Here is a 230,686-nt window from a genome sequence, read left to right on the forward strand (position 1 = left end):
CCGCCACTACCAGAGGCGTTTACATCCAGCCCGGCACCACGAACACCAGCCAGGCCAGCAGCGGGCCGAATGCCACCACCAGGCCGCTGTAGACCAGGAAGCGGCGGAACAGCGTTTCGCGTTCTTCCTTCGCGGCCGAGGCCACTACCAGTGCGCCGTTGGTCGAGAACGGACTGACATCGACGATGGTGGAGGACACGGCCAGCGCGCAGATCACGCCAGCGGCACTGAGATGGCCCTGCATCAGGAACGGCACCGCCAGCGGAATGGTGGCACCCAGCACCGCTGCCGACGAGGCGAATGCGGAGACGATGCCGCCCACGTAGCAGACCAGCAGTGCACCCAGCAGGGGGATGCCGATGCTGGAAACACCGTGGCCGATGAAGTCCACCGCACCGGCATGTTCCAGCACACCGATGTAGGTGACCACGCCGCAGATCAGCAGCACAGTGGACCAACTGATGCCATCCACTGCACCCTTCTGGCTCTGCGGCGACAGCAGTGCCAGCACCACCGCTACCGTGATCGAAACCAGGCCGACGTTGAGGTTGTAGATCAGTGCCGCCACACCGAGCCCGAGCAGGCCGATCAGGGTGAACAACCGCTCGCGGGTCAGGCCCACCGCATCCAGTGCCACCGGATCGTTGGACAGGGTGCCACCACCGGCCGCGACCAGCGCACCGTGGCCTTCGATGGCGAACTGCCGCGACGAGGCCTGCGGACCACCGGCCATCGCCAGTTCCGCGGTGCCGACCTTGCCCGCCGCAGTGATCGAACCGCGGCGCAGCAGCGCGATGCCGCCGAAGGCGAAGAAGCAGATCGTCGCCATCATGAAGTTGAAGCCGAGACTGGTCAGGAACACCGCCATCTCGGTGACGTCCAGCCCGGCCTTCTGCACCACGCCATTGGTGATGCTGCCGTACACGCTGATCGGCGAGAAGCCACCCGCCTGCGCACCATGAATCACCAGCAGGCCCATCATCAGCGGGTTGATGTTGTACTGCTTGGCAAAGCGCAGTGCGACCGGGCCGATGATCGCCACCGCCGCCGGGCCGAGCGCACCGAAGGCGGTCAGCACGGCGGTGATCACGAACATCACCCATGGGATGGCGACGATATGGCCGCGTACCGCTTTCACCGCCCAGTGCACCAGCAGGTCGATGGTGCCGTTCTTCTGCGCGATGGCGAACAGATAGGTGATGCCGACCAGGGTCAGGAACAGGTCGCCCGGGAAGCCGGCGAGTACCTCCTTGCCCCCCATGTCGACCCAGAGCCCGCCGATGATGAAGGCCAGCGCGAAGGCGACGGCACCCATGTTGATCGGCATCGCGGTGGCGACGATGAACATGATCACCAGACCGATGATCGTTGCAATTTGTGGAGTCATGCGCCCTCCCAGACACCTGATTCGCGTACTGCACGGATGGAAGCCCGCCATCCCCGGGTATGGCCTGTTACGTACTGCGCGTTACGTACTGCTCAAACCCGTTACTGCAGCCGCTGCAGCGCGCTGCGGACCCACGCCGCCACGCCGTCCAGGCTCTGGAATTCCTCGATCGCGCGCACCTCGCAGCACGGATAGGCCGGCGCGATCATGCGGGCCAGTGCGTTGCCCGGGCCCAGCTGCAGGAACACCCGCGCGCCGCGCTCGAAGGCCTGGCGCATCACCTGTGCCCATTCGATGGTCTGTGCAAGCTGCGCAGACAGCGTGTGCACCACCGCTGCGGTGTCGCGCACCGGCCGTGCGTCGATGCCGGCCAGCAGCGGCACGCGCGGCGCGCGCAACGTGGTGGCCTGCAGTGCGGCGGCAAACGGTTCGACTGCTGCCGACAGCAGTGGCGTGTGGGCCGGCACATGCACCGGCAGCAAGCGTACCTCCGCGCCCTGCGCGTGCGCGGCAGCGGCCAGCGCCTGCAGTGCCTGCTGCGTGCCGCCAACGATGAAATGATCTGCGCCGTTGGCGATGGCCACATACGTGCCGTGCGTGTCGCACAGCGGCTGCAGCGTCTGTCGATCCAGGCCGAGGATGGCCTGCATGCCCGCACCGGCGGGACTGGCAGCATCCATCAGGCGCGCGCGCTGGGCCGACAGTGAAAGGCAGGTGCTGGCATCGAAACTGCCAGCAATGGCGTGCGCCGCCAGTTCGCCGATGCTGTACCCGGCCAGCACGATCGGGCTCGGCAGGGCGTCGCGCAGGACATGCCATTGCGCGATGCTGGCGGCGCACAGCAGCGGTTGCGCCTGTGTGTTGTCGAAGCGGTCGTCGGCGGCTGCGGCAGCGAACACGTCGCGTCCCAGCACGTCGCCCGCCGCGTCCAGTACCGCGCGTGCAGCGGCGAGGCCACGCACGCGGTCGAACATCGCCGGATGCTGCGCACCCTGTCCGGGGCAGAGCAGGGCCAGGCTCATGCACCCTCCTGCTGCAGCAGGAACCAGGCGCAGGCCAGCAGATCGGCACTGCCACCCGGGCTGAGCCGACGCATCACGAACGCATCGCCCATGGACTGCAGGCGCATGCGCCAGTCCGGCGCGAAGGCGCCGCCCGAGGAAAGGAATGCGCTCGCTTGTTGCTGCGCCCAACGCAGGCCCTCGGCGCCACCACGGTGCAGCAGGTTCAGATCGTCCACCTGCGCCATCAGCTGCATCAGCGTGTGGCACAGCGCGGCGTCGCGCGGCAGGCCGCTGTGCAGCGCGTGGCGCAGGGTCGGCAGGGCCAGCTCGCGCAGCACCGGGTAACCAGCGGCGGCCTGCTCGCGTACGCCGCTGACCCCATGGCGCGCACGCGCGCGTTGTCCCGGGCTGTGCGGGTCCAGTGGCGCCACGATGAGCGCGTCGTTCCACTGCTGGACTGCCAGACACACCTGTGCGCCGGATACAGCATGGCCATGCACGCGCCTGCGCTCAGCAGCGGCGGCCACCAGCAGGCCAAGGCTGAAGATCGCGCCGCGATGGGTGTTGATGCCAGCGGTGGCGGCCAGCATGGCAGTTTCGGCGGCAATGCCGTGATCGCGCAGCACCGTGAAGGGGGCACCCGCGGCACCGGCCCTGGCCACCGCAGTGAAGTAGTGGCGCAGTGCGAACAGGCTGCGCAGGAACGTGCTGGCATCCATGTCGTCATGGCTGCCACTGTTGAACGGCGTGACCAGGCCCGGTTTCGGGGCGCAGGCCAGCTCGGTGTGCAGGCTTGCAATGGCGAGTCGTCCCAGGCGTGCGCTGTCGACCACCGCGCCGCATGCAGGCAACGGCTTGCGGGCGGCAATCATGCGGTCACCTCGCACTTGTCGAACAGCGTATCGCGCGCTTCCAATGCGGCTCCGTCCAAGCGCTTCACCAGCACCTGGCGACTGCGGCCGGCAAGTTCGCGCCAGTTCACCGCGCCACCATCGGGCAGGCACAGCTCGCCATCAAGGCGATGCGGATGGCGGCTCTCCCATGCCAGCAACTGCGCGATCAGCGCTTCGGCCTGCGCGGCGTCGGTCACCTGCCACAGCAGGTCGATGTCCGAACGCTCATGCACGTAGGGCAGGGCGGTCAGCCATTGCCAGGCGAAGGCGCCGAACACACGGGCCGGGGCCAGTGCCTGCAGGTCGTGAAGCGATTGCTGCCACGCCTGCGGAACCACGGCATCGCCTGCCGCCAGCAGCTCACTCAATGCCGGCGGCGCGCGCATGCGAGCGACGTCGTGCAGTGGTACGCGCAACGACAGGCGCTGCTTGCCTTCGGCCGGTGGCAACGGGACGCCCAGTCGCAGGCGCGAATCGGGATCATCCGCTGCACGACGTGCCACTACGGCAGGGAAGCCCTGCGCCAGCCATGCGGAAAGGCGCGGCTCGTGCGTGGGCAGGTCTGCGCGCCAATCGGCGTCGGCCGACAGCCAGACCAGCGTGTGCCGGGCAGGCCGCTCAGGCATTGCCCTGGCTCACGGTGGCGGCCACTTGTGCAGCCAATGTGCGGCCACCGCGTTCGGCACCCAGCGCAGCGCGATGGTCACCGTCGGCGGGTGCGCGCAGTGCGTCCAGCAGGTGATGGGCCAGGTCGCCCTCCCACAGCGATTGCACTGCCCCCATCGCCACGTAGTTTTCCACGCCCGGCGCGAACACCGGCGAGGTCAGGCTCAGCGCCTGCAGTTTTTCCAGCGGCTGCTTGGTCACCCGTGCCATCGCGCGCAGATCCATCACCCGCACCTGCGCATCGGGCAGGGCATGGATGTGGTCGGCCATCAGCCCGAACGACAGGAAGCCGCCGCTGACCGACTCGCCATACACCAGCGTGACCAGGCGCGCACCACGGCGGCGGGCCAGGTCCAGGGTCTGTGCGAGATGGGCGAAGTAGCCGTTGATGCCCAGCAGTTCATCGCGGCGCGCCAGGCGCTGGCCGGCGGTATCGACCAGCATCACGATCGGACGCTGCGGATGTGCAGCGGTGCTGGCCAGCACGGTGTCGGCCAGCACCAGCGCATGGTCAACGCCCACTTCGATCTTGTCGGTGGTGCCGATCACGGTCACATCGCCGTCGTCGGTGGTCGCTGTTCCGGTCAGTACCGAATCGTTTACCGTGATTGCGTGGCCACGCGGGAACAGCGCGTCCAGCAGCGTATTCAATGGCAGGCTCATGGCAGGCTCCGGTGCGCGGTGGCGGCAAGGAAGGCATCGGTTTCCAGCAGTGCCAGGCGTTCTGGTTCCGCAATGCCCTGGCGTGCCCAGATCTGCAGTCCATCGTTGCAGTCGCCCCATGCCGCCACGCGCGCTTTCAATGCGGCGTGGCGTGCCTGCAACGCGGCCAGCGCCGCGTCGGGGTCGGCACTGGCGGTGTCTGGCTGCAGTGCATCAAAGGCTGCCTGCGCAAACGCGCTGATCGCATCGGGCACCAGTACCTGCGCCTGGTCGATCAGGTAGCGGTGCTTGCCACCGGTCACCCGCCACACCAGTGCGCGGTCGCGCGAATCGAATTCCTCCACGCCGCGCACGGTCTCGATCACCTCTGGGCCGGACAGCGACAGCCGTCCCTCCTCGGACATGATCACTGTGCTGCAGCAGCGGGCGACGATGCCCATGCCGCCGAAGGCGCCGTTGCCACTGCCGATCAGCGCCACGACCGGTACACCGGCTGCACGCGCACCCAGGGCGGCACGCATGATTTCGGAAATGGCGATCAGGCCGGCGTTGGCTTCGTGCAGGCGTACACCACCGGTATCGAGCAGCAGCAGCACGCCATCGGGATGGGTGGCTGCCGCACGGCGCAGCAGGCCGGTCAGCTTGGCGCCATGCACCTCGCCCACGCCGCCGCCCATGAATTCCCCCTGCTGCGCGGCCACCAGAACGCGCTTGCCGCGCAGGCGTCCTTCGCCGACGACGATGCCATCGTCGAAGGCGGCCGGTTGGTCCAGCTGCGCGAGGTGCGGACTTATGGCGCGTCGGGCAGGGCCGAGAAATTCGTGGAACGAACCTGCATCGAGCAGCCCGGCGATGCGCGCGCGGGCATCGGCTTCGTAATAGCTGTTGCGCTGTGCGAGCGTCATGGCTGGCCTCCGGCATGCAGGGTCTCAACCGCCTGGTCAAGGCGCAGGCTGACCACCGCCGGTGTGGCGCCGGCATCGTTGATCGACACGCGCACATCGCGCAGGGGATGGCGCTGGGCGAAGTCGGCGATCACCGCCTGCCATACCGTGCCGAAGCCACGCGCGGCGGTGATGATGCGCACCGTCATCGCACCGTCCAGGTCGGCCGGTTCCAGCAGGATTTCCAGGTTGCCCGAGGCCAGTACGCCCACCAGCACGGCATCGGTGGGGAAGCGCACAGGCGTCGTGCCGTCGAATCGATAGTCGAGGGTTTCCATGGCGTGCCCCTTACCAGTTGCGGAAGCGCTTGGGCGGGTCGTACAGACCGCCGGACCAGCGCACCAGGTCTTTCACCGAACGCGCGGCAAGAAGATCGCGGCTGGCGTCGCGCACGTTGATGCCGAGATCGTCCGGGCGGCGGATCACTCCGCGGTCGCGCAGGTTCTCCACCATCGCGCGGTCTCGGCCCCTGCCCACGGCGGTGTAGCCGGCCACGCCGCGGATCGCCTGCTCGCGCTCTTCCGGGCTGCGGCACAGCAGCAGGTTGGCGATGCCTTCCTCGGTCAGCACATGGCTGACGTCGTCGCCGTAGATCATCACCGGTGGCAGCGGCATGGCCGCGCGTTCGGCCAGTTCCCAGGCATCCAGGCGGTCGACGAAGGCCGGCGCCATGTGCTCGCGGAAGGTTTCCACCATCTGCACCACCAGCTTGCGCCCACGCGGCATTTCGCCCGGCCGCGCGGCCTGCTGGCCCGCCTTGAGCCAGGCGTCGCTGGCATGGCGGCGGCCGCGTGCATCCGAGCCCATGTTGGGCGCGCCACCGAAGCCGGCGATACGGTCGCGGGTGGCGGTGGAACTGTTGCCCTGCAGGTCGATCTGCAACGTGGAGCCGATGAACATGTCGCAGGCATACAGTCCTGCAGTCTGCGAGAACGCACGGTTGGAGCGCATCGAACCGTCGGCGCCGGTGAAGAACACATCCCCGCGCGTGGCGATGTACTTCTCCATGCCCAGTTCCGAGCCGAACGAGTGCACCGATTTGACGAAGCCCGATTCGATGGCCGGAATCAGCGCCGGGTGCGGATTGAGCGCCCAGTGCTGGCAGATCTTGCCTTTCAGCCCCAACGATTCGGCATAGGTCGGCAGCAGGAGTTCGATCGCCGCAGTATCGAAACCGATGCCGTGGTTGAGGCGGTTCACCCCGTACTCGGCGTAGATGCCCTTGATCGCCATCATCGCCATCAGCACCTGGATCTCGGAAATCTGCGCCGGGTCGCGGGTGAACAGCGGTTCGATGTGGTTCGGGCGCGGCGCCTGCACCACGAAGTTGACCCAGTCGGCAGGAATGTCGACGCGGGGGAGGGTGTCGACGATCTCGTTGACCTGGGCGATGACGATGCCGCCACCGAATGCGGTGGCCTCGACAATCACCGGCGTGTCTTCGGTGTTGGGGCCGGTGTAGAGATTGCCGTGGCGGTCGGCGGCCTGCGCCGCGACCAGCGCCACGCGCGGGGTGAGGTCGATGAAGTAGCGGCCGAACAGTTCCAGGTAGGTGTGGATGGCACCGATCTGGATGCGCCCTTCGGCCACCAGGTTGGCCAGCCGTACCGACTGCGGCCCGGAGAAGGAGAAATCCAGCCTGGAGGCGATGCCGCGCTCGAACACATCCAGGTGCGAGGGCAGCGACAGCACCGACTGCACCATGTGCAGGTCATGCACGCGTGCCGGGTCGAGGTTGGCCAACGCCTGGGCGAGGAAGTCGGCCTGCTTCTGGTTGTTGCCTTCCAGGCAGATCTTGTCGCCCGGCTCCAGTAGCGCGTGCAGCAGCTCGGCGACATCGCCGGCCGCCACCTCGTGGCCTTTGGCCCATGGCGCGGCGCGTTCCAGCCGCGCCTGGCGGCCCCGCTCCAGCGTGTCCCAGCTCGGGTTCATCGACGGACTTCCGAATGGCGTTGGAATAATTACGCCATAATTACGGAGGGGTGTGCAACCCGCAGCGCAGCAAATCTGACCGCCTGGCGTGCCGACCAACGGTCGGCACCCACCAAATGGCACCCACCAAAAAGAAGGGCCCGCGCGTAGGCGGGCCCATCCAGGTAGGCCACGACCGTTGGTCGTGGCGGGGCGAGAGCGTGCCGACCAACGGTCGGCACCCACCCAACGGTCGGCACCCACCGGGTTTCCGCCTGCCTCAGAACTTCCAGCGCAGGCTGGCTGCCACGAAGCGCGGTTCGCCGTAGTTGTTGTAGTCCAGGTTGGCCCAGTAGGTCTTGTCCAGCGCGTTGCGCACGCTCAGCGTCGCCGTCCAGTTGTCGCTGATGCGGTAGTTGGCGTTGAACTGCACCAGCGCATACGCGGGCTGGTTCACCGTCACCGTGGTGCCCACCCCCACCGGGTAGGGGATGTTGTAGCCCTGCACCTTGCTCTGCCACTGCACGCCACCGCCGATGCTCAGGCGCTCCAGCGCGCCGCGCAGCTGCAACTGGGTATTGAGCTGCAGCAGGTTTTCAGCCGGGTTGGCGTACAGCAGGTCGGTGGCCGCGCGGGTCACTTTGACGTGGGTATAGCCGGCATTGACCGTCCAGCCCGGCAGGATCTCGCCGTTGACGTCCACTTCCCAGCCACGCGCCTTGGTGCCGTTGACGCCGATGTAGGCCGAGCTGCCATCGCTCAGCGAGCCTTCCGGCACGCCCATGTCACGCACCGCGTAGTTGTCCTGCTTGGCTTCGAAGATCGCCGCGTTGGCGGTCAAACGGCCATCAAACCACTGCGTTTTCAGGCCCGCTTCCAGGTTGGAGCCCTGCACTGGCGCCAGCAGGTTCTCGTTGCGGTCCTTGTAGTTCTGCGGGTTGAAGATCTCGGTGTAGCTGGCATAGGCCGCCACGTTCGGGGTGATGTCGTACACCAGGCCCACGTACGGGGTGACTTCATCGCTCACCTTGTACGCGCCGCTGGTGGCGGTGTAGGCACCGGCGGCGTTGTAGGCGCGGGTCTGGGTCTGCCAGCGGCTCAGGCGTGCGCCGGCGATCAGCGCCAGCGGGTCGGCCAGGCGCAGGCGGGTGGCCAGGTAGAAACCGCTCTGCGTGGTCTTGGCCACGCGGCGTGCGCCGGTGAGGGTGTAGGTCACTTCGGAGATGTCGCCATCCCAGGTGTGCACGTTGGGGATGTAGTAGCAGCGCTCACGGCCACAGGTCGCCCAATCGCGCGGGTAGTTCAGCGCCAGGGTATTGGTGGTGCCTTCCAGGTCGGCCCACTGTGCGCCCACGGTCACGTCGTGCTCCCGGCCCCACAGGTTGAAGGTGCCGGTCAGGTAGGCGTCGACGTTGCGGCGGGTGTCTTCCGAATCGCCGGCGGCAGTGCGCAGGTAGATGCCCGCGCCGGTCACCGGGTCGGGATTGCCGGTGCCGTACAGGCGCATGTTCTGCACGTTGCCACGGGTGTAGGCGGTGTTGATCTTCAGCAGCCAGTTCTCACCGAAGCGCTGTTCCAGGTTGGCGAATACCGTGCTGGTCTCGCGCTGCCAGTAGCTCCACTTCGGCGCCAGGTTGGTCGAGCGCGGCAGATGCGCGAAGTTGCCCTTGCTGTCGAAGAACGGCACGGTGCCCCAGGTCGAACCCACCGGGTTGTTGTCCTGGGTCTGGTAGCCGACGGTGACCGTGGTGCTGTCGGTCACGTCGCCTTCCAGCACGGCCATGCCGGCCACCTTGTTCTCTTTGTAGCGGTCGTAATAGAAATCGCGGTCGGTGTAGGCGGCGACCACGCGGCTGCGGAAGCGGCCGTCGGCGGTCAGCGGCGCGGTCACGTCCGCTTCCATGCGGCGGTAGTCCCAGCTGCCGGCACTGACCGAGAACGAGGCGTCGAACTCCTTGCCCGGGCGCTTGCGCAGCAGGTTCACCGTGGCCGAGGGCACGCCGGCGCCGCTGAGCAGGCCGTTGGCGCCGCGGATCACTTCCACCCGGTCGTAGAAGGCGGTGTCGTATTCCTGGTTGGTCGAGCCGCTGTAGGTGGGAATGCCGTCCACCTGGAAATCGGTGATGGCAAAGCCGCGCGCGTAGTACAGCGGGCGCTGGGTGTCATAGAAGGACACGCTGACGCCGGTGACATTGCGCATCACGTCGTTGAGGCTGAACAGCGATTCGTCCTGCAGGCGCTGCAGGCCGATCACCGTGGACGACTGCGGCGTTTCCTGCAGGGTGATCGGCAGGCGCGTGGTGCTGGACGGCGGCGCGGACTGCTCGGCGCGCACGCTCACCCGGTCCAGGGTCTTGGCGTCGGACGCATCGGCAGCGACATCGGCAAACGCCGACGGTGCAGCCACGGCGAGGGAGGACAACAGGGCAGCCGGCAGCAGCGCACGGCGTGGCAGGCGGGTACGGAGGGTCAGAGACATGGCGGGCTCGAAGCGTGAAGGCGGGGAAGGGGCGGCAACAGTTGTCCAGCACCCGGGCGGCGGCTTCGGGCACATCAGGTCCATCTGGGATGGGCGCGGTCACTGCGCAGGACGCAAATGTAAATAATTCTTAACAACATTACAATTCGCGTCATTGCGCATGGGCTTGTCGGCGCCCGGCAGGGATTTCTGCAGAGCCGAGCCCATGCTCGGCCGTTGGCAACCGCGAGGAGCAGCCGAGCGCAGGCTCGGCTCTACAGGTGGGTGCGACACAAACGCAGACGGCCACCCGAAGGTGGCCGTCCGTTTCCGTCCAATGGCAAGCGCAGGCTTACAGCGCCTGCAGTTCCTCGTTGGCGTTGCGCTTTTCCTTGGCCGGCGCCGGGGTCGGGGCGGCTGTCGGTGCCAGGGCCGGCGTCGCGCCCGCTTCCACCGGAACATCCAGGTAGGGCAGGTGCAGGGTCTGGCTGGTCAGCGTGCGGATCTCGTTGGTCAGCGCGGCGCTCTCGTTGAGCTTGCGGCCGTACGACGGCACGATCTCGCGCAGGCGGGCTTCCCAACCGGCCTTCATCTGTTCCGGGAAGGCCTTGGCCATCAGGTCGAGCATGATCGGCGGCGAGGTCGAGGCGCCCGGCGAGGCACCCAGCAGCGCGGCAAGGGTGTGGTCCTTGTCGGTCACGATCTCGGTACCGAACTGCAGCACCGCGCCCTTCAGCGGATCACGCTTGATGATCTGCACGCGCTGGCCAGCGGTGACCAGCTTCCAGTCGCCCGGCTTGGCGTTGGGGAAGTACTTGACCAGTTCGGCCTGGCGATCGGCGTCGTTGAGGCGTGCCTGGCCCATCAGGTACTGCACCAGGTCCAGGTTGTCCTTGCCCACTTCCAGCATCGGGCCGACGTTGTTGTGGTTGACCGACGAATACAGGTCCCACCACGAGCCGTGCTTGAGGAACTTGGTGCTGTACAGCGCGAACGGCCCGAACAGGACCACCGGCTTGCCATCCAGCTTGCGCGCATCCAGGTGCGGCACCGACATCGGCGGCGAGCCGGTTTCGGCCATGCCGTAGGCCTTCACGCCATGGCGCGAGGTCACGTCCTGGCCCTGGAAGGCGAGGAACTGGCCGCCCACCGGGAAGCCGGCGTAGTCCTTCGATTCCGGGATGCCCGACATCTGCAGCAGCTTCAGCGCGGCGCCACCGGCACCGATGAACACGAAGCGGGCGTGGGTGGTGGACTCGGTGCCGGCCTTGAGGTCCTTCACCGTCACGTTCCAGCTCTTGTCCGCGTTCTGCCGCAGCGCGCTGACCTCATGGTTGAGGTGCAGGCCGAAGTTCGGGCTGTGCTGCAGGCCGGCGGTCAGCTGGCGGGTGATGACGCCGAAGTTGACGTCGGTGCCCAGCGGCATCCAGGTGGCGGCGACCTTCTGCTTCGGGTCGCGGCCTTCCATCAGCAGCGGTGCCCACTGCTTGATCTGCGCCGGGTCTTCGGAGTACTGCATGCCGTAGAACAGCGGGTTCTTCACCAGCGCCTGCTGGCGCTTGTGCAGGTAGGCGATGTTGTCATCACCCCAGACGAAGCTCATGTGCGGGGTCGGGTTGATGAAGTCGCTGGGCTGGCTCAGCCGGCCTTCCTTCACCTGGTGCGACCAGAACTGGCGCGAGACCTCGAACGATTCGGCGATGCCGACCGCGCGCTTGGTCTCGATGCTGCCATCGGGCAGTTCCGGTGTGTAGTTCAGTTCGGCGAATGCCGAGTGGCCGGTGCCGGCGTTGTTCCAGCCGTCCGAGCTTTCACCGGCGACGCTGTCGAGGCGCTCGTAGACCTGGATGTTCCAGTCCGGCTGCAGTTCCTGCAGGTAGGTGGCCAGAGTGATGCTCATGATGCCGGCGCCGACCAGCACGACATCGACGGGCTTGTCGTTGCTCGCGGCGGGCACCGAGCGCTGGGTCAGCGGCCAGTACAGGAACAGTGCGGCGACCAGCAACAGCAGCACGAGCAGGGCGAGCAGGGCCTTGCCAAATTTCTTCATGGGGGCGGAATCGTTGGCGGGGGGAAGGGGTCAGGATGCGCAAGAAGCAGGGAAAGAGCGTGAAGAAACAACGCCTTGCAGCATTCCAGGGGCAATTTTAACCGCTTCTGGTCCGATTTTGATGCAACGCAGCATCCGACGGTTCGCGGCACCCTCACCCGCTAGCGCCGGGCCATGCCCGGCGATGCACTCAATCACGCCAACTCAAGGATCTCGTCACCTGCCTCATCGATCTCGCCGGTCGCCTTCCAGCCCAGATGCCGATAGAAGCCATACGAGCGCGAACGCGGGTCTGCCGAGCAGGCCAGGAATAGGCGGGTGTGGCCGGCATCGCGGGTCAGGCTGACCACGTCCTGCAGCAGCTGCCGGCCGATGCCGCGGTTCTCGAATTCCGGCAGCAGGGCCAGCACCAGCACCTCGCCGCTTTCGCGGTCGGCAAAGCAGTAGCCGGCCATCCGCTCGCCCTCGCAGGCGATGCGGCCGATGGAATCGCCCTCGGCGATGCCCGCTGCCCAGCTGTCCTCGGTGATGCCCAGTTCGGCCAGCCGCGCGGCACTGAAGGCGTTTTCGCGGGTGCGCCCGCGCAGGTCGATGCAGGCAGCGGCATCATCGGGGAGGGCATCGCGGTAGTGGATCGTCATATGGGAAACCTGGGGTCGAATGGAACCACATGAGTGTGGACGACCCGGATGGAGATTGGATGGAGACGGCGGCGGTCTTCAATCACTGCCGATGGTGAAGTATTCCGCCGCGAAGTAGGCCAGTTGATAGGCCAGTGTCGCTGCGGCCAGCACCAGTTGCATACGCGCGCTGCGCAGATGCCATCCCAGCGCCGCAACGATGAGCATCAGCGCCGTGTGCAACGGGTAGGCATCCCCCAGCAGCCGCCATCGGCTTCCTCCCTTGATCGCGGTGTCCACAAGGTCCAGTAGCGTCAATATCGCGATCACCCCGAAGATCCAGCGCCGCCGCTGCATCAGGTAGTGGCCGTAACTGCCGTAGTCGCGCAGGTCGTCGGGAAACAGCAGCGCGCACAGCAGGAACCAGGTCGCGCTGTAGGTGATCACGAACAGATAGGTTTCAAATGTCCAGCGATGCACTTCAACGAGGCGGAATTCCCACCACCAGAAGGTGACCAGCGACACCAGCGTCCACATCACCCAGCACAGGTGCAGCGCCGAACAGCCACGCCGCTGCGGGTGCTCGATGATCTGCGCCAACCCCTTCAGCAGGGTGGTGATGGACAGGCCGAGGATGATCCCCATCACCACGCGGATATGCAGGAATACCGGTTCGGTTTCCATCAGCCAGCCCCCTCGTCGGTTGCGCCGATGCTTGCACAAAAAGGGGACGTAGGGATCAAGTCGTTTCCAGCCCGACCTCTCCATGGCTGAGACTCAACGAGTCCTGACTACCAAGGGCTGCATTCCCAAAGCTTGGCTGCCTTGGTGGTATCAAGGCGAAGTGAGGCCGTGCTGACGCAGCAAGGCAAGGTACTTCCCGCCTTCATCGTCAGCGTCGAATATGTCCTCGCCATCCAATGCATAAGCCCTGAGCAGGTACTCCAGCGCCTGATCCCGTTGTCCTTGAAGTTCATGACATTGGCCAACCCGATACAGGATGAAGGCGTTCGCATGACCGTCCGGACCATTCAGCGCATCCACGAAGTACTGTAGGGCTTCGGGAAAATGTCCTGACATAAAACTCGCGTCGCCAAGCGAGGCGCAGAGCCACGTGTAGGCTTCCCAATCGTTGGCAGGGGCAGGCAACTTGTCCAAAGCCTGCAGCCAGCAGCGCATTGCGCCAGCGTGATCATCGGCATCCATGCAGGTGTTTCCCTGCTCGGAGAGTCCAGTGACCTGCTCGTAGATGTCGTCAGGAAGCTCCATTCGGTTTGGCTCGCAATCAATGAACCCTCAAGCCTACGCGGGACCTCTGCAACTGTCGGCTGGCAATGACGCAATTGAATGTCGGGATCGCCCTGTTCCCGTATTCGTGAGCAGAAGGTTCGAAGTCGACCAAAGTCGGCATCCACCCATGCGCGTCCGCTCAGCGCCTGCGCTGCACCAGCGCCGAGGCGGCGTCCAGCACCGCCCGGGTCAGCAGGGCCATCGTCTGCACGTCGCCCTTCCAGTGCTGCCAGTACAGCGGCACGTCTTCCCACGCGCGCTGCCGCACATACACCAGGCGCCCGGCATCCAGATGGCGCTTGACCAGCGGCAGGGGATTCATCGTCCAGCCGAGCCCGCCCAGATTGGCCTGCACGAAGGCACGGGTGGAGGGAATCCACCAGGTCGGCGCGGTGCTGGGCAGGTCGGCGCCGGCCATGCGCCGGGCAAAGCGTGACTGCATGTCGTCCTTGCGGTTGAACACCAGCACCGGTGCCTGCGCCAGCGCCTGTGCGGTCACGCCCTTGGCGAAGTGCTGCTCGCGGAACGCCGGCGTACAGGTGGCGGCGTAGCGGATGCTGCCCAGCGCGTGGATCTGGCAGCCCTGCACCGGCTCGTCCAGGGTGGTCACTGCCCCCAGCACGGTGCCCTGGCGCAGCAGCTCGACCGTGTGGTCCTGGTCTTCCACCCGCAGGTCCAGGGTGGTGCCGGTGCCCTGCGCGAACTGCTGCGCGGCCTGCGGGAACCAGGTCTCCAGGCTGTCGTGGTTCACCGCCACGGGGATGCTGGCCTGCGGCAGGTCCTCGTCGGCCAGGCCCATGCGGTGCAGGGCATCGTGCTCCAGCAGGGCGGTCTGCTCGGCCAGCTGCACCAGCAGCTGGCCTTCGGCGGTGGCGGTCGCAGGCGTGCCACGTTTGACCAGCAGGCGGCCGATGCGGTCTTCCAGTGCCTTGACCCGCTGCGAGATGGCCGAGGGGGTGACGTTGAGCGACTGCGCAGCACGGTCGAAGCTGCCTTCGCGGATCACCGCAGCCAGGGCCCGCAGCTGTGCATGGTCGATGCGCATGGCAATTAAGCTCCGCTAATGTTGGTTTAGTAAGTTTAGCTCGTCTTTTCTATGTTGCGGCGCGACAATGGCGCCCGTTCCGGTGCTGTCCGCCTTCGCGAGGCACCGCTCCCCCAAGCAAGACAAGGTAGTGAATCCCATGTTCTCGGTCATCTCCGCCAGCACCGGCCTCGGTGCCTGGTTCAGTGGTGCGGCTACCGGCATCGGCCTGTTTGCCGTGGTCGGCGCCCAGAGCGCCTTCATCCTGCGCCAGGGCATCCTGCGCAAGCACATCGTGCCGGTGGTGGCCACCTGTGCGGCCATCGATGCGATCTTCATCTTCGCCAGCGTGGCCGGCCTGCGCACGCTCACCACGGCGCTGCCGTGGCTGACCACCGCCGTCCTCTGGACCGGCGTGGCCTTCCTGGCCTGGTATGCGATGAAGTCCGCACGCCGTGCGATCGCCGGCGGCGGCGGCATGGGCGAAGCCGACAGCGATGACGGCAGCCGCCGTGCGGTGCTGATGGCGGCGGTCGGCTTCTCGCTGATCAACCCGCACTTCTGGCTGGACATGATGGTCATCGGCTCCATTGCCGAGAACTTCGGCAATGCGCGCATGGCCTTCGCTGCCGGCGTGGTTACGGCGAGCTGCCTGTGGCTGACCGCGCAGGGCCTCGGCGCGCGCCTGCTGGCGCCGCTGTTCACCAAGCCCAGCACCTGGCGCGTGCTGGACGGCACCATCGCGGTGATCCTCAGCATCCTGGCCCTCACTCTGGCGGTGCGCGGGGTCCATTGACCCGGCACACGCCCCCCGAATCCACGTCCTGACTCTCTCTCCAAGGTAGTGGTAACAACGGCACCGGCAACGGTGCCGTTGTTTTTTGCGCGTACTGGCGGCGTGGCCGCTGGCCTGCCTAGAATCGGCCAGCCGGGACAAGGCGTCCAGGCGTAAGGGGGGGAAGGATGCGCAGGTATGGATTGGCCGCCATCATCGTGGCAGGGATGGTCGTGGCAGGGATGGCGTGGGGGACCGCCGCTGCGGTTGATCTGGACACCTACGTGCGGGCGGACAAGTTCGAGGATGTGATCCTGTCGCCCAGCGGCGACTACCTGGCCGCGACCGTGCCCGGTGATGGCTTCACCGCGTTGATCATCCTGCGTACGGACGACAACACGCCGGTGGGTAGCCTGCGGCCGCCACGCAATTCCCATGTCTTCGATATGCACTGGGTCAACGACGATCAGGTGATGTTCGGCCTGGCCCAGAAGTTCGGCACCCGTGATGCACCCTGGGCCACCGGCGAGCTGCTGGCGCTCGACGCGCGTACCGGGCGTACGGACGTGCTGGTCGGCTACCGCAACCTGGGACTGCGCCTGCGGCCCAGGTACCACAGCGAGGCGGCAGCATTCCTCAGCGACACCCTGCCGGGCGACGATGGCCAGGTGGTCATTGCAATGGGCGCGTCGCGCCTGGACGCCAATGGCTATGCGGCCCGGCTCGACCTCGCTACGGGCAAGCAGCGCATCCTGGCCCGCGCGCCGGTACCGGCGTCTTCCTACACGATCGATCCCAAGGGTGACGTGCGCTTCGTGCGTGGCACCGGCAGCGACAACGGCAGCCGTCTCTACCACCGCAACGGCGGCGAATGGGCGCTGGTGAATGATGAAACGGCCAGTGGCCGCATCGAGGCGGCACTCGGCTTTTCCGCCGATGGCCAGCTGGCCTACCTGCAGAGCGAGCAGGCCACGGGACCCGATGCCATCGTCAGCTGGAACCCGGCCACGCAGGAACGCAGGGTTGTCCTGCGTGACGATGTGGTCGATCCGGCACGGGTGATCCGCCGCCCCGGCAGCAGGGTGCCGGTCGGCGCGCTGTTCCTGGGCGATACCCCGCGCACCCGCTTCTTCGATGAAGCATCGGCCGAAGCGCGGCTGTACCGCAGCCTGGAGGCGGCATTTCCCCGGCGGGCGGTGTTCATCACCTCCAGCACCCGTGATGGACGAAAGCTGCTTCTGGAAACCTGGTCCGGCGCCAATCCGGGCGAGTTCTACCTTTATGACGTCGACCGCAGACAGGCGCGCTTCCTGCTGGCGCGCAGCGAATGGATCGACCCGGCTGCGACCGCATCGGTGCGGTCCATAAGAGTGAAGGCACGCGACGGACTGGACCTGCATGGGTTCCTGACCGTGCCGCACGGCAGTACCGGCCGCGACCTGCCGATGGTAGTGCTGCCGCATGGCGGTCCCATCGGCGAGTACGATGACGGACGTTTCGCGCACGAGACGCAGTTGCTGGCAGCGGCCGGCTATGCCGTGCTGCAGGTGAATTTCCGCGGATCCGGCAACTTCGGCCGTGCCCACATGCGTGCGGCCATGCGGCAATGGGGCCGCGCCATGCAGGATGACGTGACCGATGCAACGCGCTGGGCCATCGCCGAGGGCATCGCCGACAGCAAACGCATCTGCATCTACGGTGCCAGCTACGGCGCCTACGCGGCGATGATGGGACCGGTGCGCGAGCCGGGGCTGTACCAGTGCGCGGCAGGCTACGTGGGCGTTTACGACCTGCCGTTGATGTACACCCGGGGCGATGTGGGCGACAGCCGTTCCGGTGTCGCCTATCTGCAGCAGTGGCTGGGCGATCCGGCCTCGCTGGATGAGGTGTCGCCGGTTGCGTTGGCAGATCGCATCAGGGTGCCGGTATTCCTGGCCGCTGGTGGTGAGGATGCGCGTGCGCCCATCCAGCACAGCAAGCGCCTGCAGGCCGCGCTGGAACGGGCCGGCACGCCGGTGGAAACCCTGTATTTCCGCACCGAGGGCCACGGCTTCTACACCCAGGCGCATCGCAGCGAGTACTACGGTCACCTGCTGGCGTTCCTGTCGCGCAGCCTGGGAGGAGCCACCGCACAGACGCAGGCCAGCGGTGATGCGCAGAAGGCGCCCTGAGTCTGGCGATGGCGCGCTCTTCACTGGCGCCGCCATCGTCGGCCTGCCTAGAATCGGCAAATCTGGACAGGGTGTCCGGCAGGGAGGGGGAAGGATGCGCAGGACTGTATTTGCCGCGCTGCTGTGCGCGGTGGTGGGCGGGACGTCGGCGGGTACCGGCGGGGTGGACCTGGAGAAGTACCTGAAGCCGGAGTCGTTCTCGGACGTCAAACTCTCGCCGGGCGGCGAATACGTCGCCGGCACCGTACCGCTGGACGATTCCACCGCGCTGATCATCCTGCGCACGTCCGACCGCAAACCCGCGGGTGTATTCCGGCCACAGGACAAGAACCACGCAAACACCTTCGAATGGGTGAGCAATGACCGCCTGCTGGTCGGCCTGGCCGAGAAGCTTGGCGCGCTGGATACCCCGCAACCGACCGGTGAACTCTACGGCGTCAATGTCGATGGCAAGGGCGGCGAACTGCTGGTCGGCTACCGCGTGCAGGGCCGTGGGCTGGGCACGCGCATCCAGCCGAAGAAGGTGGAGGACGTCGCGGCTTTCCTCACCGACGAGCTGCCCGGCGATGACCGCAATGTACTGATCGCGGTGTGGCCCTTTGCCGATGATCCCTATACCCGCGTGGAGCGGCTGGATGTGGTCAGCGGGCGCCGCGTGCGCGTTTCCGGCTCGCCGGTGCAGCGCGCCAGCTTCACCACCGATCATCAGGGCGAAGTGCGCTTTGCTCACGGCGCTACCTCGGACAACGTCAACAAGCTCTACTACCGCGCTGGGACCAATGCGCAGTGGTCACTGGTCAATGACGAATCGCTGAGCCACCGGGTGGAAGGGGCCATCGGCTTCTCCGAAGATGGTGCACTGGCCTATCTGCAGGTCGAGCAGCCCACCGGGCCCGATGCCATCGTCAGCTGGAACCCGCAGACCGGCGAACGGCGCGAGGTGCTGCGCGATGGCGTGGTCGATCCTTACGCGATCATCTTCCGCCCGGGCACCCGCGTGCCGGTGGGCGCGCTGTATGTCGGCGATGCACCGCGCACCCGGTTCTTCGATGAGAAGGGAGCCGATGCCCGTCAGTACCGCAGCCTTGAGGCGGCGTTCGGCGGCCCGGTGCTCATCACCTCCAGTACCCGCGATGGCGGCAAGGTGGTGGTGCAGACGTGGTCGGGCAGCAACCCCGGGGATTTCTACCTGTTCGATACCCGCGCGAAGGCGGCCGAGCATCTGCTCAGCCGCAGTGAATGGATCGACCCGAAACTGGCCGCCACGGTTCGCCCGTTTGCATTGAAGGCCCGCGACGGCGTGTCGCTGCATGGATTCCTGACATTGCCGCAGGGCAGTGATGGCCGCAATCTGCCAATGGTCGTGTTGCCGCACGGCGGCCCCTTCGGCGTGTTCGATGAAGGCAGCTACAGCAGCGAGCCACAGATGCTGGCCGCCGCAGGGTATGCGGTGCTGCAGGTCAACTTCCGTGGTTCGTCCAATTATGGCCGCGCCTTCGCCCAGGCGGGTGCGAAGCAGTGGGGCGCGGCGATGCAGGACGATGTGACCGACGCCACGCGCTGGGCCATCGCCGAGGGCATCGCCGACAGCAAGCGCATCTGCATCTATGGCGCCAGTTACGGTGCGTACGCGGCGATGATGGGGCCGGTACGGGAGCCGGGGCTGTACCAGTGCGCGGCCGGCTATGTCGGCGTGTATGACCTGCCGCTGATGTTCACTGGGGAGGCGCAGTTGAGCGATTCGGCCTTGCTTTGGCAGCGCGATTGGGTGGGTGATCCGAAGACGCTGGGCACCCGTTCGCCGGTGAATCTGGCCGCGCAACTGAAGGTGCCTGTATTCCTGGCCGCCGGAGGCGAAGACCGTCGTGCGCCGATCAAGCACACCGAGCGCATGGAAGCCGCGCTGAAGGCGGCCGGCTCGCCGGTGGAGAGCCTGTATTACCGCACCGAAGGCCATGGCTTCTACCGGCCAGAGCATCAGCGCGAGTACTACACCAGGCTGCTGGCCTTCCTGTCGCGCAGCCTGGGCGGCAGCACCGCCAGCACCAGCACAACCGCGGGTGCTGACAAGGCGCCGTGAGGCAGAGCAGCCGCGTCCTGCGGACCCGATGCCGGGCAGGGGATGCCCGGCTTCAAGGAGGAAGTCATGAAGCTTGCAAAGGCACTGGCTGCAGTGATGGCCATCTGCGGCGCGGGTGGGGTGGATGCTGCGGAGGTTTCGCTGGACGGCTATGTGCGTCGTGCGGAGTTCAATGACATCCAGCTCTCGCCCACCGGCGAATACCTGGCCATGACCTTGCCGCTGGAGGGCGCGACCGCCGTAGCGGTCCTGCGTACCGACACGATGGAGCTGGTCGGCAATTTCCGACCGCCCCGCAACAACCATGCCGCCGAGGTCGACTGGGTGAGTGATACCCGCCTGCTGATCGGTCTGGCCGAAAAATGGGGTCCGCTGGACCAACCGCGGCCGACGGGCGAACTGTATGCCATCGATGCCAATGGCAAGCGTGGTGATCTGCTGGTCGGCTATCGCGCCCGCCCGGATGAGCCCGGCTTCGTGACCGGACGCGTGGTCGAGCCGGTTGCCGCCTTCCTGACCGATCCGTTGCCTGCCGACGAACGCAACGTGTTGATCTCGCTGTGGCCATTTGCCAATGACACCAATGCGCGGCTGGAGCGGATGGACGTCATCACCGGGCGCCGCATTCCCGTTTCGCGTTCACCGGTGCAGCGCGCGACGTTCACCACCGATAGTCAAGGTGAGCTGCGCTTCGCCCACGGCGCCGCTGCCGACAACGTCAACAAGCTCTACTACCGCGAAGGGCCCGATCGCTGGACGCTGATCAACGACGAAGGCAACAGTCACCGCATCGAGCGCCCGATCGGCTTCTCCGCCGACAACCGCCTGGCCTACCTGGTGGTGGAGCAGGCCCGCGGCCCCGATGCGGTGGTCAGCTGGGACCCGATCAGCGGAGAGCGGCGTACGCTGCTGCAGGACGATACCGTTGACCCTACCCGCGTGGTCTACCAGCCCGGCACGCGCGTGCCGGTGGGCATCCAGTTCGTCGGCGCTGTTACGCGCGCGGCCTTCTTCGATGAGCAGTCGCCGACCGCCAGCATCCAGCGCAAGCTGGAAAAGGCGTTCCCAGGGCAGGCGGTGAGCCTGCTCTCCGGCACCCGCGACAACGCTCGCCTGTTGGTGAAGGTGAGCTCGGCGACCAATCCCGGTGATTACTTCATGTACACCACCGCCACCCGCAACGCCGCTTTTCTCACCAGTCGCCATCGCTGGTTCGATCGCGAGGGCGGTGCCAGCGTGCGCCCGGTCACCCTGGCTGCGCGCGATGGCCTGCCGCTGCACGGCTTCCTGACCCTGCCCAAGGGCAGTCATGGGCACAACCTGCCGATGGTGGTGGTCCCGCACGGTGGTCCGATCGGCGTGTTCGATGACGGTGGTTTCGAGCGCGAGAACCAGTTGCTGGCCGAGGCCGGCTACGCGGTGCTGCAGGTCAACTTCCGTGGCTCGGGCAACTACGGTCGCGCCCACACCCAGGCCGCTGCCCGGCAATGGGGCCGCGCGATGCAGGACGATGTGACCGACGCCACCCGTTGGGCGATCAGCCAGGGCATCGCTGACGGCGGACGCATCTGCATCTACGGCGCCAGCTACGGTGCCTACTCGGCGATGATGGGCGTCGTGCGCGAGCCCGGGCTGTACCGGTGCGCGGCAGGCCATGTCGGCGTGTACGACCTGCCGTTGATGTTCAAGCGTGGCGACATCCAGGATCGGGCTTCGGGCGTGACCTACCTGCAGCAGTGGCTGGGCGAGCCGGCCACGCTGGATGCGGTGTCGCCGGTCAACCTGGCGGCAAGCATCAAGGTGCCGGTGCTGCTGGCCGCCGGTCGCGAAGACCTGCGCGCGCCCGTGCAGCACACCGAGCGGATGGAGGCCGCGTTGAAGCAGGCCGGCGTGCCGGTGGAAGCGGTGTACTACCCGCGCGAGGGGCATGGTCTGTACGCCGAGGCCAACCAGCGCGACTACTACACCCGACTGCTTGCCTTCCTGTCGCGCAGCCTGGGCGGTGGCACGGCAGCCGCCGCGACGGCTTCCGGCAAGGCCAAGGCACCCTGAAACAGACGCGGCGGCAACCATCATGGTTACCGCCGCTGCGACCTGCCGATGGGTGTTACTTCACCCCATGCATCATCCGCTTCAACAGCGGCGCAGCGATGAAGGCCAGCAACGCGCAGCCCAGGCCGATCCACATCAGCAGCCAGAACAGGTGCGCATAGGCGCCGGCGGCCGCGGCCATGTCCAGTGTTTCGCCTTCGGGCACGTCGATCGCCGCCAGCTTGCCGAACAGCGCGGCCAGCGTTTCCGAGAAGGCTGTCGCCAGGAACCAGGTGCCCATCATCAGGCTCATTACCCGCGGTACCGCCAGCTGGGTCACCGCCGACAGGCCCACCGGCGACAGGCACATCTCGCCGCTGGCCAGCAGGAAGTAGGCCAGTACCAGCCACCACACGCTGGCCATCTCGCCGGTGGCACCGACGTGCTGCGCGGCCAGTGCCAGCGGCACGAACGACAGCGCGCCGATCACCAGGCCCCAGGCTGATTTCACCGGCTTGCCCGGTTCCCAGCCGCGGCGGTCCATCCACGTCCACAGCGCAGCGAAGGCTGGCGCCAGCAACACCAGGAACAGGCCGCCCAGATAGGTCAGCGAACCGGCGGTCTGCGGAATCACCAGGCAGTCACGCACCAGCAGCACCAGCATCAGCGCAACGATGCCGATGAAGAACGTACGCGGCGCGGTCGAACCAGGACGGCGTTCGGACAAGCGCGCGCTGACCACGAAGCCCAGCGGCGCCAGCAGCAGCGACACGATCGACCACGGCAGCGGCGAGCCTTCGCGGATCACCAGCGCCGGCACGATGTCCTTGGTCAGCAGGCGATCAGTAAAGGTCACCCACGAGCCGTACGACTGCTCGTACATCGTGAAGAACACCAGCGCCATGAAGATCAGCACCATCAGCGCGATCATCTGCTGGCGCTGCACCGGCGTGCACTTCGTGCCGGTGAACCACGCGAACCAGACCAGCACGCCGCCCAGCACCACCAGCATCAGCATCAGCGCCAGGCTGATTTCACCGCCAAGCGCGAAGGCACCGTTGCCGGCTGCCCACATCAGCCAGGCCACCGGCAGCACGCCGATCACCGCGCACAGGTAGATCAGCCATTCGCGCGGCAGGCCCAGCACCTTCTGCTTCAACGTGGCCGGCTGCGGCGGTTCGGCGTGGCCCTGCAGGTACTTCTGGCCCCACAGGAACATCGCCAGGCCGGCGATCATGCCGACGCCGGCCGCACCGAAACCGTACTTCCAGCCGTAGACCTCGCCGAGGAACCCGCACACCAGCGAGGAGAATAGGGCGCCCAGGTTGATGCCGGCATAGAACAGCGAGAAGCCCGAATCGCGGCGTGGATCGTCCTGCGGGTAGAGCTTGCCGACGATGGTGGAGATGTTCGGCTTGAGGAAGCCGACGCCCATGATGATCAGCGCCAGCGACAGGTAGGTCACGGCCAGCGCCGAGGTGTCGCGCACCACTTCACCATTGACCCGGTACGCCGCGTGGCCTTCGAAGGCCATGCCCAGGTGGCCGAGCACCAGCAGGATGCCGCCGAACAGCACCGCCCGGCGCATGCCCAGCCAGCGGTCGGCCAGCATGCCGCCGAACACCGGGATGCAGTACACCAGGCCGCCGTAGGCACCGAGCAGGTCCAACCCGGCCTTGTCGCCGAACAGGTGGTATTTGGTGAGATACAGCAGCAGCAGCGCCTTCATGCCGTAGAAGGAGAAGCGCTCCCACATTTCGGTGAAGAAGCAGACGTAGACGCCCTTGGGGTGACCCAGGAAGTCGTCGGAAGCGATAGCAGTGGAATTCATCGCGGAATTATAGGCCCGCGCCCGCTTTCAGTAGATCCACGCCATGCGTGGATGGCCGCCCCGGTACATGGCCTACAGATACCGCAACCAGGCCAGGTCGCGTCGCCGTGCCTTGAACCGCGCGAACGCCCGCGTTGGTGGATACAGCACCACCGCCAGCGCGCAGGCCACCAGCAGCAGGCCGGCCACCGAGTCCAGTGCATACAGGCTGCCGTGGGTCGGGCCCCAGGTCTTCAACGCGGCCAGGTACAGCAGCTTCAGCACGTACAGGTGCAGCAGGTAGAAGAACATCGGCGCTGCACCGATATCGGCCAGCGGCCGCAGCGCACGCGCCAGCGGCGGCCACTCGTACAGCCGCAACAGCAGCAGGCCCGCGCCAAGGGTCAGCAGCAGGAACTGCAGCGAGGGCGGGTACTTGGTGATGTTGAACACGCTCATCCACGTGCGCAGCGTGGTCTGCTGGTACTGCCAGGGCGCGTCGCCATAGTCGTTGGCGAAGCGCAGCAGGGCGAAGGCGGCCAGCGCGCCCAGCCCGGCCCACAGCAATCGCTGTCGGCGCTGTTCCGGATCGCTGCTGGCAGCGAACCACGGCGCCATCAGGTAGCCCAGCGCGATCACCCCGATCCACGGCAGCACCGGGTAGGAGGTACGTAGGCTCAACGGCCCCGCCTCGATCCAGTCACGCTGGTGCAGCACCTTCCACAGCACCGCCAGGGCGCCGTCGCCCTGCACGCGTACGCCATCCAGCAGGTTGTGGCCAACCACCAGCGCCACCGCCAGCATCGCCAGCAGCGGCCGTGGCAGCCACAGCAGGCCAGCCAGTGCGATCATGCTCAGGCCGATCGCCCAGATCACCTGCAGGTACACCGTGTCCGGCGGGAACTGGAAGGTCCAGGCGAAGTTGACCAGGGTCAGTTCCAGCACCACCAGGAACAGGCCGCGCTTGAGCAGGAAGGCGGCGATGGCGCGGCGCGGGTCGCCCTGGCGTTGACCATACAGCCACGCCGACAGGCCGGTCAGCAGCACGAACACCGGTGCGCACAGGTGCGCCAGCAGGCGGCAGGCGAACAGGGCAGGGGACACGGTCGCCGCGTCCATCGGGTCGCTCACCTGGTACTGCAGGAAGAACGTCTCGCGGACGTGGTCGAGCAGCATCAGCAGCATCACGGTGCCGCGCAGCTGGTCGATGGAGGCCAGCCGGGGGGAGGCAGAGGAGGGCATGCGGTGGGGGCGTATGGGGCGACGGAAAGTTATAACATAGCGTTTGTGGCATGCCCACTCGGGCTTTGCCGTATCGGCTCGCTGGCCGTGCCGCTGCGGGTCTGTGCCTGTTCCATGCTCGGCCCCCATCCTTTGGCACGCTGGACTTGCCGCCCCCTGAACGCTAGCGTGCAAGGGATTTTTTGCCAGCAGGGGCTTTCATGAACCATGACGCTGCGCCCAAGCAGCTCACTTTCCGCGCGGTGGTCCTTGCCATCGTGCTGGCGGTGGTGCTGTCGGCCGCAAACGCCTACCTCGGTCTGTTCGCAGGCCTGACCATCGCCACCGCGATTCCCGCCGCGGTCATCTCCATGGGCGTGCTGCGCCTGCTGGGTGGCGGTTCCATCCTTGAGAACAACATCGTGCAGACCGGCGCCTCGGCCGGTTCGTCGATCGCCGCCGGTGTGATCTTCACCATCCCCGCGCTGGTGATCATGGGCTACTGGCCGGACTTCAAGTACTGGTGGGTGCTGGGCATCGCCGGTCTCGGTGGCCTGCTGGGCGTGCTGTTCTCGGTGCCGCTGCGGCGTTCGATGATCGTCGAAGACCCGCTTCCGTTCCCGGAAGGCAAGGCGGCGGCCGAAGTGCTCAAGGCCGGTGAAAACCCCGGCCCGGGCCTGAAGATCCTCGGCCTGTCGGCGGTGATCGGTGCCTTCGTGAAGCTGGCCGCGGAAAGCGGCATGCGCCTGATCCCCGATGCCTGGGCCACCTCGGCCTATGTCGGCAGTTCCAAGATCACCGCGTTCATCGGTACCAACCTGTCGCCGGCGCTGCTGGGCGTGGGCTACATCGTCGGCCTCAACGTCGGCATCGTGGTGGTGTCCGGCTCGATCCTGACCTGGCACATCGCCATTCCGATCTACCAGGCGTTCTTCATGAACACCGATCCGGCGCTGGCCGCCTCGATCGCCACCGCCTCGTCCACCGAAGCGGCGTTCGCCATCTGGGGCGCGAAGATGCGCTACCTGGGTGTCGGCGCGATGCTGATCGGTGGCATCTGGACCCTGATCTCGCTGCGCAAGTCGCTGCTCAACGGCGTCAAGAGCGGCTTTGCGGCCGCGCGCAAGAGCGGTGGCCCGGTACTGGCGCACACCGAGCGCGACCTGCCGATGAAGTGGATGCTGGTGGCCCTGGTGGTGTTCACCCTGCCGCTGCTGGCGCTGTACCAGGCCATCGTCGGCCAGTGGCACGTGTCGATCCCGATGACCCTCATCATGATCGTCGCCGGCTTCCTGTTCGTTTCGGTATCGGCCTACCTGGCCGGTCTGATCGGCTCGTCCAACAACCCGGTCTCGGGCATCACCATCTCCACCATCCTGTTCGCTTCGGCAGTGCTGGTGCTGCTGCTGGGCAAGGATGGCCTGCAACCGGTCGGTGCCTTCGGTGCGCCGCTGGGCGCGGTGGCCGCGATCATGATCGGCGCGGTGGTGTGCTGTGCCGCCGCCGTAGGTGGCGACAACCTGCAGGACCTCAAGGCCGGCTACATCGTCGGTGCCACCCCGTGGAAGCAGCAGCTGATGCTGGGCATCGGCGCGTTCTCGTGCGCGCTGATCATGGCCCCAGTGCTGAACCTGCTGGCCACCGCCTACGGCATCGGCGTCAAGTCGGAGCTGCATCCGAATGCGCTGGCCGCACCGCAGGCGAACCTGATGGCGTCGGTGGCCAAGGGCCTGTTCGGCGGCGAGCTGCCGTGGACCTTCATCGGCATCGGTGCCGTGGTCGGTGCCGCCATCATCGCGTTCGACAGCTGGCTGAAGTCGCGCAACTCGCGCTTCCGCGTGCCGGTACTGGCCGCGGCGATCGGCATCTACCTGCCGCTGGAACTGATGGTGCCGATCTTCCTCGGTGGCCTGATCTCCTACCTCGTCGAGCGCTTCCACAAGGTGCGTGCCGATGACGAAGAGGGCCGCGACCGCGTGCACAAGCCGGGCGTGCTGTTCGCTGCCGGCCTGATCACCGGTGAGGCGCTGATGGGTATCGCCATCGCCGTGCCGATCGTGGTCAGCAGCCGCGCCGACGTGCTGGCCGTGCCGTTCCACCTGCCGGCCGCGCAGTGGATCGGCCTGGCCGTGCTGTTCCTGGTCGGCTGGCTGATCTACCGCACCGGCAAGCGCGCCGTGGCGTGACGCCCGCGGGGGCGGATCCCTTCCCGCTGGGAAGGGCTCTGACCCCATGCTGGCAGCGTCTGGGGTCAGAGCCGATTCCATGGAATCGGATCCGACCCCGACCTCCGACAAACCGCGCTTCGGCGCGGTTTGCTTTTTCTGGCGGCAGCTCGGCCCCGGCCATGACCGATGGCCTTGGCAGGCCCGGCCGCACAGGCCTACCATCGGTTTTTTGCCGTCCTGCGGAGACCCCGATGAAACTGCGTCATGCCCTGCTGCCACTGAGCCTGCTGGCCGCCCTGCCCAGCGTCGCCGCTGCCCGTGGCCTGGAGATCCGCGACATGGTGGCCATGGACCGCGTCTCCGCGCCGGTACTGACCGCTGACGGCGGCACCGTGGTGTTCGCCAAGCGCAGCACCGATGCCAACCTCAAGGCCAGCACCGCACTGTTCGCGCGCAACCTGCGCACCCGCGATGCGGCGCCGCCGAAGCAGATCACCCCGGCCGGCTGGAACGTCAACTCGGCCTCGCTGTCGGCCGATGGCCAGACCGTGTATTTCCTCAGCGCCAAGAACGGCAGCCAGCAGCTGTACGCACAGCCGATCAGTGGCGGCGCCCCGCGCCAGCTGACCGATTTCCCGGTGGACGTGGACAGCTACCACGTGTCGCCGCAGGACGACCGCGTGCTGTTCAGCGCCGGCGTGTTCCAGGCCTGCGCCTCGGACCTGGCCTGCACCGAAAAGAAGCTGAAGGACATGGAAGGCGCCAAGGCCAGCGGCAAGGTCTTCGATTCGCTGTTCGTGCGCCACTGGGATACCTGGAACGACGGCCGCCGAAACACCTTGTTCGTCGCCCCGTTGCCGGCAGCCAAGTCCGGTGCGGTCAAGGGCGCTTCGGCGCTGAGCGCGACCATCGATGGCGATGCTCCGTCCAAGCCGTTCGGTGGCAATGATGATTTCGCGTGGTCGCCGGATGGCAGCAGCGTGGTCGCCAGCATCCGTGTGGCCGGCAAGCAGGAGTCGTGGTCGACCAACTTCGACCTGTACCGCTTCGATGCCGCCGGCAAGCAGGCGCCGGTCAACCTGACCGCGTCCAACCCGGCCTGGGATGCCGGCCCGGTGTTCAGCGCCGACGGCAAGACCCTGTTCTACCGCGCGATGAAGCGCCCGGGCTTCGAAGCCGATCGTTTCGGCCTGATGGCGATGGACCTGGCCAGCGGCAAGACGCGCGAGATCGCTCCGCAGTGGGACCGTTCGGCCGGTGGCATCACCCTGTCCGCCGACGGCGGCAGCATCTACACCACGGCCGACGACCTCGGCGAACATCCGCTGTTCCAGATCGACGTGGCCAGCGGCAAGGCCACCAAGCTGATCGGCGACGGCAGCGTCACTGCTGTGGACGTGGCCGGCAACAGCGTGGCCATCACCCGCAACAGCCTGAAGAGCAACGACCAGGTGCTGGTCGGCCTGCTGCCTGCTGCTGGTGAGCCGATTGGCGCGCTGCGCGCGCTGACCCCCGCCGCTGGCGAGGTGCTGAAGGACGTGTCCTTCGGTGACTACGAGCAGTTCGAGTTCAAGGGCTGGAACAACGACACCGTGCATGGCTATGTGGTCAAGCCGCACAACTACCAGGAAGGCAAGTCGTACCCGGTCGCGTTCCTGATCCACGGCGGCCCGCAGGGCAGCTTCGGCAATGGCTGGAGCTACCGCTGGAACCCGCAGACCTATGCGGGCCAGGGCTACGCCGTGGTGATGATCGACTTCCATGGCTCCACCGGTTACGGCCAGGCCTTCACCGATGCGATCAGCCAGCACTGGGGCGACCGTCCGCTGGAAGACCTGCAGAAGGGCTGGAGTGCGGCGCTGAAGAAGTACGACTTCCTCAACGGTGACAAGGCCTGCGCGCTGGGCGCCAGCTACGGCGGCTTCATGGTCAACTGGATCGCCGGCAACTGGAACAGCCCGTTCAAGTGCCTGGTCAACCATGATGGCGTGTTCGACCAGCGCATGATGGGTTACGCCACCGAAGAACTGTGGTTCACCGAGTGGGAGCAGGGCGGTACCCCGTACCAGAAGGCGGCGAACTATGAGAAGTTCAATCCGGTCAACCACGTGGCTGACTGGAAGAAGCCGATCCTGGTGATCCACGGCCAGCAGGACTTCCGCATTCCGGTCGAGCAGGGCCTGGCCGCGTTCACCGCTGCCCAGCGCCAGGGTATCGAATCGAAGTTCCTGTACTTCCCGGACGAAAACCACTGGGTGCTGAAGCCGAACAACAGCATCCTGTGGCATGACACCGTCAACGCCTGGCTGAAGCAGCACATCGGCAACTGATGTAGCGCCGAGGGGTCGGATCCCTTCCGCACGGCGGAAGGGCTCTGACCCCGCCATCGACCGTCCCTGGGGTCAGAGCCCTTTCGCATGGCGAAAGGGATCCGACCCCGAACAAGAGCGCCTGCATGCCCTCGACCGCCCTGATCCAGAACGACATCGTCGTCTTCGGTTTGATCGCCGCCACCCTCGGCGCCGTGTTCTGGACCGCTTCGCGCGAGCAGGGCCTGTGGAAGCGCTTCTATACCTTCGTGCCGGCGCTGCTGCTGTGTTACCTGCTGCCGGGCATCTACAACACGTTCGGCCTGATCGACGGGCAGAACACCAAGCTGTACAACCCGGTCGCGCGTGACATCCTGCTGCCGGCGGCGCTGATCCTGTTGACCCTGGCGGTCGACATCAAGGGCATCCTGCGGCTGGGGCCGAAGCTGGTGCTGATGTACCTGGGCGCCTCGGCCAGCATCATGCTGGGTGCGGTCGTGGCGTTCCTGGTGATGCGTGCTATCCATCCCGATACCGTCGCCGGCGATACCTGGGCCGGCATGGCCGCACTGGCCGGCAGCTGGATCGGCGGTGGTGCCAACATGCTGGCCATGCGCGAAGTGTTCGACGTCAATGCGACCACCTTCGGCCAGTTCGCGGTGGTCGATGTGGGGGTTGGCTACGTGTGGATGGCGGCGCTGATCTTCCTGGCCGGGCGCGCGGCGAAGATCGATGCACGCAGTGGCGCCGACACCTCGGCCATCGACGAACTGAAGGAGCGCATCGCGCGCTTCCAGGCCGAGCACGAGCGCATTCCCAGCCTCACCGACCTGATGCTGATCGTGGCCGTGGCCTTCGGTGGCGTTGGTCTTGCCCACGCCATCGGCGCGCCGCTGGCGGCCTGGTTCAAGGTCAATGTCAGCTGGGCATCGCAGTTCAGCCTGGATGCGCCATTCGTGTGGGTGGTGGTGCTGTCGACCACGCTCGGCCTGGGCATGAGCTTCACCCGTGCACGCACCCTGGAAGGCGCGGGCGCCTCGCGACTGGGCTCGCTGCTGCTGTATTTCCTGATCGCCTGTATCGGCATGCAGATGGATCTGCTGGCGCTGCTGGATCGCCCGTGGCTGTTCCTGCTCGGCATCATCTGGATCAGCGTGCACATCGTGCTGCTGTGGTGCCTGGGCAAGCTGCTGAAGGTGCCGTTCTTCTACTTCGCCATCGGTTCGCAGTCGAACATCGGTGGTCCGGCCTCGGCGCCGGTGGTGGCCGCCGCGTTCCATCCGGCGCTGGCGCCGGTGGGCGTGCTGCTGGGCACGATGGGGTATGCCACCGGCACCTATCTGGCGTATGTGGTCGGCATTACCCTGCGCGCGCTGGCAGGGCAGGGTTGATCCTGTAGAGCCGAGCCCATGCTCGGCTGCTTGTGCATTTGTGCAGGCAACGGCGAAGAGCAGCCGAGCGTGGGCTCGGCCCTACAGTAGATCCACGCCATGCGTGGATGCCTTACGCCTGCAGCAAACCGCGTTCGATCAACCACGCTTTTGCGTCTTCCGCATCCTGCTCGAACCACGCTTTCGTAGACCCCAACCGATACGTATACCCCCACGCATCCATGTCGGCCATCAGCCGCTCGCTGCCGACGCCGGGCAGGTGCCCTGCCAGCACGATCTGCAGGTAGCAGGTGGCGTCTTCTTCCGGCACCGAATCGGTGGCATCGGTATGCACCTGCGCGCGCCGCTCCGGCGGCAGCACGATCAGGTGGCAGGCCTCATGCAGCATCGAATGCACCGGCGTGTCATCGCGCACGTACACGTCGCTGGCGATGATGCCGGCCTCGGGCTCGCCCCAGTAACTGCCCGGGATCGGCTCGCCGGCCGCAACGTGGTGCAGGCGCAGCTCATGTGCAGCGAGCAGGCGCTGTGCATCGGCGAAGGCGATGTCGCCGACGCGGGTAACGTTCGGTTCGGGCGTGGTATCAGTCATGCGGATCAGGCAGCCCCGCCCATGCAGGCACGGGCGGGGCAGGGGGTCAGGGTTTGTCCGGGCCTTCAGGCAGCGCCACGGAGATGTCCAGCACGTCGTGCTGGCCATCCTTGACCAGGTCCACCTTCACTGCATCGACGTCGATGTTGACGTACTTCTTGATCACTTCCAGCAGCTCGCGCTGCAGCAGTGGCAGGTAGTCGGGACCGCCACGGTGGCTGCGCTCCTGCGCGATGATGATCTGCAGGCGGTTCTTGGCGGTTTCGGCGGTGGTCTTCTTCGCTTTGAGGAAATCAAACAGGCCCATGCTTACCCTCCGAACAGCTTGCTGAAGAAGCCCTTCTTCTCGACGTTGGTGAAGCGCATCGGGCGTTCTTCGCCGAGGATGCGTGCGACGGCGTCGTCATAGGCCTGGCCGGCAGCGGATTCGCCGTCCAGGATGACCGGCTCGCCCTTGTTGGAGGCATTGAGCACGTCGCCCGATTCGGGGATCACGCCGATCGCCTTCAGGCCAAGGACCTCCTCGACGTCGGCGATGCTGAGCATCTCGCCGCTTTCCACGCGCACCGGGGTGTAGCGGGTCAGCAGCAGGAAGGCCGGCACGTCCTGGCCGGATTCGGCCTTGTGGGTCTTCGAGTCGAGCAGGCCGATGATGCGGTCCGAGTCGCGTACCGAGGACACTTCCGGGTTCACCACCACCACCGCGCGGTCGGCGAAGTACATCGCCAGGAAGGCGCCCTTCTCGATGCCGGCCGGGGAGTCGCAGATGATGTAGTCGAAGCCGTCGGCGGCCAGGTCCTTCAGGACCTTGCCCACGCCTTCCTGGGTCAGCGCATCCTTGTCGCGGGTCTGCGAGGCAGCCAGCACGAACAGGTTGTCGAAGCGCTTGTCCTTGATCAGGGCCTGCTTGAGGGTGGCTTCGCCGTGCACGACATTGACGAAGTCGTACACCACGCGGCGTTCGCAGCCCATGATCAGGTCGAGGTTGCGCAGGCCGACGTCGAAGTCGATCACCGCCACCTTCTTGCCACGCTTTGCCAGGCCGCAGGCAAGGCTGGCGCTGGAAGTGGTCTTGCCGACGCCGCCTTTGCCGGAGGTGACTACGATGATTTCAGCCAAAGGACTTCTCCTGATGATTCTGTTTGAGGTGCTGCGTCAGTCCAGCGCAGCGATCTTGATCTGGTCCTGTTCCAGCCACACCTGCACGGCCTTGCCGCGCAGGGTTTCCGGGACATCGTCCAGCACCTTGTAATGGCCTGCAATGGCGACCAGTTCCGCATGGAAATCACGGCAGAAAATGCGTGCCGCGGTGTTGCCCTGGGCCCCTGCCAGCGCACGGCCGCGCAGGGTTCCGTAGATATGGATGCTGCCATCGGCGATGACCTCGGCGCCGGCGCCGACGGTGGCCATCACGGTCAGGTCGCAGTTTTCCGCATACAGCTGCTGGCCCGAACGCACGTTGCCCAGCTGCATGCGCCCCGGCTGTGGCGCGGCGGCATCGGCCGCCTTGCCCATCGGCGTGGCCGGAGCCGCTGCCGGTGCGGCCTTCGCCTCGGCCCGCGCGGCACGCCGCGGTTCCGGTGCGGGTGCCGGCGGCGGGGCAGGCTCTGCCTCGGCGCGCTCGTACTGGGCGCGGAACTTGGCCAGCAGCGGCAGGCCGAGCTGCTGCGACAGCAGGTCGACCGCGCTGGTGCCATAGGCCAGTGCCACCGGCAGTACGCCGGCACTGCGCAGGCCATCCACCAGCGCCTGTGCCGTCGCCACGTCGGGCACCTGGCTGAGGCCGCCGAAGTCGAGGATCACCGCCGCCCGGCCGAACAGCTTCGGCGCACGGCTGACCCGCTCCTGCATTTCCTGCACGAGGCGTTCAACATCGAGGGTGCGGATGCGCAGGTTGGCGATGCCCACCTGGCCGATCTTCAGTTCACCGGCCTGTTCGTAATCGAAATTCACCGCCACGCTCAAGTCCCCGTCGACCGCTGTGCCTGCGCCGGCAGCTGCCGGTCGCGTGCCCACGCCACATCAGGCAGCTTGCCGCCGTAGGTTTCGTTCACCCACGGGAAGCTGCACAGTTCCTTGGCCAGCATGCTGGCGCGCACGTCCACCTGCGGCATGGTGTTCTGGCCCAGCTCGCGGAAGCCGAAGCTGCCGTGGAAGAGCAGGGCGGCATCAGCGCCGTGGTCCAGGAACACCTCGCAGGTCATCTGCGGGTAGCGCAGCTCGGCGAAGCTCTGCGCATCGGCGTAGAACGCACGGCCGACACCACCACCGCGGCGGCGGCTGGCGACCACGATGCGGTCGATATAGAAGAAGGGGGTGTCCAGATGCTGCTTGAACCAGGCGAAATTGCTGCTGTCGTGCTGGCTGCCGCTGCCGAAGCCGATCAGGAAGCCGGCCAGGTTGCCGTCGCGCTCGGCGACGCGGAAATATTCAGCGGTTGCATAGAACAGGCGCAGGCGCTCGGCATCCAGGGGAAGGATAGCCAGGCCAGCATTGTTGTTCAAAGCCAGGACGGAATCGAGCTCGTGCTCGCGCACGTCGCGGATGACAATCGACATTGTGACTCCGTGGGGTAACGCGGTTGGTCCCATGTACGGACCCTGCGCATGATTATTGCATGCCCGGGGTGGGCTGCGGCATGAACAGGGGACCGCGCCGAACATGACTTTATGCCCTTGGGCCCTGACGCGCACAGGCTACGATGGGCCATGCTGGCCCGACTCAACCACAATGCGATGCTGCGCTACTCCGGGTTGTTCACCTGGGGCACCGTCGGCCTTTGGCTTGCGATCTACCTGATCGATCCGGTGTCGCTGACACTGGAAAGCCTGGACGGCGAGGCCGGCTTCCGGATCATCCCCTGGGCCTCGGCCTACCTGGCCTTCGGCTTCGTGTACTGGGTGCTGACGCGCTCGCTGGGCGAAAGCCGGCCCGGCTTCTTCGACCATGCCGCGCTGATCCTGCTGACGGCCTGCGCGATCGGCGTGAGCTATTTCTCCGGCACCGCGCTGGGCAGCATCCTGCTGATGGTGGTGGCCGGCCTGCTGCCCTGGTTGCTGGGCCCGCGCATCGGCGTGGTGTGGCTGGTGGCCAGCAACCTGGCCGTGCTGCCGGTCTACATCCAGCCTCTGGGCTTCCCGCCGGTCATCGCCGTGCTGCAGGCCGTCGGTTACATGGGCTTCTCCAGCTTCGTGTTCGTGATCGCGCTGGTGGCCCGCCGCCAGGCCGAGGCGCGCGAGGAGCAGCGCCGGCTCAATGCCGAACTGCGCGCCACCCGTGCGCTGCTGGCCGAAAGCGCACGGGTGAACGAGCGCACCCGCATTTCGCGCGAACTGCATGACCTGCTGGGCCATCAGCTGACCGCGCTGACCCTGAACCTGGAAGTGGCCGGCCACCTGGCCGAGGGCCAGGCGCTGGAGCACGTGAAGCGCTCGCATGCCCTGGCCAAGCTGCTGCTGGGCAACGTGCGCGAGGTGGTCAGCCAGCTGCGCGAGACCGGCGCCATCGACCTGGCCGCTGCCCTGCGTCCGCTGACCGAGCACGTGCCTTCGCTGGACATCCAGCTGGAGATCGAGGAGCCGCTGAACGTGGAAGACCCGCAGCGGGCCCACGTGCTGCTGCGCTGCACCCAGGAGATCATCACCAACACGGTGCGCCATGCCGGCGCCCGCCACCTGTGGCTGCGGGTGTACCGTGAGGTCCCGGACCTGGTGGTGGTGGAGGCCCGCGACGACGGTGTCGGGGCGGAAACGGTCAATGTGGGCAATGGTTTGCGCGGCATGCGCGAACGCCTGCAACAATGTGGAGGCCAGCTGCAGGTGGAGACCCGCCCCGGCGAAGGCTTCCGGCTGCGGGCGACGGTACCGGCAACGGTGCTGGCGGCCCTTACCCAGGTTCCTGAAGGAGTGCGTTGATGATTCGCGTCTGCCTGGTCGACGACCAAACCCTGGTGCGGCAGGGGATCCGCTCGCTGCTGGCGCTCGACGACGGCATCGAAGTGGTGGCCGAGGCCGCCGATGGCCGCCAGGCGGTCGAGCTGATCCCGCAGATCCGTCCGGACGTGGTCCTGATGGACATGCGCATGCCGGTGATGTCCGGGCTGGAGGCGCTGCAGGTGCTGTCACGGCAGGAACAGCTGCCGCCGACCATCATCCTGACCACCTTCGACGATGACCAGCTGGTGCTGGCCGGGCTCAAGGCCGGTGCCAAGGGCTACCTGCTCAAGGATGTGACCCTGGCGCAGCTGGTCGGGGCGATCCGCACGGTGGCCGATGGCGGTTCGCTGGTGCAGCCGGCGGTGACCCAGCGCCTGCTGTCCGGGCTGGAGCACATGCGCAACGACTTCGTCAGCCTGGACCGTCCCGACCCGCTGACCGACCGTGAGACCGAGATCCTGCGGCTGATGGCCAGCGGTTTCTCCAACAAGGAGATCGCCAATTCGCTGGGGGTCGCCGAGGGCACGATCAAGAACCATGTGTCCAACATCCTCTCCAAACTGGGCGTGCGCGACCGGACGCGTGCGGTCCTGAAAGCGTTTGAACTCCAGTTGGTGTGAGGAAAATCCTTTAGCGACAACGACTTGGCATGCAGTCCGGGGCCGGATTCAGGGTTGACCCCTGTTTGCCCCCTACTTGCCGGGTACGCGGATGCGTTACCCTTCGAATTCTTTGTGCATACAAATGCGCCGCCGGCACGGAAACCGGTGCGCCAATCCCGATAACCAATGCCCGCGAAGCCTGCTAGGATTGGCGCTTCGCTTCAATCAACCCGGCCGTGGGATCGGCCCCGGAGACTCTCTGAATGACCCGTATTATCGAGTTCCTGATCGCCTTGGGGATCGTGGCTGGCCTGTTCGTCATCATTGGCGTCTGTCTGCCGGGCGAGCGTCACATCACCGAAAGCATCGAGACCAACCGCAAGATGACGATCGTGTACGACACGGTCAGCAGTCTGCGCCGCTTCAAGGACTGGAACCCGCTGGTACTGCGCGATCCCGCCGTTGAACTGAAGCTGTCCGGCCCGGCCTCCGGCGTCGGTGCCACTCTCGACTTCACCTCCAAGGACCTGGGCACCGGTTCCTGGAAGGTGACCGAAGCCGAAGAGAACAAGCGTGTTGTGATCGCCGTCGACGATGCCTCCAAGGGTCACGACAAGGTCACCACCTTCACCCTGGAGCCGACCGGCAAGGGCGGTCGCAACGTCAAGATCACCCAGGACTACTCGGTGAAGTACGGCTTCGACCTGTTCGGCCGCTACGCAGGCCTGTATGTCAGCCGCCAGATCGGCGATGACATCAAGATGGGTCTGTCGCGCATGGCGAACATGCTGGCCACCGTGCCGAATGTCGACTACCGCACTTCCGAAGCGCCGCTGACCGATCTGGGTATCGTCGATGTCCCGGCCGAGGACCTGCTGGTCGTCACCGCCGGCAACGTCGATCGTGGCCAGGACTCCATCACCAAGTCCATCAAGGACAACCAGGAGTGGATCAAGCGCGTGATCGAGGCCAATGGCCTGGAAGCCGCTGGCCCGCTGCGTATCATCACCACCGATTTCGGTGCTGAGAAGTACGCCTTCGACATCGCCCAGCCGGTGAAGAAGAAGGGTGCCGAAGGCGTGCCGGCCGAACAGCTGACCGTCAAGATCGACGGTGGCGCTCCGGTCAAGTACGTCCGCGTTGCTCCGCACCGTTCGGCGCATGCGGCCTACACTGGCCACATGGCAGGTCTGGACGTTGCCCGCAGCGCCCTGCGCGCCTGGGCCGTGACCTCGGGCAACGAAGTCATCGACCGTCCGTACGAAACCTGGAAGGACGGCGTGGACAAGTCGTTCACCCCGGAAGCGACGTACGACATCTACTGGGCCGTCAAGTAAGCCTCGGCTGACCCATGTAGTGTTGGACACAAAAACGCGCCGCTTCCTGCGGCGCGTTTTTTTTCATCCCGAGCCCGGTGTCGGGCATTGCGCAAGGAGCTGTCATGTTCAATTCCGAACGACGCGCGCGTAAACCGTCGGTGCTGGCCTGCCTGGGGGCGCTGCTGGCGGCCGCCTCGATCGGTCTGTCCGCCTATGCCGCGCATGGCGTGTCCGATCCGCTGGCGCAGCAGCACCTGAACATGGCGGCGCTGTATGCGTTTGCCCACGGTGCGGTACTGGTGGCCCTCGGCCCACGCACGCAGGGTGCGATCGCGCATCTGGCGTTGTACGTGTTGCTGTTGGGCGTGCTGCTGTTCTCCGGCAGCCTGCTGGGCGGTGCGCTGTGGCAGTGGCCGACGCGGCTGGCGCCGGTAGGCGGCACCACGCTGATGGCCGGATGGGTGCTGCTGGCGATCAATGCATTGAGGCGGTGACCGCAGCGCCCACACATCGGTAGCGCCGAGCCATGCCCGGCTTCAAGCGCAGCGACCCGCTTCTGCCTTTTGCTCTCTTGTTCCATTCCGTGGCGAACGCACGCGGAAACTGTCCGTGGCCGGGAGGGTGGGCGGCGCAGGGGCGTAAGCGTCATGGATGGCGCGCCCGAGCTTACATGGACGTACTTGCAGCGGCCCCTGCGCCGCCCACCCTCCCGGCCAACCCGGGATCGCAGTCAAGCGTTCGCCACGAGGGGCTCAGCCGTTGGCCGGTTTCCAGCACCAGTGCCACGGTTCGTAGACGATCCCATGCGGGTTGTCGCGCGGATAGCTCAGATGGAACCCGTGTGCCCCTGCATTGGCCTGCAGCCACGCAAACGCGGCCGTCGCCTCAAAGGTCTCTTCTGCCGGCGCATCCCCCGGTGTGCCGATATCCAGCGCGTGACCGCTGTGGTGTTCGCTGAAGCCGGGCGCGGCATTGACCTGCAGGATCTGCGGCACGCTCTGCCCGCGCGCCAGCTTGCGCTCGAAAATGCCGAGCTGATACGCATGGCTGCGGAAGCCGGAGATCGCGTCCAGTGCAATGCCGTCCCGCGCAGCGTGCAGGCGCATCCGCCGCCAGCCCTGCGCTGCGCCGCGGCGCAGCCACAGCGGGCGCGCGAAGCGGTCACGTCCGGCGAAGTGCAGCAGGCAGGGCTCGGCCTCCAGCGCCAGCCCACTGTCCTGCGCATAGCGCTGCGCATCCAGGCCCAACTGTTGCAGGCGCTGCTGCAGGCCGGCCAGTGGCAGCCACTGCTCGTCCAGTGCAGCGCCAAACGGCCGTGACCGCGCGCCGTCCAGCAACGCCAGCGCTTCCTCCACGCCCGGTTCGCGCGGCAGACGCGGCACCAGCGAGTGCACGCCGTGCGCCAGTACCGCCGCCAGGTAGCGGCCATCCTGCTTGCGCCGCAGTACCCATTGCGCGCCCGCCAGCAGGCGGGCGTCGAGATTGCTGCGTGCGCGCAGCAGTGCGGCCGGCCACAATTCAACGGCCTCGGTATTGATCAACAGCGGAGTGGTGCGGTGCATCGATCCAGCTTACTGCCGTGGCGCCGTGGCGGCCACCTTGCGCAGCGCCTCCAGCAGCGTCTGCGGGCGCTCCAGGCTGAGCAGCAGGGTGCTGCCGCCGCGCACCGGAATCACCAGTGTGCGTGCGCGGTCGGTGACCAGGGCAAAGCCCTTGCCGCCGCCCTGCAGGCGGAAGTGTCCGGAGTAGAAGCCGGGCATGCTGTAGCCGTTGGTCTTGAAGCGGATGCCATAGCGGCGATCACGGCCCAGGTCGACCACCTCCGCCTGATCCAGCAGCAGGTCGGCCACCGGCGTGCGGCGACGGTACAGCGTCGAACGCACGTCCAGTACGCTATCTGCCAGCTCCACCCGGCGGCGGAAAAACGCCCAGCCCAGGCCGACGCCCATCAGCACGATCACCGCCAGGCTCCATGCCGCGCTGCCACCCATCAGGAAAAACGGGGGCGACAGCGTGACCTCCATCCAGGGAGCGTCGGTGCGGCTGTCGTGCAGCTGCGACCAGATGCCGACGCCGAGTACCGCCAGCAGGGGCAGCAGAACCCACAGCACTCGCAGCGATGAACTCTCGGCGACGTCGAACGGACGTGCATCACTGCCGCTCATCGTTGCGACTCCACCCAATGCGCGACGTCATCGATCAGCTGCCCATCGACGTGGCCCGGCCGCGCGTACTCCTTCAATGAACTGGAGCCGCTGCCAGCGATGCCGATATGGTTGAGGGCAGGGTAGGCCTTCCATTGCACATCCTTGCGATCAGCCAAGGCTTTTTTCCACAGTGCCCAATCCGTTTCCGGTACCTGGAAGTCGCGGCCGCCGTGCAGCATCAGCAGTGGTTTTTTCAGCGCCACCGCATCGCCCCGTGCGTTCACTGCTTCGATGCTTTTCCAGAACGTCTGCGGCACGCCCAGTGGCAGTTCGCTGGCGGCTGCAGGCGTGTCGCTGCGGGCGGCGGCGATCTGCGCCGCCAGCTTGTCCAGGAACGCCTGCTCAGGCGCGCTGATCGAGCCGTCCAGTGACAGCAGGTAGCGGTTCTGCTCCGGCAGCAGCTCAAGCAACGTGCGCGCCGGCGCGGCCCACAGGATCGCGCCGCGCGCCTGTGGCCAGCGGCTGGCGATGCGCGGGGCGAGCATGCCGCCCTGGCTGTGGCCGAGCACGAAGATCCGCTTGCCGTCGATGCGTGGGTCCGCCGCCAACGCGCTCAGTGCCGCAACGGCGTCGTCGGTGGTCTCGTCATCCACGTTGAAGCTGCCGCTCTGGAAATCCTGCGGGCGGGCATGGGTGCGCTTGTCGTAGCGCAGCACTGCGATGCCCTGTGCGGCCAGGCCGCGGGCAATGTCCAGGAACGGGCGGTTGCCACCAATGGTTTCGTCGCGATCCTGCGGGCCGGAGCCGTGTACCAGCACCACCGCCGGGAACGGCCCTTTGCCCTTGGGCAGGGACAGCGTGCCGGGCAGCGCACCGCGCGCCTGCGGCACGCTGAAATCGGCTTCGCTGTAGTTCGCGTCGGCAGGCAGCGGCGGTGCCTTGGCGGCCGGGGCCGGGCGCAGCAGCAGACCCGCTACTTTGTCCTGCGCGCTCACCGCCACCTGCGCGATCACCGCACCACTGGCGAACTGCAGCGGTACTTCCACCAGGTGCAGGCCCTGCTGCTCGCTGCTGTGCGCCGGCCCGCGCTGCTTCAGTTCACCCAGCGACTGCCACAGGCCCTGCAGCTTGTCGGCAGGCACGGCCGCGGCCATCTGCGGCGTCAGCATGGCTTCGGCATCGGCGATCCGCCCGGCCTGCAGGTGATCGAGCAGGCGTGCTGCGACCTGCTGCGGTTCACCCGCGGCTGCACTGGCGGACAACAGGGCGAGGGCAACAGCAAGCAACGAACGGCGTGCGCTCATGGTCACAGCTCCTTCTTGAAGACCAGCAGGGCCGGGCGCATCGGCGCCGGGATGATGATGTTGACCAGTTCCCAGCCCAGCTGGCCTTGGCGGCTGAGTTCGGCCTGGATGTCGTCGGCTTTCTGCAGGCCCATCATGGTGGTCTTGACCTCGACGGTCAGGTAGCTCCAGCGCTTGCTCATTCCTTGTCCTCCGGCGATGGCTTGGGTTTCGGCAGGCGTCCTGCCTTGCGCAGTGCGTCGCGCAGCACGTATTCGATCTGCGCGTTGAGGCTACGCAGCTCATCGTCCGCCCAGCGCTGTGCGGCCGCCAGGACCTCGGCGTTGATGCGCAGCGGATAGGCTTTTTTCTCGCTCATGCAGACTCCTGGCGGGGCGGTGGGGCGCCCCGTTGCGAGGGTGGCTCAGTACAGCGAGCCGGTGTTGACGACCGGCTGCGTGCCGCGGTCCGAGCACAGCACGGTCAACAGGTTGCTGACCATGTGCGCCTTGCGCTCCTCGTCCAGCTGCACCACGCCGTTCTTCTGCAGTTCGGCCAGCGCCATCTCGACCATGCCGACCGCACCGGCAACGATGCGCGTGCGTGCGGCGATCACTGCGTTTGCCTGTTGACGCTGCAGCATCGCCTGGGCGATTTCAGCGGCGTAGGCGAGGTGGCTGATGCGCGCATCGATCACCTGCACACCGGCATCGGCCAGGCGCTCGGCCAGTTCGTTCTTCAGGTGCTGGGAGATCTCGCTGGCGTGGCTGCGCAGTGCCAGCTGGCCGTCCTCGTGCTGGTCGTAGGGATAGCTGGTGGCCATCGCGCGCAGCGCCGATTCGGACTGGATGTGCACGAAGCTCTCGTAGTCGTCCACGTTGTAGACCGCTTCGGAGGCGTCGACCACCTGCCAGACGATCACCGCGGCGATCTCGATCGGGCTGCCGTCCAGCTCGTTGACCTTCAGCTTGCCGCTCTCGAAATTGCGCACGCGCTGGCTCACGCGGCGCTTGCTGAAGAAGGGATTGTTCCAGCGCAGGCCGTTGTCCTTGACGGTGCCTACGTACTTGCCGAACAGGCTGACCACCGCCGCCTGGTTGGGCTGCACGGTGTACAGGCCGGCCAGTGCGACCAGGGCCAGCGCGCCGATCAGCAGTCCGGTCAGGAGCAGCAGCACGTTGGGCGAGCCGGTGCTGGCCTTCGCCGCGACCCCGGCCACGAACAGGGCGCCACCGGCGAGGGCCACGACCAGGGACCCGGCAAGCGCGCCGAGGCCGTTGAGGGAGGACAGCGACTTCTCTTTCATGGCGGTACGTCCTTGAGGGTTCGAAATTAAGATATCAAAGTGATATCACGTGCGGGCTACCGTTCGTCGGCTGGGCTTCCTCAAGCGCTGCGGCTGGACCGGATAGAATGCCCACCCGCCTTCACATTGCTGCTGGAACCCCGCCATGGCCAAGCTTGGAACCCCGCTGTCCCCCTCCGCCACCCGCGTGCTGCTGCTGGGCTCGGGCGAACTTGGCAAGGAGGTGGCCATCGAGCTGCAGCGGTTGGGCGTGGAAGTGATTGCCGCCGACCGTTACGCCGATGCCCCGGCCATGCAGGTGGCACACCGCTCGCACGTGATCGACATGCTGGATGCGATGGCCCTGCGCCAGTTGATCGCGCAGGAACAGCCGCACCTGGTGGTGCCGGAGATCGAGGCGATCCATACCGAGACCCTGGTGCAGCTGGAACAGGAGCAGGGCCTGCGGGTGATTCCGACTGCGCGTGCGGCGCGCCTGACCATGGACCGTGAGGGCATCCGCCGCTTGGCCGCCGAGACGCTGGGCCTGCCGACCTCGCCGTACCGCTTTGTCGATACCGAGGCCGAGTACCGCGACGCCGTGGCTGCGATCGGCCTGCCGTGCGTGGTCAAGCCGGTGATGTCGTCCTCGGGCAAGGGCCAGAGCACGCTGCGCAGCGAGGCGGACATCGCCCCGGCCTGGGAGTACGCGCAGACCGGCGGCCGTGCCGGTGCCGGCCGCTGCATCGTCGAGGGTTTCATCGACTTCGATTACGAGATCACCCTGCTGACCGTGCGCCATGCCAGTGGCACCTCGTTCTGCGCGCCGATCGGGCACCTGCAGAAGGATGGCGACTATCGCGAAAGCTGGCAGCCGCAGCCGATGTCGGACAAGGCACTGGCGCGTGCCGAGGAGATCTCGCGCGCGATCACCGACGACCTCGGTGGCTGGGGCCTGTTCGGTGTCGAGCTGTTCGTGAAGGGCGACGAGGTCTGGTTCAGCGAAGTATCGCCACGTCCGCATGACACCGGTCTGGTGACGCTGGTATCGCAGGAACTCAGCGAGTTCGCGCTGCATGCGCGGGCCATCCTCGGCCTGCCGATCCCGCTTATCCGCCAGAGTGGCGCATCGGCCTCGTGCGCGCTGCTGGCGCATGGCGAGGGCGTGCCGTACTTCAACAACGTGGCCGCCGCGCTGCAGGTGCCGGACACCGCCGTGCGCCTGTTCGGCAAGCCCAGCGTGCATGGCCACCGCCGTGTCGGCGTGACCCTGGCACGCGCGGAAACCATTGACGAAGCGCGTGCCATCGCCCGCGATGCGGCCGAGGCCATCGGCGTCGAACTGCGCCCGTAAATCGGTAGCGCCGGGCCATGGCCGGCGGCCACATTCCAGTGGGTACCGACCGTTGGTCGATACAGATTTCCGGTGGGTACCGACCGTTGGTCGATACAGATTTCCGGTGGGTACCGACCGTTGGTCGGTACCCCATCAACACCGACTTACGGCTTCACGTCCACCCACACCAGGTGGTGGTCGCTGCCGTCGGCGATCTTCGCTTCGGCACTTTCATTGGCCGGCCAGAACACCCCGCTGCCGAGGTACTCGAAACCGGTCGAGGGCAGCACGTAGTCCAGGCGCATGGTGCCGGACTTCGGGCCGAAATCGCCGGTGGCATGGAACGGTGCGCCCTTGCGTTCGATGCCCTTCGCCGCATAGGCCAGGCTGGTCTGCTCGGCGCCGACGCTGCGCGGGGTGGGGTAGCGCAGGACGCGGGCGTTCTCGATCAGTTCGACGATCGCCTCGTGGCGGCCATCGCCATCGACCGGATCGTTGTTGAGGTCGCCAAGGATGACGAAGCGTGCATCCTGGGCCAGGCCACCGCACAGGCCCTTGTCGTCGCACAGCCACGGCTTGTCACCCTTGGACAGGTATTCCTGCCACAGGCGCAGTTCGTCGTGGTTGCGTGCGGCGTTGCGCTTTTCCGGGCCGTCGAACACCGGCGGCGTCGGGTGCGAGACCAGCGCGTGCACCACGCCGGCCGGGGTCTTCACCGGCACGTCCCAATGCGACTTCGACGACAGCCGCAGCTGCGACCAGACGCTGTCGTTGTAGAAGCTCTTGCCGGTACGCGGATCGATCGGGCGGATCGCGCCGGGCATCGCACTCCACTTCAGCAGCTGGAAGCTGCGCACCTTGGCTTCGTCGATCGGGTAGCGCGACAGCACCAGCATGCCGTACTGGCCCGGGTGCAGGCCGTAGCCCCAGGCGTCGTTGCCACGGCCTCGGCCTTCACCACCGACAATGCCGTTGTTGTCCAGGTCCAGGCCGCTGGGCACGCCGGTGTTCACCGGTGCCAGGTAGCGGTAGGCGAAGTGCAGCGGCTTGCCGCCACCGGGCTGGGCCACTTCCAGGTAGCGCTTCTGGAACAGGTCGGCGGCGCGATGGGCGTCGTCGAAGTCGAACTCGTTCAGCAGCACCAGGTCAGGGCGCGCCTGCTGCAGTACCGCGGCGATCTTGCGCGCGTGTTCGCTGTCGCCTTCCAGCTCCGCGATCAGGCCGCCGGCTTCGTCCGAATACAGCGAGGTGTTGTAGGTAGCCAGGCGCAGCGCTGCAGACGGTTTTTCGGTCATCGCGGGGGACGTGGCGAAAGCGGGAGCGGTGGCGCCACAGAGCAGGGCCAGGCCGAGGATCAGGGGTTTGGCGTTCATGGCCGTATTGTGCACCCGGCCCGGTGTCAGTGGTTTGTCAGCGTCCGTCCAGATCGTCATCGAAATCATGCCAGCGGCGGCCGTCGTAGGCCTCCAGCGGGCGGTAGCGTCGCTTGTAATCCATCTTCTGGTGCTCACGAATCCAGTAGCCCAGGTACAGGTGTGGCAGGCCCTCGCGGCGGGCCCACTCCAGTTGCTGCAGGATCGCGAAGGTACCCAGCCCGCGCGCGGCATGGGCGGGGTCGAAGAAGGTATAGACCGCCGACAGCCCGTGCTCGGTCACATCGGTCACCGCCACACCCAGCAGCTGGCTGGGCTGGCCGTCGTGGCCGGGCAGGCGCATTTCCATGAAGCGCGTGTGCGACCAGCTGCCGATCAGGAACTGCTCGAACTCGTGCGGGCCGTGGTCGTCCATGCCGCCCTTGGCATGACGATGCACCAGGTAGCGGTGGTACAGCTCGAACAGATCCTCACGCGGCATGGCTGCGGTGATGCGCACTTCCAGGTCGGCATTGCGGGCGGCGCAGCGGCGCTGGCTGCGGTCCGGGGCGAAGCGGGCCACCGGGATGCGCACGGCGACGCAGGCGTGGCAGTTCGCACAGTGCGGGCGATAGACCAGATCACCGCTGCGGCGGAAGCCCCAGCTCAGGGCCAGCGGATACAGCCCGCCAAGGCGACGGTCCTGCGGGTCCAGCACCAGATCGCGCGCGACCCGGTCTGGCCAGTACCCGCAGGGGTGCTCACCGGTCTGGAACAGTCGCAGTTCGTCGTCTCTGTCGCCGTGTCTCGCCATGGACACAGCATAGCTCCAGCCTGTCGCAATGGCGGCGACTGTCCGCCGGATGAATGGAACCGGCGGCTGCGTCAACCGAGGTCGTGGTCAGGCGTTGTTGTCCTCCGAGGGTGAGGTGTTCACCCCGATGCCAATCCCATTCCCAGGAGTGACCCCATGATCCGTACCCCCCTGCTGCTGGCCCTGCTGCTCGGCACCTCCGCGACCGGTATCGCCTTGGCCGCCGACGCCCCGACCGCTCCGGCACCGCGCCCGGCCAAGCTGGATGTCAATGGCGATGGCGTCATCGACCGCAGCGAAGCGGCGGCCAACCCGCGCCTGGCCGCGAAGTTCGATGAGCTGGACAAGAACAAGGATGGCAAGCTCTCCCGTGATGAGCTGCCGCGCTGGAAGCACGGCCGTCATGGTGGTCGCGGCGGCGAGCGCTGGGCCAAGCTGGACGCGAACAAGGATGGCCGCATCAGCCGTGAGGAAGCCAAGGCCGATCCGCGCCTGGCCGAGCGTTTCGACCAGCTCGATCTCAACAAGGACGGTTACCTGGACAAGGCCGACCGCGAGCTGCGCATGAAGCAGCATCGTGACGCCTGGTTCGCCGCCGCCGATACCAACAAGGATGGGCAGCTGAGCAAGGCCGAGTTCGACGCCGCCAAGGGCCCGATGCACGGTGGCCCGCGCCATGGCGGCCTGCGTGACGGCGCCGCGCCGAAGCCGCAGCGCTGATTTTCACTGCAGTGATCGACGACAACGCCGGCGTAATGCCGGCGTTGTCCGTTACAGGCGGCCGCTGTGCGTCATCGTGTAGGCCAGGGCACCGATGACCATCAGGTTCACCGCCATCATGCCGGTCAGGCCGTACATGGATTCGTACTTCCAGTTGATCCCGTGACGCCCACGCCGAGCTGCATCACGCGCGAGCAGCGGCGCCATGATGCGCCGCAGTGTCACCAGGCACTGGTAGTTGACCACGACCAGGCCCAGTGCCAGCACCAGCAGCTGCGCCCACATCGGCGCCTGCAGCAGCACGGTAAACAGGATGGCCAGGCACCAGCCCAGGCTCGTGCCCGTGCTGACATTGACGAAGCGGCGAACCTGCACCTGCTCGGCGCCGGTCTCGGCGTACGACAGCAGGAAACGGCCGCCGAGATAGCTGCCGAGCGCACCACCGACGACGCCGCCGATGATCGCGGCCCAGCTTGACGCAGGCAGCATCTGCAGCTGGCCCAGCGTAGCGGTCAACGTGCCCATCGCGGTACCGCCGGCGGCGCTGGCGCCACCGAGTCCGAGCTTGCTGCCGCCGATGCCGACGCCGGTTCCCAGCAGGATCGCCGCGCTGGCGGTGCCGGGCGCGGCGATCATCAGCATCGACACCACCGCCGTTGCGAACGCTGCACTGGGTGCACTGCTGCGTGCGAATTCGCCGAAGCGCTGCAGCAGGCCCTCGCGCACCTGCGCACGGGCGCGTGACAGGCGCTTGCGTACCGCCGCGTCGCTCAGCCCGAGCAGGTCAGCGACCTGCTGCGAATGCTGGCCCTCGCGGTAATACAGCAGCAGTACTTCGCGGCTATCGGCGGGCAGGGCGGAGATGATGTCTTCGGCAGCGATTTCCTCTTCCAGCCGTTGCAGGCGATCGGCCGCGCCGGGGGCCGGATCCGCTGCCATGGTCAATGCCACTTCGGCAGCCTCGCCGCTCAGCGGTCGGCCACGTTGCGCGCGCAGCCAGTCACGGGCGAGGTTGCGGGTGATCTGCCGCAGCCAGGGCAGGAAGCTGCTCGCGCTGCGCAGCTGGTGCAGCTGCTGCCAGCCCTTCACGAACGCTTCCTGGGCGATGTCCTCGCTGGCCTGGCGGTCGCCGGTGATGGCCAGGGCAATGGCGGTGACCGTGTTCTGGCAGGCCAGCACGATGCGCCCATAGGCATGCTGGCAGCCGCCGCTGGCGGCCGGCAGTTCGCGGTGCAGTGTGTCGTCGATGCTTGCGGCGAAGGTCGTCATGGCGGCGGGCTCCTGCAGGGATTGTGTCCCATGACGGAGGCGCGTGCGGAATGTGACCTGCCCTTTTCCGGTAGCGCCGGGCCGCGCCCGGCGCCTGTCCTGTCAGGCATTGTGGCCGCTGATGCAGGCCGCTGCGCTCGCCGGGCATGGCCCGGCGCTACCTGCGGTTGCCGGCCAGCGGCCGGCACTACTTCGCCGGCTGGATGCGGACCCGCACTTCCTCTTCTTCCGGCGGTGCCGGCGCGGCCGGTTGGGCTTGCTGCGGTTGCGGCTGGGCCTGCGGGGCGGGCACCGGGGCCGCGGGGGCAGGGGCGCCGCGATGGCGCAGGCCGATCACCAGCGCCACGCCGGCGATCACCACCAGCAGGGCGATGCGGATGCGCCAGGCCCAGCTGCGACCACCGGTGCTTTCCTGCACGTCATCGCGGAAGGCGAATTCGGCGGTCGGATGGTCACGGCGGGTGGTGTCGAGCAGGCGGGCGTCGCGCAGGATTTCGCGCGCACGCGGCTGGTCGTCGGCACGCACGACCCAGACCGCCGGGTAGGCACCGGCATTGCCCAGGTCGGTATAGCTGAACTGGCCGCGGCGGCGCGTCTTGTACGAACGCCCGTTGGTGACCTTCACCTGGATGTCGTGACTGCGCAGGAGCTCGGCCACGCCTTCCACGGTTTCCACGCGCTGGCTGCTGAAAATCTGACGCATCGGATCAATCCTTGGCCGGCACGGCGGCCGCTGCTGCCTGGTCCGGAACCACGCGGATCAAGCCTTCCTGGGCGGTGCTGGCAACCAGCACGCCATCACGGGTGAAGAACTGGCCACGGGCCAGGCCGCGCGAGTCCTGCGCGCTGGGGCTGTCCAGCGAGTACAGCAGCCAGTCGTCGGCGCGGAACGGGCGGTGGAACCAGATCGCGTGGTCCAGCGAGGCCATCTGCACGTGCGGATGGTAGTAGCTGATGCCGTGCGGGAAGGTCGCCGTGCCCAGCAGGTGGAAGTCCGACGCGTAGGCCAGCAGCGCCTGGTGCAGCTCGGGAGCATCGCCAACACGCTCGCTCAGGCGCAGCCAGACCTGGTGGTAGGGCGGGCGCTTTGGCGGGTTCAGTTCATCGCGCGGATAGACATGGCGGAACTCGAACGGACCACCGCGCGACAACCAGCGCTGCACCTTGATCGGCAGGCGTTCAAGCACTTCCGCCGGCAGCGGGCGGTTCGGTTCGATGTCTTCCGGCTGCGGCACTTCAGGCATCTTGTGCTGGTGCTCGGCACCGGATTCGGCCTGCTGGAACGAGGCCGCGCAGAAGAAGATCACCTTGCCGTGCTGGATCGCGGTCACCCGGCGTACCGAGAAGCTGCCGCCGTCGCGGGTACGGTCGACGTCGTAGACGATCGGATGGTCGATGTTGCCGGCGCGCAGGAAATAGGCGTGCAGCGAGTGCACATGGCGACCGTTGTCGACCGTGGCCTGGGCGGCCGCCAGGGCCTGGCCCAGAACCTGCCCGCCGAACACGTACTTGGTGCCGATGTCGCGGCTCTGGCCGCGGAACAGGTTGTCCTCCAGCCGCTCCAAGGTGAGCAGGTCGATCAGCTCGGAGACGACGGGTTCGGGCGTGTCGTTCAAGGGGGCGGCCACAGCGATGAAAGAGGGCTCGATTATACCGGTGCGCACGGCCCCCTCCTTCCCGTTTTCCACATGGCCCCACCCTCCAGCCAAGCGCCTCTCGGCTCGACAAGACGCTTGCGGTCAACTGTCGAAGGCCGGGCGGGGCCGGTTGCGGGGGCGTGAGCGCCATGGATGGCGCGACCGAGCTTACATGGACGTACTTGCAGCGCCCCCCGCAATCGGCCCCGCCTGGCCTCTCTACGGAAAGCGGCATTTGACGTGGACGTTGCCTCTGCGGGTGCCGGGCGGCAGCCCGGCCGCCTTACTTCCCCAGCCGGGCGACCAGCGCCTGCAGCGCGTTCTGCGCATCCGGGGCGAACCAGGCCTCGACGAAGCGGTCGAGCTGGATCAGGTCCGGGTGCAGGGCGTCGTGCAGTTCGGCGCGGGCGATGGCCCGGGTCAGCAGCATCGGCTGCCGCGGCTGCTTCAGCAGGTCCTGCAGCCAGGCTACCGCACGGGCCACCACCAGCTCGCCATCAACCAGTTCATCGACCAGGCCGATCTGTAGTGCCTGTTCGGCGGGGACCAGTGCGCCGGTGGCCAGCAGGACGCTGGAGCGGTGTGCGCCCACCGCACGGCGCAGCAGGCGCTGGATGCCCTCCGGTGCAATCAGGCCGACCTGCACCTCGTTCAGGCCGATGGCGTACGGGCGCGCCGGATCGGCACTGCGCGCCATCACCCGGTAGTCGCAGCACAGGGCCAGCACGCAGCCGCCAGCCGGTGCATGGCCGGTGATCGCCGCAACCACCGGGATGCGGCTCTCGGCAAGCGTGCGTACCGCGCCGAAGAACGCGTTCCAGGTGTCCAGCAGCTTGTGCTTGTCATCGCCATGCGAGAGCAGGTGCGGCACGTCCATGCCGCCGGTGAAGATGCGCTCGCTGCCGGACAGCACGATGCCGTGCGCGTCCTCGGCCATCGCCAGTTCGATGGCATGGATCAACTGCCGGCACAGCTCGGTGTCCAGGGCATTGACCGGCGGCCGCGCCAGCCGCAGTTCGCGGATGGGGCCATGGTTGATCACCTCGATGAGCGTCGTCATGCTGCGGGTCTCGTTGCGAAGAGGGAACTGAGACGATGATAACCAAACCATTCGTTGGCGTACTGTTGGCTCTGTGTGCGGCCGCAGCATCGGCCTCCGCCGCCGAGACGAAGTGCGTCACCGTCGAGCAGGGCTGGGTACGGTTGTTGCCCAACCCGAAGATGGCAATGACTGCCGGTTATGCGGTGATCCGCAACGGCTGCGCCAACGCGGTGGCGATCACCGGTGCACGCAGTGCGACCTTCGGCGATGTGTCGCTGCACGAGACCACGATCGTCGATGGGGTCAGCCGCATGCGTGAGGTCCGGCGCCTGCCATTGGCGCCCGGCGCACGCGCCGTACTGAAGCCCGGTGGCCTGCACCTGATGCTGATGGACGGCTACCGCACCCTGGAGGAGGGGCAGCCTGTGTGGCTGCAGCTGCAGCTGGAAGATGGCACCGAAGTCAGCACGGCGTTGATAGCGCGCAAGGCCGCGCCTTAACGCGGCGCTCGTTCCGCCGGGCCATGCCCGGCGAGCGCGCAGCGCGGTGGGCTTACGACCAGTCGTACGAGAACAGCACCGTGCGGCTTTCCGGCTCGTACAGCATCACGATCGCATCGGCACCAGTGGCGCACCAGTTGTAGCCGGCCACTTCGGCCACGGCGAAGAATTTCCTGCCATCGCGGGTGATGATCGCGCACTCGGCATCGTCCGGCGCATGGCGGTCGTCGGCCGCCTCGGTGAACGCCAGCGCGAAGGCGGCGGGAATCTCCGCGGTTTCAATCCAGTTGCCGGTCGAGATCTGCCCGCCCAGCACATCAAGGTAGGCCTGCTCGCCGGGCTCGCCATCGCCATAGCGCGAATAGCTGGCCAGGCGTCCATGCTGCTGGAAGTACGCGTGTGCCTTGCTGTAGCTCTCACGCATCTCCGTGATGTGCTCCAGCGCGTCGTTGTCCTGCACCTGGTCGCCGATGAAATAGCCCTCCTCACCGAGGAAACGCATGCGGTTGTCGGCGGTCAATTCAAAGGCGATCCAGTTGGTGCCGGTGAACGCGTTGTGGTGTTCTTCGGTGGCTTCGCCGATGCAGCCTTCATAGGGCTCGATCGGACACAGCAGGGTGGCGGCCTGGCCGGCCAGTTCCGGGCGCAGCACGCCGAGGTCGATCTTCAGCAGCGGCAGCAGGTGCTGACCAAGCCAGGCCTGGTCATCGGGGAATACGTCGGCGGGGAAGGGGACCATGCCGGGCAGCAGGTCGCGCAGTTCAGTCTGGTGGATCATGTCAGTCCTTTGATGTGGAACGGTAGCGCCGAGCCATGCCCGGCGGGCCGGTGCCGACCAAGGTCGGCATCTACCAGATGTGTCAGCTCGACGCGTTGCGGATCGCCTCAGGCAGTGGCGCGCTCTTGCCGGTCTGCGTGTCCATCCACACCACCACCACGTTGCCGTCCGAATACAGCTTCGACTCATCCTGCTGGTCGACGATGCGATGACCGATGGTCACGCTGCTGTTGCCCAGGCGCTCGACGAACAGCTCGACCAGGATGTCGTTGGGCCACACGATCGGCAACCGGTAGTTGACGTTGGTGGCAGCCACCACCGGTGCGATGCGGTCGGTCATCGACACGCCTTCCACGCCCAGCATCCAGCGCACGCGCGCCTCTTCCAGGTAGGAGATGTACTTGGCGTTGTTGACGTGGCCCATGCTGTCCATGTCACGCCAGCGCACGCTGATCGGAATGCGGGCCAGGATCTTGTGTTCGCTGCTCATCAGGCGTCCTTCTTCTTCTTGGTGCCGGCCGTGGCGGTCTTGCTGGCCTTGCCGGTGCTCTTGGCGGCGGCGGCCTTCTTGGCCGGCTTCTCGGGCTTCACCTTGCGCGGCGGGCGCGCATCGGGCTTGTTGGCCACGGCGGCGGGCTGGTCCGGTCGCGCAGCAGTGGACGGCAGCATCCGGGCGAGGAACTGGCCGGTGTACGAATCCGGGCATGCGGCCACGTCTTCCGGCGTGCCGGTCACCAGGATGGTGCCACCGCGATGACCGCCTTCCGGACCCAGATCGACGATCCAGTCGGCAGTCTTGATCACGTCCAGGTTGTGCTCGATCACCACCACCGTGTTGCCCTCGTCGCGCAGCTTGTGCAGCACGCCGAGCAGTGCCTCGATGTCGTGGAAGTGCAGGCCGGTGGTCGGCTCGTCGAGGATGTACAGGGTGCGGCCGGTATCGCGGCGCGACAGCTCCTTGGACAGCTTCACGCGCTGCGCTTCACCACCGGACAGCGTGGTCGCGCTCTGGCCCAGCTTGATGTAGCTCAGGCCGACATCGACCAGGGTTTCCAGCTTGCGGGCGATGGACGGTACCGGCTCGAACAGCTTCAACGCATCTTCGACGGTCATTTCCAGCACGTCGTTGATGTTGAAGCCCTTGTACAGGATCTCCAGCGTTTCGCGGTTGTAGCGCTTGCCATGGCAGACGTCGCAGGGCACGTACACGTCCGGCAGGAAGTGCATCTCGACCTTGATCAGGCCATCGCCCTGGCAGGCCTCGCAGCGGCCACCACGCACGTTGAAACTGAAGCGGCCCGGCGAATACCCGCGCGCACGCGATTCGGGCACCTGTGCGAACAGTTCGCGCAGGGGAGTGAACAGGCCGGTATAGGTGGCCGGGTTCGAACGCGGGGTGCGGCCGATCGGCGACTGGTCGATGTCCACCACCTTGTCGAACAGGTCCAGGCCATCGATCTCCTTGTACGGCGCGATCGGGTGCGAGGCGCCGTTGATCTCGTTGGCAGCCAGCGAGAACAGGGTGTCGTTGATCAGGGTCGACTTGCCCGAACCGGACACGCCGGTCACGCAGGTCAGCAGCCCCGCCGGAATGGCCAGGTCCACGCCCTTCAGGTTGTTGCCGGTGGCACCACGCAGATGCAGGGTCATCTTCGGGTTCGGCTTGTGCCGGCGCGCCGGGATCTTGATCGCGCGCTTGCCCGACAGGTACTGGCCGGTCAGCGAACGCGGTGCATCAAGGAGGTCCTGCAGGCTGCCCTGGCCGACGATCTCGCCGCCATGCACGCCCGCGCCCGGCCCGATGTCCAGCACGTAGTCGGCCAGGCGGATCGCATCTTCGTCATGCTCAACCACGATCACCGTGTTGCCGAGGTCGCGCAGGCGGGTGAGGGTGCCCAGCAGGCGCTCGTTGTCGCGCTGGTGCAGGCCGATGGACGGCTCATCGAGCACGTACATCACGCCCACCAGGCCGGCACCGATCTGGCTGGCCAGGCGGATGCGCTGCGCCTCGCCACCGGACAGGGTGTCGGCCTTGCGCTCCAGGGTCAGGTAATCCAGGCCCACATCGACCAGGAAGCCGAGACGCTCACCGATCTCCTTGACGATCTTCGCAGCGATCTCGCCGCGCCAGCCCGGCAGGCTCAGTTCGCTGAAGAACTTCAGCGCTTCATCGATCGGCAGCACCACCAGTTCCGGCAGCGGGCGATCGGCCACGAACACTTTGCGCGCGGCCTTGTTCAGGCGTGCGCCGTTGCACTCGGGACAGGCATGCTCGCTGATGTACTTGCCAAGCTCTTCCTGCACCGCCGCCGACTCGGTTTCCTTGTAGCGGCGTTCGAGGTTGGGAATGATGCCTTCGAAGCGATGCTTGCGCTGGGTGCGGCCACCGGCCTCGGTGAAGTAGGTGAAGGTGATCGCTTCCTCGCCGCTGCCATACAGCACGGCCTGCTGCACCTTGGCCGGCAGCGAGTTCCACGCCGCGTCGGTGTCGAACTTGTAGTGCTTGGCCAGCGAGGCGATCAGCTGGAAGTAATAGGCATTGCGGCGATCCCAGCCGCGCACGGCACCGGCAGCCAGCGACAGCTCGGGATGCACCACCACGCGCGAGGGATCGAAGAACTCGGCCATGCCCAGCCCATCGCAACCGGGGCAGGCGCCCATCGGTGCGTTGAACGAGAACAGGCGCGGCTCCAGTTCGGGCAGCGAGTAGTCGCAGACCGGGCAGGAATACTTGGACGAGAACAGGGTAGGGGTCGCACCGGCGTCGTCCAGCGACTGCACCGACGCCATGCCATCACCCAGCTTCAAGGCCGTTTCGAAGCTCTCGGCCAGGCGCTGCTTGATGTCTTCGCGCGGGCGGAAGCGATCGATCACCGCCTCGATGGTGTGCTTCTGGCGCAGCGCCAGCGGCGGCACCGCATCGATTTCGTACAGCTCGCCATCGACGCGCACACGCACGAAACCCTGCGCGCGCAGCTGGTCGAATACCTGTGCGTGCTCGCCCTTGCGGTCGCGGATCACCGGCGCCAGCAGCATGTAGCGCTGTTCCGGGTCCAGCGTCAGCATGTGGTCGACCATCTGGCTGACCGTCTGCGCTTCCAGCGGATAGCCGTGGTCGGGGCAGCGCGGCGTGCCGACACGTGCGTACAGCAGGCGCAGGTAGTCGTAGATCTCGGTGATCGTGCCGACCGTCGAGCGCGGGTTGTGCGAGGTCGACTTCTGCTCGATCGAGATCGCCGGGGACAGGCCTTCGATATGGTCCAGGTCCGGCTTTTCCATCACGCTCAGGAACTGCCGCGCATACGCCGACAGGGACTCGACGTAACGCCGCTGGCCCTCGGCATAGATGGTGTCGAACGCCAGCGACGACTTGCCCGAGCCGGACAGGCCGGTGATCACGATCAGTTTGTCGCGGGGCAGGTCGAGGTCGATGTTCTTGAGGTTGTGCGTCCGCGCGCCGCGGATGCGGATGAAATCCATCGCCATGGGGAATCCGGTTGTGGGGGCGTGGCTGGGCCGCCGGGCCAGCGATAGGGCGGCAATCGGTCAGCCTACCGAGGTGACCAGATGGGGGCAATGGGCGACAATGCCAGCCCGGTGTCTCACCTCGTGAGACGGCCAGTAGAGCCGAGCCACGCTCGGCTGGCCGGACCCCGAACCGTTCAGCCGAGCATGGCTCGGCTCTACTGAGGGCGGGGGACAGGTCCCCGCAGGCCCCGCCCAGGGGTTGACTTGACCCGTCCGCGGTGGTCCACGTACAATTCCGCTCCTGTCCGCCCTCGACGGCGGCAGTCCATAGACCACAATAACTACAGAGGAAGTCTGGTCATGTACGCAGTACTGGTCACCGGCGGTAAGCAATACCGCGTGGCGCAGGGCGAAAAGCTCCGCATTGAAAAGCTCGAAGTCGAAGTCGGCAGCGAGATCAAGTTCGACAACATCCTGCTGCTCGGCGACAGCGATGGCATCAAGATCGGCGACGCCCTGAGCGGCGCTGCGGTCACTGCCACCGTCCTGTCCCAGGGGCGTGCCGACAAGGTCCGGATCATCAAGTTCCGTCGCCGTAAGCACCACATGAAGCGCCAGGGTCACCGTCAGTACTACACCGAAATCGAGATCACCGGCATTGCCGGTGGCAGCAAGTAAGGAGATAGGTCATGGCACATAAAAAAGGCGTAGGCTCTTCGCGCAACGGTCGCGACTCCAACCCGAAGTACCTCGGCGTCAAGATCTTCGGTGGCCAGGCCATCGAAGCCGGCAACATCATCGTGCGTCAGCGCGGCACCCAGTTCCACCCGGGTTCCGGCGTCGGCCTCGGTCGTGACCACACCCTGTTCGCCCTGACGGACGGCAAGGTGGAGTTCACCGTGAAGGGCCCGAAGAAGCGTCGCACCGTCAGCGTCGTCTCGGTCGAAGCCTGATAAGGCTGCGTCCGGCGCCCATGCCTCGGCATGGCCGTGCTGGATGAAGAGCTCGCTGCATGAAGAGCCCCGCTTCGGCGGGGCTTTTCGTTGGAATCAATGGTAAAACGGGCATCGCCCGGTTGTCGGCCAGCGGCCGGCACTACATCAAGGTGGCGGCGTGCATGCCGCGCCCATCGCAGGCATCGAAACAATGAAACTGGTAGACGAAGCAGAAATCGAAGTGTTCGCCGGCAACGGCGGCAACGGCTGCATTGGCTTCCGTCGCGAGAAGTTCATTCCGCTCGGCGGCCCGGACGGCGGCGACGGCGGTGCGGGCGGCAGCGTGTGGATCCGCGCCGACGAAAACCTCAACACCCTGGTCGACTTCCGCCATGACCGCATCTTCAAGGCGCAGCGCGGCGAGAACGGCATGGGCCGCCAGGCCTATGGCAAGGGTGGCGAAGACATGGTCATCACCGTGCCGGTCGGCACCGTGATCATCAACGTGGCCACCGATGAAATCATCGGCGACCTGACCCAGCATGGCGACCGCCTGCTGGTGGCCAAGGGTGGCCGCGGCGGCCTCGGCAACATGCATTTCAAGAGCTCCACCAACCGCTCGCCGCGCCAGGCGCTGCCGGGCGAGCCGGGTGAAGAGCGCACGCTGAAGCTGGAGTTGAAGCTGCTGGCCGACGTCGGTCTGCTGGGCTTCCCCAATGCCGGCAAGAGCACCCTGATCCGCGCCGTCTCGGCGGCGACGCCGAAGGTGGCCGATTACCCGTTCACCACGCTGTACCCGAACCTGGGTGTGGTGAAGGTGGAAAACTACCGCAGCTTCGTGATCGCCGACATTCCGGGCCTGATCGAAGGTGCGGCCGACGGTGCCGGCCTGGGCGCGCAGTTCCTGCGCCATCTGCAGCGCACCCGCCTGCTGCTGCACCTCGTCGACATCTCGCCGATGGAGGGTGGTGTGGAAGGGGTTTCCCCGGTCGAGCAGGTGCGTGCCATCGAGCGCGAACTGGAAAAGCACGATCCGGAGCTGCTGGCCAAGCCGCGCTGGCTGGTGCTGAACAAGGCTGACCTGATGTTCGAGGACGAGGCCAAGGCCGCCGCCGAGAAGATCGTGGCCGAGCTGGGCTGGAAGGAGCCGTGGTTCCTGGTGTCCGCACTGGGTCGTGAGGGCACGTTCCCGATCATGAGCCGGATCATGGCGTTCTTCGATCGCCAGAAGGAAGACGAGCTCGAGGCGGCCCGCAACGCGCAGTAATGCCTGTTGTGGTTCCCGCGAAAAAACCCGGCTTCGGCCGGGTTTTTTGTGGGTGCCGCTCTTCTGTAAAGCCGAGCCCATGCTCGGCTGCTGTTCGCGCGGCCAGCCGAGCATGGGCTTGGCTCTACAGAAGCGGAAACTGCAGGCAACAAAAAACCCGGCCGAAGCCGGGCTTTTGCGTGCTGCCGGAGCCGGGGCTCCAGCAACCAACCGGATCAGGCGGCCTGGAGGGCCTTGATGCGGTCGTTCAGGCGGCTCTTGTGGCGAGCAGCCTTGTTCTTGTGGATCAGGCCACGCGCGCTGAAACGATCCAGGATCGGCTGGGCAACGGCGAAGGCGGCTTGAGCGCCGGCGGCATCGTTGGCGTCCAGCGCCTTGATCACTTTCTTGACAGCGGTGCGCAGCATCGAGCGCTGAGCCACGTTGCGCGCGTTGCGCACGACGGTCTGCTTGGCGCGCTTCTTGGCGGACTTGATATTGGCCACGGTGGTGGTTTCCTGAAAAATCGGTGTTATGGGAACAGCAAGCTAGCTAGTATGATGGCGTAAGAAATGTACGTCAAGTCGATTGTCAAGAGGGACGTTGAGTGAGTTCACCCAAGATGTTGCGGGGCCTGCTGTCGTTCAGCAGCATGACCATGGTCTCGCGGGTTCTCGGCCTGGTCCGGGACCAGGTGGTGACCTCGACCTTCGGCACCAACGCCATCACCGATGCTTTCTGGGTCGCCTTCAGGATACCCAATTTCCTGCGCCGGCTGTTCGCCGAGGGCTCCTTTGCCACCGCATTCGTGCCGGTGTTCACCGAGGTGAAGGAGACCCGCAGCCACGCCGAGCTGCGTGAATTGATGGCCCGCACCGCCGGCACCCTGGGCGGCGTGCTGATGCTGGTCACCGCACTGGCGCTGATCTTCGCGCCGCAACTGGCGTCGGTCTTCGCCAGTGGCGTCGACACCGACCCTGCCAAGCAGGGCCTGCTGATCGACCTGTTCCGCCTGACCTTCCCGTTCCTGCTGTTCGTCTCGCTGACCGCCCTGGCCGGCGGCGCGCTGAACAGTTTCCAGCGCTTCGCGATGCCGGCGCTGACCCCGGTCATCCTCAACCTGTGCATGATCGCCGGCGCGCTGTGGCTGGCGCCGCGGCTGGGGGGCACACCGGAAAAGCAGATCCTCGCCCTCGGCTGGGCCGTGCTGGCCGCCGGCCTGTTGCAGCTGCTGTTCCAGTTGCCTTCGTTGAAGGGTATCGACCTGCTGACCCTGCCGCGCTGGGGCTGGAACCATCCGGGCGTGCGCAAGGTGATGACGCTGATGGTGCCGACCCTGTTTGGCTCGTCAGTGGCGCAGATCAACCTGCTGCTGGATACCGTCATCGCCGCCAAGCTGACCGATGGTTCGCAGTCCTGGCTGTCGCTGGCCGATCGCTTCCTGGAGCTGCCGCTGGGTGTGTTCGGCGTGGCGCTGGGCACGGTGATCCTGCCGGCACTGGCCCGCCACCACGTGAGCACCGATCGCGAGGGTTTCTCGCGCTCGCTGGACTGGGGGCTGCGCATGACCCTGCTGATTTCGGTGCCGGCCATGCTGGGCCTGCTGCTGCTGGCCGAACCGCTGATCGCGACCATCTTCCAGCACGGCCAGTTCAGCGCCTTCGATACCCGCATGACCGCACTGTCGGTGTACGGCCTGAGTTTCGGCCTGCCGGCGTTCGCCCTGCTGAAGGTGGTGCTGCCGGCCTTCTACGCCCGTCAGGACACCAAGACCCCGGTGCGTGCCGGTGTGGCCGCGCTGGTGGCCAACATGGTGTTCAACTTCGCCCTGCTGGCGGTGCTGTACCAGGTGATGGTGCCGGACGAGCTGAAGGCGCAGGGCGTGATGGCCGCCATCGGCAAGCAACCCGGCCTGCACCTGGCGCTGGGCATTGCCAGCGCGCTGTCCAGTTACCTGAACCTGGGCCTGCTCTGGTACTGGCTGGGCAAGACCGATGTCTACCAGCGCCGGCCGGGCTGGGGCGGTTACCTGCTGCGGCTGCTGGTGGCGTGCACGGCGATGGTCGGCGTGCTGCTGGCCCTGCTGTACTGGCTGCCGGGCTTCTCGTCGATGGGCGTGTGGGAACGGATCGGTGCCCTCGGCCTGCTGGTCGGCGGTGGCGGGCTGACCTATCTGCTGGCAATGGTGGCGATGGGCTTCCGTCCGCGCGACCTGCGCGGGCATTGATCGTGGCTCCCGGCGGCTATACTTCAGGGTTACACCATTGAAACGGCGGGCTTGGGCCGGCCGGAACGAGAGTTGATGAGCAGGCTGTTCAGAAGCGTCGAGGGCGGGGAGCTGTTCCCCAACGGAAGCGTGGTCTGCATCGGTGCATTCGACGGCCTCCACCTGGGCCATCGTGCGCTGGTGCGGCACGCGGTCGCGCGTGCGCGCGCCTTGGGTGTGGCTGCGGTGGCGGTGGCCTTCGAGCCCCTGCCGCGTGAGTTCTTTGCCCAGGGCACGCCGCCGCCGCGGCTGACCCTGGCCCGCAGCAAGGTCGAGATCCTGCACGAACTGGGCGTCGATGCGATCGGCCTGCTGCGCTTCGACGCGGCGATGGCGGCGATGCCGGCCGAAACCTTCGTGCGCCAGCTGCTGGCCCAGCGCCTGAACGCCCGCGAGGTCTGGATCGGGCCGGAGTTCTGTTTCGGCAACCGCCGCCGTGGCGATCTGGCCCTGCTGCAGGCGCTGGGTGCCGAGCTCGGTTTCAGCGCCGGCGAAATCGAAGCGGTCGACCTGCACGGTGATCGCATCTCCAGCACCCGGATCCGCCAGCTGCTGCAGGAAGGCGACTTCGCCCGCGTCGGCGACCTGCTGGGGCGTCCCTACTCGATCAGCGGGCGGGTGGTGCGCGGGCGTCAGCTCGGCCGTACGCTGGGCTTCCCCACCGCCAACCTGCGGTTCCCGAAGACCCCGGCGTTGTCGGGCATCTACGCGACCTGGGTGCACGGGGTGTTCGACCAGCCGTGGCCGTCGGTGTCCAGTTTCGGTACCCGGCCGACCGTGGACGGCGTGGAGCCGCTGCTGGAAGCGCACCTGTTCGATTTCCAGGGCGACCTGTACGGGCGTCACATCGAAGTGGAATTCGTCGCCAAGCTGCGCGATGAAGAGAAATTCAATGATCTGGCGGCGCTGACCGACCAGATGCACCGCGACGCCGAACAGGCGCGTGCCATCCTTTCCGAACATAGATTGCGAGCCACTGCGTGAGCCAGGACTACAAGACCACCCTCAACCTGCCGGCCACCGAATTCCCGATGCGCGGCGACCTGCCCAAGCGCGAGCCGGGCATTCTGGCGCGCTGGGAAGAGCAGGGGCTCTACCAGCAGCTGCGCGACAACGCCGCCGGCCGCCCGCTGTTCGTGCTGCATGACGGTCCGCCGTACGCCAATGCGCGCATCCACCTGGGCCACGCGGTCAACAAGATCCTCAAGGACGTCATCGTCAAGTCGCGCTACCTGGCTGGCTTCGATGCGCCCTACGTGCCGGGCTGGGACTGCCATGGCCTGCCGATCGAAATCGCGGTGGAAAAGAAGTGGGGCAAGGTCGGGGTGAAGCTCGATGCGGTCGAGTTCCGGCAGAAGTGCCGCGAGTTCGCCGAAGAACAGATCGACATCCAGCGTGCCGACTTCAAGCGCCTGGGCGTCACCGGCGACTGGGACAACCCGTACAAGACCCTGAGCTTCGATTTCGAGGCCAATGAGATCCGTGCGCTGTCCAAGATCGTGGCCAACGGCCATCTGTTGCGTGGCGCCAAGCCGGTCTACTGGTGCTTCGACTGCGGCTCGGCACTGGCCGAGGCCGAGATCGAGTACCACGAGAAGACCTCGCCGGCGATCGACGTGGCCTACACCGCGCGTGATGCGCAGGCGGTGGCGCAGGCGTTCGGCGTCAGCCTGCCGGCCGATGTCGAAGTGGCGGTGCCGATCTGGACCACCACCCCGTGGACGCTGCCGGCTTCGCTGGCGGTGTCGCTGGGCGCGGACATCCGCTACGTGCTGGCCGAAGGCCCGGCGCACAACGGCAAGCGCCGTTGGCTGGTGCTGGCTGCTGCGCTGGCCGAGCGCTCGCTGCAGCGCTACGGCGTGGACGCGGTGGTGCTGCACGGTGAAGCCGAAGGTTCGGCGCTGGAAAACCAGCTGCTGGCGCACCCGTTCTACCCGGAGCGCGAGATTCTCGTGCTCAACGGCGAACACGTGTCCGACGAGGACGGTACCGGTGCGGTGCACACCGCGCCCGGCCACGGCCAGGAAGACTACGTTGTCAGCCAGAAATACGGCCTGCTGGACAAGTACAACGCCGGTCAGATCACGCCGATCGACGGCCGTGGCGTGTACCTGGAATCGACCCCGCCGGCCGGCGACGTGGTGCTGGCGGGCCAGCACCTGTGGAAGGCGCAGGAGGCGATCGTGCAGGTGCTGCGCGACAGCGGCGCACTGCTGGCCTTCGTCGAGATCCGCCACAGCTACCCGCACTGCTGGCGGCACAAGACGCCGGTGGTGTTCCGCGCCACCCCGCAGTGGTTCATCTCGATGGACAAGGCCAACCTGCGCAACGATGCGCTGGCCGCCATCGACACCGTCGGCTGGTTCCCGAGCTGGGGCAAGGCGCGCATCCAGAGCATGGTCGACGGCCGCCCGGACTGGACGATCTCGCGCCAGCGCACCTGGGGCGTGCCGATCGCACTGTTCACCCACCGCCAGACCGGCGAGATCCACCCGCGTTCGGTGGAGCTGATGCAGCAGGTGGCCGACCGCGTTGAAGCCGAAGGCATCGACGTGTGGTACTCGCTGGATGCGGCTGAACTGCTGGGCGCTGAAGCGGCCGACTACGAGAAGGTCACCGACATCCTCGATGTCTGGTTCGATTCCGGTGTGACCCATGAAGCGGTGTTGGCCGCGCGTGGCTTCGGCAAGCCGGCCGACCTGTACCTGGAAGGCTCCGACCAGCATCGCGGCTGGTTCCAGTCCTCGCTGCTGACCGGCGTGGCCATCGACAAGCGCGCGCCGTACAAGCAGTGCCTCACCCACGGTTTCACCGTGGACGAGCACGGCCGCAAGATGTCCAAGTCGCTGGGCAACGGCATCGAGCCGCAGGAAATCATGAACAAGCTGGGCGCAGACATCCTGCGCCTGTGGATTGCGTCGGCCGACTACAGCAACGAGATGTCGCTGTCGCAGGAAATCCTCAAGCGCACCGCCGACGCCTACCGCCGCCTGCGCAACACCGCCCGCTTCCTGCTGGGCAACCTGGATGGTTTCGATCCGGCCCAGCACCTGCGCCCGCTCAACGAGATGGTCGCGCTGGACCGCTGGATCGTGCACCGCGCCTGGGAGCTGCAGGAGAAGATCAAGGCGGCGTATGACAACTACGACATGGCCGAGATCGTGCAGCTGCTGCTGAACTTCTGCAGCGTGGACCTGGGCTCGCTGTACCTGGACGTGACCAAGGACCGCCTGTACACGATGCCGACCGATTCGGATGGTCGTCGTTCGGCGCAGAGCGCGATGTACCACATCGCCGAAGCGTTCACCCGCTGGGTGGCGCCGATCCTGACCTTCACCGCCGACGAGCTGTGGGGTTACCTACCGGGCGACCGTGCCGGCCACGTGCTGTTCACCACCTGGTACGAGGGCCTGGCACCGCTGCCGGATGATGCCCAGCTCAACGCCGCTGACTTCGACCAGCTGCTGGCCGTGCGCGAACAGGTGGCCAAGGTGCTGGAGCCGATGCGCGCCAATGGTGCGATCGGTGCCGCGCTGGAAGCGGAAATCACCATCGCCGCCAGCGAAGAGCAGGCCGCGCGCTGGCAGCCGCTGGCCGATGAACTGCGTTTCCTGTTCATCAGCGGTGACGTGCAGGTGCGCCCGGCGACCACCGACGAGGTGTTCGTCAGCGCCCAGCCGACGCAGAAGTCCAAGTGCGTGCGCTGCTGGCACCACCGTGCCGACGTTGGCAGCAATGCCGACCACCCGGAACTGTGTGGCCGCTGCGTGACCAACATCGCCGGTGCCGGCGAAGTGCGGAGCTGGTTCTGATGGCCGCCCCGCGCCCGCATCCGAACGCACTGGTCTGGCTGCTGCTGTCGGCAGTCATCATCGGCCTGGACCAGTGGTCGAAGGCCTGGGTGCTGTCGAGCCTGCCGGAGTTCCAGCCGGTGGTGGTCATCGACGGCTTCTGGAACTGGTACCGCACCTACAACACCGGTGCAGCGTTCAGCTTCCTGAGCGATGCCGGTGGCTGGCAGAAGCACTTCTTCACCGTGCTGGCGATCGCCATCAGCGGCCTGATGGCCTGGTGGCTGCGTGCGACTGCCCGTGGCAACTGGAAGGCTGCCGTGCCGTACGCGCTGATCATCGGCGGTGCGATCGGCAACGTGATCGACCGCCAGGTGCATGGTCACGTGGTGGATTTCATCCAGTGGTACGTCGGCGAGCATGTCTGGCCGTCGTTCAACATTGCCGATTCGGCCATCGTGGTGGGTGCCATCGGCATCGCCCTGTTTGGCCTGTTCGACGGCAAGTCCGCCAAAAAGGCGGATAATGCCAACCCGAAACCGTAAGCCGGCCGCTGCCGGGAGACTGAACTGATGGATGTGCTGCTCGCCAACCCGCGTGGTTTCTGTGCCGGTGTCGATCGTGCGATCGAGATCGTCAAGCGCGCGATCGAAACGCTCGGCGCGCCCATCTATGTCCGCCATGAAGTGGTGCACAACCGCTTCGTGGTCGACGACCTGAAGCAGCGCGGCGCGATCTTCGTCGAAGAACTCGACGAAGTGCCGGACAACAACACCGTCATCTTCAGCGCCCATGGCGTTTCCCAGGCCGTGCGCCAGGAAGCCGAGCGTCGTGGCCTCAAGGTGTTCGACGCCACCTGTCCGCTGGTGACCAAGGTCCATTTCGAAGTCGCCCGCCACTGCCGCGCCGGCCGTGACGTGGTGCTGATCGGCCATGCCGGTCACCCGGAAGTGGAGGGCACGATGGGCCAGTGGAACCGCGAAGCGGGCACCGGCCAGATCTACCTGGTCGAGGACGTGGAGCAGGTGGCCACGCTGCAGATCAACCAGCCGGAAAACTTCGCGTACACCACCCAGACCACGCTGTCGGTGGACGACACGCGTGGCATCATCGATGCGCTGCGCGAGCGCTTCCCGGCGATGCAGGGGCCGAAGAACGACGACATCTGCTACGCCACGCAGAACCGCCAGGACGCTGTGCGCGACCTGGCCAAGCGCTGCGACCTGGTGCTGGTGGTCGGTTCGCCGAACAGCTCCAATTCCAACCGACTGAGTGAGCTGGCCCGCCGTGAAGGCGTGGAGAGCTACCTGATCGACGGTGCGCACGAGATCGACCCGGCCTGGGTGGTGGGCAAGCAGCACATTGGCGTGACCGCTGGTGCCTCGGCACCGCAGGTGCTGGTCGATGGCGTGCTGGCGCGTCTGGCCGAGCTGGGGGCTTCCGGTATCGGTGAGCTGGACGGCGAGCCGGAATCGATGGTGTTCGCGCTGCCGAAGGAACTGCGCCTGCGCCTGGTCGACTGACCGGGAAGAGCTTCATCCACGCATGGCGTGGATCTACCGATGGGCCTGCCGGTTTATTGCGATGGCGCATCTGGTGGGTGTGAACCTTGGTTCGCACGGCTTCGGGATGCAGGTCATCCACGCATGGCGTGGATCTACCGATGGGCCTGCCGGTTTATTGCGATGGCGCATCTGGTGGGTGTGAACCTTGGTTCGCACGGCTTCGGGATGCAGGTCATCCACGCATGGCGTGGATCTACCAATGGGTCTCCCGGTTTATTGCGATGGCGCATCTGGTGGGTGCGAACCTTGGTTCGCACGGCTTCGGGATGCAGGTCATCCACGCATGGCGTGGATCTACCCGGTACTCCTCCGCTTTCCAGTAGATCCACGCCATGCGTGGATGCTGTCAGTCTTCGCCAATGCTCCGATCAGGCTTTGCCGCATCAGGTCGGTGCACTGGCAACCATGACCTTCGGCCATGGGGCTCGGCACCTCACAGGCCTAGCATCGAGGAATCCTCTGCTGCTGGAACCTGCCGATGAAAACCCGTGCCCTGGTGATGTCCGTGCTGTTCGCGCTGGCGGCCACGCCCGCGCTGGCGCAGACCCCGCCACCGGGTGATGCCGCCGCCCCGGGCCTGCTGCGCATCGATGTCGACGCGCGCGACCTGGCCCGGCGCATCTTCAAGGTCACCGCCACCGTGCCAGCCAAGCCCGGTCCGCTGACCCTGCTGTACCCGCAGTGGATTCCCGGCAACCATTCGCCCACTGGCCCCATCGACAAGCTCGCCGGCCTGCGGGTGACCGCCAACGGCAAGCCGTTGGCCTGGCAGCGCGACCAGTTCAACGTATACGCGTTCAAGGTGGAGGTGCCGGCGGGTGTGAGCGAGATCGTCGCCCACTTCGATTTCCTGTCTTCGCAGGGTGGAAGCCAGGGCCGGGTGGTGATGACCCCGGAAATGCTCAACCTGCAGTGGAATGCCAATTCGCTGTATCCGGCCGGCGTGGACGCGCGCAACCTGCAGGCGCAGGCCAGCGTGACGCTGCCCAAGGGCTGGGCCTATGCCACCGCGCTGGAGACCGCGCGCCGCGATGGCGACACCGTGGTGTTCAAGCCGATTTCCTATGACCACCTGGTCGACTCGCCGCTGTTTGCCGGCGAGCATCACCAGCGCATCGACCTCGATCCCGGCGCGAAGGCACCGGTGCACCTGAACGTGTTCGCCGACGATGCCAAATCACTGAAGCCAACCGATGCGCAGCTGAAGGTGCATCGTGCGCTGGTGCAGCAGGCCGACAAACTGTACGGCGCGCGTCACTACGATCACTACGAATTCCTGCTTGCCCTGACTGATCGCCTCGGCGGCATCGGGCTGGAGCACCATCGCTCCAGCGAAAACAGCGCCGACCCGGGCTATTTCACGGAGTGGGACAGCAACGCGTGGATGCGCGACCTGCTGCCGCATGAGTACACCCACTCGTGGAACGGCAAGTACCGTCGCGGTGCCGATCTGGCCACGGCCAACTTCAACACGCCGATGGGCGACAGCCTGCTGTGGGTGTACGAAGGCCAGACCCAGTTCTGGGGCCAGGTGCTGGCCGCGCGTTCCGGGCTGTGGACCATCGAGCAGGCGCGCGACATGCTCGCGAACGTGGCGGCAACCTATGACCGCGGGCGCCCGGGCCTGGCTTGGCGTCCGCTGCAGGACACCACCAACGACCCGACCATCGCCCAGCGCCGCACGTTGCCGTACCGCAACTACCAGATGAGCGAGGACTACTACTCCGGCGGGCAGATGCTGTGGCTGGAGGTAGAGGGCAAGCTGCGGGGGCTGACCGGCAACCGTCGCAGCCTGGATGATTTCGCGCGTGCGTTTTTTGGCGTCGGCAACGGCGATTGGGACGTCAATCCGTACACCTTCGACGACGTGGTGGCGACCTTGAACGGCATCGCGCCGTACGACTGGGCCAGCTTTCTGCGCCAGCGCCTGGACGGGCACGGATCGCTGACCGGCGGCCTGGAACTGGCGGGCTGGAAGCTGGTCTACCGCGATGCGCCAAACGAGGCCTACAAGGCACAGGAAAAGCGCGCGAAGGCGGCGCTGCTGGCCTATTCGCTGGGAGCGACGGTACTCGACAGCGGCGTGGTCGGTGATGTGGTCTGGGACAGCCCGGCGTTCAATGCCGGCCTGGCGCCGGGCATGAAGGTGATCGCCGTTGGTGGTCGCGAATACAGCAGCCAGCGCTTGAAGGACGCGGTGGCTGCGGCGGCCACTGACAAGGCGCCGATCACACTGCTGGTCAAACAGTTCGACCGCATCGATACGATGAAGATCGACTACCACGGCGGCCTGCAGTATCCGGTGCTGGAACGCATCAGCGGCCGCCCGGATCGCCTTGCAGAGCTGTGGAAGGCGCGATGAGCCTGCGTACGCGCGATGGGCTGATCCTGGTGGTGGCCGTGCTGGCCATCGTCGGCGCCTACCTGGACGGCGACGGGCGTTGGCTGCACTGGTTGGCCAAGCCGGCGACCACGCTGCTGATCGCCGCCATCGCCTGGCAGGCGCGGCCGGTAGCGGATGCGTTCTACCGGCGCGCGGTGCTGGCCGGCATGCTGTTGTCCTGCGTGGGCGATATCGCGCTGATGCTGCCGATCGACGCGTTCGTGCCGGGGCTGGTTGCCTTCCTGCTGGCGCATCTGTGCTACATCGCTGCGTTCCGTGCCGGCCTGCGCGCAGGTCGCGGATTGCTCGCAGCGTTCGTGCTGCTTGCCGCATTCGCTTCGATCAACGTCGCCGGCCTGTGGCCGCATCTGCCGCTGCCGATGCGCCTTCCGGTGCTGGCCTACGTCGTGGTACTGGCTGCCATGGCAGTGCTGGCGCTGGCGCGTTACTGGAAGCGGCCGCACGCCGATGCGTTGGAAGCAGGCAGCGCGCGTTGGGCCGCCTCCGGCGCATTGCTGTTCGTGGCCAGCGATTCGTTGCTGGCGTGGGATCGTTTTGGCGGTGGCCTGCCGTTGGCCAGCCTGCTGGTGCTGTCCACGTACTACGCCGCGCAGTACGCCATCGCCCGCTCGGTGCGATAGCAGAAAAGGGGACGGAGGGGATCAAGTCGCTTTGGCCATCGTCGCGCCACTTGCGACCTGATCCCCTCCGTCCCCTTTTTCTACTGCAGGTTGCCCTTGGCGTCGTAGCGCAGGCGCACGGTCTGGCGGTCGCCCGCCACTTCATCCGGCAACCACACCAGCTTGCCGCCCTTGCGGATGACCACATACACATGGCCGACCTGGGCCGGCGTACGCATCAGGGCATTGCGCTGCTCCTGCAGGGCCTGCGTCACCCGTGGCACGGCATCGAAATCGATGTTGGCCAGTGCGGTGCTGCTGCGGCGCAGGGTGATGGTGGGTGCGAACTGCTGCGGATTCACCGCGTCGCCCTTGCGCCACTGCCCGCGTTGGTAGTGGTAAGCATCCACATGGCCCGGCTGCTGTGGGTCGACCAGGTCGATGTCGATGCGACCGTCGTCATGGAAGTGGATGCTGTGGAAAACGACCAGGCGTTCGCCGGCCAGTCCGGGCATCGCTTCCAGCGCCTGCCTTGCAGCCTGCAGGCGCTCGCTGTCGAGCAGCAGGTTGGGCCGTGCCCGCCCGGGCACGCGCATCGGTTCGAAAGCTGCCCGTGGCGTGGCGATGGCCGCCGTACGCAACGGTTGTTCCCAAGGATGTTGCTGAGTTGCATCCGCAGGCGCGGTCGATGCGGCGCCGCGCAGGGTCGCATCAACGGTCTGTAGTGCACCGCCCGCCGTGGCGACGCCGGCCAGGGCCAGCACCACGCCGGCGAACACCAGCGGTGTGGACACGGGCCGCTTCACGCGTCCTCCATGCGCACGCTGCGGCGATCATCCGGGTCGTACAGAATGTCGACCTGCCCGCGAGGAATGTTGGCCAGGTCAAGCAGCGCAACGAAGCGGCGCACGCTGGCCTGCTGCACGTTGCCCTCGCGGTCGAGATATTCCAGCTGGAACTCCACCTGCGGTTGTTCGTTGACGTAGGTACCGGTCTGGCGCACATCGAGTACCCGCGCTTCGGCAGCGATACCGCGGTACTTGAGCGCTTCGCCGCGCGCGTCGATCTGCAGCGTGCCGGCCAGCAGGCGCGCCAGCAGGCGCAGGCCGATCAGGTAGCTGCACAGGACCAGTGGGCAGATCAGCAGTGGGTGACCGAATCCGAGGAACGTCCAACCCATGCCATCGCTCTGCAGGCGGTAGGCCATGACGTACGCAGCAGCGACCACGACGATGCCGACCAGGCCGCCGATCGCGCGGCGCCACAGGCTGGCGCGGTCCAGTTCCGGCTGCGCTCCTTCCAGCATCAGGTTGGGTGGGGTGCCCGGCGTGCGGCTGAGCAGCACATCCAGCTGTCTGTCCACGGCAAAACGCTGCAGCTGTGGCTTGCTGTCGACCACGACCAGCGTTTCGGTGATCGGCGTGCCGGACAGGTTGTCGAAGGCCAGTTGCAGCCGCCACTGCGCGAAGCCGCGCACCTGCACGCCAGTCTGTTCGGCCTGCTCGATGCGCGCGCTGCGTGGCTCGCCGTTGGCGAGGATGCTGCGTACGCGTTGCAGTGCGCGCGGTGGCGCCAGCAGCAGGTAATGCAGGAAGGCGTACAGCAGCACCAGCCACAGCGCCAGCGACGTCGCCAGCAGGCCAAGCGCCAACCATGGCGCGCTGCGGTCGCCCAGGTCCATCGGCCAGCTGGTGCCGTAATAGAGCAGGCAGGGGAAGGGCAGCGCGAAGAACAACATGAGCGCGCCCAGGAACCAGAGGTAGGCTTTCATGACTCGCCTTCGACGCCGTGGAACAGGCGGCGTAGGGTACTACGCTCAGCGGAATTGCAGGGTCAGCAGGAAGTAGCGCCCCAGCGGATCGTCCAGTCCGGCCATCTGCCCGCCGCTGCCGACAAGGTAGTTCACCGGCCGCGTATCGAGCAGGTTGTGCACGTCCAGAGCGGCAATCACGCGTGGGCTCAGCCGGCGCGCCAGGTGCAGGTTCCAGCGCAGCTGCGCGGGGTTCATGCAGCGGCGCTGGTCATGCTGCTCCTGCGTGCATGCTTCACCGGCCAGCCATGCGCGGGTGCGGCCGACGCGGTTGCCACGCAGGGCGATGTCCCAGGAAGGGTTCTGCCACTGCACGTTGAGAATGCCCGCGTTCGCCGGCGTGGCATGCCCGCGCAGGTCCACCGATTCGCCATGGCTGCGATCACGACGCAGTTCCTGCTGCTTCAACGCATCCAGCGAGAACAGCCATTGCCCGTTGCGGCCGGCATCCACCCGGTACTCGCCACGCAGTACCCAGTTGCGTGAGGTGGTGCGGCCGATGTTGTCGAATGACAGGCGAAGATCACGCAGGCGGCCCTGCTCATCCAGCTCCCAGGTACCGGGATTCCACAGCGCATCGCTGGGTTGCAGGGCAAGGATCTCGTTGCGCAGTTCGACGATGTTGTGGGTCAGTGACAGCGAGAACGCATCGCTCGGTGTCCAGCTGGCAGCCAGCGAGTGGCTGCGCGAGGTCTCCGCTTTCAGTGCATCGTTCTCCACCACCTCTACTTCCACCGCGCAGCCGCCACCGCGCAGCGGGCGCGCGCACGGCGGCAGGGAAGCCGATGCGGGCAGGGGATACAGGCCGAAGTAGCCCGGCGGTCGCCGCCGCTCGAAGATGCTGGGCGCGCGGTAGCCGCGGCCACTGGCCAGCAGGAACGACCAGTGCGGGCTCGGACTCCAGCGCAGGCCGGCACGCGGCGAGAATGCGGTGTCACTGCCATCGCGGTCCAGCCGCGCAGCCACGTCCAGGCGCAGCGTCGGCGCCAACGGCAGGCCCAGTTCGGCGTAGGCGGCGTTGCTTTGCCGGGTCAGCCGGCGCTGCTCCAGCGGCAGGCCCAGGGCCAGCTCACCCTTGCCCAGCAGCGGATCGGGCAGCGACGTCCAGCGCTCGCGGCGCAGGTCGATACCGGTGGCCAGCTGTGCCGCACCGCCTGGCAGTGTCATCAGGGTGCGCTGCATGCCCCACCAGCCCTGCCACTGTTCGGTACGACCGCGGTTGTGGATGGCCGGAAACAGCTCGTCTGCCAGCCCCGGCGGCAGGGTGGAAAAACCGGGCAGGAAATCCAGCGTGCGTGCGGCCTCCAGCAGGCGCTCGCTGCGCACGGTGCCTTCGGTGCGCAGGTCCACCTGGCTGCGCTGCGCGCTGAGGCCGGCATCCCAGCTGCGGCCGGTGCGCTCGCGGCCCATGCCGAAACTGACGTCGCCTTCAGTGGCATGCACGCGCGGGCGCACTTCGCCGCCTTCCTGCAGGACCACATTGAGGATCGCGCCACGGCTGAAATTGAGGGCGACGGCGGTCGGGCCCAGTTCAAAACGCTGGCGGTTGTGGCTGGCGCGTGCTTCCACATAGGCGTAGCGTCCGTCACCGCGCTCGTGGCGATAGCGCAGGTAGCCGGACAGCGTTTCCGATGCCGGCTGCAGCGAGCGCGGGCGGGCGTTGTCGAACCAGCAGCCGTCGTCTTCGCGCTGCAGCGGCGGATGGCACTGCGTGGCCGGGTAGTAATCGCCGTTGCCCAGGATCAGCCCGATCGGGTACAGCGAGGTTTCCGCATGCCAGTCGCGCTGGTCACCGGCCACATGCTGCAGGCGATGCAGGTCGACGCCGGCGAACCAGCGGTCGCCACCTTCGCGCACGCCACCCGTTGCCGCCTGCAGCCGGTACTGATCGCCGTCGCCACGGCTGCTGACACCCGACTGCAGCGTAGCTTCCGGCCCCTCGGCCTGGTCACGCAGGATGATGTTGACCACGCCGGACATCGCATCGGCGCCGTAGATGGCCGACGCGCCGCCACGCACCAGTTCGATGCGCTCGACGAAGCTGAGCGGAATGCCACCCAGATCGGTCAGCCCGCCTTCTTCCAGCGAGACCATTGGATAGCGCGGCAGGCGCCGGCCATTGACCAGGAACAGGGTCGCGCGCGGGCCCATGCCATCCAGGCTGGTGGTGGCCGCTGCGCCGACCGGCAGGTACAGCGAATCGCCACTGCGCGAGGTGCTCAGGGGCGGGTGGCCGTTCATGCCGGGCAGGTGGCGCAACAGGTCGAACAACGTGCCGTAGCCGCTGCGCAGGATGTCTTCGCGGTCGATCACCGTTACTGGGAGCGTGGTCTGCACGGAGGTGCGCGGCAACCGGCTGCCGGTGACATGGATCGGCGCCAGCTCCACCTGCACCGGCTTCGGTGGCGCCGGCGGCGGTGGCCGCTGTACCGGCTGCGCGACCACGTCGGCTGGCGCAGCATGCCGGCGCACCACGAATCCGCCGCTGGGTGTCTGCAGGATGTTCACCGGCATGCCGGCGACGAGCTGCTTCAGCGCAGCGGCCGGCGCCAGCGAGCCGGCGACGCCGCCGCTGCGCAGGTCGGTCAGCTCACGCGCGTCGAATACCAGGGCGATGCCGCTCTGGCGCGCCCATTGCTGCAGGGCCGGCGGCAGGGCGCCGGGAGCGATCCGGTAGTCGACCTGCCTGACGGCTTCTGCTGACGCCGCCGTTGCCGTCACGCCCGGCACCAGCACAACGCACAGCAGGGCCTGCAGCAGGCCCCACCGAAGCGCGTCCCAACGAAGCACACCCGGCGCCGGCATCGGCCGCCGCCTCAGTAGGTGCGGCGCAGTTCCAGCGCGCCATCCGAGCGCGGCTGGCCAGCAATGGACCACCCCAGTTCCAGGGCGGAAAGCAGTTCGTGCGCGTCGCCTGCACGGAAGGTGCCGCTGACCGCGAGGTCGGCGATGTCCGGGTCGGCGACCACCAGTGGCGTGCTGCCATAGCGGTTCATGCGTTCGACCACGGTGGCCAGGGGCGTGCCGTCGAACACCAGCTTGCCCTGTGGCCAGGCCTCGGCGGCAGCGGTCGAGGATAGCTGCGGGCCCGGTTGGATCTTGCCGGAGGCCAGGACCTGCAGCTGCTGGCCCGGCGAGAGCGTGTGCTGCGCGCTGCCACTGGTGACTTCCACCACGCCTTCCAGTAGCGCGACCTCGACCCGGCCGTCAGTCAGCCGTTCCACCTGGAAGGTGGTGCCGATATCGCGGATCGAACTGCCGCCGGCCTGCACCCGCAGCGAGCGCGATGATGGTTCGACCTGCAGCTGGATGCGACCGTGTTCCAGCGCCAGTTCGCGCTTGCGCCAGCCGAAGCGCGCGGTGAGCGTGGTGCCGGCATCGAGCGTGGCGATGCTGCCATCGGCCAGCGTTCGCTGCTGCGGCAGCAGGCTGGCGTTGGCATAGGTCAGCGGTGTGGGGTTGCCATCGGTGTACAGCATCCAGCCCAGGCCAACGGCGAGGCAGACGCCGGCAGCGGCGGCGACACTCGGCAGCCAACGCCGCTGCGGCCTGCGTGCTGTGCGTGCAGCCGCGGTGCGCAACCACGGGTCGCCGGCCAGGCCGGCACTGCGCTGGTGCAGCTTCTCGGCCTGCACCCAGGCGCTGACATGCGCGGGATCCTCGGCCAGCCAGTCCTCAAAGGATTGACGCTCTTCGGGGCTGCAGTCGGGGGCGTCCAGCCGGGCTACCCAGGCGCTTGCGTGTTCAAAAAGCAACGTGTCATCCCTGTTGTCGTTGCGGATCATTCGGTGTCTCCATCATTGTGGAGAGGATCGGGGCCCAGCTCCTTGCGCAGGCCCTGCAATGCACGGGCAATGTGTTTTTCCACGGTCTTGGCGGTGATGCCGCAATGCCGGGCGATCTGTGTATAGCTCATCCCGGTGATGCGGTTGAGCAGGTACACCTCGCGGGCACGTTCGGGAAGCTTGAACAGTGCCTGGCGCAACAGGGCGAGCATCTGCCCGGATTCTGCCTGACGCAGCGGATCAGGAGAAGCACTGGCGGCTTCTTCGTTGCCGTCGCGCTCGGTCAGCGACAGGTGGTTACGCGATTGCGGCGAGCGCCCGCGGTCTGCCAGGCGGTTGCGGGCAATGCGATACAGCAGCAGCCGCAGCTCCTCGGTGTCGTGCGCGCGGTAGCGGATCAGGCGCTCCATGCAGTCCTGGGCGATGTCCTCGGCATCCTCGGGGCCGACACCGCGGGCGCGCAGGAAAGCACACAGCGGCGCGCGTTCCTCGCGTACGAATGCGATGAAGACATCCGGAACCCCGGGCAGTTCCGGCGCAGGACGGAGCAAAGGGGAGGGCACGGACAGGGGAGGGCCTCGAACGACGATGACGGACGCGTCATCGAGTTTTACGCGACGGTGACCGGATGGGGAAGCCCACGTTTCTTCTGCATTTCCATTGTGAATGCATTCATCTTTTTCCTCGTCGCCGACTGGGGGCGTCCGCCCTGCTGCTGCGTTCTGCTTTCGACCCGCGTGGTGCGGGCGGAGAGAGAGAACGCAATGAAGCATTCGAAGTTGAGCATCGCCCTGGCAGGCCTGGTGGGTATCGCGACCCTGGGCCAGATGGATGACGTCATGGCAATGAATTATCACGTGCAGGGCGATCGCGTCGTACTCAGCGGCGGTGTCACCGTCGCCGACGTGGTCGCATTGCCGGCGTTGCTGGCCAAGGCGCAGGCCGAAGGCCGTCCGATCCGCGAAGTCGTGCTGCGCACCTCCAATGGTGGCGCGCTGATCGCGGGTGAGTGGCTGCAGGGGGTGATCCGCAGCAACGGCCTGAACACCATCGTGTCCGGCCACTGCATCTCGTCCTGCTCGATCATGCAGTCCGGTGGCGTCGAACGTTACCTGGCCGGCGACCTGCCGCTGGTCGACTCGGTGCAGATCCACGCCGCCAGCAACAGTGGCAAGGTGATCTATACGCCGTCGCCGCGGATGACCGAGATCTACACCGGCAACTACGGCGGCGGCATGGATGCCGGCCTGCTGCACAAGGCCATGTACGAGGTGGTGCAGCCCAACGGCCTGCTGGTGTTCCGCGATCCGGCCCGGACCACCGGCCCGTCGGTCAGCTTCGATCCCGATGGCAGTGGCCGCAAGCTGGAAACCTTCCCCGGGCAGGACATCTACAGCAACAACATCATCACCGCCGCCGGCTACCGCGACCCGGGCGACACCCTGACCGTCACCGGCAATGTCAGCGGCGACATCAACCCGGGCTACCTGCGCACCGCTCGCCAGCTGCAGGCGTTCGTCGATGACGACTTCGCGCGCTGGAACGATACCGACTTCGCCACCACGTACATCAACTATGCGGTGAACATCTACAACCGCTCCAGCGCCGGCCCGAACGGCATCGGCCCGGCGTCAGTGCAGGATTACCTCAACGACCCGGGCACACGGCAGCTCCTGCTGGGCCAGTTGCGCCTGGATGAGCTGGATGCCTCCACGCTGGGCAACTCGGCCGGCGTGATCCGCGTCGCCAAGGGCGGCACCTGGCGCACTGCCGAAACCACCGGCGCCGATTTCATGCTGGTGGAGAACGGCACCATCGCCCTGGAAGGCGGTGCCCTGCGCACCCCGGAGCTGCGCGTGCTGGCGGCCGGCATGGTGGTCGGCCACGGCGACATCGCCTCGGTTGCCACCGACTCGAACGCACTGCTCGATGGCACCGGCCCCTCGTTCCGCGAGGATGGCTTCAACCGCCTGCGCGTGTACGGCGCCCTGATGCCGCGTGGTGGTGACCTGGTCACTCACGGCTACGTCAACATCATGCCGGGCGGCAAGGTACTGTTCGACGTCACCGAGGCGGGCGGCACCAACAGTGGCCGCCTGCGTGTGGGCGACTTCTACGACAGCGGCACCAACGAGGGTGCACTGGTCATTTCGCCGGGCGCGCACCTGGAACTGAACGTGGCGCAGGGCTTCTACGCCGGCAACTACCAGCGCGAACTGGTGAGCGGCCCGATCTACCAGGGCGGTTTCACCGATGCGGTGCGCCTGGGCGACACCGGCTATACCGCCAGCATCACCAATGGCGAGGTGTTCCGGCCACGCCACAACTCGTTGCTGAGCTTCAACATCAAGCAGACCGCCGAGGGCCTGTCGCTGACGGCGAACCCCGGTTTCGACCAGCTCGCGCAGCTCACCGGCAGCAACGGCAACGACGGTCTCGGCCGTGCGCTGGCCACGGCCGGCCAGCGCCAGGATGCCGGCCTGAAGCCGCTGCTGGGTGCACTGCAGTTCGCGGACCGTGATGTGATCGCACAGCAGGCCGGTGCACTGCGCGGTGATGGCCATGCCAGCCTGCGCCTGGCCGACAACGCGCTGGTCGGCAGCATCGGCAGCGTGGTGCAGCAGCACCAGGCCGCACGACGCAGCGGCAGTGGTGACGCCGGTGGCCTCGCGGCACAGGCCGCGCAGGCGGCGTCGGCACAGCCCGGCATGGCCAATGGCAGCCTGTTCAACCAGCTGGCGATACACCTGGTGGAGCCAGCGGGGGCGGGCGGTGGCAACACCGACTTCGGCGGCGAAGCACCTCGCAACTACGGCCTCTGGGGCCGCGGCTTCGGCAGCCACGGCCGCATCGACGGTGAAGGCGGCGTGGCCGGCCTGAGCCATACCGTCGGCGGCATCGTGCTGGGTGCCGATACGCAGCTGGCCGATGACCGCGTGACGCTGGGCGTCAGCGTTGCCGCGGCGGACATGTCGACCAAGGGCCGCGATGGTTCCGGCTTCACCGGCGACGTGCGCGCGCTGGATGTGGGCGGTTACCTGGATGCCACCTACTCGCGTGGCTACCTCTCGGCCTCGGTGCGCTACACCGACCTGCGCCACGACACCCGCCGCAGCATCGAGGGCATCGACGGCCTGCAGGGCCCGCTGCGTGCCAAGTACAACAACGATGCGATCTCGGCCCGCCTGGAGCACGGCTTCTCGTTCACCACCGCCAAGGGTGTGGTGATCCAGCCGCTGCTGCCGGTGGTCGATTACGCGCGCACCTCGGCCACCCGTTTCAATGAAGGGCAGGGTGCTGGCGCGCTGGTGGGGCGTGGTGACAGCCTGGAGAGCATCCGGGTCGGCGCGGGCCTGCAGTTGTTCAAGACCTTCGAAGGCAACAACGGCGAGCGCATCACCCCGCGCGCGCGCGTGGTCTGGCAGAAGGAACTGGGCGACACCCAGGCCCGTTACAGCACCGGCTTCGCCGCTGCGCCGGACCTGGTGTTCGGTGCCAGCAGCCAGACCGTGGGCGAGCAGGTGCTGGCCTGGAACCTGGGCGTGACCAGCCGCGCCAGTGATCGCCTGTCGGTGATGGTCGACTACGTGGGCGAGCGTCGCGACGGCCAGCTGCAGAACGGCGTGATGCTGGGCCTGGGCTATACGTTCTAAGGCAGTAGCGGCACCGGCGGCCTTCGCGCCGCCGGTGCCATCCCCATCGGTCTGCGGGTGCGCTATGGTCGTGGCGGATTTCCGCGCAGACCTTGCCATGCACATCGCCGTATTCAGTGCCCGTCCCTACGATCGCCGCTTTCTCGAGGAAGCCAACGCGCGCGAAGCGGCAGAGCAGCCGTTCCAGTTCGTGTACTTCGACGCCGCGCTGGACGTGCACACCGCCGCACTGGCACAGGACTGCGCTGCCGTCTGCGTGTTCGTCAATGACCGGCTCGATGCGCCGGTGCTGCAGGCCCTGCATGCACTGGGCGTGCGCGCGGTACTGCTGCGCTGCGCCGGCTTCAACAATGTGGATCTGGCCGCTGCGAACGCGCTCGGCCTGTTCGTCGCCCGCGTGCCGGCCTACTCGCCGGAAGCCGTGGCCGAACACGCACTGGCGCTGGTGATGACCCTCAACCGGCAGACCCATCGCGCCTACAACCGCGTGCGCGAGGGCAACTTCATGCTTGATGGCCTGCTCGGCCGCACCCTGCATGGCAAAACCGTGGGCATCGTCGGTACCGGCAAGATCGGGCTGGCCACCGCGCGCATCTTCCGCGGCATGGGCTGCACCGTGCTGGGGCACGATCCGTATCCTTCGCCGGCGTTCGCCGAGATCGGCGCGATGGTGGAGCTGGAGGAGCTGCTCTCGCGCTCGGATATCGTCTCGCTGCATTGCCCGTTGACCCCCGATACCCAGCACCTGATCGACGACGCCTCGCTGGCGCGGATGAAGCCCGGCGCGATGCTGGTCAACACCTCGCGTGGCGGCCTGGTCGATACCCATGCGGTGATCCGCGCGCTGAAGTCGCGCCGGCTCGGCCACCTGGCCATCGACGTCTACGAGCAGGAAAGCGCGCTGTTCTTCCAGGACCTGTCCGGCGAGATCATCGACGATGAGGCCTTCCAGCGGTTGATGACCTTCCCCAACGTGCTGGTGACCGGCCACCAGGGCTTCTTCACCGTGGAGGCGCTGCAGGAGATCTCGGCGATCACGCTGGGCAACCTGGCCGATTTCGCGGCAGGGCGGGAGTGTGGCAACCGGGTGGCGGCGGGTTGAGAGCCCGGGCGGGTGGGCGTTTGACGGCAATCGTCACGACCGGATTGACCGCAGGGGTGGGGCGACCGTAAAATCGCCTGCTCAGCCGGAATAGCTCAGTTGGTAGAGCGGCGCATTCGTAATGCGTAGGTCGTAGGTTCGATTCCTATTTCCGGCACCAGTTGTAATGAAAAGCCCCGGCCTCGGTCGGGGCTTTTTGTTTGGCCGGCACGGCCATTGGTAGTGCCGGCCGCTGGCCGGCTGCTTCAGTAGTGCCAGCCCATGGCTGGCAGCCCAGAATTTCGAGCCTGCGGCTCGCTCGTCCCTCCGGCTTCCCAGGCACTTAGTTCTTCGTGCTATAGCTGACCTGTAGGCCGCATTCGGCCCCAATGGGCCGTCAAATTCCTCGATCCCCATTTCCTGTGCTCTGAATACCCGGCCTTGCTTCAAGGCTCTTTCAGGGATTGGAAGGATGGGGAGTTTCGGGGGAACTGCAGGCGGCGTGTCCACCCGCTTCAGGGGAATCGAAGGTCGAATTCGGAAGCTGGGTGCTTTAGGCACTTGGCCGCGCTGCGTGCTGCTGATTGGATTCGGCCTGGCACCCTCCGCAATTGCCCAGACGACGGTCACGTACATCTACACCGACGCTTTGGGGGCGGTGGTGGCTCAGACGAATGCCCATGGCAATGCGATTAGGCGATATGACTATGAGCCCTACGGTGCAGTGGTAGGTGGTCAGGTTAAGGATGGCCCGGGATATACCGGGCATGTGAGTGACTCGGCCACTGGCCTACGCTACATGTAGCAACGTTCTTGCCGGACTGAAATTTCATTCGGTGAGCACGTGATCGCCGTCACTTGTGAATGAATTGTGAATCGTGTTACACATGTCGCGCGGGTCAACTGGGGAGTTGATCAGCACTAGCGGGTATGCGTTGAAGACTGCTCCAACCTGCAGTGACAGGTGGTGCAGGCCGCGTCATGGACGAAGGGAAATCCACCATATGAAGCGTTTCCAAGGAACGGCGCGCCGTTCGTTGTTGTGCCTGCTCGTACTTCTTGCTGGGCCAGCGATGGCCGCGCAGCCATGGCAGGAATACTCCAAGCTCATCAAATCTCGCGAACAGATCACATCTGAAGGCCCGCAACTGTTCGGTGATTCAGTGAATCTGTATACCGGCGAGCTCAGCTTTGCGGTGAGCGAGGTTTCAATCCCCGGAAACAATGCCTTGCCCGTGGCGCTGGGCAGGAAGTACGTGGTTCCCGGAGAGGGCATCCCCAATCACCCCATGGGCGATTGGGACATCGATATCCCCTTCGTCGGCGGCACGTTTGAGCATGACTCGGGCTGGAACGTGACAACCGCGCAACCCTGGGCTCGCTGCTCCTCGCCAGTGGAAGCGTGGGAGGGCGCACCTCTGGTGGTGGGTGTCCAGGGCATGTCAACCGTGGACTCGTGGGAGATGTGGCACGGCAATCAGCTCTTTACATCTACTACGGGTCCGCAGGAACTGCTGTTCCGCGTAGCCGGTTCGCCCGCGGGCCCAAGTGACGGGCGAGTGTACCCGTGGCTGACGGCCCAGAACTGGACGCTGTCGTGCTTGCCCACACTAAAAAGCGGCCATGCGGGCGAGGGGTTTCTTGCACACGCCCCAGACGGAACCAAGTACCACTTCGATTGGATGGTCGTTACGCCTGTGGAGCCCTTCGCCAAGCCGAAGATCCAGGGCGGAGTCGTGGTCGATCACGTGTTCCTGCGTGACCGCATACGCCTGTATCCATCCCTCGTCGAGGATCGTCAGGGAAACTGGGTCAGATATCACTGGTCCGGCTCTCAATTGACGCTTATCGAAGCAAGCGATGGTCGGCGGATCGATATCACTTGGACGTCAGGCCGGATATCGCAGGTCAGAACGGGTACCCGTACCTGGCACTACGAATACAACCCGTGGGGAATTCTCCTGCAGGTTACGCGTCCAGATGGTCGCCAATGGAAGTACGACCACTCACAGGTGGCGGGGATCATCTATGACCCTAGAGAAGAGTCCGTTGCTGACGCGTTGGGGCAGCGGCGGCGCTTTGTCCAGGATCAAGGAGTGATATGTGCTTGGATGCGAGTGTTGAAGGACACGCCGAGCGTCCTTCGAATGACGCACCCAACCGGCGTCACAGGTGAGTTCACCTTGGGCACCGTCCGCAATGGCCGTACGGGCGTTGCATCAGATTGCCTCTTCCCGATGATCGGACTGAATGACTTCATACCTGATCCACCCGGCGACACCATTTCAAGTACGTTGCCGATTCGCTTCGATACCTTGGCGTTGAGGGCGAAACGCATTGTTGGTAGCGGTGTGGATCTCACCTGGCGCTATGACTACGCTCCGCCCAGCGCCCAAGCCATCACTGACTGCAGGCCCGGAAACTGCCAGACAACCAAGACCAGCACGGTGACTGCACCTGACCAGTCAACCACGGTCTTGACCTATGGCATCTATTTTCAGGAAAACGAGGGAAAGCTGCTGCGTACCGAAGTGCGCCAGAACGGCGGCACGTTGCGAACCACTGATGACATCTATGTGAGCAATGCTGAGGTTGTGTCGCAGCCATTTCCGGCCCGGGTCGGGATCAGCTCGCAAGGGCGGCAGGATACGTTCGCCAGTGAAACCTGGCGCCCCCTTCGTGAGCGGCGGATCACCGAGGGCGGAACGGTGTTTTCCTCCACCGTCGAGCAGTTCGACACGCTGACGCGTCCCCTGCGCGAGAAACGCCACAATTCGCTGGGAGAGTCGCGTACCACCGCGACTGAATTCCGCGATGAGCGGATCCGTTGGATTCTTGGGCAGGTTGCCAAGGTGACCAGCGTCGACTCCGGTCTGGAGATCTCCCGCACTGACTTTGATGCGTTTGCGCGCCCGTCCCAGAGCTGGTCCTTTGGTCGCCTTGATTCAACCACTGAATACGATGTTGATGGCACCGTGTCGCGTTACGTCGACGCCAATGGCAATGCTACGCGTCTCTCCTCGTGGAAGCGCGGCTCTCCCCAGCTTATCCAATTCGCGGACGGTGCGAGTGTGCAGGCCACAGTTGACGACCACGGCTGGTTGCGCTCGGTTACTGATGAGAACGGATTCACCACGTCCTATGACTACGACATCATGGGGCGCATCAGTGGCATCAACCAGCCATCCGGCGACAGTGTTGCCTGGAGTCCAACGAACATTTCGCTGGAGTACATGCAGGCGGCTGAGAACGGTATTCCTGCAGGTCACTGGCGGCGGAGCGTAACCACCGGTGACGCCCGGTCGGAGACCTATCTGGATGCGTTGTTCCGGCCGGTGCTGACCCATGCTTTTGATGCTCGTAATGTAGCCGGCACACAATCATTTGTCCGCTCTGTCCTTGATCATGAGGGACGAACGCTGTTCACTTCCTATCCGCACGCGTCGCTGCCAGCAGCAACAGGTACGTGGCAGGAGTTCGATGCGTTAGGCCGTCTGGTGGCCACGTCGCAGGATAGTGAGCTCGGTTTGCTTACAAGCTACGTCAGCTACAGCGGTGGCAACTCCGTCCGTATCCAGAACCCCCGTGGCCAAGTGACAGTCACGCGATACGAAAGCTTCGATGCACCTGCCCAAGACAACCCTGTGCTGATCGAGCACCCCGAAGGGGCGCGCACAGCAATCAGTCGGGATGTTCTTGGAAAGCCGCTGAGCATAATGCGGTACAGCATCGATGGGGCGACCTCTCTGCTGCGGAAGTTCATCTATTCCGGCGACCAGCGTCTGTGCAAGAGCATCGAGCCGGAAACCGGCGCGACGGCTATGGGTTATGACGCTGCAGGCAATCTGGCATGGTCTGCATCCGGTCTGGCTAGCCTTTCCGATGCGTGTGACGAGCCGGCAGCAAGGGCATCAGGGCGCCTCGCTACACGCACCTACGATGCACGTAATCGACTGAAGACGCTGGCATTCCCTGACAACAATGGCAGCCAGTCCTGGACGTATACGCCTGACGGAAAGACGGCGTCCGTAACCACCCAGAATCAACTGGGAGCAACGAATGCGACAAGCATGTTCGAGTACAACCGCCGGCGACTGCTCGTTGGCGAAGAATCGCGAATTCTGAATGGGTCGACGCAGACCCTTGGCTACGCCTACGACAGTATGGGAAACATTGCAGGCGTGCGGTATCCGAGCGGCAGCTATGTACACTACGCGCCCGATGCGCTGGGAAGGCCCACCCAAGTGGGTGACCAGGTAACGCAGATCAGGTATCACGCCAATGGAAGTGTGGCGTCCTTCACCTATGCCAATGGCATCGCGCATTCGTCGCCACAGAATGCACGGCAGCTGCCTCTGCAGATCAATGACGCAGGTGTGCAGGGTCTGCAGTATCAGTACGATCAGAACGGCAACGTCAACGCAATCAATGATGCAGTCGACGCTGTGCGCAATCGCACGATGAGTTATGACGGCCTGGATCGCTTGACACGAGTTCAATCGCCGTCATTCGAGGGTACGGGGGTCTTTGAGTATGGCTATGACGCGCTCGACAACTTGACCCGGGTCAGTCGTGGTGGGGTGACGGACCACTCTTATCTTTACGACGCGTCAAATCGCCTGACCAATGTCCGCAACGCGGCCGGCGCCACGGTGATAGGGCTGAACTACGACGTCCAGGGCAATCTGAGCACGCGAAACGGGCAGGCCTTTGTCTTCGATGCGGGTAATCGCTTGCGTGCTGCTGCAGGCAAGGAGCGCTATGACTATGATGGCTTTGGACGTCGTGTCCAAGCCATCGACACCGAGGAGCGTGGAATCCGCTCGCTCTATGGCAATGATGGCGTCCTGCGTTGGCAATACAACCAGCGTGATGGAAAGATCCTGGAGTATCTGTACGTGGGCGGCCGCCTGGTCGCACAGGTTGAGCAGCCTGCAATGATGGGGGTTCCTGTACTGGTTGCTCCTGTGATGGACTCTACAGGCACTTTCAGTGTGGGTTGGTCGGACGTGGGCGCTGTGTCCTATGAGCTGCAGGCGTCCATCAATGCAGGAGCGACTTGGGCGCAGGTCTACCGTGGCGGCTCCCGCACCGCAAACGTTCAGGTAGGCGCCGCCGGGTCCTATCTGTATCGCGTGCGCGCATGCGATGGTAGTACCTGCGCTGCCTGGAGTTCCGTCGTGAAGACGGATGTCATCTTCAAGCCGGCCACGGCGCCGGTGCTGGTTGCACCAGGTATTGGCCTGTCTGGTACGTTCAACATCGAATGGAGTGCTGTGGCTGCGGCAACGCGCTATGCGCTGGAAGAGGCCGGCTCCGCAGCCGGCCCCTATACGGTGATATACGATGCGGGGCTGCTGAGTTTCGCTGTCACTTCGCGCCCGGCGGGTGACCACTTCTACAGGATTCAAGCCTGCAATGTTGCGGGGTGCAGTCCTTGGTCTGCTCCGGCCAAAGTTGCTGTGGTGCATCCGTCGGGATCATCCCCGGTGCTCAGCGTGCCGACCACAAGCATCAATGGTGTAGTGGCAGTTCAGTGGTCGGGTATCGCCGGCACTGCCAGGTACGAGCTTGAACGCGCTGCTGCCGAAGGCTGGGCGCAGATCTACAGTGGCGCTGCCCTGTCATTCAATGAACAGGGACTGGCATCCGGTATCCATCGCTATCGAGTGCGAACCTGCAATGCGGCCGGCTGTAGTGCCTGGTCTGCTGAGGCGGTCACGACCATGGTGCGCGTGCCTGCTGTCGCACCGGTCATTGCGTTGTCCTCTACACAAGCCAGCGGCACCTACAGCGTGAGTTGGTCGGCGATTGCCGATGCGGCAACCTACACGTTGCAGGAGCAATCGGCCGGCGGTAGCTGGGCCGTCGCATACACTGGTGAAGCTCGGAGCTTTGCAGTCAGTGGCAAGGGAAACGGCACTTGGTCGTATCGCACGCAGGCCTGTAACGCAGCGGGTTGTGGTCCGTTCTCGGTCGTGTCTGCCACCGAGGTTCTGTTGCCACCGGGGGCGCCCGCAGTTAGTGCCCCTGGCTCTTCCGCGACCGGTAGTTTTGCTGTCACCTGGACATCTGTGCCGACCGCAACGACCTATAGGCTCGAGCAGTACAGCGGTGCTGCTTGGACCGAGGTGTATGCAGGCTCGGGATCCAGTTTTACCGTTGGAGGACGAAGCACTGGTACCTGGTCCTATCGCGCCGTTGCATGCAATGCCAGTGGATGTGGCACATATTCAACGGCTGTAAGCACCCAGGTTCTGTTGCCTCCGCCTTCACCTTCGTTGCAGGCGCCTCCATCGTCCGACTCCGGTGCCTATCGTGTGTCCTGGTCGACCGTGGCAACTGCCATAAGCTATGACGTGGAGCAGTCTGCGGGAGGTGGTTGGTCCAGCGTTTCCAGTGGCACCAGTACTTCGGTCGATCTGACTGGACGTCCCAACGGCACGTATCGCTATCGTGCGCGTGCGTGCAATACGTCGGGTTGTGGCGGATGGTCGGCTGAGATCTCCGTCGTGGTTGTGTTGACCCCGCAATCCGCACCGGTGCTGAGCGTGGAGGCGGAGAGCGGTTGGCGGGTCGCCTATCCCAGTTGGACCCAGGTTCACCTTGCCAATGAGTATCGTCTGCAACGCCGCTTCAACGGTGGTGGCTGGCAGGAAGTCGCCCGAGGGGCAATGAATAGGGTCGAATTGTCGGTGTATCCGGGAGCACATACGTTCCGTGTTCAGGCCTGCAACGGAGGGGCGTGTGGCCCCTGGTCTACGGAGGCCAACACATTTGCTCTTCCCGACCCTCCTTCCTGGGCCTATGCCGAGTATATAAAGGGTGGTTGCAGAGTCACCTGGAATGGTTCTGAGGGGGCTAGCTATTCCACGATCGAGGATGACTTCGGCGTGCGCGTGGCTGGGAACGAAATGGTTTTTGCAACGTGCTCGTGGGCGTACACGGTGCGTAATTGCTTGGATGGCCACTGCAGCCAAGGGAAAACTGTACAACCGGAGGGGGGCGACCCATGGCTGTAATGGTACGGGCAAGCCAATGCGCTGGTGGGTTGGCAGGGCGCATTTCCATGAATTCTGCGTCAAGGGTTGTCGGGTTGATCCGAGGGACATGGCAGCAACTCATGATTGCCGCCCTGCTGCTCACTGGGCAGGTTCAGGCCCAGACGACTGTCACATACATCCATACCGATGCCCTCGGTTCGGTTGTTGCCGAGAGCGATGCCAATGGCAACGTGATCAAGCGCTATGACTACGAGCCCTACGGAGCCGTAGTTGGAGGTCAGGTCACGGACGGGCCGGGGTATACCGGGCATGTGAGCGACTCGGCTACCGGGCTGAGTTACATGCAGCAGCGGTACATGGATCCGCAGCTGGGTGTGTTTCTGTCTGTGGATCCGGTGACTGCGTATCAGAAACCGGTTGAACAGTTCAATCGGTACCGGTATGCAAATGGAAATCCGTACAAGTTCAAAGATCCTGATGGACGCATTGTCGAGACCGTATGGGACGTTGCGAACATTGCGATGGGCGCGACGAGTGCCTACTCGAACTTTAGCCAAGGTAATGTGGGGGCGGGTATTGTCGACTCAATCGGTGTGGCGATTGATGCGACGGCAGCTGCAGTGCCCTTTGTTCCCGGAGGCGCGGGTACGGCAATCAAGGCCGCCAGGGGACTTGATAAGGCTGTTGACGGTGCGCGCACAGCTGAAAAGCTTGGCGACGCGGGCAAGATGGTTGGAGATCTTCCAAAACCACCCACGGGGCCGGGGGCAGTTCCAGTAGCACAACGAGACCCACAGCGGTTGTTCACTGATTCCGCACGAGAATCCAAGCGAGCTGAACAAGGTGGAAAGTGCGCGACGGGTTGCGGGACGTCAATTGATCGGAGCAATTCCGCCGGGCATCATGTCGAGCGACACGCCGACGGTGGTCCTACAACATCCTCCAATCATGCCGAGGTCTGTTTGGACTGCCACAAGCAATTGCACGGGAGAGATTAACAATGAATGAGACGACCATAGCTAAAGATGGTGAGAACGAGATTGCGGTGCCGCAAGCTTGGCGGCCCACGCTCGCAGCCATCGTCGATGCTCTGATTCAAGGGGGCGAACCATCGCTACCGCAGGTGACCCTTCAGGCCCCAGATGTGTGGGCAAGCGCGCTAGAGAGCATTCGCGCGTATGGCGCACACTTGAAAAGGCTGCCAGATGAGTCCTGGAACTCTTCCGTCTGCATCTGGTATGGAGATTTTTGGAATGTTCTGGTTGATCTTTACACAGAAGAGGAGGGGCGAAGTGATCTAGTGCTTCAGGCTCACGTGTACGAAGTTGGTGATGGATATCGATACGAGGTGGTTTTGGTATACGTACCGTAAAACCTGTAGGTCTGTTCGAATTTAATCGATTTTCAAATCAATTGGTGACTGAATTGGCGGCTACATGTGGCGGGGCTATTCACTGCGGACGATCCTTATCCAAACACCGCCTCGCATCCTGTCCTAAGTTGGCCTTATCGCCACTTACGGACAGGATGCCTGATGTCATCCACCCTTACCAAACGCATTGTTCTTACAGCTGAACGCAAGGATCGCCCCTACGAGCTCCGGGATGCTCAGGTTCGCGGCCTGATCTTGCGAGTGCAGCCCTCCGGTCATAAAGCTTGGATCGTGACCTGGGCGCACGGTAAGCGTCGTACCTTGGGTTCGGTGGAACATCTGTCACTTGATCAAGCCCGCGTCCAAGCCCGGCAAGCGGTCGCTGAATACGTTCAGTCGGGATTGCCTGCGCTCGCAAAGTCCAAGCCCACTACTTGCACGCTCGAAACACTGCTCAACGAGCATTTCGAGCCGTGGGCGATAGCTGAGCTCAAGGGCGGTCGTCAGTACCCGGACCGCATCCGATCAGTGTTCCCGTGGTTGTTGCGCCGTCAGATCATAGAGATTGACGTGCCCACAATGGAGCGATGGTGGCGCGGTCGTGTCACTGGCCCTGACGCCGTCACAAAGGCTACCGCAGCGCGCGACTTTGCTTGCCTGCGGTCTGCCTTGTCCCGGGCCGTTGAGTGGAAGCTGATCGAGACGAACCCCCTGATGGGCATGCGTCAGCGATCAGCAGCTAGCCGCAAGGTGGTTCGGTTCCTGTCGCCAGATGAAGAAGCGATGCTCCGGACTGCACTGGCAGCGCGCGACCTGGCCGGGGTTGAGGGGAGGGCAAATGTCAATGCGGCTCGCCGCAGGTATCGGCAAGCGGTCCTGCCTGATTTGCCGATGGACGGGTACGTCGATCACCTGACCCCGGTGGTTCTTACAGCCATTAATACCGGTATGAGACGTGGTGAGCTGTTGTCGATGAGCTGGGCTGACATCAACTGGGAAGCAAAGATGCTGACGATCCAGGCGGAGAACGCCAAGTCCGGTAGGCAGCGTCACATATTGACAAGAGCAATAAAGTTGACTGGGTTCCTCCTAAAGATCGAACGCCATGACCAAAGACGAGTACGTAAAAATTGCGTTTTGATTGCTGCAGCAGGATGGATATCCCCCTGCTGAGTGGGAGGGTCTGTGGGCTCTTCCTCAGCCTGAAGGGTACCTCATCGATAGCGTGCCATTTTATGCTCGGCTTATTAGTTGCGGCGATGTTGTTTGTGCGACTGAGATCAATGGCGATCTAGTATTTGATAGTGTAAAAACTCCCGGTGGGCATTCAACGATTCGCGTAATATCATACTTGAGTGAGTTGGTATCCGAAGTGCGGAGTAGAGTTGAAGGGCTTGGGTGCTCTACGGAGTTGAGTCATGTTGCAACTTTTTTTTCGATCGACGTGCCGCCGAGAGTGAATTATTGGAATATCGTTGATCTTCTGGATATGTATGCGGAGAGAGGGGGGCTGGACTATGAGGAATCCTCGATTCAACATGATGAAAGAAGTGGTGATGGCTAGGTTTTCGAATTTTTCGGTGTATTTTTCTGTTGTTGCTTGCCATCTTCATTAAATTCACAATCTGGTCCAAATTGCACTGCTGCCCCCACTTCGAATGAATCGATTGCGACATCCATGTGTTGCACCGCCTGATTCCATTCTGGCGATCGGTGGTGTCTGGCGACTTGCGAAGAGCAGCTCGCAGGTTCGACTTCTGTTTCCGGCACCAGTTGCATGACAAGCCCCGGCCCAGGTCGGAGCTTTTTGTCTGGCCGGCACGGCTCCCCGTGAGACCTCGTCCCCTGGGCCTCCAGCTCCCCCTATAATCGTCCCCGCAGGTCACCTGCACCGGTTCACCCGCACGGAGGCTTCCCATCATGTCCATTGCCGCAATTCCCGATGTTTCCCTGGTCGACAACAGTGAACAGCGCACGCCGCTGATCCTGGTGCTGGACTGCTCCGGCAGCATGAGCGGTGGCCCCATCGAGCAGTTGAACGCGGGCCTGAAACTGTTGGAGCAGGAGCTGAAGGCCGATGTGATCGCGGCCAAGCGCGTGCGTGTGCTGCTGGTTGAATACGGTGGCATGGACAACGCGGCCATCAGTGGTGATTGGTGCGACGCGATGGATTTCACCGCGCCCACGCTGTCGGCCAACGGCACCACGCCGACCGGTGCGGCGGTGGAACTGGCGCTGCAGGAAATCGAAGACGAGAAGGCGCGCTTCCGCCAGGCTGGCGTCGCCTACACGCGGCCGTGGTTGTTCCTGATGTCCGACGGCCAGCCCACGGACGCCTGGGAAGCGGTGGCTGAGCAGTGCCGCGAGGCCGAGCAGCAGAACAAGGTGGCGGTGTTCCCGATCGCCGTCGGCAATGCCGACATGAGCGTGCTGGGCCAGTTCAGCCGCAATGGCGAGCGCGGCGTGAAGCGCTTGCAGGGCCTGCAGTTCAAGGAACTGTTCCTGTGGCTGAGCGCGAGCATGCGGGTGGTCTCCAATTCGACGCCCGGTGGCCAGGTGCAGCTGCCGGCCACCGACAGCTGGTCGCAAGTGCCGGTCTGACCATGGCCTGGCGCGTGATGGCCGCATCGGCCACGGGACGGTCCCATCTGGACCGCGGGCAGCCCTGCCAGGACGCCTATGCGTCGGTGCAGGTGGGGCAGACATTGGTCGCGGTGGTCTGCGATGGTGCAGGCTCCGCATCGCACAGCGATGTGGGCGCCCGGCATGTATCCAGCAGCGTGGCGGCGTCGGTTACCGGATCTGCCCAGCTCGGGGCAGATCCATTGGCACTACCGGTGGATGCGTTGCGCACCATCATCGAAACCGCTGTCGACGATGCGCGCGGTCAGCTGGCGATGCTTGCGCTGAGCCAGGGCCTGAAGCTCTCCGACCATGCCTGCACGCTGGTTGGGGCGGTCGCTACACGTGATGGCGGCTGGTTCTTCCATGTCGGCGACGGCGTCGCCGCCTGCGCCTTCAGCAATGAATCGCCCGATGCCGTGTCACTGCCCGCCAACGGCGAGTACGCCAACGAAACGTGGTTCGTGACCGGTGGCAACTGGCGCGAGCAGCTGCGGCTGACCCGCTTCGAAGGGGCGATCGACGCGCTGGTGCTGATGTCCGATGGCGTGCAGCCGTTTGCGATGTCGCGCGCGGGCGACAGCCTGTTCCAACCGTTCATCGCACCGGTGATCCGTTATCTGGCCGGCGTCGATGAGACCCACGGCAGCCAGGCGTTGCACGCGACGCTGGCCGACCCGCGCACCGATCAGATCACCGGCGACGACAAAACGTTGCTGGTTGCGCTGCCGGCCTGAGCACATGCCCGGGCGCAGCGGCGAAAAGGTCTACGACGCACAGCGCAGGCCGCTGACCCTGGAGCGGCTGCTCAAGAGTGGCGGTGCGGGCAGTGTGTTCACCCTCAATGAGCGGCCGCGCGAAGTGGCCAAGCTCTACCACTCGGACAAGGATGCGCGCGTCTACGAGCGCAAGCTGCAGGCGATGCTGGAGCTGCAGCCGGACCTGCCGCCGATGGAGGGGCAGGGCGCCGACCAGGTACAGATTGCCTGGCCGCTGACCCTGCTGCGGGACGGCGGTGGGCGTTTCATCGGCTTCACCATGCCGATCCTGGATCTGTCGGCCACCAGCGACCTGGAGCATGTGCTGCAGGAGCGGCAGGCGCGCGCCGAGGGCCTGCCCACCGGCCTGGGCGCGAAGATGACCCTGGCTGCCAACCTGGCGGTGATGCTGGCTGCGCTGCACCGGCGGCAGCACTATGTGGTCGACCTGAAGCCGCTGAACGTGCGGTTCTATCGCAGCACCTTGTTCATCGCGATGCTCGATTGCGATGGTTTCAGCATCCAGGGCAAGGGCGAGCGCTTCCCGGCCGGGCAGGTCACCACCGATTATCTGGCGCCTGAGTTCCAGCAGCCAGGGGTGAAACCGGGCCAGGAGGAGGCGCAGGATCGCTTCGCGTTGGCGGTGATGGTGTTCCAGCTGCTCAATTCCGGCCTGCATCCGTATGCGGGCCGGCCGCAGGGGGCGACGGTGCCCAGTGACCTGCCGGCGCGTATCGCCGCCAACCTGTACCCGTATGCGCGCGGCAAGCCGCATCCGCGGATGCTGCCCTCGCCGGTCAGTGGGCATGAGATGTTCCCCCCGGCAGTGCGCGACATGTTTGATCGTGCGTTCTCGACGCAGGCGCGACGGCGGCCTTCGGCGCAGGAATGGGCCACGCTGCTGCTGGACTACGCGCGGCGCAACGCCGGGCAACTGGTGACGTGTGGCAAGGATGCCGCCCATCAGCATTTTGTCGGCATGCCCTGTGCCGCCTGCGCCCGCGTTGAACTGCTGGCCGGCAGCGCACGCGCGGCGCAGACTCGCTCGCGGCAGAAACCGGCCAAGGCCCGCAAGCAGCGCGCACGCACCGCCGCGCGCGTCGCCCAGGCGCAGCCGGTCGGTGCGCAGGCGTCGGCGGCAAGCGGTGTTCCCGGGGTGATGTCGCGGGTGACGATGGCGGTGATCGGCACGCTGCTGCTGGGCTGGGTGATGGGCTGGGGCATGCCGGCCTACCGCCGCTACAGCGCGCTGGTGGACCCGGGCATCTGGGATGGCGTGGGGCTGGCCGTGCAGATGGCCATGCTGGCGATCGCGATCCTGCTGTTCATCCTGTTCGTGCCGATGCTGATCATGAGCAAGCGCCCATGAAGCTGCTGGGTGTACTGGCCGTGCTGCTGCTGGCGCTGATCGGGTTGGCGCCGTTCTGGGGCGACCTCGGCGTGCTGGTCTACAGCTCGATCGGCTGGCTGGGACGAGTGCTGTCGAGCGGCGCGTTGAGTGATGGCAGGGCGGCACTGCGTGCTGCGCTGCTGATCGGCGGAGCGGTGTCGGTACTGTCATTCCTGCGCGTAGCGGTGCAGGACCGGGCCGTGGATTATCTGATCGCGTCGGTGATGTTCGGCTTCCTCTCATTCGTCGTCTTTATTGTCACCGGCATTTCCGGGGATGGCGCTACGGGCGCAGGAAGCGGTCAACAAGGGCCGAGTTCGGTACTGGTCGGCGAGGATCGCACTACAGTTCCGCGCTGGTATTCGCGCGGTCATTTCGAGCGGGAAATGCTCAACAAGGTGCACGAAACCGCGCGTGCCGCTGCCCGCGGCGATCTGCCGCGCACGCAGGCGCTGATGCAGGAGCTGGATCTGTGGGCGCGCAATGGCCCGGCGCTGCGCGAAGACCGCACGGAGTACGAGCGCCTGCGCGCGGCGTACAACGAGACGATCGAGACGCTTGCCGCCCGCTCCGGACGCCGCACGCAGAGGACGGCGGGCCTGGCCAGCGACGCGGGCGCGATGGTGGAGCGGCTCACTGCGGAGGAAGCGCGTGAGGTGGAACTGAAGCAGATCGAGCTGCTGCAGCAGATGTGGAAACTCTCGCCGTCGAGTACGTCGGTTGCAATGCGCCTGCTGGCGACGGATCTGCAGGAACTGGCGATCCGCTCACGGTGGTCGCCACGCAAGCCATTCGACCGAGAAGGCGACGCGGCACTGGAAGAGCGCCTGTGGCGCGTCCACGGCACGCAGGAGGTGTTGTTCGCCTATGCGCCGCTGGAGGAACGCCTGTGGAATGCCTACGCGTCGACGATGGTCGACACGGACGAAGAGCTCGCGCTGGGCGCGCTGGTGATTGCGGGACTGATTGACCGCAGCGACAAGACCGCCTCGGCGGATCCGGCCCGGTTCGACGTGAATACTCTGTTGCTTGGCAGCGACGTGTTCATGCTCTCGACGCTGCTGGCCAGCGCCTCCGAAGACCGCATGGAGATCCTGAAGGCGCGCGCGACGCTGCTGCTGGGCGATGATGATCGGCAGGCGAAGGCGGGCAAAGGCGAGGCGCAGGACACCACCGGCACCGCTGCAGACCCGGCGGGCCCGGTAGTCTCGGAGCCTTCACCGCCGGCAACCTCGAAAGCGGACACCGTCAGGCAGGCGCAACGCGCGATGCCGCCAGCGGGGATGCTGGTCGATCGCAAGGGCCTGGCGCTGCGTACGTCGCCACCGCTGCCGCCGTCGTCGCCACCGGCCGAGTATGGGCAGGTGCTGGTCGACCTGCCTGCTGCCGGGTTCAAGGACCTGCGCCACGGCATCCCGCTGCGCGCGCCTGTGCAGGCCGACAGCATGGTGACCCTGCAGGTGGATGTCTGGCAGAGCGGCGTGGTTACCTCGGTGCTGATTGAAAGCAGTAGTGGCAACGCCGTGCTGGATGAGGCCGCGCGCCGGGGCGCACGCACCTGGCTCAGCGCGTCGAAGGTGCCCACAGGCGGCGAGCGCAGGCAGGTGACGGTCGTGTTCAAAGCGCCTGTCGCCGGCACACCGCCGGCGGTGACCGTGGACGCACCTTCGCCGACGGCCATGGACCCGCCGCCGCAGCAGCTGGATCCCGAGCAGGCGCTGGGCGCGCAGTTGGCGGCGATGACGCGCCGGCATCCCCCGCGTTATCCGCGTGGTGACGGGGAGACGGTGCTGGAAGGCAGCGTCGAGCTGCTGATCACCCTGTCAGCCGAGGGGCGCGTACTCGATGTGACCGTGGACCGCAGCAGCGGACATCCTGCGCTGGATCGCGCCGCCCGTGAGGCTGCACTCCAATGGCACGTCACCCCCCGGCGGCCGGTGACCACGGTCAAGCAGATCACCCTGCGTCTCCCGGTGCAGTTCCAGGGCGGCTGACGGAGCAGCCCGAGGCCCGGCCGTCACAGCGCCCGCACCGGTTGCCGCAGCACCGTTTTCAGGCGAGCAGGCTCTACCTTGCGTGGGTCGCCCAGGTAGATCTCATGATGCGGCCCGGCGAAGGTCAGCCCCTGTGCCGGCATGATCCGTTCATGCAGTTCGGCCAGTGTCGGGCCCTCGTCATCGTAGGCGCCTACATGCAGCGTCTGCAGGCACAGGCCTTCCTCGTAAAGTGCCAGGCGCAGGCTTTGCGGCGCGGTACCGCGCTTGTTCGATGCCTTGGCCACCGCTTCGTTGAAACGCGGAACGCCGACGTCCAGCGGCGTGCGGATCATCATCGTCCAGCGCCACGCGTGCTTGCGCCGTGCCACGAAGCTGGACGGGTCGTCGGCCCACCACAGTCCCTCCAGCGGCGGCACCACGTAATCCCGTCCTTCGGCCTTCATCGCAAACTTCAGTGCGTAGCTGACCGAGTACAGCCACTCGACCGCATTGCGATAGGCCGGCGCCTGGTTCGGATCACCCTGGCCATCGACCATCACGAAGGACATCGGCGGCACCTCGATCCGCACGAACGAGCCGACCGATGGCCGGTACAGCGCCTTGTCCTGCGTCTTGAAGTCGATCTTTGCCGGCGCCGCGGCAGACCGGGTCATTGCGCGGCTCCGTTGGCAGGCCCCTTCAGTTCCACCGTGTTGCCGTCCGGATCCTTGAAGTACAACGACAAGCCATCTCCCTCGGCGCCGAAGTTGACCTCGGCCGGCGCCAGCACCGGCACGCCGTGGGCGGCCAGGTGGGCGACCAGCGCGGTTTCGTCGAAGGGTTCGACGCGCAGGCACAGGTGGTCGACGTTGCGACCTTCGCTGCCCGGCCCGCTACCGCCGTGGCGACCGAGCGTGCCGTCCAGACTGATCAGATCGATCATCGACGCACCCGCACGCAGGTGCACCAGGCCCAGGTGCTCGCGCCGCCGTACCGCCACGCACCCCAACACCTGGGCATAGAAGGCTTCGCTGCGGGCCAGCTCGCGCACCCGCAGCACCACATGGTCGATGCGTTCAACGCTGAAGGGTCTGTCCATGCCGGGTTCCTCGAAGAAAGGGAGCTCAAGACTTGCTGAACCTGTTCAGTCGACTGTGCCGAACGAGGCGCCTCGTTGTCGCCGTGGCCGATGCTACGCTGCCGTCCCCGCGCGTTCTGCCCGCCACAATCGCGCGGTGCGACAACGTGTCGCAGCCAGATCCGGGCCTTTCCTGCGCCTGATCATTGTCAATGCCTTTCTTAAATGGTGGGTGACGGCCTAAAATTGAAGGGCTGACTCGACCCCACCTTACCTGCCTGTCTTCTGGACGGGTGGGCCCGGCTTTGGCCGGTGCGGGCAGGACGGGGAACGGCATTCCCTCGCAATTGGATCGACCGATGATTCCGTTGAAAACCCTTGGGCGCTGGTTGCGCCCGGGCTTGCTGCTCGCATTGCTGGTGATGCTCACCGGCTGCGATGCCGTGGCCATCCTCAGTCCGAAGGGCCAGATCGGCCAGGATGAAAAGACACTGCTGATCACGGCCACCGTGCTCATGCTGCTGGTCGTCATCCCGGTCATCATCATGACCCTGACCTTCGCGTGGAAGTATCGCGCCTCCAACACCAAGGCCCGTTACGAGCCGAAGTGGTCCCACTCGACGGCGATCGAGGTGGTGGTGTGGTCGATCCCCTGCATGATCGTGCTGGTCCTGGCGGTGCTGACCTGGCGGTCCTCGCACGCGCTGGATCCGTACAAGCCCCTGGAATCGGACGTCAAGCCGGTCACCATCCAGGCGATCTCGCTGGACTGGAAGTGGCTGTTCATCTATCCGGAAGAGAAGGTCGCGGTCGTCAACGAGATCAAGTTCCCGGTCAACACCCCGCTGAACTTCGAGATCACCTCCGATACGGTGATGAATGCGTTCTTCATCCCGCACCTGGGCAGCATGATCTACTCGATGGCGGCGATGGAGACCAAGCTCCACCTGATCGCCAACGAACTGGGTGAATTCCCGGGCATGTCCTCGCACTACAGCGGTGCAGGCTTCGCCAAGATGCATTTCACTGCCTACTCGGTCACCGATGCGCAGTACCGCCAGTGGCTGGACCAGGTCCGTGCCGGCGAGCAGACCCTGGACAAGACCTCGTTCAAGGCGCTGGGCGAAGCGAAGAATTCCGAGTGGTACCCGGTCACCTACTTCGGCAAGGTTGAAGACAGCCTGTTCGACTGGGTCATCGCCAAGCACATGGGCGACAACAAGCACTACGGCATGAAGCATGCCCATGCGGGTGCGGCTGCTGCCGATGCGTCCAGCCATGAAGCGCACGAGGGGCACGCCCCGAGCGACGCGCATGATGCCAAGGAATCCGGGAAGAACCTGGATGCCACCGAAGAACACGAACACGCTGGCCATGAAGGCCACATGGGTTCGGGAGAATGAACATGTTGGGAAAACTCTCTCTTGAGTCGATCCCCCACGATCCAATCGTGCTGACCACCCTGGTCGGTGCGGTGCTGGGTGGCCTGGGCGTCATGGCCCTGATCACCAAGTTCAAGCTGTGGGGCTATCTGTGGAAGGAGTGGTTCACCTCGGTGGACCACAAGAAGATCGGCGTGATGTACATCATCGTCGCCTTCGTCATGCTGCTGCGCGGTTTCTCCGACGCGATCATGATGCGTACCCAGCAGGCCATCGCCGTCGGCGGGTCCGAGGGTTACCTGCCGCCGCACCACTACGACCAGATCTTCACCGCCCACGGCGTGATCATGATCTTCTTCGTGGCGATGCCGCTGATCACCGGCCTGATGAACCTGGCCGTGCCGCTGCAGATCGGTGCGCGCGACGTCGCGTTCCCGTTCGTCAACTCGCTCAGCTTCTGGCTGTTCGTGTCCGGTGCGGTGCTGATCATGCTGTCGCTGTGGATCGGTGAATTCGCCGCCACCGGCTGGCTGGCCTTCCCGCCATTGTCGGGCATCGAGTACAGCAACAATGTAGGTATGGACTACTACATATGGGGACTACAGGTGGCGGGTCTGGGTACCACGTTGAGTGGTATCAACTTCTTCATCACCATCCTCAAGATGCGCACCCCGAGCATGAAGCTCATGCAGATGCCGGTCTTCACCTGGACCGCGCTGGTGACCAACGTGCTGATCGTCGCCGCCTTCCCGGTGCTGACCATCACCCTGGTGCTGCTGACCCTGGACCGTTACCTGGGTACGCACTTCTTCACCAATGACGGTGGCGGCAACGCCATGCTGTACATCAACCTGATCTGGATCTGGGGTCACCCGGAAGTCTATATCCTGGTGCTGCCGGCCTTCGGCGTGTTCTCCGAGGTCATCGCGACCTTCTCGCGCAAGGCCCTGTTCGGTTACAAGGGCATGGTCTACGCCACCGCCTGCATCGGCGTGCTGTCGTTCATCGTGTGGCTGCACCACTTCTTCACCATGGGCTCGGGTGCCAACGTCAATGCCTTCTTCGGCATCACGACGATGATCATCTCCATCCCCACCGGCGTGAAGATCTTCAACTGGCTGTTCACCATGTTCCGCGGTCGCGTGCAGTTCACCACGCCCGTGCTGTGGACCATCGGCTTCATGGTCACCTTCACCATCGGCGGCATGACCGGCGTGATGCTGGCGATCCCGGCCATCGACTTCGTGCTGCACAACAGCCTGTTCCTGATCGCCCACTTCCACAACGTCATCATCGGCGGCGTGGTGTTCGGCATGTTCGCCGGCATCACCTACTGGTGGCCGAAGATGTTCGGCTTCCGCCTCAACGAGTTCTGGGGCAAGTGCGCGTTCTGGTGCTGGTTCATCGGCTTCTATGTGACCTTCATGCCGATGTACGTGCTGGGCTTCATGGGCATGACCCGTCGTCTGCAGAGCACCGTCAACCCGGCCTACGAGCCGTTCCTGCTGGTGGCCGCTGTGGGCGCCTTCATCGTGGGTGCCGGCATCCTGTGCCAGATCATCCAGGTGGCCGTGTCGATCCGCGACCGCAAGAAGACTGCCGACCTCACCGGCGACCCGTGGGATGCCCGTACGCTGGAGTGGGAAACCTCTTCGCCGCCGGCTTTCTACAACTTCGGCACCTTGCCGGAAGTCACCGAGCTGGACGATTTCTGGGAGCGCAAGCAGCGTGGTGAAGCCTGGCCGAAGCCGGCCAAGTACACCGACATCCACATGCCGCGCAACACCGGCACCGGCGTTGTCATCGGCGCCTTCAGCATGGTGTTCGGCTTTGCGATGATCTGGCACATCTGGTGGCTGGCCATCATCGGCTTCGTCGGCATGATCGCCACGTTCATCTACCGCACCTTCGACCAGGACGTGGACTACTGGGTCCCGGCTGCCGAGGTGGAACGCATCGAGAACGAACACCGCAAGCACCTGGAAGCCCAGGGCCTGGTGAAGTCGGAGCTGAAGGCATGAGCACCAATACCTCCACCGTGAACCACGGGCACGCCGCACACGCGGCGGCCCATGGCCATGACGACCACGAGCACCACGACACCGGCGGCAACACCGTCTTCGGTTTCTGGGTGTACCTGATGAGCGACTGCCTCATCTTCGCCTCGCTGTTTGCCACCTACGTGGTGCTGGCCGGCGGCACCGATGGTGGCCCCGGCGCGAAGGACCTGTTCGAGCTGCCGTTCGTGGCGTGGGAAACCGCGCTGCTGCTGACCTCGTCGCTGACCTTCGGCCTGGGCATGATCGCCATGCACCGCAAGCAGGTCGGTCAGATGTTCCTGTGGCTGGGCATCACCTGGCTGCTGGGCTTTGGCTTCATGTGCATGGAAGTCTATGAGTTCCAGCACCTGATCCATCAGGGTTACGGTCCGGACCGCAGTGCCTTCCTGTCGGCGTTCTTCGCCCTGGTCGGCACCCACGGCCTGCACGTCAGCGCCGGCCTGCTGTGGCTGCTGGTGATGTTCGTGCAGCTGAAGAAGTACGGCCTGACCCCGACCAACAAGACCCGCATGGCGTGCCTGAGCCTGTTCTGGCACTTCCTGGACCTGATCTGGATCGGCGTGTTCTCCGTCGTCTACCTCAATGGAGCGCTGTAATGGCACATGACAACCATGCACACGACCACGCCGCCGGCGGCGAAAGCCACGGCACCGTGAAGTCGTACCTGATCGGCTTCGTGCTGGCGGTGGTGCTGACCGTCATCCCGTTCTACATGGTGATGTCGGGCGATTTCTCGCGCACCGTCAACGGTGTGGTGATCGCCATCACCGCGGTGCTGCAGATGCTGGTCCACCTGGTGTTCTTCCTGCACCTGGACCGCTCGTCGGAGAGCCGCTGGAACGTCAACGCTGCGGCCTTCACCGTGGTGGTGATCGGCATCATCGTGGTCGGTACCCTGTGGGTCATGCACAACATGAACGTGCACATGATGCACTGACGTCTTCGCGACGTTGCCACGCAGAAAGGCCGCCTTCGGGCGGCCTTTCTGTTTGCCGCGCGATCGCGGGGAACGCATCCACGCATGGCGTGGATCTACCCGTCACCGCGAAGTCCCCGCACAGTAGATCCACGCCATGCGTGGATGCGGTTGCCGTTCAATGCATCCGGAGGATGCAGTAGATCCACGCCATGCGTGGATGCGGTTGCCTCTCACCCCACCTTGCGCAGGAACTCCTCGGCCTCCATCGGCCGCCCCAGGTGATAACCCTGCAGCTGGTCGCAGCCCAGCTCACTCAGGTACTCGCGCTGCGCCTGGGTCTCCACGCCCTCGGCCACCACCTGTAGCTGCAGGGTGCGGCCCAGCGCGATGATCGACGACACGATGGCCGCATCCTCGTCATTGCGTTCGAGGTCATGCACGAACGCCCGGTCGATCTTCAGCTCGGTGGCCGGCATGCGCTTGAGGTACAGCAGGCTGGAATAGCCGGTGCCGAAGTCGTCGATGGCGATGTGCACGCCCATCGCAGTCAGATCGTTGAGGATCGCCAGGCTGGCCTCGACATCCTTCATCGCCGTGGTTTCGGTGATCTCCAAGGTCAGCCGCGCCGGGTCGATGCGATGCCGTTCCAGCACCGACCGCACGCTGTCCAGCAGGGCCGGGGAGGCGAACTGCAGCGGCGACAGGTTCACCGCCATCGTCCAGTGGCTGTGCCCGCCGTCATGCCAGGCGCGCAGCTGCGCGCAGGCCTGGTCCAGCACCCAGTCGCCGATCGGCAGGATCAGGCCGCTGCGCTCGGCGATGGGAATGAACACGTCCGGTGCCAGCAGGCCCAGCTCCGGATGCTGCCAGCGCAGCAGCGCCTCGGCGCCGGTGGCGGGCGCGTCGGCCGCCGGAAATTTCGGCTGGTAGTGCAGCAGCAGTTCGTTGCGCGCGATCGCCTTGCGCAGGTCCTGCAGCAGCCGCAGCTGGCGGTTGGCACTGAGCTGCATCGAAGGGATGAAGAAGGTGTAGCCGTTCCGGCCGGTTTCCTTGGTGTGGTACATCGCCGCATCGGCATGCGCCATCAACTCGCGTTCGTCGCCGGCATCGTCCGGATACAGGGCAATGCCCAGGCTGGCGGTGACCTGCAGTTCCGCCGCATCCAGCACGAACGGTTCGCTGGCCGCCGCGATCACCCGTTCGGCGACCACCGCCGCATCGTCAGGCGCATCAATGGCCAGCACGATCACGAACTCGTCGCCACCGAGGCGGGCGAGGGTGTCCTGCGGCCGCAGCTGCGCCCCCACGCGCTGGGCCACCGCGACCAGCAGGCGATCGCCCAGCTGGTGGCCATAGGCATCGTTGACGGCCTTGAAACCGTCCAGGTCGCAGAACATCACCGCCACCGACTGCTGGCGGCGTTGCGCCTTCTCGATGGCCTGCTCGATGCGATCCTGCAGCAGCATGCGGTTCGGCAGCTGGGTCAGTGGATCGTGCAGTGCCGCCTGGATCAGCTTGTCATTGGCGTGGGCCAGCGAGTCGGCCAGCAGACCGGTGCGCACGCGCATCTGGCGGTCGAACAACGAGGCAACCAGGGCGATGCCCAGCGTGGCCAGCGTGGTCACGATCACCAGCACGGCCAGCCAGCGGGGATCGATGCCGCCGCTGCCGACCGCGCCGCAGACGCTGCCTGCCGGGAAGCGTGCGGCGGCCATGCCGGTGTAGTGCATGCCGACGATGGCCAGGCCCATCACCAGTGATGCCAGTATCCGCAGGCGCACCGTGTTGCGTTGCTCGACGCGCAGCCGGAAGGCGATCCACAGCGCTGCACCGGCGGCGCCGATGGCCACCGCGATCGACGCGGCAAACCAGCCGGGGTGGTAATCGATGCCCGGCTGCATCCGCATCGCGGCCATGCCCAGGTAGTGCATGGCCGCGATACCCAGTCCCATCAGCACCGCACCGGCGGCCAGCCGCTGCAGTGGCAGGCTGGGCCGCGACACCAGCCACAGCGCATAGGCCGATGCGCCGATCGACACGGCCAGCGAATACAGGGTGATCGCCAGGTCGTAACCGACTGGAATCGGCAGCTTGAACGCCAGCATCGCGATGAAGTGCATCGACCAGATGCCCAGGCCCATCGCGGCGGCACCACCGGCCAGCCACCAGCGGGCGACCCGGCCCTCGGCCGTGGCCAGGCGGCCGGCCATGTCGAGCGCGGTATACGATGCCAGCATGGCCACCAGCAGCGAGATGGCGACCAGGCCCTGACTGTAACTACCAGTCATGTTGAATCCAGAGGAGAAGGGAGGGGCGCCCGCAAGGCGCACGCCCGCCACCGCTATCGGCACCGGCGGGTGGGACTTGAGTGGTCGCAGCACGTGCGACCCGGCTCGGCTATCCTGCCACGCTCGTTGCCCCTGCAGGAAATCTCCGATGGCCAAAGCCCGCACCGCGTATGTCTGCAATGAATGCGGCGCCGAATACAGCAAGTGGCAAGGCCAGTGCACCGAGTGCAACGCCTGGAACGCGCTGTCGGAAATCGTCCTTGAGAGCGCGACGGCGGCCAAGGCGCCCGCCTCACGGCGTGCCGGCTGGGCGGGCAAGATCGACCCGCCAAAGATCACCGCACTGAAGGACGTGGCGCAGACCGAGCACAACCGGGTCAGCACCGGCATCGGTGAATTCGACCGCGTGCTCGGCGGCGGCCTGGTCGAGGGCGCGGTGGTGCTGGTCGGTGGTGATCCGGGCATCGGCAAATCCACCCTGCTGCTGCAGGCGGTGGCGAAGATGGCCGCGGTGCTGCCGGTGCTCTACGTCACCGGTGAAGAATCACTGGCCCAGGTGGCCGGTCGGGCGCACCGGCTGGAGCTGCCGCTGGAGGGCGTCAACGCGCTCGCCGAGACCGGTGTCGAATCCATCCTGCAGCACGCCACCAAGAGCGGGCCGCGGTTGATCGTGGCCGACTCGGTGCAGACGCTGTGGACCGAGACGCTGACCGCCGCGCCCGGTTCGGTCAGCCAGGTGCGCGAGAGCGCTGCGCGGCTGGTGCGCTTCGCCAAGGAAACCGGAACCGCGGTGTTCCTGGTCGGCCACGTGACCAAGGAAGGCGGCATCGCCGGCCCGCGCGTGCTGGAACACATGGTCGATGCCGTGCTGTATTTCGAAGGCGAGAGCGGCAGCCGCTTCCGCCTGCTGCGGGCCTTCAAGAACCGCTTCGGCGCGGTCAACGAGCTGGGCGTGTTCGCGATGGGCGACAAGGGCCTGAAGGAAGTCTCCAATCCGTCGGCGATCTTCCTGTCCGGTGCCAGCACGCACCAGCCGGGCAGCTGCGTGATGGTCACCCGCGAGGGCACCCGGCCGTTGCTGGTGGAAGTGCAGGCGCTGGTCGACGCCTCGCCGCTGTCCAATCCGCGCCGCGTGGCGGTGGGCCTGGAGCAGAACCGCCTGGCCATGCTGCTGGCAGTGCTGCATCGGCATGGCGGCGTGCTGGTCGGCGACCAGGACGTATTCGTGAACGTCGTCGGTGGCATCCGCGTGCAGGAGACCGCCGCCGACCTGCCGGTGCTGCTGGCGGTGCTGTCCTCGCTGCAGGACCGTCCGCTGGCCGAGAAGACCATCGCGTTCGGTGAAGTCGGCCTGTCCGGTGAGATCCGGCCGGTACCCAACGGCGAGGACCGCCTGCGCGAGGCGGCGACCCACGGCTTCAAGCGCGCCATCGTGCCCAAGGCCAATGCGCCCAAGGGCGGCTCGGTGAAGGGGATGGAAGTGATCGCGGTCGAACGCCTGTCCGAGGCCATCGACGCGGCGTGATGCCGGTACTGTAGAGCCGAGCCCACGCTCCGCTGCCCTTTGCCGGAAAAGCAGCCGAGCGTGGGCTCGGCTCTACAAACGTCACATGCGGCAACGGTCAGCCTGCCTGTGCTAGTTTTCCCGGCTCGACGAAGGCGCCCCCTGGCGCCTTTCCGTGGCAAGGAGTAATCGATTACATGCAGGACCCGATGTTCAGCACCCCCGCCGCCGAAATCCGCCGCGCCGGGGTCGATCTCAATGGACTGATGACGGTGCTGGGCAAGCACCTGTATTCCACCCCAATGGTGGCGCTGCGTGAGCTGGTGCAGAACGCGCACGATTCGATCATCCGTCGCCGTATCGAGCAGCCCGGCATCCAGAGTGTGTCGCGCATCGACGTGCAGGTCGATGTCGCCGCCGGCGTGCTGCGCATCACCGATACCGGTGCCGGCCTGACCCGGCAGGAAATCCACGATTACCTGGCCACGGTCGGGGTCGGTTACACCCGCGGCCTGCGCCAGGACGGCGAGGACGATGAAGGCCTGATCGGCATGTTCGGCCTCGGCTTCCTGTCGGCCTTCGTGCTGGCGCGCCGTGTCAGCGTGCGTACCACCTCCTACCAGTCACCAGAGCTGGGCCACCTGTACGTGTCCAGCAACGCCGAGCAGTACACCGTCAGCGAAGTGCCGGCACGGGCGATCGGCACCGAGGTGGAGCTGGAGCTGCATCCGGACTTCCTGCCGCTGGCCAACGAAGCGCGCTTGCACGAGGTGCTGGGCCGCTACTGCGCGCTGCTGTCCGAGCCGATCTTCATCGGTGCGGCGACCGCCGCGATCAATCCCGAACCGCCGCCGTGGCGCGGGCAGGGTGACGTCGCGCTGCATCCGGTGCAGGCACGCCGCCAGGCGCAGCAGTTCGCGGCCCGCTTCGAACATGATTTCGAGCCCATCGTGACGATGCCGCTACGGTCCGATGGCAGCAGTGATGCCGTCGGCATGCTCTGGGTGCAGGATGGTGCCACCTACGGCACCAGCGACAACCGCAACCTGTCGGTGTTCGTGCGCGGCATGCTGCTGGACGACGACGCGCGCGATCTGCTGCCGCCGTGGGCCGGTTTCATCGGCGGGGTGATCGAATCGTCGAAGCTGACCCCGACCGCCAGCCGCGAGGACCTGCAGCGCGATGACCACTATCGCGCCGTGCAGCACGCCCTGCTGGAAGCGCTGATCGATGGCCTGGCCGACGTCGCGCGGCAGCAGCCCGAAGCCTGGCGGCGGGTGCTCAGCCGCCACAACGAGGCCCTGCTGGGTGCGGCGCTGTGCGATGAGCGCCTGTTCGACCTGCTGCTGGAACACGTGCGCGTGCCGACCTCGCAGGGTGACCTGCCGGCCAGCGCGTTGCCAGCGCGCGGCGCGGTGCATGTGATCCTCGACAACGGTGGCGGCTTCGAGGAAATGCTGTTCCGTGCGATGGGCGTGCCGGTCGCGCATGGCCATCGCTATGCCGTGGTGCCTTTCCTGCGCCGCTGGGCCCAGGCCAAGGGCCTGCGCCTGGTCGAACTCGGTACCGAGCAGGGCAATCGCGCACTGTTCCGCACCGACGACAGCCTTGACGATACGCAGCTGGCCTGGCTGCGCGAACACCTGGGCGACGGCGAACAATTGCTGCCGGCGCGGTTCAGTCCCGAGGCGCTGCCGGTGGTGGTGGTGCCCGACCGCGAAGCCGAACTGAAGCAACGCCTGGAAGACGACGAGAACGACAAGCGCGTCTCGATGGCCGCATTGCGGCTGGCGCGCCAGTTCACCGCGCGCATCGAGGCGCGTGCACCGTCGCGGCTCTACCTCAACCTGGACAATCCGGCGGTGCAGGCCTTGCTGCAGGCCCAGCGCGATGGCCACCCGCAGGCCGCGTCGGCCGCGCGCCTGCTGCGCTCGCTGAAGATCATCGTGTCCGCGCAGGGCCGGCCGTTGCAGCGCACTGCGGCGACGCCGGGCCCCGATCTCAATGGTGCATTTACCGATATTGCCGGTGCCCTGCAGCAGATGCTGCGCTGAGCACCGCCCCCTCTCATCCAGCCTTCGCTAGACAGGAGCATTACCCCCATGGATATCTGGAACTGGGTCGAAAAACTGCAGGAAGACCTGCGCCAGGCCGGGCAGGCACAGAACGCCCACCTGCTGACCCGCCTTGCCGATGAAGTCAGTGAACTGCAGGTCGACCGCGTCGATGCACTGCTGCCCGAAGCACGCGCGTTGGGCAAGGCGCTGGACAACCCCTGGGTCGACGTCTATGTCGGCCATTGGGCGCTGCGCAATCGCGTCGGCAACCGCGTGGAAGGTGAAAGCGCGCTGGGCGAGTCGGTAGCGCTGTTCGAGCGCGCACACCGTGCCGATGCCCTGGACTGCCCGCAGTCGATCTGCGTCACCCAGGATCTTGCCGCCTGCTACGGCAACATCGATGGTCCGGGCTGGGTGCCCGAGCGCATCGAGGTCTGCGACGAGACGCTCGGCCGCATCGACCCGAGCTGGGCCTGCTTCCAGTGCCTGAGCTGCGAGAAGGCCGACGCGCTGCTGGACGACGGCCGTGGCCAGGACGCGCTGGATTACCTGCAGGTGCAGGCGGCGGCGATCCAGGCGCGCGGCAAGGAAGTGTTCGACAGCTTCCCGGAAATGCAGATCAAGATCCTGCTGGCCAGCGGCCGCGCGGCGGAGGCCCTGGCACTGATCGAGCAGCGTGAGGCCGAAGTAGCCGCCGCAGGCGAATACGAGCCGGCCAACTGCACGGTGCCGCGCCGGCTGTCCAAGGCCTGGGCGCTGGCCCAGCTTGGGCGTGATGAAGAGGCGCTGCAGCAGCTTGTGCCCTGGAGCGAGTTGACACCAAACCACTGGCGGCTGTGGGCCAATACCGCCTCGACCCTGTGCAGTCGTGATGGCGAACGCAATACCTGGGATCTGGGTACGCGCTTCAACACCATCATCGAGCACTTCGCCACCGTTGGCGCGCATCGCCTGGTGATCGAGATCGCTGCATTGAGCCTGGAGCTGGCCCTGCAGCGCGGTGCGCGCTGGGTGGCACAGCGCCAGCTCGGCCTGGCCCGCACCCATCTGGGGCAACTGCGGCAGGACCGCGGCGCTGCCGCGCTGGTGGCTGGTTTGGCGGCACGAATCGAGGCGCTGCCGGAGACGGCACCGCTGCCGGTGCCTGCCGATGAACTGCTGGCGTGGCTGCAGGCGCAGGGCGAACAGAACCAGTCACGTGATCCCGAGCGCGAAGCGCAGTGGCTGCTGCAGGCGCACGCCGAGCGGCCGGACGACGGCGCGCTGGCTGAGGTGGCCGCCTCGGCGCTGCACGCCTGTGGCGCCAGGACCGAAGCGCAGGCACTGCTGTGGGACTTCGTGCGCTGCCACGCGCAGGAAGATGGCGCAGCGGCGTACACGCTGATGCGTTGGCTGGTCGAGCAGGGCGATGATGACGGCCTGCGCAGGCTGGCTGCGACCTACCGCGACAGCGTGCCGGTGTTCGCGCACTGGTGCGAGGTGCAGCGTGCACGGCGCGCGTCGGATTGGCCGGCGCTGGAGCAGGCGGCGCAGGCATTGCTGGCGTTGTCGCCGGGATCGAACGGTGCACGGGGCACGCTTGCCCGCATGTACATGGAGACCGGCCGCTTCAGCGAGGCACAGGCCTGCTATGCGCAGCTGGTGGAACTGCTGGAAGAGCCCAACGCCGCGCACTGGGACCACATGAGTGCGGCCAGCGCGGCGCGCGACTGGGATGCGGTGCGCCGCTCGGCAGCAGCGATCGGCATGGAACTGTCCAGCCAGCAGGGCGTGGTCGAAGAGCCCTGGGGCTGGGTGATCATCCGCAGCGAAGAAGGCGGCGAGCCGATGGAGTACTACGCCCGCCGCAGCGGCCCGGTGACCGCGCGCATCGTCGAGAACGCACCGGCCAACCGTGCGCAGCAGGTGGGTGACTGGGTGGTGTTCGACGCCGGCCTGGTGCACCCGGCACCAGAAGACGAGGCGGAGCGCGAGCACTTCATTCCGACCTATGCGCAGGTGCATGTGCTGGAGCGGGGTGGTTTCGCTCGCAGCTGGCTGGTCGACGGCGCGCACCCCGGTGAAGATGCATGGAACGCCTTCGTGGAAGCCGCCGAGGCACAGGGCTGGAAGGTGTGGTCGCACAGCCGTGCGGACTACACCGTGACCGATCCGGACGCGGAAGACGGCACGCTGCCGGGTCTGCTGTTCACTGTCGCCCAGCCGCAGGATCACGCGCCGCTGGCGCTGCATCGCTTCCTGCAGCAGGCGACGGCGGATTGGGCGCACCCGCACTGCTGGCTGCGCCTGGCCGAGGCCTGTGACCAGGATCGCCAGCCGCACCTGGATGCGATCGAGCGGTACGGGTTGTAATCTCCGTCGCGCTGCGCGCTCGCCGGGCATGGCCCGGCGTTACCCATACGTGTTGCCGGTAATGCCGGGCCATGCCCGGCGTCTCTCCACCATCAAGGAACTGGATATGCGAAAGACAGGGATGTTGGCGATCGTCAGCCTGCTGTTGGCCCCCACCGTGCAGGCTGCGCCTGCCTGCCGGGAACCGGCCGAGGTGGCACGTGCCTTCTTCGAAGCGACCACCGGCAAGGGCGACCTGCTGCAGCCGCCGCAGGCGCTGGTCAGCGCGGTATTCGCCAAGGCGCTGCACGCCGAGCGTGCCTGCCAGGTACGCGAAGAGGGCATCTGCACGATCGATTCCGATCCGTGGCTGGACGCGCAGGACGGGGACATCGACGGCGCCGTGCGCTACAGCTGGAAGCAGGCTTCCGCCACGGTGGGCCAGGTCGAGATGGGCTATGCGGTATGGAACAAGGCCTACGTGACGCGGTTGCCGATGGTGCGCAAGGGCGGGGGCTGCTGGCAGGTCGATGACATTCTCACCAACAGCGGCCGCTCGCTGCGCAGGATCCTGGCCCAGCCGGTGCCCTGAGCATCTGGGGCATCCACGCATGGCGTGGATCTACTGTGCTCCGATTGCCGGCCGGCGGCCGGCACGGGTGCTGTGGGGGTGGGTGCCGACCGTTGGTCGGCACGCCTCTATCGCGAATGCCCGAACACCAGCTCGATCACGAACTGGCTGCCGAAGAACGCCAGCAGCAGCAACAGCATCGCCGTCAGCGTCCAGTGCACCGCCTTCGTGCCGCGCCAGCCATAGCGGCGGCGGCCGATCAGCAGTACGCCGAACACGATCCACGACAGCACGCTGAGCACCGTCTTGTGCACCAGCTTCTGCGCCAGCAGGTCGTCGACGAACAGCACGCCGGTGACCAAGGTCAGTGTCAGCAGGGCGAAGCCGACGGTGATCACCCGGAACAGCAGCGATTCCAGGTCGGCCATCGGCGGCAGCGCACGCAGCCACGGACGGAATTCGCGGCGCCGCAGCGCACGCTCCTGCAGCCACAGCATGATCGCCAGCAGCGCAGCGATGCTCAATGTGGCGTAGGCCAGCAGCGCCAACCAGGCGTGGCTGGCCAGGCGCCAGCCCAGCAGCTTGCTCGGTTCGTGGCCGTAGCCGTGGTAGACCACCAGCAGCAGCGCGGCCAGCGGGAACACCACCACGCCCAGGGTGGACATGCGCCCGCGCGCGCCCACCAGCGAGGTCAGCCAGGCCATGCCCAGGCCGACCAGCGACAGCGCGGCGAAGAAGTGCATGTCCGGTCCGCCGGTGGTGCGCATCGCCACCAGCACGTGGTAGCCGCCATGCAGCAGCATCGCCGGCAGCGCAGGCCACAGCCACACAGGCGCGGTCACCCCGTCGTTGCGACCAAGGGCGCGCACCAGCAGGGCGCTGGCGGCCAGGTAGAGCAGGACGGCGATGAGAACGATTGTCATCGTTGAAGTTTCGCACACCCCCGGGGTGCTGGCGACGGCCCTGGCGTCGCAGTCCGGGGAGCGCGGTGGACCCGTTATACTGTGAGCCTTATTGTCCCCCGCTTTCAGACAGGTTGCGCCGCATGTTCGAGTCCCTGACCCAGCGCCTTTCCGGCACCATCGAGCGCCTGCGCGGCCGTGGCCGCCTGACCGAAGAGAACATCCGCGAGGCGACCCGCGAGGTCCGCATCGCGCTGCTCGAAGCCGACGTCGCGCTGCCGGTGGTGCAGGCCCTGATCGAGCGCATCAAGGTGCGTGCGGTCGGCCAGGAAGTGCTGAAGTCGCTGACCCCGGGCCAGGCCCTGATCAAGGTCGTGCGCGACGAGCTGACCGCGGTGATGGGCGCCGAAGCCAGCGACCTGAACCTCAACGTTCCCGCTCCGGCCATCATCCTGATGGCGGGCCTGCAGGGCGCCGGCAAGACCACCACGGTCGGCAAGCTGGCCAAGCACCTGAAGGATAAGCGCAAGAAGAAGGTGATGGTGGTCTCGGCCGACGTCTACCGTCCGGCGGCGATCGAGCAGCTGAAGACCCTGGCCGAGCAGGTCGGCGTGCTGTTCTTCCCGTCCAGCGCCGAGCAGAAGCCGGAGGCCATCGTCCGCGCCGCCATCGATGACGCGCGCAAGTCGTTCGTCGACGTGCTGCTGGTCGATACCGCCGGTCGCCTCGCCATCGACGAAGCGATGATGGCCGAGATCAAGGCCCTGCACGCCGCGGTCAACCCGGCGGAAACCCTGTTCGTGGTCGATGCCATGACCGGCCAGGACGCGGCCAATACCGCCAAGGCCTTCGGCGATGCACTGCCGCTGACCGGCGTGGTGCTGACCAAGACCGATGGTGACGCCCGTGGCGGCGCCGCGCTGAGCGTGCGCTACATCACCGGCAAGCCGATCAAGTTCGTCGGTGTCAGCGAAAAGCCGGAAGGCCTGGACGTGTTCCACCCGGATCGTATCGCCAGCCGCATCCTCGACATGGGCGACGTGCTGTCGCTGGTCGAGCAGGTCGAGCAGCAGGTCGACAAGGACAAGGCGCAGAAGCTGGCCGAGAAGGTCGCCAAGGGCAAGAAGTTCGATCTGAACGACATGCGCGACCAGCTCGAGCAGATGCAGAACATGGGCGGCATCGGCGGTCTGATGGACAAGCTGCCGGGCCTGGGCCAGATTCCCGAGCACCTCAAGCAGCAGGTCAGCCAGGGCAAGGAAGTGCCGCGCATGATCGCCATCATCGGCTCGATGACCAAGAAGGAACGGCGCAACCCGAACCTGCTCAACGGCTCGCGTCGCGCCCGCATCGCCAAGGGTTCGGGCGTGACCCCGGCCGACGTCAACAAGCTCATGAAGCAGTACATGCAGATGGAAAAGATGATGAGCAAGATGGCCGGCGGCGGCATGAAGGGCATGATGCGCAGCATGAAGGGCATGATGGGCGCCATGGGCGGCCGTGGCATGCCGTTCCGCTGAGCGCTTGCTGTATCGAACGCTTGAACAACCCGCGGAATCAATCAAAGGAATGTGCATGAACAAGTCGATCGTGGTGATGGCGCTGGCCCTGGGCCTGGTTGCCTGCAAGGACGACACCTCCGTTTCGCAGAAGGCCGGCAGTGCCATCAGCGGCACCGCTGCCGATTTCGTCGCAGGGCTGGGCGAGGGCGTGGACAAGAAGATGAACGTGACGCTGCAGGCCGATCCGGGCCTGGCTGCGCGCGGGCTCACCGTCACCCTGGGCAAGAGCCGCGGCATGGGCTCCAAGGACGCAGCGGTCTACGTGGTGGCCGACAAGGCCTTCAAGGGCAAGCTGGTGGCGCGCGCACTGGATGCCGAGGGCACCGAGATCGGCCGCGCCAGCGCCGAGGAAGAGTTCGCCGCGGATGACGCGCGCTATGTGACGTTCAAGTTCAACGAAGAAATGGACAGCCAGCTGGTCCGCACCTACGCGGTGTCTGCACGCTGAGCAACGCGGGAGCGGATCGCCCGATGCGACGCTCCCGGCAACAATGTCTGGCGTATGCTGGCAGCGACTCCTCCCACAGGTGCGTCGCGTGAGCCTTTCGCCGATTCTCGAACGCGCCGACGATTTCTGTCGGCGTTTTTCATTGCAGCTGCCAATCCTGCTGGCACCGATGGCCGGCGCCTGTCCGGTTCCGCTCTCGGCCACGCTGGCTAACGCCGGCAGCATGGGCGCGATGGGCGCCGTGTTGTCGCCTGCGGCGGATATCGGTCGATGGATGCAGGACTTCCGTGCCGCGTCCAGCGGGCCGGCGCAGGTGAACCTGTGGTTGCCCGATCCCGCGCCGGTGCGCGATGTGGCCGCCGAGGCCGCCACGCGTGCTTTCCTGGGCCAGTGGGGGCCGGAGGTTGCGGCCAGCGCCGCGGATGCCACGCCTGCCGATTTCGAGGAGCAGTTCAGTGCGCTGCTGGCGGCACGGCCGGCGGTGGCCTCGACCATCATGGGTGTGCTGTCGCCGCATCATGTGCAGCAGTTGAAGGATGCGGGCATCGCCTGGATCGCCTGCGCTACGACCCTCGCCGAAGCGCGCGCTGCACAGGATGCGGGGGCTGACGCGGTGGTCGCCCAAGGCGCCGAAGCAGGTGGCCATCGCGGCGCCTTCGATCCGATACGTGCAGAACAGCAGCTGGTCGGCCTGTTCGCACTGCTGCCGCGGCTGGCGGACAACCTGAAGATTCCGGTGATCGCTGCGGGTGGCATCGGCGATGGTCGCGGCATTGCTGCCGCCTTGATGCTGGGGGCCAGCGCGGTGCAGATGGGCACGGCTTTCCTGCGCACACCCGAAGCGGCGGTGGCACCGGCATGGGCCGACGCATTGGCCCGCAGTGAACCCGAAGATACCTGGCCGACCCGTGCGTTCAGCGGGCGCCTGGGACGTGGCCTGGCGACCGCCTACGTGCGTGCCGCTGCCGCCGAGGGCGCGCCCGCACCGCGCCCGTATCCAGTGCAGCGCGGCCTGACCGCTCCGATGCGCAAGCAGGCCACGCAGGAAAACCGGCTTGCTGCGATGCAGGCCTGGGCCGGTCAGTCGGCGTGGATGGCATCGGCCGCGCCGGCCGCCGACGTGCTGCGTGGCATGTGGCTACAGGCGCAGGCATTGCTGCGATGACGGTGACCTGCAACGGCGCCACGGCGCGGGCTGAAGACCTGCTGCCGGCGCTGACCAACTATGGCCACTTCACCTCGATGCAGGTGCGCGGCCGCGCGGTGCAGGGGCTCGACCTGCATCTGCAGCGGCTGGCCCAGGCAACGCAGGAGCTGTTCGGCAGCGCGCTCGATATCGCGCAGGTGCAGGCGTGGATGGCACAGGCGCTGCAGCAGGCCGGCCAGATCGATGCATCGATGCGGGTCACCGTGTTCTCGCGCCGTTTCGATTTCCGCGATCCGTTGGCCAGCGTGCCGGTGGATGTACTGGTTGCCGTGTCCGCGCCGGTCACGCTGACCGCACCCAAGCGCGTACGCAGCGTGACCTGGCAGCGCGAGCTGCCGCAGATCAAGCACGTTGGTACGTTCGGCCTGTTCGTCCAGCGCCGTGCCGCGCTGGCAGCGGGTTTCGACGATGCGCTGCTGGTGGCTGCCGATGGGCAGATCAGCGAGGGCACGACCTGGAACCTGGCCATGCATGACGGCGAACACCTGGTCTGGCCGCAGGCGCCTGCGCTGCGGGGAACCGCTGAAGCGCTGCTGCAGGCGGGCTGGGCGGGTGCACAGCAGATCCGCCCGTTGCAACTGAATGAGCTGGCCGGCATGCAGGCCGCCTTCGCCTGCAACGCCAGCGGGCTGTGGGCGCTGGATGCCATCGATGGTCAAGCGCTGCCGGGTTCGCAGGCGCTGGCCGAACAGGGCAGGGCGGTGCTGGCCCGGGTGCCCTGGCAGCCGCTTTCCTGAACGGAAGTCGCTGGGGTCGGATCCCTTTTGCTCGGTAAAAGGGATCCGACCCCGGGGTGGACGCCCGGGGTTGGCTCGGCCGGACTCTGCCGCTATAATCGCCCGCTTACCGCGCCATCCTGGCGACTGGGCAATAGGAAAAAACCACCATGGTCAAGATTCGACTGACCCGCGGCGGCGCCAAGAAGCGTCCGTTCTACCACATCATCGTCACCGACGTCCGCAGCGCCCGCGACGGCCGCAACATCGAGCGCGTTGGCTTCTACAACCCGGTTGCACAGGGTGGCGAGAAGCGCATCGAGCTGGACCTGGCCCGCGTTGACCATTGGGTCAAGAACGGCGCCCAGCCGACCGAGAAAGTTCGCAACCTGATCAAGGAAGCGAGCAAGTCCCAGGCCGCTGCGGCCTGATCCTGACGGGCCGCGCCCTGGTGCGGCCCATCTGATTGAACGCAGATGAAAGATAACGAGCGCCGCATCCTGCTTGGCAGGATTGTCGGCGCTTTTGGTGTGCGCGGCGAAATAAAGCTCGAGTCCTGGACCGAGCCGCGTTCCGCTATTTTCCGTTACCAACCGTGGATCCTGCGCAGCCCCAACGGGCAGGAATCGACGCTTGAAGGCGCCCGTGGCCGGGATACCGGCAAGCACCTGGTGGCCCGTTTCCCGGGCATCGAGGATCGCGACACGGTCGAGGCGATGCATGGCACCGAGGTCTTCGTGGCCCGCAGTGCGCTGCCGCCGCCGAATGCCGACGAGTATTACTGGGTCGATCTGGAAGGCCTGGATGTGAAGACCGTCGAAGGCGTTGCCCTCGGCCAGGTCTCGCACCTGTTCAGTACCGGCGCCAACGATGTGGTGGTCGTACGCGGCGATCGCGAGCGGATGATTCCGTTCGTCGTGCCGGAGTTCGTCAAATCCGTCGACTTCGAGGCCAATCTGGTCGTGGTCGACTGGGACCCCGAGTTCTGAGTGTAAGCATGCGTTTCGACGTCATCACCCTGTTCCCCGATTTCCTCGCCCAGTCCGCTGGGCTGGGCGTGGTCGGCCGTGCGCAGGAAAAGGGGTTGTTCAGCCTGCATGGCTGGAATCCCCGTGACTACGCCGAGGGCAATTACCGCCGGGTGGACGATCGTCCGTTCGGCGGTGGCCCGGGCATGGTGATGCTGATCGAACCGCTGCAGGCCTGCCTGCAGGCGATCCGCGACGCTGATCCGACGCCTGCGCGGGTGATCCATCTCAGCCCGCAGGGTGCGCCACTGACCCAGGCCAAGGTGCGGGAACTGGCGGCATTGCCGCGCATGGTCCTGCTCTGCGGCCGCTATGAAGGCATCGACGAGCGTTTCCTGGCCGCCAATGTCGATGAGGAGATCTCCCTCGGCGACTATGTGCTGTCCGGTGGCGAGCTGGGGGCTGCGGTCATCATCGACGCGGTGGCCCGGCTGCAGGAAGGCGCCTTGAATGACGCCGAATCGGCCGCGCAGGACAGTTTCGAGGGCGACCTCGGCCTGCTCGACTGCCCACATTACAGCCAGCCGGCCCAGCATCCGCTGGGTGACGTGCCGGACGTGCTGCGCTCGGGCAACCATGCCGCCATCGCCGCCTGGCGCCGGCAGCAGTCGTTGATCCGTACCGCGCAGCGGCGCCCGGACCTGCTGGATGAACAGGCGCTGGGCAAGGCCGACCGCAAGTTGCTGGCCCTGGCCCGCCAGGCCCCGGCAGAAAAGGGCAGGCCCTAGCGCCAGCCCCGCTTTATCGGCTATCATGGCCAATTACCGCCGGCCCAGGCTGGCGTGCAATACCCAAAACAAACGTGCAGCACAGTCCGGTGACTGCATGAGCCCACGCTGTCGAATGACACGCCCACCCGAACAATGAATCGGTGTAACCCATGAGCAAGCTGAACAAGTCCATCGTCGCGGAATTCGAATCCGCCCAGATCACCCGTGAACTGCCGCAGTTCAGCCAGGGCGACACCGTTGTCGTCAACGTGAAGGTGAAGGAAGGTGCCCGCGAGCGCGTGCAGGCCTATGAAGGCGTTGTCATCGCGACCAAGAACGGCGGCCTGAACTCCTCGTTCACCGTGCGCAAGATCTCGCACGGCTACGGCGTCGAGCGCGTGTTCCAGACCCACAGCGCCATCATCGACTCGGTCGAAGTGAAGCGTCGTGGTAAGGTCCGCGCCGGCAAGCTGTACTACCTGCGTGGCCTGGAAGGCAAGGCTGCCCGCATCAAGGAAGATCTGGCTGCTGCTGCTGCCGCCAAGGTTGCCCGTCTGGCAACCAAGGGCTGATAAACAACTTCGGTTGTTGCCGCGACGGCCGCCTTCGGGCGGCCGTTTGCGTTTGTGGTGTCGCCTCGTTAGTTTCAAGGGATGGATGAGACCGACCATCGATACCCGGCCGACATCCAGGTGGCATTGCGCTTCCTGGACGGTTCCGGCGTTCCGCGGCGGGAAGCGGCCCCTCTGCTGCACCGCATGCTGTGGCGGCTGGGTATCGCGCTGCCACCACCGATACTGGCTGGGTTCCTGACCAATACGCTGCTGCAGGGCCTGCTGTTCGGCGTGTTCTGGACGGTGCTGATGTGGCTGCTGCTGTGGCAGGGCAGGCCCCCGGCGCTGGAGCTGCTGCTGCTTGCCGGGGTGGCAGCCGGCACGATGTTCGGCCTGGTGATGGCCACCCTGATGTGGTTCCTGCGGGGCGCCCGCAAGCTGCCCACCTGGCAGCAGTTCCGCCGCAGTCTCTGAGGTCATGGCGCAGTGCGCCGTGACCGCTGCCGGGCGGCGGCGTACGCTCGGGCCTTCGACCCCCGTGGCCCCTGCGATGCCCGCCAAGCGACCTGCCAACAGTGCTTCGCCCACGCTGCTGTCCGGCGGTAATCCGCAGATCGCCAAGGGTGAGGGCGATGCGCCCGTGCAGGCCTATATCGCCGCCATGCCGGACTGGAAACAGGCCGTCGGTGCACGTCTGGATGCACTGATCGAACAGGCCGTGCCCGGCGTGCACAAGGCAGTGAAATGGAACTCGCCGATGTACGGCGTCGCTGCCGGCGAGGGCTGGTTCCTCAGCTTTCATTGCTTCGCCCGCTACATCAAGGTCGCCTTCTTCCGCGGTGCGCGGTTGCAGCCTGTTCCGCCGGAACCGTCCAGGAGCGCCGACACGCGCTACCTGCACATCCTTGAGGATGGCGTGCTGGACGAGGCGCGGTTCCTCGACTGGGTGCGGCAGGCCAGCGAGCTGCCCGGCGAACGCATGTAGCTCCCCAGGATCCTTTCCCCGTACGAGACCACGCGATGGCCACGCATAAGTCCCATACCGCAGATGCCGCTCTCCCCGCCGCCGCACTGATCGATGCTCGTATTGCCGAGCTCGGTGATTGGCGCGGCGACATCCTCGCCCGCGTGCGCGCGCTGATCCACGAGGCGCTGCCGGACGTGGAGGAAACCTGGAAGTGGCGCGGCACACCGGTGTGGGAACACAACGGCGTCCTGTGCACCGGCGAAACCTACACGCAGGCGGTGAAGCTGACCTTCGCCCACGGCGCCGCGTTGCCGGATCCGAAGGGCCTGTTCAATGCCAGCCTGGAAGGCGGCACGCGCCGCGCGATCGACATCCACGAAGGCGAAATGCCCAATGCCGCGGCGTTCAAAGCCCTGATGCGTGCGGCCGCAAAGCACAACGCCACGAAGAAAAAGCGGTAGTGCCGGGCCATGCCCGGCCGATTTCTGGCAACCGCTGCGCTCGCCGGGCGTGGCCCGGCGCTACCGGGTCACAGCATCCGGGTCGGCCACCGGCGACGGTGGGCAGGCCGGAATCTCCGATGGCGTGGCCAGTTCCTCCGCGTGCACCGGCTTGCTGATCATCCTCGCCTTGCGCCAGCCTCCCCAGCGGTAATACGCCAGCGACAGCAGCATCGATACCAGCGAACCGGCCGGGAAGCTCCACCAGATCGCGTCCGCGCCCCAGTACGGCTGCAGGAATTCGGCGAACGGCACGCGCACGCCCCACAGCGACGCTGCCAGGATCAGCAGCGGCGGCAGCACCGCGCCGGTGGAGCGCACCACGCCGGAGATCACGAAGCTGACGCCGAAGAACAGGAACGAACCGATCACGATGTGGTTCAGGTGCCGCGCGATCTGCAGCGACTCGCTGCCCTGCGGCAGGAACAAGGCCAGCGAATACTGGTCCAGCAGTACCAGCGGCAGGATCAACGCGCCGGTCAGCAGGAAGTTGAACAGGATGCCCTGGCGTGCGGTACCGCGTACGCGGTCCCAGCGCTGCGCACCGACATTCTGCGCGGCCATCGACGAACACGCCGCGCCGATCGCCATCGCCGGCATCTGCACGTAGTTCCACAGCTGCAACGACGCACCGTAGGCTGCGCCGGTGTCGGTGCCGTACTGGTTGACCATCGTCATCAGCATGATCACCGACAGCGAGATCAGCACCATCTGCAGGCCCATCGGCACGCCCTTGACCACCAGCGCGCGCAGGATGGTCATGTCCAGGTTGAACAGGTGCATGTCGGCGCGGCCCAGCCACAGCGTGTGCCGCTTGTGCCGCATGTACAGCAGCAGGCCGGCCAGCGACAGCGTCTGCGACACCAGCGTGGCCCAGGCCGAGCCGGCGATGCCCAGTTCCGGGAACGGCCCCATGCCGAAGATCAGCACCGGGTTCAGGGCGATGTCCAGCACCACCGAGACCAGCAGGAAGCGGAAGGGCGTGCGCGAATCGCCGGCACCACGCAGCGCCGCACTGAGGAAGGCGAAGGCGTACAGCGTCGGCATCGCCAGGAAGATGATGCGCAGGTAGGCCTCGGCCAGGGGCAGCGAGGCGGCGGGCGTGCCCATCGCCGCCAGCAGGGGGTGGGCCAGGAACCAGCCGGCGATGGCGATGATCACCGACAGGCCGATGAAGAACGTGGCGCTGGTGCCGACCACGCGCCGTGCCTGGGCGATGTCGCGTGCCCCGATGGCCTGGCCGATCAGGATGGTCGAGGCCATGCCGAAGCCGAACACCGAACCGATCAGGAAGAACATGATGTTGTTGGCGTTCGCGGTGGCGGTCAGTGCCGCTTCGCCGAGGAAGCGCCCCACCCACACCGCATTCACCGAGCCGTTCAGCGACTGCGCGATGTTGCCGGCCAGGATCGGCAGCGCGAACAGCAGCAGGTTGCGGCCGATCGGGCCGGAGGTCAGGTCAAGCGGCGCTTTGGCCATGGAGTGGTGATCGATTCCCGGGAGGCGCACACTAGCATCAAGCCGGTTTGCAGGATGTGGCAATGCATCAACGACAGCAGGTGACGCGGATCATCGTGGTGGCCTTGATCGCAGCGGCACTGGCCGCATGTTCGTCAGGTGACCGGCTGGGCGATACCCAGGTGCGGCCGACCGACCGCCCTGAGTGCCTGGTCGGCAGCCAGCGCCAGGATCTGGCAGCCGGAACGCCGGCATTGATCGGGGGCACGGGTTGCCGTACCGACCCCGACAATCCGCGCCCCCTGAACAAGCGAACGGAGTAGTCCCCACCGATGTCCGAGCTTTCCCCGTTGGCGCCCAGCGTCCGTCTGGACATCTGGCTGTGGGCGGCCCGCTTCTTCAAGACCCGCAGCCTGGCAAAACAGGCGATCGAGACCGGCAAGGTATCCGTGGCTGGGCAGCGCCCGAAATCCTCGCGCGCGGTGCGTGTGGGGGAGCAGCTGCTGGTCGATCGCGGTGAAGAACACTTCGAGATCCAGGTACTGGGCCTGAGCGACCAGCGCGGTCCGGCGCCGGTGGCGCAGCAGCTGTATGCCGAGAGCGAAGCCTCCAGGGCACGCCGCGCCGAACTGCGTGCGCTGCGCATTGCCGCGCGTGATGGCTATCAGGCGCCGGAGCACAAGCCGGACAAGCGCGCGCGACGGTTGATCCGCGCCCTGGGTGATCTCGATGCGCTTTGACGGCAATTCGCCTGACTGAGCCGGCCCGCGCTCTGGTAGCCGCCCACCTTGGTGGGCGTCGTGCGCTGTGCCGACCAAGGTCGGCATCCACCGTGTCGTGGGTCCGGCCCGCTCTGGTAGTCGCCCACCTTGGTGGGCGCCGTGCGCTGTGCCGACCAAGGTCGGCACCTACCGTGTCGTGGGCCCGGCCCGCGCTCTGGTAGTCGCCCACCTTGGTGGGCGCTTGCCGCCCGCGCTCAGCCACCGTTCGGCTTGCGCCCCGCACGTTGGACGGTCCTCTTCATGGAAGCCCACCATGTTCCTGCGCCGCAGCCTGCTGTGCCTGGCCCTGTCCGCCGCCGTCCCGGTGTTCGCCGCCGACATCACCTTCTGGGATACCCCGCAGCGCGGTGGCAACAGCTTCAACGAAGCGCCGCCCGACCGCGCCTACTTCCAGGCCCTGCGTGACACCGGCGCCACCTGGGTACGACTGACCCCGGACAAGTGGCGCAGTGCCGGCGGCCGCGATTTCCTGATGGGCGATGCCGACCACTACCAGGGCCTGGTCCAGGCTGACGTGACCACGTTGCGTCGCGCGCTGGATGACGCCAATGCCGTGGGCCTGAAGGTGGTGCTGGTGCCGCTGTCACTGCCGCTGCTGCGCTGGAAACAGAAGAACGGCGACGTGGTCGACCAGCGCCTGTGGCAGTCCTTCGACAACCACGCACCTGCGCAGCGCTTCTGGCGTGATCTGGCCGCCGCGCTGAAGGGGCATCCGGCGCTGGCCGCCTACAACCTGATCAATGAGCCGGCGCCGGAATACGGCACCACGCTGGCCGAACATGCCTCCCGCGAGGACATGCTGAAGTGGTACACGGGCGTGCAGGGCGGGCCGCGCGATCTGCGCCAGCTGTACACGGAACTGGTGGCCAGCGTGCGCGCGGTCGATGCAGACATGCCATTGATGCTTGATGCCGGCTGGTATGCCGCGGCCGATGCGTTCGACTACTGGCCGGCGCCGCTGGACGACGCGAAGCTGCTGTACAGCGTGCACATGTACGAGCCGTACGCGGCCACCAGTGCGCCGAACCAGAAGCGCAGCACACCGTACCGCTATCCCGCCGAAGTGCCGTTCGGCGACCGCAGCGAGCGCTGGGATGCCGCGCGCGTGCGCAGCTACCTGCAGCAGCCGATGGACTGGGCGAAGACACACGGCATTGGTGCCAACCGGATGGTGATCGGTGAGTTCGGCTGCATGCGTCGCTGGCCGGATTGCGGCCGCTACCTGCGCGACGTGCTGGATGTGGCCGAGCAGCAGAAGGTGCACTGGGCGTTCTACGCATTCCGCGAAGACGGCTGGGACGGCATGGATTACGAGCTGGGAGACAAGGCATTGCCGTGGTCGTACTGGCAGGCGGTCGAGAAGGGTGAAGCCGTGCAGCCGCCGCGTTCGATGCACGCGCCGTTGTTCGCCCTGATCCTGCAGCGGTTGAAGGCCGGAGCGCCTCGGTAGCCGCCCACCTTGGTGGGCGTTGTGCCGTGTGCCAACCAAGGTTGGCATCTACCAGTTCATGGTGCGAACGCTTTGGTAGCCGCCCACCTTGGTGGGCGTTTTGCCGCGTGCCAACCAAGGTTGGCATCTACCCGGTCACATCAACCGTGCAGGTCGTAGCGGTCCAGTTCCATTACCCGCGTCCAGGCGGCGATGAAATCCTGCACGAACTTCTTCTCGCCATCGGCACTGGCATACACCTCGGCCAATGCGCGCAGCACGGCGTTGGAGCCGAACACGAGATCCGCACGGGTGCCGGTCCAGCGTGCAGCGCCATCGCTGCGGCCGCGGCCTTCATAGCTTTCGCGGCCGGTCGCCTTCCAGGTCGTGCCCATGTCCAGCAGGTTGACGAAGAAGTCGTTGCTCAACGTGCCGGGTCGGTTGGTGAACACGCCGTGCTTGCCGCCATCGACGTTGGCGCCAAGCACGCGCAGGCCACCGACCAGCGCGGTCATTTCCGGTGCGGTCAGGGTCAGCAGCTGTGCCTTGTCGATCAACAGCGCCTCACCCGGCACGCTGTAAGCGCCCTTGAGGTAGTTGCGGAAACCATCGGCAGCCGGTTCCAGCACCGCGAACGATTCGACGTCGGTCTGCTCCTGGCTGGCATCGGTGCGGCCCGGGGTGAACGGCACGCTCAGGTCGTGGCCGCCGGCCTTTGCCGCCTGCTCGATGCCGACGCCACCGGCCAGCACGATCAGGTCGGCCAGCGACACCTGCTTGCTGCCTGCGCCGTTGAACTCGGTCTGGACCTTTTCCAGCGCGGCCAACACCTTGGCCAGCTGATGCGGCTGGTTCACCGCCCAATCCTTCTGCGGCGCCAGGCGCACGCGCGCACCATTGGCGCCACCGCGCTTGTCCGAGCCGCGGAAGGTCGACGCCGAAGCCCACGCCGTCGACACCAGCTCCGCCACGCTCAGCCCAGTTGCCGCGATCTTCTGCTTCAGCGCGGCGATGTCCTTGGCGTCGATCAACGGGTGCTTGGCTTCCGGCACCGGGTCCTGCCAGATGAATTCCTCGGCCGGAACTTCCGGGCCCAGGTAGCGCGCACGCGGGCCCATGTCGCGATGGGTCAGCTTGAACCAGGCGCGGGCGAACGCATCGGCGAAGGCCTGCGGATCCGCAAGGAATTTCCGCGAGATCTTTTCGTAGGCCGGGTCCATGCGCAGCGACAGGTCGGTGGTCAGCATGGTCGGGCGGTGCTTCTTCGACGGATCGTGCGCATCGGGGATCACCGCATCCGCGTTCTTGGCGACCCACTGGTGAGCGCCAGCCGGGCTCTTGCTCAGCTCCCACTCGTGGCCGAACAGGATCTCGAAGAAGTCATGGCTCCACTGTGCGGGCGTACGGGTCCAGGTCACTTCCAGGCCGCTGGTGATGGTGTCGCCACCCTTGCCGCTGCCGAAACTGTTGGCCCAGCCCAGGCCCTGGCTTTCCAGGCCTGCTGCTTCCGGTTCCTTGCCGACGTTGTCGGCGGGGCCGGCACCGTGGGTCTTGCCGAAGCTGTGGCCACCGGCGATCAGGGCGACGGTTTCCTCATCGTCCATCGCCATGCGGCCGAAGGTGTCACGGATGTCATGCGCGGCCAGCACCGGATCGGGATTGCCGTCCGGGCCTTCCGGGTTCACGTAGATCAGGCCCATCTGCACGGCGGCCAGCGGGTTTTCCAGTTTGCGCGAATGCACGTCGCCATCAGCGTCATCATCGGACACCAGTACGCCGTGGTCTTCCTGCACGCCTTCGGAGCCGTGCGCGTAACGCACGTCGCCGCCCAGCCAGGTGGTCTCGCGGCCCCAATACACGTCCTGGTCGGGCTCCCAGGTATCGGGACGGCCGCCGGCAAAGCCGAGCGTTTTGAAGCCCATCGATTCCAGTGCGACGTTGCCGGTCAGGATCAGCAGATCGGCCCACGAAATGGCCTGGCCATACTTCTGCTTGATCGGCCACAGCAGGCGTCGCGCCTTGTCAAGGCTGACGTTGTCCGGCCAGCTGTTGAGCGGCGCGAAGCGCTGCTGGCCGCGACCACCGCCGCCACGGCCATCGTCGATGCGGTAGGTACCGGCGCTGTGCCAGGCCATGCGGATGAACAGGCCGCCGTAGTGGCCGAAGTCGGCCGGCCACCAGTCCTGCGAATCGGTCATCAACGCCTTCAGGTCGGCCTTCAGGGCGCCGTAGTCCAGCCCGTTGAAGGCCGTGGCGTAATCGAAGCCCGCATCGAGGGGGTTGGAGCGCGTGGAGTGCTGGTTGAGCAGGTCCACGCGCAGCTGGTTCGGCCACCAGTCGCGGTTGGTCGTCGCATCACCGACGACGGCATGGTTGAACGGGCACTTCGCTTCGCTTTTCATGGGTCTCTACCTGTGGACTGGCGAATGAGGGAATCAGATCGCTTACCCACCATAGGCATCGCCTAATGATGGGTAAATTCGATTGATTCAACCGATGCGATAGTGACTGCCTATGATCGGCAGCGCTTGGATCGTTGTGCGCGATCAGCGCTTGAGCAGGCCCGCGCCGAGCTTGAGCAGATCGCTGGCGCCGAACTGGCCATCACCGTCCTGGTCGAGCGCACCGCCGAGCAGGTTGCCGATGCCGCCGCCGGATTGCTGTGCTTCCTGGCCCAGGGCCTGGCTGAGCTGGCCGGCGTTGCCGCTCTGGGCAAACCGCTGGGCCAGGAACGACATGACGATGGGGGCGAGGATCGCCAGCAGCTGGCTGGACTTGCTGCTGTCCAGGCCGGTCTTCTGGCCCAGCGCTTCGGCCGCCTGCGAGGTCTGCCCACCGAAGACGTGGCCGAGGATGCCGGCACCGTTGGTGGCATTGCCACCGCCACCGCCCATCACCGCGCCGAGGATGCTGCCGAGATCGAAACCGCCACCACCGCCGCCGGCCGAACCGAGGTGGTCGCGCTGCAGGGCATTGAGCAGGGACTGCGCACCCTGCGGCTCACTGGCGTTCTGGCCCATCGCGCCCAGCAGCAGGGGCAGGGCGCTGCCGACGGCCTGGGTGGCCTGGCTGCTGTCCAGGCCGAGCTGCTGCGAGACCTGCTGCAGGCCTTGGCCCTGCTGCAGCTGCTGGAAGAGGGATGCAGCGAGGGATTCGGTGTTCATGGCGGTCTCCGGTCTGTGAAGGACGAACCGCCCGAGCATAACGCCGTGTACACGACGGAAGTGCGAAAGGCAGCCGAGCGTGGGCTCGGCTCTGCAACGGTAGCGCCGGGCCATGCCCGGCGGCCGGGATTACAACAGCGCCTTCAATCGGTACAGCGCTTCCAGCGCCTGCTTTGGGGTCAGCTCGTCCGGGTCGATCGCGGCCAGCGCCTCCTGCGCCTTGTTCGGCGGGGCGGCAAACAGCCCGAACTGCTGCGGTGCATCCAGCGCCTGCGGGGCGAGTCCGGCGGCATGGCTTTCGCCGCCGCGCTGCTCCAGCTCTGCGAGGCGTCGACGCGCCTGTGCCACGGTGGCACGCGGCAGGCCGGCAAGGGCAGCCACCTGCAGGCCGAAGCTGCGGTTGGCCGGGCCGTCCTTCACTGCATGCATGAACACCAGCGCTTCGCCGTGCTCGACGGCATCCAGATGCACGTTGGCGATGCCGCTGCGGCCGCCCTCGTGCTGCTCGTCGGCCAGCGCGGTCAGTTCGAAGTAATGGGTGGCGAACAGCGTGTAGCAGCGGTTCTCGTAGGCGAGGTGGCGCGCCACCGCGTCGGCCAGGGCGAGGCCATCGTAGGTGGAGGTGCCGCGGCCGATCTCGTCCATCAGCACCAGCGAATGCGCGGTGGCGTGATGAAGGATGTAACTGGTTTCAGCCATCTCGACCATGAAGGTCGACTGCCCGCGGGCAAGATCATCGCCGGCGCCGATGCGGGTCAGGATGCGGTCGATCGGGCCGATCAGCGCGCGGCTGGCCGGCACGAAGCTGCCGATGTGGGCCAGCAGCACGATCAGCGCGTTCTGCCGCATGTAGGTCGATTTACCGCCCATGTTCGGGCCGGTGATGACCAGCATGCGACGGTCCGGGTGCAGGTCCAGGTCATTGGGCTCGAACGGCTGGTCGCGCACGGCTTCCACCACCGGATGGCGGCCGCGTTCGATGTTCAGGCACGGCTCGGCCTGCAGTTCCGGGCGCGCCCAGTCCAGCGCCTGCGCACGCTCGGCGAAGGCGGCCAGCACATCCAGTTCGCTGAGTGCGGCGGCGCACTGCTTGAGCGGCTCCAGCTGGGTGCCCAGCGTGTCCAGCAGTTGCTCGTACAGGTACTTCTCGCGCGACAGCGAACGGTCACGGGCGGACAGCACCTTGTCCTCGAACGCCTTCAGTTCTTCGGTGATGTAGCGCTCGGCGTTGGTCAGTGTCTGCCGGCGGGTGTAGTGCACCGGCGCGCGCTCGGACTGGCCCTTGCTGATTTCGATGTAGTAGCCGTGCACACGGTTGTAGCCGACCTTCAGGGTGGCGATGCCGCTGCTCTCGCGTTCGCGCTGTTCCAGGTCGACCAGGAACTGGTCGGCGTGGGTCGACAGGCGGCGCAGTTCATCCAGTTCGGCGTCGAAGCCATCGGCCAGCACGCCACCATCGCTGAGCTTGAGCGGCGGCATCTCGGCAATCGCGCTGGCCAGCAGGTGCGCGCACTCGTCGTGCTCGCCGAGTGCCGCGTGCAAGGTCTGCAGGCGCGGTGAATCCAGCGGTGCCAGCACCTCGCGTACGGCCGGCAGCAGGCCCAGGCCATCACGCAGGGTGGAGAAGTCACGCGGCCGCGCCGAGCGCAGGGCGACGCGGGTCAGGATGCGTTCCAGGTCGCCGAGGCGGCGGAACTGCTCGCGGATATCTGCGTCCGCGCCGCGGTCGATCAGTGTTTCCACCGCGTGGTGGCGCTGCACCAGCACCTCGCGCAGGCGCAACGGCCGATGCAGCCAGCGGCGCAGCAGGCGGCCACCCATCGGCGTCACCGTGCTGTCGAGCACGCCGAGCAGGGTGTTGCGGGTATCGCCGTCGACGCGGGTGTCCAGCTCCAGATGGCGACGCGTGGCCGCGTTCATCGCGATCGCTTCGCTGGCGGTTTCCATCGAGATGGAGGTCAGGTGCGGCAGGCGCTGCTTCTGGGTTTCCTCGACATAACCGAGCAGGGCGCCGGCAGCGGCCGTGGCACGCGGCTTGTCGTCGATGCCGAAGCCACTGAGGTCGTGCAGCTTGAAGAAGTTCAGCAGCTGACGGCGACCGCTGTCGGCGTCGAACAGCCACGGTGCGCGGCGACGTACGCCGCTGCGCTGGCGCAGGAAGTCCGGCCAGTTCTCTTCATCCGGCACCAGCAGTTCGGCCGGTTCCAGACGGGCCAGCTCGGCTTCCAGTGCATCGTCGGTGTCGACTTCGTTGACCAGGAAGCGGCCGCCGGCCAGGTCGGCCCAGGCCAGCCCATAGCCGCTCTTGTTGCGTGACAGCGCCATCAGCAGGGTGTCGCGGCGCTCGTCCAGCAACGCTTCGTCGGTGACCGTGCCCGGGGTGACGATGCGTACCACCTTGCGTTCGACCAGACCCTTGGCCAGTGCCGGGTCGCCGATCTGTTCGCAGATCGCCACCGATTCGCCCAGCGCCACCAGTCGTGCCAGGTAGCCCTCGTAGGCATGCACCGGCACGCCGGCCATCGGAATCGGTGCGCCACCGGAGCTGCCGCGCTGGGTCAGGGTGATGTCGAGCAGGCGCGCCGCCTTGCGCGCGTCGTCGTAGAACAGCTCGTAGAAGTCGCCCATGCGGAAGAACAGCAGCAGGTCCGGATAGTCGGACTTGGCTGCGAAGAACTGCTTCATCAGCGGGGTGTGTTCGGCGGACTTGTCTTTGGACATGGGACTCGTGGATCAGGGGCGTCCGCTCGCGCCGGAAGGCAGCGGGGGCGGAGCGGGTACAGGGTCGTCCATGGTAACGGGTAGGGGCCCGGGGTGCCTCGATTGCCAGGGGAGACCTGGTCCATCGGAACAGGTGCCGTGGCACGCACGGCCTGGCTGCACCGGGGCGCGCACAGGACCGGTTGCGCGCACCGCTGTCGACGCAGGCCTCAGGCCGGCAGCAGTGCAATGTTCGGGTGGCCGGCGAAGATCTGCATCACGATGTCGAAATAGGTCTGCCCCTCGCCGCGTTGCAGGGCGTCCAGCTGCTGGCTGATGGTTTCAGCATTGAACGTACCCGGTTGCCGCAGCTTGTCCTCCAGCCACGCACGTGTGGTCTCCAGTCCCAGTGCCTCGCGGCTGTGGTCGATATCGCGCCAGACCACCGTGGCGGTTTCGTGCCCGGCCAGCGCGCCATGGCCGCCGTACAGCAGATCGTCCAGCGCATCGAGGCTGGGCCCGAGCTGCCAGTCTTCGCCGGCCATGAAAACGCGGTTGATCTCCGCATAGAGGCTGGGGATGTCAACGATGGCGGCGCCTTCGATCTGCAGGAATACGGTCATGCGCCGACTGTAGCGTGGGCCGGCGGAAGGCGTTGTGCTGAACGCTGTTGCTTTGCGGCGTGGCGCGTGCCCCCGCATACTCTGGATTGCCGTCTGCGGTGTGCTTTCCCGTAGCTCTGGGCATTTGAAAATTTCCCTATAGAAATCCTCGGGGCGGCCGATAGCGTATGCGCCACTTCGCGTCGGGCGCGGTGGCATGCCGTTGCATATCCCCGGCGAACCTCGATTCAAGCCTTCGGGTTGGCCCTTCTCCCTTCCGGGAGCAGGACCGCTGACGCGTGGCATCAACACCTGGAATTGATTGTGCAAGCAAGGAAGAAGTCTGTGCGCGGTGCGCGCCGCGTTGGTGGAGGGTTGGTGCTTCTGGGCATGTCCTTCAGTGCTGCTGCCCAGCAGGTGGGTGACCCGGGTGCACAGGAGCTGCTGCGCCAGCAGGAGCGCGAGCGCGCGTTGCGCGAGCAGCAGGAAAGCCGGCCCGACGTACGCCTGGAGAGCAGCCAGGGTGAACAGGGGGAGCGCCTGCCGACGCAGGAACAGCCCTGCGTGCGTATTGATCGCATCGTGCTGGAGGGCGAGGGTGCCAAGGGCTTCCAGTGGGCATTGGCCGCAGCCGATCCGCGCGAAGATCCCGCCAGCGGCCGCTGCCTGGGCACTGAAGGCATCAATGTAGTGATGAAGCGTGTGCAGAACGCGATCATCGCGCGTGGCTATGTCACCACCCGCGTGCTGTCGGCCCCGCAGGATCTGAATACCGGCACGCTGACGCTGTCGGTGGTACCGGGGCGATTCCGCGAGGCGGTGTTTTCCGAGGCGGACGCGCGGCATCCGGTCCTCGCCAACGCGCTGCCGATCCGCAGCGGTGGCCTGCTGAACCTGCGTGACATCGAGCAGGGCCTGGAAAACCTGCAGCGCGTGCCCACCGTCAGCGCGGACATCAAGATCGCACCCGCCGATGGCGAAGGTGCCGCACCCGGGCAGAGCGACCTGCAGATCGACTGGAAGCAGCGTTCGCCGGTGCGCGCCAGCGTGACGCTGGACGATGCCGGCAGCCAGGGCACCGGCAAGCTGCAGGCCAACGCCACACTGTCGTTGGACAATCCGCTGGGCCTGAACGAGCTGTTCTACGTCAGCGCCGGGCGCGGCGTGTTCAATGGCCAAGGCAAGGACACCAGCAGCTGGACCGCGCACTACGACGTGCCCTACGGCTACTGGCTGTTCGGCGCCACGGCCAGTGCCTACGACTACCGCCAGACGGTGGTCGGGGCCTACGAAAGCTATGACTACAGCGGCCGCAGCGGCAATGCCGAAGCACGGGTGGATCGCCTGCTGCTGCGCAACGCCAAAACCAAGCTGGGCATCTACGGTCGTGGTTGGCAGCGCACGTCGAAGAACTACATCGACGATACCGAGATCGAGGTGCAGCGCCGCCGCACGTCGGGCTGGGAGCTTGGCCTGACCCACAAGCAGTTCATCGGCGCGGCGACGCTCGATACCACGCTGGCCTACCGCCGCGGAACGGGTGCCTTCCATGCCCTGCGTTCGCCCGAAGAGATGGCGCAGGCGTGGGATCCGACCCTGCCGTTGGAAGGCACCTCGCGGATGAAGGTGATCACGGCTGACGCGCAGTTCAGCGTTCCGTTCCAGCTGGGCAAGCAGCGCCTGCGCTACACCGCTGCCTGGCGCGCGCAGTGGAACCGCACACCGTTGTCGCCACAGGATCGCTTTGCGATTGGTGGCCGCTACACGGTGCGTGGATTCGACGGCGAAAGCTCGCTCAGCGGTGAGCGCGGCTGGTCGCTGCGCAACGATCTGTCGCTGGGCATGGGCGGCGGTCAGGAGTTCTACATCGCTGCCGACTACGGCCGCATCGGCGGGCCATCGGCGCAATGGCAATCCGGCCGTGATCTGGCCGGCATGGCGTTGGGCCTGCGTGGCGGCTGGCAGCAGCTTTCCTGGGATGGCTTCGTGGGCTCGGCCCTGCACAAACCGGCCAACTTCCCTACCGACTACACCACCTTCGGTTTCAGCCTGGCGTGGCGTTACTGATCTGGCACAAGGATTCGTGAAATGAACAGCATCTATCGCCTGGTTTTCAACCGCGCGCTGCGCGTGTGGCAGGTCGCTTCGGAACTGGTGAAGGGCGGCGGTGGCCTGGTCGGCCAGGTCGCTGGCCGGCAGAGCGCGGCGTTGTCGCCCTTGGGCTTCGCGCTGATGTGCGCATTGGGATGGGTCAGCTTGGCGCCCGTGGCTGAAGCGCAGTCGGGTGGCCACATCGTGTCCGATCCCAATGCGCCCGGCCGAGAGCGGCCCACCGTGGTGACCGCGCCGAACGGTGTGCCGATGGTCAACATCACCACGCCTTCGGCCGGTGGTGTCTCACGCAACCGCTATTCGCAGTTCGATGTCGGCCGCGAGGGCGTGATCCTCAACAACGCGCGTGGCCAGGTGCAGACGCAGTTGGGCGGTTGGGTGCAGGGCAATCCATGGCTGGCCACCGGCAGCGCACGGGTCATCCTCAATGAGGTCAATGGCCCGGCCAGCCGACTCAATGGCTACGTGGAAGTGGCTGGACAGCGCGCCGAGGTGATCATCGCCAATCCGGCAGGTATCCAGGTCAACGGCGGCGGCTTCCTCAATGCCAGCCGCGTCACGCTCACCACCGGTACGCCGATGTTCACCGGTGCCGGTGCACTGGAAGGTTATCGGGTCAGTGGTGGGGCGATCGAGGTCAATGGCGATGGCCTCGATACCAGCCGCGCCGACTACACCGACCTGATCACCCGATCGCTGAAGGTCAACGCCGGCATCTGGGCCAACCAGCTGCAGGCATCGCTCGGCAACAACGTCGTCAGTGCCGACCACAGTCAGGTGACCGCCACGGCGGCCAGCGGCGATGCACCGACCTTCGCGCTGGACGTGGGCGCGCTGGGCGGCATGTTCGCCAACAAGATCTGGCTGGTGGGCAATGAACACGGCGTGGGCGTGCGCAATGCCGGCAGCATCGGTGCGCAGGCCGGCGAACTGGTGGTGACGGTGGACGGCCGGCTGGAGAACACCGGCGCGCTGCAGTCGCTGCAGGACGTGCGCGTGCAGGCGAGCGGCGATCTGGCCAACAGCGGCACGATAGCCGCCACGCGCGAGGCTGCAATCACTTCCGGCGGCACGCTGGACAACAGTGGCGGCAAGCTCAATGCACAGCGCCTGCAGCTGCAGGCGCAGGGGCTGCGCAACCGTGGCGGTGCCATCGAGCAGACCGGCATGCAGGCGTTCAATGCCAACGCGGGCAGCGTGAGTAATCGCAGCGACGGCCTGATCGGTGCGCTGGATGCGGTGGCGTCGGGCGGTACCGGCGGTACCCCCGGTAGTGGTACCTCGCCGGGAAGCGGCGGAACGCCAGGTACCGGAACGCCCGGTACGGGTACCCCGGGTACCGGTACGGGGGGCGGTACGCCGGTGACGCCGGTGGTTCCGTTGGCCGCGGGTGTGCTGGACATCGCCGGCCTTCTCGACAACGACGGTGGCAGCATCAGCAGCGGCGGTCGTGTTTCGCTGGTTGCCGGCAATGGTCTGGACAACAGCGGCGGCCGCCTTGGCGTGGCCGCGCTGCAGGCCACGGGCGATCTGAACAACGATGGCGGCACCCTGCAGGTGCACGGCGACGCTACGCTGCAGCTGGGTACGCTGTCCAACCAGAAGGGCACGCTGAGCGTGGCCGGTACGCTGCAGCTGCGCGCACAGTCGCTGGACAACCAGGCAGGCGAGCTGCGCCATGCCGGCAGTGCAGCATCGGCCTGGACGGTGCACGACACGTTCAACAACGACGGTGGCCTGCTGGCCAGCAATGCCGAGCGCCTGACCCTGGGCGCAGGCCGGGTATCCAATGCGGGTGGCCGCATCGAGCATGCCGGTGACGGCGGGCTGCTGCTGACCACCGGCGACTGGGCCGGTGCCGGTGGCCGCCTGAGCACGCTCGGCCGCCTGGACTGGACGGTGGGCAACGCCGACGTGCGCAATGGCACGCTCACTGCAAAGCAGTTCCAGATCGTCGCCGGCACGCTGGACAACCGCGGTGGCAACCTGCTGTCGCTGGGCAACCAGGGCAGCACGCTGCGCGCCGGTACGCTGGACAACAGTGCCGGCGGCACCGTGGCCGGCAATGGCGATCTGAACCTGACAGCGACCACGCTGGACAACAGCAGGGGCCTGCTGCAGCAGGCAGGCAATGGCTCCCTGCGCGTGCACGCCGATACCCTGCGTGGCAGCGAAGGCCGCCTGCTCAGCAACGGCGACCTGACGCTCACCGGTGGCCAGCTGGATGTGAGTGGCGGCACCACCTCCGCCCAGAACGTGCAGATCAACGCCGATGGCCTGCGCAATACCGGTGGCCAGATTGTCTCGCTCGGGAATTCCGAGCTGGCGCTGGATGTGCGCGGAACCTTCGACAACCAGGGCGGGCAGGTGCTCGGCAATGCAGGCCTGCGCATCGACGCGGGCCGCATCGACAACCAGAAGGGCACGCTGCAGTCGGCCGGTACCCAGGGCGCGACGTTGAGCGTGCGCGACGAGCTGGACAACAGCGCCGGTACGATCTCCGGTAACGGTGCGTTGCAGCTTCAGGTTGGCAGTCTGCTCAACCAGGGCGGCAGGGTACTGGCTGCGGGTAGCGGCCTGTTGCAGGTGCAGGCCCGCGAACTGCTGGACAACCGCAACGGCGGCCGTCTGGCCGGCACGGGCGATGTGCTGTTGCAGGCGGCGCGGCTGGACAACCGCAGCGGTGCAATCGAACACGCGGGCAGCGGCACGCTGCAGATCCGTGCCGACGCGCTGCAGGGCGCGGCGGGCCGGATTCTCAGCCAGTCGTCGCTGACGCTTGAGGGTGGAGAGCTGGTGCTGGGTGCCGGCAGCACCACCCAGGCCGAGCGCATTGCGATCAATGCCGAACGCCTGGACAACGCCGGCGGCAACCTCAGCGCAACGGGCAGCGATGCGCTGCAGGTGCGCGTGGCGCAGACCATGGACAACAGCGGCGGCACGATCGCCGGCAACGGGGCGCTGGACGTACAGTCCGGTGAACTGCTCAACCGCAAGGGCACGCTCAGTGCCGCCGGTACGGCCGACAGCGTGCTGCAGGTTACCCGGACGCTGGACAACCATGAAGGCGCCATCGCCAGCAATGCCAACCGGCTGACCATTGCTGCCGCGCGGGTCGACAACACCGCCGGTTCCATCCGCCAGGCCGGCAACCAGGGCCTGGACATCACCACGACCCGCCTGGATGGCAGCAAGGGTACGCTGGTGTCTGCGGCCACGCTGACCCTGCGTGCGGACGAGGTGGACCATCGCGAGGCAACGCTGGGCGCTGATCGCTTCGACCTTGAGGCCGGAACGCTGGACAACGCCGGTGGCCGCATCATTGCCAGTGGCGAGGGCGCCAGCCGCATCAATGCCACCTCACTGGGCAATGCCGGCGGTACGCTGGCCAGCAATGGTGACCTGACGCTGCAGGCACAGACGCTGGACAACAGCGCAGGCAAGATCCAGCACGCCGGCAGCGGCCAGTTGCAGGTGCGCGCGCAGACCCTGCTGGGGTCGGGCGGCAGCGTGCTCAGCAATGGCACGTTCGTACTGGACGGCAAGACCCTCGATCTGTCGAAGGCAACCACCTCGGCGCGCCGCATCGATATCACTGCCGATAGCCTGACCACCGCCGGCGGTGCGCTCACTGCCACCGGTGAAGAGGCACTGCGCCTGCGTGTGCAGGGGCTGCTGGACAATCGCGGCGGCTCGCTGGCCAGCAACGGTGTGCTCGACGTTGCCGTACAGCAGCTGATCAATGCGCAGGGCACCCTGCAGGGTGCCGGCAGCGGCCGTTCCACCCTGGCCATCGGCCAGGCACTGGACAACCAGACCGGGCGCATCCTGTTGGCTGGCGCCGGCACGATCACCGCGGCCAGCGTCGACAACCGCGGCGGTACCGTCCACGCCGGTGGCAACGAGCTGGTGCTGGGCATCGACGGTCGTCTCGACAACGGCAGCCAGGGGCTGCTGTCCAGCGCCGGTGCGATGACGCTGGACGCTGCCAGCCTCGACAACCGGCATGGCACGGTGGTGGCAGGCAAGGACCTGTTGCTGACCACGGTCGCAGGCGTGGACAACAGCGATGGCGCGATGCAGGCCGGCGAGCTGCTGCAACTGCAGGCCAACGGCCTCGACAACCAGCGCGGCACGCTGCTGGGCGGCCAGCTGACCGTCGATACCCGTGGCCAGCGGCTCGACAACCGCAGTGGCACGCTGGGTACACAGACGGGTGCGCTGACCGTGCACAGCGGCGCGTTGGACAACCAGGGCGGCCGGATACAGTCGGCCACTGATCTGCGCATCGATACCGCAGGGCAGGCCATCGACAACCGGGGCACCGCCAGCAGTGGCGGCCTGTTGGCGGCGGGCACACTGCAGCTGGACGGTGGTGCGCTGGACAACCGCGGTGGCACGTTGAGCGCACAGGACGATGCGCGGCTGCTGCTGGCCAGTGTTGACAACAGCGCCGGCGGTACCCTTGCCAGCGCGGCGGGCCTGTCGCTGCAGGCGACGACGCTGGCCAACGGCGCCGGGCGCGTGCAGGCCGGGCGCACTCTCGACCTGACCCTGAGCGGGCACCTGGACAACACTACCGGCGCGATTGCCGCTGGCCAGCTGCTGATCCTCACCGCAGCCAGCGTGGACAACCGCAACACCCGCGGCGGCGATGGCACCCGCGGCCTGCAGGCAGGCCAGCTGCAATTCGGAACGCAGTGGCTGGACAACAGTCAGGGCCAGATCGTCACCGATGGCGGCGCTCGGCTGCAGGTCAACGGCCAGCTGCAGAACAACGGGGGTGTCATCACCACCGGCGGCAACCTGGACAGCAGTGCCGACAGCGTTGCCAACAGCGGCGGCCTGCTGCGGGCCGATGGCAGCCAGACCCTGGTGGCGCGTGCGCTCAGTGAGGACGGCCAGGTGCATGCCCAGCGCGACCTGAGCCTGACCCTGCAGCAGGGCCTGAGCAACCGCGGCGAATGGGTGGCCAACGGCACGCTGGCTCTGCATCTGTCCGGCGACCTGGACAACCAGGGCGTGCTGCGCGGCGGCAACCTCGATCTCAACGCGCAGAACATCACCAACGCTGCCAACGGCGAGATCTCCAGCGAAGGCGTTACCCATCTCAATGCCCGCGGCCAGCTGACCAATCGCGGCCTGATCGACGGCAAAGTGACCCACCTTGAAGCCGACGTGCTGGACAACCTCGGCACCGGCCGCATCTATGGCGACCACGTGGCGATCTCTGCCGGCGTGCTGAAGAACCATGCCGAGGATGCCAACGGTGCCACCCGCGTCGGCACCGTGGCCGCGCGCGAGCGCCTGGACCTGGGCGTGCGCGAACTGCAGAACACCGGCAAGGGCCTGATCTACAGCGGCGGTGATGCGGCCATCGGCGGATCGCTGGGGGCTGACCGCATTGCTGCGGGCACGGCCGGCAGGATCGACAACATCGGTTCGATCATCGATGTGGCCGGCAACCTGGCGATCGATGCGCAGGAGGTCAACAACATCCGCGAAAACGTGGTCATCACCCAGACCACGACGGTGAATGCGCCAGTGCGCATGGATCGGCCGGCATGGTGGCGCAACGGCAAGAACGGCACCGAGAACATCCGCAGTACCAGCCACTACAGCGCGCACGAGGTCTATTACCTCAATCCCGCCGACATCCTGGAGGATACGCCGCACATCACCCCTGACGGCTTCACCGTACACCGTGCGGTGGTGCGCCTGACAGCACAGACCAGTGCCTACTTCTTCGGGCGCGGCGGGCTCTATGCCGGCCTCGGCGAGCGTTCGCGCTTGAACGTGCAGGATGGCACCGTGGTCATGTACTACGTCGGCCGCCAGGACAACCAGATCAATCCCGACCAGGTCGCCAGCGGCGCGGATGATCCGTTCACCGAGCTGAGTGGGCTGCATCCGGATGCACCGCCCTTCCGCTACATCGACGACAAGCTGACCTATTCCAACGCGTATGGCACCTGCACCACCAACTGCGTGCAGCTGTGGACCTTCAAGGACTACGATCCTGATCGCACCCTGACCAACCCACAGTTCTCTGGCGGCAACTCCACCAGTGGCAACGAGGAATACCGCCTCGCTACACGCAAGGTCACCGAGGACGTGCTGGGGCCGGGCGTCGGTGCGGACGCGGTCATTCGTTCGGGTGGTGCGATGCGCATCGGCACCGACCATCTGAAGAATCACTACGGCAGCATCGCTGCCGGCGGCAATCTGGATATCGTCGGCCTGACCGCCACCGCCAAGGTGGAGAACCTCGCAGCGACGCTGTACCGCACGCACGAATTCAACAATGTCAGTCGTACGTTCGGTGGCAGCGTGTTGACCTGGAGCAACCCGGCGATCTCCGAAGTGACAGGGAAGATCGGCGGCAGCATCACCAGCGGTGGCACGCTCACCATCGACGTGGGCGATCTCAGCAACCTCAACCAGGGCCGCAACGCGCCCAACGTCCAGGATGGCGCGGCAATGGCCAACCTCAACGTGCAGGGGCCGAAGACGCTGCCGGACGGCCCTGGCCACGGTGGTGCGCAGGGGCCGGGCCATGCCGGTGGAACAGATGCGGAGCGCGCGCTGGCGCAGGCGGCCGACGCCGCTGGCACGCAGCAGGGCGGGACGGTGGGCGGCATTGCCGGCAACGGCGCCGCATCCGGGGCGCGCGTGGTTGCGGCCGCCGGCGGCTCGCCGGATCGCATCGCGATGGGCGCGCCGGACACCCGTGTACCCGCGGCCAGCCTGTTCAACGTCAACCGCAATGGCGGCAACTATCTGGTTGAAACCGATCCGCGCTTCACCGACCACAAGACCTGGCTGAGCTCGGACCACCTGCTGGGACAGATGGGCTACTCGCCCGATACCGTGCAGAAGCGGCTGGGTGACGGTTACTACGAACAGAAGCTGGTGCGCGAGCAGATCGGCGAGCTGACTGGCCGCCGATTCCTTGATGGCTATGCCAGCGATGAGGCGCAGTACCGTGCGCTGCTGGAAGCCGGCGCTACCGTGGCCAGCGAATGGGGCCTGCGGCCGGGCGTGGCGCTGACCGAGGCGCAGATGGCCCAGCTGACCAGCGACATTGTCTGGCTCGTCGAGCAGACCGTGACGCTGGCCGACGGCAGCACCACCACCGCACTGGTGCCGCAGGTGTACCTGCGCCTGCGCCCGGGTGACCTGGACGGGCAGGGTGCGCTGCTGGCCGGCGCCAATGTCGATATCAAACTGGCCAATGGCCTGGTCAACACCGGTGACATCGCTGGCCGCAAGCTGGTGACCATCGACGCCGGCAACATCGAACACCTGGGCGGCAGCATCTCCGGCCAGTACGTCGGGCTGTCATCGGACAAGGACATTCGAATTGCCGGTGCGACCGTTAGCGCAACCGATGCGCTGTCGGTGCAGGCGGTGGGCAATGTGACGGTGGCTTCCACGGTGGAAACGCAGCGGGGTGGTGGCACCCACCAGTACGAGACCAACCGCATCGACCGGGTCGCCGGCCTGTATGTGACCAACCCCAGCGGTGATGGCATGTTGTCGGTGGTTGCGGGCGGTGACATCAGCCTGCAGGCCGCGCAGATCCGCAATGCCGGCACCGATGGTCTTACCCAGTTGGTGGCAGGTGGGAATCTGGATGTCGGCGCGATTGCGCTGGACGAGCGCCGCGATGCCACCTTCGACGACCGCAACCACCAACGCACCAGCAAGACAACGCACGCTGCCACATCGGTGCAGGGCGGCGGCGATGTGGTGCTGGCTGCCGGCAAGGACATCAACCTTGCTGCAGCGCAGATCAAGGCCGGTGGTGGCCTGGCATTGCAGGCCGGTGGTGACATCAACAGCCAGGCACTGGTGGACAGTGAGAGTCGCGACTTCGCCAATGCGAGCAAACGCAGCTCGCTGCAGGTCAGCCAGAGTGATGAGACGGTGCGCGGCAGCACGCTGCAGGCAGGCGACAATCTGCTGCTGAGCGCTGGCCGCGACGTGAACCTCACGGCCGCACTGGTCGACAGCAGCGATGGCGCAGTCAGCGTAGCCGCCGGCCGCGACGTCAACCTGCTCTCGGCCAACGAGACGCACGACTACAGCCTGGACAGCTACGAGAAGAAAAAGAAGACGCTTTCCAGCACTACCACCACGCGCAGCGTCGACAACAGCGACAGCTATGCCATCGGTACGGCGATTCAGGGTGAGAGCATCAACATCACCGCCGGCCGCGATCTGACCGCAGTCGGTGCGGTGGTCGATGCCACCGGCAACGTGATTCTGGGGGCGGGCAACAATGTACTGATCACCGCCGCCGAGGACCATCACAGCAGTGAGTCCAGCCAGAGCAAGAAGAAATCCGGCATTACAGGAGGCTTTGGCAACGGCGTGGCATCGGTGGGCTACAGCAGCGCGAAGAACAGCAGCACCAGCGCCGAGCAGTCCATCACCCAGGTCGGGTCGGCCATCGCCTCGCGCGAAGGTAATGTGCTGATCAATGCTGGCAACCAGCTGACGATTGCGGCCTCGGACGTCGCCGCTGGCGAAAACCTGACGCTGGTGGGCAAGGACATCGCCCTGCTGGCGCGGCAGGACACCACGGACAGCGAATCCAGTCAGGCGAGCAAGTCCAGCGGATTCTCGGTGGGCGTGACCTACGACCCGACCAAGGCCTACCGCAGCGCCCGTGATTCGACCACCGACGGCATGGCCGACAGCGGCTCGGCGATGGGACGGATCACCCGCACCGCTGAAGGCGCTGCGTCCGGCCTGCGTGCGGCCACTACCTCGACCGTGGTGACCGCCGGCAGCCAGCGCTCCAACAGCGAGCAGAGCCATTCGACCAGTGACGCTCGTGTCACCCAGTTGGCTGCAGGAGGCGATCTCACGCTGATTGCCAACGGTGGCTCGATCCTCAGCCAGGGCACGCAGATGTCGGCCGAGGGCAACGCCGTGCTGCTGGCCACCAAGGACATCGTGTTCGACGTGGCCCACAACACCGAGCGCAGCGACAGCAGCAGCCGCGGCAAGGGTTGGGGCCTTGCCAACAACACGAGTGGGCTGCCGTTCGGTACCAACAACTCGCAGAGCCAGGGCAGCGGCAGCAGCGACACCATCACCGGCACCCAGCTGTCGGTGGGCGGTGGCGTGCGCATGGCCACCACCGAGGGCGATATCAGCCTGACTGCGGCCAACATCGCCGCCGAGAAGGACGTGAACATCCGTGCGGCTGGCGATCTACTGGTGCGCAGCGGGCAGGACACGGTCAGCAACGCCAATACGTCGGACAGCAAGGCGATCGGCTCGGTACAGATTTCCGATACCGAAAAGTTCTCCGGCTGGCACCGCGAGCAGCATCAGGACGACAGCGCGCAGGTGTCACAGGTGGCCAGCAGCATCGGCAGCCTGGGCGGCAGCGTGAACCTGACGGCTGGCGGCAAGTACACGCAGACGGCCAGCAACGTAGTGGCCGCCAAAGACGTGAACATCACTGCCGCCGAGATCGAGCTGCTGACCGCCGACGAAAGCGGTCACTACTCGCAGAGCGACAAGGACCTGAAGATCGGCGTGTTCGCGCGGGTGAAGTCGCCGCTGATCGACCTGATCAACAACGTGGACGCGGCCCGCCAGTCCGATGACCGTCTGCAGAAGATGCAAGGCATGGCTGCCGGCGCCAACGCGTACCAGGCGGCCAGTGCGATCTCGGCGCTGTCCGGCCGTGCCGGCAGCGGCGACCTGTTCAGTGCTGAGGCCGGTATCGGCTTCAAGACCGCCAACAGCAGTGCAGACGGCAGCAGCACGGTTTCGCGAGGCTCGACCATCCAGGGTGGCGGCAACGTCAACCTGACCAGCACGACGGGCGGCATCCACGTAGTGCAGGGCAACCTGAGCGCAGGCAACACACTCAGCCTGGATTCTGCCGGCGACATCCTGCTGGAAGCGGGCAAGGCGCACGTGGCAGACCGCAGCAAGAGCAGCAATGCCGGCGCCGAAGTGGGCGTTGGCGTGGTGGTGGGCGCGCAGACGGGCGTCTATGTGTATGCAGAAGCCAGCGTGGGCAGCAGCAAGGCGAACTCGGACAGCAACACCTGGCAGAACACCACGCTGACCGGCCAGAACATCTCGCTGAAGGCCGAGGGTGACACCACGTTGCGCGGCGCGACCGCCACGGCCGACCGCATCGACGTCAAGACCGGCGGCACGCTGACGATCGAATCGCTGCAGGACATGGCCGAGAGCATGTCCAAGAACAGCCAGGTGGGTGGGCGCGTGCAGGTGGCCTTCGGCAACGCGTGGAACGCCGATGGCTACGCCAGTGCAGGCAAGGCCGAGGGCAGCTACCAGGGCGTGGGCCAGCAGAGTGGCTTGTTTGCCGGCAACGGTGGCTATCACGTGGATGCTGGACACGTGAACCTGATTGGCGGCGCGATTTCCAGCACCAACGCGGCCAACAGTGAACTGACCGCGCAGACGCTGACCTTCAGCGACCTGCAGAACCAGATGGACTACTCGGCCAGCTCCGGCAGCATCAGCGGTGGTGCGGGCGGCAAGATGAACGGTTGGGACGCGAAGGAAGGCACCACCGCTCCGCGCGGTGGCCCGGGCATGCCGATGTCGGAGCGCGGCAGCGACAGCAGCTCCACGCTTGCAACGTTGACTGAAGGCAACATCACCATCGGCGGCAAGCAGACCACGGCGGCGGAGCTGGGCATCAACACCGATGCCAGTGCCGCACATCGCGCGCTGGAGGCATTGCCGGATGCCAGCAAGCTGCTGGCGGACCAGCAGGCGATGGCGGGAGCGATAGGGACGGTGGTTTCCACGAGCCAGCAGATTGCCAACGACATTGGCAGTGCGGGCGCGAACAGGATCACCGACAAGTATCGGGAAGGGCTGAGCGTTGAAGAAAGGCGGGTATTTGATGAGCTTTCTTCGGACGAGCAGTTCAATCGCCTGAAAGTGTTTGATCCGTCATACCCCGAGGCATTGGTCACGCAGCAGAAGTGGGCTCCTGACGGCGTCTATGGCCGCGCGCTTGGCGCGGTAACCACCGCTCTGGTGGGAGGCATGTCCGGGCAGGGGCTGGGCCAGCTCGGTTCCAACGCGCTGGCACCGTATGCGGCAGAACTGATCGGCAAGACGTTCGACCCGAACAAGCAGAGCGCTGTGCCCAGTGAGGCCATGCAGATGCTGTCGCACGCGCTGCTGGGCGCGTTGTTGGCTGAGGCCAATGGTGGCTCGGCGGGGAGCGGGGCGCTTGCGGCCGGTGGTGGTGAGTTGGCAGCGAAGTTCCTGACGGACAAGCTATTCGGCGGGGATCCCTCGAAGCTGAGCCCACAGGAAAGGGAAACAGTTCTGGCGCTGTCGCAGGCGGTGGGAGCTCTGGCGGGCGGGTTGTCGGGACAGGATCTGGCGGACATCGCGTTGAATGCGGGGATTGCCAGGAATTCTGTTGAGAATAATTTCCTGACCGAGCCGCAGGCGCTGGTGCTTAAGGAGCAACTGGACGAGTGTGGCTCGGATCTGGCGTGCCAACAGATGGTGCGGAATGTGTCGAAGGAAGTGTCCCGGAGCATGGATTACGAGTTGCTCTCAGTCTGCACTGCTAACTCTGCAAGCCCAGCCTGCCAAGCCTTTGTGGGTGCTGCTGTCGCGTACAAGTACGGCACTTGGGCCGGCGATCTTGGGATCTACGATGATCTGAGCCGCAGCAGTGAGGCACTTAGCTCGTTCGCGCACTCCATGAACGGAACTGCTTACCGCCAGCTCATCTTTGAAAACGGTGGGCTAAAGCCTGTCTACATCATGCCTCAGGAGTACACGGTCGCTGCGCTTGCACAGTGGACTGGCAACTTTGACAAGACCGTCGATCAGTACGGAATCTTCTCCAAGGAAGCATCTGCCGAGCTAGGGTTGGGTCTTGCAAAGGTGCTGCTTCGAAAATATGGGGTTGTTAACATTGTTGGCGGAAATGGGGGGTTTGGTTCGGGCGCATCGACAAATTCTGCAGACTATCAACGACTCAAGGATGCGCTAACGGCTGAGAATCTCAGAGCTATTGGCGCCAAGGATCCCCGCCTCGGTGCTGCCGTCGGAGGCAGCGGGTCGAGTAACCCAAACTTCGGTATTGGTAGAGGTACTCATGCAGATGCGGAGCGAATGGGTATGATATGGGTTGGCGACGGGGCAAGACGGATGAGCGACGGGATTGGTTGGATCAGTGCCGATGGAACCAGGGCATATCGGCCACCATCAGAAAAGGCTAGCAAGCTGGCGGGAACTGGAATGCAGGCGAACTTTGAGAGGTACGATATTAATGTAATTACAGGTGCTCGAACGAAGGTTGGCAACGGCCATTTGGATATTGATAGGTGATCGGGGTTGGGCATGAAGGCGATTTTGAAGGGTGTATCAAATGATCTCTTTGATTTGAGTGGGTGGGCGCCCGATGGCGTCGACTTTATGATTGATCTTAGAGTCTCTGTTGGTGCTGCTGGTATATCGGGCGCTGATGATTTTGAATTGAATGTATGCACGCCTGGCTGGCTGCGTGATAATTCGTTCGCGCCTCGCTGGGGAAGAGGGTTGTTGATTGTGAATGATTTTAATTATTCCGTTATTCAGGATATTATCGCCAGGTACATTGATGGGTGTGACGGCGATTCGTGGGATGAAATAGTTGCCAAGCTATGTATGGTGATGAAATGGGAGTTTGACGACTACTCTATTGCCCAATAGTTCATCTTCGATAAGTATATGCTGAAATCGACAAGTGGCTGGATTGATTCCCCGGATGGGGAATTGATCAGGAAGCGGCTTCTTGCGGAATTGGGGGCCTTTCAAGTCGTCGTGGTTCTTCATCATTATTTTGGCCAGGCGGAGGAGTACTTTGTTCTGATGGTGGATCGCTCTTCAATCGTCGAAGTGGAGGTTTCGTCGAATGGTGTCGAGGACTTCTCAGCGTCCTCGATAGCTGACTATCTGAGGATGAATAGAAAATTGCCGGCCTCATTTAGGTTTGATATCGAGGTGGCTCGCGCTCTGAGTTGATGGTGCCATTATGGGTGCAGTTGGGCGCTGCTGTGTCGGTCGGGAAGTGTGGCGGTGCGCCGAGCTGCTGGAGTTTTGCATCCATGATCTTGGTTCAGCGTGAGGCCGATCCAAAATCTGGAGGGATGTAGGTGTGAGAACACTTTTGTCTGATTGGTGCGCGTTCTGTGAAGGGTCGGCTGTGTTTGATAAGTCCCATTTTTTGGGGTTGTTGAAAGAGCACGGAACCGATGTCGAGCTCCGGAAGATATTTGGTTATTTTCGATCTTCGTTGGATTTGCATGCGAAGGCTGTCAAGGTTATTTCTTCCGGTAGCCTGGACGGTTCGTTGTACCTGCGTCCGCGTTTCTCAACGTCACGCGAAGAGATTGTCAGGCTTGGAAGTGAGTGGCTGAGGGGGCAGGAGGAGATATGCGGAAAGATAGGTGATGTTGAGATTGAAGGAATCTGCAGGCGCGCGAAGGTGGTTTTTGCTGCCGAGAGTGATCTGGATTCCGCGCTTCAGCGTGATATTCCTCATCACTGGCTGTTCGATGGAATTGGTGATTCGCTGAGGGCGAGCAGGATATCCGAGTCTGATCAGGTGTATGCGTTGCTTGAGGCGCTTTATGGGTTGGCTGCCGACTATTATTTGGCATGGTATATCGGTGGCTCCTTGTTTGAGTTGGATGTGGATTTCGGTCCTTATTTTGAATTCTGGCGCATGGGTGGGCGGTGCGCATTGACTGAGACGGAGTTTCTGATTTCCAATCAGTAACTGGTTGCCGCGCATGCATTCATTTCTGCTGCCGCTCGCTGCCCGGTAGTGTGCTGGTGAAGGCGCCTGCAGCGCGTGCGCATGGCCACCACGGAGGGCAACATCAGCCTGACCGCAACCAACATCGCGGCCGAGAACGATGTCAGCATCCGCGGTGTCCTGGGCAAGGCCCACGTCGACCACTTCCGCGAGCACGCGTGACCCTGTCTGCATGATCGAACCGAACCTGATTCCGTGCGGATGCGTTGTCGATGCAGGTGTCATGAAGCCGTGAACCCTCGACGAAACACAGCAGGAGGTTCTGCTGCAGGGCATCGGACAGACTGACGTTACCGTTGAGGGGAGCAGGGCTTCTTCTCGATGCGGGCGGTCATTGGCCTGGATGGATAATATTGAGGATTACCCTGCCTGCGAGGCGTTCGGGCCCGATATATATATCAAAGAGTGTTTGAACGGATTCACTTTGATGAGGATTCGAAGCGTAAAACTTCCTTAAAGTTTCCCCCCGTCGAGCCGCCATCGAAGGTAGGGCCACGATCAAGGGAATTGAGATGCTCGCCTTACGCAACCTCCGTGTGGGATCCCGGCTTTCTGCCGGCTTCGGTCTGCTGTTGCTGTTCATCATGGCCATCGTCGGCCTGGTGTTGTACGGAAACCATTTGAAGTCCGCCCAGTTCGAGAAAGTAGTGGGCGTGAACATGGTCAAGATGCGGTTGTTGAACGACATGCTTGATACCAACAACGCGGTGCTGATGCATCGCCGTCTGATGGTGATCAAGCGTGGCGAGGAGTTCGACAAGGATTACCAGCGGGCGCAGGAACTGAGCCGTACCTACGACGGCATCTGGGACAAGTACGTCAAGATTCCCCGCGATGCCACCGGCGACACGTTGGTGGCGCAGATCGCGGCGGCACGCAAGGCGACCGATGTGTCCACCCAGCAACTGCACGAGCGGATGAAGGCGGGCGACTACGACGGTGCAGCCACCGAACTGCTGGCCGAGCACGGTCTGGCCACGGCCTGGAATGGAGCGATTTCCAGCCTGCTGCGGCACCAGGAAGCCCTGACCGAACGCAGCCGTGAGGAATACCGCGCCACGGAAGCGTGGACGGGAACCCTGTCCATCGCCTTCGGTGTGCTCAGCCTGATCCTCGGTGCACTGGCTGCGTGGGCGATCACCCGCAGCCTGACCCGGCCCTTGGCGGGTGCGGTGAAGCTGGCCGATGGTATCGCCAACGGTCGCCTGGACAACGTCATCGATGCCTCGGGCAATGACGAGGTGACCCAGTTGCTGAAATCCATGCAGCGCATGCAGGGGCAGTTGCAGGCGGTGATGGCGGCGCAGGGCGAGATGGCGCGGCAGCATGATGACGGCAGCCTGGGCTATCGCATGGACGAGAGCGCCTTCCCCGGCGATTACGGGCGGATGGTGCATGACACCAACGCACTGGTGGGTTCGCACGTGCAGGTGCAGAACCGCCTGATCGAGGTGATGAAGCACTACGCGCGCGGCGACCTGTCGGTGGACATGGATCGCCTTCCGGGCGAGAAGGCGGCGATCACCCAGGCCATGGACGAGACCAAGTCCAGCCTGTCGGCCATCAACGGCGAGATCCGCCGGCTGGCCACAGCCGCGGCCGCCGGCGATTTCAGCCTGCGAGGCGACGAAACACGCTTCGAGCACGATTTCGGCGAGATGGTGACCGGCTTGAACCGGTTGATGCAGACCACCGATGAGAATCTGGTGCAGGTGTCGAGCCTGCTGCAGGCGATCTCGCGCGGCGATCTGACCGTGCGCATGCAGGGCGATTTCCACGGTGTGTTCGCCCGTATGCGCGACGACTGCAATGCCACCGTCGAGCAGCTCACCCAGATCGTCGGCCGTATCCAGGCCAGCGCATCCAGCATCAATCTGGCAGCGGGGGAGATCGCCTCGGGCAATACCGATCTGTCGCGGCGTACCGAGCAGCAGGCGGCCAATCTGGAAGAGACGGCAGCGTCGATGGAGGAACTGACCTCCACGGTGAAACAGAACGCCGAACACGCGCGCCAGGCCAACCAGTTGGCCATCGGTGCACATGGGGTGGCCTCGCAGGGCGGCGAGGTGGTCGGCCAGGTGGTGACCACCATGACGGCCATCGAAGCGTCGTCGAAGAAGATCGCCGAGATCATCAGTGTGATTGATGGCATCGCCTTCCAGACCAACATCCTGGCGCTCAACGCCGCCGTGGAAGCGGCGCGTGCGGGTGAGCAGGGCAGGGGCTTTGCCGTGGTGGCCAGTGAGGTGCGCACGCTGGCTCAGCGCTCGGCGGGTGCGGCCAAGGAGATCAAGGGACTGATCGAAGAGTCCGTGGGCAAGGTATCCGACGGCTCGGCGCTGGTGCGTCAGGCGGGCACCACGATGGGCGAGATCGTCGCGTCGGTGCAGCGGGTGACCGACATCATGGCCGAGATCTCGGCGGCCTCGCAGGAGCAGAGCTCGGGCATCGAGCAGGTCAATCAGACCGTGATGCAGATGGACGAAACCACCCAGCAGAATGCTGCGCTGGTGGAAGAGGCCAGCGCTGCAGCACGTTCGATGGAGGAGCAGGCCAACCTGCTGGCCGAGGCGGTGTCGGTGTTCCGCACCGGGGCTTCGGTGGCGGCGGCAGCGGTCCGGCCGATGTTGGCAGCGGTGGCCGCGAGCGTGCCGCCGGTGCGTCGCGTGACCGGCGTGCCGCCGCGGATCGCGCCGTCGCTCGCGGCCAACACGGGTGGGTGGGAAGAGTTCTAAGCCGGTTGGGAGACGGCGCCCATCGCGATGCTGGTCGCGATGGGCGCATTTTTGTTTCCTGAACCGATGGTGGCCGCTCAACCCCCGCAGACGCGGATTTCACCTGCAGTTGCCACCCGCAGGCAGACACTTGCGCCATACCGGAGCACAGGAGATGGCCATGAAGACCTCGACCCGATTGATGGTGCTGGGCACCCTGCTGGCGGCGTCGTCCGTTGCTGGCGCACAGAATTACGGCCCGCGTGATGAAGGCCGCAAGTTCAACGATGGCAGCCGCGTGGTCTGCAAGAACGTGGAAGTGCAGCGCAATACCCGCGATCCCAACCGCATCACCGGCACCGCCACGGGCGCCGTGGTCGGTGGCCTGCTGGGCAACCAGGTAGGCGGCGGCAACGGCAAGAAACTGGCGACGGTTGCCGGTGCCGTGGCGGGCGGCGCGGCCGGCCGGCAGATCCAGGGCAACCATCAGCAGAAGACCGGCGACCGTGTGGTCGAGCGCCGTTGTGAGCGCGTCTACCGCTGATCCCCCATGCGATAACCCCTTCCACACCGCTGTACCCGAACGCCGGCCCTGTGCCGGCGTTCTTCGTTTCCGGTGCCGTTCCGTGAAGCAGGGCGCATGCCTATACTGCGCCGACCCCCAGGGATGAATCGCCAGTGAACGAGTCCAGTGCTGTAGACCGTCGGGAACCGTCCGATGTTGCCGATGCAGTGCCTCGCACGACAGCCAGCTACTCCCGCGTGCGCGACCGCACCGACGAGCTGGAGCTGTTCATTTCCGGTCTGCTCGCCTTCGCACTGCTGGCCGTGCCGGGCTATCTGTTCGACGCGTGGGCGCGCAGCAGCCTGCATACCGAAGGGGTCTATTTCCAGGCGTTATGGTTCGCCTTCAGCATCGGCGTGGGCATGTGCTACGTGCTGGCGGTGGCCTTGATCATCCACCTGGCGGTGCGCGGCTACTGGATCGGCCTGATCGGTCTGAAATCGCACTTCCCCAACGGCATCGACTGGGATCGACTGACGATGCTGGGGCCGTTCTCACGCGCGTTCCTGAAGCAACGCGACGGCGGGCTCGACGGCACCATCGAACGTGCGGACCGGCTTGCCACCATGCTGTTCTCGAGCACGCTGCTGTGCGTGCAGACCCTGGCCGGCACGCTGGTGGTGGCGATCGTCTCGCTCGGCGTGGCGATGGCCATCGGTGCCGCCTTCGGCGATGTCGATCGCATCACGCTGGCGATTGTCGCAGTACTGATGGTTGGCCTGCTTGGGCTGGCGATGGTGCCGATGCTGCTGGAGAAGTCGATCGCGCGGCGCCACGCGCGGGGCCTGGACACCGCACGGCAGGAGAAGCGGCTGCAGTCGGTGCTGGCGGGTCTGCAGCGGGTACCGATGCTGCGCCTGCTGCAGACCATGCAGTGGACCCTGCAGAGCAACCTGCGCGGCCGCTCGTTCACCGTGATCTATATATCGGCGGTAATGCTGGCGATGGTGCTCGCTGCCCTGCAGGTGTACGGCTCGATGAAGTTCTCGCTGTTCAACCGCTACAGCGTGATGACCGAAGAAGCGGTGGACCACGGCATGCTTGGCGCGCACTACGAATCGCTGCGCTCGGCGCATGACCAGCTGCTGCCCTATCCGATGATTCCGGCCGATACCATCAGTGCATCGCGGTTGCGGCTGTTCATTCCGCACCGTCCGCAGCGTGACAATCCGGTGGCACGGCAGCGCTGTGCGGGCGGTGCCCGCAACGAAGCGCAGGGTGCACAGGCGGCGACGGCAGCGGTGAACTGCATGGCGCTGCTGTGGACGGTGCAGCTCGATGGCGGCAAGGTCGACCTGCATGATTTCGTGCCGATGGAGCGCCGCGACCTCGACATGCGCGGGCTGGTGGGCTACCTGCCGATGGCGGACCTGAAGCCGGGCCGGCATGACCTGCGACTGGTCTGGAACGCCGACGGCGGCGAACGTGGCCCCAGCCGCCGCCGCGAATACAACATCCCGTTCTGGTACGCGCCGGAGCCTTAAAAAAGGGAACGGAGGGGATCCAGTCGGTTTCTCCCCTCCCGCGCCGGTTACGACTTGATCCCCTCCGTCCCCTTTTTGCCGTGCAGGCGCCAGAGGGCGAGGGCGCCGTACAGCACCAGCAGCACGGCCAGGGTGATCAGTTCGTGGCTGACCTCGGCCAGGCTGGCGTCCATCTGGTTGAGTCGCACCATCAGGTTGATGCCGGAGGTGGTCGGCAGCAGTTGTGCCAGCCACACCAGTGGGCACGGCGTCATCACCGCCGGCCAGGACAGGCTGGCCAGGAAGAACAGCGGGATGGAGGTGGCGATGATGTACTGGAAGGCGCGTTCGCGCGTGCGGAAGAAGCTGCCGACGAACAGGCCGAACGCCACTGTGGCAGCGATGAACAGCGTACCGCCGAGCAGCTGGCCGAGCGGGTTGCCGCCACGCGGATAGTCCTGAACCCAGGCGGTGAAGCCGGCGTACCAGAACAGCCCGAACAGCCCGATCAGGCCGAAGCCGAGGGCCATGCCGGTCAGGGTGGGCAGGTCGAACCGCAGGCGCCGGCCCAGCACCAGCCGGCGACCGCCGAGCAGGACGCCGATGCCCATCAGCAGCGTCTGGTGCACGATCAGTTCGGCCACGCCGGGCACGATCGCGCTGCCATAGCCTTCCTGCGTGTTGAACAACGGCCGCTGCACGAGAGTGATCGGTGGCGCCTGTGGCGCGCCCATGAACGCGGCCTGGGTGACTGCCGCTTCGCGGCCGAACGCGCCCAGTGCATCCGCCACGCTGCCCAGCACCCAGCTGGCGCGACCAAGATAGGCGCCGTTGCCGAGCAGTACCAGCTTGGCCGGATGGCCACGCAGGATGTCGCGCTCCAGGTTGGCCGGGATCAGCACGATGCCTTCGGCATGGCCGGCTTCCAGCTGTGCACGCGCTTGCTGCAGATCGGCTGGTTGCCCGACCACATGCGCCACGCGCAGCGAATCGAGCTTGCGCAGCAGTTCGCGGCTGGTCGCGCTGTGGTCTTCATCAACCACCAGCACGGGCAGGTTGCCAGCCACCTGGTGGCGATAGGCGGCGGGGTAGAAGAACGAGTACAGAATCACCGCGCCGACCATCACTACGATCGCATAGCGGTCGCAGAGCACGGCCAGCAGGGTCTGCCGCAGGCTCTGCCAGATCCGGCTCATGCGCCAGCCCCGGCGGGTTGCGCGGCCTGCGGCGTGCGCGCGAACGCCAGCAGGCGCCAGCCGCCGATGCCGCCGGCGACCAGGATCATCAGCAGCAGCGTGGCCAGCGGCCACAGCGACACCGCCAGTGGCGAGCCTATGAACTGCTGCTGGGTCTGCAGCTTGATGTAGGCGCTGAGTGGCAGCAGCAGGTGCCAGACGCGGGTGAACAACGGCGCGTCGATCACCGGGAACGTGGCGCTGGAAAAGGCCAGTGCGGTGCCGATGCTCAGACCCACTGCGGACAGGGCCGTGCCCATGTCGCGGGTAACGCCAACGAAGAACAGTGCATAGGCTGCGGTGGCCAGGTAGAACAGTGGCTGCGCGAACAGCAGCAGAACCACACTGCCGGCGATGCCGTCGCCGCGCAGCCAGGCCAGGTAGGCCGCGCCCAGTGCACCGTACAACGAGAACAGCAGGACGTAGGGCAGTACCTTGCCGGCAATGGCCGACCATGGCGCGTGGCCCAGCCAGGCGGGCAGGGTGCCGTCGCGGATCTCGCGGCCGAGGCTGCCGGCCACCGCCAGCGCCAGTACCAGCGACAGCACCGCCGGGAAGATCAGCGGCAGCAGGAACAGCTCGTAGCTGCGTGCCGGATTGAACAGAATGTCCGACTGCACCGCGATGGGCGCGGCACGCAGCTTGCCCGGCCCGACCTGCAGGCCGATGCGTTCGCGCAGTAGGCGCGCATTCCATGCCGATACCGCATCGCCGATATCACGCGCAGCGGACTGGCCGGTGGTCATGTAGGTGGCGCTGTAATAGGAAAACACCGTGCCCTGCCTGCCGCGCAGCGCTTGGCGGGTCACATCGCGCGGCACCAGCACCACCGCGAACACCTCCAGCCGGCGCAGCTGCGCGCGTGCCTCCTCCATGCCCGCCGGTTGGCTGGCGATGCGCACACCGGGGCTGGCATCCAGCATGCGCAGCAGCAGGCGGCTGTCGCTGCTGTGGTCAAGGTCGACCACGGCAATCGGCACATCGCGCATCACCGATGCGGAGAACATCCAGGCCATCACCACCAGCATCAACAGCGGCAGCACGGTGACCAGTGCAAGGTCTGCGCGGTTGCTGCGCAACCGGCGCAATTCGCGCTGCCATGAGCTGCCGAAGCTGCTGCGGCTGGTGTTCAGTGCTGCGGCCATGCGAACAGCACGCTCATGCCGGGGCGGAAGCCCTCGATGCGGCGTACCGGGCGCACCCGCACTTCGAAGCTGCGCACGTCATAGCCCGATGACTGACGGGTGGTGCGCCAGGTGGCGTAGTCGCCCGCAGGATTGATGAAGTAGACCTCGAATTCGTCGTCCTTGCCGAGCGCCGGCACGCTGCCACGCAGCTTGCTGCCGACCTTCAGGCCCTGCATCTGCGATTCGCGCAGGTTCATCGACACCCACATGCGGTCGATGTCGACCAGGGTGAACACCGGGTAGCCGGCCGGGACCAGTTCGCCCGGGTCGGCCATGCGTTTGTTGATCTCACCGGCCACCGGTGCGCGACCTTCCACTTCAACGCGTGCAGCGTTGACTTCCGCCACCGCGCCCTGCGCCTGCTGCACCTGACCCTGTGCGGCACGCTTGTCCTGCTCGCGCGCACCGGCCAATGCCATGTCGTACTGAGCGCGGGCGGCGCGGGCCAGTTCGCGCGAGCTGGTGGCCTGGGCCGCCGCTTCATCGCGCTTCTGCCGGCTCATCACCCCTTCGTTGAACAGGTTCTGCACGCGCCGGTAGGTGGCTTCGGCGAGGGTGGCACCGGCTTCGGCGCGCTTCCAGTTGGCTTCGGCCGCGCGGATGTCTTCGCTGCGTGCGCCGTCGTTGGCCTTGTCGGCCACCGCCTGCGCCGCGGCCAGCGCGCCGTGCGCCTGCTGTTCCTTGGCTGCGACTTCGGGGCTGTCGAGCAGGAACAGCACCTGCCCAGCCTGCACGCGGTCGCCCTCGCGCACCTTCAGTTCGGCCACGCGCGCTGTGATCTTGGCCGACACGTTGAGGGTGTCGGCGTCGGCCATGCCCTGGATCTGGTCGGCGGGGCTGCGCCAGGCCAGCCACAGGCCCAGCACCACTGCCACCAGCAGCACCACCAGTAGAATCGGCCCCAGCCGGCGCTTGCCCGGGGGCGTCGTTGCTTCGTCGTGCAACACATCACTCATGATCAATTACCTCGTCTGCACGCCGCCGATGGTCTTCGAAGCGGTCCATCTGTCCACTCACCTCGAGCAGTTGTGCCAAGGCGATATCGTATTGGTAGGCGGCCTGCGCACGTTCGACGCGGGCACCGCCGAGGCCGAGCCGCGCATCGATCACGTCCAGCGAGGTGGCCTGGCCTTCGCGGAAGGCGAGCTCCTGCAGGCGCAGATTCTCGTCGGCCTGGGTGATGCTGCTGTCCAGCAGCACGAACTGCTGGCGTGCGGTTTCCAGCTCGTTCCAGGCCTTGCGCACACCGAGTGCAACCTGGTTCTCGGCCTCGCGCAGGCCGGCCTCGGCCTGTTCCTGCTGCGCGCGTGCTGCACTGATCTGTGCCGGCCGTGAGTTCGGCGACAGGAAGGTGTACTTCAGGCCGATGCCGAATGCCCAGTCCGGATCGGTCAGCATTTCGTCGCGGCGACGGAAATCGTACTGGCCAAACAGGAATACCGTTGGCTTGAGCTTGGCCTGCTGCACGCGCACGCCCTGTTCGGCCTGCGCGACGATCGCCCGCAGGCGCGCGATCTGCGGCTGCCGTGCCTGTGCGGTGCGCTCGAAGCTGGCGACCGGTTCCAGCGGGGTGCGCTGCACGAACAGCGGAGACAACGGCTGCACATCGCCGCCACTGCGCAGCAGGGTGGCCAGCGCAGCCTTCAGCGTGGCCAGGTCATTGAGCGTCTTCTGGTATTCGCGCTCGGCCTTGTCGCGGGCGACGGTGGCCTGCAGGCGCTGTGCGCGGGTAGCGAAGCCTTCGCGTTCCAGTTTCTCCGCATCGGACAGGTGGCGATTGAGGCCATCGCGTACATCGCGGCGCACGACCACCGCCTGTTCGGCAAGGCGCTGGCCGAAGTAGGCCTGGGCCAGCTGCACGGTCAGCGACTGCCGCTGCGCTTCGCGCTCGGCGCTGGCCTGTTCGCTGGCTGCGCCGGCAGCACGCTGCGCGGCGGGAATCAGGCCGCCGGTGTACAACGGCAGCACTGCAGTGACCACCGGCCGCGTGCGCCAGTCGCGTTCGGTGAACGACAGCGGCGAGTCGATGCCAAAGGCCTCGGCCACCGGTGCCAGTGAGCCCAGCGGCAGGGTCAGTGTCTTCTGGAACTGCAATCGCCGCACTTCGCCGGTGATCTCCGGCAGGCGCAGCAGGCGGGTGGCTTCCTGCAGTTCTTCCTTGTTGCGCACGCCGGCATCAGCAGCGGCCAGTGCGTCGGAGACCTGTTCCAGCCGCTGCCGCGCCTGTTCCCATTCCAGTGCGGGAGGCGCGCTGGTCTGCGCCGCCGCAGCCAGCGGCAGGCTGGCCAGCAGGGCCAAACCGGCAGCGCTGAGTGCGCGGTGCATCCTTGTCCGTGGGCAGCTCAGGCGCATGCCGTTCCTGTAGTGAAGAAGTGGGCAAACGGTAGTGGTCCGCGCGTGAAGCCGGGGTCTGCGGTAGTCTGGATCATTCTCTTTTCAACGTAGGGTGTTGCCAGCGGCGGTGCGCAGCGCCTGGGTGATGTGCTGCAGCGTGCTCGATCGCACGGCGGCATGCTGCCAGAACAAGGGTACGTCGAGCCAGCGACGAGGTTCCAGCACCACCACCTGCCCGGCCTGTACCGCTGGCGTGACCAGGGCCTCCGGAGCAAGGCACCAGCCGAGCCCGCGCGCGGCAGCGTCGACGAAGCCGGTGGAGGAGGGCAGGTAGTGTACGGGCGGTTGCAGGCGTGCGCGGGTCAACCTGCGCAGGAAGCGCCATTGCAGTTCATCCTTGCGGTTGAACACGATCATCGGCGCCGACGCCAACGCGTCGGCCTGCATGCCCTTGCTGAAGTGGCGCCGCGCAAAGACCGGTGAGGCGATGGCGTGGTAACGCATCGCGCCCAGCGGATGCACGTTGCAGCCCTTCTGGGGGCTGCGTTCGGCGGTGACCGCGCCCAGCACGCTGCCGTTGCGCAGCAGTTCCAGGGTGTGGTCCTGGTCGTCCATGCGCAGGTCGAACAGGTAGCCGTGGCGCTGGTGCAGTTCGGCGATTGCGGCGACGAACCAGGTATCCAGCGAATCGTCGTTGACCGCCAGCGGGATCGGCGTGCGGGTGGCATCGCTGCCGCGTTCAGGCAGCAGTTCGGCCAGCGCTTCGGCCTGCAGCGTCTGCATCGGCCGCACCCGCCGCAGCAGCACTTCACCGGCAGCGGTAGGCCGGCACGGCGCCTGCCGCACCACCAGCACCTGGCCCAGCCGGTCCTCAAGCGCCTTGATCCGTTGCGACAGCGCCGACGGGCTGATCGACAGGCGGCGTGCGGCGGCCTCGAAGCTGCCTTCTTCGAGCACCGCGGTGAAGGCGCTCAACTGCGGATGTACCAGATCCACGCGGTGCCTCTTCAGTTTTTCTGCACAGGATAAAGAAAAATCAGCTGGCCTTAACGGGTCCGTTGGTTGCACCCTGCGCCTCCTGTCACGGTGGAGAGGGTCGGATGTGGATTGCTGCGGCCTTGGCCGGCCTGTTTGCGGGTGCTGGCCTGATCATCGCCATCGGTGCGCAGAACGCCTTCGTGCTGCGGCAGGGGCTGCAGCGTCGCTACGTGGGCATGGTGGTGCTGGCCTGCATGGGCGCGGACATCGCGCTGATCCTCGCTGGCGTGGGCGGCATGGGAGCACTGGTGCTGCAATGGCCGCTGCTGTTGCAGGTGCTGCGCTTCGGCGGGGCCGCCTTCCTGCTGTGCTATGGCCTGCAGGCCGGGCTGCGCGCATGGCGAGGTGGCAGCGCGCTGGCCGCGGCCGATGCCAGTGGTGGCAGCCGGCGGCAGGTGCTGCTGGCCTGCCTGGCCTTCACCCTGCTCAACCCGCACGTCTACCTGGATACGATGGTGTTGCTGGGCAGCCTGTCCACGCGCTATCCGGGTGAGCTGCGCTGGGCGTTCGCGGCGGGCGCCTGCGTGGCCAGCGTGCTCTGGTTCTGCGGGCTGGGGTTCGGTGCCCGGTTGCTGCAGCCGGTGTTCCGCAACGCGGCCGCATGGCGGTTGCTGGATGCAGGCGTGGCCGCCTTCATGCTGTGCCTGGCGCTGCTGTTGCTGCTGCGTCCGCTCTAGGCCGCATCCACCGCGCACAATGGGGTTTCATCGGGGCGCAGGGTCAGCACGCGCACACCGCTGCGGGTCACGGCTACGGTGTGCTCGAACTGCGCTGACAGCTTGCCGTCGCGCGTGTACACCGGCCATTCGTCGGGCTGTTGGCGGATCGCAGGCTTGCCCTGGTTGAGCATCGGCTCGATGGTGAACACCATGCCTTCCTGCAGTTCCATGCCGGTGCCGGCATGGCCGTAATGCAGGATCTGTGGCTCCTCGTGCATCTCCTGGCCGATACCGTGGCCGCAGTATTCCTTGACCACGCTGTAGCCGTGGCTGCGGGCATGGCGGGCGATGGCGTGGCCGATATCGCCCAGGCGCGCGCCGGGCCGCACAGCGGCGATGCCCTTCCACATGGCCTGGTAGGTCACCTGCACCAGCTTGCGCGCGGCGTAGTCGACTTCACCCACCAGATACGTGGTGCTGGAATCGGCGATGTAGCCGTTCTTCTCCAGCGTGATGTCGAGGTTGACGATCTGGCCATTGCGCAGCACGTCATCGGCCGACGGCATGCCGTGGCAGATGACGTTGTCGATCGAGGCATTCAGCACGTACGGGAAACCGTACTGCCCTTTGCTGGCGGGCCGTGCCTGCAGGTCGTCGACGATCATGCGTTCGACGATGTCGTTGATCTCCAGCGTGCTGCGGCCCTGCAGGGGCAGGGCATCGAGCATGGCGAAGACCTGCGCCAGCAGTCGCCCGGACTCGGCCAGGCGGCCGATCTCGTCGGGGCGCTTGATCATGGCCATCGGCTCAGGCCCGCCCGGGCGCAAGCAGCTGCGGCTGCACGCCGGCGGCGCGCAGTTCGCTGGCGACGACGTCCTGGAAGCTCAGGGTCGGGTTCATCTCGCACAGCATGCCGACCCGGATCCAGAATGTGGCCTGGGCATTGATCGAGCGGTTGGAGACGGTGCAGGCACGGCGCAGCTGGTCGTGCAGGGTGTCATCGATGTTGACGATGCCCATGGGCGTTCTCGACAGGGAATATATGAAGCGTATACGAAACGTATATTCCCGCTCAAGCCGGTGGCACTCAGGCTGCGTCCGTGGCGAAGCGCAGGCGGTTGCCGTCCGGATCGACGATCAGCATTTCCCGGCTTCCCCAATCGGTATCGTGTGGCGGCTGCTCGATGGGTACCCCCGCAGCGCTGAACGCGCGGTGCAGGGCATCGACGTCGGCGACGATGAAATACACCGCGCCGCCCACTTCGCAGTCACCGCTGTGTTCGGTCAGGAAGATCGTCTGGCCCTCGCGGGTGAGCTGGGCGAACAGCGGCAAGCCGGGTTCGAAGCGGTGCTCCCAGTCGACGACGAAGCCCAGGCCCTGCACGTAGAACGGCAGGCTGGTATCGGCATGGCGCATGCGCAGCTGCGGGATGACGGTCTGGGGCATGACGGCGGCTCCGGGGGCGGGAACCCAGTGTAGTGCCGAGCCATGCTCGGCTATCGCCATTTGTAGAGTCGAGCCGTGCTCGGCTTCTGTTCGCGGTCCCCTGAGCCGAGCATGGCTCGACTCTACAAAAAAAGCACTCAGCAGGCAGTCGGCACTGCGGCCATCGCCGCCAGCAGTTCGCGGTTCACCTGCTGGTGCTGCTGCTGCCATGCCGGCAGATCATCGGCGCTGATGTCGGGCTGCCCATCCAGCGACGACAGCCAGCGCTTGAAACGGCTCTGATAGTTGGCCAGTGACACCTCGCCGGTGATATCGCTGCCCACCAGTCCACCGGTGCGCAGGGCCTCGATCACCATCAGTGCGTGTTCAAGCTGGAAGCGGCCCTGGTCCCAGTTGCTGCGCGCTACCTCTTCGGCGAACACATCCTTGTCGATCGATAGATAGGTGGGTCGCGGCGCCTGCGCCTGTTCGGCGGCGAACGCTGCAACCAGCGCCTCGGGATGTTCGAAGCGGCGGAAGGCGCCTGCCATGCCCATGCGGCTGGCCCAGCCCACATCCACGTCCATGCACCAATAGGTCAGCCGTCGCCCCAGCAAGGGCCGCCAGTGGTTCTCCCACGCGTGGCCCCGGCCGATATCGGTGGAGGTGATGCCCAGCACGTGCACATGCGATACCTGCGGCAATGCGGCGGCGGCATTCACCCAGGAACCGCAGTGCATGCCGAAGGGAAAGCGCATGTTGTCCGGGTGGTTGTCCAGTACTACCAGCTGGAACGGGGCGCGTGTGTGCAGGCGCTGCAGCAGTGGCAGGCTGAGATGGTGGAAGTCGCCGCTGCCGAGCATGACCGTGCCGAGTTGTGCCGGCAACGGCAACAGAACGTCATCGGCGAAGCGCGCCAGCGTGGCGTTGCGGCAGGCAAAACGCAGCCGGTCATGCCAGTGCTGCAGCGCGAACGTGCGTGCCTGCGGCAACGGCAGTACGCCACCATCGAGGTCGAGGATCAGCGGGGGACGCAGCTGCATCGGTCACCCCCCTCCATCCGGCTCAGCCTGCAGGTGCGGGGCCAGCCTGCGCAGGGCGGCGCGCAGCAGCGGCGAACGCGCATGCACCGCATGCACGGTGGAAGTGAAGCGGGCACCCAGTTCGGCCTTGATGCGGGAATCGGTCCAGCCGGCGACGTAGTGGCTGAGGCCGTGCTGCATCGCGTACTCCAGGTTGTGCATCCAGCTGACCGAGTACAGGTTGTGGTCGCGCGACTGCGGATAGGACAGGCCGATGTACTTGTCCACCAGCTTGCCGGCGTGCACGTAGCACAGGTTCCAGCCGATCAGCTCGCCGTTGTGACGGTAGAGGAACAAGCGCCCCTGGCCCTGCGTGTCTGCCAGCAGGTGCTGGAAGAAGGGCAGGTCGAGCTGGTCGAAATGCACGGCGCTCTGTGCATACACCTGCAGGTACAGCGCGTGCAGTTCGGCCTGCAGCCTTGGCTCGGCAAGGGCGGGGTCGCCGGTAGCGATACAGTCGATCTGCAAGTGGGCACGCGAGCGCAGTTTGCGCCGGATGTTCTTGCGCCGCGCCGTGGACAGGCGTGCCAGGTAGGCGTCGATGTCATCGAAATCGATCGCCACCCATGCCAGTGGCATGCCTTCCAGCTGGATGAACCCACGTTCCAGCAGCGCCTGCAGGAACGCCTGGCTGTGTGCGTTGGCCGCATCGTCCAGCAAGGGCGAATCGATTGCCAGGTCCTTGACCACCAGCAGCCGGCTGTCACCGACGCCGTGGCGCAGCACGTCGTCGGCCAGTGCCGCCGCCGACACATATGCCGGCAGCGGTGTGTACTCGGTGCTGGTGGCACCGATGAACCGCGTCTGCCAGGTCAGCCACGGCCGCCACAGGCGCGACAGCGGCAACCCCAGCAGGCGCGAGCGCAGTGCATCGTCCAGGGTCGTGGTCAGATCCAGCGGTGCACGGAAGCTGGGCAGGCCACTGGGCAGGCGGCTGGCATCAAAGCCCAGGGGCGGGTGGGCCAGGAAGCCCTCCAGCAGCGCGGCCGGTTCCAGCGCGGTGCTGGAAACACGCGGGATCATGTCCATGCGGGGCACGGGAACCGGCAGCGCATTGCAGTTCAGCCCTTGGCCTTGGTCAGCAGCTGGTCCAGCAGGGTGATCGCCAGATCGATCTCTTCGTAGGTGATGTTCAACGAGGGCGCGAAGGTGATCACGTTCTTGTACCAGCCACCGACATCGAGCACGAGGCCCATGCGCTTGCCGTCGTGCAGCAGGTCGCCGGCCAGGCCGATGTCGACCATGCGGTCCAGCAGCTCACGGTTCGGAGTGAAGCCATCGGCGGCGCAGATTTCTGCACGCAGGGCCAGGCCGAGGCCGTCGACATCGCCGATTTCCGGATGGCGTTTCTGCAGGCCGCGCAGGCCGTCGAGGAAGTAGGCGCCCTTCTCCGGCACGGTGCGCTCGTAGTCCATCTCCTTGCCCAGCTTCAGCACTTCCAGGCCCAGGCGCGTACCCAGCGGATTGGAGTTGAAGGTGGAGTGGGTGGAGCCCGGCGGGAACACGGTCGGGTTGATCAGCTCTTCGCGCGCCCACAGGCCCGACAACGGGTTGAGGCCGTTGGTCAGCGCCTTGCCGAACACCAGCACGTCCGGGGTGACACCGAAGTGCTCGATGGACCACAGCTTGCCGGTGCGCCAGAAGCCCATCTGGATTTCATCGACGACCATCAGGATGCCGTACTTGTCCAGCACGCGCTTGAGGCCCTTGAAGAAGTTGCGCGGCGGAATGACATAGCCGCCGGTGCCCTGGATCGGCTCGACGTAGAACGCTGCGTACTCGGCCTGGCCGACCTTGGGGTCCCACACGCCGTTGTATTCGCTTTCGAACAGGCGCTCGAACTGGTGCACGCAGTGGTCGGAGTACTCGTCCGGGGTCATGCCCTTCGGGCGACGGAACGGATACGGGAACGGAATGAACATCGCGCGTTCGCCGAAGTGGCCGTAGCGACGGCGATAGCGGTAGCTGGAGGTGATGGACGAAGCGCCGAGGGTGCGGCCGTGGTAGCCGCCTTCGAACGCGAACATCAGGCTCTTGCCGTTGCGCGCGTTGCGGACGATCTTCAGCGAATCCTCCACCGCCTGCGCACCACCGACGTTGAAGTGCACGCGGCCATCGAGGCCGAACTTCTCGTGCATGTCCACCGCGATGGTCTTGGCCAGCTGCACGCGCGTGGGGTGCAGATACTGGCTGGCGACCTGCGGCAGGGTGTCGATCTGATCCTTCAGCGCATTGTTAAGGCGCTGGTTGGCGTAACCGAAGTTGCACGCCGAGTACCACATCTGCAGATCGAGGTACGGGGTGCCGGCGGCGTCGAACATGTAGCTGCCTTCGCAGCGCTGGAAGATCTTCGGCGGATCGACGTAGTGCACGGTGTCGCCGAAGGAACTGTAGCGGGCTTCGTCTGCCAGCAACTGCGCATCGGTGATGGCGGCATCGGCGTTCTTGTCAAAAATATTCATCGGTTCGGTTCCGGAGAGGGCATTCAAAGGAAGCAACGGGCGGAGCGATCAGGCGGTGGCGAGCAGCCGCGGAAGCGAGGGCTGAAGCAGGCTGCCGTCGAGCAGGCGCGGCAGCAGCGCGGCAGCGTCGTGGAAGGTGTCGATGGCGGCGTGGGGAATGCCGGCGTCGGTGCAATGGGCAATCAGGCGACGCTTGGCGAATACGAAATCGGCGTGTTCGGACACGCAGAAATCCGAGGCGCCATCACCGATCATCAGCACGCGGGGCGCTTCGTCGGCACGTGCCTGCGCTGCGCAGGTGCACTTGCAGGTGCCGCTGCGGCAGCCTTCGGCCTGGTAAGGGGATTCCAGCTGCCAATGGCCGTCACACCAGCGCAGGTGGTTGGCCACGACAGGCAGCGGCGGCAAGCCGTGGTTGGCGAGGATGCGATGGATCGCGTAGTCCAGGCCATCGCTGACGATGCGCAGCGGCAGGCCCAACGCGTGTGCGCGATTGACGAAGGCGGCGAAGCCCGGATCGATGCGTACCTGGTCCAGGTGTGCATCGAGGGCGGCCGGATCCAGCTTCAGCAGGCGGACCTGGCCCTGCATGCATTCACGCGAGCCGATCTCACCCGAACGCCACTGATCTTCCAGCTGCTGCCAACCGGGCTGGCCGAACTTTTCCAACAGTGAATCGATGACGTCCTCGAGGCTGATGGTGCCATCGAAGTCACACAGGATGCTCCATTGCATGGGCAGCTCCGTCGATGAAGAGAGGCGTTGGCACGATGCCGGCGACGGGGCCAATGTAGGCAGGCCGTCTTTCTCGTTCCTTTCCGCCTGAAAGCACGAAGGGAGGCGCTCGGGAAGCGTTCAGCCAGTGACGCGGAGCAGGCCTCGCCTGGCTTCAGCTGCTACTGGCGCGCGAGCACCTTCACGATCTCGTGGGTGTCTGCATGGGTCAGCCAAGGACTGTTGCCCACGGTCAGGCAGCGGGCGGCGAAGTCGCGGGCATTGGGTACGTCCGCGTCTGCGACGATGCCGCGCAGATAGGCGTAGTCCGGCAGGGCATGGATGAACATGCGGCTGACACCCAGGCCGCGCTGCCACAGCGCGGACAGCGCCTTGTCACGCGCACGTTCACTGGGCAGCAGCAGCATCAGCATCGGCCAGGTGCCCTGGGTGCCAGGCATTCCGTCCACCACGTCAACGGCGGGCAGCGACTCCAGCTGCACGCGCAGCTGCAGCGCACGCAGGCGGGCCGCCTGCAGGAACTCGGGCAGGCGCTGTGCTGCGCGTGCACCGACGTTCTGCCGCCAGCGGCTGACGCGATGCTGCGGAATGTCCAGCGGAAACACATCACCCACCGCAGCTTCCAGGTCGCCGCTGCGCAGGGCGCGCCGCAGCGGGTTTCCATACACCAGCGACAGCAGGGGAGGGCGGTAACAGGCTGCCAGGCCCAGCAGCTGCAGGCTGCGGGTCAGCTCCCAGCGCAGGCTGAAGGGCGTGTGTGCTGCGGCCTGCTCGATCAATGCCGCACGCAGTGCTTCGTCGCGCGTCAGCAGCAGGCCACCCTCATGCAGGCTCAGTCCCTTGCCGGCGGCCAGACTGAAGAAGCCGATATCACCGCGCAGGCCGACGCTGTTGCCGGCCACACGGGCCCCCAGCGCCTGCGCAGCGTCCTCGATCACCCACGCGCCGACGCGGTGCGCAATCGCACATGCGCGATCGACATCGGCGATGCGCCCGCCCAGATGCGTGGGAATGATCGCCAGGGTGCGTGCATCGGCTGCGGCGTGCAGTGCCGCCGGGTCGAAATCGAAATGGTCGCGGCGGCTATCGCACAACTGTATGCGCAGGCCGAGGCTGTGCACGGCAATCGGCACCAGCGGACAGGTGTAGGCCGGCAGGATCACCGTATCGCGTTGCGGCGCGCGCCTGCGCAGGGTGCGCAGGGCGATCAGCAGGGCGTGGGTGCCCGAGCAGGTCAGCTGCAGCGGCGGCGTGCCCAGCTGCTCGGCGAGAATCGCGCACAGGTCACCACCGCCGGGAAGGAAATCGCCGGCCTGCAGTGGCAGACCGGCGGTGGGCGGCAACTCGCGCGACAGCAGGCTCACGGGGATGGTTCAGTTGCAGCGTGCGGATCATCCGCTTCGGCACGACCCAGGCAGATGATGCCGGCCACGATCAGCACCGCACCGATCAGGTGATGCAGCGTCAATGGTTCGTGCAGCAGCCACGCCGACAGCAGCAGCACGCTGATCACTTCCAGGTGCGAGGCGGCGAACGCAGGGCCGATCGGCGCATGCCGCAGCAGGCTCATCCAGGTGAAGAACGCGCCGACGTAACCGAGCATCGCGCCGTATACCCAGGGCTGTGACAGCACACGCAGCAGCCACGCACTGTTGGCCTCGACCGGCAGCGCGGCATCGCCGGCATACTTGAAGCACAGCTGGGCCAGGGTGTCGAAGGCCATCAGCAGCGGAAAGCCGATCAGATACAGCCGCCTCATGTTCCGGCTCCGACCACGGCGACACCGGCACTGACCAGCAGCATGCCGGTCACCCGCAACGGCGTCAGCCGCTCGCGGAACAGCAGGCGGCCGGCAACCATCAGCGCGACGATGTTGATCGAGCCGAGCAGCACGCCCTGCGACAACGGTACCAGCGACAGGAAGGCGATCCAGGCGACGAATTCAAGCACGTAGCAGGCCATGCCCAGCCACAGCCAGGGACGGCCGAACATGTGCTTCCAGCGCTGCAGGCCTTCGCCGTCCTGCGGGTCGCTGGCGGCGGCCTTGAAGGCCAACTGGCCGCCGGTGTCGAGCACCACGTTGACCAGCCACAGCAGGGTGGCAAGCGATCCCATCTCAGGCGACCGCCTGCAGCACGCCCGAACGTTCGCCGATGTCGCTGAAGAAGCGCGCGCTGCGGCGGATCACCTCGCGCCGTTCGCGATCGATGGTGATCATGTGGTAGCTGTCTTCCAGCACCACCAGTTCGGTCGGTCCGCTGACGCGTGAGATCACCAGCTCGGCATTGCCCATGCTGGCCACGTCGTCCTCGCGGGCGTGCATCACCAGGCACGGTGCCGTGACCTGGTGCAGGTGACGGCGCGTCCAGGTGCTCAGTGCACGCATTTCGGCCAACGCATGCCACGGATTGCCGGGCAGGCCGGCAGCGGCACTGTCACCGGACAGCATGGCGGCGCTGACCTGCGCGCGCAGGCGCTCGTCGCGCAGGCCGTACGGCGGCTCTTCCATGAACATGCGGTCGCGGCCGATACCCAGGCGCTTGAACCACGGCAACAGGAACGAGAAGCGCGCAACTGCCGGAATGTTCCAGCCGTCGTAGCGGAAGGTGGCGCCGTACACGCCAACGCCGGCGACCCAGTCCGGCCGGCGCGCGGCCAGTGCCAGCGCCAGCACCGCGCCCATCGACAGCCCGCCCACGAACAACTGGTCGACCTTGCCGCGCAGGTTTGCCGCCGCATCTTCCACGCCCTGGTACCACTGTTCCCAGCGGGTCTGCAGCAGATCCTCGACGCTGCCGCAGTGGCCCGGCAACTGCACGCCGTGCACGCTGAAGCCGGCGTTGTTCAGGCCTTTGCCCAGCATGCGCATCTCGGCCGGCGTGCCGGTCAGGCCATGGATCAGCAGGACGCCCTGCGGGCCACCGGGAAGAAAGAACTCATGGGATGCGGACACCAGTCGGCTCCAGCGCGGCAGTCGGGAAGGCCAGCATCGCAAGCGCGATTTTCGGCAACCTTTCAACGGCCCGGCTGGATCAAGGGCCCTTCAGCAACGGTATGGTGATGGATACCTTCAGGCCGCCACCGGGACGGTTGAGGTAACCCAGGCGCCCGCCCAGATGCTCGACGGCCTCATGGGCGATGGCCAGGCCCAGGCCGGTGCCGCTGGCGGCAGTGCCGGGCGCGCGGAAGAAGCGTTCCCCCAGCCGCGACATCACGTCCTCGGGTACGCCCGGGCCGTTGTCTTCGACGTACAGCTCTACATCGTTGTCGTCCAGCGCCTGCACGCCCACCGTGACGGTTGCATCCACGCCGGCGTAGCGCAGTGCGTTATCGATCAGATTGTCCAGCGCCTCGTGCAGCAGGGCGCCGTTGCCCAGTATCCGCACCGGCTGCTGCGGACCCAGGTAGCCCAGGTCGATGCCATCGCGGATCGCTTCAGGCACGCGCATGCCCACCCATTGCGGCACCAGTTCGGACAGGTCCAGCGCCTCCACCGTCTCCGGCACGGTCTGGGCACGGCTCAACGCCAGCAGCTGGGTGCTGACGCGCGCGGTTCGCTGGTTGAGCCGGCGGATGTTCTGCAGCGCTTCGCGCACGGTCTCCGGATCGCCGTGGGCCAGTGCCTGGTCCACGTGCAGTGCCATGCCCGCCAGCGGCGAGCGCAACTGGTGGGCGGCATCGGCAATGAAGCGGTTCTGCAGCGTGATCATTTCCGCCTGCCGCGCGAACAGGCCGTCGATGGTGCTGATCAGCGGCTGGATCTCCTCGGGCACATCGGCATCGGAAATCGGTGCCAGTTCGCCGCGGCGCTGGGCCAGGCGCGAGGTCAGCGGGGTCAGGATACGCAGGCCATGGGTGACGCCGAACCAGACCAGCGCCGCCATTCCCAGGGCCAGCATGGCCATCAGGGGAATGACGATCATCAGGATCTCGCGTGCGCGCTGGCGGCGGTCGGCCATGCTTTCGGCCACGGTCACCGCCAGCTGGTCCTGCGGATCGTTCATCGCCTGGGTGCAGACCGTCGACATGCGCACCTGCTGGCCGTTCAATTCACCTTCGTACAGCGCCGGGTGCGTGCCGCTGCAGTCCTGCGACGGTGCATAGGCGCTGAAATCGGCGTTGCCGGCGATGGTGCCCAGGCGGCTGCTGTCGACGTTGAAGTAGCGATGACCGTCGGGGTCGTACTCGATGAGAAAGCGTGCCTGCGGGGACAGGTCGCTGCTGACCGGCATGGTGCTGAGCATCTGCGCGAACGACACGGTGTCGTCGGTCAGGTTGCGGTCGTGGATGCGGTTGGAGTAGTCCAGCGCCACGTAGTACGCCAGCAGCGTGTTGAAGGTCAGCAGGCCCAGCATCGGCAGCGCCAGGAAGGCGAGCAGACGCCGTCGCAGGCTGGGCGGTCCGCTGATCACGGGCTGGGGTCTTCCAGCATGTAGCCCAGCCCGCGCACCGTGCGGATGCCCATGCCGCCCGGCTGCAGCTTGCGGCGCAGGCGGTGCAGGGCGATGTCCAGGCCGTTGTCGGTCAGGTCCTGGCCCCAGTCGCACAGGGCCTCCACCAGCTGCGCACGGGACACGATGCGTTCGGCACGCACTGCCAGGGCGGACAGCAGGCCGAATTCGCGCGCGGTCAGCTCCAGCGTCTGCTCGTCTATCCACACCCGGTGCCCGGTCAGGTCCAGGCGCAGCCGGCCGATGCGCAGGTCGGGGTTGCCGTTGCTGGTGACCCGACGCAGCTGCGCGCGAACGCGCGCTTCGAATTCGTCCAGCGCAAAGGGTTTGACCAGGTAGTCGTCGGCTCCCAGGTCGAGCACGCGCACGCGCTCGGCCAGGCCATCGCGTGCGGTGACCACCAGCACGGCCAGGCCATCGCCGCGTTGGCGCAGCCGTTGCAGCACGTCACGGCCATCCAGCTGCGGCAGGCCAAGATCCAGCACCAGCAATGCGTACTGGGTGGAATTCAGTGCGGCATCGGCATGCGCGCCGTTGTCCACGTGGTCGACCACGTGGCCCTGCCGGCGCATCGAGGCGCACAGGCCGGAGGCGATGTCGGGGTCGTCTTCTGCGATGAGAACGCGCATGCGCGGGGCTCCTGGGGGCGGATGGGCCGCCCGCTGGACAGGGCGGGCCTCTCGGCTGCCGAGGGTAGCGGCAAACCGGGTGCAGGTGGCGGGCGTGGGGTGCCTGGGCCGGCCCGGCGCTGGCCCTTCGTTCAGTCCTGCAGGCCGGGCTCGCCCTTGGCCAATGGCACCCGCGAACCGTCCAGCAGGCCGCGACTGAGCTTGCCGTCCTCGATGAACAGCAGTTCGCCGTTCTCGCCATTCTTGATGCTGCTGTCGATGGCGATCACGCGGTCGTCGTGGAAGCTGCTGACGTGTGGCATGGAGGTGTGGCCGACCACGATGCGCTTGAGCTGGAGGCGGTCGAGCACCGCCTGCACGCCCTGGGTGTCCAGGCGTCCGTCGAAGTAGCCGCGGTACCAGATCGGGCTGGTCTTGCCGTCGTACAGCGGTGCAGTGGCGGGGTCTGCCTTCACCTCGGCCTTGGCAATGCCCAGCGAGGCCTGGTAGGCGGCGTTGGTGTGGGCCGGGTCCAATGCCATCTGCACGGCATCGGGCGAGATGCCGCCGTGCAGGAACAGGGTATCGCCGATCTGCAGCAGCACCGGGCGCGTACGCAGCCACTGGCCGATCACCGAGTCGGCAGCATACAGCTGCGGGTAGCTGCGGCCGAGCAACTGCGCGCTGCGCAGGTACTTCGGGTTGACGTAGCGCAGGTCGTCGTACAGCACCATGGTCTCGTGGTTGCCGAGCACGAAATGCACCGCGCCACCGGCCGCCGCCGCCTGCTGCTGCAGGCCGTACAGCAGCCAGAATGCTTCGGTCACTTGCGGGCCGCGATCGAACACGTCGCCCGCGATCACCAGCGTGTCCGTGCCCAGTGCCCAGCGGTCCTGCGCGTCGATCACCCGGTTGGCGCGCAGCAGGCGGACCAGCAGGTCGTACTGGCCGTGGATGTCGGACACGGCGACGATGCGCGGCACCGCCGGCAGCACGGATGCCGACGGCGCATTCGGCGGCAGCACATGCACCGCATGCGGATAGCCGCAGTGCACGGCAACGTCCGCGCCCTCGCTGCCGGCGTGCACGGTCTGGGTTTCCACCTGGTCCTGGCAGATCCACTGCGCTTTCAGCTGGGCGCCTTCACGGAACACGTAAGGACCATCGCTGTCGACGTGTTCTGCGGGTGCTGCCACGTCGCGGGCCGAGGCCAATGGTGCGGCCAGCAGCAGGGCCAGCGGCAGCAGGATCGACAGGGTTCGGGCGTAGTTCGGCATCGGCGGCATTCAGCGGCAGGAGACCAGTGATGCTAACTGCCCGGGGACGTCGCCGGTGTGCGTGAACGGGCGGATCAGGCCCGGCCGCCTCCCTCCTTGAGCTTGCGTACGCGGGTATCGGCGGCGTGCAGGGGCTGGCCGTTGCGTCCGTGCGGTTGCATGTAGGGCAGCGGCCGGCGGCTGCTGGATTCGATCAGCTGCGAGTGTGCCTCGCCTGCAGCGAAGCGATGCCGTTCTCCCCATTGCCGCAGGGCGACCAGCAGCGGGAACAGGTCCTGGCCGGCCGCGGTCAGCACATAGTCCTGGTACGCGCTGCCATCGGCGGCAGGCTGCTGCACCAGCAGCCCCGCCTCGACCAGTCGCCGCAGGCGATCGCTGAGAATGTTGCGCGCCGCGCCCAGGCTGCGCTGGAAGTCGCCGAAGCGGCTGATGCCATCGAAGGCGTCGCGGATGATCAGCAACGCCCAGCGGTCGCCAAGCAGATCGGCGCTGCGGGCCACGGGGCAGGGGCTGTTGGCGTGCATGGTGGACTCCATCGATTGTGGTTGCAGTTTAAAACCAGTGGCGCTACCGTGCACGCAGTTTCAAATTGCAACCACACTGATGATGCCTTCGCTGTCCCGCCCGTTGTTGGGTCTGCTCGCCATTGCTGCCGGTGCCAGCGTGGCCAACGTTTACTTCGCGCAGCCGCTGCTGGAGCGCCTGGCCCACGATTTCGCCCTGGATGCCGCGGTGGCCGGCGTACTGCTGGCTGCCACCCAGGCCGGCAGCGTGCTGGCTCTGCTCGGCTTGCTGCCACTGGCCGACCGTGGCGACCGTCGCCGACTGCTGCGGGCGCAACTGCTGGCGCTGGTGGTGGCGCTGCTGTGGCTGGCCGCCGCCCGCAGCACCGCGTGGTTGCTGTCGGGCATGCTGCTGGCGGGGCTGCTGGGTACCGCGCTCACCCAAGGGTTGATCGCCTACGCCGCCAACCTCGCTGCACCGGAGCAGCGCGGGCGGGTGGTCGGCATGGTCCAGGGCGGCGTGTTCATCGGCCTGCTGTCGGCACGCGTGGTGTCCGGCGCGGTCGCCGCCGTGGCGGGATGGCGCGCGGTGTACCTGCTGTCGGCACTGCTGATGGCAGCGCTGGCGCTGCTGCTGTGGCGTCGGCTGCCGCACGTGCCGGTGCCTGCAATGGCGCCGGCGTGGCGCGAGCTGCTGCGCTCCATGGTGCAGATGCTGCTGCAGGATCGGGCACTGCGCGAACGTGGGCCCTTGGCACTGCTGTTGTTTGCCGGTCTCAATGTGTTCTGGGCGGCGGTGCCACTGCCGTTGTCGGCGCCGCCCCTGAGCTGGTCGACCGCTGGCATCGGCGCGCTGGGCCTGGCCGGCATCATCGGCGCGCTGCTGGCAGCAAGGGCCGGGCACTGGATGGATCGTGGCTTCGCCCATCGGGTGAGCCTGGGGGCGCTGCTGCTGATGCTGGTCGCCTGGGTGCCGCTGCTGGGCCTGTCGCACTCGCTGGCCCTGTTGCTGCTGGGCGTAATAGTGCTGGACCTGGGCGGGCAGGCGTTGCATGTGTCCAACCAGGCCCTGCTGCTGCGTGCACCGGCCGAACGGCATGGGCGCCTGGTGGCGCTGTACATGCTGTTCTATGCGGTGGGCAGCGGTGCGGGCGCCGCCGCAGGCACCTGGATGCAGGCGCGCTACGGGTGGCCGGCGGTGTGCGTGCTGGGAGCGGGAATCGCCCTGCTGGCCTTGGCGTGGTGGGCGGCGTGGCGCATTCCGCGCAACGCCGCCGCGTAGCACCGAATCTGTTCGAGGCCCTGCCGCGCGCGCTGCAGGCTCAACGTTGCAGCGCGCGTCGCCCGGGTGCCTCCGGCAACGCTTCGTCGGCCACCACCACACGGTTGCGGCCCTGTCGCTTGGCGGCATACATCGCCGCGTCGGCGCGCGCCATCACCCGCTCGTAATCGGGATGCCCATCGTGCCCGGCCACGCCGATGCTGGCGGTCAGCCCCAGCGTCTGTCCATTCGGCAGGGTGATCGGCGATTGTGCAATCTGCCGGCGCAGGCTTTCGGCAATCACCTCCGCCTGCGACTCGCTCGCCGCCACCAGCACCACCACGAACTCCTCGCCGCCGTAGCGGAACAGGTAGTCGCTGCCACGGGTCTGCTGGCCGAGCAGGGCGGCAACGTGCTGCAGTGCGCGGTCGCCGGCGTCGTGGCCGTGGCCATCGTTGATCGCCTTGAAGTGATCCAGGTCCAGCAACAACAGCGAGAACGGCGTGTGGTTGCGCGTGGACAATTCGATCTCACGGCGCAGCACGGTCGGCAGGAAGCGCCGGTTGAGCAGGTTGGTCAGCGCATCGCTGCCCGCATCCAGTTCGCCGATGCGTTCGAACAGCAGGGTCATCAGGTTGCGGATGGTGGCCAGGTCTTCGCGGATCGCCGGCAGGGCGGCCAGACGCCGTGCCGGATCTTCATCCGTGGCGCGCTGCAGGCTGCTGTCGATGCGTGCCATCAAGCCGCCGACCTGCTGCGTCTCGCTGCTTTCGCCGAAGCTGGGAATGCCCTTGTGGGTGAACCACAGGCCGAATTCCGAGGTCGCCAGACTGGCGTTGTCGGCGCCTGTCGCATGGCCGGCGAGGGTGTACAGCAGGCTGTTCTCCCAATCCAGCAGCAGGGCGCGCTGGCGCTCGCGCTCGGTGCTGACGTTCTGCACCAGCGAGAACAGCCGGTACGCTGCATCGGTGCGCGACGAGCGCTCGCGGGCGTGCGTGTAGGCCAGGGTCATGCCCTCCATGGCGATGTCCATGATCGCGCTGAGGCAATCGATGGCGGCGAAGGCGGTGTCGCTGTCATCGGCGTCGGCGCGCAGGCGCACGAACAGCTCGTGCTTGAGCACGCGTGCTCCGCGAGTCACCAGGTCAACCGGAATGCCGACCCGCGCATGCACATCGCCGATCACCCGCTGTGCGGCGACCGTAGCGGCAATGCCATCCGCATCGGTGGTCAGCAGCTGCGCCAGCCAGCGCTGCATCGCCGGTTGCAGGCGCTGCTTGACCTGTTCATGGGACAGGAAGCGGCGCGCACGCGTGTCCTGCAGCAGCACCTCGTAGAAGCGCTGCGCCAGCATTGGCGGTGCATCGGCGGCCACGGCATGCAGCAGTGCGGCAGCGGCGGGGCCGGCCTGCAGCAGGCAGTGCTGCCAGGCCTGGGCCAGCGGTTGGCTGGCTTCGTCCAGTTGGGGTGTATCCACGTCGATCTCTAGCGGCGCACAACAGACCACGGTATCGGCCGCAGCTGTCGACGGTTGATGGCAGGTAAGCCGGTCAGTTTAAGCGCCATGCAGGCCGAAAAACGCCGGCAGAGCACATGCCGGCCGATGCCGCAATGCGTTGACGCATTTGAGAATCACTCGCATTTGTGAAAAAATGACGGCAGGAACCGAGCTGCGCGCATCCCGCAGTGATCGTTCCGCCTCCCCCGTCGCCGCCTCGTGCCCAATGCCAGAGGCTTCCGCTGCCCTGCCAGAAGGTCCAGAACATGCCTGCAAACACACTTTCACCGCGCCCGCTGGCGCTCGCCGTCGCCGCGCTGCTGGCTGCCGGTACGATTACCGCGCACGCGGAAACCGATGCCACCGATATCGATACCGTGCATGTCACTGCTTCGCAGATCGCACGACAGGCACTGGGCACCTCCACCATCACCGCTGAAGACATCGCCAAGCGGCCGCCGGTCAACGACATCGCCGAGCTGCTGCGGACGATGCCCGGCGTCAATCTGACCGGCAACAGCGCATCGGGCCAGTACGGCAACAACCGGCAGATCGATCTGCGCGGCATGGGGCCGGAAAATACCCTGATCCTGATCGACGGCAAGCGCGTGGGTGCACGCGACGCGGTGCGCATGGGTCGCAGTGGCGAGCGCAACACGCGCGGCGATACCAACTGGGTGCCGGCGGAAATGATCGAGCGCATCGAAGTACTGCGCGGCCCGGCGGCGGCGCGCTATGGCTCGGGTGCCTCCGGTGGCGTGGTCAACATCATCACCAAGCGCCCAACCGGCGACCTGACCGGCGCGGTTGATCTGTACGGCCTGGTGCCCGAACACAGTGCCGAGGGTGGCAGCGAGCGCGTCGGCCTGCAGCTGAGCGGGCCGATGACCGACACGCTGTCGTTCCGGCTGTACGGCAACCTCAACAAGACCGATGCCGATTCGCTGGATCTCAACCGCAACTTCGCCACCGCTGCCAACGCGGTACCGCCGGCGGGCCGCGAAGGCGTCAAGAACCGCGATGTAAACGCACTGCTGCGTTGGGACGTGACCGCCAACCAGGTGATCGAATTCGAGGCCGGCACCAGCCGCCAAGGCAACATCTATGCCGGCGACCGTGCGGTCAGCACCACCGGAACCTCCACCGGCGTCGACCTGGCCGCGCTGGCCGAGCAGCAGGCCGAGACCAACCGCATGTACCGCAGCACCGGCGCGATCACCCATCGCGGACGCTGGGGCGATGTCAGCTCGCGGCTGACGGCAGCGGTGGAAGGGGTCAACAATTCGCGCATCAACGAAGGCCTGGCCGGTGGCCCGGAAGGCAGCTTCAACGGCGCTGACTGGTCGACCTCGCGCCTGCGCAACTACCAGCTGGACGGCGAGGTCAGCTTCCCGACCACCCTCGGCGGCGCCGGGAACGTGTGGACGCTGGGCTTCGAATACCTCGACAGCCGGTTGACCGATCCGTATTCCATGAGCCAGTCCAGCAGCAGCGGGGGTGGCATTCCGGGCCTTTCGGCCGACCGCGCACGCGGCAAGTCCGATGCGCAGACTACCGCTGTCTACGTGGAAGACAACATCTACCTGGGCGAACGCTGGATCGTGACCCCGGGCCTGCGCTTCGACCATCACAGCCAGTTCGGCAACAACACCAGCCCGAGCCTCAACGCGCAGTTCCGGCTCAACAGTGACTGGGTGGTGAAGGGCGGCATCGCACGCGCGTTCAAGGCGCCGAACCTGTATCAGTCCAACCCCGACTATCTGTATTACACCCGTGGCAACGGCTGCCCGAACGCGTTGCCGAGCCTGGGCGCCGGCTGCTACATGCAGGGCAATGCAGATCTCAACGCAGAGACCAGCCTGAACAAGGAACTGGGCGTGGAGTGGGCACCGCAGAGCGGCTGGCAGGCCTCGTTGACCTATTTCCACAATGACTACAAGGACAAGATCCAGGCCGGCTACACCCAGATCGGCCTGACGGCCGACAGCAAGGGCCGCATCTTCCGCTGGGAAAATGCCCCCAAGGCGGTCGTGCAGGGGCTTGAAGGCAACCTGGTGATTCCGCTGCTGGGCGAGCAGGGCGACCGCCTGAAGTGGAGCAACAACTTCACCTACATGGTGGAGAACGAAAACAAGAGCACCGGCCAGCCGCTGTCGGTGATTCCCAAGTACACCGTCAACACCATGCTGGACTGGCAGGCCACCGAGCAGCTGTCGCTGCTGCTCACCGGCACCTTCTACGGCAAGCAGGAACCGGCCACGACCAACATCAACAACGACCCGCGCTGCACGGCCAGCTGCGATGCGTCCACCGTGCTGCAGACCCGTGGCGCGTACAACGTCTGGGGCGTGAGCGCGCGTTACAAGGTGACCGACACGGTCAGCGTGGGCTTCGGCGTCAACAACCTGGCCGACAAACGTCTGTTCCGCGAAGCCAACAGCAGTGATGCCGGTGCGGCGACCTACAACGAACCCGGTCGCGCGTACTGGGCGAGCCTGCGTTTCGGGTTCTGATCCGATGCGCTCGCCAGGCATGGCCTGGCGCTACCGGAGGCGGGCACGTCACACCGGTAGCGCCGGGCCATGCCCGGCAGCATCGGTCGTGCAGGCCTGCAATGTTATAAACACCGTGATAGTTTCCCAACGCCCGTCGGCGTAGCCTGCCTCCATCGCAAAGGAGCTGTTGCCATGGGTCACGACCACGATCACCTGCCATCCGAGATCCGCCACGAGAAACCCTTGTGGTGGGCGCTCGGCCTGACCTCCACCTTCCTCGTGGTGGAGGTGGTTGGTGCGTTCTGGACCAACAGCCTGGCGCTGCTGTCCGATGCCGCGCACATGGCCACCGACACCCTGGCGCTGATGATCGCGCTGGTGGCCGTGCGGCTGAGCCGGCGTCCGCCGGATGCACGCCGCACCTACGGTTATGCGCGCCTTGAAGCACTGGGCGCGATGATCAATGGCGCCATGCTGTTCGTGGTTGCCGGCTACATCCTGTGGGAAGCCATCGGTCGCTTCCGCCAGCCGCAGGAGATCGCCTCCACCGGCATGCTGGTGATTGCTGCGGTCGGTCTGGTGATCAACATGATCTCCATGCGCCTGCTGCAGGCCGGCAGCGGTGAGAGCCTCAACGTGAAGGGCGCCTACCTGGAAGTGTGGGCCGACATGCTCGGCTCGGTGGCGGTGATTGCCGGTGCGCTGCTGATCCAATGGACCGGTTGGAAGCCGATCGACCCGATCCTGGCCGTGCTGATCGGTCTGTGGGTGCTGCCACGTACGTATGTGCTGATGCGCGAAGCCATCAACGTATTGCTGGAAGGTGTGCCCAAGGGCATGGACGTGGCCAAGGTGCGCGACCGCCTGTCCGACCACGACGCGGTGCTGGACGTGCATGACCTGCACGTGTGGGCGCTGGCGTCCAGCACGCCGGCACTGACCGCGCACATCGTGATGCGCGAAGGCGACGACGCCGACCGCCTTCGTCGCGAACTCGGTGATCGCCTGCACGATGATTTCGGCATCGAGCACGTGACCCTGCAGATCGAAGCCGACCATTGCGGCGAAGCCTGTGGCCAGCCATCAGCGGCCAAGGACGACGACCACGCCGGGCACGATCATGCAGCCACCGACGCGCAGGGCCATCGCGGTCACGTGCATCGCTGAGCGGTATTGCCCAGTTGCACCGCTATTTGTCGCGCCGCGAGGCCAGCCGATCCGCCAACCGGGTCGGCTCGGGCAGGCGATAGCCGCGCAGCGTGCGCCGCACCCAGGACAGCGCGGTATCGGCACTGACCCGATGCCCGCCGGCAACGAACAGCGGCTTGCAGCGCAGCTTGCTGCGCAGCACCCAGCCGAGCTGCTCGCTGCCATCCAGCAACGGCGTATGCGCGCCAGCGTCGGCGCCCGGCTCGACGAAGCGGCCGACCAGCCTCGATTTGGCCACGCCGATGCTTGGCAGGTCGGTCACCACGCCCAGGTGCGCGGCGATGCCCAGGCGGCGCGGATGGCTGATGCCGTGGCCATCGACGAACACCAGGTCCGGTGCGCGCGGCAATAGTGCCAACGCGGCCAGCAGCGCTGGTAGTTCGCGGAAGCTGAGCAGGCCCGGGATGTAGGGCATGACGGTGGCGATGCGGGCGATTTCCTGCGCCACCGGCTGCAGGGTCTCCGCATCGAGCAGTACCGCCGCGGCACGGGTGATCGCGCCGTTTTCCTCGAAGCCGACATCCAGCCCGGCCAGCCAGCGCACGGTGGCGGGCAGGTGGTCCTGGCGCTGCACGCGGGTGGCCAGCTGTTTCTGCTGCTCGCGGGCGGCACTGACGCTGCCTTCCCAGCGCCCGGGGTCGATCACGGTATTCATCGGCCACAGGATGACATCCCCACCGCCACGGCGCGGTGAGCGGGCGCCGGGGCTACAATGGCCGTCTGCCTTTCCTCGCGTTGGAGACCCTGCAGTGACCCGTAAACTCGTACTGTTGCGCCATGGCCAGAGCCAGTGGAACCTGGACAACCGCTTCACCGGCTGGGTCGACGTCGACCTGACCGAACAGGGGCGCCGGGAAGCGGCTGCCGCCGGCCGCCTGATGCGCGAGCAAGGCCTGCAGTTCGACGTTGCCCACACCTCCGTGCTCAAGCGCGCCATCCACACCCTGCAGGGTGCATTGGCCCAGCTGGAGCAGGACTGGCTGCCGGTGAACAAGTCCTGGCGCCTCAACGAGCGCCACTACGGTGGCCTGCAGGGCCTGGACAAGGCCGAGACCGCCGCCAAGCATGGCGAAGACCAGGTCAAGGTGTGGCGCCGTTCGTACGACATCCCGCCGCCGGCAATGGACCTGGAAGATCCGGGCCATCCTATCCATGACCGTCGCTACGCCGGCCTGGACCGCAACGCGCTGCCGGGTACCGAATCGCTGGCCACCACCCTGGACCGCGTGCTGCCGTACTGGCACGACGCCATCGCGCCGCAGCTGAAGGACGGCAAGACCGTGCTGGTCACCGCCCACGGCAACTCGCTGCGCGCGCTGTACAAGTACCTCAACAACGTGTCGCGCGAGGAAATCCTCGAGCTGAACATCCCGACCGGCATCCCGCTGCTGTTCGAGTTGAACGACGACCTCACGGTGAAGTCGTTCCGCTACCTGGGTGACCCGGAGGCGGCACGCAAGGCCGCTGAAGCCGTGGCCAACCAGGGCAAGGCGAAGTAAGAACGAAGGGCCGGCGCACGCCGGCCTTCGCTTCTGTAGAGCCGAGCCCACGCTCGGCTGATGCATTGCCGACGTTTTCAGAAAGCAGCCGAGCATGGGCTCGGCTCTACAGGCGCACTCCTGTGACCTTTGGCCGGTCCGTATTGCCGGCCTTCCCGGCTACCCTGTGGAATTACCCGCAGGAGAGCCTCATGAACTTCCGCAATCTGGTCCCGCTGGGCCTGACCATCGCCATCGCCGCTTCGCTCGCCGCCTGTGGCAAGAACGAGACCGCGCCCGCTGCCGACGCCGCCAAGCCGGCGTTCGACCAGTCGCAGATCAAGACCGCGCTGATCTCGCTCAACAGCGCCGATCTGGATCCGTCCATCGCTGCATGCACCGACCTCAACGGCTTCGTCAACAGCAAGTGGCTGAAGGCCAACCCGGTGCCGGGCGACCAGACCACCTGGGGCAGCTTCGAGATCCTGCGTGAGCGCTCGCTGGAAGTGCAGCACGCGCTGGTCCAGCAGGCCGCCGCCAGCCAGGCCAAGGCTGGCTCGGTGGAAGCCAAGATCGGCGACATCTGGAAGACCGGCAACGACGAAGCGAAGATCGAGGCCGCCGGCCTGGCGCCGCTGCAGCCGACGCTGGACAAGATCACCGCGCTGAACGACACCGCTGCCATCACCCAGTACCTGCGCGACAGCCAGGCGCAGGGCCAGGGCGTGCTGTTCTCGCTGTTCGCCAACGCCGACTACAAGGATTCGGCCAACGTCATCGCCTACGTCGGCCAGGGCGGCCTCGGCCTGCCGGAGAAGGGCTATTACTTCGACGAATCGCAGGCCAAGATCCGCGACGCCTACGTGGCCTATATCGCGCAGGTGCTGACCCTGTCCGGCGTGGACGCCGCGCGGGCCGCGGAGCAGGCCAAGGCGGTGATGGCGTTCGAGACCCGCCTGGCCAAGGCCTCGATGTCGCGCATCGAGATGCGTGACCCGGCCAAGCGCTACAACCCGCTCAGCGCCGCCGACGCGGACAAGCTGACCCCGAACTTCAGCTGGACCGCGCTGTTCGACGCCCTGAAGGTGCCGGCCGCACAGAAGTTCTCGCTGGCCCAGCCGGGCTTCTTCAGCGAGATGGACAAGATGCTGGCCGACGTGCCGGCCGCCACCTGGCAGTCCTACCTGCGCTTCCACACCATCGACGATGCCTCGCCGTACCTGAGCAGCCAGTTCGAGAAGGCCAACTTCGAGTTCTATGGCAAGACCCTGCGCGGCCAGCAGGAAATGCAGCCGCGCTGGAAGCGCGTGCTGGAGTCGGTCAACGGCGGCATGGGCGAAGCGCTCGGCCAGCTGTATGTCGATGCGGTGTTCCCGGCCGAATCCAAGGAGGCCATGCAGCACCTGGTGCAGAACCTGTCGGTGGCGCTGAAGGCGCGGCTGGAGCAGCTCCCGTGGATGGGCGAGGAGACCAGGAAGAAGGCGCTGGAGAAGTGGGCCAGCTTCACCCCGAAGATCGGTTACCCGGACAAGTGGCGCGAGTGGACGGGCCTGCAGACCAACGGTGACAGCTACCTGGGCAACATGCAGGCCGCGCGCGCGTTCAACTACCGCTACATGCTGGACAAGGTCGGCAAGCCGGTGGACAAGACCGAGTGGGGCATGACCCCGCAGACCGTCAATGCCTACTACAACGCCACCAAGAACGAGATCGTGTTCCCGGCGGCGATCCTGCAGGCGCCGTTCTTCGACGCCAAGGCCGATCCAGCGCTGAATTACGGCGGTATCGGTGCGGTCATCGGCCACGAGATGATGCACGGCTACGATGACTCGGGCAGCCAGTTCGCCGCCAACGGCAATTTCGACAACTGGTGGACCGACAGCGACCGCAAGGCCTTCACCGAGCGCACCGACCAGCTGGTCGCGCAGTTCGACGGCTACGAGTCGGTGCCGGGCGTGTTCGTGAAGGGCAAGCTGACGCTGGGCGAGAACATCGGTGATCTGGGTGGCCTGACCGTGGCCTACGATGCTCTGCAGATGGCGCTGAAGGAGAACCCGAAGGCGAACGTCGAAGTTGACGGCCACAGCCAGGACCAGCGCTTCTTCATGAACTGGGCCACCGTGTGGCGTCGCAACTTCACCGACGGTGAGCTGCGCGTGCGCCTGAACACCGATCCGCACGCACCGGCGAACTTCCGTGCCAACGGTGCGCCGTCTAACATGCCGTCCTATGCCGCTGCGTTCCAGTGCAAGGCCGGTGATGCGATGGTGCGCGCAGACGACAAGCGCGTGGTGATCTGGTAACCGATCACCCGCAACGAGTGAAGCAGAAGGCCCGGCGCAAGCCGGGCCTTTTCATTGCGGTCGCCTACAAGCGGCTGCGGCTCAGCCCGGGCATTTCAGGTACTGCGACAACGTCGCCTGCCATGCGCTGGCCGGCTCGAAGCCCGGCACCAGGCCGCCTCCCGTGGCGGTGAAGTTGGACATGCCATGGGCCAGCATGTAGGTCGGGGTGTAGGAGGGCGGCCCCACGCGCTTGCTGAAGCTGCAGATGCCAGCGACATAGGCGGGCGCCTTGTCGGGGGACAGCTGCGCCTTCAACGCGCTGTCGAAGCGGCCGAGATTCTCCTCGCCCATCGCCGAACCCGCCATCGCCTTCAGCGCGTTGTAGGCACTGTGTCCGGTCTCGTCAGCGACCCGCTGGCGATCGAAATGGGCGAATACGCCGGCGATGTTGTAGAGATCGATGGCGTCCTGCATGCGCCCATCCTGCACGCAGCGGGGCAGGGCGTTCATCAGCGCGGCGGGCGAGGTGCCGGCGGTGACCTGGTTGCGCGACAGGCAGGTGGCAGCGGAGGCGTTGCCCTCCTGCTGGGCCTGTGCGAACGGCGCCAGGGCCAACAGCAACAGTCCCAGCGGTGCGGCGATGCGGGTGTTTCCTTTCATGGGTGATGCTCCTCGTAAGCAGGCGGCCGTCTTTGGCCGGTCATCAGCTTGCGAGGATTGCCGCGGCTGCGCAAGCGAGGCGCAGCCCGGCCCGTGCGCTCAGGCCAGCGCCGGCTCGTGCTTGAGCATGCCGTGGAAACGCTGCAGCACGTACGGATCGATCAGGCCACCGGCCTGCTCATCGAGTATCCGCAGCACCGTTTCATGCTCCATCGCTGCGCGATAGGGGCGTGCACTGGTCATCGCATCATAAGCATCGACGATGGTGACGATGCGTGCGCCCAGCGGGATGTTCTCGCCCTGCAGGCCATCGGGATAGCCGCTGCCGTCGAACGCTTCATGGTGCGCGCGGATCAGGCGCGCGACCGGCGCGGCATCGCTGCGACCGGTGGCCAGGAAGATGTGTTCGCCACGTACCGGATGCTCGCGCATGATCGCGCGCTCTTCATCGTTGTGCCGGCGCGGGCTCAGCAGTACGTCGTCGGGAATGCCGATCTTGCCGATATCGTGGAAGCGTGCGGCCAGGCCGACCTGCGCACAGGCCTCCTCATCCAGGTCGCAATGCAGGGCGAGGTGCTGTGCAAGAAGGCCCACGCGGTCGCAGTGGTGGCGGGTATAGGCATCACGCATCTGCAGCGACATCGACAGGGCGTCGATCAGGCAGGCCTGCGCGTGCAGGAGGTCGGGAGGTCTGGGCTGGGGCATCGGGACTGGCGGCGCGGCGAAGCCACGCAGGAAACGGAAAGGCCCGCAAGAGCGGGCCGGGGCGGCGCATAGGGTACCCGCATCGGTGTTGCGCGGGGCGCATCGACGGTATCGCGTGGGGCCATGCGTTCAGTCGTGCAGCGTATCGTCGCCCCGGCCGCATCGGCAACCGGGGCGGCGTGGCTCAGCCGGTGGTCTGCAGGTGGATGCGATGGGCTTTGGCGAAGGCGTCCTGCGCGTCGCTCAGGGTCTGCATGTCTTCGTCCATTTTGCTCACGGCCTCATCCAGCGTCTGCAGCAGCGGGGTGACCTGATCTTCGCTGTAGCCATCGGGCAGTGCAGCCAGCTGTTCCATCACCGCGAACATCTGTTCGGTGCTCTTCAGGGAATCGAGCAGGTTCTGGTGCAGTGCATCGGCGTCCTTGCCATGGGTGAACTGCTGGACGAAGACCAGCCGGTCGGCGATTTCCTGGTGCGCGTTCTTCAGGCCGAAGCGATGCTGCTGCATGCTCTTGCCATCCTGCAGCGACGCATGGAAGGACTCGCCGTTCGGGCCGTTGGTCCATTGCTCGACCATGCTGACCGTGCCGTTCCAGCTGGCCACATTCTCATGCAGGTAATCGCGGTTGCTCATGCCGCTGTGGCAGGCGGCCAGCAGGCCCAGGCTGGTGGCGAGCAGAAGGGGGGCGAAACGATTCACGGCAACACTCCTTGTCGCGGGCGCAGTAAACGGAAAGGGCACCGGTCTGCCGCCCGCGGCGGACCGGAACCTTGGATATCGATCAGCGCAGGGCCAGGGTCAGCAGCAGCGCACGTGCGGCATTGAAGCGGTCTTCGGGCAGCGGCAGCGGATGCTTGACGCGCAGCTTGTCCGGACCGTCCATGGCATAGAGGTTCGGTTGTTTCTGGATCAGCTGGATCACCGCCATCGGATCGATGTTCGGCTTGGATTCGAACACGATGCGGCCGCCGTTCTCGCCCAGGTCCAGTTTGCGGATGCCCAGCGTGCTGGCCTGCAGCTTCAGCTCGGCGATGGCGAACAGGTTCTTGGCCGCATCCGGCAGCAGGCCGAAGCGGTCGATCATCTCCACCTGCAGCTCGCGCAGCGCATCGCTGTCGCGCGCGCTGGAAATGCGCTTGTACAGCGTCAGGCGGGTGTGCACGTCCGGCAGGTAGTCGTCCGGAATCAACGCCGGCACATGCAGCTCGACCTCGGCGCCACGCGCTTCTTCACCGGCATCGATGTCGGGCAGATGGCCCTGCTTGATGCTGCGCACGGCGCGTTCCAGCAGCTCGGTGTACAGGCTGAAGCCCACTTCGGCCATCTGCCCGCTCTGGTCTTCGCCGAGCAGTTCACCGGCACCGCGGATTTCCAGATCGTGGGTGGCCAGGGTGAAGCCGGCACCCAGTTCGTCCATCGAGGCGATCGCTTCCAGGCGCTTTTCCGCGTCGGGCGTGATCGAGCGACGGTCCGGTACAACCAGGTACGCATAGGCGCGGTGGTGCGAACGACCGACGCGGCCACGCAGCTGATGCAGCTGGGCCAGGCCGAAGCGGTCGGCGCGGTTGATGATGATGGTGTTGGCGTTGGGGATGTCGATGCCCGATTCGATGATCGTGGTCGACAGCAGCACGTTGAAGCGCTGCTTCTGGAAGTCCAGCATCACCTTTTCCAGCTCGCGCTCGGGCATCTGCCCATGGGCGATGCCGATGCGCGCTTCGGGCACCAGCTCGGACAGCTCGCGTTGCATGCGGCCGATGCTTTCCACGTCGTTGTGCAGGAAATACAGCTGGCCACCGCGTGCCAGCTCGCGCTGGAAGGCTTCGCGCAGCAGCGCGTTGTCCCACTGGGTGATGAAGGTCTGCACCGCCAGCCGGTTCGGCGGCGGGGTGGCGATGATCGACAGGTCGCGCAGGCCGGCCATGGCCATGTTCAGCGTGCGCGGGATCGGCGTAGCGGTCAGGGTCAGCAGGTGCACGTTGGCGCGCAGTGCCTTCAGCGCCTCCTTCTGGCGCACGCCGAAGCGCTGCTCCTCGTCGACGACGACCATGCCCAGATCCTTGAACTTCACGTCCGGTTGCAGCAGGCGATGGGTGCCGACGATGACGTCGATGGTGCCGGCGGCGACCTTCTCCAGCTCGGCCTTGATCTCCTTGGTGCTCTTGAAGCGCGACAACACCTCGACCTTCATCGGATAGTCGGCGAAGCGGTCGCGGAAATTGCGGTAATGCTGTTCGGCCAGCAGCGTGGTCGGCACCAGCACCGCCACCTGCTTGCCGGCGCTGGCGGCGGCGAATGCGGCACGCACCGCGACTTCGGTCTTGCCGAAGCCGACGTCGCCGCAGACCACGCGGTCCATCGGCTGGCTGCTGGCCAGGTCACGCAGGGTGGCGTCGATGGCCGCCAGCTGGTCCGGGGTTTCCTCGAACGGGAAACCGGCAGCGAACGGCTCGTACATCGCGCGGTCCACCTGCAGTGCCAGTCCGGCACGCGCCTGGCGGCGGGCCTGGATTTCCAGCAGTTCGGCGGCTACATCGCGCACCTTCTCGGCGGCCTTGCGCTTGGCCTTGCTCCACTGCTCGCCACCCAGCGAATGCAGGGGGGCGGTCTCGGCCGAGGCGCCGGAATAGCGGCTGATCAGGTGCAGCTGCGCGACCGGCACATACAGCCGGTCGCCCTTGGCGTATTCGATCTCCAGGAACTCGCCGGGCATGCCGCCGACGTCCATCGCGATCAGTCCGCGATAGCGGCCGACACCATGGTCCTCGTGCACGATCGGTGCGCCTTCGGTCAGCTCGCCGAGATCGCGGATGATCGCTTCCGGCTCACGTCCGGCACGGCGCGTGCGGCGCGTGCTGCCTGCGCGCTCGGGGAACAGCTGGCGCTCGGTCAGCACCGCGATGTGCGGCGCATCCAGGGCGAAGCCGTCTTCCAGCGGCGCCACGGCAATGGCGAAGCGTTCGTCGCTGGCGAGGAAGGAGAGCAGGTCGGCCACCACCGGCGGCTTCAGCTCGGCCGCCTGCAGCACTTCCAGCAGGGCCTCGCGGCGGCCGGGCGAATCGGCGGCAATCAGCACACGGCCGGGGTAATGGCCGAGGAAGGATTTCAGTGCGTCACCGGCTGGTGCTTCGCGCGCGGCCACCGGCAGCGGCGGCAACGGCTGGTCGCCCAGCGCATGCGCCTCGGCAATGCGCGCGTGATCGGCAGCCCAGACTTCGATGCGCGGTGCGTCGTTCAGGCGCTCGCGCAGCAGGTCCGGCGACAGGTACAGCGCCGACGGTGGCAGCAGCGGCCGTTCAACATCATGGCGGCGTTGCTCGTAGCGCTCGCCGGTCTGCGTCCAGAAGGTCTCTGCCGCCTCAGCGGCGCCAACGCAGACTACCGGCAGGCTGCCGGCAGGCAGGTAGTCGAACAGGGTGGCGGTGCGCTCGAAGAACAGCGGCAGGTAGTACTCGATGCCGGCCGGCGCCAGGCCCGATTTCAGGTCCTGGTACAGCGAACTGCGGCGGGTATCGACGTCGAAGCGCTCGCGCAGGGTGGCCAGCACCCGGGCGATGCTGGCGTCGTCCATCGGCACTTCGCGACCGGGCAGCATGTGCACCGCCTCGACCTTGTCCAGCGAGCGCTGGCTTTCCGGATCGAACGCACGGATCGAATCGATGTCCTCGTCCAGCAGCTCCACCCGCAGCGGCTCGTCGGCACCCATCGGGTAGACGTCAAGCAGGCCACCGCGCACGGCGAAGTCACCCGGGTCCATCACCTGCGGCACGTTGCGGTAACCGGCGCTTTCGAGGCGACGCTTCTCCGCTTCCAGGTCCAGGCGCTGGCCGACTTCAAGATTGAAGCTGCCGCCGATGACATAGCTGCGGGGGGCCAGCTGCTGCAGCAGGGTCTGCACCGGCACCACCACCAGGCCACGCTTCAGCGTAGGCAGGCGGTGCAGTGCGGACAGGCGCTGCGAAATGATGTCCGGGTGCGGGCTGAAGCGGTCGTAGGGCAGCGTTTCCCAATCCGGGAACGCCACCACCGGCAGGCTCGGGTCGCCTCCCAGCAGGGTATGCAGGTCCGCTTCGAGCTGGTTGGCACCGTGGTTGTCACGGGCCACCACCAGTACCGGGGCGTCATGCGTGCGCGCGGCCTGGGCCAGATACCAGGCCAGGGCAGTGGGCGAGGCGGGGGCGCGCCACCAGGCGCGGAGCTGGCCGGCACGGGGCAGCGGCGGGGCGGGATAGGGAGTACGCGACATGAACTGCGGATTTTAGCAGAAGCCCCCGCCGGGCCCATGATCGTTACGTGACCGGGGTAGCGCCGGGCCATGCCCGGCGAGCGCAGCGGTCGGGTCAACATCGCCGGGCAGGGCCCGGCGCTACTGTCAGTTGTCCAGCTCCAGCACCATCCGCACCAGGCCCTCGGCCCCGTTCGGGTGTGGTACCGGCTTGAAGCCCAGCGAGGCGGCCAGCTGCTTCATCGGCTCGTTCTCGGCGGCAACATCGCCGTACAGGCGGTCCAGGTACTTGCCGCGGCCCCATTTCACCAGCTTGCGCATCAGCTGGCGGCCCAGGCCCTGGCCGATCAGGAACCGGCTGATCAGGATCGCGTACTCGGCTTCACGGGTACCGGGGATGATCGAGGCACGGGCCACCGCGCCGACCACGGCCTCACCGGCCGGCAGCGACTCGGCGGCGACCAGGGTGATCTCGGTCTTCGGATTGGGGTGGGTCAGGCGCTGGGTGGTTTCCGGCGACAGCTCGGTCACCGACTGCAGGAAACGGTCACGGATTTCTTCCGGCCCGAACAGGCTGAAGGCGGCCTGCAGCGGCGCGCCATCTTCCGGGCGGATGGGGCGGATCAGCAGCTCGTGGCCGCTGGGAGCCTTGAAGATCTCATGCCAGGGCGGCATGCGGTTGCGAGTGGCCATACCGGGTGATTCCTTGGTGGTCCATCGATTGTGTCATCACCGGGGCTGTATTCCGTGAACGAAAGGCTCACGGTCGTACAGCCTCGTGAAGGCCCTTATTCGGCCGTCTTCAGCCAGTCCAGGCGGGTGCTGGCACCGGGTTCGCCCAGATGCTGGCGCAGCGCCGGCAGGGCCGGGCCGACCACGCGGTCGAACTGCCAGGGCGCATTGAGCACCAGCATGCCACTGCCGTTGAGGCGCAGCGGCGAGTCGTCCGGGCGCACCAGGAACTCGATGGTCATCGCCGACTTCACCGGCAGTGCGGTGGCCTTGCGCAGGAAATGCAGGATGGTGCGGCGCTGCTTGATCGGGAACCAGACCGCACAGGTGGCCTGCGGCCAGCGCGCCAGGGTCTCGGCCAGCGCGGCCAGGATGGCCTGGTACTCGGCGTCCTGGGCCTCGTAGGGCGGGTCGATCAGGACCAGGCCGCGGCCGATCTTGGCACCGTTGGCCTTGGGCGGCAGCAGCGAGCGCAGCAGCGCGTAGCCGTCACCGGGGTGCACGCCGACGCGGCTGTCATGGGCGAACAGGGTCTTCAGCGACGCGGCTTCGTCCTCCTGCAGCTCGCACACCGCCATCCGGTCCTGCGGGCGCATGGCCTGCGCGCTCAGCAGCGGCGAGCCGGGGTAGGCGATCATCGCGCCGACCGGATTGTCGGCCTGCACTGCCTTGAGGTAGCGCTCGACCACCTCTGGCAGCTTGGGCTGGGCCATCAGCCGCATGACCCCGGATTCGGCCTCAAGGGTCTTGCGGCTTTCTTCGCTGGCCAGCAGGTAGCGGCCGGCACCGCCGTGGGTGTCGAGCACGAAGAACGGGCTGTCCTTGCGCTTGAAGCTGTCGATCAGGGCCAGCTGCACGATGTGCTTGAGGACATCGGCGTGGTTGCCGGCGTGGAAGGCGTGGCGATAGTTCATGGGCGGCAGTGTACGGGGCAAGGGCCGCAGCGGCTATGCTGCGCGCCATGACAGCGCCTGTTACCCATGTCCTGGTGGTTGAAGACGAAGCGGCCATCGCCGAAACCGTGCTCTATGCGCTGCGCAGCGAAGGCTATGCGGCCAGCCACTGCCTGCTGGGCGGGCTGGCCCTGCAGCAGCTGCAGGCCGGCGATATCGACCTGGTGGTGCTGGATGTCGGCCTGCCGGACCTCAGTGGTTTCGAGGTCTGTCGCCGGCTGCGCGCCCTGCCGGGGCCGGTGGCGCAGGTGCCGGTGATCTTCCTGACCGCACGCAACGACGAACTCGACCGCGTGCTGGGCCTGGAGCTGGGGGCCGACGACTACATGGCCAAGCCGTTCTCGCCGCGCGAGCTGGTGGCGCGGGTGCGTGCCCGGCTGCGGCGTGCCACGCCCGCTCCGGCCGCCCCGGGCGCCGAGACCGGCTGGCAGGAACATGGTGCCTTCGCCATCGATCGTGAAGGCCGCCGCATCCGCTTCCAGGGCCACGCGCTGGACCTGACCCGCTATGAATATGCCCTGCTGGAAGCGCTGCTGCAGCGCCCCGGCGCGATCCTCAGCCGTGCCCAGCTGATGGACCGTGGCTGGGACAGCGCCGCCGACAGTGCCGACCGCACCGTCGATACCCACGTCAAGACGCTGCGCGCCAAGCTGCGGGCGGCCGGCGCCAGCGGTGAGCCGATCCGCACCCATCGCGGCCTCGGCTACGCCCTGGAGGTCTGACGGGTGCGTCTGGTCCTGAAACTGTTCTTGGGCTTCTTCCTGATCGTGGGCATCGCCGCGTTCTTCGTGATGCGCGTGTTCGTCAATGAAGTGAAGCCGGGCGTGCGCCAGGCGATGGAATCGACCCTGGTGGACGCGGCCAATGTGCTGGCCGAGATGGCTGCCGCCGACGTCAAGGCCGGCACCATCCGCAACGGCAGCTTCACCCGCAACCTGGCCAAGGCCCGGCAGCGCGACCTGAAGGCGATGGTCTGGCGTTTCCCCAAGCGTGCGCTGGACTACCGGGTGACGATCACCGACGCCAAGGGCATCGTGATCTACGATTCGCTGGGCCGCGACGTGGGTCGCGACAACTCGCGCTGGAATGATGTCTATCGCACGCTGCGCGGCGAGTACGGCGCGCGCTCCAGCCCGGAAACGCCGGGCGATGACAGCAACACGGTGATGCACGTGGCCGCGCCGGTGTACGACCCGGCCGATGGCAGCACCCTGATCGGCGTGCTCAGCCTGGCCCAGCCCAACCGCAGCATCGATCCGTTCATCGCCGCCAGCCAGCGCGCCATCATCGAGCGCGGCGCGTGGCTGATTGGGCTCTCAGCGCTGGTGGGCGTGCTGGTGACCATGTGGCTGACCAACGGCCTGGGCCAGCTCAGCCGCTACGCACGGGCGGTCAGCGCCGGCGAACCGGTGCCACCGCCGAAGCGCCGCAACGATGAGATCGGCGAGCTTGGCCAGGCCCTGGAGACGATGCGGCGCAAGCTGGAAGGCAAGGCGTACGTCGAACAGTACGTGCAATCGCTGACCCACGAGATGAAAAGCCCATTGGCGGCGATCCGTGGTGCCGCCGAACTGCTGCAGGAGCCGATGGCCGACGCCGACCGCGCGCATTTCGCACGCAGCATCGTCGACCAGCAGGAACGGCTGACCGAAACCATCGACAAGCTGCTGGCGCTGGCCGAGGTCGAGCAGCACGGCTGGTTGCAGACCCGTGATCCGATTGCCTTGCCCGCGCTGCTGCGGGAAGCCGCCGCGGCGGCGCAGGTGCGCGCGCAGGCCGCCGGTGTCCAGCTGCATATCGACCAGGTGCCCGACCTGCGCGTGCAGGGGGACGGCTATCTGCTGCGACAGGCGCTGCACAACCTGATCGACAACGCCATTGCGTTCTCGCCACCCGGCGCACAGGTGCAGCTGGATGCGCAGGTGGACGGGCAGGGTGTACGCCTGCAGGTTGCCGACCGTGGCGCGGGCATTCCCGATTACGCACGCGAGCGCGTATTCGAGCGCTTCTATTCGCTGGCCCGACCCGCCACCGGCCGCCGCAGTTCCGGCCTCGGCCTGCCCTTCGTGCAGGAAGTCGCGCGCCTGCATGACGGCCGCGCCAGCCTGCAGCCGCGCGAAGAAGGCGGCACCGTGGCCAGCCTGTGGCTGCCGCTGGCGATACCCGGGCAGCGCCCGCGGCGCTGACTTCACATTCGCTTCAACTTCGCCACAAACCCTGCTCACCGCAGGCGTCCATCCTGCAGTCCTCTCCAACGAGGACGGACGATGAAATCCCTGAAGATGCTGCTGCGGTTCGCCATTGTCGGCGGCCTGATCCTGCTGCTGCTGATCCCGCTGTTCCTGATCCGCGGCGTCATCACCGAACGCAGCGCCTATCGCGAAGAGGCCTACTCGCGGGTGGCCGAAAGCCGTGCCGGGACCCAGCGCGTGGTCGGGCCGGTGCGCGTGGTGCCGTGGTCCAAGCGCGAGCTGGTGGAGGTGGTCGATGCGCAGGGCAACAAGAAGACCGAGCTGCAGACCACCCAGGGCTACTGGTTGCAGCCGCCGGCCACCCTGCAGATCAGCGGCGAGCTGCTGCCCAGCCAGCGTTCGGTCGGCCTGTTCAAGGTGCCGGTGTACAGCTGGAATGGCCAGCTCAAGGCGACCTTCAGCGAGGATGACTACCCGGAGCACGATGGCACGACCTATGGCGAGGCCTATATCGCACTGGGCGTGTCCGATGCACGTGGCCTGGTCGGTACGCCGAACCTGCGGGTAGATGGACAGCAGGTCAAGCTGCTGCCGGGCGTGGCCGGCGCATCCGCACTGGGCCGTGGGCTGCATGCGCCGATCGCCGGCATCTCGCGCAGCGGAGGCACCCTGGCGGCCAGCAGCGTGGAACTGGAGCTGCAGCTCGATGGCAGCCGTTCCCTGTCGGTGGTGCCGGTGGGTGATGACAACCAGATCGCCCTGCGCTCCAGCTGGCCACACCCGTCGTTTGCCGGTGCGTTCCTGCCGAACGAGCGGCGTGTGGATGCACAGGGCTTCGATGCACGTTGGGCCGTGTCCTCGCTGGCATCGGACGCGCAGCAGCGACTGCACGAGGGCGATGACCTGGACGCGCAGGCGGTGCAGGTCTCGCTGGTGGACCCGGTCGATACCTATACCCAGGCCGACCGCGCTTCCAAGTACGGCGTGCTGTTCGTGGTGCTGACGTTCGTTGGCTTCATCCTGTTTGAACTGATCAAGTCGCTGCGCATCCACCCGCTGCAGTACCTGATGGTCGGCCTGGCGCTGGCGATCTTCTTCCTGCTGCTGATCAGCCTGTCCGAGCACATCGCCTTCTGGCAGGCCTACCTGGTCTCGGCGCTGGCCTGCATCAGCCTGCAGGCGGTGTACCTGGCCAACGTTCTGGGTCACTGGAAGCGGGGCCTGGGCTTCGCCGCGATGCTGACGGTGCTGTATGGCGCGCTGTATGGGCTGCTGGTGTCGGAAAACAATGCGCTGCTGATGGGCTCGCTGCTGCTGTTCGTGATCCTGGCGCTGGCGATGTGGGTGACCCGTCGGGTCGACTGGTACGCCCTGGCCGAGCAGAAGTGAAGTAAGGAGCAGGCCATGGGTTGGCGCCAAGGATTGCAGCAACGGGCACGACAGGGCATTCCCGCCCTGCTGGAAGTGGATGCGCTGCTGCAGGCGCATGGGGTGTTGGCGGCGTTGCCGGGGGCACGGATCGCGCCCGGCCTGGTCCGCTTCCAGCTGGCCGCCATCACCTGCGAGGGATTGCAGCGGCGTGGGCTGGACTGGTTGCGGGAGGCGCGGCATGGACGCGGCGCCCTCGCGGGCAAGGTGCCGCGTTACCGGCCATGGAAGGCCGGGGCGGCGGCATTGTCGGAGATCGGCATCGACGGGCTGCCTGCGGACTGGCCGGAACATGCCGCCGTGTTCGGCTGCAGCAGCATCGACCAGCGGCATTGGTTGCTGCTGTTGCCGGAGCGTGCGCAGCTGTGGCTGGGGTGGAAGGGGTGATGGTGGAAGCCCGATCCACGCATGGCGTGGATCTACTGGGCCTCTGGTGGGTGCGGACCCTGGTCCGCACGCTCCTGCTCTGCCCATGACCGATGGGACGGGGGCCCGGCGCCCCTGCTGGCTAGACTCGAGGGCTGGATGATCGAGCCGAAGGGCAGGGGTGCGATGTGCTGAAGTGGGGCGTGCTGGCAGTAGCGCTGGCGATGGGTGGCAATGCAGTGGCGCAGCAGCGTGAGCCGGTGGACCTGGACATGGTCGGCAAGATCCGCCAGCAGGCGTTCCACAAATCGCAGGTGATGGACACCTTCAGCTACCTCACCGAACGCATCGGGCCGCGCCTGACCAACTCGCCGGCGATGGGCCGCGCCAATGCCTGGACCCGCGGTAGGTTCAGCGAATGGAAGCTGGACAACGTCCACGACGAAGCCTTCGACGAATTCGGCCGGGGCTGGGAATTCACGTCGGCCAGCGTGGAGATGCTGGGCGATCGCGTGCAGCCATTGCATGCCCTGCCCAAGGCGTGGACGCCGGGCACCCACGGCCCGGTCGAGGGCGAGCTGCTGCAGGTGGACATCAAGAAGCCTGAGGACATCGAGAAGTATCGCGGCAAGCTGCGCGGCAAGATCCTGCTGCTGGGCGAGGCACGCGAATACAAGCGTGGCACCGACGCCGATTCGCACCGGCATGACGCCACCTCGCTGGAAGGCCTGCAGGAGTTCACCCTGCCCAAGGACAAGGACGTGGCCGCCGACCGCGCCAAGCGGGTCAAGGAATACCAGGAAAAGCAGGCGCTGACGGCGAAGGTCAACGCGTTTTTCGTCGAAGAAGGCGCGCTCGCCGCGATCAGCATCAGCAGCTGGGACAACGGCATCATCCGCGTGGCCGGTGGTGGCTCGCGCAAGGCCGGTGAATCGGTCGGCATCCCCGAACTGGCGATGATCGCCGAGCACTTCAATCCGCTGGTACGCGCGCTGGAAGCCAAGCAGAGCGTGCGCCTGCGCGTGGATGTGGCCGCACGCTTCACCGACGAGGCCGACCAGCCCGGCTACAACACGCTGGCCGAAATCCGTGGCAGCAGCCGGCCCGATGAAGTGGTGATGATCGGCGCGCACCTGGATTCCTGGCACAGCGGCACCGGTGCAGCCGACAACGCCGCCGGCGTGGCGGTGATGATGGAGGCCATGCGCATCCTCAAGGCCAGCGGCGCCAAGCCCAAGCGCACCATCCGGGTTGCGCTGTGGAGTGGCGAGGAACAGGGACTGATCGGCTCGCAGGCATACGTGGCCAAGCACTTCGGTCGATTCCCCGAGCCCACCGACCCGGCGCAGAAGGCGCTGCCGGCCTCGCTGCGCGAACCGACCGGTGCCCTGCAGAAGACCCGCGACTACGGCAAGTTCCAGGTCTACTTCAACATGGACAACGGCTCGGGTCGCTTCCGTGGCATCTACGCACAGGAAAACCTGGCGGCCATGCCGATCTTCGAAGCCTGGCTGGCCCCGTTCCATGACGTGGGCGCGACCACCGTGGCTACCCGCAACACCGGCAGCACCGACCACATCAGCTTCGACCGCATCGGCCTGCCGGGCTTCCAGTTCATCCAGGACAAGCTGGACTATTTCAGCAACGTCCACCACAGCCACCTGGACACCTGGGACCACGCCGAACCGGAAGACCTGAAGCAGGCCGCCGCCATCGTCGCCTCCTTCGCCTACCACGCCGCCATGCGCGAGCAGTCGTTCCCGCGCAAGCCCGAGCCCTGAGACTGGACGGAGGGGATCAAGTCGAATCCCCTCCATGGGTCCTGACCTGTTCGTACGTTCGTGGAGAACGCAGAGCCGTAGGCGCTTGCGTCATCCGCCGTCGTCGTTGTCTCCCAATACGTCCAGTCGGCTCCAAGCGGGATCGTGGGAGTACCCCAGGCGATAGTCATTGCCATTCCCTCTCGAGTTGGGAACCTGCACCAGCTGGGATCCGAGCATCTTCAGCGCATCGGGGGCGGTCAGAGCGGAAACCAGCGTGTCGACCGCTGTTCCGTCGGCAGAAAACGCAGCCAGACAAAGGCGCGGACTACACTGGACCCGGATTCGAGCCAGAGGCGCTGCGCCATCGGGAAGGCGCAGCGAATGCAGCGCCTCCAATGCAATACGACGCTCCTGCTGGGCACTTCGGTCCGTTGCATAGTCATCCCGCAGACGTTCCATGGCACGGTCGAAATCACTTTCCCGTTCCAGGACGTTCTGGATCACATCGGCGTTGAGGCCGTCCGAAGTCACCAACGGGGTATCGCCAAAGGGCTTGATCGCGCTGGGCAGCTCGTCAGACGGGAACAGGGAGACCGCATCCTTGGCCGGTCGGGCAGCGAGGGTCGAGACCCAAGGTGAGGCCGCGACCTGACCACCGTCTCCTGTGGGGTGGGGCGGGGGGCTGTCGGTGCCGCAACCTGCGGCTAGTCCCACGAAAAGCAGCACCGGGAGCGTGACAGGACTGGCGTAGATCCTCCAGAGCCGCTTCTCCTGGCGAGGCGCAGGACGCGTCTGCAGGGCGTCCTTCATTTACGCCGGTCTTCGATGATGCCTTCACCGTTCAGCGCGATGCGCATGACCCAGCCGCCGCCGCTGTCCCAGATGGAAAAACCGCCACCGGGCCGGGTCGCGATCTGGCATCGGTTCTGGCAGCGATAGGTTTTCCCGTTCACCTTCACGACCTCGGCTGCGTACGCCGCCGATACCGATGTCACGCCGGCAAGGAGCAGGGCTACGCTGCGGAACCGCATACGTGCTGCCATGCGGCGGCCACGCTTGGACTTGTTGTTCATGCACAGATTCTTGCCAATGCCGGGAATCGGCGGTCTGTCCAGACTCCACCAAGGCGACCCCGGAGGCTGTCGGGTGACGCCACCTTGGCGTGTGAGGGGGCTTCCCGCGTAAAATTGAGGAAAATCCGTTCCTCGAGCCCTCCATGACCTGCCGCACCCGCTTCGCCCCCAGTCCCACCGGCTACCTGCATATCGGTGGCGCCCGCACCGCACTGTACTGCTGGCTGGAGGCCCGCCATCGTGGCGGCGAGTTCGTGCTGCGCATCGAGGACACCGACCGCGAACGCAGCACCCAGGGCGCGATCGACGCCATCCTGGAGGCGATGGAGTGGCTGGGCCTGGACTACGACGAAGGTCCGTTCTACCAGACCGAGCGCGTCGCCCGGTACAAGGAAGTGGCCGAGCAGCTGATCGCCGACGGCAAGGCGTACTACGCCTACGAAACCCGTGAAGAGCTGGACGCCATGCGCGAGGCCGCGATGGCCAGGCAGGAAAAGCCGCGCTACAACGGCGCCGCGCGCGAGCAGGGGCTGCCGTACCGGGACGACCCGAACCGCGTCATCCGCTTCAAGAACCCGCTTGAAGGCACGGTGGTGTTCGATGACCTGATCAAGGGCCGCATCGAGATCGCCAACAGCGAGCTGGATGACATGGTCATCTTCCGTCCGGACGGCTACCCCACCTACAACTTCGCAGTGGTGGTGGACGACTGGGACATGAAGATCTCCGAAGTCATCCGTGGCGACGACCACATCAACAACACCCCGCGCCAGATCAACCTGTACGAAGGCATCGGCGCGCCGGTGCCGAAGTTCGGCCACATGCCGATGATCCTGGACGAGCAGGGCGCCAAGCTGTCCAAGCGCACCGGCGCGGCCGATGTGATGCAGTACAAGGACGCCGGCTACCTGCCCGACGCGCTGCTGAGCTACCTGGCCCGGCTGGGCTGGTCGCACGGCGACCAGGAACTGTTCAGCCGCCAGGAGCTGATCGACCTGTTCGATGTGAAGGACTGCAATTCCAAGGCCTCGCGCCTGGACATGGCCAAGCTGGGCTGGGTCAACCAGCACTTCCTGAAGACCGAGGAACCGGCCGCGATCGCGTCGCACCTGGTCTACCAGCTGCAGAAGCTGGGCCTGGACGTGGCCGCTGGCCCGGCGCCGGTGGACGTGGTGATCGCCCTGCGCGAGCGCGTGCAGACCCTGAAGGAAATGGCCGAGAAGGCCGTGGTCTGGTACCAGCCGCTGAACGAGTACGATGAAGCGGCCGTGGCCAAGCACTTCAAGGCCGGTGCGGAACTGCCGCTGGGCAAGGCCCGCGAGCTGCTGGCGGCCCTGCCGGAGTGGACTGCCGAGGCTGTTGGCGTGGCCCTGCACGATGCTGCCGCAGCGCTGGAAATGGGCATGGGCAAGGTCGCCCAGCCGCTGCGCGTGGCCATCACCGGCACCCAGGTCAGTCCTGACATTTCCCATACCGTGTACCTGGCCGGCCGCGAGCAGGCCTTGAAACGCATCGATGTGGCCATCACCAAGGTAGCAACGGCCTGAGCCCACCGGCCCACGCCCGAACTGGAGAACGCGCATGTCCGCCAAAACCGCCTGTACGGCCCCGCACCACCATGTCCACGACGCTTCGGATTTCGTGGCGGTGGTCGAGCGTGTCTCGCGTGAGCGCGGGCTGCGCCTGACCCCGATCCGCGCCAACGTGCTCAAGCTGATCGCCGAGGCCGGCAAGCCGGTCAAGGCCTACGAGCTGCTGGAGTGGGTGCGCAACGGCAAGGGTGTGGGCGCTGATGCCCCCCCCACCGTGTACCGCGCGCTGGATTTCCTGATGGCCAATGGCTTCGTGCACAAGCTGGAATCGGTCAATGCCTTCGTGGCCTGCCACCATCCCAGCAGTGCGGCCCATTCGGTGCCGTTCCTGATCTGCAACAGCTGCCACAGCGCGGTGGAACTGGAAGACCGCGAGATCGTGACCCAGCTGGAGAAGCGGGCCAAGGAACTCGGTTTCCAGCCGCAGGCACAGACGTTGGAAGTGCACGGCCTCTGCGCCCGCTGCGCCGGCTGACGGAAGGGTAGTGCCGGCCGCTGGCCGGCATCCTCGCAATTGGGGTCAGATCCCTTTGCCAGCGGCAAAGGGATCTGACCCCATCTCACAGATGCCTGCGCAGATGCTTCAGCACTGCCTTGCGTGCGGCGATCAACTCCGCATCCTCCAGTACCAGTGACTGCACCCAATCCAACGCCTCGGCAACGCGTGCGCCGCGCGCGGCATACAGCGCCATGCACTGGCGTTGCGGCGTCGGCGCTTGGCCCCACGCGCGCTGCACACGCTGCAGCAACGTCTGTTGGATATCCGTAGACACCGCCACACCCTTGTCGAACGACAGCAGCACGTTCAACGCAGCCAACGCCCGCCACGGCGTTGACGTGGGATCGTCCTGGCTGAAATCCGCCTGTCTGCAGAACGCCAGCAGGGTGGCAACCGAAGCCTCGCTGCGCACCTCTTCCAGCACCCCGATCGCATAGGTCGCCATGCGTGGCTGATCCAGCAGCGGCGACATTCCCGCCACGCCGCCGTACCCGAACGCAGCACAGGCCCTTGCCCACGGCGCCATCGGCGCGAAATGCGTGCCATCGCCGTTGTACTGGAACTCCTCGCGCCAGCCATGCAGCGCGCACAGACGTTCAATCTCGGCCGCACCTTCGGCACCATGCTCCAGCACGAAGCCGATCAGGTCTTCCACTTCGACCGCACCGCCATGCTCCCGTGGTGCAGGACCCTTGGCCGCCTTGCGGGCCAGTGCGTTGAATTTCATCGTTGTCGTCTGTTCCTGCAGCAAAGCAGTCGAGCATGGCTCAACACTACAAAAAAGCGGAGCCGCGCGCTTTTGCTTTTGATTTTCATCCTTTGATTCACGTGGCTGACGCGCACGGAACCTGTCCGTGGCCGGGTGGGTGGGGTAGGCGGGACCGCAGGCGCCATGGATGGCGCCTACGAGCCCCCAGGGATGGGTTCACGGCGTGTCCCGCCTGCCTCACCCACCCGGCCAATCCCACCAATCCAACCGCAACGATCCGCCACGAGGGGCTCCGCCGTTCGCTGCCTTCGACGAAGCCGCGCAGTCAAGCAAGCCAGCGCCTAGTCCATCGGCTTCGTCGCAGTATCCACCCGCACGATCACCGACATGCCCGGCCGCAACCGCGCCGCCAGTTCCTGCTCCCCGTTGATCGAGATCCGCACCGGCAACCGCTGCACCACCTTGGTGAAATTGCCGCTGGCATTGTCCGGGCGCAACACGCTGAACTCCGATCCGGTGGCCGGCGCGATCTCTTCCACGCGGCCACGCAGCACCTGGCCCTGGAACGCATCCACCGAGAACGACGCCGGCTGCCCGATCGCCATCTGCCAGGTCTGGCCTTCCTTGTAGTTGGCCACCACCCACAATGCATCCGGCACCAGGAACAGCAGCTGCGAACCGGCCGCCACGTACTGGCCCACGCGTACGCTGGCCTCGCTGATCTGCCCATCGCGCGGCGCATGGATCACCGTGTTGGCCAGGTCGATGCGCGCCAGTTCAAGCTGCGCCTGCGCACTTTCCACCTGCGCCTCCAGGCTCTTGCGCGAGACCTGGGTCGAGACCAGGGTCTCCTCGGCGATGCGGATCTGCGCCTGCGACTGCTGCACGCTGGCCTGTGCCGAGGCCTGGCTGGTGCGGAACTTGTCGCGGTCGTTGATCGACACCAGCTGCTGCGCCGCCAGTTCCTCGTAGCGCTTGGCTTCATTGCGCGAGCGCTGCAGCTCAGCCTGTCCGGCCGACAGCGTGGCCTGCGCCGAAGCGATCTGCGCGCGGTTCTGCGCCTGCGACTGGTCCGAATTGGCCAGCGCCGCGCGCGCGCTGTCCAGCGTGGCCTGGGCCTGCGCCACCCGCTGCGCATAGATGCGGTCGTCGATGCGCAGCAGCGGCTCGCCCTGTTTCACGTGCTGGAAATCCTTCACCAGTACCTCGGTCACGTAACCGTTGACCTGCGGCGCCATCACCGTGATCTGCCCGCGCACATAGGCGTTGTCGGTCACCATCACGCTGCTGGTGAACGGCCACAGGTGCCAGGCGCGCAGGATCAGCGCGATGCCCAGCAACGCCACCACCACCATCACCACCACGCTGCGCGAACTCGGCTTGAGGTACTTCGGTGCGGCGGCGGGCGCGGCAGGCGTTGCCGCCGGTGCCGCATCGGTGGGCGGTGGCGGGGTGACGTTCTCGGCAGCGTCGGTGTCGTCTGGACGGGGCGGGACGGGAGGCATGGCAGTGAACTCAGCGCGGTGCCGCGGTCGCAGCCGCAGCGGGGGAGGAGGGATGGCGCTTGCGCCATTGTTTGCGCACGGCGGTACGCAGCGACAGCAGCAGCAACCAGCACAGGAAGCCGATTGCCAGCCAGCCGCTCAGGGTGAACACATCATTGAAGCCACGCACGTTGGCTTCGCGGCGGGTGGTCTGCGCCAGCTGCGCGCTGCCCTGTGCGCTGCGCAGCACCGGGTCGGTGATCTGCGCTGCATACAGCTGCTGCTGGATGCGCAGGCGCTGCGCCACCACCGGGTCGGCTGGATCGAGCTGGCTGGTCAAGGCGCTGGAATACAGCTGCTCGCGATGCAGCTGGAACGTTCCCAGCACGGCCGAGCCGGCCAGTCCGCCCAGTGTCTGGGTGATCGACAAGGTCACCAGGAAGGTGATCATGTGGTCCACACCCTGTTTCAGCGCGGCGGAAATGCCGAGCATGATCAACGGGCCCATGAACATGCCGGCGCCCACCGAAGCCAGGAACTGGCTGACGTAGAAGTCGTGCGGCCGGTCCATGCTGGTGCGGTGCTGGTCGAAGAACGCGGCCGCGCCCAGCAGCAGGATCGCCAACAGCAACTGCGCGATCAGACGCTTCGGGCCGAAGGTGATCGCCGCGCCGGCGATGCCGGTCACCACGCCGGCGAGGATCACCACGAACAGCGGCCGCATCTGGTCCGGCCCCATGCCCAGGGTGCGCATCAGGTTGACCACGCCGTAGGACTGTTCGGTGGTCAGGAAGCGGATCAGGAAGGCGCCGACGATGAAGTGCATCACCGGCAGCGTCGACAGCCAACGGATCTGCAGCAGCGGATTGCGCCGGTAGTGTTCGATGATCAGGGCGGTGGTGGTCAGCGCGATGGAAGCGATCAGCGCCCAGCCCAGCCACGGCGTGTTGAGCCACCAGCGCGTGTAGCCCTGCGCGAGCACGATCACCAGCAGGGCGACGGCGGGCGCGAGCAGGGCAAAGGTGAGGAAATCCAGTGGCTCGAACGCCTTCACCTGCACGCCTGGCGGCAGCTTCAGCACCACCACGGCGGCAAACGCGCACAGCGCCAGCCCCGCTTCGAACGAATACAGCTGGTGCCATTGGCCGGTATCGACCAGGCCGGGCGAGACGATCCAGGCAATCGGCACCGCCAGCTGCGACAGGCCAACGCCGACCACCAGCAGGTTGCCGGTGAAACGTCGCGGCAGGGCTTGCAGCATGTACAGCGTGCCCAGCGTCGAACATGCCGCGCCGGCGAAACCGCTGGCGGCGCGGGTCAGCATGGTGGTCTCGAAACTGCCGACGAACAGGTGCAGCACCGCCAGCGCCGCATACAGCCCCAGGCCGATCTCGGCGAACAGGCGGATGCCGTACTGCTGGCGGAACTTGAAGGCCAGCAGGTTGGCGGTCACATTGACCATGGCGTAGGCGGCGACCAGCCAGCTGCCCTGGGTGGGCGTGAGTGACAGTTGTCCCTGCAGGAAAGGCAGGTTGGCCGTTACCAGCGCGTTGCCAAGGCCGCCGGTGATGGCCACCAGCAGCGAGACCAGTGCATAGGCTGCACGCCGATAGGGTGGGTGCCACGGCATCGACGCCGAACCGGGCATGGTCGGCTTCTCGTGCTCCTCCCAATCCGGAACCGGCTTGAGGTACGGCTGCACCATCAGCGTTCCCCGCTGGCTGCTCCCTGGAGTCCCCCGCGCAGCAGCTGCAGGGCACGCCCGGCCAGTTGGGCGCGCTCATCGCGGGTCTTGCCGCGCAGGGCCGCACCCAGCATGCCCGAGATCAGTGAAATATCCGTCTTCTCCAGGTCCGGCCGGCACAGGCCAGCGGCCTTGGCACGGGCGATGGGCGCTTCCAGCAGGTCGCGCACGGTCTCGCGCGCGGTGCGCATGGCCGGCACGTCCGAATCGACCGCGCGCCAGTAATCGGCCAGTGCCGGCGAATCGACGATGCGCTGGGCCATGCCTTCGAACACCTCGAACAGGGCATCGTCGCGGTCGCCAAGCTGCTCGACCTGGCGGCGGATGCGGTCGACCGTGCGCTGCAGCAGGGCCTGGATCAGCGCCGTACGGTCGGGGAAATTGCGGTACAGGGTGGCGCGGCCGACTTCGGCACGCTCCACCACCAGGTCCAGCGGCGCGGTAACGCCATGTTGGCCGAACACATGGTCGGCGGCATCGAGGATGAGGGCTCGGCGGGCAGCAGCATCGGCACGTTGGGTGGTCATGGCTTCATTTTCGGACAAACATGTCCGGATGGCGAGAGACGAATGGCGACGGGATTGTCCGCTTGTTGTCGTACGCACATCTTTGTGACGCCTGTGTGAGGGACGGCTGGGAGGGTAAAAAAAAACGGGGGGCCAACCTGGCCCCCCGGGAGAGAACGACGGCACGCAGCCATCAAAGTCGGTAGCTCCACGCCATGCGTGGATGCACTTACCCGTAGATCCACGCCATGCGTGGATCCATTTCCAGTAGATCCACGCCATGCGTGGATGCCCCATCAGAAGAACGCGCGGATCCCGAAAGCGACACCACGACCCGGCAGCGGCGAGTAATCCTTCAGCAGCGAGGTGTGCGGACGCACTTCGCGGTTGGTCAGGTTGCTGCCGTCCAGGAACAGCTCGTAGCTGTTGCTGTCGCTGCGGTCCCAGCGGTAGGCCAGGTGTGCATCGACCAGGGTGTATCCGTTGCTCGGCGCCTCGTTCTGCGCCACGTCCTTCTGCCGGCTGTAACGCACCGCACCCACCGAGGCACGCCAGCCATCTTTCGCCCAGCGCAGGTCGGCGCCGACACGGCCCGGGGCGATGCGCGGCAGGTAACCGGTGTTGGCCAGCTCCACGCTGTAGTTGTGGTTGTGGTCACCGTGCGGTACCGCGATATCGAGGTTGCGATTGCCACTGCCGTCCAGCTTGGCCTGCACGTAGTCGCCGAACACACGCAGGTCCCAATCGCCGGCACCGCCTTCGAACAGGTGCACCAGCGCTTCGGCCTCTGCGCCCTTGAACACCGCGTCCTGCTGGGTCCAGGCACGCACCGGCAGGCTCTCGGTCACACCGGTGTCGGCCAGGTAGATGAAGTCCTTGAACTTGGTCTGATAGATCGCGGCAGAGAAGTCCAGGCGTTCGCTGTGGGTGTGGATGCCCAGCTCGATGCGCTGGCCGCGCTCGGTCTTCAGGTTGGCATCGCCGATCTCAAGCGAGCGGGTGGCGATGTGTGCACCGGCGGCGTACAGCTCTTCATTGGTCGGCGCGCGCTCGGAACTGTCCACGCCGATGCGCAGGTCGACGGCATCGTTGAGCTTCCAAATGCCGGCGGCCGACAGGTTGGTCGCATCGAACTTGCGGCGCTGGTAGTCGCCGGTCGGGTCCAGCTTGACCTGGTCGTGGCGGCCGCCCAGTTCCAGCTTGAACGGGCCGAACTGCTTTTCCTGCAGCACGAACACGCCGATGTTCTTGGTGCCGGTATCCGGCACGAAGGCTTCTTCACCCTTTGCGCCGAAATCGCTGTTGCCGACCTGCAGGCCGAAGGCGCCGTCCCAGCCGCCGATCTGCTGCTGCACCGCTTCCAGGCGGCCTTCGATGCCGCGGTTGGTGAAGCGGGTGGACGGCGTGCCGGCTTCCAGCTCCACGTGTTCGTAGTCGGTGTAGGCCACGCGCGCGTTGATGTTCTTCAGGAACGACACCGGGTTGTAGATGCCGGCCTTGGTCTCGAAGCGGTTCTGCACCATGTCGATGCGCACGTCATGCTCTTCACCTTCCTCCTCCTCGCCATGGTCGTGGTCGTGACCATGGTCGTGGCCATCGCCGTCGGCATGCACATGGGCGCCGTTGGGAATGCCGTAGTTGGTGCGATAGGTGCTGGCCGAGACGCCGAAGTAGCCGCCTTCGCCCAGCCAGGTGGCGCCGACGCCGCCGGCGCGGGTGCGGATGGAGCTGTTGTCCAGGCGGCCGCGACGCGGCTCTTCGCCTTCCTCGCCTGCGTGGTCGTGGTCATCGTGGTGGTGTTCCAGGCCGTCGATCACCGCGTAGCCGGGAATGCGGAAGTCGTCGCCATTGCGCACCAGGCCATCCACGTGCAGCACGACGTTGCCGCTCACGCCGTCAAGGCGGAACATGCCGCTGCGCTCGTCGTTGACCGAGTTGCCGCGCAGTTCGGCGCGGCCGCTGAGCGGACGGTCCGGCAGTTCGCGCGCGATGCGGCCATCGACCACGTTCACCGCGCCGCCGATCGCGCCGCTGCCGAACAGCAGGGTTGCAGGGCCCTTCAGCACTTCGATCTGGTCGGCCAGGAACGGCTCGATGCTGGTGGCGTGGTCGGCGCTGACGGTGGAGGCGTCCATGTTGCCCATGCCGTTGGACAGCACGGCCACGCGCGGGCCTTCCTGGCCGCGGATGATCGGGCGGCCGACACCGGGGCCGAAGAAGGTGCTCTGCACGCCGGGCAGCTTGGCCACGGTGTCGCCGAGGGTGCCGGCCTTCTGCTCATCCAGGCGCTCACCGGCCAGCACTTCAACCGGACGTGCCAGCGATTCGGCATCACCCTGCAGCGGCGACGCCGTGACCTGCACCGAGGACAGCTCGGTCAGGTGGCGGTCACGATGCGAATCATCGTCGGAGGCCGCAAAGGCGACGGACGGCAGCAGCGCAGCGAGCGCCAAGGCCAGGGAATGCGGCTTGAAACGAGGGTGGTGGGAGGGCATGGGCGGTCCTTTGTTACATTGTATCAATCGGGTGGCGCACGAATCCCGTCGGCGGGACAGGGGGAGCGGAACCGTGCGGGTCGGGAAACGATGTTATATTATTCCATAACGATTCGCCGCCCTGCTGGAAGTCATGCCTTTGCCCTCACGCCTGCGCCACCTGCTCGATCGCTTCGGCGCCACCGGTTCGATGCTGTGCGCGGTGCATTGCGCGGTGATTCCGCTGCTGCTGGCAGCGGCGCCGTCGCTTGGCCTGTCTTTCTGGCTCAGTGATGGCGTGGAAAAAGCGCTGGTGGTGTTCGTGACCCTGCTGGGCTTGTTCAGCCTGGTCTGGGGCTACCGGCGGCACGGCGCGCTGCGTGCGCTGGCGTTCCTGATTCCCGGACTGGTCGCGTTGTGGGCCGGCGTGCTCTACGACCCGCTGCACCACAACGCGGTGCCGCACGCGGTGGTGATGACCCTGGGCGGGCTGCTGGTCGGCATCGCGCACCTGGTCAACCTGCGCCTGAACCACGGCCACGTACATGACGCCAGCTGCGCGCACTAGGTGCTCCGTGGTAGGCTTTCCGATCGTGCGCGGGGGCGCCCGGCAAGGCGGCCCCGCCGAACCCGTGTCAGTACGGGGTAACCAGATTTCACATTTGAGGAGTTGAAGACATGGGTAAGGGTGACCGCAAGACCGCCAAGGGCAAGCGCTACAACGCCAGCTACGGCAACGCCCGTTCGCACACCGCGAGCAAGGTCGCCGTAGGCGCCGCTGCCCCGGTTGCCAAGAAGACCGTGGCCAAGGCTCCGGCGAAGAAGGCTGTGGCCAAGAAGGCAGTGGCCAAGGCCGGCTGATCCGCCGACCGACCGGTCCAAAGAAAACGCGGCGCTCGGCGCCGCGTTTTTTTTTGCCCATTCTTGTAGGGCCGAGCCCATGCTCGGCTGGCGCAATGCAGCCGAGCATGGGCTCGGCTCTACAACGTATTCAACGCAGGGTCTGCTTCAACGTTTCCGGATTGCCATCGTTGGCCGCTTCCGGCACCTGCAGCAGGTGCGCCAGCAGCGGATAGAGGTCGACGTTGTCGAAACCGTCGATCACCAGGCCCTGCCGGAATGAAGGGCCACGAGCCACGAACACGGCGCGCATCGACGGCAACGCGTTGTCGTAACCATGCGAGCCGCGATCGGCATGCTCGCGCTTGGCGATCTTCTCGCGCGTCAGCGCGTCCCAGCCCTCATCCATCTGGCAGACGATTGCCGGCACGCGCGGATGGCTGCCGTAGTGCCAGCGCGCCGGCAGGTTTTCCTTCTTCCAGCATTCGTACTGGGCATGACGGCCGAGCAGGGCGCGCTCGGCCTCTGCCTCATGTCCCGCCACCGGCGCGAAGCCGACCGACTGGCCCGGGCTGACGTTGCGCGCGAGGCTGGGATCAACCATCGATTCGAGGGCGATCACCTGGCCCTCCGGCACCGACGCCATGCCATGGTCGGAGACCACGATCACGTTGGTGGTTTCGGTCAGGCCGTGCTGCTGCAGGCCATCAAGCACCTGGCCGATGATCCGGTCGGCTTGCACGATGGCATCGGTGTACTGCCTGGAGTCCGGCCCAAAGTTGTGGCCGGCCTTGTCCACGTGCTCCATGTACAGCGTGGTCAGGCGTGGGGCATCGGCATCGGTCTGCGACAGCCAGTCGAGCACGGTCTGCGCACGCTGTTGCAAGGGTTCCTTGGCGTTGTAGATGCGCCACTGGCTGGGCCGCGTGCCCTGGATCTCGGCTTCGCTGCCCGGCCATGAGGTGGTGGCGGTGCGCACGCCGACCTTCTCGGCACCCACCCAGATCGGTTCGCCGCCCCACCATCCGCTGGTGGTCACCGCAGTGCGGTCGTGCAGCGCGAAGCGACCCAGCTCAGCATCATCCATGCTGTTGTTGATGATGCCGTGGTGGTCCGGACGCAGGCCGGTGACCAGCGTGTAGTGGTTGGGGAAGGTGAGTGACGGATAGGAGGGCGTCATCCAGCGCGCACGCACACCACCGTCGATGATCCGCTGCAGGTTCGGGGTGAGGCCGCGATCCAGGGCATCGGCGCGCAGGCCGTCGATGGAGATCAGCAGCAGCTTCGGCGGCGTGGCCGGGGGCGCGTTCGTGCCGCTTGCCGCGGCGATGGTCGAAGGCGAAGGCGTGGTGGTGCAGGCGGCCAGGGGCAGCAGCAGCGCCAGCGTGCAGGTCAGGCGTACGGATGTCATCCGCCCATGATAATCCGCGGCAATGACGTACCAAAGACACGTGGCGCCCTTGGGCGCCACGTGTCCACGCATTTCACCTTGTCCCCGCGCCCTTGGCGCGCCCCCTTGAACAACAAGGGGGCTCTTCTCCAGACAGATTACGGATGCTTCCATCCACGCATGGCGTGGATCTACCGGAACGAATCAAACCGTCACCGGGAACCTGTCGAAGGCGGGGGGGATGAATCTGCGGGGGCGTGAGCGCCATGGATGGCGCGATCGAGCCTACAGGGACGTACTTGCGGCGTCCCCCGCAGATTCATCCCCCCCGCCCAACCCACAGTCAATCCCGAGCCGGCTGTTGCTTCGGCGGTTGCCGCTGCTCTGGCTTGTAGCGGGTGCAGGGCGCAGCCCTGCCTCCAACCCTCATGCAAACAACGGCGCCTGCCGCTGCTCCAGCCGCAGCAATGCCGCCTTGGTTTCCAGGCCGCCACCAAAGCCCGTCAACGTACCGTTGCTGCCGATCACGCGATGGCAGGGCAGCACGATCGGCAACGGATTACGACCATTGGCCGCGCCGACCGCACGGGTCGCCGTCGGCTGGCCCAGCTGCTGCGCCAGCTGCAGGTAGCTCCAGGTCTGGCCGAAAGGAATCAACGCCAGCGCATGCCACACGCGCAGCTGGAACGGCGTGCCATGCGGTGCCAGCACCAGGTCGAAATCGCTGCGCTCACCATGCAGGTACTGCAGCAACTGTTCGCGCGCCTCCGGCAATGCGCCGGGCGCGTAATGCCAGTGCTCGCGGCCGCGCGCAGGATGGCGGTTTTCCGGGAACAGAACGTGGGCCAGGCCATTGTCATCCCCGGCGATGGTGAGTTCACCGATCGGTGTGTCGAAGCGATCGAACAACAGGTTCATGAGGGTTCTCCAACGAAAGTGCCGGACAGGTGCCAAAGATGCAGCACGGCATAGGCGCGCCATGGGCGCCACGATTGCGAACGTGCTTCGGTGGCGCGTTCGCTGAGGCGCTCGCCCTGTGCATGGCCCAGCACCTGCTGCAGCACCAGATCACCGGCGGGGAAGGCATCAGGCTGGCCGAGCCCGCGCAGGGCGATGTACTGCGCCGTCCATGGGCCGATGCCCGGCAGTGCCACGCAACGGGCGACGAAATCCTCCAGTGCCTGGCCCGGCCCGAAGTCGAGCTGGCCGCTGGCGCAGGCTGCGGCGAGTGCGCGCACGGTGGCGGCGCGGCTGCGTGGCAGGCCGATCGATTCCAGTGGGGCTTCGGCAAGCACATCCGGCGCCGGAAATTGCCGGTCGAATTCAGACGGCATGCCGGGCAGGTGCGCGCCGTAGGCGTCGACCAGCCGGCGTGCGAATGTGGTCGCCGCCGCCACGCTGACCTGCTGGCCCAGCACCGCGCGCACGCCCACCTCGAAGCCGTCCCAGCCGCCCGGTACGCGCAGGCCAGGTCGCTCGTCGATGCCACGTGCCAGCAACGGTTCGTCGCCCAGTGCTGCGTGCACCTGCTGCAGGTCGGCATCCAGGTCGAACACCCGACGCACGCGGCGCACGATGTCCGGAATCAGGCGCGGGTCGACCGCGCCCAGCTGCAGGCGCAGCTCGGGCCGCTTCGGATCGGCGGTGACGCGCAGCAGGGTGGGGCGCTCGGCTGTGCCCAGTACGCGCTGGTAACTGTCTTCACCGATCAGCTCGATGCCGGGCAGGCTGCGCTTGCGCAGGAATGCCAGCATCCGCGGGAAATCCAGCGGCGGTCGATAGCCCAGGCGAAGCACCAGACCGCCATCGTCGGCGGCCAGTGGATGGTGCTGGCGGCGCAATACGGTAGGTGCCATGCCGCAGCCCTGCAGGAAGGCCGTGTTGAAGCGGCGTAGGCTGTTGTAACCAGCGGCCAGCGCCACGTCGGTCACCGGCAGCGTGGTTTCGGTCAGCAGCTGCTTGGCCAGCAGCAGGCGATGGGTCGCGTGGATCTGCCCTGGCGTTGCCCCCAGACGTTCGACGAACAGGCGTTGCAGCTGGCGTGCGCTGAGGCCGATCTTCCCGGCCAGGTCGGCCACCGGCTGGTCCTGCAGGAAGCCCGCGTGGATCAGCGCCAACGCACGCTGCACGGCCTGTCCGGCCAGTGCCTGTTGTGCCAACGGGGCCAGTTCGGGCCGGCAGCGCAGGCAGGGACGATAGCCAGCCGAAGCGGCGGCAGCAGCCGTGGGGTAATAGGTGATGTTGCGCGGCTTCGGCGGCGGCGCCGGGCACACCGGCCGGCAGTAGATGCCGGTGCTGCGCACGGCGGTGAAGAACACGCCGTCGAAGCGCGCATCACGGGCCAGGCGGGCGCGGTCGCAGGCGGCGGTGTCGAGGGCGAGTGCGGTATCCATGGCGCCAGTCTAGGCGCGTCCGGGGGACAGTACTCGCCATATTCGGACATGGATGCCGGGGGCGGTCGGCCGGGCTGCGCCCGGCACCCGCGGGGGCAACGGCAACGGCAACCTCAACAGCAACAGCGGGCGATCCATGGGATGGCGGGGTGGGTCCGGTTGCAGGGGACGCTGCAAGTACGTCCATGTAAGCTTGGCCGCGGCATCCATGCTGCGGACACCCCTGCAACCGGACCCACCCCGCCTTCGACAGATTTCCGCGAACTGTCGAAATGGCATGGTCTGCTCTTGGTGGGTGTCGACCTTGGTCGACACATGGATCCGCGCCATGCGTGGGTGGGATTTGGGACGACGCCGGAATGGGGAATGACAAGGGTTAAGGGTCAGAAGCGGTTCAGTGGCGCGCGCTGAATGCGCGGCAGGGGCAGGTAGACTGTGGTTCTTACCTGTCCGAAATCCGGTTGCCCGATGTCCGCCAAACTCCGCTGGTTGCCCCTGTTGTGCCTGGCCCTGGCGGGCTGCAGTCAGTTGGAGAACCCCGGCAACGTCACTGCCGCCGACAAGGCCACGCGTGCCCCGGCCAGCGATGGCGAGAACATGGTGTCGATCAATGCCGCCGATGCGCCGCCGCCGCCGGCACAGGCACGCAGCAGTGCCGATCGGCCCTGGCCGCAGACCCAGCTGGACAATGGCAAGGCGTGGATCAGCTGCGGCACCGACTACGCCGGCGAAGGCGGCGATGGCCTCGAACTGGAAGGGCTGCAGCGCGAACAGCTGAAGCAGGCCCTGGCGCCGTGTGCCGAGCGTGGCCTGCTGCGCGTGCGCTACAACGGCAAGATCAACCCCGGGTTTGCCGAGATGATGTGGCGGCTGGCCGTGGTGGCCGACGAGCTGCAGATCCACAAGCGCATCCTCGATCTGGATTCCAGTGGTGGCCAGGTGGAATCGGCCATCGTCGCCGGTGACAGCATCGGTGAATCCGGCTGGACCATCTGGGTGCGCGAAGGTTCGATCTGCCACAGCGCCTGCGTGTTCGTGCTGGCTGCCGGTGACAACCGCCTGTTGACCGGCAAGGTCGGCATCCATCGCATGATGCGCATCAGCTCCAAGGCCACCTCGCGCGCGGAACTCAACCGCGAGCTGCACGAGGTCTATGACAACGTGAAGGACTATCTGCAGCGCAATGGCGTGGCGGTGGGCGTGGCCGACCTGATGATGACCGTGCCCAACCGCAGCCTGCGCCTGCTGACGGCCGAAGAGCTTCGCCAGTACGGCCTGGACGGCACCAACGCGGTGCAGGACGACCTTGAGCGGATCAAGCAGATGCGTGCCTGTGGCGACGACTTCGTGCAGCGCAAGGATGCCTTCCTGGTGGCCTTCGACCAACAGTGCAAGCGCGATGGCGCCGACATGGAATCGATCAACAGCTGTGGCCAGTCGCTGAAACAGCGCTTCGGCTTCCCCGATCCGGTATGCCCGGAGGAAAGCCCGCTGTCGGAGATCGACGTGGCCACGCTGCCGCCGGCGCCGCCGGAGCAGCCGCCGGTGGCCGAGCAGCTGCCGGCGACGTCCGCTGCACCGGCGGCGCAGGCCGACGCTGGCGCGGTGGAGGGCAGCGTCCAGGCGCGCTGACGGGCCACTCACCGCGCTGGCGTAGACTGCGGTTCTTTCCATCGAACCGGCGGTGTCCATGAAGCGCGTGCTCCTGCTGCTGTCCCTGTTGCCCCTGGCTGCACTGGCGCAAACGCCTGCACCGGCCACGCCCGCGCCGGCCCCGGCGCGCCCCGCGGCGAGCGCCCCGACCGCCGCGAAACCGGCGACGGCTGCTACGCCGGTGCTGAGTGCTGCCCAGCAGGCGCAGGTGCAGAAACAGGACGCGGAAATGGGCAGCGCCGCATTGAAGGCCGCGCAACTGGTCGACGCCAATCGGGCGGGTGAGTTGTGGGACGGCGCCTCGGCTGTTGCCCGCCGCGCGGTGCCCAAGGCCGCCTTCGTCAGCCAGCTTGCGGCAGACCGCACGCGACTGGGCGCGATGGCCGGGCGTGGCCAGCCGACTATCACCCGCGTGAAATACGCTGCAGGTGCGGCCGTGCCCGAGGGCCTGTACATCAACGTCAGCTTCCCGACCCGTTTCGCCAACAGCGCGCAGCCGGTACGCGAGCTGGTGTCGTTCCGCTTCGATGAAGACCAGACCTGGCGCCTGGCCGGTTACAGCCTGCGTGCATCCAGCCCCTGACGGAGAACGACGATGACCACCGAACTGACGATGCTGGCGTGGGCGATGCTGCTGGGTTTCGTCTACATCTTCGCCGCCTCCACCGTGGTCACCCGCGAGCGCGGGATGAAATGGAACGCCTCGGCACGCGACGACTCGTCCAAGCCGCTGAGCCCGCTGGCGGGGCGGCTGCAGCGGGCGCAATCCAACTTCTTCGAGACCTTCCCGTTCTTCGCCGCCGCTGCGATCGCGGTGGTGGTGGCCGGGCGTGGCAGCGATGCCACCGCCTTGGCCGCGCAGGTCTACTTCTGGGCGCGTGTGGTGTACCTGCCGTTGTATGCGGCCGGCATTCCCTATGTGCGCAGCCTGGTCTGGCTGGTGTCGATCCTGGCGATCCTGGCGCTGGTGTTCGCGCTGCTGTGAAGTACAGCTGATCCAGATCAAGGCCGGTCAGGCACGCGGCGCTATGCTGGCCGCGACTGGATCAACGGCAGGAGGCGCGCATGCGCAGGATGGACGTGGTGGTGGTCGGCGCCGGACCGGCCGGGTTGTGCTTTGCGCGCGCGCTGGCCGGCACTGGCCTGCAGGTGGGGCTGGTCGAGGCGCAGCCGCGCCAGGCCTTGGCCGAGGCCGCCTTCGATGGCCGTGAAATCGCCCTGACCCATGCGTCGCGGCAGAGCCTGGAACAACTGGGCCTGTGGCAACGCCTGCCCGAAGCCGAGATTGCCGAGCTGCGCGATGCGCGGGTGATGAACGGCGGGTCGCCATTCGCGCTGACCTTTGCCAGCAGCCAGATCGATGGCCAGCCGCTGGGCTGGCTGGTGCCCAATCATCTGATCCGCCGCGCGGCGTGGCAGGCGGTGCAGGGCCAGGACGGGCTGGAGCTGTTCGATGGTCGCAAGGTGCAGGCGGTGCGCGCCGACAGCCAGGGCCACGTGGTGCGCCTGGATGATGGCAGCGAACTGCACGCGCGCCTGCTGGTGTGCGCCGACAGCCGCTTCTCCGGCACCCGCCGCATGCTCGGCATCGGTGCGCAGATGCGTGACTTCGGCAAGTCGATGCTGGTGTGCCGCATGCAGGTCGAGCGCGATCATCACCACACGGCGTGGGAGTGGTTCGGCTATGGCCGCACCATGGCACTGCTGCCGCTCAACGAAGGCCAGGCATCGGCGGTGATCACCCTGCCGCCGCGGCAGATCGAAGAACTGCTGGCGATGGATGAGATCGCGTTCGGGGACGCCATCAGCGGTTTCTTCGAACACCGTCTGGGACGGATGCAGCCGGTGGCGACGCCGCAGGCTTATCCCCTGGTCGGGGTATATGCGCAGCGCTTCGTCGGCGAGCGTTCGGCATTGATCGGTGATGCCGCGGTGGGCATGCACCCGGTCACCGCACATGGTTTCAACCTGGGCCTGGCCAGTGCGCAGCGGTTGGCGCAGGGCATCGCCGAGCAGCAGCGGCGCGGGGCGGACATCGCCGCCGCCGGCATGCTGGGCAGCTACCAGCGCGGACATCGGCTGTCAGCGCGGCCGCTGTATGAGGCGACCAATGCGGTCGCCAGCCTGTATACCGATGACCGCCGGCCGGCGCGCCTGTTGCGCGCGGCCGGGTTGCGGGTGGCGCAGGGGGTGGCGCCGTTCCGGCAGCTGATTGCCGCCCACCTGACCCAGCGCGTGGCCTGACGGCAGCGCGGTGACTCAAACGGCGGCCAGTACCCGGATCTGGCTGTCGTTGAACTCGACCACCTGGCCTGCGCGGATCTTGCAGGCCTTGCGCAGCTCGACCTCGCCATCGACCAGCACCAGGCCTTCGCTGATGACCATCTTGGCTTCGCCACCGCTGGTGACCAGGTCGGCCAGCTTGAGCAACTGCTTGAGTTCGACGTAGTCGCCGTCGAGGTCGAATTCGAGGATCTGCATGGAACGGGGTTTCCTGGGGCAGGCGCTGCAGGACAGAGCCCGCAGCGGTAAAATGGGCGCCTATTGTGCGCCACGGCGGGCCGTAACGGCATGCCGATGGCTTCCTGTACACCATGTTCAGGAACAGTGCGGTATCATTCCGCTCTGAGCGAGTGAAACCTCAGCTTCAACCGAGCAGCGCCAGGGCACGCGATAAGAAGGGCGCCCAAAGCGCGGAATCCCCCTTTTTTTCGCCTGCCATGCTCGTGGCAGTGCCTTCGGAGTTCCCCATGTCCCAAGAAACCCAAGCGCAGCTGCAGTTCGCGCAGCTCGGCCTGTCCGATTCTGTCATGCAGGCTGTCACTGCCATCGGCTACGAAACGCCGTCGCCGATCCAGGCTGCCACCATCCCGGCGATGCTGGAAGGCCGCGACGTGCTGGGCCAGGCCCAGACCGGTACCGGCAAGACCGCAGCCTTCGCGCTGCCGGTGCTGTCCAACATCGACCTGCAGCAGATCAAGCCGCAGGCCCTGGTGCTGGCCCCGACCCGCGAGCTGGCCATCCAGGTTGCCGAGGCGTTCCAGTCCTATTCCTCGAAGATCCCCGGCTTCCGCGTGCTGCCTGTGTACGGCGGCCAGCCTTACGGCCAGCAGCTGACGGCCCTGCGCCGCGGCGTGCACATCGTGGTCGGTACCCCCGGCCGCGTCATCGACCATCTGAACCGCAGCACGCTGGACCTGTCCGAGCTGAAGACGCTGGTGCTGGACGAAGCCGATGAAATGCTGCGCATGGGCTTCATCGACGACGTCGAAGCGGTGCTGAAGAAGCTGCCGGAGAAGCGCCAGGTGGCGCTGTTCTCGGCCACCATGCCGCCGGCCATCCGTCGCATCGCGCAGACCTACCTGAAGGACCCGGTCGAAGTCACCATCGCGACCAAGACCACCACCTCGGCCAACATCCGCCAGCGCTACTGGTGGGTGAGCGGCATGCACAAGCTGGACGCGCTGACCCGCATCCTGGAAGTCGAGCCGTTCGACGCGATGATCGTCTTCGCGCGCACCAAGGCCGGCACCGAGGAACTGGCCAGCAAGCTGCAGGCCCGTGGCCTGGCCGCTGCCGCCATCAACGGTGACATGCAGCAGGCCCAGCGTGAGCGCACCATCGCCATGCTGAAGGAAGGCAAGCTGGACATCCTGGTCGCCACCGACGTGGCCGCCCGTGGCCTGGACGTGGAGCGCATCAGCCACGTGCTGAACTACGATATTCCGTACGACACCGAAAGCTACGTGCACCGTATCGGCCGTACCGGCCGTGCTGGCCGCAGCGGTGAGGCGATCCTGTTCGCCACCCCGCGCGAAAAGGGCATGCTGCGCCAGATCGAGCGTGCGACCCGCCAGCCGATCGAAGAAATGCAGCTGCCGAGCGTGGAAGCGGTCAACGACAACCGCATCAACAAGTTCACCTCGCGCATCACCGAGACCCTGGGCCAGGGCGGCCTGGACTTCTACCGCCAGTTGCTGGAGCGTTTCGAATCCGAGCAGAACGTGCCGGCCATCGAAGTGGCCGCCGCACTGGCCAAGATGATGCAGGGCGATACCCCGTTCCTGCTGCAGCCGCCGGTGCGTGCACCGCGCGAAGAGCGCGCGCCGCGTGAGCGTTTCGAGCGCACTGAGCGCCCGGAACGTGGCGACCGCAACGAGCGCGGCCCGCGCTTCGAGCGTGGTCCGCGTCGTGACGATGCCGAGGGTGGCTTCGAGCAGCGTCCGCGCCGTGACGTGCCGCCGCGCGGCGCACCGGAGCAGGGCATGGAGACCTACCGCATCTCGGTCGGCCACCAGCACGGCGTGAAGCCGGCCAACATCGTCGGTGCCATCGCCAACGAAGCCGGCCTGGAAAGCCGCTTCATCGGTCGCATCGACATCCACGACGACTTCTCGCTGCTGGATCTGCCGGCACAGATGCCGTCGGACGTGCTGACCCACCTGCAGAAGGTATGGGTGTCCGGCCAGCAGCTGCAGATGCGTCCGTTGGCGGCCGGTGAAGAGGTCAATCCGGCGCCGCGTCCGTTCAAGCCGCGCTTCGACAAGCGTGGTCCGGGCGGTCCGGGTGGCCCGGGTGCTCCGCGTCGCAGTGGTCCGGGTGGCCCCGGCGGCGACCGCGACAGCCGTCCGCCGCGTCGTGATGGCTTCAACAAGCCGCGCGGCCCGCGCAGCTTCTAAGCCGCGCAGAAGTAGATGAACAACGCCAGCCTCCGGGCTGGCGTTGTCGTTTTCAAGAGGTCAGGCCGGCCCGGCCGCCGCTGCCGATCACCCGCCGGGTCCGGTTTCGCATGGCCCACACATCCCCGGTCCTAGGCTGGCCCGGTTCCGTAGGAGATTGTCACCGCAGCACATTCGGGGGATCCAGGATGGGTAGAAGTGGCATGGACCAACAGCGCCGACGGGTACCGATGACCCGCGGGCTGGGACTGCGATTTGCGCTGTTGACGGGCATGGCGATCGGACTGGTCGCGCTGTCGGCCGTGATCCAGGAGCTGCAGGCGGCATCGACCGCGTGGATCGCAGGGCAGGGCTACTGGTCGCGGGGGCAGCAGGACGCCACCGCAGCGCTCAGCCGTTACCTGGCGCGCGGCCATCTGCAGGATCTGCAGGATGCCCAGCGGGCACTTCAGGTTCCGCTGGGTGACCTGCAGGCTCGCAAGGCGCTGGAGCAACCCGAACCGGACGAGGCGACAGCCCGCGCCGGTTTCCTGCGTGGGGGCAATGCCCGCGCCGACATTCCACGGCTGATCTTCTCGTTCCGCCATGCGCGCAATGTCGGTGCCTTCCGCGAGGCCACCTGGTTGTGGCGGCAGACCGACGCGGACCTGCTGGCCCTGCAGGCGTTGTCGGAGGAGCTGCAGCGCCGCCATGGCGCGGGGCCGCTGGACGAGGCGACCGTGGATGACTACCTGCACCGGCTGCGTGGCATCGACCACCAGCTGCGCGAGCAGGCGCAGGCGTTCTCGCAGGCGCTGCTGCGCATGGCCCGCGCGGTGCGCATCGCGACCCTGGCCGTAGGCGGCCTGTCGGTCCTGCTGATCAGCCTGATGGCGGTTGCCCTGGCCCGCCGGGTCGGCAAGGACCTGACCGAGCACGAGAGCCGCTTCCGGGCGGCCTTCTACCAGGCCAACGTCGGCATGCTCAAGCTGGATGCCAGCGGCCGGGTGGTGGAGGCCAACCAGGCGATGGCCGACATCCTCGACCATCGCCGGGACGTGCTGCTGCAGATGTCGCTGGCCGAGCTGCTGATGGAGGGCGAGCTGGTCATCGATGAGGCTGGCCGTATCGACTGGGATCGCCAGTTGCGGCCGGGCGAGCTGCGCTTCCGACGCCGCGATGGCAGCCTGGTGTGGGGGCGTTGGAGTGGTACCGGCGTGCGCACCGCCGACGGCCGCCTGTCGGTGTTCGCCATCGTCGAGGATGTCAGCCAGAACCATGCCCTGGCGCGCGAGATCGAACACCATGCCAGCCACGATCCCCTGACGGGGCTGATCAATCGTCGCGAGATCGAGCGCCTGCTGGAGAAGTCGCTGCTGCAGGTCCGCTCCGACGGTGGAACCCACGCACTGGGCTACATCAACCTGGACCACTTCAAGCTGGTCAACGACAGCTTCGGCCACGCGGCCGGCGACCAGATGCTGCGCAGCTTCGCCGAGTACCTGGTCGGCGCGGTGCGTGATGGCGACTGGGTGGGGCGCCTGGGTGCGGACGAGTTCGCGGTGTTCCTCGCCCGCGCCAACCAGGATGAAGCCAAGCGCGTACTGCAGCGGTTGATCCGCAATCTGGGCCAGGCCACGTTCCCGATCAGCGAAGGCAGTCCGCAGCTGAGCTGCAGCGTGGGCGTGGTCGAAGTGACGGCTGAGGCGCCGGACGCGAACTGGCTGATGAGCGCCGCCGACAGTGCCTGCTATGCAGCCAAGCAGGCCGGTCGCAACCGCGTGCATTGCTTCAACGAAAACCGGTTGGCCCTGGAAGAACGGCGGCTGGAGGCCGAGCGCCTGCAGCGGGTCAGCCGTGCCATGGCCGAGAACCGGATGCTGTTGTATGCGCAGCGCATCGCCAAGGTGGGCGATCCGTCCTACCTGCACTACGAAGTGCTGGTGCGCATGCGCGACAGCGATGGCGTGCTGCACCTGCCGGGCCAGTTCATGCCGGCGGTGGAGCGTTACGGCATGGCGGTGGTGCTGGACCGGCACGTGCTCGGCCTGCTGTTCCGCCACCTGCAGGTGTGCCCGGCGCACGTACGCCAGCTGGGCCTGTGCAACGTCAACGTGTCGGCGCAGTCGATCGCCGAGCCGGGATTCCTGGCGTTCGTCTGCGACCTGCTGGAGCGCAACCGTGCGCTGGCGTCCAAGCTCTGCTTCGAGATCACCGAAACCGCGGCAATCGGCAACCTGAGCCAGGCACGTGCCTTCATCGACGCGGTGAAGGCGCGCGGATGCCGGGTGGCGCTGGACGATTTCGGCTCCGGCCTGTCCTCGTTCGGCTATCTGCGGCAGCTGCCGGCGGACATGCTGAAGATCGATGGTGCCTTTGTGCGTGACATGGATACCGATCCGGTCAGTCGTGCCAGCGTGCGTGCGATCAGCGAGCTGGGCCGCGAACTGCAGATGGAGGTGGTGGCCGAGTGGGTGGAGACCATTGAAGTGGCCGAGGCGCTGGCCGGGATGGGGGTGCAGGGCCTGCAGGGCTATGCCATCGAACGGCCGCAGCCACTGGAACGGTTGACCCTGGCCGACCTGCGGCCGATGCGGTTGGCCGGCACGCAGGGGCCATCGGCTGCCGGCTGATGGTGCTGCGGCCGGGCTGCGCCCGGCACCCGCGGCAGTGCCGGCCGCTGGCCGGCAACCTCAACAGCAACAGCAACAGCGGGGTTCCGTGGGATGGCGGGGTGGGTCCGGTTGCGGGGGACGCTGCAAGTACGTCCATGTAAGCTCGGTCGCGCCATCCATGGCGCTCACGCCCCCGCAACCGGACCCACCCCGCCTTCGACAGATCTCCGCAATCTGTCTGGATGGCATGGCCTGCTCCTGGTGGGTCGACGCGTAGATCCACGCCATGCGTGGATGACATCCAATCCATTCAATGATTTCGAGATCGGTATGAACATCCATCCACGCACGGCGTGGATCTACCAGATGGCGGGACACTGTCAGGGGTGGGGCGGTATGGGCAGGCAGGACCGTTGGCGCCATGGATGGCGCCATCGAGCCCCCATGGATGGGTTTACGGCGTGTCCTGCCTGCCCATACCGCCCTGCCCACCTCGGTAGCCCGCTTCCGCTGTTGCTTCGGCTCCGGCCTCTGCGGGGGCCGGGCGGCAGCCCGGCCAACACCCCCGCCACTTTGGTCTACACATCGGCGGTGCCTTCGACTGCGATAATGCCGCCAGGGGCGACGCGCAGTGGGCGCGGACGTAAGCAGTAACAGGACGTGGCGTGGGCGGCAGGCAGGTGCGTTTCGAAACAGGGGCGGTGCTTGTCCTGCTGCTGGTGTGGTTGGCGTTGCCGTGGCTGGGCCATGCGCGCAGCGTCGACGCCGGCCGCGATTATCTTCTGGTCGGCACCGCGACGGCCGAACCTACGCCTCATCGCGCGTGCACGCCGGAGATGCTGGCCGGGCCGCGCCAGCAGACACAGGTGAATGCACCGCCAGAAGGCTGGTCCGGCGAGCCGCAGGCGCTGGATGTCTTCAATGTCTTTGCCGGCGAAGTGCGGCTGCAGCACGGTGACCGCGAGATCTGCGGCAACATGCAGGACGCGCGCACCCGCGATTCGCGCTTCCGGGCGGGCATCGGCATGGTGGCGGTACCCGCTGCCGGCAGCCACGAACCCTTCCTGGTCTCCTGGCAGACACCGCTGAAGGCGCGCTGGGTGCCGACATTGCAGCTGGGTGCGCCCAGCCCGGTACAGCAGAACGACACGGCCCGGCTGCTGGTGCGCGCCGCCTGCATCGCCGTGGCAATCGCGCTGGCGCTGTCGGCGCTGATGGCCTATCTGACCACCCGTGACCGCAGTTTCCTGATGTACATCGGCGCCACCCTGGTGCTGGTGCTGTGGCAGTCGATCCTCGGTGGCCTCAGCGGCTATCCCGAACCCTGGCTGCGGGTTGGCGCGCGCGGGGACGGGTGGCTGCTGGCACTGACTGCAGCCACCCAGGCACTGGTGTTGCCGGCGTTGTGGCGCCTGAACGGCGGTGACCGCGTACTGCCACGTTCGCGCGTGGCCCAGCAACTGGTGTTGTGGTCCCTGCTGATGCTGGCGGCGGTGGTGCCGTGGTTGCAGCGCGATGGACTGGGCGTGGTCGCGCAGATCCTGCAGGGGACCTTCGTCGTCGGCTGCGCACTGTCGTTGGCGATGGGCATCTGGGCCCGGCTGCGCGGCGATGTCTGGTCGCTGGCAGGACTGGCCGCACTGGCGCCGATGCTGGTGCTGATCGTGGCCGACGCCGCCAGCGCGCACTGGCTGATGGAGTACCGGGTGGAGGCCCTGCAGCTGGCGGTCACCTGGCTGCTGATGATGGCGGCCTACGCGCTCAACCTGCGCCTGGGCCGGCTGCGCCAGCAGCGTGATGAAATGCGCCAGCTCGCCGAGACCGACATGCTGACCGGCCTGCCCAACCGCCGCGCCGGCCTGCACCAGCTGGCCCAGCATCTGCAGGGCGGCGAGCGTGAGAGGGGCCCGCTGGTGATCGGCTTCCTTGATATCGATCTGTTCAAGGACATCAATGATCGCCACGGCCATGAGGTCGGCGACCAGGTGCTGGTGGCCGTGGCGCGCGCGCTTCGTGCCGCTGTCCGCAGCGAGGACCAGGTGGTGCGGATGGGGGGCGAGGAGTTCCTGCTGCTGTTGCCGGGCATGCCGCGGGAGATCGCTGCCGCCCGCCTGGAACGCCTGCGCCAGCGCATCACCGAGACCTGCCGGGACCTGCAGGTGCCCGGCCTGGAGGTGACCGCGAGCATCGGCTTGGCACAGTGGCGGCCGGCCGAAGATGACCTGGCCGCGCTGCTGCGGCGCGCCGACCATGCCATGTATGTGGCCAAGCGCAGTGGCCGTAACCGGGTGTTCGATGGCGAGACCGAAGATCCATTGACCACGGCATGAGGCGGGAAGGGCGGCGATGCCGGATAATGGGGCGATGACCAGCCGACTCAACAAATACATCGCCGACACCGGCTTCTGCTCCCGTCGCGAGGCCGATCGCCTGATCGCCGCCCGCCGCGTCACCGTCAATGGCCATGCCGCCGGCACCGGCGCGGTGGTCGGCGAGGAGGACAAGGTGCTGGTCGACGGCCAGCCGTTGCGCGTTCGCACTGCCCGCAAGCCAGGCGCCCGCCGCCACGTGTACATCGTGCTGAACAAGCCGGTGGGCGTGACCTGCACCACCGAAAGCACGGTGAAGGGCAACATCGTCGACTTCGTCGGCCATGAACAGCGCATCTTCCCGATCGGCCGCCTGGACAAGGAATCGGAAGGACTGATCCTGATGACCAGCAACGGCGACATCGTCAACCAGATCCTGCGCGCCGAAAACGGCCACCAGAAGGAATACCTGGTGGCGGTGAACAAGCCGGTCACCGACGAATTCCTGCGCGCGATGGCCCGCGGCGTGCGCATTCATGACCAGATGACGCTGCCGTGCAAGACCTCGCGGATCGCCAAGTTCGGTTTCCGCATCACCCTGCAGCAGGGCCTGAACCGGCAGATCCGGCTGATGTCGGCCGAGTTCGGCTATCGCGTGACGCAGCTGCGCCGCGTGCGCATCGACAACATCAAGATCGGTGCGCTGAAGCCCGGCCAGTGGCGCAACCTGACCGAGCAGGAGCTGCACGGCCTGTTGCCGCAGCAGCAGGACTGGTAAACGACGTGTGTAGAGCCGGGCCTATGCTCCGCTGCCTTTGCCCGGGTGCAGCCGAGCATGGGTGCGGCTCTACATCCGCTAGACTTTGCGGCGACCTGCCGGAACGTGACGCTGCATGATCAAGCCCGACAAGCCCGCCAACGAAGCGCTGCGCCTGGAGGCGCTGTACCGCTACCGGATCCTCGATTCCGAACGGGAACGCTCGTTCGATGATCTGGTCGCCATTGCCAAGGCGGTATGCGGCACGACGATGGCGGCCGTGACCCTGATCGACGTCGAGCGGCAGTGGTTCAAGTCGATACAGGGCATCGATGCGGCCGAGACCCTGCGCAGTGATTCGATGTGCGGCCATGCCATCCTGCAGCCGCAGGAGATCATGGTGGTCGAGGACGCGTTGCAGGACGTGCGCTTCCACGACAACCCGGTGGTGACCGGCGACCCGCACGTACGTTTCTATGCCGGTGCACCGCTGATCAGCAGTGACGGCCTGCCGTTGGGCACGCTGTGCGTGTTCGACGCGCGCCCGCAGCACTTGGCAAGCGACAAGGCCGAAGCGCTGGCCGCGCTGTCGCGGCAGGTGATGCTGGTGATGGAGCTGCGCCGCTTCGCGCTGGACATCCAGAAGCACATGCTCGAGCGCGACGACTACGAGCGGCTGCTGTCGGACTACCACGATCTGCTGCTGGCACAGAATGCCGACCTGGCCGAACAGAGCCGGACCGATGCGCTGACCGGCCTGCCCAACCGCCGCGCGCTGGCAGCAGCGCTGGGAGAAGCCGTGGTCGCCGCCGATGGCCAGGCGCGGCAGGCCTGCGTGGCGCTGGTGGACATCGACCATTTCAAGCACATCAATGATTTCCAGGGCCATGCGACCGGCGACCGGGTGCTGGCCGAACTGGGGGCGCTGCTGCGCTCGCACTTCGCCGGGCGCGGCATGGCCGCACGCTACGGCGGTGAGGAATTCGTCGCACTGATGCCGGACGTGGACCTGCGCACCGCCGAGCTGCAATGCGAGTTCCTGCGCGTGGCGGTGTCCAACCTGCCGCTGGGCTTCCCGGTGACGATCAGCATCGGCGTGGCCCAGCACCAGCCCGGTGAAACCTCCGAGCAGACCCTGGCCCGTGCCGATGCCGCGCTGTACCGGGCCAAGGGCGCCGGCCGCAACCGGGTGGAAGTGGCGCCCTGACCGCCCGCGCGGCTGCGGTGGATCCACGCCACGGGTGGAACCACCAGTAGATCCACGCCACGCGCGGATGCACCAGTAGATCCACGCCACGCGCGGATGCACCAGTAGATCCACGCCATGCGTGGATGCACCAGTAGATCCACGCCATGCGTGGATGCACCAGTAGATCCACGCCATGCGTGGATGGCCCGGGCGTTCGCGGGCAGTCGCAGCCATTGCGATCCTCGTACGGCACCCTCAGCGTCTCACTGCAAGGACGTCGACCATGCTGCAGACCCTGGCCATCGCCAATTACCGATCACTGCACGAGCTGGTGCTGCCGATGCAGCGGCTCAACGTCGTCACCGGCGACAACGGCAGTGGCAAATCCAGCCTGTACCGCGCGCTGCGCCTGCTGGCGGAAACCGCGCAGGGCGGCGTTGCAGCGGTGCTGGCGCGGGAGGGCGGATTGGGTTCGGCGCTGTGGGCCGGTCCGGAAAAGATTGATCGCCGCGTGCTGGCCGGTGAGATTCCGCTGCAGGGCGGACCGCGGCAGGAATCGGTTGGGCTCAAGCTCGGCTTTGCCACCGATGAATTCGGCTACGCCATCGACCTCGGCTATCCGCCGCCGAGTCGATCGGCCTTCGCACTGGATCCGCAGATCAAGGCCGAAGCGATCTGGGCGGGGCCCTTCCTGCGCAGCGCCAACCTGCTGGTCGACCGCCGCGGGGCGCTGGTGCGGCAGCGGCACGCACGCGGCTGGGACCTGGTGGACGACCGTCTTTCGCTGTTCGACAGCCTGTTCACCCAGGTGGGCGATCCGCAGCGTATGCCGGAAGCCATCACCTTGCGCGAGTACATCCGCCGTTGGCGCTTCTACGACCACTTCCGCAGTGATGCCGATGCGCCGGCGCGACAACCGTCGATGGCGACCCGCACCCCGGTGCTGCACCACGACGGCCGCGACCTCGCCGCCGCCTGGGTGACGATCCTGGAAATCGGCGATCCGCAGGCGCTGGCGCAGAGTGTCGAGGATGCATTTCCGGGGGCGACGGTGAGCTTCGAGGAACTGGATGGCCGGCTCGCGCTGCGCTTCCACCAGCCCGGTCTGCTGCGGCCACTGTCGATGGCCGAACTGTCCGACGGCACGTTGCGTTTCCTGTTGCTGGCAGCGGCGCTGCACACGCCACGGCCGCCGCCGCTGCTGGTACTCAACGAGCCGGAGACCAGCCTGCATCCGGACCTGCTGCCGGCGCTGGCACGCTTGATCATCGCCGCCAGTGCGCGCAGCCAGGTCTGGGTGGTATCGCATGCCACACGCTTGATCGCCGCGCTGGAGCAGGCGCCGCACTGCCACTCGATGCACCTGCTCAAGGAGCACGGGCGGACGCTGCTGAGCGGGCAGGGCCTGCTGGATGCACCGGCCTGGCACTGGCCGCAGCGCTGAGACCGGTACCGGGAAGATCCGCGCAATGCGCGGACGCGCTCAATCGGCGATGTTGCGCGCTTCGGATGTGCCGAGGATCTCCGGATGCTGCACGCGCTTGCGGCGGTTCAGCAGCGGATGCAGGAACACGGCACCGACGATGATCGCCACGCCCAGGTAGAACCACGGGGTGACTTCGTGCTGCTCGCGCAGCAGCACCACGGCCAGCAACACGGCGTAGACCGGCTCCAGGTTGGTGACCAGCTGCACGGTGTAGGCGCTGAGGTGGCGCAGCGCGACCAGGGCCAGGGCAAACGGCAGCAGCGTGCAGACACCGGCCAGCACCAGCAGCAGGATGCCGTCGTGCAGGTCGGGAACGATCCACAACGGACTGGCCAGCGCCGGCAGCAGGTACGGCATCAGTGGGGCCAGCAGGGTCAGGGTGATGGTGCCGGCGCCCAGTTCCAGCGCGGTGACCGTCAGCGGATCGGCATGGCTGACCATGCGCTTGTTGAGCGAGCCGAACACCGCCACCAGCAGGGCCGACAGCGCGCCGATCAGCACGCCCATGCGCATGCCGTTGGGCACGCCGCCCACCACCAGCGCCACACCGGGCAGCACGGCCAGGCCGAAGGCCAGCTCGCGCATCTGGAACGGGCGTTTGGCCACCCACGGTTCGATGATCGAAGTGAACACCGGTGCCAGGGCGATGCAGGTCGCAGCAACCGAGGCATTGGCCAGCTTCACCGCGCCATAGAACGTCAGCCAATGCAGCGCGACCAGCGCGCCGATGCCGGCATAGCCGGCGACCAGCCGCAGCGGCAACGTGCGCAGCCCGCGCCAGACCCGCGGCAGCAGTGCCAGCATCGCCACCACCAGCAGCATCCGCCACCACACCAGCGGCAGCGCGGGCAGGGTGATCAACTTGCCGAGGATGGCGGTGACGCCCCACAGCAGGACACAGAAGTGGATCTGCCAAAGCGCTTTGCGGGTGTCGGGTGTGCTCATCAGCGTATTGTGAGGCAAGGCGCATCGGCGGGCGATGCCTGTGGCATGCTCGCGGCGTTGCCACGAGGGAGCCGTGCATGCCTGCTGCCCGTTTTCTTCTGCTGCGCGGCTGGGCGCTGTTGACCGCGCTGGTCGCGGCAGCATCGCTGCTGCTGCAGTTCGCCCTGCTGATGCGCGGCATCGGCGCCAGCCTGGGACCCGGCGTGGCGAGCCTGCGCTTCCTCAACTACTTCACCATCCTCAGCAATCTGGCCGTGTGCCTGGGCTGCGTCTGGCTCTGCAGCGGCCGCACCCTGCGCCCGACGGTGGCCGCCACCCTGGCCCTGTGCATCGGCGTCACCGGCCTGATCTATCTGCTGGCGCTGCAGGGGCTGTGGCAGCCAACTGGCCTGCAGTGGTGGGCCGATGTCGGTCTGCACTACGTGGTGCCGCTGCTGTATCTGGCCGGTTGGGCGGGGCTGCTGCCTCATGGTGGCCTGCGCTGGCGTGCGTTGGGCGTGGTCCTGCTGGTACCGCTGGCCTACCTGGGCTGGGCGATGCTCACGGCCTCGTGGCTTGGCAGCGCCCCGTATCCGTTCCTGGACGTGCAGCGGATCGGTTCGCGTGCATTCGGCCTCAGCGTACTGCGCGTCGGCGCGGTGTTCGTGCTGGGCTGGACACTGCTGTGGGCCGTGGATCGCTGGCGCCGTCGATGAGCCGTTGCAGCGCCATCGCCGCCGCCGGGTTGCGCGCCTTGCCGGCGCCGATGCACAGCAGGTAGACCTCGCGCGGTGCGGCAGGGGCCGGTGGGGCCAGGCAGGGCAGGTCATCGACCGCCTCGCCTCGCGCCCAGCACCGCGCGCGACCGGCCCAGCGCTGCTGCATCGGCAGGGGAAGACCTTCGGTCAGCCGGGCCTGGCTGCGTTTGATCCGTGCATAGACGAAGCCGGCGGTGATGTCACCGTGCAACGGTGACTCGTCGCTGTCTTCGATCACCAGGGCCACGCCATGCCGGCGCGCCGCTTCAACCAGTTCCGGCCCATGGACGCTGGCGTTGCGCACCTCCAGCGCATGCTGCAGCACCGTTCCCTCCCGCTGCTTTGGCAGCTGTGCCATGAAGGCATCCAGCGCCTCTGCATCGGCCGGGTGCTGCGGGTCGAACTGCCAGAGCAACGGGCCGAGCCGGTCGCCGAGGGCGATGGCTGCCTGCAGGAACGCGCCAGCCGCCTCGATCGTGGACGACAGGTCGCGGCGCTGCACCAGATGGCGCGGCGCTTTCATCGAAAAGCGGAAGCCGTCCGGCGTCTGCGCGGCCCATTGCGCACACTGGGTCGCTGTCGGGGTGCGGTAGAAGGTGCCGTTGATTTCGATGCAGCGCAACGCGCGACTGGCGTAGGCCAGCTCTTCGCGCTGGATCAACCCTTGTGGATAGAAGGCGCCACCACGCCATTGCGGGAACACCCAGCCGCCGATACCGCAGCGGACCGGCGACGCAGACGCTGATCGTGCCGTCATTGCGTGTGTTCCGCCCGCCACGGATCGTAACTACCGAACCACCACAGGTAGCCTTCCGGATCGGCGCAGGCATAGCCACGTCCACCATAGGCCTGGTCGGCAATGTCGATGACGATGCGTGCACCGGCAGCCTTGGCCCGCGCGTAGTGGGCGTCGACATCAGTGACGATCACGCAGGCGCTCTGCGTCTGCCGGCCACCGACGTCATCGGGCATCACCGCCAGCTTGGCCCATTCGCCGCTGTTGCTGGCAGATCCAAGCATGATCATGCCCTGGCCGAACACCAGCTGTGCGTGGTGCACCGTATCGCCGTCGGCGTACACGGCCTGCGCGTGGAAACCGAACGCGCGCTGCAGCCAGTCGATGGCGGCCAGCGCGTCGCGGTAGCGCAGGCACGGAATGATGGTGGAGCCGTTGCTGCTCTGGCCGTTCGCACCCATGACACCCCTCCTATGGCACAGGGCAGGCTGCACCCGGGACCGTTACCATCGCGCGAAACCCCGGTGACGGCCTGCACATGGCCGCTACCCCTGTTCGGAGATGGTGCTGGATGAACAACTGGATCGGAGGAGCCGTGCTGCTTGCGTGCACGACCATGGCCAATGCGGCGACGCCGCAGCAGCTGCAGGACCTGGATGCCACCGTCGAGCGCGTGCGCGCGCAGTTCGACGTGCCCGGTATCGCCGTGGCCGTGGTCAAGGATGGGCAGGTGGTACTGGAGCGCGGCTGGGGCGTGCGTGAACTGGGCAAGCCGGCGCCGGTCGAGGCCGATACCCTGTTCGCCATCGCCTCCAACACCAAGGCCTTCACTGCCACCTCGCTGAATCTGCTGGCCGAGGACGGCAAGCTGAAGATGGACGACAAGGTGATCGATCACCTGCCATCGTTCCGCATGTCCGATCCGTTCGTGACCGGGCAGATGACGATCCGCGACCTGCTGTCGCATCGCAGCGGCCTGAGCCTGGGCGCGGGCGACCTGCTGTTCTGGCCGACCACGTCCTACAGCAATGCCGAAGTCGTGCAGCGCCTTGGCCAGGTGCCGCTGAAAGGTGGTTTCCGCGAGCGCTATGCCTACGACAACATCCTGTATGCGGTCGCCCAGCAGGTGATCGAGCACGTGTCGGGCATGAGCTACCAGCAGTTCCTGCAGACGCGCATCTTCGACAAGGTCGGCATGGCCGGCACGCGTTACAACGCCGATCACCTCAGGGCCGGCGACAACGCTGCGACCGGTCACGCCAAGTACGATTTCAAGGACCTGCGTACCGTTGCGCCGTTGACCTGGTCGAACAACGCCGGTGCCGGTGGCATCTATTCCAGTGCCCATGACATGGCACGCTGGATGCAGGTGCAGCTGGCCGAAGGCAAGCTGGCCGATGGCACGCCGCTGTTCACTGCCAAGAGCCAGCAGCAGATGTGGCAGATGATCACGCCGCAGACGATTCCGGCGCCAAGCGTGCCAGAGCTGGCGCCGGCGCGGGCCAACTTCGCCGGCTATGGCGAGGGCTGGAGCCTGAGCGACTATCGCGGGCAGAAGCTGGTCTGGCACACCGGTGGCTGGCCGGGCATGGTGTCGCGGCTGACGCTGGTGCCGGGCGAGAAGCTGGGCGTGGTGGTGCTGACCAACCAGGAAGTGGGTGCGGCGTTCAATGCGATCACGCTGAGCGTGCTCGATGCCTACCTGGGCGGTGAAAAGCACGACTGGGTGGATGCCTATGCCAAGGGCGTGGCCAAGGGCCAGGACAAGGCCGACGAAGCGTGGGCCAAGCACCAGGCGGAGCGTGACAAGGGCAGCAGGCCGTCGTTGCCGCTGGCCGGGTATGCGGCGACCTACCGCGACCGCTGGTATGGCGACATGGTCATCCGCGCGGAAGGCAAGGACCTGCGGCTGCGCTTCGCAAAGACGGCACAGCTGAGCGGCCGCCTGGAACACTGGCAGCACGACACCTTCATCGTGCGCTGGGATGATCGCTCGCTCAATGCCGATGCGTTCGTGAATTTCAGCCTGGACCCGGATGGAAACGTGCGCGAGGTGCGCATGCAGCCGATCTCCGACCTGACCGATTTCAGCTTCGACTTCCAGGATCTGCTGTTCACCCCGGTGAAATAACACCGCCGGGCATGGCGCGGCGCTACCGTTTGGCGGAGCGGATTGGTAGCGCCGGACCACGTCCGGCGAGCGCGTAGCGCGGTTGCAGGGGAGCCGCCGGGCATGGCCCGGCACTACCCGGAACCGGTGGTGTTCGTCGGCCGGCGTACACACGCCGCGTGGGATACTCCGCCGGCTATCGATGGCGAGGGAATGCGATGTTCCGTTGGTTTGAATCCCTGATTCCGGTGTTTCCGCCCATTGACGGGCGCATGCCGCCGCGCACCGTGGTGCCGTTCTACCTGCACTACCTGCGGCCGGTGTGGCCGGTGCTGCTGGCCACCCTGATCGCCGGCCTGCTGCTGGCGCTGGTGGAAGTGGCGATGTTCGATTTCCTCGGCCGCATCGTCGACATGGTTGCCGAGCAGCCGGGCGCGGGTTTCTTCCAGCGCCACGCCGATACCTTGGGCTGGATGCTGTTCATCACGGTCATCGCGCGCCCGATCCTGGTCGGCCTGCACAACCTGCTGGTCAACCAGGCCATCGTGCCGGGCCTGAGCAATCGCTCGCGCTGGCTGATGCACAACTACGTGGTGCGGCAGAGCCTGAGTTTCTTCCAGAACGACTTCGCCGGCAGCATGGCCAACCGGGTGATGCAGACCGGTACCTCGCTGCGCGAGTCGGCGGTGCAGATGGTCGATTCGCTGTGGTACATCGTGGTCTACACCGGCACCGCGCTGTACCTGTTCGCACAGGCCGACTGGCGGCTGATGGTGCCGCTGATCCTGTGGCTGCTGGCCTACGTGGTGATCATGATCTACTTCGTGCCGCGCGCGAAGGAACGCGCCTGGATCGCATCGGAGGCGCGCTCCAAGGCGATGGGACGCATCGTCGACGGCTACACCAACATTCCCACGCTGAAGCTGTTCGCCCATGGCGGCCGCGAGCAGGCCTATGTCGCCGATTCGATCCAGGAACTGGCGGTCAAGCACCGCGCGCAGACCCGGATCACCACCGGCATGGACCTGACCATCGCCATCGTCAACGGGTTCCTCATCGCCGGAACCTGCGGCCTGGCGTTGTGGTTGTGGAACGGCGGACACATCACCGTCGGCGCGATCACCCTGGCGACCGGCCTGGTGATCCGCATCCACAACATGTCCGGCTGGATCATGTGGACCATCAACGGCATCTTCGAAGACATTGGCACCGTGCAGGATGGCATCACCACCATCGCCCAGCCGCTGACCGTGCAGGACCGCGAGGATGCGGTACCGCTGCGGGTGACCCGTGGCGGCGTGCACTTCCAGGATGTCCATTTCCACTACGGCAAGAAGGGTGGCGTGATCGCTGGCCTGGAGCTGGTGGTGAAGCCGGGCGAGAAGATCGGCCTGGTCGGCCCGTCCGGTGCCGGCAAGTCGACGCTGGTGAACGTACTGCTGCGGCTGTACGACCTGGAAAGCGGTCGCATCCTGATCGACGACCAGGACATCGCCTACGTCACCCAGGAAAGCCTTCGCCAGCAGATCGGCGTGGTGACCCAGGACACCTCGCTGCTGCACCGCTCGATCCGCGACAACCTGCTGTACGGGCGCCCGGATGCCAGCGACGAGCAGCTGCGCGCGGCGGTGGCCAAGGCGCGCGCAGAGGCCTTCATCGATACGCTGGTCGACGGCGAAGGGCGTCGTGGCTACGACGCGCACGTCGGCGAGCGCGGCGTGAAGCTGTCCGGTGGCCAACGCCAGCGCATCGCCATTGCCCGTGTGCTGCTGAAGGACGCGCCGATCCTGGTGCTGGACGAGGCCACCTCGGCGCTGGACTCGGAAGTGGAAGCGGCGATCCAGGACAACCTGGACGAACTGATGGGTGGCAAGACGGTGATCGCGATCGCCCACCGCCTGTCGACCATCGCGCGGATGGACCGGCTGGTGGTGATGGACCAGGGCCGCATCGTCGAGACCGGTACCCATGCCGAGCTGATCGAGGCCGGTGGCCTGTACGCGCGCTTGTGGGCGCGGCAGACCGGTGGTTTCGTGGCGGCCGGGGAGTAGATCCACGCCATGCGTGGATGCACGGCTCGGAAGGCAATGCTCCACAGGGTTGGTTGAAAGGAACTGAGCTGATTTCTTGCTGCCAAGACCACAAACAGGTGCACCTTGAACATTACCGGCTTTCTGCTGATGGACTATGAGGGTGATGAAATCGAAGCGGATGCGCATGGCAGCAACATCGCCTTCCTCTGCTTCGACTGCGGGCATCCAGTCCTGGCCAGCGCATTGGATGAGCAGCGGGGCAGCGACGAGGAGCATCCGTCCAAATGCCGTGGCTGCGGTGCAGAGTATTTTCTCGATGTCCGGCCACACGCGGAAAAGCTCTACATCCATATGCTTTGAGCCGACGAGCATCCACGCATGGCGTGGATCTACTGCAGGATCCGGGTGGATCGGATGCGTCCGCGCACATGGAAACAAGAACGGCCCGGGTCTCCCCGGGCCGTTTTTATTCAACTCACACCCGATCGATCACTCGATCGGCTGGTCCAGCATCAGCTGGCGTGCGAAGCGCACCGGCGGTGCGCCGTAGGACAGCATCTGGTCGTGGTAGGCCTTCAGGTTGAACTTGTCACCCAGCTTGTCCTGCATCGCCTTGCGGGTGTCGAAGTGTTCCTGCGCACCGACGAAGTAGGTCGGCAGCTGTGCCGAGGTCAGCTGCGCGCGCACCCACTTGCCCGAGGCTTCGCTTTCCTGCTGGAAGGCGTCGTGGGTCATCAGGTGCATCGCCTTCTCGCGATCCCAGTTGTCCACGTGCACGCCTTGGTCGAGGATCGCGTTGGAGATCGTGCGCAGGTAGAACTTCAGCTGCACCAGGTGGAACAGCGGATCGTTGTTGAGATAACCCTGCTCCTGCATCATGCGCTCGGTGTAGACCGCCCAGCCTTCGGCGAACAGGCCCGAACGCAGCACGGCACGCAGGGTGGAGGGGAACTTGGCCGAGTGCCAGCCTTCCAGGTAGTGGCCCGGGGTGCCTTCGTGGATGCTCAGCAGGTGGATCATGCGCGAGTTGTACTCACGCAGGAACGAATCGACCTGCTTGTCGTTCCAGTCGTCCGGAATCGGCGAGACGGCGTAGAAGGTCTTCAGGTTCTTGTCCAGCGGGCCTGGCGAATCGCAGTAGGCCACGGCCACGCCACGCTGGAATTCCGGCATCAGGATGATGTCCACCGGCGCGTCGGGCAGGGTCATCAGGTCGTGCTCGCGGACGAACGCGGTGGACTGCTCCAGTGCGGCCTTGGCATCGTCGACCACCTTGTCGCGCGCCGGCTTGTCAGCGTAGGCCAGCTCCAGCGCGGCCTCGATCGCCTTCTGCTGCTGTTCGTCGCTCGGCTGCGCCGGCATGTCCGGTGCGCCGGGCTTGTCCTTCAGCACGGTCTGCGCGATGCCGTACATGTCCTCGCGCACGCGCTTCAGTTCGGCGCGCGCACGCTCACCGATCTCCTGCCGCGACAGCGAGGAATTCAGCGCGAACTTCAGCTTCTGGTCGTACTTTTCCGCACCGATGCGGAAGTCGCCCTTGGCGTTCGGCACCAGGGTCTTGTCCAGCCAGGTCTGCTGCTCGTCCACGGCCTTCTTCAGACCGTCGATGGCGGCCTGCAGGCGCTGCTGGTCGGCCTGCGGCAACTCGCCGATGTGCGGGGTGATGAAGGTATCGACGATGCTGAGGATGCCCTTGTTCTGCTTGGCCACGGTCTCGGCATGGATCTTCGGCACGCGTGCCGGATCCAGGTTTTCGCGGGCCTGGGCGAAGATCGCCGGCAGCTTTTCCATGCGCGCGGTGGCCGACTTCAGGCGCTCCGGCAGCGGCGCGAACTCGCGCGCCATCAGGCCGTAGATCGCGCTGCCGGCAATGCCGTTGTACAACTGCGGGTCCCACTTGCCGGACTGCATCACCTCGGCATTCCAGATTTCCGACTGCAGCTGGTTGCGCAGGATCGCGGCATCCACCTGGTTCTCGCGGCCGAGCTTGGCCACCTCGATCTTGTCCAGTTCGCCCAGCAGGCCCTTGTAGGCGTCCACGGTCTTCTGCTGGCCGGCCGCGCTCAGGTCGTCGATCTCGCTGTCATAGCGGTGGTCGCCGATCTGGGTGGCGCTGACCGGGGACAGCTGCATCCAGGTGTCCAGGGCACGCTTGGACAGGTCGGCGAAGGCGGCATCGACCGCCGCATCACCGGCCTGCTGGCTGGCGGCCGGGGTGGAACCGTTGGTCGGGGCATCGGCCGGCTGGCAACCGGCGAGGGCGGCGACGAGGGCGAGGGCAAGAAGATGCGGGCGCATCGGCATTCCTGTACGGGGTCAATCCCTGAGCATAGGCCCCCGGGGCTGCTTTGTCCCCGTGCCATAGGATTACCATGGACATACACAAGGACCCTCCAGCGGAGCGCAGGACATGGAATACCAGGGAAGCTGCCATTGCGGCAGGATCGCATTCACCGTGCAGGCTGATGCACCCATCAGGGACGTCATCGACTGCAACTGCTCGATGTGCCGCCGCCGCGGCAGCCTGCTCTGGTTCGCCCCGCGCGAGGCGTTCCAGCTGGGCACCGATGTCGCCGACGTGGCGACCTACCAGTTCAACACCCACAACATCGATCACCATCACTGCCGCGCGTGCGGCACCGCGCCGTACAGCGAGGCGGTGGATCCGCGCAGTGGTCTGCCGATGGTGGCGATCAACGTGCGCTGCCTGCCGCAGGTCGAGCTGGGTGGATTATCGATCACCTCGTTCGACGGAGCCTCGCGATGACGGCGCCTCGCATGTGGACGCGCGTGGTTATCGTGCCGGCATTGCTGCTGACGCTGGCGGCCTGTGCCAAGAACGGTGAGCGAGCGCAGGAGGCCGGTGCTGTCGCTGCCGATGCCGCTGTCGCTTCGCCGGAAGGCGCCTTCCTGGCCTATGAGCACGATGTGCAGGTGCAGCTGGAAGCGGCGCAGATCGCGCCGCGCATCCAGCAGGTCGCGCAGGCCTGCCAGAACGCGCAGTTCGGTGAGTGCGCGGTGCTGCAGGTGGATCAGCGCAGTGGCGAACAGCCCAGTGGCGAGGTCAAGGTACGCATCGCGCCGAAAGGCGTGGAATCGCTGATCGGCCTGGCCGGCGAAGGCGGCACGCTGCAGGCGCGCAACACGCGTGCCGAGGACCTGGCGCAGCAGGTGGCCGACACCGCGCTGACCAAGGCACGCCTGGAGAAGGAGCACGCGCGCCTGCTGTCCTACCAGGACCGTGGCGACCTGAAGATCGAAGATCTGATGGCGATCACCACCCGCCTGTCGGAGATCGAGGCGGGTGTGGAGCAGGCCAGCAAGGACGCCGCCCAGCAGCGCAGGCGCATCGATACCCAGCTGGTGACGATGCATTTCGACACCACCTCGGGCCAGCGCAGCCGCAGCGAGATCGGCGAAGCACTGAGCGAATCGGGCAGCATTCTCAGCACCAGCGTGGCATTCCTGATCCGTGCTGCGGCCGCTTTGCTGCCGGTGGGTCTGGTGGCGCTGGTGATGGCCTGGATCGTCCGTGCGCTGATCCGTCGTCGCCGCCGCAAAGCCTGATCGAAACCGCGCGATGCGCTCGCCGGTCGTGGACCGGCGCTACCGAGGTGCCTCGAGCATCGGGTAGCGCCGGGCCATGCCCGGCGGACGCTCAGCCTTCGTCGGTCTCGTATTCGACGAACACATCCAGTTCCAGCGCCAGTTCCTGCACCGCATCGCGCACTTTCTGCGCGGTGCTTTCGTTGCCCACTTCCACTTCCAGTTCGTGGGTACCCGGGCCGATGTCGTCGGACAGCCCGGCCGAGCTGGAATCATCGTCGTCCATGTGCGGCATCAGGTCGTCGGTCTCTTCGACGTGTTCGATGCCTTCCAGGCCGAGCAGCAGGTCGCTGATCGCACGGGCATCGTCTTCGGTTCCGGTAATTCGCAGTCGCAGCAGGGCCATGGCAGAAGCACGTTGTGGGGTTCGCCTGCAGCCTAGCCAGCGCCGGGCAAAGATCGGGTGAGGGCGCAGTCAGCCGGGTGTGCTCGGGCGCCCCAGCAGGCTGTCGGGCAACGCGGGAACCGGCGTGCGTTCGTCCTGCGCCTGGCCCAGCAACCAGTCGATGAACAGTCGCGCGGCAGGGCTGGGCGGCCGTCCTTCGGCATGCACCACGTAGTACGCGTAGCGTGCCTTCAGTGCAGGCCCTGGCAGGCGCACCAGCTCATAGCGCTGCAGATAGGGCTGGGCGACGTGGGTGCGCGCCAGCACCGCGCCCATGCCATACACCGCCGCGCGCATCGCGTCGGTACTGTCGGCGAAGGTGTGCATCGCCGGCAACGGCGACGGCGGGCGCACGCCGGCGTGGCGGAACCAGTCACGCCAGCCCTGTGGTGACAGATCACTGAGCAGCGGCAACTCAGCGATGCGTGCCGGATCTTCCAGGGCTTCGACACCGGGCAGCGCCGGGGACGCCACGGGAAAGAGGTTGTCATCCATCAGGTGCTGCGCGTGCAGTCCGGGCCACTGGCCCAGTCCATAACGGATGCCCACCTCCGGGCCGTTTTCGTCGTAGCGGTCCAGGCCACTGCCGGTGTGCAGCTCGATGCGGATGTGTGGATGGGCCTGGGTGAAACGCGGCAGCCGTGGCAACAGCCAGCAATACGACAATGAGCGCAGCGTAGAGATCCGCAGCGGCACGCTGTCCGCGTCCGGCTGCAGATGGTGGGCGACGGCGGCGACATCGGTGAACGCGGCGCTGGCGGCGTCGGCCAACTGCCGGCCCTCGGCCGTCAGGCGTACCCCACGCGCATGGCGCAGGAACAGGCGCGTGGCCAGCACCTCTTCCAGACGACGCACATGGTGGCTGACCGCGCTGGCGGTCAGATGCAGTTCCTGCGCCGCCTGGGCGAAGTTCTGATGGCGCGCGGCGACCGCGAACACGGCCAGTGCGGGGAGCAGAGAAGGGCGTAGCAGCATGTCCAGCCTCAAGCCATATTTGTGGCTGGCAGCGATACTACGCGCTTGTGCACCGGGCGTCTGCGGCCGATCCTGTGTGGCCAGACCAGCGCCACGTTGACGAACGGACACAGAAGATGAATGCGATATCCCAGGCGACCGAGCGTGATTGGCGCACACCGCTGGAATTGACCCTGCTCGGCGCGATCTGGGGCTGCTCGTTCCTGTTCATGCGCGTGGCGGTGCCCTCGTTCGGTCCGTTCGCCCTGGTCGAGGTGCGGCTGGTGCTGGGCGCACTGGTGCTGCTGCCGTTCCTGTGGCGCGCCCGCGCGCAGTTCCCGCCGCGCCGCTGGTTGTGGTTGGCGCCGATTGGTCTGGTCAATTCGGCATTGCCGTTCGTACTGTTCGCGTACGCCGCAGAGCGTGCGCCGGCGGCTATTGGGGCGATCTGCAATGCGATGACCGTGCTGTTCGCCGCGTTGATTGCGTTCCTGTTCTTCGGCGAGAAGATCGGTGTGCGCCGTGCGGGTGCGCTGCTGGTTGGCTTTGCCGGCGTGGTGGTGCTGGCCACGGCCAAGATCTCGGGCCTGAGCATTGGTACCGCGGTGCTGGCCGGTGCGGCGGCGTCCCTGCTGTACGGCCTGGGCGTGAACCTGGTGAAGCGGCACATGACCGGTCTGCCTTCGGCTGCGGCCGCCGCTGCCACGTTGTCGTGCGCCTCATTGTGGTTGTTGCCGATGGCGCTCACGCAT

195 protein-coding genes and 1 tRNA gene (1 of these 196 cut by a window edge) are annotated in these 230,686 nt (G+C 66.3%); 99 read left to right on the forward strand and 97 right to left on the reverse strand.

Annotated elements, in window-relative coordinates; all coding sequences use genetic code 11:
• Window positions 1–19 precede the first annotated feature (19 nt).
• From AC13GI_RS00005 to AC13GI_RS00070, 14 genes are all read right to left on the reverse strand, one after another.
• A complete protein-coding gene (locus AC13GI_RS00005) occupies window positions 20–1,387 on the reverse strand; it encodes an SLC13 family permease (protein WP_482995155.1) in 1,368 nt (455 codons plus the stop codon).
• Window positions 1,388–1,488: 101 nt separating this feature from the next.
• Window positions 1,489–2,409, reverse strand: a complete 921-nt coding sequence (gene mdcH / locus AC13GI_RS00010; protein WP_482995156.1) for a malonate decarboxylase subunit epsilon — start codon at window positions 2,407–2,409, stop codon at window positions 1,489–1,491.
• A complete protein-coding gene (mdcB, locus tag AC13GI_RS00015) occupies window positions 2,406–3,263 on the reverse strand; it encodes a triphosphoribosyl-dephospho-CoA synthase MdcB (protein ID WP_482995157.1) in 858 nt (285 codons plus the stop codon). Before mdcB ends, mdcH begins: the two co-directional genes overlap by 4 nt.
• Window positions 3,260–3,910 carry a malonate decarboxylase holo-[acyl-carrier-protein] synthase gene (gene mdcG, locus AC13GI_RS00020; RefSeq protein ID WP_482995158.1) on the reverse strand — a complete coding sequence of 217 codons (651 nt, stop codon included), beginning with the start codon at window positions 3,908–3,910 and terminating at the stop codon, window positions 3,260–3,262. The genes mdcB and mdcG overlap by 4 nt, the downstream gene beginning before the upstream one ends.
• Window positions 3,903–4,607, reverse strand: coding sequence for a biotin-independent malonate decarboxylase subunit gamma (gene mdcE / locus AC13GI_RS00025; protein WP_482995378.1), 705 nt, complete (start codon window positions 4,605–4,607; stop codon window positions 3,903–3,905). The genes mdcG and mdcE overlap by 8 nt, the downstream gene beginning before the upstream one ends.
• A 2-nt stretch (window positions 4,608–4,609) precedes the next feature.
• The gene (locus tag AC13GI_RS00030; RefSeq protein ID WP_482995159.1) at window positions 4,610–5,518 is read right to left on the reverse strand and encodes a biotin-independent malonate decarboxylase subunit beta; all 909 of its coding nucleotides are present in this window, start codon (window positions 5,516–5,518) and stop codon (window positions 4,610–4,612) included.
• Window positions 5,515–5,835 (reverse strand): malonate decarboxylase acyl carrier protein, encoded by a 321-nt coding sequence (gene mdcC / locus AC13GI_RS00035; RefSeq protein WP_099819354.1) that lies wholly within the window; start codon window positions 5,833–5,835, stop codon window positions 5,515–5,517. Before mdcC ends, AC13GI_RS00030 begins: the two co-directional genes overlap by 4 nt.
• Before the next feature lie 10 nt (window positions 5,836–5,845).
• Entirely contained in the window at window positions 5,846–7,489 is a 1,644-nt protein-coding gene (gene mdcA / locus AC13GI_RS00040; protein WP_482995160.1) for a malonate decarboxylase subunit alpha, read from the reverse strand.
• Window positions 7,490–7,748: 259 nt separating this feature from the next.
• Window positions 7,749–9,947 carry a TonB-dependent siderophore receptor gene (locus AC13GI_RS00045; RefSeq protein ID WP_482995161.1) on the reverse strand — a complete coding sequence of 733 codons (2,199 nt, stop codon included), beginning with the start codon at window positions 9,945–9,947 and terminating at the stop codon, window positions 7,749–7,751.
• 331 nt (window positions 9,948–10,278) lie between these two features.
• Window positions 10,279–11,976, reverse strand: a complete 1,698-nt coding sequence (gene mqo, locus AC13GI_RS00050; RefSeq protein WP_482995162.1) for a malate dehydrogenase (quinone) — start codon at window positions 11,974–11,976, stop codon at window positions 10,279–10,281.
• A 194-nt stretch (window positions 11,977–12,170) separates the two neighbouring features.
• Window positions 12,171–12,617 (reverse strand): GNAT family N-acetyltransferase, encoded by a 447-nt coding sequence (locus tag AC13GI_RS00055; RefSeq protein WP_482995163.1) that lies wholly within the window; start codon window positions 12,615–12,617, stop codon window positions 12,171–12,173.
• Window positions 12,618–12,695: 78 nt separating this feature from the next.
• The gene (locus tag AC13GI_RS00060; RefSeq protein ID WP_099819359.1) at window positions 12,696–13,280 is read right to left on the reverse strand and encodes a hypothetical protein; all 585 of its coding nucleotides are present in this window, start codon (window positions 13,278–13,280) and stop codon (window positions 12,696–12,698) included.
• 150 nt (window positions 13,281–13,430) lie between these two features.
• A complete protein-coding gene (locus tag AC13GI_RS00065; RefSeq protein ID WP_482995164.1) occupies window positions 13,431–13,865 on the reverse strand; it encodes a tetratricopeptide repeat protein in 435 nt (144 codons plus the stop codon).
• A gap of 160 nt (window positions 13,866–14,025) precedes the next feature.
• On the reverse strand, window positions 14,026–14,931 hold the full coding sequence (locus AC13GI_RS00070; RefSeq protein ID WP_049464713.1) for a LysR family transcriptional regulator ArgP: 906 nt from the start codon (window positions 14,929–14,931) through the stop codon (window positions 14,026–14,028).
• Window positions 14,932–15,070: 139 nt separating this feature from the next.
• On the opposite strand from AC13GI_RS00070, the gene AC13GI_RS00075 reads away from it, so the two are divergent.
• The 4 genes from AC13GI_RS00075 (at window position 15,071) to AC13GI_RS00090 (ending at window position 21,988) form a co-directional block, all read left to right on the forward strand.
• Window positions 15,071–15,706 carry a LysE/ArgO family amino acid transporter gene (locus AC13GI_RS00075; RefSeq protein ID WP_025873889.1) on the forward strand — a complete coding sequence of 212 codons (636 nt, stop codon included), beginning with the start codon at window positions 15,071–15,073 and terminating at the stop codon, window positions 15,704–15,706.
• A gap of 167 nt (window positions 15,707–15,873) precedes the next feature.
• Window positions 15,874–17,856 (forward strand): alpha/beta hydrolase family protein, encoded by a 1,983-nt coding sequence (locus AC13GI_RS00080; protein ID WP_482995165.1) that lies wholly within the window; start codon window positions 15,874–15,876, stop codon window positions 17,854–17,856.
• A 94-nt stretch (window positions 17,857–17,950) separates the two neighbouring features.
• Window positions 17,951–19,936 (forward strand): alpha/beta hydrolase family protein, encoded by a 1,986-nt coding sequence (locus AC13GI_RS00085; protein ID WP_482995166.1) that lies wholly within the window; start codon window positions 17,951–17,953, stop codon window positions 19,934–19,936.
• Between the two features lie 66 nt (window positions 19,937–20,002).
• The gene (locus tag AC13GI_RS00090; protein ID WP_482995167.1) at window positions 20,003–21,988 is read left to right on the forward strand and encodes an alpha/beta hydrolase family protein; all 1,986 of its coding nucleotides are present in this window, start codon (window positions 20,003–20,005) and stop codon (window positions 21,986–21,988) included.
• 55 nt (window positions 21,989–22,043) lie between these two features.
• On the opposite strand, the gene AC13GI_RS00095 is transcribed toward AC13GI_RS00090, so the two are convergent.
• Both AC13GI_RS00095 and AC13GI_RS00100 read right to left on the reverse strand, forming a co-directional pair.
• Window positions 22,044–23,798, reverse strand: a complete 1,755-nt coding sequence (locus AC13GI_RS00095; protein WP_482995168.1) for a peptide MFS transporter — start codon at window positions 23,796–23,798, stop codon at window positions 22,044–22,046.
• 72 nt (window positions 23,799–23,870) lie between these two features.
• Window positions 23,871–25,019, reverse strand: coding sequence for an acetyltransferase domain-containing protein (locus AC13GI_RS00100; RefSeq protein ID WP_482995169.1), 1,149 nt, complete (start codon window positions 25,017–25,019; stop codon window positions 23,871–23,873).
• 200 nt (window positions 25,020–25,219) lie between these two features.
• Between AC13GI_RS00100 and AC13GI_RS00105 the strand changes: the two genes are divergently transcribed.
• The 3 genes from AC13GI_RS00105 to AC13GI_RS00115 all read left to right on the forward strand — a co-directional run bounded on the left by AC13GI_RS00105 (window position 25,220) and on the right by AC13GI_RS00115 (window position 30,866).
• On the forward strand, window positions 25,220–27,184 hold the full coding sequence (locus tag AC13GI_RS00105) for an OPT family oligopeptide transporter (RefSeq protein WP_089239520.1): 1,965 nt from the start codon (window positions 25,220–25,222) through the stop codon (window positions 27,182–27,184).
• Window positions 27,185–27,417: 233 nt separating this feature from the next.
• Entirely contained in the window at window positions 27,418–29,496 is a 2,079-nt protein-coding gene (locus AC13GI_RS00110) for an alpha/beta hydrolase family protein (protein ID WP_099819365.1), read from the forward strand.
• Between the two features lie 125 nt (window positions 29,497–29,621).
• Window positions 29,622–30,866, forward strand: a complete 1,245-nt coding sequence (locus AC13GI_RS00115) for a DUF819 family protein (RefSeq protein WP_482995170.1) — start codon at window positions 29,622–29,624, stop codon at window positions 30,864–30,866.
• Between the two features lie 112 nt (window positions 30,867–30,978).
• Here AC13GI_RS00115 and AC13GI_RS00120 read toward each other — a convergent pair whose 3' ends face one another.
• From AC13GI_RS00120 to AC13GI_RS00140, 5 genes are read right to left on the reverse strand one after another with little or no spacing between them, the layout of a single operon-like run.
• Window positions 30,979–31,458 (reverse strand): hypothetical protein, encoded by a 480-nt coding sequence (locus tag AC13GI_RS00120; protein ID WP_100463868.1) that lies wholly within the window; start codon window positions 31,456–31,458, stop codon window positions 30,979–30,981.
• Window positions 31,459–31,504: 46 nt separating this feature from the next.
• On the reverse strand, window positions 31,505–31,765 hold the full coding sequence (minE, locus tag AC13GI_RS00125) for a cell division topological specificity factor MinE (protein ID WP_005408532.1): 261 nt from the start codon (window positions 31,763–31,765) through the stop codon (window positions 31,505–31,507).
• A 2-nt stretch (window positions 31,766–31,767) separates the two neighbouring features.
• Window positions 31,768–32,577, reverse strand: a complete 810-nt coding sequence (minD, locus tag AC13GI_RS00130; protein WP_099819368.1) for a septum site-determining protein MinD — start codon at window positions 32,575–32,577, stop codon at window positions 31,768–31,770.
• Between the two features lie 36 nt (window positions 32,578–32,613).
• A complete protein-coding gene (gene minC, locus AC13GI_RS00135) occupies window positions 32,614–33,417 on the reverse strand; it encodes a septum site-determining protein MinC (RefSeq protein ID WP_099819369.1) in 804 nt (267 codons plus the stop codon).
• 2 nt (window positions 33,418–33,419) lie between these two features.
• Window positions 33,420–34,016, reverse strand: coding sequence for a GNAT family N-acetyltransferase (locus AC13GI_RS00140; protein WP_482995171.1), 597 nt, complete (start codon window positions 34,014–34,016; stop codon window positions 33,420–33,422).
• A gap of 150 nt (window positions 34,017–34,166) precedes the next feature.
• Between AC13GI_RS00140 and AC13GI_RS00145 the strand changes: the two genes are divergently transcribed.
• From AC13GI_RS00145 to AC13GI_RS00160, 4 genes are all read left to right on the forward strand, one after another.
• The gene (locus AC13GI_RS00145; protein WP_099819370.1) at window positions 34,167–35,372 is read left to right on the forward strand and encodes a sensor histidine kinase; all 1,206 of its coding nucleotides are present in this window, start codon (window positions 34,167–34,169) and stop codon (window positions 35,370–35,372) included.
• Window positions 35,372–36,013 (forward strand): response regulator, encoded by a 642-nt coding sequence (locus AC13GI_RS00150; protein ID WP_025873873.1) that lies wholly within the window; start codon window positions 35,372–35,374, stop codon window positions 36,011–36,013. The genes AC13GI_RS00145 and AC13GI_RS00150 overlap by 1 nt, the downstream gene beginning before the upstream one ends.
• 245 nt (window positions 36,014–36,258) lie before the next feature.
• Complete coding sequence (locus AC13GI_RS00155; protein WP_099819371.1) at window positions 36,259–37,332, forward strand: polyketide cyclase; 1,074 nt, start codon at window positions 36,259–36,261, stop codon at window positions 37,330–37,332.
• A 104-nt stretch (window positions 37,333–37,436) separates the two neighbouring features.
• On the forward strand, window positions 37,437–37,808 hold the full coding sequence (locus AC13GI_RS00160) for a DUF423 domain-containing protein (protein ID WP_482995172.1): 372 nt from the start codon (window positions 37,437–37,439) through the stop codon (window positions 37,806–37,808).
• 258 nt (window positions 37,809–38,066) lie between these two features.
• On the opposite strand, the gene AC13GI_RS00165 is transcribed toward AC13GI_RS00160, so the two are convergent.
• The 6 genes from AC13GI_RS00165 to AC13GI_RS00190 are packed head-to-tail and all read right to left on the reverse strand — an operon-like array spanning window position 38,067 to window position 42,050.
• Window positions 38,067–38,876 (reverse strand): M15 family metallopeptidase, encoded by an 810-nt coding sequence (locus AC13GI_RS00165; protein WP_482995173.1) that lies wholly within the window; start codon window positions 38,874–38,876, stop codon window positions 38,067–38,069.
• 9 nt (window positions 38,877–38,885) lie between these two features.
• Complete coding sequence (locus AC13GI_RS00170; protein WP_482995174.1) at window positions 38,886–39,479, reverse strand: PH domain-containing protein; 594 nt, start codon at window positions 39,477–39,479, stop codon at window positions 38,886–38,888.
• A complete protein-coding gene (locus AC13GI_RS00175) occupies window positions 39,476–40,765 on the reverse strand; it encodes an alpha/beta hydrolase (RefSeq protein WP_482995175.1) in 1,290 nt (429 codons plus the stop codon). The genes AC13GI_RS00170 and AC13GI_RS00175 overlap by 4 nt, the downstream gene beginning before the upstream one ends.
• Before the next feature lie 2 nt (window positions 40,766–40,767).
• Window positions 40,768–40,947 (reverse strand): DUF4177 domain-containing protein, encoded by a 180-nt coding sequence (locus AC13GI_RS00180; RefSeq protein WP_089239544.1) that lies wholly within the window; start codon window positions 40,945–40,947, stop codon window positions 40,768–40,770.
• Complete coding sequence (locus AC13GI_RS00185) at window positions 40,944–41,123, reverse strand: type II toxin-antitoxin system antitoxin (RefSeq protein WP_005412615.1); 180 nt, start codon at window positions 41,121–41,123, stop codon at window positions 40,944–40,946. Before AC13GI_RS00185 ends, AC13GI_RS00180 begins: the two co-directional genes overlap by 4 nt.
• Before the next feature lie 45 nt (window positions 41,124–41,168).
• Complete coding sequence (locus AC13GI_RS00190; protein ID WP_380658016.1) at window positions 41,169–42,050, reverse strand: SPFH domain-containing protein; 882 nt, start codon at window positions 42,048–42,050, stop codon at window positions 41,169–41,171.
• A 145-nt stretch (window positions 42,051–42,195) separates the two neighbouring features.
• Here AC13GI_RS00190 and purT point away from each other — a divergent pair, with 145 nt between their 5' ends.
• Window positions 42,196–43,383 carry a formate-dependent phosphoribosylglycinamide formyltransferase gene (gene purT, locus AC13GI_RS00195; protein WP_482995176.1) on the forward strand — a complete coding sequence of 396 codons (1,188 nt, stop codon included), beginning with the start codon at window positions 42,196–42,198 and terminating at the stop codon, window positions 43,381–43,383.
• Between the two features lie 146 nt (window positions 43,384–43,529).
• Here the strand turns inward: purT and AC13GI_RS00200 are convergent, their stop codons facing one another.
• Window positions 43,530–44,738 (reverse strand): endonuclease/exonuclease/phosphatase family protein, encoded by a 1,209-nt coding sequence (locus AC13GI_RS00200; RefSeq protein ID WP_482995177.1) that lies wholly within the window; start codon window positions 44,736–44,738, stop codon window positions 43,530–43,532.
• Window positions 44,739–44,775: 37 nt separating this feature from the next.
• Window positions 44,776–45,531 (reverse strand): arginyltransferase, encoded by a 756-nt coding sequence (locus AC13GI_RS00205; protein WP_049467687.1) that lies wholly within the window; start codon window positions 45,529–45,531, stop codon window positions 44,776–44,778.
• A 156-nt stretch (window positions 45,532–45,687) separates the two neighbouring features.
• Here AC13GI_RS00205 and AC13GI_RS00210 point away from each other — a divergent pair, with 156 nt between their 5' ends.
• Window positions 45,688–46,251: an EF-hand domain-containing protein gene (locus AC13GI_RS00210; protein WP_482995178.1), complete on the forward strand. Its 564-nt coding sequence runs from the start codon at window positions 45,688–45,690 to the stop codon at window positions 46,249–46,251.
• Between the two features lie 51 nt (window positions 46,252–46,302).
• Here the strand turns inward: AC13GI_RS00210 and AC13GI_RS00215 are convergent, their stop codons facing one another.
• From AC13GI_RS00215 to AC13GI_RS00230, 4 genes are all read right to left on the reverse strand, one after another.
• A complete protein-coding gene (locus AC13GI_RS00215) occupies window positions 46,303–47,520 on the reverse strand; it encodes an RNA polymerase sigma factor (RefSeq protein WP_482995179.1) in 1,218 nt (405 codons plus the stop codon).
• Window positions 47,521–47,707: 187 nt separating this feature from the next.
• Window positions 47,708–48,223, reverse strand: a complete 516-nt coding sequence (locus AC13GI_RS00220; protein ID WP_099819379.1) for a pathogenicity-like protein — start codon at window positions 48,221–48,223, stop codon at window positions 47,708–47,710.
• A gap of 4 nt (window positions 48,224–48,227) precedes the next feature.
• The gene (tesB, locus tag AC13GI_RS00225; protein WP_406779147.1) at window positions 48,228–49,148 is read right to left on the reverse strand and encodes an acyl-CoA thioesterase II; all 921 of its coding nucleotides are present in this window, start codon (window positions 49,146–49,148) and stop codon (window positions 48,228–48,230) included.
• A gap of 292 nt (window positions 49,149–49,440) precedes the next feature.
• Window positions 49,441–50,217, reverse strand: a complete 777-nt coding sequence (locus AC13GI_RS00230) for an enoyl-CoA hydratase/isomerase family protein (RefSeq protein WP_099821022.1) — start codon at window positions 50,215–50,217, stop codon at window positions 49,441–49,443.
• Window positions 50,218–50,252: 35 nt separating this feature from the next.
• On the opposite strand from AC13GI_RS00230, the gene AC13GI_RS00235 reads away from it, so the two are divergent.
• Window positions 50,253–50,699 carry a copper chaperone PCu(A)C gene (locus AC13GI_RS00235; RefSeq protein ID WP_482995180.1) on the forward strand — a complete coding sequence of 149 codons (447 nt, stop codon included), beginning with the start codon at window positions 50,253–50,255 and terminating at the stop codon, window positions 50,697–50,699.
• 52 nt (window positions 50,700–50,751) lie between these two features.
• Here the strand turns inward: AC13GI_RS00235 and AC13GI_RS00240 are convergent, their stop codons facing one another.
• The 3 genes from AC13GI_RS00240 to uvrA form a co-directional block, all read right to left on the reverse strand.
• Window positions 50,752–51,477, reverse strand: coding sequence for an enolase (locus AC13GI_RS00240; RefSeq protein ID WP_099821024.1), 726 nt, complete (start codon window positions 51,475–51,477; stop codon window positions 50,752–50,754).
• Between the two features lie 82 nt (window positions 51,478–51,559).
• Window positions 51,560–51,967, reverse strand: coding sequence for an acyl-CoA thioesterase (locus AC13GI_RS00245; protein ID WP_380655020.1), 408 nt, complete (start codon window positions 51,965–51,967; stop codon window positions 51,560–51,562).
• Window positions 51,967–54,963 (reverse strand): excinuclease ABC subunit UvrA, encoded by a 2,997-nt coding sequence (uvrA, locus tag AC13GI_RS00250; protein ID WP_482995181.1) that lies wholly within the window; start codon window positions 54,961–54,963, stop codon window positions 51,967–51,969. The genes AC13GI_RS00245 and uvrA overlap by 1 nt, the downstream gene beginning before the upstream one ends.
• 342 nt (window positions 54,964–55,305) lie before the next feature.
• Here uvrA and rplU point away from each other — a divergent pair, with 342 nt between their 5' ends.
• The 4 genes from rplU to obgE are packed head-to-tail and all read left to right on the forward strand — an operon-like array spanning window position 55,306 to window position 57,147.
• A complete protein-coding gene (rplU, locus tag AC13GI_RS00255) occupies window positions 55,306–55,623 on the forward strand; it encodes a 50S ribosomal protein L21 (protein WP_004148331.1) in 318 nt (105 codons plus the stop codon).
• 11 nt (window positions 55,624–55,634) lie between these two features.
• Complete coding sequence (gene rpmA / locus AC13GI_RS00260; RefSeq protein ID WP_089239574.1) at window positions 55,635–55,898, forward strand: 50S ribosomal protein L27; 264 nt, start codon at window positions 55,635–55,637, stop codon at window positions 55,896–55,898.
• Between the two features lie 59 nt (window positions 55,899–55,957).
• Window positions 55,958–56,095 carry a hypothetical protein gene (locus AC13GI_RS00265; protein WP_157804331.1) on the forward strand — a complete coding sequence of 46 codons (138 nt, stop codon included), beginning with the start codon at window positions 55,958–55,960 and terminating at the stop codon, window positions 56,093–56,095.
• A complete protein-coding gene (gene obgE, locus AC13GI_RS00270; protein WP_025873852.1) occupies window positions 56,092–57,147 on the forward strand; it encodes a GTPase ObgE in 1,056 nt (351 codons plus the stop codon). Before AC13GI_RS00265 ends, obgE begins: the two co-directional genes overlap by 4 nt.
• 215 nt (window positions 57,148–57,362) lie before the next feature.
• On the opposite strand, the gene rpsT is transcribed toward obgE, so the two are convergent.
• Window positions 57,363–57,632 (reverse strand): 30S ribosomal protein S20, encoded by a 270-nt coding sequence (gene rpsT / locus AC13GI_RS00275; RefSeq protein ID WP_025873851.1) that lies wholly within the window; start codon window positions 57,630–57,632, stop codon window positions 57,363–57,365.
• A gap of 116 nt (window positions 57,633–57,748) precedes the next feature.
• On the opposite strand from rpsT, the gene murJ reads away from it, so the two are divergent.
• The 7 genes from murJ (at window position 57,749) to AC13GI_RS00310 (ending at window position 67,772) form a co-directional block, all read left to right on the forward strand.
• Entirely contained in the window at window positions 57,749–59,353 is a 1,605-nt protein-coding gene (gene murJ / locus AC13GI_RS00280) for a murein biosynthesis integral membrane protein MurJ (protein WP_482995379.1), read from the forward strand.
• 75 nt (window positions 59,354–59,428) lie between these two features.
• On the forward strand, window positions 59,429–60,376 hold the full coding sequence (locus tag AC13GI_RS00285) for a bifunctional riboflavin kinase/FAD synthetase (RefSeq protein WP_025873849.1): 948 nt from the start codon (window positions 59,429–59,431) through the stop codon (window positions 60,374–60,376).
• Window positions 60,373–63,204, forward strand: a complete 2,832-nt coding sequence (ileS, locus tag AC13GI_RS00290; protein ID WP_482995182.1) for an isoleucine--tRNA ligase — start codon at window positions 60,373–60,375, stop codon at window positions 63,202–63,204. The genes AC13GI_RS00285 and ileS overlap by 4 nt, the downstream gene beginning before the upstream one ends.
• Entirely contained in the window at window positions 63,204–63,728 is a 525-nt protein-coding gene (gene lspA / locus AC13GI_RS00295; RefSeq protein ID WP_099821030.1) for a signal peptidase II, read from the forward strand. The genes ileS and lspA overlap by 1 nt, the downstream gene beginning before the upstream one ends.
• Window positions 63,729–63,755: 27 nt before the next feature.
• Window positions 63,756–64,706, forward strand: coding sequence for a 4-hydroxy-3-methylbut-2-enyl diphosphate reductase (ispH, locus tag AC13GI_RS00300; RefSeq protein WP_099821031.1), 951 nt, complete (start codon window positions 63,756–63,758; stop codon window positions 64,704–64,706).
• 520 nt (window positions 64,707–65,226) lie between these two features.
• Complete coding sequence (locus AC13GI_RS00305; protein WP_482995183.1) at window positions 65,227–67,110, forward strand: M61 family metallopeptidase; 1,884 nt, start codon at window positions 65,227–65,229, stop codon at window positions 67,108–67,110.
• Entirely contained in the window at window positions 67,107–67,772 is a 666-nt protein-coding gene (locus AC13GI_RS00310; protein ID WP_380655042.1) for a lysoplasmalogenase, read from the forward strand. The genes AC13GI_RS00305 and AC13GI_RS00310 overlap by 4 nt, the downstream gene beginning before the upstream one ends.
• An 80-nt stretch (window positions 67,773–67,852) precedes the next feature.
• On the opposite strand, the gene AC13GI_RS00315 is transcribed toward AC13GI_RS00310, so the two are convergent.
• From AC13GI_RS00315 to AC13GI_RS00335, 5 genes are all read right to left on the reverse strand, one after another.
• Entirely contained in the window at window positions 67,853–68,557 is a 705-nt protein-coding gene (locus AC13GI_RS00315; RefSeq protein WP_482995184.1) for a hypothetical protein, read from the reverse strand.
• Window positions 68,554–69,522, reverse strand: a complete 969-nt coding sequence (locus AC13GI_RS00320) for a hypothetical protein (RefSeq protein WP_482995185.1) — start codon at window positions 69,520–69,522, stop codon at window positions 68,554–68,556. Before AC13GI_RS00320 ends, AC13GI_RS00315 begins: the two co-directional genes overlap by 4 nt.
• A gap of 45 nt (window positions 69,523–69,567) precedes the next feature.
• Entirely contained in the window at window positions 69,568–72,282 is a 2,715-nt protein-coding gene (locus AC13GI_RS00325; protein WP_380655161.1) for a TonB-dependent receptor domain-containing protein, read from the reverse strand.
• 95 nt (window positions 72,283–72,377) lie between these two features.
• Window positions 72,378–73,346 carry a FecR family protein gene (locus tag AC13GI_RS00330; RefSeq protein WP_380655051.1) on the reverse strand — a complete coding sequence of 323 codons (969 nt, stop codon included), beginning with the start codon at window positions 73,344–73,346 and terminating at the stop codon, window positions 72,378–72,380.
• Window positions 73,343–73,897: an RNA polymerase sigma factor gene (locus AC13GI_RS00335; RefSeq protein ID WP_236512618.1), complete on the reverse strand. Its 555-nt coding sequence runs from the start codon at window positions 73,895–73,897 to the stop codon at window positions 73,343–73,345. The genes AC13GI_RS00330 and AC13GI_RS00335 overlap by 4 nt, the downstream gene beginning before the upstream one ends.
• 213 nt (window positions 73,898–74,110) lie before the next feature.
• Between AC13GI_RS00335 and AC13GI_RS00340 the strand changes: the two genes are divergently transcribed.
• From AC13GI_RS00340 to AC13GI_RS00375, 8 genes are all read left to right on the forward strand, one after another.
• Window positions 74,111–76,999, forward strand: coding sequence for an autotransporter domain-containing protein (locus AC13GI_RS00340; protein WP_482995186.1), 2,889 nt, complete (start codon window positions 74,111–74,113; stop codon window positions 76,997–76,999).
• A 97-nt stretch (window positions 77,000–77,096) separates the two neighbouring features.
• Entirely contained in the window at window positions 77,097–78,101 is a 1,005-nt protein-coding gene (locus AC13GI_RS00345) for a 2-hydroxyacid dehydrogenase (protein ID WP_380655058.1), read from the forward strand.
• An 84-nt stretch (window positions 78,102–78,185) separates the two neighbouring features.
• Window positions 78,186–78,261 (forward strand) — tRNA-Thr (locus AC13GI_RS00350).
• A 754-nt stretch (window positions 78,262–79,015) separates the two neighbouring features.
• Window positions 79,016–85,102 carry an RHS repeat protein gene (locus tag AC13GI_RS00355; RefSeq protein ID WP_482995187.1) on the forward strand — a complete coding sequence of 2,029 codons (6,087 nt, stop codon included), beginning with the start codon at window positions 79,016–79,018 and terminating at the stop codon, window positions 85,100–85,102.
• A 101-nt stretch (window positions 85,103–85,203) separates the two neighbouring features.
• On the forward strand, window positions 85,204–86,082 hold the full coding sequence (locus AC13GI_RS00360; protein ID WP_482995188.1) for an RHS repeat-associated core domain-containing protein: 879 nt from the start codon (window positions 85,204–85,206) through the stop codon (window positions 86,080–86,082).
• 2 nt (window positions 86,083–86,084) lie between these two features.
• Window positions 86,085–86,456 carry a DUF7668 domain-containing protein gene (locus AC13GI_RS00365; RefSeq protein ID WP_353098632.1) on the forward strand — a complete coding sequence of 124 codons (372 nt, stop codon included), beginning with the start codon at window positions 86,085–86,087 and terminating at the stop codon, window positions 86,454–86,456.
• A 162-nt stretch (window positions 86,457–86,618) separates the two neighbouring features.
• The gene (locus tag AC13GI_RS00370; protein WP_482995189.1) at window positions 86,619–87,629 is read left to right on the forward strand and encodes an integrase arm-type DNA-binding domain-containing protein; all 1,011 of its coding nucleotides are present in this window, start codon (window positions 86,619–86,621) and stop codon (window positions 87,627–87,629) included.
• On the forward strand, window positions 87,598–88,020 hold the full coding sequence (locus AC13GI_RS00375) for a DUF4265 domain-containing protein (protein WP_482995190.1): 423 nt from the start codon (window positions 87,598–87,600) through the stop codon (window positions 88,018–88,020). The genes AC13GI_RS00370 and AC13GI_RS00375 overlap by 32 nt, the downstream gene beginning before the upstream one ends.
• Here the strand turns inward: AC13GI_RS00375 and AC13GI_RS00380 are convergent.
• Window positions 88,017–88,235: a hypothetical protein gene (locus AC13GI_RS00380; protein ID WP_380655088.1), complete on the reverse strand. Its 219-nt coding sequence runs from the start codon at window positions 88,233–88,235 to the stop codon at window positions 88,017–88,019. The two genes, AC13GI_RS00375 and AC13GI_RS00380, sit on opposite strands and share 4 nt — an antisense overlap.
• A gap of 141 nt (window positions 88,236–88,376) precedes the next feature.
• Between AC13GI_RS00380 and AC13GI_RS00385 the strand changes: the two genes are divergently transcribed.
• From AC13GI_RS00385 to AC13GI_RS00400, 4 genes are read left to right on the forward strand one after another with little or no spacing between them, the layout of a single operon-like run.
• Complete coding sequence (locus AC13GI_RS00385) at window positions 88,377–89,057, forward strand: vWA domain-containing protein (protein ID WP_312704449.1); 681 nt, start codon at window positions 88,377–88,379, stop codon at window positions 89,055–89,057.
• Between the two features lie 2 nt (window positions 89,058–89,059).
• Complete coding sequence (locus tag AC13GI_RS00390) at window positions 89,060–89,815, forward strand: PP2C family serine/threonine-protein phosphatase (protein WP_165376574.1); 756 nt, start codon at window positions 89,060–89,062, stop codon at window positions 89,813–89,815.
• Window positions 89,816–89,819: 4 nt separating this feature from the next.
• On the forward strand, window positions 89,820–91,205 hold the full coding sequence (locus tag AC13GI_RS00395; RefSeq protein ID WP_482995191.1) for a hypothetical protein: 1,386 nt from the start codon (window positions 89,820–89,822) through the stop codon (window positions 91,203–91,205).
• On the forward strand, window positions 91,202–93,220 hold the full coding sequence (locus AC13GI_RS00400; RefSeq protein ID WP_482995192.1) for an energy transducer TonB family protein: 2,019 nt from the start codon (window positions 91,202–91,204) through the stop codon (window positions 93,218–93,220). Before AC13GI_RS00395 ends, AC13GI_RS00400 begins: the two co-directional genes overlap by 4 nt.
• Before the next feature lie 23 nt (window positions 93,221–93,243).
• On the opposite strand, the gene AC13GI_RS00405 is transcribed toward AC13GI_RS00400, so the two are convergent.
• Window positions 93,244–93,876, reverse strand: coding sequence for a GyrI-like domain-containing protein (locus AC13GI_RS00405; RefSeq protein WP_482995193.1), 633 nt, complete (start codon window positions 93,874–93,876; stop codon window positions 93,244–93,246).
• Window positions 93,873–94,301: a VOC family protein gene (locus AC13GI_RS00410; protein ID WP_482995194.1), complete on the reverse strand. Its 429-nt coding sequence runs from the start codon at window positions 94,299–94,301 to the stop codon at window positions 93,873–93,875. Before AC13GI_RS00410 ends, AC13GI_RS00405 begins: the two co-directional genes overlap by 4 nt.
• 338 nt (window positions 94,302–94,639) lie before the next feature.
• On the opposite strand from AC13GI_RS00410, the gene cyoA reads away from it, so the two are divergent.
• From cyoA to cyoD, 4 genes are read left to right on the forward strand one after another with little or no spacing between them, the layout of a single operon-like run.
• Window positions 94,640–95,683 (forward strand): ubiquinol oxidase subunit II, encoded by a 1,044-nt coding sequence (gene cyoA / locus AC13GI_RS00415; RefSeq protein WP_099821050.1) that lies wholly within the window; start codon window positions 94,640–94,642, stop codon window positions 95,681–95,683.
• A 2-nt stretch (window positions 95,684–95,685) separates the two neighbouring features.
• Complete coding sequence (gene cyoB, locus AC13GI_RS00420; protein WP_336025919.1) at window positions 95,686–97,683, forward strand: cytochrome o ubiquinol oxidase subunit I; 1,998 nt, start codon at window positions 95,686–95,688, stop codon at window positions 97,681–97,683.
• Window positions 97,680–98,318: a cytochrome o ubiquinol oxidase subunit III gene (gene cyoC / locus AC13GI_RS00425; protein ID WP_099821051.1), complete on the forward strand. Its 639-nt coding sequence runs from the start codon at window positions 97,680–97,682 to the stop codon at window positions 98,316–98,318. Before cyoB ends, cyoC begins: the two co-directional genes overlap by 4 nt.
• Window positions 98,318–98,659, forward strand: a complete 342-nt coding sequence (gene cyoD / locus AC13GI_RS00430; RefSeq protein WP_025873831.1) for a cytochrome o ubiquinol oxidase subunit IV — start codon at window positions 98,318–98,320, stop codon at window positions 98,657–98,659. Before cyoC ends, cyoD begins: the two co-directional genes overlap by 1 nt.
• Window positions 98,660–98,871: 212 nt before the next feature.
• On the opposite strand, the gene AC13GI_RS00435 is transcribed toward cyoD, so the two are convergent.
• Window positions 98,872–100,929, reverse strand: a complete 2,058-nt coding sequence (locus AC13GI_RS00435) for a putative bifunctional diguanylate cyclase/phosphodiesterase (RefSeq protein WP_482995195.1) — start codon at window positions 100,927–100,929, stop codon at window positions 98,872–98,874.
• Window positions 100,930–101,077: 148 nt separating this feature from the next.
• Here AC13GI_RS00435 and radA point away from each other — a divergent pair, with 148 nt between their 5' ends.
• The 4 genes from radA to AC13GI_RS00455 all read left to right on the forward strand — a co-directional run bounded on the left by radA (window position 101,078) and on the right by AC13GI_RS00455 (window position 107,413).
• Entirely contained in the window at window positions 101,078–102,454 is a 1,377-nt protein-coding gene (gene radA, locus AC13GI_RS00440) for a DNA repair protein RadA (RefSeq protein WP_100551874.1), read from the forward strand.
• Window positions 102,455–102,630: 176 nt separating this feature from the next.
• Window positions 102,631–104,487: an ATP-binding protein gene (locus tag AC13GI_RS00445; RefSeq protein WP_482995196.1), complete on the forward strand. Its 1,857-nt coding sequence runs from the start codon at window positions 102,631–102,633 to the stop codon at window positions 104,485–104,487.
• A 48-nt stretch (window positions 104,488–104,535) separates the two neighbouring features.
• Complete coding sequence (locus AC13GI_RS00450; protein ID WP_482995197.1) at window positions 104,536–106,842, forward strand: hypothetical protein; 2,307 nt, start codon at window positions 104,536–104,538, stop codon at window positions 106,840–106,842.
• Window positions 106,843–106,948: 106 nt separating this feature from the next.
• Entirely contained in the window at window positions 106,949–107,413 is a 465-nt protein-coding gene (locus tag AC13GI_RS00455) for a YqhG/Tai3 family protein (protein ID WP_482995198.1), read from the forward strand.
• A 107-nt stretch (window positions 107,414–107,520) separates the two neighbouring features.
• On the opposite strand, the gene AC13GI_RS00460 is transcribed toward AC13GI_RS00455, so the two are convergent.
• Entirely contained in the window at window positions 107,521–108,315 is a 795-nt protein-coding gene (locus AC13GI_RS00460) for a cytochrome C assembly family protein (protein WP_180164013.1), read from the reverse strand.
• A 122-nt stretch (window positions 108,316–108,437) separates the two neighbouring features.
• Here AC13GI_RS00460 and ffh point away from each other — a divergent pair, with 122 nt between their 5' ends.
• The 11 genes from ffh to AC13GI_RS00515 all read left to right on the forward strand — a co-directional run bounded on the left by ffh (window position 108,438) and on the right by AC13GI_RS00515 (window position 115,947).
• The gene (ffh, locus tag AC13GI_RS00465; protein WP_482995199.1) at window positions 108,438–109,814 is read left to right on the forward strand and encodes a signal recognition particle protein; all 1,377 of its coding nucleotides are present in this window, start codon (window positions 108,438–108,440) and stop codon (window positions 109,812–109,814) included.
• A gap of 55 nt (window positions 109,815–109,869) precedes the next feature.
• A complete protein-coding gene (locus AC13GI_RS00470) occupies window positions 109,870–110,304 on the forward strand; it encodes a hypothetical protein (RefSeq protein ID WP_099821059.1) in 435 nt (144 codons plus the stop codon).
• An 88-nt stretch (window positions 110,305–110,392) separates the two neighbouring features.
• Window positions 110,393–111,469 (forward strand): NAD(P)H-dependent flavin oxidoreductase, encoded by a 1,077-nt coding sequence (locus AC13GI_RS00475; protein ID WP_482995200.1) that lies wholly within the window; start codon window positions 110,393–110,395, stop codon window positions 111,467–111,469.
• Window positions 111,466–112,248, forward strand: coding sequence for an aminotransferase class IV family protein (locus AC13GI_RS00480; RefSeq protein ID WP_482995201.1), 783 nt, complete (start codon window positions 111,466–111,468; stop codon window positions 112,246–112,248). Before AC13GI_RS00475 ends, AC13GI_RS00480 begins: the two co-directional genes overlap by 4 nt.
• Window positions 112,249–112,397: 149 nt before the next feature.
• Complete coding sequence (rpsP, locus tag AC13GI_RS00485; RefSeq protein ID WP_025873821.1) at window positions 112,398–112,658, forward strand: 30S ribosomal protein S16; 261 nt, start codon at window positions 112,398–112,400, stop codon at window positions 112,656–112,658.
• A gap of 45 nt (window positions 112,659–112,703) precedes the next feature.
• Complete coding sequence (gene rimM, locus AC13GI_RS00490) at window positions 112,704–113,216, forward strand: ribosome maturation factor RimM (protein WP_025873820.1); 513 nt, start codon at window positions 112,704–112,706, stop codon at window positions 113,214–113,216.
• A gap of 8 nt (window positions 113,217–113,224) precedes the next feature.
• Complete coding sequence (trmD, locus tag AC13GI_RS00495; RefSeq protein ID WP_099821062.1) at window positions 113,225–113,983, forward strand: tRNA (guanosine(37)-N1)-methyltransferase TrmD; 759 nt, start codon at window positions 113,225–113,227, stop codon at window positions 113,981–113,983.
• A 152-nt stretch (window positions 113,984–114,135) separates the two neighbouring features.
• Window positions 114,136–114,537, forward strand: coding sequence for a 50S ribosomal protein L19 (gene rplS / locus AC13GI_RS00500; protein ID WP_099821063.1), 402 nt, complete (start codon window positions 114,136–114,138; stop codon window positions 114,535–114,537).
• An 81-nt stretch (window positions 114,538–114,618) separates the two neighbouring features.
• Window positions 114,619–114,993 (forward strand): DUF6404 family protein, encoded by a 375-nt coding sequence (locus AC13GI_RS00505; protein WP_482995202.1) that lies wholly within the window; start codon window positions 114,619–114,621, stop codon window positions 114,991–114,993.
• Between the two features lie 76 nt (window positions 114,994–115,069).
• On the forward strand, window positions 115,070–115,504 hold the full coding sequence (locus AC13GI_RS00510; RefSeq protein WP_380655132.1) for a DUF1801 domain-containing protein: 435 nt from the start codon (window positions 115,070–115,072) through the stop codon (window positions 115,502–115,504).
• Between the two features lie 35 nt (window positions 115,505–115,539).
• Complete coding sequence (locus AC13GI_RS00515; protein WP_482995203.1) at window positions 115,540–115,947, forward strand: DUF1801 domain-containing protein; 408 nt, start codon at window positions 115,540–115,542, stop codon at window positions 115,945–115,947.
• A gap of 60 nt (window positions 115,948–116,007) precedes the next feature.
• Here the strand turns inward: AC13GI_RS00515 and AC13GI_RS00520 are convergent, their stop codons facing one another.
• Window positions 116,008–117,465 (reverse strand): MATE family efflux transporter, encoded by a 1,458-nt coding sequence (locus tag AC13GI_RS00520; RefSeq protein ID WP_482995204.1) that lies wholly within the window; start codon window positions 117,463–117,465, stop codon window positions 116,008–116,010.
• Window positions 117,466–117,527: 62 nt separating this feature from the next.
• Here AC13GI_RS00520 and AC13GI_RS00525 point away from each other — a divergent pair, with 62 nt between their 5' ends.
• The 3 genes from AC13GI_RS00525 (at window position 117,528) to AC13GI_RS00535 (ending at window position 119,676) form a co-directional block, all read left to right on the forward strand.
• Window positions 117,528–117,767 (forward strand): hypothetical protein, encoded by a 240-nt coding sequence (locus AC13GI_RS00525; protein WP_180164031.1) that lies wholly within the window; start codon window positions 117,528–117,530, stop codon window positions 117,765–117,767.
• A gap of 9 nt (window positions 117,768–117,776) precedes the next feature.
• Window positions 117,777–118,184: an RNA-binding S4 domain-containing protein gene (locus AC13GI_RS00530; protein WP_099821068.1), complete on the forward strand. Its 408-nt coding sequence runs from the start codon at window positions 117,777–117,779 to the stop codon at window positions 118,182–118,184.
• 295 nt (window positions 118,185–118,479) lie between these two features.
• On the forward strand, window positions 118,480–119,676 hold the full coding sequence (locus tag AC13GI_RS00535; protein WP_482995205.1) for a glycoside hydrolase family 5 protein: 1,197 nt from the start codon (window positions 118,480–118,482) through the stop codon (window positions 119,674–119,676).
• Between the two features lie 140 nt (window positions 119,677–119,816).
• Here AC13GI_RS00535 and katG read toward each other — a convergent pair whose 3' ends face one another.
• From katG to AC13GI_RS00555, 4 genes are all read right to left on the reverse strand, one after another.
• Complete coding sequence (gene katG / locus AC13GI_RS00540) at window positions 119,817–122,057, reverse strand: catalase/peroxidase HPI (RefSeq protein WP_482995206.1); 2,241 nt, start codon at window positions 122,055–122,057, stop codon at window positions 119,817–119,819.
• A gap of 144 nt (window positions 122,058–122,201) precedes the next feature.
• The gene (locus AC13GI_RS00545) at window positions 122,202–122,819 is read right to left on the reverse strand and encodes a DUF937 domain-containing protein (RefSeq protein ID WP_482995207.1); all 618 of its coding nucleotides are present in this window, start codon (window positions 122,817–122,819) and stop codon (window positions 122,202–122,204) included.
• Window positions 122,820–122,948: 129 nt separating this feature from the next.
• Window positions 122,949–125,540 (reverse strand): DNA mismatch repair protein MutS, encoded by a 2,592-nt coding sequence (mutS, locus tag AC13GI_RS00550; RefSeq protein WP_099821071.1) that lies wholly within the window; start codon window positions 125,538–125,540, stop codon window positions 122,949–122,951.
• A gap of 209 nt (window positions 125,541–125,749) precedes the next feature.
• Window positions 125,750–126,142, reverse strand: a complete 393-nt coding sequence (locus tag AC13GI_RS00555) for a barstar family protein (protein WP_482995208.1) — start codon at window positions 126,140–126,142, stop codon at window positions 125,750–125,752.
• A gap of 369 nt (window positions 126,143–126,511) precedes the next feature.
• Here AC13GI_RS00555 and AC13GI_RS00560 point away from each other — a divergent pair, with 369 nt between their 5' ends.
• The 8 genes from AC13GI_RS00560 to AC13GI_RS00595 all read left to right on the forward strand — a co-directional run bounded on the left by AC13GI_RS00560 (window position 126,512) and on the right by AC13GI_RS00595 (window position 146,830).
• A complete protein-coding gene (locus tag AC13GI_RS00560) occupies window positions 126,512–128,188 on the forward strand; it encodes a ShlB/FhaC/HecB family hemolysin secretion/activation protein (protein WP_482995209.1) in 1,677 nt (558 codons plus the stop codon).
• 21 nt (window positions 128,189–128,209) lie between these two features.
• Complete coding sequence (locus AC13GI_RS00565) at window positions 128,210–140,596, forward strand: hemagglutinin repeat-containing protein (protein WP_482995210.1); 12,387 nt, start codon at window positions 128,210–128,212, stop codon at window positions 140,594–140,596.
• Between the two features lie 12 nt (window positions 140,597–140,608).
• Entirely contained in the window at window positions 140,609–140,959 is a 351-nt protein-coding gene (locus AC13GI_RS00570; protein ID WP_049468065.1) for an Imm8 family immunity protein, read from the forward strand.
• A gap of 18 nt (window positions 140,960–140,977) precedes the next feature.
• Window positions 140,978–141,271 carry a hypothetical protein gene (locus AC13GI_RS00575; protein ID WP_482995211.1) on the forward strand — a complete coding sequence of 98 codons (294 nt, stop codon included), beginning with the start codon at window positions 140,978–140,980 and terminating at the stop codon, window positions 141,269–141,271.
• A gap of 181 nt (window positions 141,272–141,452) precedes the next feature.
• A complete protein-coding gene (locus AC13GI_RS00580) occupies window positions 141,453–142,028 on the forward strand; it encodes a hypothetical protein (protein ID WP_152904630.1) in 576 nt (191 codons plus the stop codon).
• A gap of 551 nt (window positions 142,029–142,579) precedes the next feature.
• A complete protein-coding gene (locus tag AC13GI_RS00585; RefSeq protein ID WP_482995212.1) occupies window positions 142,580–144,802 on the forward strand; it encodes a methyl-accepting chemotaxis protein in 2,223 nt (740 codons plus the stop codon).
• A gap of 154 nt (window positions 144,803–144,956) precedes the next feature.
• The gene (locus AC13GI_RS00590; RefSeq protein WP_025873797.1) at window positions 144,957–145,325 is read left to right on the forward strand and encodes a glycine zipper 2TM domain-containing protein; all 369 of its coding nucleotides are present in this window, start codon (window positions 144,957–144,959) and stop codon (window positions 145,323–145,325) included.
• Window positions 145,326–145,543: 218 nt separating this feature from the next.
• A complete protein-coding gene (locus AC13GI_RS00595) occupies window positions 145,544–146,830 on the forward strand; it encodes a hypothetical protein (RefSeq protein ID WP_482995213.1) in 1,287 nt (428 codons plus the stop codon).
• A 47-nt stretch (window positions 146,831–146,877) separates the two neighbouring features.
• On the opposite strand, the gene AC13GI_RS00600 is transcribed toward AC13GI_RS00595, so the two are convergent.
• From AC13GI_RS00600 to AC13GI_RS00620, 5 genes are all read right to left on the reverse strand, one after another.
• Window positions 146,878–148,005: an ABC transporter permease gene (locus AC13GI_RS00600; RefSeq protein WP_482995214.1), complete on the reverse strand. Its 1,128-nt coding sequence runs from the start codon at window positions 148,003–148,005 to the stop codon at window positions 146,878–146,880.
• Window positions 148,002–149,189 carry an ABC transporter permease gene (locus AC13GI_RS00605; RefSeq protein ID WP_482995215.1) on the reverse strand — a complete coding sequence of 396 codons (1,188 nt, stop codon included), beginning with the start codon at window positions 149,187–149,189 and terminating at the stop codon, window positions 148,002–148,004. The genes AC13GI_RS00600 and AC13GI_RS00605 overlap by 4 nt, the downstream gene beginning before the upstream one ends.
• Window positions 149,174–150,187, reverse strand: coding sequence for an HlyD family secretion protein (locus AC13GI_RS00610; RefSeq protein WP_482995216.1), 1,014 nt, complete (start codon window positions 150,185–150,187; stop codon window positions 149,174–149,176). The genes AC13GI_RS00605 and AC13GI_RS00610 overlap by 16 nt, the downstream gene beginning before the upstream one ends.
• Window positions 150,180–151,556: a TolC family protein gene (locus tag AC13GI_RS00615; RefSeq protein ID WP_482995217.1), complete on the reverse strand. Its 1,377-nt coding sequence runs from the start codon at window positions 151,554–151,556 to the stop codon at window positions 150,180–150,182. The genes AC13GI_RS00610 and AC13GI_RS00615 overlap by 8 nt, the downstream gene beginning before the upstream one ends.
• A 111-nt stretch (window positions 151,557–151,667) precedes the next feature.
• Window positions 151,668–152,561, reverse strand: a complete 894-nt coding sequence (locus AC13GI_RS00620; protein ID WP_482995218.1) for a LysR family transcriptional regulator ArgP — start codon at window positions 152,559–152,561, stop codon at window positions 151,668–151,670.
• A 104-nt stretch (window positions 152,562–152,665) separates the two neighbouring features.
• Between AC13GI_RS00620 and AC13GI_RS00625 the strand changes: the two genes are divergently transcribed.
• Window positions 152,666–153,280, forward strand: a complete 615-nt coding sequence (locus AC13GI_RS00625) for a LysE/ArgO family amino acid transporter (RefSeq protein ID WP_180164055.1) — start codon at window positions 152,666–152,668, stop codon at window positions 153,278–153,280.
• On the opposite strand, the gene map is transcribed toward AC13GI_RS00625, so the two are convergent.
• The 15 genes from map to AC13GI_RS00700 form a co-directional block, all read right to left on the reverse strand.
• A complete protein-coding gene (gene map / locus AC13GI_RS00630; RefSeq protein WP_482995219.1) occupies window positions 153,277–154,059 on the reverse strand; it encodes a type I methionyl aminopeptidase in 783 nt (260 codons plus the stop codon). The two genes, AC13GI_RS00625 and map, sit on opposite strands and share 4 nt — an antisense overlap.
• Window positions 154,060–154,069: 10 nt before the next feature.
• The gene (locus AC13GI_RS00635; protein WP_025873788.1) at window positions 154,070–154,282 is read right to left on the reverse strand and encodes a ParD-like family protein; all 213 of its coding nucleotides are present in this window, start codon (window positions 154,280–154,282) and stop codon (window positions 154,070–154,072) included.
• A 67-nt stretch (window positions 154,283–154,349) separates the two neighbouring features.
• A complete protein-coding gene (locus AC13GI_RS00640) occupies window positions 154,350–154,709 on the reverse strand; it encodes a bleomycin resistance protein (RefSeq protein WP_482995220.1) in 360 nt (119 codons plus the stop codon).
• A 137-nt stretch (window positions 154,710–154,846) separates the two neighbouring features.
• Window positions 154,847–155,731 carry a hypothetical protein gene (locus tag AC13GI_RS00645; protein WP_482995221.1) on the reverse strand — a complete coding sequence of 295 codons (885 nt, stop codon included), beginning with the start codon at window positions 155,729–155,731 and terminating at the stop codon, window positions 154,847–154,849.
• A gap of 3 nt (window positions 155,732–155,734) precedes the next feature.
• Window positions 155,735–156,799 carry a GNAT family N-acetyltransferase gene (locus tag AC13GI_RS00650; RefSeq protein WP_482995222.1) on the reverse strand — a complete coding sequence of 355 codons (1,065 nt, stop codon included), beginning with the start codon at window positions 156,797–156,799 and terminating at the stop codon, window positions 155,735–155,737.
• A 32-nt stretch (window positions 156,800–156,831) separates the two neighbouring features.
• Entirely contained in the window at window positions 156,832–158,232 is a 1,401-nt protein-coding gene (locus AC13GI_RS00655; protein WP_099821090.1) for an aspartate aminotransferase family protein, read from the reverse strand.
• A gap of 48 nt (window positions 158,233–158,280) precedes the next feature.
• On the reverse strand, window positions 158,281–158,967 hold the full coding sequence (locus tag AC13GI_RS00660; RefSeq protein ID WP_482995223.1) for an MtnX-like HAD-IB family phosphatase: 687 nt from the start codon (window positions 158,965–158,967) through the stop codon (window positions 158,281–158,283).
• 161 nt (window positions 158,968–159,128) lie between these two features.
• Complete coding sequence (locus AC13GI_RS00665) at window positions 159,129–160,331, reverse strand: DegT/DnrJ/EryC1/StrS family aminotransferase (protein ID WP_482995224.1); 1,203 nt, start codon at window positions 160,329–160,331, stop codon at window positions 159,129–159,131.
• Complete coding sequence (locus AC13GI_RS00670) at window positions 160,328–160,726, reverse strand: DMT family transporter (RefSeq protein WP_099821093.1); 399 nt, start codon at window positions 160,724–160,726, stop codon at window positions 160,328–160,330. The genes AC13GI_RS00665 and AC13GI_RS00670 overlap by 4 nt, the downstream gene beginning before the upstream one ends.
• The gene (locus AC13GI_RS00675; protein WP_482995225.1) at window positions 160,723–161,082 is read right to left on the reverse strand and encodes an EamA family transporter; all 360 of its coding nucleotides are present in this window, start codon (window positions 161,080–161,082) and stop codon (window positions 160,723–160,725) included. Before AC13GI_RS00675 ends, AC13GI_RS00670 begins: the two co-directional genes overlap by 4 nt.
• Window position 161,083: 1 nt before the next feature.
• Window positions 161,084–161,920, reverse strand: a complete 837-nt coding sequence (locus tag AC13GI_RS00680) for an alpha/beta hydrolase (RefSeq protein ID WP_482995226.1) — start codon at window positions 161,918–161,920, stop codon at window positions 161,084–161,086.
• A gap of 79 nt (window positions 161,921–161,999) precedes the next feature.
• Entirely contained in the window at window positions 162,000–163,379 is a 1,380-nt protein-coding gene (locus AC13GI_RS00685) for a sensor histidine kinase (RefSeq protein ID WP_099821096.1), read from the reverse strand.
• Window positions 163,376–164,047 carry a response regulator gene (locus AC13GI_RS00690; RefSeq protein WP_482995227.1) on the reverse strand — a complete coding sequence of 224 codons (672 nt, stop codon included), beginning with the start codon at window positions 164,045–164,047 and terminating at the stop codon, window positions 163,376–163,378. The genes AC13GI_RS00685 and AC13GI_RS00690 overlap by 4 nt, the downstream gene beginning before the upstream one ends.
• 131 nt (window positions 164,048–164,178) lie before the next feature.
• The gene (locus AC13GI_RS00695; protein WP_482995228.1) at window positions 164,179–165,312 is read right to left on the reverse strand and encodes a metallophosphoesterase; all 1,134 of its coding nucleotides are present in this window, start codon (window positions 165,310–165,312) and stop codon (window positions 164,179–164,181) included.
• Between the two features lie 65 nt (window positions 165,313–165,377).
• Window positions 165,378–165,827: a winged helix-turn-helix transcriptional regulator gene (locus tag AC13GI_RS00700; protein WP_482995229.1), complete on the reverse strand. Its 450-nt coding sequence runs from the start codon at window positions 165,825–165,827 to the stop codon at window positions 165,378–165,380.
• A gap of 79 nt (window positions 165,828–165,906) precedes the next feature.
• Here AC13GI_RS00700 and AC13GI_RS00705 point away from each other — a divergent pair, with 79 nt between their 5' ends.
• Window positions 165,907–167,088, forward strand: a complete 1,182-nt coding sequence (locus AC13GI_RS00705; RefSeq protein WP_099821099.1) for an MFS transporter — start codon at window positions 165,907–165,909, stop codon at window positions 167,086–167,088.
• Window positions 167,089–167,128: 40 nt separating this feature from the next.
• Here the strand turns inward: AC13GI_RS00705 and AC13GI_RS00710 are convergent, their stop codons facing one another.
• Complete coding sequence (locus AC13GI_RS00710) at window positions 167,129–168,544, reverse strand: GGDEF domain-containing protein (RefSeq protein ID WP_482995230.1); 1,416 nt, start codon at window positions 168,542–168,544, stop codon at window positions 167,129–167,131.
• 287 nt (window positions 168,545–168,831) lie between these two features.
• Here AC13GI_RS00710 and AC13GI_RS00715 point away from each other — a divergent pair, with 287 nt between their 5' ends.
• Both AC13GI_RS00715 and AC13GI_RS00720 read left to right on the forward strand, forming a co-directional pair.
• Complete coding sequence (locus AC13GI_RS00715) at window positions 168,832–171,078, forward strand: TonB-dependent siderophore receptor (RefSeq protein WP_482995231.1); 2,247 nt, start codon at window positions 168,832–168,834, stop codon at window positions 171,076–171,078.
• A 174-nt stretch (window positions 171,079–171,252) separates the two neighbouring features.
• Window positions 171,253–172,227 carry a cation diffusion facilitator family transporter gene (locus tag AC13GI_RS00720; RefSeq protein ID WP_251476131.1) on the forward strand — a complete coding sequence of 325 codons (975 nt, stop codon included), beginning with the start codon at window positions 171,253–171,255 and terminating at the stop codon, window positions 172,225–172,227.
• A gap of 22 nt (window positions 172,228–172,249) precedes the next feature.
• Here AC13GI_RS00720 and nfi read toward each other — a convergent pair whose 3' ends face one another.
• A complete protein-coding gene (gene nfi, locus AC13GI_RS00725; RefSeq protein WP_482995232.1) occupies window positions 172,250–172,924 on the reverse strand; it encodes a deoxyribonuclease V in 675 nt (224 codons plus the stop codon).
• A 94-nt stretch (window positions 172,925–173,018) separates the two neighbouring features.
• On the opposite strand from nfi, the gene gpmA reads away from it, so the two are divergent.
• Window positions 173,019–173,768, forward strand: a complete 750-nt coding sequence (gene gpmA / locus AC13GI_RS00730; protein ID WP_482995233.1) for a 2,3-diphosphoglycerate-dependent phosphoglycerate mutase — start codon at window positions 173,019–173,021, stop codon at window positions 173,766–173,768.
• 191 nt (window positions 173,769–173,959) lie between these two features.
• Window positions 173,960–176,050: a M13 family metallopeptidase gene (locus AC13GI_RS00735; protein ID WP_482995234.1), complete on the forward strand. Its 2,091-nt coding sequence runs from the start codon at window positions 173,960–173,962 to the stop codon at window positions 176,048–176,050.
• 81 nt (window positions 176,051–176,131) lie between these two features.
• On the opposite strand, the gene AC13GI_RS00740 is transcribed toward AC13GI_RS00735, so the two are convergent.
• From AC13GI_RS00740 to AC13GI_RS00765, 6 genes are all read right to left on the reverse strand, one after another.
• Window positions 176,132–176,692: a hypothetical protein gene (locus tag AC13GI_RS00740; RefSeq protein WP_482995235.1), complete on the reverse strand. Its 561-nt coding sequence runs from the start codon at window positions 176,690–176,692 to the stop codon at window positions 176,132–176,134.
• A gap of 99 nt (window positions 176,693–176,791) precedes the next feature.
• Complete coding sequence (locus AC13GI_RS00745) at window positions 176,792–177,397, reverse strand: HD-GYP domain-containing protein (protein ID WP_482995236.1); 606 nt, start codon at window positions 177,395–177,397, stop codon at window positions 176,792–176,794.
• 184 nt (window positions 177,398–177,581) lie between these two features.
• Window positions 177,582–178,097: a hypothetical protein gene (locus AC13GI_RS00750; protein WP_482995237.1), complete on the reverse strand. Its 516-nt coding sequence runs from the start codon at window positions 178,095–178,097 to the stop codon at window positions 177,582–177,584.
• An 82-nt stretch (window positions 178,098–178,179) separates the two neighbouring features.
• Window positions 178,180–181,644: a transcription-repair coupling factor gene (gene mfd / locus AC13GI_RS00755; protein WP_346577422.1), complete on the reverse strand. Its 3,465-nt coding sequence runs from the start codon at window positions 181,642–181,644 to the stop codon at window positions 178,180–178,182.
• Between the two features lie 126 nt (window positions 181,645–181,770).
• On the reverse strand, window positions 181,771–182,316 hold the full coding sequence (locus tag AC13GI_RS00760; RefSeq protein WP_025879325.1) for a GNAT family N-acetyltransferase: 546 nt from the start codon (window positions 182,314–182,316) through the stop codon (window positions 181,771–181,773).
• 95 nt (window positions 182,317–182,411) lie between these two features.
• A complete protein-coding gene (locus AC13GI_RS00765; RefSeq protein WP_132825582.1) occupies window positions 182,412–183,269 on the reverse strand; it encodes a 23S rRNA (adenine(2030)-N(6))-methyltransferase RlmJ in 858 nt (285 codons plus the stop codon).
• A gap of 35 nt (window positions 183,270–183,304) precedes the next feature.
• On the opposite strand from AC13GI_RS00765, the gene creB reads away from it, so the two are divergent.
• The 5 genes from creB to AC13GI_RS00790 all read left to right on the forward strand — a co-directional run bounded on the left by creB (window position 183,305) and on the right by AC13GI_RS00790 (window position 189,075).
• Window positions 183,305–184,030 carry a two-component system response regulator CreB gene (gene creB, locus AC13GI_RS00770; protein ID WP_380657688.1) on the forward strand — a complete coding sequence of 242 codons (726 nt, stop codon included), beginning with the start codon at window positions 183,305–183,307 and terminating at the stop codon, window positions 184,028–184,030.
• A 3-nt stretch (window positions 184,031–184,033) separates the two neighbouring features.
• Window positions 184,034–185,494 carry a two-component system sensor histidine kinase CreC gene (gene creC / locus AC13GI_RS00775; protein ID WP_482995238.1) on the forward strand — a complete coding sequence of 487 codons (1,461 nt, stop codon included), beginning with the start codon at window positions 184,034–184,036 and terminating at the stop codon, window positions 185,492–185,494.
• 81 nt (window positions 185,495–185,575) lie between these two features.
• Entirely contained in the window at window positions 185,576–186,889 is a 1,314-nt protein-coding gene (gene creD / locus AC13GI_RS00780) for a cell envelope integrity protein CreD (RefSeq protein WP_482995239.1), read from the forward strand.
• A gap of 15 nt (window positions 186,890–186,904) precedes the next feature.
• Window positions 186,905–187,315: a hypothetical protein gene (locus AC13GI_RS00785; RefSeq protein ID WP_099783339.1), complete on the forward strand. Its 411-nt coding sequence runs from the start codon at window positions 186,905–186,907 to the stop codon at window positions 187,313–187,315.
• 167 nt (window positions 187,316–187,482) lie between these two features.
• Window positions 187,483–189,075 carry a M28 family metallopeptidase gene (locus AC13GI_RS00790; RefSeq protein ID WP_482995240.1) on the forward strand — a complete coding sequence of 531 codons (1,593 nt, stop codon included), beginning with the start codon at window positions 187,483–187,485 and terminating at the stop codon, window positions 189,073–189,075.
• A gap of 90 nt (window positions 189,076–189,165) precedes the next feature.
• Here AC13GI_RS00790 and AC13GI_RS00795 read toward each other — a convergent pair whose 3' ends face one another.
• Together AC13GI_RS00795 and AC13GI_RS00800 are read right to left on the reverse strand one after the other, a co-directional pair.
• Window positions 189,166–189,867: a hypothetical protein gene (locus AC13GI_RS00795; protein WP_482995241.1), complete on the reverse strand. Its 702-nt coding sequence runs from the start codon at window positions 189,865–189,867 to the stop codon at window positions 189,166–189,168.
• Window positions 189,864–190,130: a hypothetical protein gene (locus tag AC13GI_RS00800; RefSeq protein WP_482995242.1), complete on the reverse strand. Its 267-nt coding sequence runs from the start codon at window positions 190,128–190,130 to the stop codon at window positions 189,864–189,866. Before AC13GI_RS00800 ends, AC13GI_RS00795 begins: the two co-directional genes overlap by 4 nt.
• Before the next feature lie 143 nt (window positions 190,131–190,273).
• Here AC13GI_RS00800 and gltX point away from each other — a divergent pair, with 143 nt between their 5' ends.
• Window positions 190,274–191,677 (forward strand): glutamate--tRNA ligase, encoded by a 1,404-nt coding sequence (gene gltX / locus AC13GI_RS00805; RefSeq protein ID WP_482995243.1) that lies wholly within the window; start codon window positions 190,274–190,276, stop codon window positions 191,675–191,677.
• A 34-nt stretch (window positions 191,678–191,711) separates the two neighbouring features.
• On the forward strand, window positions 191,712–192,197 hold the full coding sequence (locus AC13GI_RS00810) for a Fur family transcriptional regulator (protein ID WP_025879333.1): 486 nt from the start codon (window positions 191,712–191,714) through the stop codon (window positions 192,195–192,197).
• Between the two features lie 85 nt (window positions 192,198–192,282).
• Here the strand turns inward: AC13GI_RS00810 and AC13GI_RS00815 are convergent, their stop codons facing one another.
• The 5 genes from AC13GI_RS00815 to AC13GI_RS00835 form a co-directional block, all read right to left on the reverse strand.
• Window positions 192,283–192,948 (reverse strand): hypothetical protein, encoded by a 666-nt coding sequence (locus AC13GI_RS00815; RefSeq protein WP_482995244.1) that lies wholly within the window; start codon window positions 192,946–192,948, stop codon window positions 192,283–192,285.
• 323 nt (window positions 192,949–193,271) lie between these two features.
• Window positions 193,272–194,435, reverse strand: coding sequence for an HlyD family secretion protein (locus AC13GI_RS00820; protein ID WP_229979299.1), 1,164 nt, complete (start codon window positions 194,433–194,435; stop codon window positions 193,272–193,274).
• Window positions 194,436–194,445: 10 nt separating this feature from the next.
• Window positions 194,446–196,119 (reverse strand): MFS transporter, encoded by a 1,674-nt coding sequence (locus AC13GI_RS00825; RefSeq protein ID WP_353098511.1) that lies wholly within the window; start codon window positions 196,117–196,119, stop codon window positions 194,446–194,448.
• On the reverse strand, window positions 196,119–196,685 hold the full coding sequence (locus AC13GI_RS00830; RefSeq protein ID WP_025879336.1) for a TetR/AcrR family transcriptional regulator: 567 nt from the start codon (window positions 196,683–196,685) through the stop codon (window positions 196,119–196,121). The genes AC13GI_RS00825 and AC13GI_RS00830 overlap by 1 nt, the downstream gene beginning before the upstream one ends.
• 275 nt (window positions 196,686–196,960) lie before the next feature.
• Window positions 196,961–199,159, reverse strand: coding sequence for a TonB-dependent receptor (locus AC13GI_RS00835; protein WP_482995245.1), 2,199 nt, complete (start codon window positions 199,157–199,159; stop codon window positions 196,961–196,963).
• A gap of 133 nt (window positions 199,160–199,292) precedes the next feature.
• Here AC13GI_RS00835 and AC13GI_RS00840 point away from each other — a divergent pair, with 133 nt between their 5' ends.
• Together AC13GI_RS00840 and AC13GI_RS00845 are read left to right on the forward strand one after the other, a co-directional pair.
• On the forward strand, window positions 199,293–199,706 hold the full coding sequence (locus AC13GI_RS00840) for a MerC domain-containing protein (protein WP_025879338.1): 414 nt from the start codon (window positions 199,293–199,295) through the stop codon (window positions 199,704–199,706).
• A gap of 110 nt (window positions 199,707–199,816) precedes the next feature.
• Window positions 199,817–199,999, forward strand: coding sequence for a 30S ribosomal protein THX (locus tag AC13GI_RS00845; RefSeq protein WP_025879339.1), 183 nt, complete (start codon window positions 199,817–199,819; stop codon window positions 199,997–199,999).
• 130 nt (window positions 200,000–200,129) lie between these two features.
• Here AC13GI_RS00845 and AC13GI_RS00850 read toward each other — a convergent pair whose 3' ends face one another.
• From AC13GI_RS00850 to AC13GI_RS00860, 3 genes are all read right to left on the reverse strand, one after another.
• Window positions 200,130–201,389, reverse strand: a complete 1,260-nt coding sequence (locus AC13GI_RS00850; protein ID WP_380657715.1) for an alkaline phosphatase family protein — start codon at window positions 201,387–201,389, stop codon at window positions 200,130–200,132.
• Between the two features lie 405 nt (window positions 201,390–201,794).
• A complete protein-coding gene (locus AC13GI_RS00855) occupies window positions 201,795–202,286 on the reverse strand; it encodes a methylated-DNA--[protein]-cysteine S-methyltransferase (RefSeq protein WP_100551986.1) in 492 nt (163 codons plus the stop codon).
• On the reverse strand, window positions 202,283–203,761 hold the full coding sequence (locus tag AC13GI_RS00860; protein WP_482995246.1) for an AlkA N-terminal domain-containing protein: 1,479 nt from the start codon (window positions 203,759–203,761) through the stop codon (window positions 202,283–202,285). Before AC13GI_RS00860 ends, AC13GI_RS00855 begins: the two co-directional genes overlap by 4 nt.
• 468 nt (window positions 203,762–204,229) lie before the next feature.
• On the opposite strand from AC13GI_RS00860, the gene AC13GI_RS00865 reads away from it, so the two are divergent.
• The 4 genes from AC13GI_RS00865 (at window position 204,230) to ubiM (ending at window position 207,658) form a co-directional block, all read left to right on the forward strand.
• Window positions 204,230–205,393 carry a COG3904 family protein gene (locus tag AC13GI_RS00865; protein WP_099821467.1) on the forward strand — a complete coding sequence of 388 codons (1,164 nt, stop codon included), beginning with the start codon at window positions 204,230–204,232 and terminating at the stop codon, window positions 205,391–205,393.
• Window positions 205,394–205,451: 58 nt separating this feature from the next.
• Entirely contained in the window at window positions 205,452–205,997 is a 546-nt protein-coding gene (locus AC13GI_RS00870) for a DUF4019 domain-containing protein (RefSeq protein WP_099821466.1), read from the forward strand.
• A gap of 12 nt (window positions 205,998–206,009) precedes the next feature.
• Window positions 206,010–206,399 (forward strand): MAPEG family protein, encoded by a 390-nt coding sequence (locus tag AC13GI_RS00875; protein WP_099821465.1) that lies wholly within the window; start codon window positions 206,010–206,012, stop codon window positions 206,397–206,399.
• 80 nt (window positions 206,400–206,479) lie between these two features.
• On the forward strand, window positions 206,480–207,658 hold the full coding sequence (ubiM, locus tag AC13GI_RS00880) for a 5-demethoxyubiquinol-8 5-hydroxylase UbiM (protein WP_099821464.1): 1,179 nt from the start codon (window positions 206,480–206,482) through the stop codon (window positions 207,656–207,658).
• Window positions 207,659–207,673: 15 nt separating this feature from the next.
• Here ubiM and AC13GI_RS00885 read toward each other — a convergent pair whose 3' ends face one another.
• Window positions 207,674–207,895, reverse strand: a complete 222-nt coding sequence (locus AC13GI_RS00885) for an RNA-binding S4 domain-containing protein (protein WP_089239773.1) — start codon at window positions 207,893–207,895, stop codon at window positions 207,674–207,676.
• A 269-nt stretch (window positions 207,896–208,164) separates the two neighbouring features.
• Here AC13GI_RS00885 and AC13GI_RS00890 point away from each other — a divergent pair, with 269 nt between their 5' ends.
• The 6 genes from AC13GI_RS00890 to AC13GI_RS00915 all read left to right on the forward strand — a co-directional run bounded on the left by AC13GI_RS00890 (window position 208,165) and on the right by AC13GI_RS00915 (window position 218,386).
• Entirely contained in the window at window positions 208,165–210,093 is a 1,929-nt protein-coding gene (locus AC13GI_RS00890) for a DEAD/DEAH box helicase (RefSeq protein ID WP_025877722.1), read from the forward strand.
• A gap of 188 nt (window positions 210,094–210,281) precedes the next feature.
• Complete coding sequence (locus AC13GI_RS00895; protein WP_099821463.1) at window positions 210,282–212,705, forward strand: putative bifunctional diguanylate cyclase/phosphodiesterase; 2,424 nt, start codon at window positions 210,282–210,284, stop codon at window positions 212,703–212,705.
• A 647-nt stretch (window positions 212,706–213,352) separates the two neighbouring features.
• Window positions 213,353–215,017, forward strand: coding sequence for a sensor domain-containing diguanylate cyclase (locus AC13GI_RS00900; protein ID WP_099821462.1), 1,665 nt, complete (start codon window positions 213,353–213,355; stop codon window positions 215,015–215,017).
• Between the two features lie 34 nt (window positions 215,018–215,051).
• Complete coding sequence (locus AC13GI_RS00905; protein WP_099821461.1) at window positions 215,052–215,774, forward strand: pseudouridine synthase; 723 nt, start codon at window positions 215,052–215,054, stop codon at window positions 215,772–215,774.
• Between the two features lie 115 nt (window positions 215,775–215,889).
• Window positions 215,890–216,960: a sensor domain-containing diguanylate cyclase gene (locus tag AC13GI_RS00910; RefSeq protein ID WP_482995247.1), complete on the forward strand. Its 1,071-nt coding sequence runs from the start codon at window positions 215,890–215,892 to the stop codon at window positions 216,958–216,960.
• A gap of 265 nt (window positions 216,961–217,225) precedes the next feature.
• Entirely contained in the window at window positions 217,226–218,386 is a 1,161-nt protein-coding gene (locus AC13GI_RS00915) for an AAA family ATPase (RefSeq protein WP_099821459.1), read from the forward strand.
• Between the two features lie 39 nt (window positions 218,387–218,425).
• On the opposite strand, the gene AC13GI_RS00920 is transcribed toward AC13GI_RS00915, so the two are convergent.
• Complete coding sequence (locus tag AC13GI_RS00920; RefSeq protein WP_482995248.1) at window positions 218,426–219,373, reverse strand: DMT family transporter; 948 nt, start codon at window positions 219,371–219,373, stop codon at window positions 218,426–218,428.
• Window positions 219,374–219,450: 77 nt separating this feature from the next.
• Between AC13GI_RS00920 and AC13GI_RS00925 the strand changes: the two genes are divergently transcribed.
• A complete protein-coding gene (locus AC13GI_RS00925) occupies window positions 219,451–220,068 on the forward strand; it encodes a Pr6Pr family membrane protein (RefSeq protein WP_482995249.1) in 618 nt (205 codons plus the stop codon).
• Here AC13GI_RS00925 and AC13GI_RS00930 read toward each other — a convergent pair.
• Both AC13GI_RS00930 and AC13GI_RS00935 read right to left on the reverse strand, forming a co-directional pair.
• Entirely contained in the window at window positions 219,989–220,867 is an 879-nt protein-coding gene (locus tag AC13GI_RS00930; protein WP_482995250.1) for a DUF72 domain-containing protein, read from the reverse strand. The two genes, AC13GI_RS00925 and AC13GI_RS00930, sit on opposite strands and share 80 nt — an antisense overlap.
• The gene (locus AC13GI_RS00935) at window positions 220,864–221,307 is read right to left on the reverse strand and encodes a VOC family protein (RefSeq protein WP_380653303.1); all 444 of its coding nucleotides are present in this window, start codon (window positions 221,305–221,307) and stop codon (window positions 220,864–220,866) included. Before AC13GI_RS00935 ends, AC13GI_RS00930 begins: the two co-directional genes overlap by 4 nt.
• 110 nt (window positions 221,308–221,417) lie before the next feature.
• On the opposite strand from AC13GI_RS00935, the gene AC13GI_RS00940 reads away from it, so the two are divergent.
• From AC13GI_RS00940 to AC13GI_RS00950, 3 genes are all read left to right on the forward strand, one after another.
• Window positions 221,418–222,977, forward strand: a complete 1,560-nt coding sequence (locus tag AC13GI_RS00940; RefSeq protein ID WP_482995251.1) for a serine hydrolase — start codon at window positions 221,418–221,420, stop codon at window positions 222,975–222,977.
• A 197-nt stretch (window positions 222,978–223,174) separates the two neighbouring features.
• A complete protein-coding gene (gene smrA / locus AC13GI_RS00945) occupies window positions 223,175–225,007 on the forward strand; it encodes a multidrug efflux ABC transporter SmrA (RefSeq protein WP_099821453.1) in 1,833 nt (610 codons plus the stop codon).
• 105 nt (window positions 225,008–225,112) lie between these two features.
• The gene (locus AC13GI_RS00950; protein WP_482995252.1) at window positions 225,113–225,349 is read left to right on the forward strand and encodes a hypothetical protein; all 237 of its coding nucleotides are present in this window, start codon (window positions 225,113–225,115) and stop codon (window positions 225,347–225,349) included.
• Between the two features lie 129 nt (window positions 225,350–225,478).
• Here AC13GI_RS00950 and AC13GI_RS00955 read toward each other — a convergent pair whose 3' ends face one another.
• Entirely contained in the window at window positions 225,479–227,287 is a 1,809-nt protein-coding gene (locus AC13GI_RS00955) for a DUF885 domain-containing protein (protein WP_180164140.1), read from the reverse strand.
• A 112-nt stretch (window positions 227,288–227,399) separates the two neighbouring features.
• Between AC13GI_RS00955 and AC13GI_RS00960 the strand changes: the two genes are divergently transcribed.
• Together AC13GI_RS00960 and AC13GI_RS00965 are read left to right on the forward strand one after the other, a co-directional pair.
• Entirely contained in the window at window positions 227,400–227,756 is a 357-nt protein-coding gene (locus AC13GI_RS00960; RefSeq protein WP_099821450.1) for a GFA family protein, read from the forward strand.
• A complete protein-coding gene (locus AC13GI_RS00965; RefSeq protein WP_482995253.1) occupies window positions 227,753–228,556 on the forward strand; it encodes a DUF4349 domain-containing protein in 804 nt (267 codons plus the stop codon). Before AC13GI_RS00960 ends, AC13GI_RS00965 begins: the two co-directional genes overlap by 4 nt.
• A 91-nt stretch (window positions 228,557–228,647) precedes the next feature.
• Here AC13GI_RS00965 and AC13GI_RS00970 read toward each other — a convergent pair whose 3' ends face one another.
• Both AC13GI_RS00970 and AC13GI_RS00975 read right to left on the reverse strand, forming a co-directional pair.
• Complete coding sequence (locus tag AC13GI_RS00970; RefSeq protein WP_025877698.1) at window positions 228,648–228,941, reverse strand: hypothetical protein; 294 nt, start codon at window positions 228,939–228,941, stop codon at window positions 228,648–228,650.
• Window positions 228,942–229,010: 69 nt separating this feature from the next.
• Window positions 229,011–229,955, reverse strand: coding sequence for a LysR substrate-binding domain-containing protein (locus AC13GI_RS00975; protein ID WP_482995254.1), 945 nt, complete (start codon window positions 229,953–229,955; stop codon window positions 229,011–229,013).
• A 116-nt stretch (window positions 229,956–230,071) separates the two neighbouring features.
• On the opposite strand from AC13GI_RS00975, the gene AC13GI_RS00980 reads away from it, so the two are divergent.
• On the forward strand, window positions 230,072–230,686 hold the 5' portion of the coding sequence (locus AC13GI_RS00980) for a DMT family transporter (protein ID WP_180164144.1). Its footprint extends 258 nt past the window's final position; the window shows 615 of its 873 coding nt (coding positions 1–615); its start codon is at window positions 230,072–230,074; its stop codon lies beyond the right edge, outside the window.

It is taken from the genome of Stenotrophomonas sp. 82F1 (assembly GCF_056861525.1).

Excerpts from the sequence above, each read along its gene's own strand:
- AC13GI_RS00005 (WP_482995155.1), bottom strand. The coding sequence starts at position 1,387 with ATGACTCCACAAATTGCAACGATCATCGGTCTGGTGATCATGTTCATC.
- mdcH (WP_482995156.1), bottom strand. The coding sequence starts at position 2,409 with ATGAGCCTGGCCCTGCTCTGCCCCGGACAGGGTGCGCAGCATCCGGCG.
- mdcB (WP_482995157.1), bottom strand. The coding sequence starts at position 3,263 with ATGATTGCCGCCCGCAAGCCGTTGCCTGCATGCGGCGCGGTGGTCGAC.
- mdcG (WP_482995158.1), bottom strand. The coding sequence starts at position 3,910 with ATGCCTGAGCGGCCTGCCCGGCACACGCTGGTCTGGCTGTCGGCCGAC.
- AC13GI_RS00030 (WP_482995159.1), bottom strand. The coding sequence starts at position 5,518 with ATGACGCTCGCACAGCGCAACAGCTATTACGAAGCCGATGCCCGCGCG.
- mdcC (WP_099819354.1), bottom strand. The coding sequence starts at position 5,835 with ATGGAAACCCTCGACTATCGATTCGACGGCACGACGCCTGTGCGCTTC.
- mdcA (WP_482995160.1), bottom strand. The coding sequence starts at position 7,489 with ATGAACCCGAGCTGGGACACGCTGGAGCGGGGCCGCCAGGCGCGGCTG.
- AC13GI_RS00045 (WP_482995161.1), bottom strand. The coding sequence starts at position 9,947 with ATGTCTCTGACCCTCCGTACCCGCCTGCCACGCCGTGCGCTGCTGCCG.
- mqo (WP_482995162.1), bottom strand. The coding sequence starts at position 11,976 with ATGAAGAAATTTGGCAAGGCCCTGCTCGCCCTGCTCGTGCTGCTGTTG.
- AC13GI_RS00055 (WP_482995163.1), bottom strand. The coding sequence starts at position 12,617 with ATGACGATCCACTACCGCGATGCCCTCCCCGATGATGCCGCTGCCTGC.
- AC13GI_RS00060 (WP_099819359.1), bottom strand. The coding sequence starts at position 13,280 with ATGGAAACCGAACCGGTATTCCTGCATATCCGCGTGGTGATGGGGATC.
- AC13GI_RS00065 (WP_482995164.1), bottom strand. The coding sequence starts at position 13,865 with ATGGAGCTTCCTGACGACATCTACGAGCAGGTCACTGGACTCTCCGAG.
- AC13GI_RS00070 (WP_049464713.1), bottom strand. The coding sequence starts at position 14,931 with ATGCGCATCGACCATGCACAGCTGCGGGCCCTGGCTGCGGTGATCCGC.
- AC13GI_RS00075 (WP_025873889.1), top strand. The coding sequence starts at position 15,071 with ATGTTCTCGGTCATCTCCGCCAGCACCGGCCTCGGTGCCTGGTTCAGT.
- AC13GI_RS00080 (WP_482995165.1), top strand. The coding sequence starts at position 15,874 with ATGCGCAGGTATGGATTGGCCGCCATCATCGTGGCAGGGATGGTCGTG.
- AC13GI_RS00085 (WP_482995166.1), top strand. The coding sequence starts at position 17,951 with ATGCGCAGGACTGTATTTGCCGCGCTGCTGTGCGCGGTGGTGGGCGGG.
- AC13GI_RS00090 (WP_482995167.1), top strand. The coding sequence starts at position 20,003 with ATGAAGCTTGCAAAGGCACTGGCTGCAGTGATGGCCATCTGCGGCGCG.
- AC13GI_RS00095 (WP_482995168.1), bottom strand. The coding sequence starts at position 23,798 with ATGAATTCCACTGCTATCGCTTCCGACGACTTCCTGGGTCACCCCAAG.
- AC13GI_RS00100 (WP_482995169.1), bottom strand. The coding sequence starts at position 25,019 with ATGCCCTCCTCTGCCTCCCCCCGGCTGGCCTCCATCGACCAGCTGCGC.
- AC13GI_RS00105 (WP_089239520.1), top strand. The coding sequence starts at position 25,220 with ATGAACCATGACGCTGCGCCCAAGCAGCTCACTTTCCGCGCGGTGGTC.
- AC13GI_RS00110 (WP_099819365.1), top strand. The coding sequence starts at position 27,418 with ATGAAACTGCGTCATGCCCTGCTGCCACTGAGCCTGCTGGCCGCCCTG.
- AC13GI_RS00115 (WP_482995170.1), top strand. The coding sequence starts at position 29,622 with ATGCCCTCGACCGCCCTGATCCAGAACGACATCGTCGTCTTCGGTTTG.
- AC13GI_RS00120 (WP_100463868.1), bottom strand. The coding sequence starts at position 31,458 with ATGACTGATACCACGCCCGAACCGAACGTTACCCGCGTCGGCGACATC.
- minE (WP_005408532.1), bottom strand. The coding sequence starts at position 31,765 with ATGGGCCTGTTTGATTTCCTCAAAGCGAAGAAGACCACCGCCGAAACC.
- AC13GI_RS00140 (WP_482995171.1), bottom strand. The coding sequence starts at position 34,016 with ATGTCGATTGTCATCCGCGACGTGCGCGAGCACGAGCTCGATTCCGTC.
- AC13GI_RS00145 (WP_099819370.1), top strand. The coding sequence starts at position 34,167 with ATGCTGGCCCGACTCAACCACAATGCGATGCTGCGCTACTCCGGGTTG.
- AC13GI_RS00150 (WP_025873873.1), top strand. The coding sequence starts at position 35,372 with ATGATTCGCGTCTGCCTGGTCGACGACCAAACCCTGGTGCGGCAGGGG.
- AC13GI_RS00155 (WP_099819371.1), top strand. The coding sequence starts at position 36,259 with ATGACCCGTATTATCGAGTTCCTGATCGCCTTGGGGATCGTGGCTGGC.
- AC13GI_RS00160 (WP_482995172.1), top strand. The coding sequence starts at position 37,437 with ATGTTCAATTCCGAACGACGCGCGCGTAAACCGTCGGTGCTGGCCTGC.
- AC13GI_RS00165 (WP_482995173.1), bottom strand. The coding sequence starts at position 38,876 with ATGCACCGCACCACTCCGCTGTTGATCAATACCGAGGCCGTTGAATTG.
- AC13GI_RS00170 (WP_482995174.1), bottom strand. The coding sequence starts at position 39,479 with ATGAGCGGCAGTGATGCACGTCCGTTCGACGTCGCCGAGAGTTCATCG.
- AC13GI_RS00175 (WP_482995175.1), bottom strand. The coding sequence starts at position 40,765 with ATGAGCGCACGCCGTTCGTTGCTTGCTGTTGCCCTCGCCCTGTTGTCC.
- AC13GI_RS00180 (WP_089239544.1), bottom strand. The coding sequence starts at position 40,947 with ATGAGCAAGCGCTGGAGCTACCTGACCGTCGAGGTCAAGACCACCATG.
- AC13GI_RS00185 (WP_005412615.1), bottom strand. The coding sequence starts at position 41,123 with ATGAGCGAGAAAAAAGCCTATCCGCTGCGCATCAACGCCGAGGTCCTG.
- AC13GI_RS00190 (WP_380658016.1), bottom strand. The coding sequence starts at position 42,050 with ATGAAAGAGAAGTCGCTGTCCTCCCTCAACGGCCTCGGCGCGCTTGCC.
- purT (WP_482995176.1), top strand. The coding sequence starts at position 42,196 with ATGGCCAAGCTTGGAACCCCGCTGTCCCCCTCCGCCACCCGCGTGCTG.
- AC13GI_RS00200 (WP_482995177.1), bottom strand. The coding sequence starts at position 44,738 with ATGAACGCCAAACCCCTGATCCTCGGCCTGGCCCTGCTCTGTGGCGCC.
- AC13GI_RS00205 (WP_049467687.1), bottom strand. The coding sequence starts at position 45,531 with ATGGCGAGACACGGCGACAGAGACGACGAACTGCGACTGTTCCAGACC.
- AC13GI_RS00210 (WP_482995178.1), top strand. The coding sequence starts at position 45,688 with ATGATCCGTACCCCCCTGCTGCTGGCCCTGCTGCTCGGCACCTCCGCG.
- AC13GI_RS00215 (WP_482995179.1), bottom strand. The coding sequence starts at position 47,520 with ATGACGACCTTCGCCGCAAGCATCGACGACACACTGCACCGCGAACTG.
- AC13GI_RS00220 (WP_099819379.1), bottom strand. The coding sequence starts at position 48,223 with ATGCGTCAGATTTTCAGCAGCCAGCGCGTGGAAACCGTGGAAGGCGTG.
- AC13GI_RS00230 (WP_099821022.1), bottom strand. The coding sequence starts at position 50,217 with ATGACGACGCTCATCGAGGTGATCAACCATGGCCCCATCCGCGAACTG.
- AC13GI_RS00235 (WP_482995180.1), top strand. The coding sequence starts at position 50,253 with ATGATAACCAAACCATTCGTTGGCGTACTGTTGGCTCTGTGTGCGGCC.
- AC13GI_RS00240 (WP_099821024.1), bottom strand. The coding sequence starts at position 51,477 with ATGATCCACCAGACTGAACTGCGCGACCTGCTGCCCGGCATGGTCCCC.
- AC13GI_RS00245 (WP_380655020.1), bottom strand. The coding sequence starts at position 51,967 with ATGAGCAGCGAACACAAGATCCTGGCCCGCATTCCGATCAGCGTGCGC.
- uvrA (WP_482995181.1), bottom strand. The coding sequence starts at position 54,963 with ATGGCGATGGATTTCATCCGCATCCGCGGCGCGCGGACGCACAACCTC.
- rplU (WP_004148331.1), top strand. The coding sequence starts at position 55,306 with ATGTACGCAGTACTGGTCACCGGCGGTAAGCAATACCGCGTGGCGCAG.
- rpmA (WP_089239574.1), top strand. The coding sequence starts at position 55,635 with ATGGCACATAAAAAAGGCGTAGGCTCTTCGCGCAACGGTCGCGACTCC.
- AC13GI_RS00265 (WP_157804331.1), top strand. The coding sequence starts at position 55,958 with ATGAAGAGCCCCGCTTCGGCGGGGCTTTTCGTTGGAATCAATGGTAAA.
- obgE (WP_025873852.1), top strand. The coding sequence starts at position 56,092 with ATGAAACTGGTAGACGAAGCAGAAATCGAAGTGTTCGCCGGCAACGGC.
- murJ (WP_482995379.1), top strand. The coding sequence starts at position 57,749 with ATGTTGCGGGGCCTGCTGTCGTTCAGCAGCATGACCATGGTCTCGCGG.
- AC13GI_RS00285 (WP_025873849.1), top strand. The coding sequence starts at position 59,429 with ATGAGCAGGCTGTTCAGAAGCGTCGAGGGCGGGGAGCTGTTCCCCAAC.
- lspA (WP_099821030.1), top strand. The coding sequence starts at position 63,204 with ATGGCCGCCCCGCGCCCGCATCCGAACGCACTGGTCTGGCTGCTGCTG.
- ispH (WP_099821031.1), top strand. The coding sequence starts at position 63,756 with ATGGATGTGCTGCTCGCCAACCCGCGTGGTTTCTGTGCCGGTGTCGAT.
- AC13GI_RS00305 (WP_482995183.1), top strand. The coding sequence starts at position 65,227 with ATGAAAACCCGTGCCCTGGTGATGTCCGTGCTGTTCGCGCTGGCGGCC.
- AC13GI_RS00310 (WP_380655042.1), top strand. The coding sequence starts at position 67,107 with ATGAGCCTGCGTACGCGCGATGGGCTGATCCTGGTGGTGGCCGTGCTG.
- AC13GI_RS00320 (WP_482995185.1), bottom strand. The coding sequence starts at position 69,522 with ATGAAAGCCTACCTCTGGTTCCTGGGCGCGCTCATGTTGTTCTTCGCG.
- AC13GI_RS00330 (WP_380655051.1), bottom strand. The coding sequence starts at position 73,346 with ATGATCCGCAACGACAACAGGGATGACACGTTGCTTTTTGAACACGCA.
- AC13GI_RS00340 (WP_482995186.1), top strand. The coding sequence starts at position 74,111 with ATGAAGCATTCGAAGTTGAGCATCGCCCTGGCAGGCCTGGTGGGTATC.
- AC13GI_RS00345 (WP_380655058.1), top strand. The coding sequence starts at position 77,097 with ATGCACATCGCCGTATTCAGTGCCCGTCCCTACGATCGCCGCTTTCTC.
- AC13GI_RS00360 (WP_482995188.1), top strand. The coding sequence starts at position 85,204 with ATGATTGCCGCCCTGCTGCTCACTGGGCAGGTTCAGGCCCAGACGACT.
- AC13GI_RS00365 (WP_353098632.1), top strand. The coding sequence starts at position 86,085 with ATGAATGAGACGACCATAGCTAAAGATGGTGAGAACGAGATTGCGGTG.
- AC13GI_RS00370 (WP_482995189.1), top strand. The coding sequence starts at position 86,619 with ATGTCATCCACCCTTACCAAACGCATTGTTCTTACAGCTGAACGCAAG.
- AC13GI_RS00380 (WP_380655088.1), bottom strand. The coding sequence starts at position 88,235 with ATGCAACTGGTGCCGGAAACAGAAGTCGAACCTGCGAGCTGCTCTTCG.
- AC13GI_RS00385 (WP_312704449.1), top strand. The coding sequence starts at position 88,377 with ATGTCCATTGCCGCAATTCCCGATGTTTCCCTGGTCGACAACAGTGAA.
- AC13GI_RS00390 (WP_165376574.1), top strand. The coding sequence starts at position 89,060 with ATGGCCTGGCGCGTGATGGCCGCATCGGCCACGGGACGGTCCCATCTG.
- AC13GI_RS00395 (WP_482995191.1), top strand. The coding sequence starts at position 89,820 with ATGCCCGGGCGCAGCGGCGAAAAGGTCTACGACGCACAGCGCAGGCCG.
- AC13GI_RS00400 (WP_482995192.1), top strand. The coding sequence starts at position 91,202 with ATGAAGCTGCTGGGTGTACTGGCCGTGCTGCTGCTGGCGCTGATCGGG.
- AC13GI_RS00405 (WP_482995193.1), bottom strand. The coding sequence starts at position 93,876 with ATGACCCGGTCTGCCGCGGCGCCGGCAAAGATCGACTTCAAGACGCAG.
- AC13GI_RS00410 (WP_482995194.1), bottom strand. The coding sequence starts at position 94,301 with ATGGACAGACCCTTCAGCGTTGAACGCATCGACCATGTGGTGCTGCGG.
- cyoA (WP_099821050.1), top strand. The coding sequence starts at position 94,640 with ATGATTCCGTTGAAAACCCTTGGGCGCTGGTTGCGCCCGGGCTTGCTG.
- cyoB (WP_336025919.1), top strand. The coding sequence starts at position 95,686 with ATGTTGGGAAAACTCTCTCTTGAGTCGATCCCCCACGATCCAATCGTG.
- cyoC (WP_099821051.1), top strand. The coding sequence starts at position 97,680 with ATGAGCACCAATACCTCCACCGTGAACCACGGGCACGCCGCACACGCG.
- cyoD (WP_025873831.1), top strand. The coding sequence starts at position 98,318 with ATGGCACATGACAACCATGCACACGACCACGCCGCCGGCGGCGAAAGC.
- AC13GI_RS00435 (WP_482995195.1), bottom strand. The coding sequence starts at position 100,929 with ATGACTGGTAGTTACAGTCAGGGCCTGGTCGCCATCTCGCTGCTGGTG.
- radA (WP_100551874.1), top strand. The coding sequence starts at position 101,078 with ATGGCCAAAGCCCGCACCGCGTATGTCTGCAATGAATGCGGCGCCGAA.
- AC13GI_RS00445 (WP_482995196.1), top strand. The coding sequence starts at position 102,631 with ATGCAGGACCCGATGTTCAGCACCCCCGCCGCCGAAATCCGCCGCGCC.
- AC13GI_RS00450 (WP_482995197.1), top strand. The coding sequence starts at position 104,536 with ATGGATATCTGGAACTGGGTCGAAAAACTGCAGGAAGACCTGCGCCAG.
- AC13GI_RS00455 (WP_482995198.1), top strand. The coding sequence starts at position 106,949 with ATGCGAAAGACAGGGATGTTGGCGATCGTCAGCCTGCTGTTGGCCCCC.
- AC13GI_RS00460 (WP_180164013.1), bottom strand. The coding sequence starts at position 108,315 with ATGACAATCGTTCTCATCGCCGTCCTGCTCTACCTGGCCGCCAGCGCC.
- ffh (WP_482995199.1), top strand. The coding sequence starts at position 108,438 with ATGTTCGAGTCCCTGACCCAGCGCCTTTCCGGCACCATCGAGCGCCTG.
- AC13GI_RS00470 (WP_099821059.1), top strand. The coding sequence starts at position 109,870 with ATGAACAAGTCGATCGTGGTGATGGCGCTGGCCCTGGGCCTGGTTGCC.
- AC13GI_RS00480 (WP_482995201.1), top strand. The coding sequence starts at position 111,466 with ATGACGGTGACCTGCAACGGCGCCACGGCGCGGGCTGAAGACCTGCTG.
- rpsP (WP_025873821.1), top strand. The coding sequence starts at position 112,398 with ATGGTCAAGATTCGACTGACCCGCGGCGGCGCCAAGAAGCGTCCGTTC.
- rimM (WP_025873820.1), top strand. The coding sequence starts at position 112,704 with ATGAAAGATAACGAGCGCCGCATCCTGCTTGGCAGGATTGTCGGCGCT.
- trmD (WP_099821062.1), top strand. The coding sequence starts at position 113,225 with ATGCGTTTCGACGTCATCACCCTGTTCCCCGATTTCCTCGCCCAGTCC.
- rplS (WP_099821063.1), top strand. The coding sequence starts at position 114,136 with ATGAGCAAGCTGAACAAGTCCATCGTCGCGGAATTCGAATCCGCCCAG.
- AC13GI_RS00505 (WP_482995202.1), top strand. The coding sequence starts at position 114,619 with ATGGATGAGACCGACCATCGATACCCGGCCGACATCCAGGTGGCATTG.
- AC13GI_RS00510 (WP_380655132.1), top strand. The coding sequence starts at position 115,070 with ATGCCCGCCAAGCGACCTGCCAACAGTGCTTCGCCCACGCTGCTGTCC.
- AC13GI_RS00515 (WP_482995203.1), top strand. The coding sequence starts at position 115,540 with ATGGCCACGCATAAGTCCCATACCGCAGATGCCGCTCTCCCCGCCGCC.
- AC13GI_RS00520 (WP_482995204.1), bottom strand. The coding sequence starts at position 117,465 with ATGGCCAAAGCGCCGCTTGACCTGACCTCCGGCCCGATCGGCCGCAAC.
- AC13GI_RS00525 (WP_180164031.1), top strand. The coding sequence starts at position 117,528 with ATGCATCAACGACAGCAGGTGACGCGGATCATCGTGGTGGCCTTGATC.
- AC13GI_RS00530 (WP_099821068.1), top strand. The coding sequence starts at position 117,777 with ATGTCCGAGCTTTCCCCGTTGGCGCCCAGCGTCCGTCTGGACATCTGG.
- AC13GI_RS00535 (WP_482995205.1), top strand. The coding sequence starts at position 118,480 with ATGTTCCTGCGCCGCAGCCTGCTGTGCCTGGCCCTGTCCGCCGCCGTC.
- katG (WP_482995206.1), bottom strand. The coding sequence starts at position 122,057 with ATGAAAAGCGAAGCGAAGTGCCCGTTCAACCATGCCGTCGTCGGTGAT.
- AC13GI_RS00545 (WP_482995207.1), bottom strand. The coding sequence starts at position 122,819 with ATGAACACCGAATCCCTCGCTGCATCCCTCTTCCAGCAGCTGCAGCAG.
- mutS (WP_099821071.1), bottom strand. The coding sequence starts at position 125,540 with ATGTCCAAAGACAAGTCCGCCGAACACACCCCGCTGATGAAGCAGTTC.
- AC13GI_RS00555 (WP_482995208.1), bottom strand. The coding sequence starts at position 126,142 with ATGACCGTATTCCTGCAGATCGAAGGCGCCGCCATCGTTGACATCCCC.
- AC13GI_RS00560 (WP_482995209.1), top strand. The coding sequence starts at position 126,512 with ATGTCCTTCAGTGCTGCTGCCCAGCAGGTGGGTGACCCGGGTGCACAG.
- AC13GI_RS00565 (WP_482995210.1), top strand. The coding sequence starts at position 128,210 with ATGAACAGCATCTATCGCCTGGTTTTCAACCGCGCGCTGCGCGTGTGG.
- AC13GI_RS00570 (WP_049468065.1), top strand. The coding sequence starts at position 140,609 with ATGAAGGCGATTTTGAAGGGTGTATCAAATGATCTCTTTGATTTGAGT.
- AC13GI_RS00575 (WP_482995211.1), top strand. The coding sequence starts at position 140,978 with ATGCTGAAATCGACAAGTGGCTGGATTGATTCCCCGGATGGGGAATTG.
- AC13GI_RS00585 (WP_482995212.1), top strand. The coding sequence starts at position 142,580 with ATGCTCGCCTTACGCAACCTCCGTGTGGGATCCCGGCTTTCTGCCGGC.
- AC13GI_RS00590 (WP_025873797.1), top strand. The coding sequence starts at position 144,957 with ATGGCCATGAAGACCTCGACCCGATTGATGGTGCTGGGCACCCTGCTG.
- AC13GI_RS00600 (WP_482995214.1), bottom strand. The coding sequence starts at position 148,005 with ATGAGCCGGATCTGGCAGAGCCTGCGGCAGACCCTGCTGGCCGTGCTC.
- AC13GI_RS00605 (WP_482995215.1), bottom strand. The coding sequence starts at position 149,189 with ATGGCCGCAGCACTGAACACCAGCCGCAGCAGCTTCGGCAGCTCATGG.
- AC13GI_RS00610 (WP_482995216.1), bottom strand. The coding sequence starts at position 150,187 with ATGAGTGATGTGTTGCACGACGAAGCAACGACGCCCCCGGGCAAGCGC.
- AC13GI_RS00615 (WP_482995217.1), bottom strand. The coding sequence starts at position 151,556 with ATGCACCGCGCACTCAGCGCTGCCGGTTTGGCCCTGCTGGCCAGCCTG.
- AC13GI_RS00625 (WP_180164055.1), top strand. The coding sequence starts at position 152,666 with ATGTGGATTGCTGCGGCCTTGGCCGGCCTGTTTGCGGGTGCTGGCCTG.
- map (WP_482995219.1), bottom strand. The coding sequence starts at position 154,059 with ATGATCAAGCGCCCCGACGAGATCGGCCGCCTGGCCGAGTCCGGGCGA.
- AC13GI_RS00635 (WP_025873788.1), bottom strand. The coding sequence starts at position 154,282 with ATGGGCATCGTCAACATCGATGACACCCTGCACGACCAGCTGCGCCGT.
- AC13GI_RS00640 (WP_482995220.1), bottom strand. The coding sequence starts at position 154,709 with ATGCCCCAGACCGTCATCCCGCAGCTGCGCATGCGCCATGCCGATACC.
- AC13GI_RS00645 (WP_482995221.1), bottom strand. The coding sequence starts at position 155,731 with ATGCAGCTGCGTCCCCCGCTGATCCTCGACCTCGATGGTGGCGTACTG.
- AC13GI_RS00650 (WP_482995222.1), bottom strand. The coding sequence starts at position 156,799 with ATGGACATGATCCCGCGTGTTTCCAGCACCGCGCTGGAACCGGCCGCG.
- AC13GI_RS00655 (WP_099821090.1), bottom strand. The coding sequence starts at position 158,232 with ATGAATATTTTTGACAAGAACGCCGATGCCGCCATCACCGATGCGCAG.
- AC13GI_RS00660 (WP_482995223.1), bottom strand. The coding sequence starts at position 158,967 with ATGCAATGGAGCATCCTGTGTGACTTCGATGGCACCATCAGCCTCGAG.
- AC13GI_RS00670 (WP_099821093.1), bottom strand. The coding sequence starts at position 160,726 with ATGAGGCGGCTGTATCTGATCGGCTTTCCGCTGCTGATGGCCTTCGAC.
- AC13GI_RS00675 (WP_482995225.1), bottom strand. The coding sequence starts at position 161,082 with ATGGGATCGCTTGCCACCCTGCTGTGGCTGGTCAACGTGGTGCTCGAC.
- AC13GI_RS00690 (WP_482995227.1), bottom strand. The coding sequence starts at position 164,047 with ATGCGCGTTCTCATCGCAGAAGACGACCCCGACATCGCCTCCGGCCTG.
- AC13GI_RS00695 (WP_482995228.1), bottom strand. The coding sequence starts at position 165,312 with ATGCCGCCGATGCCGAACTACGCCCGAACCCTGTCGATCCTGCTGCCG.
- AC13GI_RS00700 (WP_482995229.1), bottom strand. The coding sequence starts at position 165,827 with ATGCACGCCAACAGCCCCTGCCCCGTGGCCCGCAGCGCCGATCTGCTT.
- AC13GI_RS00705 (WP_099821099.1), top strand. The coding sequence starts at position 165,907 with ATGATGCCTTCGCTGTCCCGCCCGTTGTTGGGTCTGCTCGCCATTGCT.
- AC13GI_RS00715 (WP_482995231.1), top strand. The coding sequence starts at position 168,832 with ATGCCTGCAAACACACTTTCACCGCGCCCGCTGGCGCTCGCCGTCGCC.
- AC13GI_RS00720 (WP_251476131.1), top strand. The coding sequence starts at position 171,253 with ATGGGTCACGACCACGATCACCTGCCATCCGAGATCCGCCACGAGAAA.
- nfi (WP_482995232.1), bottom strand. The coding sequence starts at position 172,924 with ATGAATACCGTGATCGACCCCGGGCGCTGGGAAGGCAGCGTCAGTGCC.
- AC13GI_RS00735 (WP_482995234.1), top strand. The coding sequence starts at position 173,960 with ATGAACTTCCGCAATCTGGTCCCGCTGGGCCTGACCATCGCCATCGCC.
- AC13GI_RS00740 (WP_482995235.1), bottom strand. The coding sequence starts at position 176,692 with ATGAAAGGAAACACCCGCATCGCCGCACCGCTGGGACTGTTGCTGTTG.
- AC13GI_RS00745 (WP_482995236.1), bottom strand. The coding sequence starts at position 177,397 with ATGCCCCAGCCCAGACCTCCCGACCTCCTGCACGCGCAGGCCTGCCTG.
- mfd (WP_346577422.1), bottom strand. The coding sequence starts at position 181,644 with ATGTCGCGTACTCCCTATCCCGCCCCGCCGCTGCCCCGTGCCGGCCAG.
- AC13GI_RS00760 (WP_025879325.1), bottom strand. The coding sequence starts at position 182,316 with ATGGCCACTCGCAACCGCATGCCGCCCTGGCATGAGATCTTCAAGGCT.
- AC13GI_RS00765 (WP_132825582.1), bottom strand. The coding sequence starts at position 183,269 with ATGAACTATCGCCACGCCTTCCACGCCGGCAACCACGCCGATGTCCTC.
- creB (WP_380657688.1), top strand. The coding sequence starts at position 183,305 with ATGCTGCGCGCCATGACAGCGCCTGTTACCCATGTCCTGGTGGTTGAA.
- creD (WP_482995239.1), top strand. The coding sequence starts at position 185,576 with ATGAAATCCCTGAAGATGCTGCTGCGGTTCGCCATTGTCGGCGGCCTG.
- AC13GI_RS00785 (WP_099783339.1), top strand. The coding sequence starts at position 186,905 with ATGGGTTGGCGCCAAGGATTGCAGCAACGGGCACGACAGGGCATTCCC.
- AC13GI_RS00795 (WP_482995241.1), bottom strand. The coding sequence starts at position 189,867 with ATGAAGGACGCCCTGCAGACGCGTCCTGCGCCTCGCCAGGAGAAGCGG.
- AC13GI_RS00800 (WP_482995242.1), bottom strand. The coding sequence starts at position 190,130 with ATGAACAACAAGTCCAAGCGTGGCCGCCGCATGGCAGCACGTATGCGG.
- gltX (WP_482995243.1), top strand. The coding sequence starts at position 190,274 with ATGACCTGCCGCACCCGCTTCGCCCCCAGTCCCACCGGCTACCTGCAT.
- AC13GI_RS00810 (WP_025879333.1), top strand. The coding sequence starts at position 191,712 with ATGTCCGCCAAAACCGCCTGTACGGCCCCGCACCACCATGTCCACGAC.
- AC13GI_RS00815 (WP_482995244.1), bottom strand. The coding sequence starts at position 192,948 with ATGAAATTCAACGCACTGGCCCGCAAGGCGGCCAAGGGTCCTGCACCA.
- AC13GI_RS00820 (WP_229979299.1), bottom strand. The coding sequence starts at position 194,435 with ATGCCTCCCGTCCCGCCCCGTCCAGACGACACCGACGCTGCCGAGAAC.
- AC13GI_RS00825 (WP_353098511.1), bottom strand. The coding sequence starts at position 196,119 with ATGGTGCAGCCGTACCTCAAGCCGGTTCCGGATTGGGAGGAGCACGAG.
- AC13GI_RS00830 (WP_025879336.1), bottom strand. The coding sequence starts at position 196,685 with ATGACCACCCAACGTGCCGATGCTGCTGCCCGCCGAGCCCTCATCCTC.
- AC13GI_RS00835 (WP_482995245.1), bottom strand. The coding sequence starts at position 199,159 with ATGCCCTCCCACCACCCTCGTTTCAAGCCGCATTCCCTGGCCTTGGCG.
- AC13GI_RS00840 (WP_025879338.1), top strand. The coding sequence starts at position 199,293 with ATGCCTTTGCCCTCACGCCTGCGCCACCTGCTCGATCGCTTCGGCGCC.
- AC13GI_RS00845 (WP_025879339.1), top strand. The coding sequence starts at position 199,817 with ATGGGTAAGGGTGACCGCAAGACCGCCAAGGGCAAGCGCTACAACGCC.
- AC13GI_RS00850 (WP_380657715.1), bottom strand. The coding sequence starts at position 201,389 with ATGACATCCGTACGCCTGACCTGCACGCTGGCGCTGCTGCTGCCCCTG.
- AC13GI_RS00855 (WP_100551986.1), bottom strand. The coding sequence starts at position 202,286 with ATGAACCTGTTGTTCGATCGCTTCGACACACCGATCGGTGAACTCACC.
- AC13GI_RS00860 (WP_482995246.1), bottom strand. The coding sequence starts at position 203,761 with ATGGATACCGCACTCGCCCTCGACACCGCCGCCTGCGACCGCGCCCGC.
- AC13GI_RS00865 (WP_099821467.1), top strand. The coding sequence starts at position 204,230 with ATGTCCGCCAAACTCCGCTGGTTGCCCCTGTTGTGCCTGGCCCTGGCG.
- AC13GI_RS00870 (WP_099821466.1), top strand. The coding sequence starts at position 205,452 with ATGAAGCGCGTGCTCCTGCTGCTGTCCCTGTTGCCCCTGGCTGCACTG.
- AC13GI_RS00875 (WP_099821465.1), top strand. The coding sequence starts at position 206,010 with ATGACCACCGAACTGACGATGCTGGCGTGGGCGATGCTGCTGGGTTTC.
- ubiM (WP_099821464.1), top strand. The coding sequence starts at position 206,480 with ATGCGCAGGATGGACGTGGTGGTGGTCGGCGCCGGACCGGCCGGGTTG.
- AC13GI_RS00885 (WP_089239773.1), bottom strand. The coding sequence starts at position 207,895 with ATGCAGATCCTCGAATTCGACCTCGACGGCGACTACGTCGAACTCAAG.
- AC13GI_RS00890 (WP_025877722.1), top strand. The coding sequence starts at position 208,165 with ATGTCCCAAGAAACCCAAGCGCAGCTGCAGTTCGCGCAGCTCGGCCTG.
- AC13GI_RS00895 (WP_099821463.1), top strand. The coding sequence starts at position 210,282 with ATGGGTAGAAGTGGCATGGACCAACAGCGCCGACGGGTACCGATGACC.
- AC13GI_RS00905 (WP_099821461.1), top strand. The coding sequence starts at position 215,052 with ATGACCAGCCGACTCAACAAATACATCGCCGACACCGGCTTCTGCTCC.
- AC13GI_RS00910 (WP_482995247.1), top strand. The coding sequence starts at position 215,890 with ATGATCAAGCCCGACAAGCCCGCCAACGAAGCGCTGCGCCTGGAGGCG.
- AC13GI_RS00915 (WP_099821459.1), top strand. The coding sequence starts at position 217,226 with ATGCTGCAGACCCTGGCCATCGCCAATTACCGATCACTGCACGAGCTG.
- AC13GI_RS00920 (WP_482995248.1), bottom strand. The coding sequence starts at position 219,373 with ATGAGCACACCCGACACCCGCAAAGCGCTTTGGCAGATCCACTTCTGT.
- AC13GI_RS00925 (WP_482995249.1), top strand. The coding sequence starts at position 219,451 with ATGCCTGCTGCCCGTTTTCTTCTGCTGCGCGGCTGGGCGCTGTTGACC.
- AC13GI_RS00930 (WP_482995250.1), bottom strand. The coding sequence starts at position 220,867 with ATGACGGCACGATCAGCGTCTGCGTCGCCGGTCCGCTGCGGTATCGGC.
- AC13GI_RS00935 (WP_380653303.1), bottom strand. The coding sequence starts at position 221,307 with ATGGGTGCGAACGGCCAGAGCAGCAACGGCTCCACCATCATTCCGTGC.
- AC13GI_RS00940 (WP_482995251.1), top strand. The coding sequence starts at position 221,418 with ATGAACAACTGGATCGGAGGAGCCGTGCTGCTTGCGTGCACGACCATG.
- smrA (WP_099821453.1), top strand. The coding sequence starts at position 223,175 with ATGTTCCGTTGGTTTGAATCCCTGATTCCGGTGTTTCCGCCCATTGAC.
- AC13GI_RS00955 (WP_180164140.1), bottom strand. The coding sequence starts at position 227,287 with ATGCGCCCGCATCTTCTTGCCCTCGCCCTCGTCGCCGCCCTCGCCGGT.
- AC13GI_RS00960 (WP_099821450.1), top strand. The coding sequence starts at position 227,400 with ATGGAATACCAGGGAAGCTGCCATTGCGGCAGGATCGCATTCACCGTG.
- AC13GI_RS00965 (WP_482995253.1), top strand. The coding sequence starts at position 227,753 with ATGACGGCGCCTCGCATGTGGACGCGCGTGGTTATCGTGCCGGCATTG.
- AC13GI_RS00970 (WP_025877698.1), bottom strand. The coding sequence starts at position 228,941 with ATGGCCCTGCTGCGACTGCGAATTACCGGAACCGAAGACGATGCCCGT.
- AC13GI_RS00975 (WP_482995254.1), bottom strand. The coding sequence starts at position 229,955 with ATGCTGCTACGCCCTTCTCTGCTCCCCGCACTGGCCGTGTTCGCGGTC.